184 protein-coding genes, 4 pseudogenes and 2 riboswitches (1 of these 190 running past the window's edge) are annotated in these 228,770 nt (G+C 72.4%); of the genes and pseudogenes, 80 read left to right on the top strand and 108 right to left on the bottom strand.

Annotated elements, in window-relative coordinates:
- The first annotated feature begins 230 nt into the window (after positions 1 to 230).
- On the top strand, positions 231 to 2,150 hold the full coding sequence (locus tag ACQY0Z_RS23965) for an SMI1/KNR4 family protein (protein ID WP_439812785.1): 1,920 nt from the start codon (positions 231 to 233) through the stop codon (positions 2,148 to 2,150).
- Positions 2,151 to 2,183: 33 nt separating this feature from the next.
- Here ACQY0Z_RS23965 and ACQY0Z_RS23960 read toward each other — a convergent pair whose 3' ends face one another.
- Positions 2,184 to 2,693, bottom strand: a complete 510-nt coding sequence (locus tag ACQY0Z_RS23960; protein ID WP_189902178.1) for a hypothetical protein — start codon at positions 2,691 to 2,693, stop codon at positions 2,184 to 2,186.
- 199 nt (positions 2,694 to 2,892) lie between these two features.
- On the opposite strand from ACQY0Z_RS23960, the gene ACQY0Z_RS23955 reads away from it, so the two are divergent.
- Positions 2,893 to 3,939 carry a hypothetical protein gene (locus ACQY0Z_RS23955; protein ID WP_439812784.1) on the top strand — a complete coding sequence of 349 codons (1,047 nt, stop codon included), beginning with the start codon at positions 2,893 to 2,895 and terminating at the stop codon, positions 3,937 to 3,939.
- Positions 3,940 to 4,019: 80 nt separating this feature from the next.
- Here ACQY0Z_RS23955 and ACQY0Z_RS23950 read toward each other — a convergent pair whose 3' ends face one another.
- The 5 genes from ACQY0Z_RS23950 to ACQY0Z_RS23930 are packed head-to-tail and all read right to left on the bottom strand — an operon-like array spanning position 4,020 to position 9,123.
- Complete coding sequence (locus tag ACQY0Z_RS23950) at positions 4,020 to 4,679, bottom strand: ABC transporter ATP-binding protein (RefSeq protein WP_189902180.1); 660 nt, start codon at positions 4,677 to 4,679, stop codon at positions 4,020 to 4,022.
- A complete protein-coding gene (locus ACQY0Z_RS23945; RefSeq protein ID WP_439812783.1) occupies positions 4,672 to 5,658 on the bottom strand; it encodes an ABC transporter ATP-binding protein in 987 nt (328 codons plus the stop codon). Before ACQY0Z_RS23945 ends, ACQY0Z_RS23950 begins: the two co-directional genes overlap by 8 nt.
- The gene (locus ACQY0Z_RS23940; protein WP_439812782.1) at positions 5,655 to 6,545 is read right to left on the bottom strand and encodes an ABC transporter permease; all 891 of its coding nucleotides are present in this window, start codon (positions 6,543 to 6,545) and stop codon (positions 5,655 to 5,657) included. The genes ACQY0Z_RS23945 and ACQY0Z_RS23940 overlap by 4 nt, the downstream gene beginning before the upstream one ends.
- Positions 6,542 to 7,534: an ABC transporter permease gene (locus ACQY0Z_RS23935; protein ID WP_189902186.1), complete on the bottom strand. Its 993-nt coding sequence runs from the start codon at positions 7,532 to 7,534 to the stop codon at positions 6,542 to 6,544. Before ACQY0Z_RS23935 ends, ACQY0Z_RS23940 begins: the two co-directional genes overlap by 4 nt.
- Positions 7,531 to 9,123 (bottom strand): ABC transporter substrate-binding protein, encoded by a 1,593-nt coding sequence (locus tag ACQY0Z_RS23930; protein ID WP_189902188.1) that lies wholly within the window; start codon positions 9,121 to 9,123, stop codon positions 7,531 to 7,533. The genes ACQY0Z_RS23935 and ACQY0Z_RS23930 overlap by 4 nt, the downstream gene beginning before the upstream one ends.
- 219 nt (positions 9,124 to 9,342) lie before the next feature.
- Positions 9,343 to 9,525: riboswitch (cobalamin riboswitch) on the top strand.
- A gap of 30 nt (positions 9,526 to 9,555) precedes the next feature.
- Between ACQY0Z_RS23930 and ACQY0Z_RS23925 the strand changes: the two genes are divergently transcribed.
- The 5 genes and pseudogenes from ACQY0Z_RS23925 to ACQY0Z_RS23905 all read left to right on the top strand — a co-directional run bounded on the left by ACQY0Z_RS23925 (position 9,556) and on the right by ACQY0Z_RS23905 (position 13,832).
- A complete protein-coding gene (locus ACQY0Z_RS23925) occupies positions 9,556 to 10,275 on the top strand; it encodes an energy-coupling factor ABC transporter permease (protein WP_189902190.1) in 720 nt (239 codons plus the stop codon).
- Positions 10,272 to 10,625 (top strand): annotated as a pseudogene (locus tag ACQY0Z_RS23920) (energy-coupling factor ABC transporter substrate-binding protein); the annotation flags it as partial. The gene ACQY0Z_RS23925 and the pseudogene ACQY0Z_RS23920, both read left to right, overlap by 4 nt.
- A 175-nt stretch (positions 10,626 to 10,800) precedes the next feature.
- The gene (gene cbiQ / locus ACQY0Z_RS23915; RefSeq protein ID WP_189902194.1) at positions 10,801 to 11,550 is read left to right on the top strand and encodes a cobalt ECF transporter T component CbiQ; all 750 of its coding nucleotides are present in this window, start codon (positions 10,801 to 10,803) and stop codon (positions 11,548 to 11,550) included.
- On the top strand, positions 11,547 to 12,407 hold the full coding sequence (locus ACQY0Z_RS23910; protein ID WP_254586384.1) for an ATP-binding cassette domain-containing protein: 861 nt from the start codon (positions 11,547 to 11,549) through the stop codon (positions 12,405 to 12,407). The genes cbiQ and ACQY0Z_RS23910 overlap by 4 nt, the downstream gene beginning before the upstream one ends.
- 177 nt (positions 12,408 to 12,584) lie before the next feature.
- Positions 12,585 to 13,832, top strand: a complete 1,248-nt coding sequence (locus ACQY0Z_RS23905; RefSeq protein ID WP_439812781.1) for an MFS transporter — start codon at positions 12,585 to 12,587, stop codon at positions 13,830 to 13,832.
- Positions 13,833 to 14,047: 215 nt separating this feature from the next.
- Here the strand turns inward: ACQY0Z_RS23905 and ACQY0Z_RS23900 are convergent, their stop codons facing one another.
- From ACQY0Z_RS23900 to ACQY0Z_RS23885, 4 genes are all read right to left on the bottom strand, one after another.
- On the bottom strand, positions 14,048 to 14,563 hold the full coding sequence (locus ACQY0Z_RS23900) for a hypothetical protein (protein ID WP_189902200.1): 516 nt from the start codon (positions 14,561 to 14,563) through the stop codon (positions 14,048 to 14,050).
- Between the two features lie 141 nt (positions 14,564 to 14,704).
- A complete protein-coding gene (locus tag ACQY0Z_RS23895) occupies positions 14,705 to 15,499 on the bottom strand; it encodes an SGNH/GDSL hydrolase family protein (RefSeq protein WP_337662774.1) in 795 nt (264 codons plus the stop codon).
- A gap of 264 nt (positions 15,500 to 15,763) precedes the next feature.
- Positions 15,764 to 20,728: a DNA repair ATPase gene (locus tag ACQY0Z_RS23890; RefSeq protein ID WP_439812780.1), complete on the bottom strand. Its 4,965-nt coding sequence runs from the start codon at positions 20,726 to 20,728 to the stop codon at positions 15,764 to 15,766.
- A gap of 208 nt (positions 20,729 to 20,936) precedes the next feature.
- Positions 20,937 to 22,982, bottom strand: coding sequence for an SPFH domain-containing protein (locus ACQY0Z_RS23885; RefSeq protein ID WP_189902204.1), 2,046 nt, complete (start codon positions 22,980 to 22,982; stop codon positions 20,937 to 20,939).
- A gap of 587 nt (positions 22,983 to 23,569) precedes the next feature.
- Between ACQY0Z_RS23885 and ACQY0Z_RS23880 the strand changes: the two genes are divergently transcribed.
- Positions 23,570 to 24,634 carry a PucR family transcriptional regulator gene (locus ACQY0Z_RS23880; RefSeq protein ID WP_189902205.1) on the top strand — a complete coding sequence of 355 codons (1,065 nt, stop codon included), beginning with the start codon at positions 23,570 to 23,572 and terminating at the stop codon, positions 24,632 to 24,634.
- A gap of 3 nt (positions 24,635 to 24,637) precedes the next feature.
- On the opposite strand, the gene ACQY0Z_RS23875 is transcribed toward ACQY0Z_RS23880, so the two are convergent.
- Complete coding sequence (locus tag ACQY0Z_RS23875) at positions 24,638 to 25,396, bottom strand: hypothetical protein (RefSeq protein ID WP_439812779.1); 759 nt, start codon at positions 25,394 to 25,396, stop codon at positions 24,638 to 24,640.
- A 98-nt stretch (positions 25,397 to 25,494) separates the two neighbouring features.
- A complete protein-coding gene (locus ACQY0Z_RS23870) occupies positions 25,495 to 25,938 on the bottom strand; it encodes a DUF6299 family protein (protein ID WP_439812778.1) in 444 nt (147 codons plus the stop codon).
- A 233-nt stretch (positions 25,939 to 26,171) separates the two neighbouring features.
- On the opposite strand from ACQY0Z_RS23870, the gene ACQY0Z_RS23865 reads away from it, so the two are divergent.
- On the top strand, positions 26,172 to 26,366 hold the full coding sequence (locus tag ACQY0Z_RS23865) for a DUF5999 family protein (RefSeq protein ID WP_254586377.1): 195 nt from the start codon (positions 26,172 to 26,174) through the stop codon (positions 26,364 to 26,366).
- A 145-nt stretch (positions 26,367 to 26,511) separates the two neighbouring features.
- Here ACQY0Z_RS23865 and ACQY0Z_RS23860 read toward each other — a convergent pair whose 3' ends face one another.
- Genes ACQY0Z_RS23860 through ACQY0Z_RS23850 form a run of 3 tightly spaced genes read right to left on the bottom strand, consistent with a single transcriptional unit; the run spans position 26,512 to position 28,903 of the window.
- Positions 26,512 to 27,339: an alpha/beta fold hydrolase gene (locus ACQY0Z_RS23860; protein WP_189902211.1), complete on the bottom strand. Its 828-nt coding sequence runs from the start codon at positions 27,337 to 27,339 to the stop codon at positions 26,512 to 26,514.
- A gap of 41 nt (positions 27,340 to 27,380) precedes the next feature.
- Positions 27,381 to 27,779 carry a RidA family protein gene (locus ACQY0Z_RS23855; RefSeq protein ID WP_439812777.1) on the bottom strand — a complete coding sequence of 133 codons (399 nt, stop codon included), beginning with the start codon at positions 27,777 to 27,779 and terminating at the stop codon, positions 27,381 to 27,383.
- Positions 27,776 to 28,903, bottom strand: a complete 1,128-nt coding sequence (locus ACQY0Z_RS23850; protein ID WP_254586375.1) for an acyl-CoA dehydrogenase family protein — start codon at positions 28,901 to 28,903, stop codon at positions 27,776 to 27,778. The genes ACQY0Z_RS23855 and ACQY0Z_RS23850 overlap by 4 nt, the downstream gene beginning before the upstream one ends.
- Positions 28,904 to 29,021: 118 nt before the next feature.
- Between ACQY0Z_RS23850 and ACQY0Z_RS23845 the strand changes: the two genes are divergently transcribed.
- Both ACQY0Z_RS23845 and ACQY0Z_RS23840 read left to right on the top strand, forming a co-directional pair.
- The gene (locus ACQY0Z_RS23845) at positions 29,022 to 30,632 is read left to right on the top strand and encodes an AMP-binding protein (RefSeq protein ID WP_189902216.1); all 1,611 of its coding nucleotides are present in this window, start codon (positions 29,022 to 29,024) and stop codon (positions 30,630 to 30,632) included.
- Between the two features lie 34 nt (positions 30,633 to 30,666).
- Positions 30,667 to 31,512, top strand: a complete 846-nt coding sequence (locus ACQY0Z_RS23840; RefSeq protein ID WP_189902218.1) for a PaaX family transcriptional regulator — start codon at positions 30,667 to 30,669, stop codon at positions 31,510 to 31,512.
- Between the two features lie 12 nt (positions 31,513 to 31,524).
- Here ACQY0Z_RS23840 and ACQY0Z_RS23835 read toward each other — a convergent pair whose 3' ends face one another.
- Entirely contained in the window at positions 31,525 to 33,933 is a 2,409-nt protein-coding gene (locus ACQY0Z_RS23835; protein ID WP_439812776.1) for a bifunctional salicylyl-CoA 5-hydroxylase/oxidoreductase, read from the bottom strand.
- Positions 33,918 to 34,745: an enoyl-CoA hydratase family protein gene (locus ACQY0Z_RS23830; RefSeq protein ID WP_019523546.1), complete on the bottom strand. Its 828-nt coding sequence runs from the start codon at positions 34,743 to 34,745 to the stop codon at positions 33,918 to 33,920. Before ACQY0Z_RS23830 ends, ACQY0Z_RS23835 begins: the two co-directional genes overlap by 16 nt.
- Before the next feature lie 316 nt (positions 34,746 to 35,061).
- Between ACQY0Z_RS23830 and ACQY0Z_RS23825 the strand changes: the two genes are divergently transcribed.
- Positions 35,062 to 35,505: an ATP-binding protein gene (locus ACQY0Z_RS23825; RefSeq protein WP_254586372.1), complete on the top strand. Its 444-nt coding sequence runs from the start codon at positions 35,062 to 35,064 to the stop codon at positions 35,503 to 35,505.
- Between the two features lie 2 nt (positions 35,506 to 35,507).
- On the opposite strand, the gene argF is transcribed toward ACQY0Z_RS23825, so the two are convergent.
- The 5 genes from argF to ACQY0Z_RS23800 form a co-directional block, all read right to left on the bottom strand.
- Complete coding sequence (argF, locus tag ACQY0Z_RS23820) at positions 35,508 to 36,515, bottom strand: ornithine carbamoyltransferase (protein WP_439812775.1); 1,008 nt, start codon at positions 36,513 to 36,515, stop codon at positions 35,508 to 35,510.
- A 73-nt stretch (positions 36,516 to 36,588) separates the two neighbouring features.
- Complete coding sequence (locus ACQY0Z_RS23815; RefSeq protein ID WP_189902226.1) at positions 36,589 to 37,812, bottom strand: arginine deiminase; 1,224 nt, start codon at positions 37,810 to 37,812, stop codon at positions 36,589 to 36,591.
- Positions 37,813 to 37,950: 138 nt separating this feature from the next.
- On the bottom strand, positions 37,951 to 40,512 hold the full coding sequence (locus ACQY0Z_RS23810) for a polynucleotide kinase-phosphatase (protein WP_439812774.1): 2,562 nt from the start codon (positions 40,510 to 40,512) through the stop codon (positions 37,951 to 37,953).
- Positions 40,509 to 41,972, bottom strand: coding sequence for a 3' terminal RNA ribose 2'-O-methyltransferase Hen1 (locus tag ACQY0Z_RS23805; RefSeq protein ID WP_189902229.1), 1,464 nt, complete (start codon positions 41,970 to 41,972; stop codon positions 40,509 to 40,511). Before ACQY0Z_RS23805 ends, ACQY0Z_RS23810 begins: the two co-directional genes overlap by 4 nt.
- A gap of 159 nt (positions 41,973 to 42,131) precedes the next feature.
- Positions 42,132 to 43,055, bottom strand: a complete 924-nt coding sequence (locus ACQY0Z_RS23800) for an LLM class F420-dependent oxidoreductase (protein ID WP_254586369.1) — start codon at positions 43,053 to 43,055, stop codon at positions 42,132 to 42,134.
- 313 nt (positions 43,056 to 43,368) lie between these two features.
- Here ACQY0Z_RS23800 and ACQY0Z_RS23795 point away from each other — a divergent pair, with 313 nt between their 5' ends.
- Positions 43,369 to 43,593: a hypothetical protein gene (locus tag ACQY0Z_RS23795; protein ID WP_439812773.1), complete on the top strand. Its 225-nt coding sequence runs from the start codon at positions 43,369 to 43,371 to the stop codon at positions 43,591 to 43,593.
- 18 nt (positions 43,594 to 43,611) lie between these two features.
- On the opposite strand, the gene ACQY0Z_RS23790 is transcribed toward ACQY0Z_RS23795, so the two are convergent.
- From ACQY0Z_RS23790 to ACQY0Z_RS23775, 4 genes are all read right to left on the bottom strand, one after another.
- Positions 43,612 to 44,082 (bottom strand): DUF6099 family protein, encoded by a 471-nt coding sequence (locus ACQY0Z_RS23790; RefSeq protein WP_381730633.1) that lies wholly within the window; start codon positions 44,080 to 44,082, stop codon positions 43,612 to 43,614.
- Positions 44,083 to 44,262: 180 nt separating this feature from the next.
- Complete coding sequence (locus ACQY0Z_RS23785; protein WP_347224410.1) at positions 44,263 to 44,649, bottom strand: nucleotide pyrophosphohydrolase; 387 nt, start codon at positions 44,647 to 44,649, stop codon at positions 44,263 to 44,265.
- A complete protein-coding gene (locus tag ACQY0Z_RS23780) occupies positions 44,642 to 45,862 on the bottom strand; it encodes an ATP-binding protein (protein WP_189902237.1) in 1,221 nt (406 codons plus the stop codon). Before ACQY0Z_RS23780 ends, ACQY0Z_RS23785 begins: the two co-directional genes overlap by 8 nt.
- A gap of 194 nt (positions 45,863 to 46,056) precedes the next feature.
- Positions 46,057 to 46,455: a cell division protein SepF gene (locus ACQY0Z_RS23775; protein ID WP_189902239.1), complete on the bottom strand. Its 399-nt coding sequence runs from the start codon at positions 46,453 to 46,455 to the stop codon at positions 46,057 to 46,059.
- 158 nt (positions 46,456 to 46,613) lie between these two features.
- On the opposite strand from ACQY0Z_RS23775, the gene ACQY0Z_RS23770 reads away from it, so the two are divergent.
- A complete protein-coding gene (locus ACQY0Z_RS23770; protein WP_347224413.1) occupies positions 46,614 to 47,207 on the top strand; it encodes a YdeI/OmpD-associated family protein in 594 nt (197 codons plus the stop codon).
- Between the two features lie 147 nt (positions 47,208 to 47,354).
- Here the strand turns inward: ACQY0Z_RS23770 and ACQY0Z_RS23765 are convergent, their stop codons facing one another.
- The 4 genes from ACQY0Z_RS23765 to ACQY0Z_RS23750 form a co-directional block, all read right to left on the bottom strand.
- A complete protein-coding gene (locus ACQY0Z_RS23765; protein ID WP_439812772.1) occupies positions 47,355 to 48,845 on the bottom strand; it encodes a glycoside hydrolase family 3 protein in 1,491 nt (496 codons plus the stop codon).
- 9 nt (positions 48,846 to 48,854) lie between these two features.
- On the bottom strand, positions 48,855 to 49,688 hold the full coding sequence (locus tag ACQY0Z_RS23760) for a carbohydrate ABC transporter permease (RefSeq protein WP_439812771.1): 834 nt from the start codon (positions 49,686 to 49,688) through the stop codon (positions 48,855 to 48,857).
- Entirely contained in the window at positions 49,685 to 50,671 is a 987-nt protein-coding gene (locus tag ACQY0Z_RS23755; protein ID WP_189902247.1) for a carbohydrate ABC transporter permease, read from the bottom strand. Before ACQY0Z_RS23755 ends, ACQY0Z_RS23760 begins: the two co-directional genes overlap by 4 nt.
- Positions 50,672 to 50,759: 88 nt before the next feature.
- Positions 50,760 to 52,037, bottom strand: a complete 1,278-nt coding sequence (locus tag ACQY0Z_RS23750; RefSeq protein WP_189902248.1) for an extracellular solute-binding protein — start codon at positions 52,035 to 52,037, stop codon at positions 50,760 to 50,762.
- A gap of 373 nt (positions 52,038 to 52,410) precedes the next feature.
- Here ACQY0Z_RS23750 and ACQY0Z_RS23745 point away from each other — a divergent pair, with 373 nt between their 5' ends.
- The gene (locus tag ACQY0Z_RS23745) at positions 52,411 to 53,178 is read left to right on the top strand and encodes a UTRA domain-containing protein (protein ID WP_189902250.1); all 768 of its coding nucleotides are present in this window, start codon (positions 52,411 to 52,413) and stop codon (positions 53,176 to 53,178) included.
- Here ACQY0Z_RS23745 and ACQY0Z_RS23740 read toward each other — a convergent pair.
- Positions 53,147 to 54,316: a DUF6183 family protein gene (locus tag ACQY0Z_RS23740; RefSeq protein WP_189902252.1), complete on the bottom strand. Its 1,170-nt coding sequence runs from the start codon at positions 54,314 to 54,316 to the stop codon at positions 53,147 to 53,149. The two genes, ACQY0Z_RS23745 and ACQY0Z_RS23740, sit on opposite strands and share 32 nt — an antisense overlap.
- 96 nt (positions 54,317 to 54,412) lie before the next feature.
- On the opposite strand from ACQY0Z_RS23740, the gene ACQY0Z_RS23735 reads away from it, so the two are divergent.
- The 22 genes from ACQY0Z_RS23735 (at position 54,413) to ACQY0Z_RS23630 (ending at position 87,328) form a co-directional block, all read left to right on the top strand.
- A complete protein-coding gene (locus ACQY0Z_RS23735; protein WP_347224415.1) occupies positions 54,413 to 58,927 on the top strand; it encodes a DUF6531 domain-containing protein in 4,515 nt (1,504 codons plus the stop codon).
- Positions 58,928 to 59,771: 844 nt separating this feature from the next.
- Positions 59,772 to 61,250 (top strand): sugar transferase, encoded by a 1,479-nt coding sequence (locus ACQY0Z_RS23730; protein ID WP_254586044.1) that lies wholly within the window; start codon positions 59,772 to 59,774, stop codon positions 61,248 to 61,250.
- 73 nt (positions 61,251 to 61,323) lie between these two features.
- Positions 61,324 to 62,640, top strand: coding sequence for a nucleotide sugar dehydrogenase (locus ACQY0Z_RS23725; protein ID WP_189902258.1), 1,317 nt, complete (start codon positions 61,324 to 61,326; stop codon positions 62,638 to 62,640).
- Positions 62,630 to 63,889, top strand: a complete 1,260-nt coding sequence (locus ACQY0Z_RS23720) for a glycosyltransferase family 4 protein (protein WP_189902260.1) — start codon at positions 62,630 to 62,632, stop codon at positions 63,887 to 63,889. The genes ACQY0Z_RS23725 and ACQY0Z_RS23720 overlap by 11 nt, the downstream gene beginning before the upstream one ends.
- Positions 63,879 to 65,246 (top strand): polysaccharide biosynthesis protein, encoded by a 1,368-nt coding sequence (locus tag ACQY0Z_RS23715; protein WP_189902262.1) that lies wholly within the window; start codon positions 63,879 to 63,881, stop codon positions 65,244 to 65,246. The genes ACQY0Z_RS23720 and ACQY0Z_RS23715 overlap by 11 nt, the downstream gene beginning before the upstream one ends.
- A complete protein-coding gene (locus ACQY0Z_RS23710) occupies positions 65,243 to 66,805 on the top strand; it encodes a Wzz/FepE/Etk N-terminal domain-containing protein (protein WP_439812770.1) in 1,563 nt (520 codons plus the stop codon). The genes ACQY0Z_RS23715 and ACQY0Z_RS23710 overlap by 4 nt, the downstream gene beginning before the upstream one ends.
- A gap of 3 nt (positions 66,806 to 66,808) precedes the next feature.
- Positions 66,809 to 68,746, top strand: a complete 1,938-nt coding sequence (gene asnB / locus ACQY0Z_RS23705; protein ID WP_254586042.1) for an asparagine synthase (glutamine-hydrolyzing) — start codon at positions 66,809 to 66,811, stop codon at positions 68,744 to 68,746.
- A 16-nt stretch (positions 68,747 to 68,762) separates the two neighbouring features.
- Positions 68,763 to 70,961, top strand: coding sequence for a bi-domain-containing oxidoreductase (locus ACQY0Z_RS23700; protein WP_439812769.1), 2,199 nt, complete (start codon positions 68,763 to 68,765; stop codon positions 70,959 to 70,961).
- A complete protein-coding gene (locus ACQY0Z_RS23695; protein WP_439812768.1) occupies positions 70,958 to 72,901 on the top strand; it encodes an alginate lyase family protein in 1,944 nt (647 codons plus the stop codon). Before ACQY0Z_RS23700 ends, ACQY0Z_RS23695 begins: the two co-directional genes overlap by 4 nt.
- 9 nt (positions 72,902 to 72,910) lie before the next feature.
- Complete coding sequence (locus ACQY0Z_RS23690; protein WP_439812767.1) at positions 72,911 to 74,488, top strand: right-handed parallel beta-helix repeat-containing protein; 1,578 nt, start codon at positions 72,911 to 72,913, stop codon at positions 74,486 to 74,488.
- A complete protein-coding gene (locus ACQY0Z_RS23685; RefSeq protein ID WP_439812766.1) occupies positions 74,481 to 75,734 on the top strand; it encodes an O-antigen ligase domain-containing protein in 1,254 nt (417 codons plus the stop codon). Before ACQY0Z_RS23690 ends, ACQY0Z_RS23685 begins: the two co-directional genes overlap by 8 nt.
- Positions 75,735 to 77,000 (top strand): glycosyltransferase, encoded by a 1,266-nt coding sequence (locus ACQY0Z_RS23680; RefSeq protein WP_439812765.1) that lies wholly within the window; start codon positions 75,735 to 75,737, stop codon positions 76,998 to 77,000.
- On the top strand, positions 76,997 to 78,232 hold the full coding sequence (locus ACQY0Z_RS23675; RefSeq protein ID WP_189902278.1) for a class I SAM-dependent methyltransferase: 1,236 nt from the start codon (positions 76,997 to 76,999) through the stop codon (positions 78,230 to 78,232). The genes ACQY0Z_RS23680 and ACQY0Z_RS23675 overlap by 4 nt, the downstream gene beginning before the upstream one ends.
- Positions 78,229 to 79,029, top strand: coding sequence for a glucose-1-phosphate cytidylyltransferase (locus ACQY0Z_RS23670; RefSeq protein WP_189902281.1), 801 nt, complete (start codon positions 78,229 to 78,231; stop codon positions 79,027 to 79,029). The genes ACQY0Z_RS23675 and ACQY0Z_RS23670 overlap by 4 nt, the downstream gene beginning before the upstream one ends.
- Positions 79,026 to 79,673 carry a PIG-L deacetylase family protein gene (locus ACQY0Z_RS23665; protein ID WP_189902283.1) on the top strand — a complete coding sequence of 216 codons (648 nt, stop codon included), beginning with the start codon at positions 79,026 to 79,028 and terminating at the stop codon, positions 79,671 to 79,673. The genes ACQY0Z_RS23670 and ACQY0Z_RS23665 overlap by 4 nt, the downstream gene beginning before the upstream one ends.
- 4 nt (positions 79,674 to 79,677) lie before the next feature.
- Positions 79,678 to 80,703: an NAD-dependent epimerase/dehydratase family protein gene (locus ACQY0Z_RS23660; protein WP_254586035.1), complete on the top strand. Its 1,026-nt coding sequence runs from the start codon at positions 79,678 to 79,680 to the stop codon at positions 80,701 to 80,703.
- Positions 80,691 to 81,974 carry a DUF4910 domain-containing protein gene (locus tag ACQY0Z_RS23655; protein ID WP_189902287.1) on the top strand — a complete coding sequence of 428 codons (1,284 nt, stop codon included), beginning with the start codon at positions 80,691 to 80,693 and terminating at the stop codon, positions 81,972 to 81,974. The genes ACQY0Z_RS23660 and ACQY0Z_RS23655 overlap by 13 nt, the downstream gene beginning before the upstream one ends.
- Positions 81,975 to 81,979: 5 nt before the next feature.
- Complete coding sequence (locus tag ACQY0Z_RS23650) at positions 81,980 to 83,278, top strand: hypothetical protein (protein WP_254586034.1); 1,299 nt, start codon at positions 81,980 to 81,982, stop codon at positions 83,276 to 83,278.
- Positions 83,279 to 83,284: 6 nt separating this feature from the next.
- A complete protein-coding gene (locus ACQY0Z_RS23645) occupies positions 83,285 to 84,232 on the top strand; it encodes a glycosyltransferase family 2 protein (protein ID WP_189902290.1) in 948 nt (315 codons plus the stop codon).
- 11 nt (positions 84,233 to 84,243) lie between these two features.
- Entirely contained in the window at positions 84,244 to 85,449 is a 1,206-nt protein-coding gene (locus ACQY0Z_RS23640; RefSeq protein WP_189902402.1) for a polysaccharide pyruvyl transferase family protein, read from the top strand.
- Positions 85,446 to 86,006, top strand: a complete 561-nt coding sequence (rfbC, locus tag ACQY0Z_RS23635) for a dTDP-4-dehydrorhamnose 3,5-epimerase (protein ID WP_189902292.1) — start codon at positions 85,446 to 85,448, stop codon at positions 86,004 to 86,006. Before ACQY0Z_RS23640 ends, rfbC begins: the two co-directional genes overlap by 4 nt.
- Positions 86,003 to 87,328 carry a glutamate-1-semialdehyde 2,1-aminomutase gene (locus tag ACQY0Z_RS23630; RefSeq protein ID WP_189902293.1) on the top strand — a complete coding sequence of 442 codons (1,326 nt, stop codon included), beginning with the start codon at positions 86,003 to 86,005 and terminating at the stop codon, positions 87,326 to 87,328. Before rfbC ends, ACQY0Z_RS23630 begins: the two co-directional genes overlap by 4 nt.
- Positions 87,329 to 87,523: 195 nt before the next feature.
- On the opposite strand, the gene ACQY0Z_RS23625 is transcribed toward ACQY0Z_RS23630, so the two are convergent.
- The gene (locus ACQY0Z_RS23625) at positions 87,524 to 88,207 is read right to left on the bottom strand and encodes a phosphatase PAP2 family protein (RefSeq protein ID WP_189902295.1); all 684 of its coding nucleotides are present in this window, start codon (positions 88,205 to 88,207) and stop codon (positions 87,524 to 87,526) included.
- A 74-nt stretch (positions 88,208 to 88,281) separates the two neighbouring features.
- Positions 88,282 to 89,004: pseudogene (locus tag ACQY0Z_RS23620) on the bottom strand (LLM class flavin-dependent oxidoreductase); the annotation flags it as partial.
- Between the two features lie 19 nt (positions 89,005 to 89,023).
- Between ACQY0Z_RS23620 and ACQY0Z_RS23615 the strand changes: the two are divergent.
- Positions 89,024 to 91,342, top strand: a pseudogene (locus ACQY0Z_RS23615) (ATP-binding protein); the annotation flags it as partial.
- Between the two features lie 439 nt (positions 91,343 to 91,781).
- Here the strand turns inward: ACQY0Z_RS23615 and ACQY0Z_RS23610 are convergent.
- Both ACQY0Z_RS23610 and ACQY0Z_RS23605 read right to left on the bottom strand, forming a co-directional pair.
- Complete coding sequence (locus ACQY0Z_RS23610) at positions 91,782 to 91,976, bottom strand: hypothetical protein (RefSeq protein WP_161107102.1); 195 nt, start codon at positions 91,974 to 91,976, stop codon at positions 91,782 to 91,784.
- A gap of 89 nt (positions 91,977 to 92,065) precedes the next feature.
- A complete protein-coding gene (locus ACQY0Z_RS23605; protein WP_347224425.1) occupies positions 92,066 to 92,866 on the bottom strand; it encodes an SDR family NAD(P)-dependent oxidoreductase in 801 nt (266 codons plus the stop codon).
- Positions 92,867 to 92,973: 107 nt separating this feature from the next.
- Here ACQY0Z_RS23605 and ACQY0Z_RS23600 point away from each other — a divergent pair, with 107 nt between their 5' ends.
- Entirely contained in the window at positions 92,974 to 93,105 is a 132-nt protein-coding gene (locus ACQY0Z_RS23600) for a hypothetical protein (protein ID WP_275980785.1), read from the top strand.
- On the opposite strand, the gene urtE is transcribed toward ACQY0Z_RS23600, so the two are convergent.
- From urtE to urtA, 5 genes are all read right to left on the bottom strand, one after another.
- Positions 93,095 to 93,787 (bottom strand): urea ABC transporter ATP-binding subunit UrtE, encoded by a 693-nt coding sequence (gene urtE, locus ACQY0Z_RS23595; RefSeq protein ID WP_189902299.1) that lies wholly within the window; start codon positions 93,785 to 93,787, stop codon positions 93,095 to 93,097. The two genes, ACQY0Z_RS23600 and urtE, sit on opposite strands and share 11 nt — an antisense overlap.
- A gap of 5 nt (positions 93,788 to 93,792) precedes the next feature.
- On the bottom strand, positions 93,793 to 94,566 hold the full coding sequence (gene urtD, locus ACQY0Z_RS23590) for an urea ABC transporter ATP-binding protein UrtD (RefSeq protein WP_439812764.1): 774 nt from the start codon (positions 94,564 to 94,566) through the stop codon (positions 93,793 to 93,795).
- Entirely contained in the window at positions 94,563 to 95,696 is a 1,134-nt protein-coding gene (urtC, locus tag ACQY0Z_RS23585; RefSeq protein ID WP_254586030.1) for an urea ABC transporter permease subunit UrtC, read from the bottom strand. The genes urtD and urtC overlap by 4 nt, the downstream gene beginning before the upstream one ends.
- Positions 95,693 to 96,577, bottom strand: coding sequence for an urea ABC transporter permease subunit UrtB (urtB, locus tag ACQY0Z_RS23580; protein ID WP_254586029.1), 885 nt, complete (start codon positions 96,575 to 96,577; stop codon positions 95,693 to 95,695). The genes urtC and urtB overlap by 4 nt, the downstream gene beginning before the upstream one ends.
- A gap of 80 nt (positions 96,578 to 96,657) precedes the next feature.
- The gene (urtA, locus tag ACQY0Z_RS23575; RefSeq protein WP_189902307.1) at positions 96,658 to 97,911 is read right to left on the bottom strand and encodes an urea ABC transporter substrate-binding protein; all 1,254 of its coding nucleotides are present in this window, start codon (positions 97,909 to 97,911) and stop codon (positions 96,658 to 96,660) included.
- Positions 97,912 to 98,197: 286 nt separating this feature from the next.
- Here urtA and ACQY0Z_RS23570 point away from each other — a divergent pair, with 286 nt between their 5' ends.
- The gene (locus ACQY0Z_RS23570; protein ID WP_189902309.1) at positions 98,198 to 98,683 is read left to right on the top strand and encodes a MarR family winged helix-turn-helix transcriptional regulator; all 486 of its coding nucleotides are present in this window, start codon (positions 98,198 to 98,200) and stop codon (positions 98,681 to 98,683) included.
- Here the strand turns inward: ACQY0Z_RS23570 and ACQY0Z_RS23565 are convergent.
- Entirely contained in the window at positions 98,640 to 99,758 is a 1,119-nt protein-coding gene (locus tag ACQY0Z_RS23565) for a substrate-binding domain-containing protein (RefSeq protein WP_254588328.1), read from the bottom strand. The two genes, ACQY0Z_RS23570 and ACQY0Z_RS23565, sit on opposite strands and share 44 nt — an antisense overlap.
- Before the next feature lie 88 nt (positions 99,759 to 99,846).
- A complete protein-coding gene (locus ACQY0Z_RS23560) occupies positions 99,847 to 100,575 on the bottom strand; it encodes a glycoside hydrolase family 11 protein (protein ID WP_189902313.1) in 729 nt (242 codons plus the stop codon).
- Positions 100,576 to 101,117: 542 nt separating this feature from the next.
- Between ACQY0Z_RS23560 and ACQY0Z_RS23555 the strand changes: the two genes are divergently transcribed.
- The gene (locus ACQY0Z_RS23555) at positions 101,118 to 101,441 is read left to right on the top strand and encodes a hypothetical protein (protein WP_439812763.1); all 324 of its coding nucleotides are present in this window, start codon (positions 101,118 to 101,120) and stop codon (positions 101,439 to 101,441) included.
- Between the two features lie 22 nt (positions 101,442 to 101,463).
- Here ACQY0Z_RS23555 and ACQY0Z_RS23550 read toward each other — a convergent pair whose 3' ends face one another.
- From ACQY0Z_RS23550 to ACQY0Z_RS23515, 8 genes are all read right to left on the bottom strand, one after another.
- Positions 101,464 to 103,587, bottom strand: a complete 2,124-nt coding sequence (locus ACQY0Z_RS23550; RefSeq protein ID WP_439812762.1) for a SpoIIE family protein phosphatase — start codon at positions 103,585 to 103,587, stop codon at positions 101,464 to 101,466.
- Between the two features lie 274 nt (positions 103,588 to 103,861).
- The gene (locus tag ACQY0Z_RS23545) at positions 103,862 to 104,296 is read right to left on the bottom strand and encodes an STAS domain-containing protein (RefSeq protein ID WP_439812761.1); all 435 of its coding nucleotides are present in this window, start codon (positions 104,294 to 104,296) and stop codon (positions 103,862 to 103,864) included.
- A 174-nt stretch (positions 104,297 to 104,470) separates the two neighbouring features.
- Positions 104,471 to 104,782: an STAS domain-containing protein gene (locus tag ACQY0Z_RS23540; protein ID WP_254588330.1), complete on the bottom strand. Its 312-nt coding sequence runs from the start codon at positions 104,780 to 104,782 to the stop codon at positions 104,471 to 104,473.
- A complete protein-coding gene (locus ACQY0Z_RS23535; RefSeq protein WP_439812760.1) occupies positions 104,782 to 107,235 on the bottom strand; it encodes a SpoIIE family protein phosphatase in 2,454 nt (817 codons plus the stop codon). The genes ACQY0Z_RS23540 and ACQY0Z_RS23535 overlap by 1 nt, the downstream gene beginning before the upstream one ends.
- Complete coding sequence (locus tag ACQY0Z_RS23530; protein WP_439812759.1) at positions 107,118 to 108,938, bottom strand: GAF domain-containing sensor histidine kinase; 1,821 nt, start codon at positions 108,936 to 108,938, stop codon at positions 107,118 to 107,120. The genes ACQY0Z_RS23535 and ACQY0Z_RS23530 overlap by 118 nt, the downstream gene beginning before the upstream one ends.
- Positions 108,939 to 109,341: 403 nt before the next feature.
- Positions 109,342 to 110,970: a carboxylesterase/lipase family protein gene (locus tag ACQY0Z_RS23525; RefSeq protein WP_439813376.1), complete on the bottom strand. Its 1,629-nt coding sequence runs from the start codon at positions 110,968 to 110,970 to the stop codon at positions 109,342 to 109,344.
- Positions 110,970 to 112,334, bottom strand: a complete 1,365-nt coding sequence (locus ACQY0Z_RS23520) for an MFS transporter (protein ID WP_254587587.1) — start codon at positions 112,332 to 112,334, stop codon at positions 110,970 to 110,972. Before ACQY0Z_RS23520 ends, ACQY0Z_RS23525 begins: the two co-directional genes overlap by 1 nt.
- 227 nt (positions 112,335 to 112,561) lie before the next feature.
- On the bottom strand, positions 112,562 to 114,325 hold the full coding sequence (locus tag ACQY0Z_RS23515; RefSeq protein ID WP_189902322.1) for a helix-turn-helix domain-containing protein: 1,764 nt from the start codon (positions 114,323 to 114,325) through the stop codon (positions 112,562 to 112,564).
- A gap of 254 nt (positions 114,326 to 114,579) precedes the next feature.
- Here ACQY0Z_RS23515 and ACQY0Z_RS23510 point away from each other — a divergent pair, with 254 nt between their 5' ends.
- On the top strand, positions 114,580 to 116,193 hold the full coding sequence (locus ACQY0Z_RS23510; protein ID WP_381730609.1) for a long-chain-fatty-acid--CoA ligase: 1,614 nt from the start codon (positions 114,580 to 114,582) through the stop codon (positions 116,191 to 116,193).
- A gap of 265 nt (positions 116,194 to 116,458) precedes the next feature.
- On the opposite strand, the gene ACQY0Z_RS23505 is transcribed toward ACQY0Z_RS23510, so the two are convergent.
- A complete protein-coding gene (locus ACQY0Z_RS23505) occupies positions 116,459 to 117,787 on the bottom strand; it encodes a class I SAM-dependent RNA methyltransferase (RefSeq protein ID WP_254587589.1) in 1,329 nt (442 codons plus the stop codon).
- A 69-nt stretch (positions 117,788 to 117,856) separates the two neighbouring features.
- The gene (locus tag ACQY0Z_RS23500) at positions 117,857 to 119,902 is read right to left on the bottom strand and encodes an APC family permease (RefSeq protein WP_189902338.1); all 2,046 of its coding nucleotides are present in this window, start codon (positions 119,900 to 119,902) and stop codon (positions 117,857 to 117,859) included.
- Positions 119,903 to 120,460: 558 nt separating this feature from the next.
- Between ACQY0Z_RS23500 and ACQY0Z_RS23495 the strand changes: the two genes are divergently transcribed.
- Together ACQY0Z_RS23495 and ACQY0Z_RS23490 are read left to right on the top strand one after the other, a co-directional pair.
- On the top strand, positions 120,461 to 121,132 hold the full coding sequence (locus ACQY0Z_RS23495) for a potassium channel family protein (protein WP_189902340.1): 672 nt from the start codon (positions 120,461 to 120,463) through the stop codon (positions 121,130 to 121,132).
- The gene (locus ACQY0Z_RS23490) at positions 121,132 to 121,800 is read left to right on the top strand and encodes a potassium channel family protein (RefSeq protein ID WP_037930094.1); all 669 of its coding nucleotides are present in this window, start codon (positions 121,132 to 121,134) and stop codon (positions 121,798 to 121,800) included. Before ACQY0Z_RS23495 ends, ACQY0Z_RS23490 begins: the two co-directional genes overlap by 1 nt.
- A 61-nt stretch (positions 121,801 to 121,861) precedes the next feature.
- Here ACQY0Z_RS23490 and ACQY0Z_RS23485 read toward each other — a convergent pair whose 3' ends face one another.
- The 9 genes from ACQY0Z_RS23485 to ACQY0Z_RS23445 all read right to left on the bottom strand — a co-directional run bounded on the left by ACQY0Z_RS23485 (position 121,862) and on the right by ACQY0Z_RS23445 (position 130,574).
- Positions 121,862 to 122,641 carry a DUF3159 domain-containing protein gene (locus tag ACQY0Z_RS23485; RefSeq protein WP_439812758.1) on the bottom strand — a complete coding sequence of 260 codons (780 nt, stop codon included), beginning with the start codon at positions 122,639 to 122,641 and terminating at the stop codon, positions 121,862 to 121,864.
- 3 nt (positions 122,642 to 122,644) lie between these two features.
- Complete coding sequence (locus ACQY0Z_RS23480) at positions 122,645 to 123,043, bottom strand: OB-fold nucleic acid binding domain-containing protein (protein WP_078504644.1); 399 nt, start codon at positions 123,041 to 123,043, stop codon at positions 122,645 to 122,647.
- A gap of 68 nt (positions 123,044 to 123,111) precedes the next feature.
- Complete coding sequence (locus tag ACQY0Z_RS23475; RefSeq protein ID WP_189902343.1) at positions 123,112 to 123,789, bottom strand: response regulator; 678 nt, start codon at positions 123,787 to 123,789, stop codon at positions 123,112 to 123,114.
- Positions 123,786 to 126,332 (bottom strand): ATP-binding protein, encoded by a 2,547-nt coding sequence (locus tag ACQY0Z_RS23470; RefSeq protein WP_254587591.1) that lies wholly within the window; start codon positions 126,330 to 126,332, stop codon positions 123,786 to 123,788. Before ACQY0Z_RS23470 ends, ACQY0Z_RS23475 begins: the two co-directional genes overlap by 4 nt.
- A 132-nt stretch (positions 126,333 to 126,464) precedes the next feature.
- Positions 126,465 to 127,157, bottom strand: coding sequence for an ABC transporter ATP-binding protein (locus ACQY0Z_RS23465; RefSeq protein ID WP_189902347.1), 693 nt, complete (start codon positions 127,155 to 127,157; stop codon positions 126,465 to 126,467).
- Positions 127,158 to 127,224: 67 nt separating this feature from the next.
- Positions 127,225 to 128,427 (bottom strand): alginate lyase family protein, encoded by a 1,203-nt coding sequence (locus ACQY0Z_RS23460; protein ID WP_439812757.1) that lies wholly within the window; start codon positions 128,425 to 128,427, stop codon positions 127,225 to 127,227.
- 254 nt (positions 128,428 to 128,681) lie between these two features.
- The gene (locus tag ACQY0Z_RS23455; RefSeq protein WP_189902351.1) at positions 128,682 to 129,434 is read right to left on the bottom strand and encodes a DUF3710 domain-containing protein; all 753 of its coding nucleotides are present in this window, start codon (positions 129,432 to 129,434) and stop codon (positions 128,682 to 128,684) included.
- Between the two features lies 1 nt (position 129,435).
- Positions 129,436 to 129,993: a dUTP diphosphatase gene (gene dut / locus ACQY0Z_RS23450; protein ID WP_381731302.1), complete on the bottom strand. Its 558-nt coding sequence runs from the start codon at positions 129,991 to 129,993 to the stop codon at positions 129,436 to 129,438.
- Positions 129,990 to 130,574, bottom strand: a complete 585-nt coding sequence (locus tag ACQY0Z_RS23445) for a hotdog domain-containing protein (RefSeq protein ID WP_189902355.1) — start codon at positions 130,572 to 130,574, stop codon at positions 129,990 to 129,992. The genes dut and ACQY0Z_RS23445 overlap by 4 nt, the downstream gene beginning before the upstream one ends.
- Before the next feature lie 92 nt (positions 130,575 to 130,666).
- On the opposite strand from ACQY0Z_RS23445, the gene ACQY0Z_RS23440 reads away from it, so the two are divergent.
- On the top strand, positions 130,667 to 131,137 hold the full coding sequence (locus ACQY0Z_RS23440) for a DUF3093 domain-containing protein (protein ID WP_439812756.1): 471 nt from the start codon (positions 130,667 to 130,669) through the stop codon (positions 131,135 to 131,137).
- A 27-nt stretch (positions 131,138 to 131,164) separates the two neighbouring features.
- On the opposite strand, the gene ACQY0Z_RS23435 is transcribed toward ACQY0Z_RS23440, so the two are convergent.
- The 4 genes from ACQY0Z_RS23435 to ACQY0Z_RS23420 form a co-directional block, all read right to left on the bottom strand.
- The gene (locus tag ACQY0Z_RS23435) at positions 131,165 to 132,109 is read right to left on the bottom strand and encodes a hypothetical protein (protein WP_189902358.1); all 945 of its coding nucleotides are present in this window, start codon (positions 132,107 to 132,109) and stop codon (positions 131,165 to 131,167) included.
- A 13-nt stretch (positions 132,110 to 132,122) separates the two neighbouring features.
- Entirely contained in the window at positions 132,123 to 132,419 is a 297-nt protein-coding gene (locus ACQY0Z_RS23430; protein WP_003993510.1) for a DUF4193 domain-containing protein, read from the bottom strand.
- Positions 132,420 to 132,811: 392 nt separating this feature from the next.
- Complete coding sequence (locus tag ACQY0Z_RS23425) at positions 132,812 to 134,056, bottom strand: sensor histidine kinase (protein ID WP_189902360.1); 1,245 nt, start codon at positions 134,054 to 134,056, stop codon at positions 132,812 to 132,814.
- 9 nt (positions 134,057 to 134,065) lie between these two features.
- Positions 134,066 to 134,719 carry a response regulator transcription factor gene (locus tag ACQY0Z_RS23420; protein ID WP_003993508.1) on the bottom strand — a complete coding sequence of 218 codons (654 nt, stop codon included), beginning with the start codon at positions 134,717 to 134,719 and terminating at the stop codon, positions 134,066 to 134,068.
- Positions 134,720 to 135,168: 449 nt separating this feature from the next.
- Between ACQY0Z_RS23420 and ACQY0Z_RS23415 the strand changes: the two genes are divergently transcribed.
- Positions 135,169 to 135,342, top strand: coding sequence for a hypothetical protein (locus ACQY0Z_RS23415; protein ID WP_189902362.1), 174 nt, complete (start codon positions 135,169 to 135,171; stop codon positions 135,340 to 135,342).
- Between the two features lie 215 nt (positions 135,343 to 135,557).
- Here ACQY0Z_RS23415 and ACQY0Z_RS23410 read toward each other — a convergent pair whose 3' ends face one another.
- The gene (locus tag ACQY0Z_RS23410) at positions 135,558 to 136,367 is read right to left on the bottom strand and encodes an inositol monophosphatase family protein (RefSeq protein ID WP_189902363.1); all 810 of its coding nucleotides are present in this window, start codon (positions 136,365 to 136,367) and stop codon (positions 135,558 to 135,560) included.
- An 8-nt stretch (positions 136,368 to 136,375) separates the two neighbouring features.
- On the bottom strand, positions 136,376 to 137,503 hold the full coding sequence (locus tag ACQY0Z_RS23405) for a ferrochelatase (RefSeq protein WP_189902365.1): 1,128 nt from the start codon (positions 137,501 to 137,503) through the stop codon (positions 136,376 to 136,378).
- A 149-nt stretch (positions 137,504 to 137,652) separates the two neighbouring features.
- Here ACQY0Z_RS23405 and ACQY0Z_RS23400 point away from each other — a divergent pair, with 149 nt between their 5' ends.
- The 3 genes from ACQY0Z_RS23400 to sepH all read left to right on the top strand — a co-directional run bounded on the left by ACQY0Z_RS23400 (position 137,653) and on the right by sepH (position 141,663).
- Positions 137,653 to 138,900, top strand: a complete 1,248-nt coding sequence (locus ACQY0Z_RS23400; RefSeq protein WP_189902367.1) for an MFS transporter — start codon at positions 137,653 to 137,655, stop codon at positions 138,898 to 138,900.
- Complete coding sequence (locus tag ACQY0Z_RS23395; protein ID WP_381728707.1) at positions 138,851 to 140,179, top strand: D-arabinono-1,4-lactone oxidase; 1,329 nt, start codon at positions 138,851 to 138,853, stop codon at positions 140,177 to 140,179. The genes ACQY0Z_RS23400 and ACQY0Z_RS23395 overlap by 50 nt, the downstream gene beginning before the upstream one ends.
- Before the next feature lie 437 nt (positions 140,180 to 140,616).
- Positions 140,617 to 141,663 carry a septation protein SepH gene (gene sepH / locus ACQY0Z_RS23390; RefSeq protein ID WP_439812755.1) on the top strand — a complete coding sequence of 349 codons (1,047 nt, stop codon included), beginning with the start codon at positions 140,617 to 140,619 and terminating at the stop codon, positions 141,661 to 141,663.
- Positions 141,664 to 141,770: 107 nt separating this feature from the next.
- Here the strand turns inward: sepH and ACQY0Z_RS23385 are convergent, their stop codons facing one another.
- Positions 141,771 to 142,619, bottom strand: a complete 849-nt coding sequence (locus ACQY0Z_RS23385; RefSeq protein ID WP_439812754.1) for a sulfurtransferase — start codon at positions 142,617 to 142,619, stop codon at positions 141,771 to 141,773.
- 207 nt (positions 142,620 to 142,826) lie between these two features.
- On the opposite strand from ACQY0Z_RS23385, the gene ACQY0Z_RS23380 reads away from it, so the two are divergent.
- Positions 142,827 to 143,630, top strand: coding sequence for a VOC family protein (locus ACQY0Z_RS23380; protein WP_439812753.1), 804 nt, complete (start codon positions 142,827 to 142,829; stop codon positions 143,628 to 143,630).
- Position 143,631: 1 nt separating this feature from the next.
- On the opposite strand, the gene ACQY0Z_RS23375 is transcribed toward ACQY0Z_RS23380, so the two are convergent.
- Complete coding sequence (locus ACQY0Z_RS23375; RefSeq protein WP_439812752.1) at positions 143,632 to 145,044, bottom strand: MFS transporter; 1,413 nt, start codon at positions 145,042 to 145,044, stop codon at positions 143,632 to 143,634.
- 55 nt (positions 145,045 to 145,099) lie between these two features.
- Between ACQY0Z_RS23375 and ACQY0Z_RS23370 the strand changes: the two genes are divergently transcribed.
- Both ACQY0Z_RS23370 and ACQY0Z_RS23365 read left to right on the top strand, forming a co-directional pair.
- Positions 145,100 to 145,801: a TetR/AcrR family transcriptional regulator gene (locus tag ACQY0Z_RS23370; protein ID WP_439812751.1), complete on the top strand. Its 702-nt coding sequence runs from the start codon at positions 145,100 to 145,102 to the stop codon at positions 145,799 to 145,801.
- A gap of 109 nt (positions 145,802 to 145,910) precedes the next feature.
- Positions 145,911 to 148,040, top strand: coding sequence for an SDR family NAD(P)-dependent oxidoreductase (locus ACQY0Z_RS23365; RefSeq protein WP_439812750.1), 2,130 nt, complete (start codon positions 145,911 to 145,913; stop codon positions 148,038 to 148,040).
- A 260-nt stretch (positions 148,041 to 148,300) separates the two neighbouring features.
- Here the strand turns inward: ACQY0Z_RS23365 and ACQY0Z_RS23360 are convergent, their stop codons facing one another.
- The gene (locus ACQY0Z_RS23360) at positions 148,301 to 148,702 is read right to left on the bottom strand and encodes a winged helix-turn-helix transcriptional regulator (RefSeq protein WP_254587895.1); all 402 of its coding nucleotides are present in this window, start codon (positions 148,700 to 148,702) and stop codon (positions 148,301 to 148,303) included.
- Positions 148,703 to 148,854: 152 nt separating this feature from the next.
- On the opposite strand from ACQY0Z_RS23360, the gene ACQY0Z_RS23355 reads away from it, so the two are divergent.
- Positions 148,855 to 149,583, top strand: a complete 729-nt coding sequence (locus tag ACQY0Z_RS23355; RefSeq protein WP_439812749.1) for an alpha/beta fold hydrolase — start codon at positions 148,855 to 148,857, stop codon at positions 149,581 to 149,583.
- A gap of 44 nt (positions 149,584 to 149,627) precedes the next feature.
- Here ACQY0Z_RS23355 and ACQY0Z_RS23350 read toward each other — a convergent pair whose 3' ends face one another.
- The 4 genes from ACQY0Z_RS23350 to ACQY0Z_RS23335 are packed head-to-tail and all read right to left on the bottom strand — an operon-like array spanning position 149,628 to position 155,039.
- A complete protein-coding gene (locus ACQY0Z_RS23350; RefSeq protein WP_189903870.1) occupies positions 149,628 to 150,278 on the bottom strand; it encodes a thymidine kinase in 651 nt (216 codons plus the stop codon).
- Positions 150,279 to 150,324: 46 nt separating this feature from the next.
- On the bottom strand, positions 150,325 to 151,548 hold the full coding sequence (locus tag ACQY0Z_RS23345) for an alkaline phosphatase family protein (RefSeq protein ID WP_439812748.1): 1,224 nt from the start codon (positions 151,546 to 151,548) through the stop codon (positions 150,325 to 150,327).
- Complete coding sequence (locus ACQY0Z_RS23340) at positions 151,548 to 152,132, bottom strand: DUF5998 family protein (RefSeq protein ID WP_189903866.1); 585 nt, start codon at positions 152,130 to 152,132, stop codon at positions 151,548 to 151,550. Before ACQY0Z_RS23340 ends, ACQY0Z_RS23345 begins: the two co-directional genes overlap by 1 nt.
- A gap of 51 nt (positions 152,133 to 152,183) precedes the next feature.
- Positions 152,184 to 155,039: a GNAT family N-acetyltransferase gene (locus ACQY0Z_RS23335; protein WP_439812747.1), complete on the bottom strand. Its 2,856-nt coding sequence runs from the start codon at positions 155,037 to 155,039 to the stop codon at positions 152,184 to 152,186.
- Positions 155,040 to 155,215: 176 nt separating this feature from the next.
- Between ACQY0Z_RS23335 and ACQY0Z_RS23330 the strand changes: the two genes are divergently transcribed.
- Entirely contained in the window at positions 155,216 to 155,497 is a 282-nt protein-coding gene (locus tag ACQY0Z_RS23330; protein WP_189903862.1) for an HPr family phosphocarrier protein, read from the top strand.
- Positions 155,498 to 155,633: 136 nt separating this feature from the next.
- Here ACQY0Z_RS23330 and ACQY0Z_RS23325 read toward each other — a convergent pair whose 3' ends face one another.
- From ACQY0Z_RS23325 to ACQY0Z_RS23310, 4 genes are all read right to left on the bottom strand, one after another.
- Complete coding sequence (locus ACQY0Z_RS23325) at positions 155,634 to 156,338, bottom strand: GntR family transcriptional regulator (RefSeq protein ID WP_254588493.1); 705 nt, start codon at positions 156,336 to 156,338, stop codon at positions 155,634 to 155,636.
- Positions 156,339 to 156,558: 220 nt separating this feature from the next.
- Complete coding sequence (locus ACQY0Z_RS23320) at positions 156,559 to 157,332, bottom strand: M23 family metallopeptidase (RefSeq protein ID WP_381725956.1); 774 nt, start codon at positions 157,330 to 157,332, stop codon at positions 156,559 to 156,561.
- Positions 157,333 to 157,344: 12 nt separating this feature from the next.
- A riboswitch (cyclic di-AMP (ydaO/yuaA leader) is annotated at positions 157,345 to 157,510 on the bottom strand.
- A gap of 201 nt (positions 157,511 to 157,711) precedes the next feature.
- Positions 157,712 to 159,100 (bottom strand): M16 family metallopeptidase, encoded by a 1,389-nt coding sequence (locus ACQY0Z_RS23315; protein WP_254588492.1) that lies wholly within the window; start codon positions 159,098 to 159,100, stop codon positions 157,712 to 157,714.
- Positions 159,097 to 160,479, bottom strand: a complete 1,383-nt coding sequence (locus ACQY0Z_RS23310; protein ID WP_189903899.1) for an insulinase family protein — start codon at positions 160,477 to 160,479, stop codon at positions 159,097 to 159,099. The genes ACQY0Z_RS23315 and ACQY0Z_RS23310 overlap by 4 nt, the downstream gene beginning before the upstream one ends.
- 633 nt (positions 160,480 to 161,112) lie before the next feature.
- Between ACQY0Z_RS23310 and ACQY0Z_RS23305 the strand changes: the two genes are divergently transcribed.
- Positions 161,113 to 163,566 (top strand): DNA gyrase/topoisomerase IV subunit A, encoded by a 2,454-nt coding sequence (locus ACQY0Z_RS23305; RefSeq protein WP_189903856.1) that lies wholly within the window; start codon positions 161,113 to 161,115, stop codon positions 163,564 to 163,566.
- Here ACQY0Z_RS23305 and ACQY0Z_RS23300 read toward each other — a convergent pair.
- Positions 163,563 to 164,621: a CobW family GTP-binding protein gene (locus tag ACQY0Z_RS23300; protein ID WP_439812746.1), complete on the bottom strand. Its 1,059-nt coding sequence runs from the start codon at positions 164,619 to 164,621 to the stop codon at positions 163,563 to 163,565. The two genes, ACQY0Z_RS23305 and ACQY0Z_RS23300, sit on opposite strands and share 4 nt — an antisense overlap.
- Positions 164,622 to 164,941: 320 nt before the next feature.
- On the opposite strand from ACQY0Z_RS23300, the gene ACQY0Z_RS23295 reads away from it, so the two are divergent.
- The 6 genes from ACQY0Z_RS23295 to ACQY0Z_RS23270 all read left to right on the top strand — a co-directional run bounded on the left by ACQY0Z_RS23295 (position 164,942) and on the right by ACQY0Z_RS23270 (position 170,588).
- The gene (locus ACQY0Z_RS23295) at positions 164,942 to 165,481 is read left to right on the top strand and encodes a DUF6082 family protein (RefSeq protein WP_028960128.1); all 540 of its coding nucleotides are present in this window, start codon (positions 164,942 to 164,944) and stop codon (positions 165,479 to 165,481) included.
- 340 nt (positions 165,482 to 165,821) lie between these two features.
- Positions 165,822 to 166,313 carry a suppressor of fused domain protein gene (locus tag ACQY0Z_RS23290; RefSeq protein ID WP_439812745.1) on the top strand — a complete coding sequence of 164 codons (492 nt, stop codon included), beginning with the start codon at positions 165,822 to 165,824 and terminating at the stop codon, positions 166,311 to 166,313.
- A gap of 479 nt (positions 166,314 to 166,792) precedes the next feature.
- A complete protein-coding gene (locus ACQY0Z_RS23285) occupies positions 166,793 to 167,029 on the top strand; it encodes a hypothetical protein (protein ID WP_028960129.1) in 237 nt (78 codons plus the stop codon).
- Between the two features lie 207 nt (positions 167,030 to 167,236).
- On the top strand, positions 167,237 to 168,178 hold the full coding sequence (locus ACQY0Z_RS23280) for a sucrase ferredoxin (RefSeq protein WP_347224465.1): 942 nt from the start codon (positions 167,237 to 167,239) through the stop codon (positions 168,176 to 168,178).
- 65 nt (positions 168,179 to 168,243) lie between these two features.
- Complete coding sequence (locus ACQY0Z_RS23275; protein ID WP_347224466.1) at positions 168,244 to 169,911, top strand: sensor histidine kinase; 1,668 nt, start codon at positions 168,244 to 168,246, stop codon at positions 169,909 to 169,911.
- On the top strand, positions 169,908 to 170,588 hold the full coding sequence (locus ACQY0Z_RS23270) for a response regulator (protein WP_439812744.1): 681 nt from the start codon (positions 169,908 to 169,910) through the stop codon (positions 170,586 to 170,588). The genes ACQY0Z_RS23275 and ACQY0Z_RS23270 overlap by 4 nt, the downstream gene beginning before the upstream one ends.
- An 85-nt stretch (positions 170,589 to 170,673) precedes the next feature.
- On the opposite strand, the gene ACQY0Z_RS23265 is transcribed toward ACQY0Z_RS23270, so the two are convergent.
- The 3 genes from ACQY0Z_RS23265 to ACQY0Z_RS23255 all read right to left on the bottom strand — a co-directional run bounded on the left by ACQY0Z_RS23265 (position 170,674) and on the right by ACQY0Z_RS23255 (position 174,999).
- The gene (locus tag ACQY0Z_RS23265; RefSeq protein ID WP_439812743.1) at positions 170,674 to 172,266 is read right to left on the bottom strand and encodes a solute symporter family protein; all 1,593 of its coding nucleotides are present in this window, start codon (positions 172,264 to 172,266) and stop codon (positions 170,674 to 170,676) included.
- On the bottom strand, positions 172,263 to 172,727 hold the full coding sequence (locus tag ACQY0Z_RS23260; protein ID WP_189903844.1) for a DUF485 domain-containing protein: 465 nt from the start codon (positions 172,725 to 172,727) through the stop codon (positions 172,263 to 172,265). The genes ACQY0Z_RS23265 and ACQY0Z_RS23260 overlap by 4 nt, the downstream gene beginning before the upstream one ends.
- A 145-nt stretch (positions 172,728 to 172,872) precedes the next feature.
- Positions 172,873 to 174,999: a DNA gyrase/topoisomerase IV subunit B gene (locus ACQY0Z_RS23255; protein WP_189903842.1), complete on the bottom strand. Its 2,127-nt coding sequence runs from the start codon at positions 174,997 to 174,999 to the stop codon at positions 172,873 to 172,875.
- Positions 175,000 to 175,438: 439 nt separating this feature from the next.
- On the opposite strand from ACQY0Z_RS23255, the gene ACQY0Z_RS23250 reads away from it, so the two are divergent.
- Positions 175,439 to 175,666 (top strand): DUF7455 domain-containing protein, encoded by a 228-nt coding sequence (locus ACQY0Z_RS23250; RefSeq protein WP_048456232.1) that lies wholly within the window; start codon positions 175,439 to 175,441, stop codon positions 175,664 to 175,666.
- A 769-nt stretch (positions 175,667 to 176,435) separates the two neighbouring features.
- Here the strand turns inward: ACQY0Z_RS23250 and ACQY0Z_RS23245 are convergent.
- From ACQY0Z_RS23245 to ACQY0Z_RS23220, 6 genes are all read right to left on the bottom strand, one after another.
- Positions 176,436 to 177,278: a S1 family peptidase gene (locus tag ACQY0Z_RS23245; RefSeq protein ID WP_189903840.1), complete on the bottom strand. Its 843-nt coding sequence runs from the start codon at positions 177,276 to 177,278 to the stop codon at positions 176,436 to 176,438.
- Positions 177,279 to 177,435: 157 nt separating this feature from the next.
- Entirely contained in the window at positions 177,436 to 178,965 is a 1,530-nt protein-coding gene (locus ACQY0Z_RS23240) for an RNA polymerase sigma factor (RefSeq protein ID WP_189903838.1), read from the bottom strand.
- A 426-nt stretch (positions 178,966 to 179,391) separates the two neighbouring features.
- Positions 179,392 to 180,273 carry a FadR/GntR family transcriptional regulator gene (locus ACQY0Z_RS23235; RefSeq protein WP_189903836.1) on the bottom strand — a complete coding sequence of 294 codons (882 nt, stop codon included), beginning with the start codon at positions 180,271 to 180,273 and terminating at the stop codon, positions 179,392 to 179,394.
- Between the two features lie 173 nt (positions 180,274 to 180,446).
- On the bottom strand, positions 180,447 to 182,396 hold the full coding sequence (locus ACQY0Z_RS23230) for an ATP-binding cassette domain-containing protein (RefSeq protein WP_439812742.1): 1,950 nt from the start codon (positions 182,394 to 182,396) through the stop codon (positions 180,447 to 180,449).
- A gap of 122 nt (positions 182,397 to 182,518) precedes the next feature.
- Entirely contained in the window at positions 182,519 to 183,277 is a 759-nt protein-coding gene (locus tag ACQY0Z_RS23225; protein WP_189903832.1) for an NUDIX hydrolase, read from the bottom strand.
- 87 nt (positions 183,278 to 183,364) lie between these two features.
- The gene (locus ACQY0Z_RS23220) at positions 183,365 to 185,023 is read right to left on the bottom strand and encodes a DUF4192 domain-containing protein (protein ID WP_439812741.1); all 1,659 of its coding nucleotides are present in this window, start codon (positions 185,021 to 185,023) and stop codon (positions 183,365 to 183,367) included.
- Between the two features lie 141 nt (positions 185,024 to 185,164).
- Between ACQY0Z_RS23220 and ACQY0Z_RS23215 the strand changes: the two genes are divergently transcribed.
- Together ACQY0Z_RS23215 and ACQY0Z_RS23210 are read left to right on the top strand one after the other, a co-directional pair.
- Positions 185,165 to 187,330, top strand: coding sequence for a RecQ family ATP-dependent DNA helicase (locus ACQY0Z_RS23215; protein ID WP_254587140.1), 2,166 nt, complete (start codon positions 185,165 to 185,167; stop codon positions 187,328 to 187,330).
- A 213-nt stretch (positions 187,331 to 187,543) separates the two neighbouring features.
- Positions 187,544 to 188,158 carry a hypothetical protein gene (locus ACQY0Z_RS23210; protein ID WP_189903827.1) on the top strand — a complete coding sequence of 205 codons (615 nt, stop codon included), beginning with the start codon at positions 187,544 to 187,546 and terminating at the stop codon, positions 188,156 to 188,158.
- Positions 188,159 to 188,287: 129 nt separating this feature from the next.
- Here the strand turns inward: ACQY0Z_RS23210 and ACQY0Z_RS23205 are convergent, their stop codons facing one another.
- From ACQY0Z_RS23205 to ACQY0Z_RS23195, 3 genes are all read right to left on the bottom strand, one after another.
- Positions 188,288 to 188,914, bottom strand: coding sequence for a hypothetical protein (locus ACQY0Z_RS23205; protein WP_189903825.1), 627 nt, complete (start codon positions 188,912 to 188,914; stop codon positions 188,288 to 188,290).
- Positions 188,915 to 188,927: 13 nt separating this feature from the next.
- Positions 188,928 to 189,683, bottom strand: a complete 756-nt coding sequence (locus tag ACQY0Z_RS23200) for a ribonuclease HII (RefSeq protein WP_189903823.1) — start codon at positions 189,681 to 189,683, stop codon at positions 188,928 to 188,930.
- Between the two features lie 94 nt (positions 189,684 to 189,777).
- Positions 189,778 to 190,401, bottom strand: coding sequence for a TetR/AcrR family transcriptional regulator (locus ACQY0Z_RS23195; RefSeq protein ID WP_439812740.1), 624 nt, complete (start codon positions 190,399 to 190,401; stop codon positions 189,778 to 189,780).
- Positions 190,402 to 190,586: 185 nt separating this feature from the next.
- Here ACQY0Z_RS23195 and ACQY0Z_RS23190 point away from each other — a divergent pair, with 185 nt between their 5' ends.
- The gene (locus tag ACQY0Z_RS23190; protein WP_189903820.1) at positions 190,587 to 192,134 is read left to right on the top strand and encodes a DHA2 family efflux MFS transporter permease subunit; all 1,548 of its coding nucleotides are present in this window, start codon (positions 190,587 to 190,589) and stop codon (positions 192,132 to 192,134) included.
- A gap of 367 nt (positions 192,135 to 192,501) precedes the next feature.
- Here ACQY0Z_RS23190 and ACQY0Z_RS23185 read toward each other — a convergent pair.
- From ACQY0Z_RS23185 to ACQY0Z_RS23175, 3 genes and pseudogenes are all read right to left on the bottom strand, one after another.
- Positions 192,502 to 193,398, bottom strand: a pseudogene (locus ACQY0Z_RS23185) (ADP-ribosylglycohydrolase family protein); the annotation flags it as partial.
- Positions 193,399 to 193,447: 49 nt separating this feature from the next.
- The gene (locus ACQY0Z_RS23180; RefSeq protein ID WP_189903816.1) at positions 193,448 to 194,107 is read right to left on the bottom strand and encodes a histidine phosphatase family protein; all 660 of its coding nucleotides are present in this window, start codon (positions 194,105 to 194,107) and stop codon (positions 193,448 to 193,450) included.
- 100 nt (positions 194,108 to 194,207) lie between these two features.
- Positions 194,208 to 194,813 (bottom strand): DUF4937 domain-containing protein, encoded by a 606-nt coding sequence (locus ACQY0Z_RS23175; RefSeq protein ID WP_189903814.1) that lies wholly within the window; start codon positions 194,811 to 194,813, stop codon positions 194,208 to 194,210.
- A gap of 157 nt (positions 194,814 to 194,970) precedes the next feature.
- Between ACQY0Z_RS23175 and ACQY0Z_RS23170 the strand changes: the two genes are divergently transcribed.
- Positions 194,971 to 195,504, top strand: coding sequence for a TerD family protein (locus ACQY0Z_RS23170; protein WP_189903812.1), 534 nt, complete (start codon positions 194,971 to 194,973; stop codon positions 195,502 to 195,504).
- 105 nt (positions 195,505 to 195,609) lie between these two features.
- Here ACQY0Z_RS23170 and ACQY0Z_RS23165 read toward each other — a convergent pair whose 3' ends face one another.
- The gene (locus tag ACQY0Z_RS23165; RefSeq protein ID WP_189903810.1) at positions 195,610 to 198,510 is read right to left on the bottom strand and encodes a vitamin B12-dependent ribonucleotide reductase; all 2,901 of its coding nucleotides are present in this window, start codon (positions 198,508 to 198,510) and stop codon (positions 195,610 to 195,612) included.
- A gap of 165 nt (positions 198,511 to 198,675) precedes the next feature.
- Positions 198,676 to 199,233: a transcriptional regulator NrdR gene (nrdR, locus tag ACQY0Z_RS23160; protein WP_381725926.1), complete on the bottom strand. Its 558-nt coding sequence runs from the start codon at positions 199,231 to 199,233 to the stop codon at positions 198,676 to 198,678.
- Positions 199,234 to 199,807: 574 nt separating this feature from the next.
- On the opposite strand from nrdR, the gene lexA reads away from it, so the two are divergent.
- Positions 199,808 to 200,587: a transcriptional repressor LexA gene (lexA, locus tag ACQY0Z_RS23155; protein ID WP_024885652.1), complete on the top strand. Its 780-nt coding sequence runs from the start codon at positions 199,808 to 199,810 to the stop codon at positions 200,585 to 200,587.
- Positions 200,588 to 201,163: 576 nt separating this feature from the next.
- Here lexA and ACQY0Z_RS23150 read toward each other — a convergent pair.
- Entirely contained in the window at positions 201,164 to 203,134 is a 1,971-nt protein-coding gene (locus ACQY0Z_RS23150) for an ATP-dependent DNA helicase (RefSeq protein ID WP_189903805.1), read from the bottom strand.
- A gap of 373 nt (positions 203,135 to 203,507) precedes the next feature.
- Here ACQY0Z_RS23150 and ACQY0Z_RS23145 point away from each other — a divergent pair, with 373 nt between their 5' ends.
- Both ACQY0Z_RS23145 and ACQY0Z_RS23140 read left to right on the top strand, forming a co-directional pair.
- Positions 203,508 to 204,731 (top strand): trypsin-like serine peptidase, encoded by a 1,224-nt coding sequence (locus ACQY0Z_RS23145; protein ID WP_254587145.1) that lies wholly within the window; start codon positions 203,508 to 203,510, stop codon positions 204,729 to 204,731.
- Positions 204,732 to 204,832: 101 nt separating this feature from the next.
- The gene (locus ACQY0Z_RS23140) at positions 204,833 to 206,047 is read left to right on the top strand and encodes a hypothetical protein (protein WP_189903801.1); all 1,215 of its coding nucleotides are present in this window, start codon (positions 204,833 to 204,835) and stop codon (positions 206,045 to 206,047) included.
- Between the two features lie 72 nt (positions 206,048 to 206,119).
- Here the strand turns inward: ACQY0Z_RS23140 and hflX are convergent, their stop codons facing one another.
- From hflX to miaA, 6 genes are all read right to left on the bottom strand, one after another.
- Positions 206,120 to 207,613: a GTPase HflX gene (hflX, locus tag ACQY0Z_RS23135; RefSeq protein ID WP_189903799.1), complete on the bottom strand. Its 1,494-nt coding sequence runs from the start codon at positions 207,611 to 207,613 to the stop codon at positions 206,120 to 206,122.
- Between the two features lie 158 nt (positions 207,614 to 207,771).
- A complete protein-coding gene (locus ACQY0Z_RS23130; RefSeq protein WP_347224472.1) occupies positions 207,772 to 209,349 on the bottom strand; it encodes a M1 family metallopeptidase in 1,578 nt (525 codons plus the stop codon).
- Between the two features lie 125 nt (positions 209,350 to 209,474).
- Positions 209,475 to 211,649, bottom strand: coding sequence for a RelA/SpoT family protein (locus tag ACQY0Z_RS23125; protein WP_347224473.1), 2,175 nt, complete (start codon positions 211,647 to 211,649; stop codon positions 209,475 to 209,477).
- A gap of 296 nt (positions 211,650 to 211,945) precedes the next feature.
- Positions 211,946 to 212,815 carry a diaminopimelate epimerase gene (gene dapF, locus ACQY0Z_RS23120; protein WP_189903793.1) on the bottom strand — a complete coding sequence of 290 codons (870 nt, stop codon included), beginning with the start codon at positions 212,813 to 212,815 and terminating at the stop codon, positions 211,946 to 211,948.
- A gap of 761 nt (positions 212,816 to 213,576) precedes the next feature.
- Positions 213,577 to 214,080, bottom strand: a complete 504-nt coding sequence (locus tag ACQY0Z_RS23115; protein ID WP_189903791.1) for a hypothetical protein — start codon at positions 214,078 to 214,080, stop codon at positions 213,577 to 213,579.
- 108 nt (positions 214,081 to 214,188) lie between these two features.
- Complete coding sequence (gene miaA / locus ACQY0Z_RS23110; RefSeq protein WP_439812739.1) at positions 214,189 to 215,127, bottom strand: tRNA (adenosine(37)-N6)-dimethylallyltransferase MiaA; 939 nt, start codon at positions 215,125 to 215,127, stop codon at positions 214,189 to 214,191.
- Positions 215,128 to 215,413: 286 nt separating this feature from the next.
- Here miaA and ACQY0Z_RS23105 point away from each other — a divergent pair, with 286 nt between their 5' ends.
- Both ACQY0Z_RS23105 and ACQY0Z_RS23100 read left to right on the top strand, forming a co-directional pair.
- Positions 215,414 to 215,581 carry a gliding motility protein gene (locus ACQY0Z_RS23105; protein ID WP_337662805.1) on the top strand — a complete coding sequence of 56 codons (168 nt, stop codon included), beginning with the start codon at positions 215,414 to 215,416 and terminating at the stop codon, positions 215,579 to 215,581.
- A gap of 24 nt (positions 215,582 to 215,605) precedes the next feature.
- Positions 215,606 to 215,875: an antitoxin gene (locus tag ACQY0Z_RS23100; protein ID WP_254587694.1), complete on the top strand. Its 270-nt coding sequence runs from the start codon at positions 215,606 to 215,608 to the stop codon at positions 215,873 to 215,875.
- A 68-nt stretch (positions 215,876 to 215,943) separates the two neighbouring features.
- Here the strand turns inward: ACQY0Z_RS23100 and ACQY0Z_RS23095 are convergent, their stop codons facing one another.
- From ACQY0Z_RS23095 to ACQY0Z_RS23085, 3 genes are all read right to left on the bottom strand, one after another.
- A complete protein-coding gene (locus tag ACQY0Z_RS23095) occupies positions 215,944 to 216,654 on the bottom strand; it encodes a class III extradiol dioxygenase subunit B-like domain-containing protein (protein WP_381727102.1) in 711 nt (236 codons plus the stop codon).
- Between the two features lie 61 nt (positions 216,655 to 216,715).
- Positions 216,716 to 218,242 (bottom strand): tRNA (N6-isopentenyl adenosine(37)-C2)-methylthiotransferase MiaB, encoded by a 1,527-nt coding sequence (miaB, locus tag ACQY0Z_RS23090; protein ID WP_189903784.1) that lies wholly within the window; start codon positions 218,240 to 218,242, stop codon positions 216,716 to 216,718.
- A gap of 72 nt (positions 218,243 to 218,314) precedes the next feature.
- On the bottom strand, positions 218,315 to 218,908 hold the full coding sequence (locus ACQY0Z_RS23085; RefSeq protein WP_189903782.1) for a DUF7010 family protein: 594 nt from the start codon (positions 218,906 to 218,908) through the stop codon (positions 218,315 to 218,317).
- A 132-nt stretch (positions 218,909 to 219,040) separates the two neighbouring features.
- Between ACQY0Z_RS23085 and ACQY0Z_RS23080 the strand changes: the two genes are divergently transcribed.
- The gene (locus tag ACQY0Z_RS23080; protein WP_189903780.1) at positions 219,041 to 220,036 is read left to right on the top strand and encodes a TAXI family TRAP transporter solute-binding subunit; all 996 of its coding nucleotides are present in this window, start codon (positions 219,041 to 219,043) and stop codon (positions 220,034 to 220,036) included.
- Here the strand turns inward: ACQY0Z_RS23080 and ACQY0Z_RS23075 are convergent.
- Complete coding sequence (locus ACQY0Z_RS23075) at positions 220,015 to 221,448, bottom strand: HAMP domain-containing sensor histidine kinase (protein WP_439812738.1); 1,434 nt, start codon at positions 221,446 to 221,448, stop codon at positions 220,015 to 220,017. The two genes, ACQY0Z_RS23080 and ACQY0Z_RS23075, sit on opposite strands and share 22 nt — an antisense overlap.
- A 9-nt stretch (positions 221,449 to 221,457) precedes the next feature.
- Entirely contained in the window at positions 221,458 to 222,144 is a 687-nt protein-coding gene (locus ACQY0Z_RS23070; RefSeq protein WP_189903776.1) for a response regulator transcription factor, read from the bottom strand.
- A 281-nt stretch (positions 222,145 to 222,425) separates the two neighbouring features.
- Here ACQY0Z_RS23070 and ACQY0Z_RS23065 point away from each other — a divergent pair, with 281 nt between their 5' ends.
- The 8 genes from ACQY0Z_RS23065 to ACQY0Z_RS23030 form a co-directional block, all read left to right on the top strand.
- Positions 222,426 to 223,202: an amino acid ABC transporter ATP-binding protein gene (locus ACQY0Z_RS23065; protein ID WP_026244040.1), complete on the top strand. Its 777-nt coding sequence runs from the start codon at positions 222,426 to 222,428 to the stop codon at positions 223,200 to 223,202.
- A gap of 83 nt (positions 223,203 to 223,285) precedes the next feature.
- Positions 223,286 to 224,125, top strand: a complete 840-nt coding sequence (locus ACQY0Z_RS23060) for a glutamate ABC transporter substrate-binding protein (protein ID WP_137210355.1) — start codon at positions 223,286 to 223,288, stop codon at positions 224,123 to 224,125.
- A gap of 84 nt (positions 224,126 to 224,209) precedes the next feature.
- Positions 224,210 to 224,875: an amino acid ABC transporter permease gene (locus ACQY0Z_RS23055; protein WP_189903774.1), complete on the top strand. Its 666-nt coding sequence runs from the start codon at positions 224,210 to 224,212 to the stop codon at positions 224,873 to 224,875.
- Positions 224,872 to 225,777, top strand: a complete 906-nt coding sequence (locus tag ACQY0Z_RS23050) for an ABC transporter permease subunit (RefSeq protein WP_189903772.1) — start codon at positions 224,872 to 224,874, stop codon at positions 225,775 to 225,777. The genes ACQY0Z_RS23055 and ACQY0Z_RS23050 overlap by 4 nt, the downstream gene beginning before the upstream one ends.
- Positions 225,778 to 226,068: 291 nt before the next feature.
- A complete protein-coding gene (locus ACQY0Z_RS23045; protein WP_439812737.1) occupies positions 226,069 to 227,709 on the top strand; it encodes an FAD-dependent monooxygenase in 1,641 nt (546 codons plus the stop codon).
- Positions 227,710 to 227,891: 182 nt separating this feature from the next.
- Entirely contained in the window at positions 227,892 to 227,978 is an 87-nt protein-coding gene (locus tag ACQY0Z_RS23040; RefSeq protein WP_323807142.1) for a putative leader peptide, read from the top strand.
- Positions 227,979 to 228,089: 111 nt separating this feature from the next.
- Positions 228,090 to 228,635 carry a cysteine dioxygenase gene (locus ACQY0Z_RS23035; RefSeq protein WP_347224477.1) on the top strand — a complete coding sequence of 182 codons (546 nt, stop codon included), beginning with the start codon at positions 228,090 to 228,092 and terminating at the stop codon, positions 228,633 to 228,635.
- Positions 228,632 to 228,770: the 5' portion of a rhodanese-like domain-containing protein gene (locus tag ACQY0Z_RS23030; RefSeq protein ID WP_439812736.1), read on the top strand. The gene runs 299 nt beyond the window's last position; only the first 139 of its 438 coding nucleotides appear in the window; the start codon lies at positions 228,632 to 228,634; its stop codon lies off the right edge, out of view. Before ACQY0Z_RS23035 ends, ACQY0Z_RS23030 begins: the two co-directional genes overlap by 4 nt.

Below are 228,770 nucleotides of genomic sequence, written 5' to 3'. Positions count from 1 at the left end.
GGCCAGCGCGATGAACAGGAGCATGAGCCCTCGGGCCAGGTCGGGGGCGAGGGCGCGAGCGGTGACGGCGGTCGGCTCTGTCGTTCGGGTCGGCATGGGTTCACTTCAGCGGCGCCCCCCGGGTGCGGGATCCGGCGGAAGTCGACGGCCGTGCGACTTCGTCCACATCCCGGCCGGCGGGACAGGACCAAGGAGGCAGCGTTGTCAGTGGGGGCTGCCACCATCTACGCATGGACGACAACGGGTTCGACTGGGGGACGTTCCTGCGCCGTTGGCAGGACGAGTGGGTGCCGAGCGAGGACGAGGCCATGGAGCTGGAGGAGGGGGAGATGTCCCTCTCCGATCTGGCGGCGCTCGGTGCTCCGCCGGCATCCGAGGCCGAGGTGGCCGACGCCGAGCGGCGCCTGGGGACCCGGCTGCCGCCGTCGTACCGGGGGTTCCTTCTGGCGAGCAACGGCTGGCGTCTACGCGACGATTCGATCTACCAGCTCGGGGCCGCGCACGAGATCGGCTGGTTCGGTGATCCGTTCGGCATGACGCCGATGTACCGGGAGAGCCTGGACGAGCGGTCGACCGAGCGGAAGGTGCTGCTCGCCGGGATGTGGGAGCGCGCGCTTCAGCTGGAGACCGACTCCGACATGTCCTACGCCCTGCTCGACCCGGGCGACACCGACGAGCACGGCGAGTGGGCGCTGTACGTGTACAAGGGGTGGAGCGGGGAGTACCCGGCCCGGTATCCGTCGTTCCGTGCCTACATGCAGCGCCGGTACGAGTCCTTCCACGCCGAACGGGCGCGGCTTCCGGAGTTCGTCAACGACACCTCCCGCGCCCGGGACGCCGACGTCGCCCGGGCGCGGGAGGAGGCCCTGAGCGGGAGGTGGGAGGCGGCACGGGAACTGCTCGAGGTCGCGTGGCGATACGGACGGCCGGGGGCCTGGGGCATGCTGCGGCAGCTCGACGTGCTGTCGCAGGGCATCAGCGGCGGGGGCGCTTTCTTCGGTGACCTCGTCGCCGATCCTCGCTGTGCGGACGAGTTGGTGCCCGTGATGGCCCTGGCCCGGGTGCGGGACAGCCGCCCCCACCTCGGTGGCCTCCAGTTCCCGCTGGGCGCCGAGACCGACGATGCCGTCCGAGCGGCCGCCGACGCGATACTCGACCGGGTGCGCGACGGCTCCTACCGTTACGCACCCGACGGTGACTTCGGGCAGGCCGTCGCCAAGGCGCGGGAAGCGGCGCGGTGGGGTGACACCGACGGTGCGTGGCGAGTCGTCCGGGCCGCGTTGCCCTCCTGGTCGCCGCCCGCACCCGGCTTGCTGGGGCCGCTCGGGCTGCTGGCCGATCCGGTGCTGGGGCCGGTGGTCACGCGGGAGCGGGGGCGGGAGCTGCTGGCGACGCCTCGGGGCGGACGGGCGGGCGTAGTGCCCGAGCCGGTGCCCGACCTGGATCCGCGGGGGCTGTCCTGGCTGGCGGAGGCCCCGCGGTGGAACTCCGCCCTGTACGGCTCCTACCGGTGTCTGTGGGTGGAGGGCGTGGAGCCGGAGGCGCTGCCCGGTCTGGTCGGGCAGGACGCGGGGGCCGGCCTGACCGCCCCGCCCGTCCGTCCCGCCGGGTGGTTCCCCCACGATGTCAGACGGCAGCGGGACGACTCCGCACCGTGGGAGGACCGGGCCGTGGTGGAGGTGGGGCGGACGGGCTCCGGGTGGGCGTTCGGGTTCGACCCGGCCGCAGGGGTTCGGGGACCTGGGCGCCTCTTCGTCTCCCCAGCCGCCGAGGCCTCCCGCGGCGGCGGTCGCGCCGTGGTGCTGTGGATACGCCGCGGTCGCGACGACCTCCCTGCGCTGTTCCACCTCTCCGTCGCCGAGCGGGGTGAGGAGCTGTACGCGTACACGCTGCGCGGCACGGACGTCGAATGTTCGGGGGCTGTGCCCGAGGCCCTCGGCCCGGCGCGGGTGCTCAGCGGTGCCGACGACACCGACCGCGAGCGGCGCCTGCTGGCGGCTCTGGAAGAGGAGTTCGGCCTCGCCCTCCCCCGGCACGCCCTGGCCGAGGGCATCCTGCCGGAGCTGACCACCCGGTCCTGGAACCGTGCGCCCCGGAAGGGCGAGGGCTTCTCCTACGCCACGATCAGCGTCGGGAGGCCGCGGCCGTGACCCCGGGCACCCGCCCGAGGCCGCGCACCGCCCTCATGCCGCCTCGTGGATCACCAGCTTGAACTCCGCCAGCACGATCTTGCGGGCCACGCTGTCGTCGTGGGTGGCCCGCACCGCGAGGGGGACCGACGGGTCGACGAAGATGCCCCAGCTCTTGGTCCAGCACTGCATGCCGGGGCTCGGCGGGCGGTGTTCCGTGGCCGTGGTGTCGTTGGGGTTGGGGGTGAGCCCGAGGGGGTCGCGGACGAACTGGTCGCGGAGTTCTCCGTAGTTGCCGGCCTCCCACTGGATCATCGCGTAGAGGGTGCCCCAGCCTGCCGCGCTCGGCCATATCAGGCCGGAGCGGGGATCGGTGTCCCAGTTGGTGATCACGTAGCCGTCGGGCTGGTTGACCTGGTGCATGGCGAAGTGGTCGCTGGACTCGGCGGATCCGAAGGGGAACCGGACGACCGTGTAGGGGCTGTTCGCCGGGACGGTCTGCGGGGTGTCCCGTTTGAGGGAGCAGACCTGGACTCCAGCGGGGGCCGTGGTGTGAGTGGACATGGTCCGGTTCTTCCCCGCGTGCCGGTCGGTGAGTCGGGCGCGGGCCGCTTCCGTGCGTGTTTCCTCCGGTGAACTTGCTTTTGCCATACAACCGTTCGACTTGGTCGGCTGTCTGATGTGACGACCGGACCGGTCGCTTGACAAGGAGATCGTCATTTTTGCGCTGCGCAAGACCCTGACCACCACCGCCGTCGCCGGCATGGTTCTCGCCGGCACCGCCGCCTGCGGCACCGTGGAGAACCTGTCCGCCGGGCAGAAGCTGGACAACGCCTTCGACAAGCTCGGTGAGGAGCGTTCCATCGCCTTCGAGCTGGACCTCGACACCGACGCCGCCTCGCTGAAGGCGCTGGACGCCGAGCAGTCGGAGCCCGGCGAGGAGATGCCCGACGAGGTCGCCGAGCTGGTCAGCGAGGCGACGATCAGCGTCTCCATGCACTCCAGGAAGCCGATCGAGAAGTCCGAGGAGAAGGACTTCACGGCCATGGCGGTGAAGGTCAGCGGCCCCGACGGAGCCCTCCTCGAGTACCGGCTGGTCGACGACTGGTTCTACGCCCGCCTCGACGCCGCGGCGCTCGGGAAGATGTCGGGCACTCCGATGCCTCCGGCCGAGGAATTGCCGGACGAGGCGGGCGCGTTCAAGAAGCTCCTCGAGGGCGGGTGGATCAAGCTCTCCAAGAAGGAGATGGAGGAGACCGGCAAGGGCATGACCGGGGCGCAGGGCCTCGGCGGCGAGGAGCCCTCCGCCGAGCCCAGCCTCGACGCCAAGACGCAGAAGAAGCTGACGGACGCGCTGAAGAAGGCCGTCGCCGAGAACGTCGACTTCACCACCTCCGGCGGTTCGGACGGCACCGAGCACATCAAGGCGACCGCGCCGTTCCGCACGCTGCTGACCGAGCTGTTCGGTGCGCTGAAGCCGCTCCAGCAGGAACTGCCGATCGGGGACGAGCTGCCCACCGCGAAGGACTTCGCGGACGCTCCGAACAAGAAGGTCGGCGCCGACTTCACGCTGAAGAACGGCGAGCTGACCGAGGTGTCCGTCGACCTCGCCGAGCTGGCGGAGTCGGCGAAGGTCAAGAAGTTCGCGCTGGTCCTGCGCGTGAGCGAGGGTGAGAAGCCCGAGGCGCCCGCCGGGGCGACCGAGGTGAACCTCGAGGAGCTGATGGGCGAGTTCTTCACCGGCGTCCTCGGCGCGGGAGCCGGGGAAGAGGGGTTCGGGGACGTCCCGTTCGAGGAGGGCGACCTCTAGAGCGACGTCTCGCCGTCGGTGAACCGGTCCTGGAGGGACGGCGGGGGCCGGGGCGTGGCGGGCGCGCGTGGCCGGGGGCCTCAGCCCGCGGCCACCGCCTCCCAGGGGACCGTACGGTCGCACCAGCGGGTCAGCAGGGTGCGGTCGTGGCCGACCGACAGCAGGCCCGCGCCCGTCGACGCGCGGTAGTCCTCCACGACCCGCACCAGAGCGGCCGTGGTCGACGCGTCGAGCATCGCCGTCATCTCGTCGCACACCAGCCACCGGGGTTTCAACGCCAAGGCCCGGGCCAGGCACGCTCGTTGCAACTGGCCGTCGCTCACCTCGTGCGGGCGGCGGCCGAGCAGGTCCGGGGTGAGGCCCACGGTGTCGGCCAGTTCGGCCACGCGGTCGGCGGCCGAGGCGCGCCGGCCCGTCGCCCGCAGGGGTTCCGCGATCAGGTCAGTGAGGCGCAGCCGGGGGTCGGCTGCCAGGCGCGGCTGCTGGAACACCACGCCGATGGTGGTCCGCTGCTCGCGGGGCGCCCGGTGGCGGAAGCCGCGGACGGGCATGCCGTCGAGGACGACCTCGCCTGCGTCCGGGCGGTGCAGCAGCGCGGCGACCCGGGCGAGGGTCGACTTTCCGCAGCCGCTCGGGCCGAGCAGGCCCACCGCCTCGCCCGGGGCGACGGTGAGGTGCGCGTCGCGGAACACGGGGGCGCGGCGGTCGTAGCCGGCGGTGACGGCGCGCAGCTCAAGCACGGGTGTCCTCCGGGGTACGGATCGCGTGGGAGGTGTCGGCCGGCACCGGGTGGTGGCAGGCGACGGTGTTCTCGAACGGCGGGAGGGCCGCGCACGCGTCCGTCGCCCGGTCGCAGCGAGGGGCGAACGCGCAGCCCGCGGGGAGGTTCCCCAGTTCCGGGGGCAGGCCCGGGACCGGTGTGAAGGACCGCTCGGGGAGCGCCTCCAGCAGGCCGCGGCTGTAGGGGTGGCGGGGGCCCGGGGAGCCGAAGAAGGCGTCTGCGTCGGCCAGTTCGACGATCCGGCCCGCGTACATGACCGCCACCCGGTCGGCGATGCGCTCGGCCGCCGCCAGGTCGTGGGTGATCATCAGCAGGGCGTGGCCGGCGTCCACGTGGCGGCGCAGTTCGTCGACCGTGCGGTCCACCAGGTCGCGGTCCAGGCCGGTCGTCGGCTCGTCCGCGAGCAGCAGCGGGGCGTCGCCGACCAGCGCGAGGGCGGTCGCGGCGCGCTGGGCCAGCCCGCCGGACAGTTCGTGCGGGTGCCGGTCGAGGTGGCCCAGGGGGAACTCGGCGCGCAGCGAGGCCTGTTCGGCGGCTTTCCGGCGGGCGGCACGGCCGCGGACGCCGGTGAGGCGGGCGACCGTCTCCTCGATGTGCGAGCGGATCGTCCGCACCGGGGTGAGGTGGGCCGCCGGGGACTGCGGGACCAGGCCGATACGGCGTCCGCGCACGGTGCGGGCGAGGGTGCGTTCGTCCGCCGTGAGCAGGTCGAGGTCGCCCAGGCGGGCGTGGCCGGCGGTGCGGGCGTTGGCCGGGAGCAGGCCGAGCAGGGCGGACGCCAGCACGGACTTGCCGCATCCGCTCTCCCCGATCAGCGCGAGACACTCCCCCGACGCCACGTCGAACGACGCGTCCGACACGGCGTCGACGCGGCGCCCTCCGGGGAGCAGGAAGCGGACGGACAGGTCGCGTACCGAGAGAAGCGGCACGAGGGTCACAGCATCAGCTCCGATCGGCGTCGCGGATTGATCCGTTCCCGCCACGCGCCCGCCAGGCCGGCGATCGCGAGGGTGGGGAGGATCAGGAACAGGCCCGGGAAGAGGGTGGGCCACCACTGGCCCGCGAGGAGGGAGCCTCGGGCGCCCTGGATGAGCGTGCCGAGGCTCGCGGTGTGGGTGGGCAGGCCCAGGCCCAGGAAGGACAGGGCCGACTCGTGCCACATGGCGTGGGGGACCATCAGCACGGCGGCGAGGCCCGCCTGCGGCAGCACGCCCGGGAGCAGGTGCCGTACGGTCACCCGCCACCGGCTCGCCCCGCCGGACACGGCCGCGTCCACGAACGGGCGGGACCGCAGGGACAGCACCTCCGCGCGGACGATGCGCGCCGTGGACAGCCAGTGGGTGAGGGCGACGGAGATCACCACCGGCCAGACGCCCGGACGGAACATGGCGACGATGAAGATGCCGAGCAGCAGGTGCGGCACGGACGACAGGGTGTCGACCAGGCGCATGACCAGACGGTCGGCCCGGCCGCCGAGGGCGCCCGCGGCGGCCCCCACCGCCGTGCCGATCACCGTGGCGGTCAGCGCGGCGACCACGCCCACCAGCAGCGACACCCGCAGCCCGTAGACGCACCGCAGCAGCAGATCGCGGCCCACGTCGTCGGTGCCGAACGGGTGCGCCCAGCCAGGTGGCTGGAGCTTGGCGGCCAGGTCGACGGCCTGCTGGTCGAGCTGGACCAACGGCGGGACGAGAAGCACGGCCAGGACGGTCACGGCGACCAGGGCGCACGAGACGCTCAGCCGCAGGACGTGTGTGGAGCGGCGGGCGGTGCCGTGCGCGCGCCAGACCGGCTTCGCGTCCGCCGTGTCGACGTCGGTCGTCACATCTCCTCCAGCTTCACCCTCGGGTCGATCAGCCCGTAGAGCAGGTCGGCGAGCAGGTTGCCGGCGAGGACGGCGGCGGTGGCGAGCGTGGTGAGCGCGGCGAGCAGCGGGAAGTCGACCGCCGTGGCCGCCTCCACCGTGGCGGACGCGATGCCGGGCCAGCTGAAGACGGTCTCCACCAGCAGCGCCCCGGTGATGAGCTCCGGCACCCGGGAGCCGATCAGCGTGAGCACCGGCAGCAGTCCGGAGCGCAGGGCGTGGCCGAGCAGTACGGTGCGTTCGCTCAGGCCGCGCGCCCTCGCCCCGCGTACGGGGTCCTCCGCGAGCGCGTCGCCGACGCCCTGACGGACGTAGAGCGTGAACCAGGGCAGTTGGGAGACGGCGAGGACGCCGGCCGGGAGGACCAGGTGCTCGACCAGGCCGCCGAAGGTGACCCGGTCGCTGCCGGTGTCGGTGAGTCCGCCCGCCGGGAGGACGTCCAGCTGGAGGGCGAACAGCCACACCGCGAGCAGCGCGATCCAGAAGACCGGGGCGGCCTCCAGGACGTACGCGGCGGAGGTGACGGCGCGGTCGACGAGGGAGCCGGGGCGGCGGGCGGCGAGCACGCCGAGGACCGTGCCGAGCAGCACGGCCGCGGCGAACGCGACGGCGCACAACAGCGTGGACCACAGCAGGCGTTCGCCGATGACCTCGGCCACCGGCTGGCGCATCACCGCCGACCGGCCGAGGTCGCCGCCGAGGGCGGAGGTAAGCCAGTCCCACCATCGGGCGGTGAACGGCCGGTCCACGCCGAGGTTCTCCCGCAGCCGGTCCAGGGTCTCCTGGTCGGCGCCCAGCGCGGCCGTGCCCGCGTACGCCCTCACCGGGTCGAACGGGGACGCGGCGGCGACGGCGAACACGCCGAACGTGACGACGAGGAGCACCGGCACGGCGTACAGCGCGCGGCGCGCCACGAGCCGGGTCACCGCCGGCCAGAGGGCGTGACTCATGCCGCGGGCTGCCAGTCCTCGACGTTCCACCAGGGTCCGGCGGCGAAGCCGTGCTCGTGGGGTTCGGTCTGGGTGGTGAGGCCCTTCCAGCGGTCGGCGAGCACGTACAGGTGGTCGATGTGGGTGAGGAAGGTGTAGCCGGGGTCCTTCACGAGGGCACGCTGGAGGGCGTCGTAGGCGGCCTTGCGGGTCGCGGGGTCCTGGCTGCGGCGGCCGGTCTCCAGGGCGCGGTCGACGGCCGGGTTGTCGTAGTGCGCCATGTTGTTGAAGCCGTCGCCGGCGAGGGAGGAGTGCAGCATGGTGTAGAGCCCGAAGTCGGGGTCGCCGGTGCTGCCGAAGCCGGCGAGGACGGCGTCCCGGTGCATGCGCGGCTCGATGACCTCCCAGGTGGCGCTCTCCACGCGGACGTCGATACCGGCCTTCTTGGCGTCGGAGGCGTAGGCGAGGGCGTGGTCCTGGCGGACCTTGTCGCCGGAGGGGTAGTAGAGCGTGAAGCGGGCCGGGCGGCCGTCCTTGACACGGATGCCGTCGTCGCCCTTCGTCCAGCCGGCGGCGTCGAGGATGTGGCCGGCCTCGGCGAGGTCGCGCGAGCGCTCGGTCTCCTTGGCGAACCACGGGTCGTCCACAGGCAGTGGCCCGTAGGCGGGGCGGCCCGCGCCGTCGAGGATCTTGTCGACCATGGCCTGCCGGTCGACGGCGAGGTCGAGGGCGCGGCGGATCGCGGTGTCGCCGGTGACGGGGTTGCCGCTGGGGAGGGTGACGACGCGGACGTCGTAGGAGGTGGCCCGGTACGTCTTCCTGTCGTCGTCACCCTTGAAGGTGGCGGCGAGGTTGGGCGGGAGGACCGCTCCGTCGAGGTCGCCGGAGCGGAGCCGGGTGGCGCGGACGTCGTCGTCGGCGACGATCGCCATGGTGAGTTTCTTCACCTTCGGGGTGCCGCCCCAGTAGTGAGGATTGGCCTTGAAGGTGAGCTTCTCGCCCTTGCGCCAGTCGACGAGGACGTACGGTCCGGTGCCGACCGGCTTGGTGTTGAAGGGGCCGGTGTTGGGGTCCTGCTTCCCGACGACGTGCTCGGGGACGATCGGCAGGACCGTGCGGGCGGCGAACGGCGCGTAGGGGTGGCGGAGGGTGAAGACGACCGTGTGGTCGCCCACCGCCCGGACGCTTTCGACGGCCGCGAGTTCGCTCTTGGCGGTGTTGTTGGTGTCGTCGTCGAGGACCGTGCGGTACGTGAAGACGACGTCCCGCGCGGTCAGCGGCTCGCCGTCACTGAACTTCACGCCGTCGCGCAGGGTGTACGTGTAGGTGCGTCCGCCGTCCGTGATGCGCGGAAGTGCCCTGGCCAACGCGGGTTCCAGGGTCATGTCGGCGGTGCGGGCGAGGAGGCCGTCGAACAGCTTGGAGTTGCCGTCCTTGCCGTAGCCGAGGAGCGGGCTGAGGGTGTCGGGCTCGGTGGAGACGCCGATCACCACGGACTCGCCGGCCACCGCGTCGTCCGTGCCGCCGGAGCCGGGCGCCGAGCAGGCGGAGACCGCCGCGGCCGTCGCCAGCACGGCGGCGGCGCCCCGTATGCGTCGTCGGGTCGTCATCGAACCTCACACACCCCTGTCATCGGAAGGCACTGTTGATGGAAAGTCGCTCTTGCATATTAGTTGCAAGAAGACCTTGCCCAGGACGGCGGCCCCCCAGTCACCCGGTTCACGGCCGGCCGCCGCGGGGCCCGAACGCGCAGGTGTGCGCCGGGGTGCGAGCCGCCGGACGCCCTCCCCGCGCCCCCGTCGCCGCTTGTCACCGGGCCGCGACGGGGACTACTGTCACCACGCCTTGGTGACGGGAAATCGGTGCGATACCGGTGCGGCCCTCGCCACTGTGATCGGGAAGTCCGGCTCCGGCCCTCACGGGCAGCCACTGGGTTCTTCGGGACCCGGGAAGGCGGAGCACGGGCGGTGGTACCCGTCAGCCAGGAGACCGGCCAAGGCGCGTCAACCATCCACGAGGTGCTGGAGAGGGTCTGCTGAGCCATGCACATTGCCGAGGGTTTCCTGCCTCCGGCGCACGCGGTCGCCTGGGGCGTCGCGTCGGCGCCGTTCGTCGTCCACGGAGCCCGGTCGCTCGTCCGTGACGTCAGAGAACATCCCGAGAGCACGTTGCTGCTGGGCGCGTCGGGAGCGTTCACGTTCGTCCTGTCCGCGCTGAAACTGCCCTCGGTGACCGGGAGTTGCTCCCACCCCACCGGCACGGGTCTCGGCGCGATCCTGTTCCGGCCGCCGGTCATGGCGGTGCTCGGGACCATCACCCTGCTGTTCCAGGCGCTGCTGCTCGCCCACGGCGGGCTCACCACGCTCGGCGCCAACGTCTTCTCCCTGGCGGTCGTCGGCCCCTGGGCCGGGTACGGCGCCTACCGGCTGCTGCGCCGGTACGACGTGCCGCTGATGGGCGCGGTGTTCTGCGGCGCGTTCCTCGCCGACCTGTCGACGTACTGCGTGACCAGCGTCCAGCTGGCGCTGGCGTTCCCCGACCCGGGCAGCGGATTCCTGGGCGCACTGGGCAAGTTCGGCTCCATCTTCGCCGTCACGCAGATCCCGCTCGCGGTCAGCGAGGGGCTGTTGACCGTGCTGGTGATGCGGCTGCTGGTGCAGTCCAGCAAGGGCGAGCTGACCCGGCTCGGGGTGCTGGTCACCTCGGCGGCCGGCGGCAAGCGGGCCGCTGAGGCCGAGTCGGCCGGGGCGGTGGCCCGATGAGCCGCAACGCGAAGATCAACACCCTGCTCCTGCTGCTCGTCGCCGCCCTCGCCGTGATCCCGCTGGCGTTCGGGCTCGGCGACCACAAGGAGGAGCCGTTCGCCGGGGCGGACGGCGAGGCGGAGACCGCGATCACCGAGATCGACCCGGACTACGAACCGTGGTTCTCCCCGCTGTACGAACCTCCGTCCGGGGAGATCGAGTCGGCGCTGTTCGCCGTCCAGGCCGCGCTCGGCGCGGGCGTGCTCGCGTACTACTTCGGGCTGCGGCGCGGGCGGCGGCAGGGCGAGGCGCGGGCCCGTGAGCGGGTCGGCGTGCGGGCCCCGGAAGGGGCGCGTGAGCAGGCCGCCGGCCTGCGGGCCCCGGACGGGGTGCATGAGCGGGACGGCCTGCCGGCCCCGGACACGGCACACGAGCGGGGCGACGTACCGGCCCCGGACACGGCACACAAGCGGGGCGGCGCTGAGGACACGGGCGACGCGGAGGTGCGCTCCGGCGCCGACGGCGGACGGGACTGACACGCCTGTGCTGCCGATCGACGCGGCGGCGCACAGCAGCCGCTGGCGCCGCCGCCATCCCGTGGACAAGGCCGTCCTCGGCCTCGGTCTCACCGTCCTCGCGATCTCCCTGCCCCCGTGGCCCGGCGCCGCGCTGGTGCTGGTCACCGCGCTGGCGCTGCTGCTCGGTCCGGCGGGGGTGCCGGCCGGGCGGCTGTGGCGGGCCTACCGGGTGCCGCTGGGGTTCTGCGTCACCGGGGCGCTCACCCTGCTGGTGCGGGTGGGCGGGCCCGGCGGTTTCGTGTCACCCGCCCCCGACGGGCCGCTGCGCGCCGGGGAGTTGCTGCTGCGCACCTCTGCGGCCTCGCTGGGCGTGCTGCTGTTCGCGTTCACCACACCCATGTCGGACCTGCTGCCGCGCCTGGTGCGCGCCGGGGTGCCCGCGCCGCTGGTGGACGTGGCGCTCGTGACGTACCGGATGAGCTTCCTGCTGCTCGACTCGGTGCGGCGCGTGCACCGGGCGCAGGCGGCGCGGCTCGGGCACACCACACGGGCGGCGACGTGGCGTTCGCTGGGCGGGCTCGGGGCGACCGCGTTCGTGCGGTCCTTCGACCGGGCGGCGCGGCTGCAGACCGGGCTCGCGGGCCGCGGCTACGACGGCGCCCTGCGCGTGCTGGTGCCCGAGGCGCGGGTGTCCGCCCGGTTCACGGCCGCGAGCGTGACGCTCCTGGCGGCGCTGGCCGCCCTCACCTTCGTACTGGAAAGGCCCCTGTCGTGAGCGAGTTCGAACTGGTGGCGCTGCGGGGCGCGTCGTTCGCCTACGAGGACGGACCGCCCGTGTTCACCGGCCTCGACTTCGCCGTGCGCGAGGGGCGGGCGCTGGCGCTGCTGGGGCGCAACGGCAGCGGGAAGACCACGCTGATGCGGCTGCTCAGCGGCGGACTGCGGCCGCACGGCGGGGAGTTGCTGCTGTCGGGACGTGCGGTGCGGCACGACCGGAAGGGGCTGACGGCGCTGCGCAGCACCGTGCAGCTGGTGGTGCAGGACCCGGACGACCAGCTGTTCGCCGCGTCCGTGGGGCAGGACGTGTCGTTCGGGCCGCTGAACCTGGGGCTGCCCGACGCGGAGGTGCGCGCGCGGGTCACGGAGGCGCTGGAGGCGCTGGACATCGCCGCGCTCGCCGACCGGCCCACGCATCTGCTGTCGTACGGGCAGCGCAAGCGGACGGCGATCGCGGGCGCGGTGGCGATGCGGCCGCGGGTGCTGATCCTGGACGAGCCGACGGCGGGGCTCGATCCCGACGGTCAGGAGCGGCTGTTGGCGACGCTGGACGGTCTGCGGGCGGGCGGTACGACGGTGGTGATGGCCACGCACGACGTGGACCTCGCCCTGCGCTGGGCCGACGACGCGGCGCTGCTCACCCCGTCGGGCGCCCACACCGGCCCTGCGGCGGAGATGCTGTCCCGACGGGACCTCCTCACGGCGGCGGGACTCAGGCTGCCGTGGGGCGTGGCGGCCGGCCTGTTCCTGCGGGCACGGGGGCCGGCCGGCACCGCGGACGCGGGTCCCCGCACCCCGGAGGAACTGGCGGCGCTGGCCGCACTGCCGGAGTGCGGGGAACGGCGTCCTGACTAGGTTCCGTCTCCGGCCGACGGGGGTGGGGCCTGATCAGCGGTGCCGGCCTCCTGGCGGTGCACGCGGCCTCGGGAAGGGCGTCCGCGGCTCGATGTGTACATTTGTTCAAACCCGGTGGGTGAGCGGGAGCGTCGCCTGCCTGCCCCTCGTTCCCACCATCCCCGGCGGAGCCCCACCTTGACCGACCGTGCCGTACGCCGACGCCGCCGGGCGCTGTACCTCTTCTTCTTCCTCAACGGCGTAGCCATGTCCTCGTGGATCACGCGCACGCCGGACGTCCGTGACCGTCTGGGTGTGTCCACGGGGGAGATGGGGCTGGTGCTGTTCGGGCTGTCCGTCGGCTCCATGGCCGGCATCCTGTGTTCGGGCCGTTTCGTGTCCCGGTTCGGGACCAGGCCCGTGACGGCGCTCGGCACGCTGTTCGTCATCGCGAGTGTGGTCGTCGTGGGCGGGGGCACCGCCCTCGCCTCCGCGCCCCTGGTCGCCGCGGGGCTGTGCCTGTTCGGCCTGGGGATCGGGGCGGGCGAGGTGGCGATCAACGTGGACGGTGCCGACGTCGAGCGGATCACCGGCAGGCCGGTTCTGCCCACGCTGCACGGATGCTTCAGCCTGGGCACCGTCGTCGGCGGCCTGGCCGGCATGGCGGCCACCTCCGCGGCGTTCCCCGCCCACTGGCACCTCCTGGCGGTGGCCGCGGTGACGGCCGCGATGTTCGGGTACGCCATCGGCGGTGTGCCCGCCGGGATCGGGGTCCGTGCCGCGGTGCCCGCTTCGGACTCCGCACGACCGGCGGGCCCGCAGGTGTGGAAGGACCGACGGCTGCTGATGATCGGGGCCATCGTCCTGGCCATGGCTCTCGCCGAGGGCGCCGCCAACGACTGGCTGCCGCTGCTGATGGTCGACGGCCACGGTCTCGACGCCGCCCTCGGCTCGCTCGTCTTCGTGGGATTCGCCGCCGCGATGACCCTGGGACGCTTCGGCGGCGCGTTCTTCCTCAGCCGTTACAGCCGGGCGGCCGTGGTGCGGGCCAGCGCGGTCTCCGGAGCCGTGGGTCTGTGCCTGGTCATCTTCTCCGACAACGCGGTCGTGGCGGCGGCCGCCGTCCTGTTCTGGGGACTGGGCGCGTCCCTGGGCTTCCCGGTGGCTCTGTCGGCGGCCGGCGACTCGGGGCCCGACAAGACCGCCCGGGTCGGCCTCGTGGCGACGATCGGCTACGTCGCGTTCCTGGTGGGGCCGCCCACGCTCGGCTTCCTGGGCGATCACTACGGACTGCGCCCGGCGATGGTAGTCGTCCTGGTGTTCGTCGCCGCGGCTGTCCTGGTGGCGCCTGCCGCCGGTGCCCGCGGGCCCCGTCACGGCGGGGCCGGTGCCGGTGCCTCCGGCGAAGTTGCCGTGGAGCGGCCCGGGCAGCGCGCCGGGGGGTGAGCGCGTGACCGGCGCCCGCGGCGGGGTGTTCGGCCGACCGTGCGTCGCAAGGCTCGGCGCCCTGTCCTGCCGCTCGCGCAGTTCCCCGCGCCCCCAGGGGTGTGGTACTGCCCCCGCGCCCTTCACTCTTGGGGTGCGGCGCACTGCACACCCCGGGGCGCGGGGAACTGAGTAAACGTCAGATTGGGAGACAGCGCCTGTCAGAGGGCGCCCGTTCAGCAGCCTCCGCAGTTGTAGTACGTCACGTCCCAGTGGTTGCCCTCGTCCGCGTAGACGTTGCCCGAGCCGGACTGCCACTGCTGGGCGCCGTCGCCGCGCACGCCGATGTAGGTGAACGTGTTCTTGATGTAGTTGGTGACGCAGGTGTTCTTGCCGTAGTCGAGCTTGTAGCCGTTCCAGTGCGAGTACGTGCCGGAGGCGTGCCCGGTCTCCGTGCCGCCGGTGATGTTCAGTGCGCAGCCGGTGGCCCGCTTCAGGGTCTGGGCGCCCTGGGCGGTGGCCAGGTTGAGCTGGTCGAAGGACGTGCAGGTGGACACGTTGCGGTTGGAGCAGCCGCCGGACGACGACCAGGTGATGCCGACCTGGCTGAACATGGAGGTCGCGGTGGCGTGGCTGATCTTGGTGACGGCGGCGGCCTCACCCGCGGTGCCCATCACGACGGCGCCCGGGGCGACGACGAGGGCGAGGGCGGTCAGGGCCGAGCGGAGCTTCGGGGCCTTGAGAGTCTTCATGTGGGGGACCTTCCTGCTGAGGGCCAGGGTGTGTGAGGGACGGCTGTGCAGGCGGAGCAGACAGATGATGCCCGGGGTCTACGCGCGTCCGCCAGAGGACAAAACGGAATGCTGCCGCCTGCGTGGGTCTGTGTCGTCCCGTCAGACCGCCGAGCGGAAGGCGGGCAGGTAGCCGGAGGACTGGCCGACGGCCTTCGGGTGGTAGGAGTTGCCGATCGGGATGGTGACGCTGTGCAGCCAGGCGTCGCCCGAGCAGAGCTCGTGGCCGGTGAACTCGTCGACCACGCTGGACCAGGCGAACCCGGCGTTGGCCGCGCGCTTGGCGATCACACCGTTGAGGACGTCGCCCGCGTTGTTGATGGCACTGCGCTCGGTCTCGGTGAGGCCGGCGATGCAGCTGCCGGACAGCTTGTAGAAGCGCGGGTAGCCGAGGACGACGACGCGGGCCTGCGGGGCGCGGGAGCGGATCGACGAGTACAGCGAGTCGAGCTTGCCCGGCAGGGAGTTCTGCATCTGGGAGACGGCGTTGTTCACGGCGGCGACGCAGGTGGCCTCGGACTGCAGGACGCAGGTCTGCATGACGTCCGCGAAGCCGATGTCGTTGCCGCCGGCGGTGACGCTGACGAGGGTGGTGGTGGAGGACAGCGCGCTCAGCTGCGAGGAGGCCACGCTGGTCGTGGTCGCGCCCGAGCAGGCGACGAACTTGAACGACGCGGGGGCGTTGGCGTTGCTCCACAGCTGGGGGTAGGCGACGGTGCTGCGTTTGCAGTCGCCGCTCTCGGAGGTGTAGCTCCCGGCGCCCACTCCGGAGGAGTAGGAGTCGCCGAGCGCCACGTAGTGGTGGCCGGCGGCCGCGGCAGGGTGTGCCAGGCCGAGGACGGTCGCCACACCGAGGATCAGGGTGGCGAGAGTTGTTCCCAGTGAACGCGTTGACACGTGTATCCGCCTCTCACGACGAAACTCGCGACGGTAGTTGAGGGAGCAACTGGTGTTGTAGCAGGGCGGGATACCGCTCGGTAACTACCGGTCGAAAAGTCATCCGCTATGACCCGAATACTGATTTGATCGATCCTGCTCCGCGCGTAGATAAACCTAGGTCGCGCCATGTTTACGCCAACTTGGTGGCGGAAAAAGATGCCGGGCCGCCCCCCGCGCGGCCCGGCACCGGTCTCGTCGAACGGCCTTTTCGACGGCCCTCGTTCAGCCCTCCCCGTCCCGCCCCGGCGGGGTCGCGAGGAGGCGCCGGGGGTCGGCCGCACGCGTGATCGCCGACTCCACCGCCGCGATGCGGTCGCCGAGCAGGGCGAGGGCGGACACCGCGCGGGCGAGCACGTCGTCGTCGGGGCCGCCCAAGGTGAGCGTGCGGACGTGGGCCGCCTTCACCTCCGCCCAGCGGGCGGCCTGTTCGGGCGTGAGCGTGCCGCGCAGCTCGGCGAGCTTCAGCAGGTTCGCCTCGGCGCCGCTGGTGAGGGTCTGGGCCTCGGCCGTGTAGTGGTCCTCGATCACGGCGGACAGCTCGGCGTCGTTCATCACCGGCTGGATCCGCTGGGCGATCTTGTTCATGTTGCGGTACGAACCCTGGAGCAGGAACGGCGGCTCGGTGCGGGCGTCGTCGGAGCGGGCCGCGGACGCGATGTAGGCCGCGTTGACCGCGAGGACCGTCCGGCGGGCGGTGAGCAGCTGGCGCAACACCGCCAGCACACGGTCGAGTTCGGCCGGCGCGTACGGGTGGAGCAGCCGGTCCGGGCGGGCCGTCGGGTCGTCGGAGGCGAGCCGGATCAGCAGGTCCAGGTCGGCGCGGTCGCGCCCGGCGAGCGGCGCGAGCACCGGGTTCGCGGTGAGCGCGTTCTCCACGAAGCTGAGCGCGAAGACGTCCTCCTTGCCGGTGAGGACGTCGCCCAGGTTCCACACGTCGGCCCGGTTGGCCAGCATGTCGGGCACCCGGAAGACCTCCCCGGACTCGGTGTACGGGTTGCCGGCCATGCACACCGCGAACCGCTTGCCCCGCAGGTCGTAGGTGCGCGGCTCGCCCTGCCACACGCCCTCCACCCGGCGGGTCGCGTCGCACAACGGGATGAACTTCTGCAGCAGTTCGGGCGAGGAGTGCTGGATGTCGTCCAGGTGCAGCAGGGTGTTGCTGCCCGCCGCCAGCGCGAAGTTGATCTTCTCGACCTCCTGGCGGGCGGTGGCGTTCGGCGCCTCGGCCGGGTCGAGCGAGGTGACGCCGTGCCCGAGCGCGGGACCGCTGACCCGCACCAGGACCAGGCCGAGGCGGTGGGCGACGTACTCCATGAGGGTCGTCTTGCCGTAGCCGGGCGGGGAGAGGAGCAGCAGGAGTCCTCCGGTGCCGGTGCGGGCGGACTCGCCCGTCGTGCCGAGCTGCTTGGCGAGGCTGTCGCCGATCAGCGGCAGGTACACCTCGTCGACCAGCCGGTTGCGGACGAACGACGCCATCACGCGCGGACGGTGGTCGTCCAGGCGGAGCCGGTCGCGTTCGGCTGTGACGAGGGCGGCGCGGCGGCGCTGGAAGGCGCGGAACGCGGGCGCCTCGCGCGCCCGGAACGCGTCGGTGCGGGCGAGGAACTCGTCCAGGCGGAGCATGAGACGGCGGCCGGTGATGCGCGGGTGGGTGGAGACCAGGCCCTCGACGGTGACGGTGAGGGGCGCGTCCGACTCGTGGCGGGGCACGTCCGGGCACAGCTCGGCGGCCACGGCCTCCGCGACGTCCCCGGCGTCCGCCTGCTCGCCGGACGCACCGGTGTACGCGGTGAGCCACGCCTCGACGAGCTGGCGGCGGGCGCTGAGGTCGCGGAGGGCGGTGAGGTCCTCGTCGTACGCCTCGTCGGCGACCGTGCGGCGGAACTTGTCGAGCAGGGCACGGGCGCGGGCGCTGATCACGAACCCGTCGGGCCCGGTGGTGAGTTCGTCGAAGAGGTACGCGGCGCACGCCTCCGCGCGGACCGCCGCGTCCGGGGTCCACTCCCCCACCGCGCGGGCCAGTTCGTCCCGCAGTGCGTCCAGCGCGGGCGGCGCGCCGGAGGCGTCCCGCACCCGGGCCAGCGAGCGGGCGCGGCGGGTCCAGTCGGCGCGCTCCTGCTCCGTGGTGCCGTGTGCCCAGAACAGCAGGGCGTGGGCGCGGGCGGGGGAGGCGTGGCGCAGGGTGCCGGCGCCGTCGAACAGGGGCAGCAGGGCGGTGAGGAGCGCGGTGGCGTCGTGGTCGTGCACTCCCCGCTCGTAGCCCTCGTCGTACGCCTCCTCGGCGGCCGTGCGGACCAGCGCGGGGAGGTCGTCGGCGGCGGCGAGCGCGTCCGGGCCGTGCTCGTGCAGCAGGCGTGCGGCGAGGTGCTCGGCGCGGCTGACCCGCGGCGACTCGGACGGCAGGGGGCGGTCCCACAGGGGGCGGTCGGCGAGGAGGGCGGGGTCGGTGACGGGGGCGCGGTAGTCGGTGCCGGTGAGGGCGAGGGCGAGGCCGTCGTCGTGCGGGACGACGGTGAGGTCGAAGGGCTGGGTGGAGACGGCGAAGCGGTGGGCGCCCAGGCGGAGGGTGCGGCCGCCGTCGGCGTAGAGGTCGGTGCGGTCGCGCAGGGCGCGGGCGGCCTCCTCGCGGGCGGAGCGCAGCTTGCCGTCGAGTTCCTCGGCGCGCACCCGGTCGCCGAGGGCGCGCAGGTCGTCGGCGCTGCGGCGGACCTTGGCTACCAGCGGGTCGGAGGCGAAGTAGGTGCTCACCGCGTCGGCGTCGGTGAGCGCGGCGCTGCGGCGGGCGATCGTCTCGAGCACCCGCTCGGCGGCGGAGGCGAGCTGCCCCGCGCGGCGGGCGCGGGCGTCGGTGAGGGTCTGCTTGCGGGTGGAGAAGGCTTCGTAGATCTCGGTGCGCCGGTCGGCGAGTTCGCCGAGGACGTCGTCGAACTCGGCGAACCGCGACTCCAGTTCCTCGAGCTGGGCGAGCACCCGGGCCATCTGGTCGTCGCAGGCGTCCGGGTCACCGGCGGCGGCGAGGGCGCCGGTGACGGTCTGGCCGAGCAGGGTCAGCTCGGCGGTGAACCCGGCGCGCGCCTCCCGGTCGAGGAGGCCGCGGCGGCGCGTGTCGAGGCCGGCGCGGGCGCGGTTGACGCCGCCGAGGGCGTCGGCGACCCGCTCCAGGACGCCGGTGCGGACGGTGGCGTCGGCGATGTCGAGTCCGGCGACCACCTCGGTGACCGTGCGCAGCCCGTCGGCGAGTTCGTCCAGGCGGGCGGCGAGCGGGGCGGCCTGCGCGGTGGTGGCGACCGCCTCGATGTCGGCGTGCAGCCGCTCCAGGTCGGCGTGGTGGGCGGCGAAGGCGTCCTCGCGGGCCAGGAAGGCGACGGCGCGCTGACCGAAGGAGGCGAGGTCGTCGTCGGCCTCGGCGGCGAGCGCGTCGATGCGCTCGTGGTCCGCGTACCGCATCTTCTTCAGGGTCAGCAGATGGCCCTGCGCCTGGCGGAGTTCGGTGAGGCCGCGGACCCAGGCGGCGGCCTCGCGGGGCTGTTCGCCGCGCAGCCGGCGAACGACGGCGGTGATCCGTGCGGCGGCCTCGTCGAGCGCCTCGGCGGCCCGGCGGGTGAGGTCGGTGACCGTCTCGAACTCGGCGAGCACCTGCTCGGCGGTGGCGCGCACCTCCTCCAGCGGGGTGCGCAGGTCGCCGACCTCCGGGTCGCCCAGCCAATGGTGGGTGTCCAGGGCGCGCACGCAGGCGGCGGCGAGGGTCGCGTAGATCTCGGCGGTGGGGGTGGTCTCGGCGGCGGCGCGGGCCAGCGACAGGCAGTCGGAGATGCCGCGCACCAGGTCGGCGTTGCCCACCCGGGCCAGCGGCCCATCCCCCACCGGCTGCGCGGCGGCGCGGGCGTCGGACAGGTAGGGGGTCTCCCACAGCTGCACCGGATGCACACGGGCGGGTTCCTCGCCGTCGGGGCGCAGCAGGGTGAGGTGCCCGTCGTCGAAGAGGGCCCAGCCGTGGCAGGCCATCGGGGTGGCGACGGCCTCGCGGATCTGGTTGTAGGAGAGCAGCAGGGCGCGTCCGCGGGCGGGCGCGTGGAAGGCGTAGAGGACGTCCTCGCCGTACGGGGAGCGCACCTCCCGCTCGAACTCCATACCTTCGGTGTCGAGTTCGTACGTCTTGTGGGAGCCGGCGGCGAGGCAGTAGCCGCCGGGGAAGACGATCCCCTGGTCCTCGGGGAGCCGGCGGCAGCCCTGGCCGATGCCGTCGAGGCGGACGACGGTGCGGGTGAGGGTGTTGAACACCAGGTGGCGGTGGGCGGTCTCCTTGTAGGGGAGGATCCGCAGCAGGATGAGGGGGCCGACGCGGGCGTGGGCGATGTCGGCGTCGGCGAGGGACTGGAGGGGCTCGTCGACGGGTTCGCTGTGGATGCCGTCGGGTGTGCCGGTGTCGTTCTCCGTCTTGACGGTGAGGGTGCCGCCGAGGGTGTCGACGAACACCTCGCCCTGCACGGAGACGTGCGGGTGGCGGCCGAGGACGTGGTCCTCGCGGGTGGCGGGGGTCCAGGTGATGTCGGCGGGCGGGACGCGCGCGTGGTCGCGGTCGCCGCGGGCGTCGAGGAACTCCGCGCGGCCGTCCTCGGAGACCGCCCAGCGCAGGACGCGGATGTCGCCGGGCTTCTCGCCGGTCTGGAAGACGGCGAGGAGCTTGCCCTCGGCGCGGCGCAGCCGCAGCAGACGCGCCTGCCGGTAGTAGCGGTGCAGGGCGGCGAACTCCCGCCGGAAGGCGGCGTCGTCGAGGAGGCCGGGCACGGCGTCCTCGGGCAGCCGGTTCAGGTCGCGGTCGTGGGCGGCGAGGACGTCGCCGACGGTGGTGTCCCGCTCCGGGCGGGGCCGGGTCTCGTAGCCGAGGAGCAGCACGTCGCCGACGGCGACGACGTCGCGGGGCACGGCGGTGCGCTCGGTGCGCAGCCGCTCGGTGCCGGTGAGGCGCAACTCGGGCGCGCCGAACTCGTCGGCCCGGCGCCGGTTCAACGTCTCGGCGCGGCGGGCGAGTTCGGAGGCGCGGTCGGTGAGGCGGTCGCGCAGGACCTGGTAGGCGCCGCCGTCGACCGCCGCGGAGGGCCGCTGAGGGGCCGGGCCGGGAGTGGTGTCCGGGGCGGCGCCCGGGTGGGCGGTGTCGTGGATGGGCTCGTGGGTGCCGGTGGTCATGGCTGCCTCTCGGGAAGGTGCCGGCATGGCTGCCTCGCGGGAACGTGCCGGCATAGCTGCCTCTCGGGAACGTGCCGTCACGGCTGCCTCTCGGGAAGGTGCCGGCATGGCTGCCTCGCGGGAACGTGCCGTCACGGCTGCCTCGCGGGAAGGTGCCGGCCGGGAGCCGCCGTCCCCTGTGCGGCGGCTCCCTGCCGGGTGATGGTGGTCAGGCCCCGGTGCGGCCGTTCAGCACGGCCAGCGGAGTGTCCGCCAGACCCAACTCACCCGCCTTGTCGAGCAGTTGCTCGAACTGCCCGGTGTTCTCTCCGCCCTGCTTCATCAGCTTCATCAGCAGGGCGGACACCGTGAGGTTCTGCACGTCGGAGCTGGAGACGGAGCCGAGCATCCGGCTCAGGTCGTCGGTGAAGCTCGCGGAGCCGTCCAGCCAGGGCCCGGCGAGGGCCTGCGCGGTCTCGGAGTTCTTCACGAAGCCGTCGACGCTCCTGCCGAGCGAGATGGACGACACCAGGCGGTCGAAGAACACCGAGTCGCCGCCGACGATGTTGATGTCCGCGTTCTCCAGACCGGTGGCGAGCACGGTGGCCTGCGCCTCCGCGACCTGCCGCTGCACGTCGAGCCCGGCCAGCCGGACGTCCTTCTCGGCCTCGAGACGCAGCCGGTACTCCTCGTGGCCGCGGGACGCCTCGTCGAGCGCGGCCATCGCCGCCGCCTTCTCGGTGAGTCCCGCCGCCTCGGCGCGCAGCCTGCCGGAGATGGCCTCCGCCTCGGCGACCGCCTTGGCGCGGGCGCCCTCCGCCTCCGCGCGCAGCCGGGCCTCGGTGGCCTCGGCCTCGGCACGGCCCGCCTTCTCGATGACCTCGGCCTCCTTGTCGCGCACCCGCACGGCGGCGAGACCCTCGGCGGCGGACTCCGCCTGGACGCCCTCCGCGAGCCGCAGCTTGGCCTTGGCGTCCAGATCGGCCGTCTTCAACCGGGCCTCGGCGAGGGTGAGTTCCTCGGCGGCGCGGTGCGCGGCGGCCTGCTCGGCGGCCTCGGCGGCCTTGATGTCCTTGACCAGCTTCTCCTGCGCTTCCGCCTCCGCCGCGATGATCACTGCCTGGCGCTGCCGCTCCGCCTCCTCGACGGCCCGCAGCTTCTTGATGGACTCCTCCTGCTCGGCGACCGTACGGTCCACCGCGACGCGCTCCCGGATGACCTCGGCGATCTCCCGCTTCTCCGCCTCGACCTCCTTCTCGGCGGCGATCCGGGTCAGCTCGGTCTCCCGCTCCCGGGCGATGACCTCCAGCAGGCGGTCCTTCTCGATGCGCTCGCTCTCCACGGCGATGACCCGCTCGCGGTTCTTCGCGGCGACGGCGACCTCGCGGGCCTGGTTCTCCCGCTGCACGCCCAGCTGTTCCTCCGTGCGCAGGAAGGCGCTCTGCGCGCGCAGCCGCTCCTCCTCGACGACCCGCGCGGTCTCCGCCTCCTCGCGGGCGCGCACGGTCTCGATCTCCCGCTTCTGCTTGATCTCCGCGTCCGCCTGACGGCGCTGCAGCTCCAGGATCGCCTCGCGCGCGTCGACGTCCTGCCGCGTGATCTCCTTCTCCTCGTTGCGCTGCGCCTCGTTGGTGCGGACGTGCTCCACCGCCGTCAGCTCGGTGATCTTGCGGATGCCCTGCGCGTCGAGGACGTTGCCCGGGTCGAGCTGGGTGAGCGGGGTCTGCTCCAGGTAGTCGATCGCGGCGTCCTCGAGGTGGTAACCGTTCAGGTCGACGCCGATGACCTCGATGATCCGGTACCGCAGTTCCTCGCGCTTGGTGTAGAGGTCGGTGAAGTCCATCTGCTTGCCGACGGTCTTCAGCGCCTCGGAGAACTTCGCGTGGAACAGCTCCTGGAGCGTGTTGCGGTCGCTGGCGCGGGCGGTGCCGACGGCCTGGGCGACCTTGACGACGTCCTCGACGGTCTTGTTGACCTTGACGAAGAACGTGATGCGGATGTCCGCGCGGATGTTGTCCCGGCAGATCAGTCCTTCCTTGCCGGCGCGGGTGATCTCGATGGTCTTCACCGAGATGTCCATCACCTCGGCCTTGTGCAGCACGGGCAGCACGACCGAGCCGGTGAAGGTCACGTCGACCTTGCGGAGCTTGGAGACGATCAGCGCCTTGCCCTGTTCCACCTTGCGGAACAGCTTGGTGACGAGCAGCAGACCGATGAGCACGAGCAACAGGGCGGCGCCGACGAGTACGGCGATGCCCACGGTGGCGGCATCCATGGGACACGTCCTTCTGGGCTGACTTACGGGCAGAAGTCGGATGTGTGCGGCGCCTCGAAGGCGAGGGCCTGAAGGGTGTGGGGCCTCGCGCGTGGGCGAGGCGGTGCGTCGGACGGTGGTGGAGACGGCTCAGCCGTCGAGGCGGTTTCGCGCCGGGCGCGGAGGGTTGCCTTCCGCGGCCGGGCGCGCCGCACCGTCCCGGTCCGCACCGCGCGTGCGCGGGGACCGGGACGGCCAGGGTTCGTCGGGGGCGGTGCGGTGCAGCGGCCCCGTGCGGCGGGGGGCGGCCGGGCCGTGGACGCGGTTCACGAAGGTCCGCATCTGCCCGCCCCCTCTCCGTCCTCGTCTTCGCCGTCCGTGCGTGCGACGGCCGATGTCGTCGGGCAGCACTGCTCCCCTCCGGTTCCGGCACGGACACCACCTGCCGGTGTCCGGCACCGGAACCTCCGCAGTGCTCCCCGCGGGCCATGCTGCCCGGCCCGGCCCGCACCGCGCATTGCCGGATTCCGGCAAAGTTCACTAGGGTCTGCATGCCGGTGCGCCGACATGAACGCATCAGGACCGTGTGAGGAAGCCGAGGGGACGACGTGTCGGACCGAGAGATTCCGGAACAGTATCTGGAGGGGTACGCCGAGATACTGAGCGAGGTCGCGGCCACGGGCCGACGCCTCACCCGCGACGAACTCGCGTCCCGTCGTGCCCTCGGGGAACAGGCGGCGGAGGCCGGTTACGGTCTGCGGTCCCTCGTCATCGCCCATCTCGCCGCCGCGCGCGGCGCCTGGCCGGCCCGCGGCGCGGACGCCGACGGCGCGCTGGCCGCCGTGCAGCAGGCGGTGGACGCCTTCGCCGAAGGGTACGAGCGGGCCCAGCGGTTGGCAGTCCGTCAGGAGGAGGCGGCCCGCCGGGAGTTCATCGACGACCTGCTCTACGGCCGCAGCGACCTGGGCCGCCTCGCCGAGCGGGCCGAACGGTTCGGGCTGCGCCTGTCCCACGAGCACGCGGTGGCCGTCGCCCGGGGCCCCGTCGCCTACGAGGAGGGCGACGCGGTGCCCCGTCAGGTGGAGCGCGCGCTGATCTCCCGGTTCGGCGACCGGAGCATCCTGCTCACCACCAAGGACGGGCGGCTGCTGTGCATCGCGCCCGGCCACCAGCAGGACGTGCTCACCCACTTCGCCAAGCAGGCGCACGCCGCCACCGACGGCGGCCAGGTCGCCGTAGGACGTCCCCAGTCGGGCCCCGGCGGGGTGGTCCAGTCGTACGAGGAGGCGCTGAACGCGCTGGAGATCGCCGAGCGGCTGGACATGGACGACCCGGTGCTGCGCGCCTCCGACCTGCTGGTCTACCCGGTGCTGGCCCGCGACCGGCAGGCCATGGCCGACCTGGTGCACAACACGCTGGGCCCGCTGACGGAGGCGCGCGGCGGCGCGGGGCCGCTGCTGGACACGCTCACCGCCTACTTCGACTCCGGCTGCGTCGCCGCGGAGGCGGCACGCCGGCTGTCGCTGAGCGTGCGGGCGCTGACGTACCGCCTGGAGCGGATCCACCGGCTGACCGGGGCGGACCCCGGCGACCCGGCGCACCGGTACATGCTGCAGACGGCGGTCATCGGGGCGCGGTTGCTGGACTGGCCGGAGTCGGCGGGGGTGGCGTAAGGGCTACGGCTCCGTCAGGAGCTTGCGGTGCAGCTCCCCGGGGCCCAGGGCCGTCAGCTGCGGCACCTGGGCGTTCCAGTCGCGGGCGGTGTCGTCCAAGGCCTTGGCCACCTCGCGGGCGAGGGGGCGGCGGGTCAGGTGGAGGGCGAGTGACACAAGGGGGCGCAGGGGGCCTCGGCCGCGCAGGCGCACGGTGACCGTGACGTCCCAGCCGCCGTGGTCGCGTCCGGGGCGCGGGACCGCCGCCACCTCGGCGCGAGCCACGCCGCACGTCAGCCGCGCCCTCAGCGGCGGCCTACGGACGCTGCCGCCCCGGTCCGCCGCCTTCCACCAGTCAGCGCAGCTCAGTTCGGCGTCGGCGTCGAACCGGGACAGCGGGGACGGGACGCTCCTGAGCACCGCGCGGCCGGACAGCTCGACGCGGTCCGGCCGGTCGGGGGCGAACAGCGCGGCCCGTCCGGTGAGGTCGCCGTCGGGGCCGGACCCGGTGAAGGCGAGACGCACCGCGCGGGTACGGCCCCACTCCTCGACGGTGATCCGGACCGTGTCGGCGGCCTTCTCGGTGCTCTCGTACGCCGCGCCCGGCCGCAGATGGCGTCCCCCGGCCGGCCGCACGTCCGGGACCTGCCGTCCGTCGGGCAGCAGGACGCGCCCGTCCTCCGCCGTCGTGCTCTCGGCGAGGTCGGTCAGGGTGCCGAGGGCGTCGACGAGCCAGGGGCGCGGGACGGGCGCGAGGGCCACCGTGTGGGAGATGCGGACCATGTGGACACGGTGGCGTCCGGAGGCTGCAGCGGTCCATGCCCGCGCCCGGCAGCACGTAGGCGGGGGTGCTTCCGGCGCCCGGCAGACCTGGCCCGCGGTCAGCTCTTGACGAGGGTGACGTCGTGGTGGCTGACGGCGTGCGGGACGGGGAGGAGCAGGATGCCGCTGGCGCGCAGCTCCAGCAGGGTCGCCTCCACCTTGACCGGGCCCGCCGTCAGGGCGTCGTCGGCGGCCTTGCCGCTGTTCTGCCAGCGGTGCTCCTTGCCGTCGCAGACGGCGACGGAACCGCCGATGCCGTGGTTGACGTCGGGTTCGCTCTGGCTGACCGAGGAACTGACGTAGACGGGCGCTTCGCCGCCGACGCAGAGGTAGGTGCCGGTGAGGGTGACCGTGCCGTCGGCGGCGATCCGGCCCTCCGGGTCGACGGTGACGTACTCCGCGGGGACGGACGGCGCGGCCGCCGCAGAGGGGGCCGCCGCGGCGGCGCCGAGCAGCAGCAGCGCGGCACAGGACGCCGTGCCGAGGAGGGGGCGTACGGGCATGGGGGACCTCCGAAGTGAGCGGATCAGGGATCTTCAGCCCTACCCGCGGCACGGGGTCGCGGCCACTCACGTCACCCCTTCGGTGGCGGACCGGCGTCGGCCGTGGGGGAACGGTTCCGGCATTGTCCGCAGACTGTCACGCTTGCCCTGGGGCCGTTCCGGTGGCGGCGGGGGCGGCGCATGGTCGTGGTGTACGACGTGCTCGGCTCGTTCCACCGATGTGGAGGTGCGCCATGTGTGCCCACCGGACGTCCTGCCCTCAGACCGACTCCCCCACGCCGCACGTGGTGGCCGCGCACCCGGAGCAGGGGTGGTCCCTGCTGTGCGACGGGGGGATCGTCTTCGACGACACGGGTGCGTTGCTCCCTGACGGTCGCGTTGTGGCTCCGCACCGGCTGCCGACGGAGGCGCCGGCCGTCGCGGCTTGAGGGGCACCCCTGCTGCGGTGGCCGTTCGCGCAGTTCCGCGCGCCCCTTGAGGGGCGCGCGGAACTGCGCGAACGACTCCCACCGGCCCGCAGCGCCCGTCGGCGCGCACCCCCCGTGAGCACGCCCAGCGCCCGGACCCCCCGGCTCAGCCCTCCGCGGCGACAAACCACCGCAACAGCGAAGCCAACCTCTGCGGACGGTCCTCCGCGATCAACGTCCGCGTCCCCCTCAGCTCCACCAACCGCCCCCGAGGCAGCAGCTCCGCCAGCATCCGCCCATGCCTCCGCGGCATCATCAGGTCCTCGGTCGCCCAGACGACGAGCGCGGGCTTCTCGAAGCGACGCAACCCCTGTGCGGCCTCCAGCAGTTCCGTCCGCCGCACATGCGTGGTGTAGTGCCGGAAGTCCCGGCGGATCGCCGGATCGGTCCGCAGTGGCCGGAGCCACCGCTCCACCACCTCGTCGGGCAACGGCCGCTTCGTCAGAGCGCCGAAGCCGACCGGCAGCCGGCGCAACGGCTTCCACCCCAGCACACGCACCATCAGCGGCACCCCGCCCGGCACCCTGCACGCGAGCCCGATCATCTTCCCGGGAAGCCCCGGCGGGTAGTTGTCGAACGCCTCGCACGAGATCAGCACGAGCCGCGCCAGCCGCTCGGGATGCCGCGCCGCGACCGTCTGCGCACGCCCGCAGTCGCTCTCGACGAGCGTGACGTCCCGCAGGTCCAGCCGGTCGAGGAACTCGGCGATCAGCTCGTTGACCAGGTCCGGCGTGGGCGGCCGGGTCATCGGCGTGCGATGCGCGCCGTACGGGAGCGTCGGCGCGACGACGCGGTGGTCGGTGCGCAGTTCCGCGACGACGTGGCGCCACACGGACGCGTCGTGCAGCAGCCCGTGCAGCAGCACGACCACCGGCCCCTCCCCGCCCGTGTCCTCGTACGTGACGGTGCCCGCGCTCAGCTCGATCTCCGGCATCGCTCCAGGCTAGGAGGAGCGGGCGGGCCGCGCCCGGCGGCTCACGGGAGGACGGCGAACCCGTCGAGCTCGACCATCGCCTCCTCGTCCCACAGCCGGACCACCTCCACGACCGCCATCGCCGGGTAGTCCCGGCCCGCCAGGTCCCGCCAGACACGTCCCAGTTCGCCCGCGTGCTCGCGGTACGCGGCGACATCCGTGGCGTAGACGGTGACGCGGGCCAGGTCGGCGGGGGTGCCGCCGGCGGCGCGGAGGGCGGTGAGGAGGTTGGTGAGGGCGCGGGTGAACTGTTCGGGGAGGGTGTCGCCGGTGACCTTCCCGTCGCCGTCGAGGGCGGTCTGCCCGGCCAGGAACACCACGCGGGAGCCGGTGGCGACGACGGCGTGGGAGAAACCGGCGGGCGGGGACAGGTCGGGCGGGTTGACGCGCTCGGCGGTCACCGGGCCTCCAGGGTCTTGTACAGCTCCTTGGCGATGATGCCGCGCTGGACCTCGCTCGCCCCCTCGTAGATGCGGGGCGCGCGGACCTCGCGGTAGAGGTGTTCGAGCAGATGGCCCCGGCACAGGGCGCGGGCGCCGTGCAGCTGGACGGCGGTGTCGACGACGTACTGGGCGGTCTCGGTGGCCAGCAGCTTCGCCATCGCGGAGCGCCGTGGCACGTCGTCCGCGCCCTCGTCGTACGCGGTGGCCGCCGCGTACACCATCAGGCGGGCGGCCTCGGTGCGGACGGACATCTCGGCGACCTGGTGGGCGACCGCCTGGAGGTCCTTGAGCCGACCGCCGAACGCGTCGCGCGCGGCGGTGTGGGCGACGGTCGCGTCCAGCGCGGCCTGCGCCATGCCGACGGCGAAGGCGCCGACGCTGGGCCGGAACAGGTTCAAGGTGTCCATGGCGACGCGGAAGCCGGCGTCGGGTTCGCCGAGGACATCGGCTTCGGTGACCCGTACGCCGTCGAAGGTCAGGGTCCCGAGGGCGTGCGGGGCGATCATGTCGAGGCGGCTGCCGGTGAGGCCGGGCCGGTCGGCGGGGACGAGGAAGGCGGTGACGCCGCGCGCGCCCGCGCCGGGGGTGGTGCGGGCGAAGACGGTGTAGAGGTCGGCGTCGGGGGCGTTGGAGATCCAGCACTTCTCGCCGGTGAGCCGCCACCCGTCCGGTCCGTCGCGCTCCGCGCTCAGGGAGAGGGCGGCCGCGTCGGAGCCGGCGCCGGGTTCGGAGAGGGCGAAGGCCGCGACCGCCGTGCCGTCACTCACCCGGGGGAGCCACCGCTCCCTCTGTCCGGGGGTGCCGTGGGCGTGCACCGGGTGGGCGCCGAGTCCCTGGAGGGCGAGGGCGGTTTCCGCCTCCGTGCACGCCTGGGCGAGCGACTCACGCATCAGGCACAGGTCCAGCGCACCGGAGGTGAAGAGCCGGGACAGCAGTCCGAGCGCGCCCAACTCGGCGACGAGCGCCCGGTTCACGCGGCCGGGCTCCCCCTTCTCGGCGAGCGGCCGGAGCCGTTCGGCGGCGAGGGTGCGCAGCTCCGCGCACCGGGCGAGTTGTTCCGGTTCGAGCGAGAATGCGGTCACTGCCGGTCCCTTCCCTCGCCGGTGGGCCACCCGCCGAGGTTATCGCGAACCGTTGACTGCCGTCACCAACACGATACGCTCCTGATGCGAGCCCACCACGCCAAGGGGGCGAACCGGTATGAATCCACGGTCCACCGCGCACGTCGACACCTTCGCCCGCGACCATCTCCCGCCACCGGACGAGTGGCCCGAGCTGCGCTTCGACCTGCCGGAGCTGCGCTACCCCGAGCGGCTGAACTGCGCCGCGGAACTGCTCCAGGGCCAGTCCGACGACCGCCCGGCGTTCCGCACGCCCGACGGCGGCGTCTGGACGTACGGGGAGCTGCGCGCGCGGGTGGACCGGCTGGCGCATCTGCTCACCTCGGACCTCGGGGTGGTGCCCGGCAACCGGGTGCTGCTGCGCGGGCCCACCACGCCGTGGCTGGCCGCCTGCTGGCTGGCGGTGCTGAAGGCGGGCGCTGTCGCCGTCACCGTGCTGGCCCAGCAGCGCCCGCACGAGCTGGCCACCATCTGCGCGCTCGCGGAGGTGCGGCACGCCCTGTGCGACGTGCGCTCCCTCGACGACCTCGTGAAGGCGGAGGTCCCGGACCTGCGGATCGCGGTGTTCGGAGGCGACTCCCGCGACGACCTGCTGCACCGCCCCGCGCCCGAGGGGCCGTTCGAGGCGGTGGAGACGGCCGCCGCCGACGTCGCCCTGATCGCCTTCACCTCCGGCACGACCGGGAAGCCGAAGGGCTGCACGCACTTCCACCGGGACGTGCTGGCCATCGCGGACACCTTCTCCCGGCACGTCCTCAAGCCGGTCCCCGACGACGTCTTCGCGGGCAGTCCCCCGCTGGGTTTCACCTTCGGGCTGGGCGGTCTGGTGGTGTTCCCGCTGCGGGCGGGCGCGAGCGCGCTGCTGCTCGAACAGGCGCATCCCTCACAGCTGTTGGCGGCCGTCGACGGGCACCGGGTCTCGGTGCTGTTCACCGCGCCCACCGCCTACCGGGCGATGCTGGCGGAGGCGGACGGCCACGACCTGTCCAGCCTGCGCCGCTGCGTCTCGGCGGGCGAGAACCTGCCGGCGGCGACCTGGCAGGCCTGGCACGACCGCACCGGGCTGCGCATCATCAACGGCATCGGCGCCACCGAGCTGCTGCACATCTTCATCTCCGCCGCCGACGACGCGATCCGCCCCGGCACCACCGGCGTCCCGGTGCCCGGCTGGCAGGCGCGCGTGCAGGACGCGGACGGCGTCCCCGTGCCCGACGGGCAGCCCGGACTGCTCGCGGTGCGCGGCCCCGTCGGCTGCCGCTACCTGGCCGACCCGCGCCAGCGGGACTACGTACGGGGCGGCTGGAACGTCACCGGCGACGCCTATGTCCGGGACCCCGACGGCTACTTCCGGTACGTGGCCCGCGCCGACGACATGATCATCTCGGCCGGGTACAACATCGCGGGCCCCGAGGTCGAGGACGCGCTGCTGCGCCATCCGGACGTGGTGGAGGCGGCGGTGGTCGGGCGTCCCGACGAGGCGCGCGGCCAGGTCGTGGTGGCGTACACGGTCCTCAAGGAGGGCGCCGAGCGGGACGGCGAGGCGCTGCGGGCGTTCATGAAGACGGAACTGGCGCCGTACAAGTGCCCCCGGGAGATCGTCTTCCTGGACGCGCTGCCGCGCACCGCCACCGGCAAGCTCCAGCGGTTCCGGCTGCGCACCGGCGCCGGCACCGGAGACGACCAGGGCTGATGCCGGGGAAACGGTCCCGCGGACACGACCTAAGATGATCAACGTGTCCGACCAGCATGCTCCACGGTCTCTCATCGTCACGCTCTACGGCGCCTACGGCCGGTTCGTGCCGGGCCCGGTGCCCGTCGCGGAGTTGATCCGGCTGCTGGCCGCCGTCGGCGTGGACGCCCCGTCCGTGCGTTCCTCCGTGTCCCGGCTCAAGCGCCGCGGACTGCTGCTCCCGGCCCGCACCGACCGGGGCGCGGCCGGCTACGAACTGTCGCCCGGGGCGCGCCAGTTGCTGGAGGACGGCGACCGGCGCATCTACGCCACCGCGCCGCCCGGCGACGAGGGCTGGGTGCTCGCGGTGTTCTCGGTGCCGGAGTCGGAGCGGCAGAAGCGGCATCTGCTGCGCTCCCGGCTGGCCGGTCTCGGCTTCGGCACGGCGGCACCGGGCGTGTGGATCGCCCCGGCCCGGCTGTACGAGGAGACCCGGCACACCCTGGAGCGGCTGCGCCTCGACGGGTACGTCGACCTGTTCCGCGGCGAGCACCTCGGGTTCGCGGCCACGGCGGAGGCGGTGGCCCGCTGGTGGGACCTCAAGGCGATCGCGGAGGCACATGAGGCGTTCCTGGAGGGGCACGCGCCGGTGCTGCGCGCCTGGGAGCAGCGCACGGACACCCCGCCGGAGGAGGCGTACCGCGACTATCTCCTCGCCCTGGACGACTGGCGCCACCTCCCCTACACCGACCCGGGCCTGCCCGCCGCGCTGCTGCCGGCGGACTGGCCGGGGACGCGTTCGGCGGCCGTCTTCCGGGCGCTGCACGAGCGGTTGCGGGACGCGGGGGCGGAGTTCGTGAACGCGGCGTCCGACTCCGCTTCCGCCTCCGAGGCGGACTGAGGCGTTCCCCTCTTACGCGCCTTCCGTGAGCGGCAGGTCGGAGAGAGTGAGGCGGGGCTTGGGGGCGTCGGTGCGGCCGGTGCGGGGCGGGCGGCTGCCCGCGCGGTACTGCGGCGGCCAGACCACGCCCGGACCCTCGTATCCTTGCTCGGCCGCCGCGTGCAGCGTCCAGTGCGGGTCGTACAGATGCGGGCGTGCCAGCGCGCACAGGTCCGTACGACCAGCGACGATCAGGGAGTTGACGTCGTCCCAGGAGGAGATCGCGCCGACCGCGATCACCGGGACGCGGGCCTCGTTGCGGACCCGGTCGGCGAACGGCGTCTGGTAGGAGCGGCCGAACTCCGGTTCCTCGTCGGCCACCACCTGACCGGTCGACACGTCGATCGCGTCGGCCCCGTGGTCGGCGAAGGCGCGGGCGATCGCCACCGCGTCCTCCGCGGTCGTACCGCCCTCGGCCCAGTCGGTCGCGGAGATCCGCACGGTCATCGGCCGGTCCTCCGGCCACACCGCCCGCACCGCGTCGAGCACCTCCAGCGGGAAGCGCAGCCGCTTCCCCAGGGAGCCGCCGTAGGCGTCGGTGCGCCGGTTGGTCAGCGGGGAGAGGAAGCCGGAGAGCAGATAGCCGTGGGCGCAGTGCAGTTCGAGCAGGTCGAACCCGGCGCGCGCGGCACGTACGGCGGCGGCCGTGAACTGCTCGCGCAAGTCCGTGAGTTGGGCGCGGGAAAGCTCTCGGGGCGTCTGGCTGCCCGGCTTGTACGGCAGCGGGGACGGGGCGACCAGGGGCCAGTTGCCCTCGTCGAGGGGTTCGTCCATGCCCTCCCACATCAGCCTGGTCGAGCCCTTGCGGCCGCTGTGGCCGAGCTGCACGCCGATGGCGGTACCGGGGGCGGTGGTGTGCACGAAGTCGGTGATCCGCCGCCACGCCTCCGCCTGCCGTCCGCTCCACAGCCCGGCGCACCCGGGAGTGATCCGGCCCTCCGGGCTGACGCACACCATCTCCGTCATCACCAGGCCGGCGCCGCCCAGGGCGCGGGCGCCGAGGTGGACGAGGTGGAAGTCGCCGGGCAGGCCGTCGGCCGCCGAGTACATGTCCATCGGCGAGACGACGACCCGGTTGCGCAGGGTGAGTCCGCGCAGCCGGAACGGGGTGAACATCGGGGGCGTGCCGGGCGGGCAGCCGAAGCCGCGCTCCACCGCCTCGGTGAAGTGCGGGTCACGCAGCCGCAGATTGTCGTGGGTGACGCGGCGGCTGCGGGTGAGCAGGTTGAACGCGAACTGGCGCGGCGGCTGGTTCAGGTAGAGGGCGATGTTCTCGAACCACTCCAGGCTGGCGCGGGCCGCGCGCTGGGTGGAGGCGACGACGGGCCGCCGCTCCGCCTCGTAGGCCTCGAGGGCGTCGGTGAGCGTGGGCTGCTCGCTCAGACAGGCGGCGAGGGCGAGGGCGTCCTCCACGGCGAGCTTGGTGCCGGAGCCGATGGAGAAGTGGGCGGTGTGGGCGGCGTCGCCCAGCAGCACGATGTTGCCGTGCGACCAGCGCTCGTTGACGACCGTACGGAACGTCGTCCACGTCGAGTTGTTAGAGCGGAGGGGGCGGCCGCCGAGCGCGTCCGCGAAGATCTTGGCGCAGCGTTCGACGGACTCGGTCTCGTCCAGCTCGTCGAACCCGGCGGCCCGCCACACCTCTTCACGCATCTCCACGATCACGGTGGAGGCGCTGGCGGAAAACGGGTAGCCGTGCAGCTGCATCACGCCGTGCTCGGTCTCGGCGATCTCGAAGCGGAAGGCGTCGAAGGGGAAGTCGGCGGCCAGCCAGATGTAGCGGCAGCGGTGCGCGGTGATGTGCGGGCGGAACACGTGCGCGAAGGCGGTGCGGGTGGTGCTGTGGACTCCGTCGGCGGCGACGACGAGGTCGTGGGTCCGGGCGAGGTGAGCGGGGTCCGGGGCCTCTTCGCGGAAGCGGAGTTCCACTCCCAGGGAGCGGCAGCGGTGGTGGAGGATCTCCAGGAGGCGGCGGCGGCCGAGGGCCGCGAAGCCGTGTCCTCCGGAGGTGTGGCGGGTGGTTCTGTGGACGATGTCGATGTCGTCCCAGCGGACGAATTCGGATTGCAGGGCGGAGTAGACCTCCGGGTCCGCGTGTTCGATGCCGCCGAGGGTTTCGTCCGAGAGCACTACTCCGAAGCCGAAGGTGTCGTGGGGGGTGTTGCGTTCCCAGACCGTGATGTCTCTGGTGGGGTCCAGGCGTTTGAGGAGGGCGGCTGCGTAGAGGCCGCCGGGGCCTCCGCCGATGATCGCCACGCGTAGGGGGGCGTTCGGCTTCGCCGGCGGGTGCGGGTTCGTTGTGGCTTGTCGCGCGGTTCCCCGCACCCCTGAGGGTGATGCAGTCCCGCGCGTCGACACGGAGGAGGTCACCGTCCCCTCCATTTCGGGGCTCGCTTCTCCGTGAAGGCCGCGTGGAACTCGGCGTAGTCCTCGCCTGTCATCAGCAGGGCCTGGGTGGAGGCGTCCAGTTCGATCGATGCGGCCAGCGGCATGTCCAGTTCGGAGGTGAGGAGGGCCTTCGTCTGGGCGTGGGCCAGGGCCGGGCCGTCGGCGAGGCGGCGGGCCAGGTCTCGGGACGCGGTGTCCGCGCCGCCCTCCTCGGTCAGCGCGCTGATCAGACCGATCCGTTCCGCCTCCGGGGCGTGGACCGGCTCGCCCAGCATCAGGAGGCGGGTGGCGTGGCCGAGGCCGACGACCCGGGGCAGCAGGTAGGCCGCGCCCATGTCGCCGCCGGACAGGCCGACGCGGGTGAACAGGAAGGCGAAGCGGGCGGTGGGGTCGGCGACCCGGAAGTCCGCGGCGAGGGCGAGGACCGCGCCGGCGCCGGCGGCCACGCCGTGAACCGCGGCGACGACGGGGAAGGGACACTCCCGTACCGCGCGGACCACCTGGCCGGTCATGCGGTTGAAGTCGAGGAGCTGGGCGGTGTCCATCGAGAGGGTGGCGCCGATGATCTCGTCGACGTCGCCGCCGGAGCAGAAGCCGCGTCCCTCGCCGCCCAGCACCAGGGCCCGGACGGCCCGCTCCCGGGACAGCTCGGCGAGCAGGTCGCGCAGGTCGGCGTAGGCGCCGAAGGTGAGCGCGTTCAGCTTGTCGGGGCGGGCGAGGGTGACATGGGCGACGCCGTCGGCGATCTCGACGCGCAGATGCTCCCAGCGCGCGGTGCGGGCGGCGGAGCCGGTGAAAGGACTCATGAGGGCGGCCTCCTCGGGCGGGCACTGCGCGGCTCAGTGAGGTCTGTCACTCGAAGCTATCACCGGTTGGTGACTGTCGTCACGAGTGCGCGATACGCCGTTCGGGCGCCGTCACGCGCGTCACGGAACATCGACGCCTCCGTAACGGTGCGGGCGGGCGGGCGAGGCGGGGTCGCCGGGCGGGTAGGCCGCCGTTGCCGGGGCGCAGCGCCCCGGGCGGTGCGCCCGTCAGGGCCCCGGTCGCTCCCCGTCCCGGGAGCGGAGCCGGTTGAGGCGCGCCGTACCATGGGCACTCGAACACGGGAGCGCCCGCTCCATGAACGGAAACGCTGTGCACGAACCCCCCGCCATTCCCACCTCCTGGCGCGTCGCGCTGCCGCACACGACCGCGGCGGTGCCCGTCGCGCGTGCGCTGGTGCGCACGGCGCTCGCCGAGCGGGAGCACTCCGCCGACTGCGACACGGCGGAGCTGCTGACGGCGGAGCTGGTGGCGAACGCCGTGGAGCACACCTCAGGGGCCACCCCCATCGAGCTGGTGCTGCGGCTGCTGCCGACCGGTTTCCAGGTGGAGGTGCACGACGAGGACCCGGAGCCGCCCCGTGACCTCACCAAGCCGAACCTCGAGCTGCCCGACCCGTGGCAGGAGCACGGGCGCGGGCTGCTGCTGATCCGCTCGCTCAGCTCGTCGTGCGGGCACCGCCCCACCGAGTCCGGCAAGGCGGTGTGGTTCCGGCTGCCGGGCCAGCGGCGCCCGGTCTGACGTCAGGCGACGGTGGCGACCAGGACCGCCTTGATGGTGTGCATACGGTTCTCCGCCTCGTCGAAGACCAGCGAGTGCGCCGACTCGAACACCTCGTCGGTCACCTCCAGCGACTCCAGGCCGTGCGCCTCGTACACGTCCCGGCCGACCGCGGTGCCCAGGTCGTGGAAGGCCGGCAGGCAGTGCAGGAAGCCGACGTCCGGGTTGCCTGTGGCGCGCAGCACGTCCATGGTCACCGCGTAGGGCGCGAGGGCGGCGATGCGCTCGCCCCAGACCTCCTTGGGCTCCCCCATGGACACCCACACGTCGGTGGCGACGAAGTCGGCGCCCGCGACGCCCTCGGCGATCTCCTCGGTGAGCGTGATCCGGGCCCCGCTCGCGGCGGCCAGCTCGCGGGCGCGGTCGATGACCTCCTGCGCGGGCCAGTACGTCTTCGGCGCGACGATCCGCACGTCCATGCCGAGCAGGGCCGCGGTGACCAGGTAGGAGTTGCCCATGTTGAAGCGGGCGTCGCCGAGGTAGGCGAAGGCGATCTCCGTGAGCGGCTTGTCGCTGTGCTCGGTCATGGTGAGCACGTCGGCGAGCATCTGGGTGGGGTGCCAGTCGTCGGTGAGCCCGTTGAGGACGGGGACGCCCGCGTAGGCGGCCAGCTCCTCGACCTTCGCCTGGCTGTCGCCCCGGTACTCGATCCCGTCGTACATCCGGCCCAGCACCCGCGCGGTGTCCTTCACGGACTCCTTGTGGCCCATCTGCGAGCCCGACGGGTCGAGGTAGGTCGTGGAGGCGCCCTGGTCGGCGGCGGCGACCTCGAAGGCGCAGCGGGTGCGCGTCGAGGTCTTCTCGAAGATCAGGGCGATGTTCTTCCCGCGCAGGTACGGCGTCTCGGTCCCGGCCCGCTTGGCGGCCTTCAGCTCGGCGGCCAGCTCCAGCAGGCCGCGGAACTCCTCCGCGGTGAAGTCGACCTCCTTGAGGAAGTGACGGCCGGCGAGGGGGGTAGGGACTGTCGCCATGGGGGCGCTCCAGGACTGGGGGACACGAACCATGGAAGTCTATACGACTGACCGCAATTCTATACAGCGCCGTCTACACGGCGTCCCGTTCCACCGGGCAGCTCATGCAGCGCGGCCCGCCCCTCCCCCGGCCCAGCTCGCTGCCGGGGATCTCTATCACCTCGATGCCCTGTTTCCGCAAGTGGGTGTTGGTGGTGGAGTTGCGTTCGTAGGCGACGACCACGCCCGGTTCGACGGCCAGGACGTTACAGCCGTCGTCCCACTGCTCCCGCTCGGCCGCGTGCACGTCCTGGGTGGCGGTCAGCACCCGGATCTCGCTCAGGCCGAGCGCGGCGGCGATCGCCCGGTGCATGTGCTCCGGCGGATGGTCGGTGACCTTCAGCTCCTTCTCGTCGCCGCCCGGCTCGATCGTGTACGAGCGGAGCATGGGCAGGCCCGCGTACTGGGTGAACGTGTCGCCGTCCACCATGGTCATCACGGTGTCGAGATGCATCAGGGCGCGTCTCTTCGGCATGTCGAGGGCGACGATGGTGCGCGCCGAGCCGGCCGCGAACAGCTTGTGCGCGAGCATCTCCACGGCCTGCGGGGTGGTCCGCTCGCTCATCCCGATCAGCACCGCGCCGTTGCCGATCACCAGCACGTCGCCGCCCTCGATGGTGGACGGGTAGTCGGCCTGCCCCTCGGACCACAGATGGAAGGACGCATCCCGGAACATCGGGTGGTGCCGGTAGATCGCCTCGAAGTGCACGGTCTCGCGCTGCCGGGCCGGCCACCGCATGGCGTTGATGGAGACGCCGTCGTAGATCCAGGCGGACGTGTCGCGGGTGAAGAGGTGGTTGGGCAGCGGGTGGAGCAGGAAGTCGTCCAGCTCCATCACATGGAAGCGCACGGAGACCGGTTCGGAGTGGGAGTCGAGGAACTCCCGCTTGGTCATCCCGCCGATCAGCACCTCGGCCAGCTCCGGCGCGGGCAGCGTCTCGAACGCGGCGCGCAGATGGTCGGTGGCGAGCGGGCCGTACTCCTTCTCGTCGAAGACCCGGTCCAGCACGAGCGAGCGTGCCCCGGGCAGCTCCAGCGTCTCGGTGAGCAGGTCGCCGAAGAGGTGGACGGTGACGCCTCGGTCGCGCAGCACGTCCGCGAAACCGTCGTGCTCCGCGCGCGCCCGGCGCACCCAGAGCACGTCGTCGAAGAGCAGCGCGTCCTTGTTGCTCGGGGTGAGCCTTTTGAGCTCCAGATCGGGCCGGTGCAGGATGACGCGGCGCAGCCGCCCGGCCTCGGAGTCGACGTGGTAGGTCATGCCTCCATCCTGACCGCCCAAGCCCGGGTTCACCCCTGCCCTCGCCGAATCCCGTCCGCCGCACGCGGGAAGCGCGCGGGCGCCCGGGGCGGGCGGCGGGGCGCGGAGGTACGGGTGGCCCTCCGCGCCCCGCGCGCCTCACAGGCGCGGGTCGACCGGCTCCGACTCCAGGGCCAGCACCGCGAACACCGGCTCGTGGACCCGCCACAGCGGCTCCCCGTCGGCGAGGCGGTCCAGGGCCTCCAGGCCGAGGGCGTACTCGCGCAGGGCGAGGGACTGCTTGTGGCCGAGGAAGCGGGAACGCAGGCGGGCCAGGTTCTCCGGGCGGGTGTACTCGGGGCCGTAGATGATCCGCAGGTACTCCCGGCCGCGGCACTTGATGCCCGGCTGCACCAGCCGTCCGGCGCCGTCGCGGGCCAGGGCGTCGACCGGCTTGACGACCATGCCCTCGCCGCCGCGTCCGGTCATCTCCAGCCACCAGTCCACGCCGGCCCGCACCGACTCGGGGTCGGCGGTGTCGACGTAGAGCCGACGGGTGGTCTGCAGCAGGCCGGTGGCGTCGTGCTCGACCATGCGGTCGATCAGGGCGAGCTGCCGGTCGTGCGGCAGCGCGGCCAGGCTGCGTCCCTGGACGGCGAGGATCTGGAACGGCGCGAGACGCACGCCCTCCAGTCCTTCGGTGGTCCAGCAGTAGCGACGGTAGGCGTCGGTGAACCCGGCCGCCGCACTCGCCCGCTCCCGCTGACGGGTCAGCAGCTCACCCACGTCGACCCCTCGGGCCGCCGCGCCCTCCAGGGCCGTGAGGGCGGACGGGAGGACCGCGCCGGCCGCGGCGCCGACCGCCGCGTACTGGGTGCGCAGCAGCCCGGACGCCTTCAGCGACCACGGCATCAGCTCGGCGTCCAGCAGCAGCCAGTCGGTCTCGAGCTCCTCCCAGAGTCCGGCCTCCCCGGCCGCCGTGCGCAGCCGGCCGAGGATCTCCTCGGTGACGTCCGCGTCGTCGAAGAACGGCCGGCCGGTACGGGTGTACAGCGAGCCCGTCTCGCCCCCGGCCGCGCCGAAGCGGCGGGCGGCGGTCTCCGCGTCACGGCACACCAGGGCGACCGCGCGCGACCCCATGTGCTTCTCCTCGCACACCACCCGGGCCACACCGTCCTGCTCGTACCGGGCGAACGCCTCGACCGGGTGCTCCAGGTAGCCGTCGAGCTGCGAGGTCGCCGTGGGCGCCATGGTCGGCGGCAGGTACGGCAGCAGCCGCGGGTCGAGCGCGAACCGGCTCATCACCTCCAGCGCGGCCGCCGCGTTCTCCTCCCGTACGGCCACCCTGCCCATGTGCCGGGTCTCCACGACCCGCCGTCCGTGCACGTCCGCCAGGTCCAGCGGGCGCCCCTCGTGCCCGCCGGGCGCCTCGGTGCGCAGCGGCCGCACCGGCTCGTACCAGACCCGCTCGGCCGGTACGTCGACGAGTTCGCGCTCCGGCCAGCGCAGCGCGGTGAGCTTGCCGCCGAACACCGCGCCGGTGTCGAGGCAGATGGTGTTGTTGAGCCAGGTCGCCTCGGGGACGGGGGTGTGGCCGTAGACGACGGCGGCCTTGCCCCGGTAGTCCTCCGCCCACGGGTAGCGCACGGGCAGCCCGAACTCGTCGGTCTCGCCGGTGGTGTCGCCGTAGAGGGCGTGGCTGCGGACCCGGCCGGAGGTGCGGCCGTGGTACTTCTCGGGCAGGCCGGCGTGGCAGACGACGAGCCTGCCGCCGTCGAGGACGTAGTGGCTGACCAGGCCCTCGACGAACTCCCGCACCTCGGCGCGGAACTCCTCGCTCTCGCCCTCCATCTGCGCGACGGTCTCGGCGAGTCCGTGGGTGAGCTGGACCCTGCGGCCCTTGAGGTGGCGGCCGAACTTGTTCTCGTGGTTGCCGGGCACGCACAGGGCGTTGCCGGACTTGACCATGGCCATCACGCGGCGCAGCACGCCGGGGCTGTCGGGGCCGCGGTCGACGAGGTCGCCGACGAACACGGCGGTGCGGCCCTCCGGGTGGACGCCGTCGACGTAGCCCAGCTTGCCGAGCAGCGCCTCCAGTTCGGCGGAGCAGCCGTGGATGTCGCCGACGATGTCGAACGGGCCGGTGAGGTGGGTGAGGTCGTTGAACCGCTTCTCGGTGACGACGGTGGCGTGCTCCACCTCCTCCACTCCGCGCAGCACGTGCACCTTGCGGAACCCCTCGCGCTCCAGGTGACGGAGGCCGCGGCGGAGTTCGCGGGTGTGGCGGCGGATGACCCGGCGGGGCATGCCGGCGCGGTCGGTGCGCGCCGCGTTGCGCTCGGCGCACACCTCCTCGGGCACGTCCAGGACGACGGCGATGGGCAGCACGTCGTGCTGCCTGGCCAGGTCGATCAGCCGGCGCCGGGCGTCCTGCTGGACGCTGGTGGCGTCGACGACGGTGCGGCGGCCGGCCGCGAGGCGCTTGCCCGCGATGTAGTGCAGCACGTCGAAGGCGTCACGGGAGGCGCTCTGGTCGTTCTCGTCGTCGGCGACCAGACCCCGGCAGAAGTCGGAGGAGATGACCTCCGTCGGCCTGAAGTGGCGGCGCGCGAAGGTGGACTTGCCCGAGCCTGAGGCGCCGATCAGCACGACCAGGGACAGGTCGGTGACCGGCAGGGCACGGCCGCGCGCGGCGGCGGCGGTGGTGTCGGTGGTCGTCATGCGGCCTTCGCCTCCTTCGGGGTGCCGAGCCGGAAGACGGCCATCTGGGTGGGCGGTCCGACCTCGGGGTCGTCAGGACCGACGGGCAGGAACTCCACGTCGTAGCCGTGCCGTTCGGCGACGGTGCGGCCCCAGCCGCGGAACTCCTCGCGGGTCCACTCGAAGCGGTGGTCGCCGTGCCGGACGTGCCCGGCCGGCAGGCTCTCCCAGCGGACGTTGTACTCGGCGTTGGGCGTGGTGACGCAGACGGTCCGGGGGCGGGCCGACCCGAACACCGCGTACTCCAGGGCGGGCAGCCGCGGCAGGTCGAGGTGCTCGATCACCTCGCTGAGCACGGCGGCGTCGTAGCCCTTGAGGCGCTTGTCGGTGTAGGCGAGGGAGCCCTGGAGGAGGGTGACGCGGGACGCCTGCCGCTCCCCCATGCGGTCCAGCTTGAGCCGCCGGGAGGCGATGGTCAGCGCCCGCATCGACACGTCCACGCCGACGATCTCGGTGAACGCCGGGTCCTTCAGCAGCGCCTGCACCAACTGGCCCTGCCCGCAGCCGAGGTCGAGCACCCGGGCGGCCCCGGACGCGCGCAGCACACCGAGGATCGCCTCGCGGCGCTGCACGGCCAGCGGGGTCGGCCTGTCCTCCTCCTCGGCCTCCGGCTCGACGGCGTTGTCGAGGTCCTCGACCTCGCTGTCGTCCGCCTCGGCCAGCCGCACCAGCTCCAGCCGCTCCTTCGCCTGCCGGGTGAGCGACCAGCGGTGGGAGAGGTAGCGGCGGGTGATCAGCTCCCGCTCGGGGTGGCCGGCCAGCCAGCCGTCACCGACGCGCAGCAGCTTGTCGACCTCGTCCGGGGAGACCCAGTAGTGCTTGGCGTCGTCGAGGACGGGGAGCAGCACGTAGAGGTGGCGCAGCGCCTCGGCGAGGGTGAGGCCGGCGGCCTCCAGGGTCAGGCGTATGTAGCGGGAGTCGCCCCAGTCCGGGAACTCCGTGTCCAGCGGAACCGGTTCGGCGGTGACCGTCCAGCCGAGCGGCTCGAAGAGGCGGCGGACCAGGTCGGCGCCGCCGCGCGCGGGCAGCGCGGGCACCTCGACACGCAGCGGGCGCGGGGCGTCCGGCAGCTCCGGGCGCGCGGTGCACACCCCGCGCATGGCACTGGAGAAGACAGAGCCGAGGGCGACGGCGAGCAGGGAGGAGGCCGCGTACGGGCGGTCGTTGACGTACTGCGCGAGGGCGGCGTCGGGTGCGCCGCCGCGGCCCTTGCCCTTGCCGCGCCGGACCAGCGCCACCGCGTCCACCTCCAGCAGCAGCGCCGCCGTGCAGCGTTCGGCGTCCGCCTCGGGGTAGAGGACGTGTGCCGTGCCGTACGACGTGGAGAACGCCTGCGCCTTCTCGGGATGCTTGTGCAGCAGATGGCCGAGGTCGGTCGCCGGGCGCTGTGCGGAGCCGGTGGTGCTGATCGTCAGGAACACGGGGTCACACCTCGAGACACCTTCTGAGCTGGGGATGACACCGGGATTCACGGTGCCGGCCCAACGTACAGGGAAGGGGTCGCGGGGGTCCGCGTATTTTCCGCGCATATGCGGTGCGGGGCCGCCCCTTCACGGGTGCGGCCCCGCTCCCGCGCCGGGTCAGGACAGCTGGGACTGGACCTGGGAGGAGATCAGCTCCAGGTGGTCCAGGTCGGACAGGTCGAGCACCTGGAGGTAGACGCGCTGCGAGCCGATCTCGGCGTAGCGGCCGATCTTGTCGGCCACCTCGGCCGGGGAGCCCGCCAGACCGTTCGCCTTCAGCTCGTCGACCTCACGGCCGATCGCGGCGGCGCGGCGCGCCACCTCCTGGTCGTCACGGCCGACGCAGACGACCAGGGCGTTGGAGTAGACGAGTTCGTCCGGGTCGCGGCCGATCTCACGGGCGGCGTTCCGGACCCGCTCGAACTGGGCGGCGGAGTCCTCGACCGACGCGAAGGGGATGTTGAACTCGTCGGCGAACCGGGCCGCGAGGCGCGGGGTCCTCTTGGCGCCGTGGCCGCCGATCAGCACGGGAACCTTCGACTGGGCCGGCTTGGGCAGCGCGGGCGACTTGGTGAGGTCGTAGTAGGTGCCGTGGAAGTCGAAGGTCTTGCCGACCTCGGTGGCCCACAGACCGGTGACGATCTCCAGCTGCTCCTCGAGGCGGGCGAACTTCTCCTTGGGGAAGGGGATGCCGTACGCCTTGTGCTCCTCCTCGAACCAGCCCGCGCCCAGGCCGAGTTCGACGCGTCCGCCGGACATCTGGTCGACCTGCGCGACCTGGATGGCGAGCACGCCGGGCAGGCGGAAGGTGGCGGCGGTCATCAGCGTGCCGAGGCGGATCCGCTTGGTCTCGCGGGCGAGTCCGGCGAGGGTGATCCAGGCGTCGGTGGGGCCGGGCAGGCCGTCCGCGGAGCCCATGCTCAGGTAGTGGTCGGAACGGAAGAAGGCGTCGAAGCCGAGGTCCTCGGTGGCCTTGGCGACGGTGAGCAGCGTGTCGTAGGTGGCCCCCTGCTGGGGCTCGGTGAAGATGCGAAGATCCATGCCTTCCATCCTGCACGGTCGCCGGGGCGGGGGCGCGCGAGGACCCGCGGCGTGCCTCGCCGCACGCCGGTGGCACGGAAGCTCGTGACCGGGGGTGAGGAAGATCGTTGGCTCGTTCGGAGCCGGAGCGTCCGGCACCCGCGCCGGCCCTGTGACGCCGGGGTGTCACCGTGTCGGCCCCCGGGCGGGGCCATGGGCCGAGGGGACCGTCATGACGGAGGAGCAGAGCAGTGCGCCGCAGGGGGGCGGTGTGGTGCCCGGAGGGCCGCAGGGGGGCGGGGTGATGCCCGGAGGGCCGCAGGGGGGCGGGGTGATGCCCGGAGGGCCGCAGCGGGGCGGGGTGGTGCCCGGAGGGCCGCAGCGGGGCGGGGTGGTGCCCGGAGGGCCGCAGGGGGGTCTGCTGGCGCAGATGGACATGCTGATGGCGGCGCTGAACGCGGACCTGTCCGCGCTGGACGCGGAGCTTCAGGGGGCCGGCGGGAGGGGTGAGGCGCGGGGGGCCTCGGCCGAGGGGTCGGGCGACAGCCCGGGCGTCTGAGGGCTCGTGACCCGGCGGTCAGCCGGCCTCCCGCCGGGGTAACGCCGCCTCCCGCTCCGCCAGTTTGCGGAGCATGTCCCGGACGCGGTCCCGCGCCTCGTCCGCCGCGTCGATGGCCTCGACGCAGCTCCAGTACGTCGCCTCGTCGCCGGCGGCGCAGGCGATGCCGACGAGGGCGATGCCGACGTCGCCGAGCAGGCCGCCCAGGTGCATCAGGCACGCGCGGGTGTCGCCCAGTTCGGTGAGCCGGGACGCGCGCGGCTCACCGGAGTCGGCCGGCGGCCGGTCGAGGACGCCGATGCCACGGCAGGCCAGATCTGCCAACCCCGTTGCCTCGTCGCGTAGTTGGGGCGGGCCCACGAGTGCCAGGCGGCTCCCTATCGCCTGGGCCAGGGCCTGCGCCTGCCACACCTCGGTCAGCAGCTCCGGAACCCCGCCGCCGGCGGCCAGGGCCCTCCTGCTCGTCACGATGAGCCGCACAGCGTCCATGCGCTGCCCCCGTCTGTCCGACGCGCTGCCCACGCGTCCGCATCCGTTGAACTCCCTTGTTCACTACCCAGAGTGAAGCTCTGTGAGACAAAAGGCCAGAGGAAGTCCGAAATCTGTGGACAGCCCTAGACGTCGGGTCGAATGTTCGACCACGGAGCGTGAGAGCGGAAGGGAAGGCTCCTAGGAGCGGGGCGGTGTCCCGGACGATCGCTCCGGGTCCGGCGCCGGGAACCTGTGCTCGTTCCGGTCGATCTTCTCCGCCAGCGCCGCCAGCGGGTCGACGCCGAGGACCTCGCAGAACTGGAGGAGGTAGGCGAGCACGTCGGCCACCTCGTCGGTGACGCGGTGCGCGGTGTCCGGGTCGCCCATCACGCGGGCGGACTCCTCCGGCGTCAGCCACTGGAAGATTTCCTGCAGTTCGGCCGCCTCCACGGCGAGCGCGGCGACGAGGTTCTTGGGCGTGTGGTACGGCTGCCAGTTCCGCGCGGCGGCGAACTCGGCGAGGCGGCGCTGGAGCGCGGGCAGGTCGGCGGGCCGGGACGCGTCGTCGTCGTGCGGATCAGTCACGCCTCAGGTGTACCACGGTCGCCCCGGGCACCCCGGCGGCCCAGGTGGCGTCGCTCACCGCGCCGGCCAGGCGGATGTGCCCCCGCTCGCACATCCGCGCCGCCAGCGCCAGCAGGGCCGCGCGCTGGGCGGGGTCCTGCGCCCGGTCCAGGTTGTCGGCGAGGACGGTGAGGCACTGCAGGGCGGCCGGCACCTCGCCGGGCACGTCGGCCTCCAGCACACCGGGGCCGGTGAGCAGCACCAGCGCGAGGGCGGTGTAGCGGAGTTCGCCGTCGCCGAGCCGCCGCAGCGTGGTACGCGTGCCGTTGCCCCGGTCCAGTACGGCCCGCACCAGACGGCCTCCGGCGGACGGCTCGGCGAGCAGGTCGGCGACGGGTCCGGCACAGCCGACGCGCACCGCGTCCACGAGCAGGGCGTGGCGGCGGGTGCACTCGGAGCGGGTGCGCCACAGGACGTCGGCGAGGTTCTCGCAGCCCGGGAGCAGCCGTCCGCTGCCCGCGGGGACGGGGTCCCGCATCCGCTCGGGGCGGGGGTCACAGGGGAAGACGGAGCGCAGCGCCACCAGCATCTGCTCGGCGGCGGCCAGCACACGGAGCTGTCCGGCGGTCGTGCCGGCCACGCGCAGCGGCAGCAGCGCGGTGCCGAGACGGTCGTCGGGGAGGGGCGCGCGGGTGACCGCGGTGGCGCCTCCCGTGTGCCAGGCGGCCTGCACGGTGCGGCGGCGCGGGTCGCGCAGCGCGGTCTCCAGCAGGACCAGGCCGCCGGCGGACAGCCTCTCCCCCACGATGCGCAGTTCGGGTTCCGCCTGCACGGCGACCTCCAGGCGGACCGGGCCCTCGGGGCCGTCGGCGGTGCAGCCGATCCGGAAGCCGCGGCGGCGCTGGGCGTCGGGCCGGGCCCGCTCCGGGACGCAGGCCGAAGGGCTCGGGAACACCTCGCCCAGCTCGGCCCCGCCACCGAGCCGGGCGAGCGCCTCGTACGCGCGCAGTGCGGTGGTCTTGCCGGTGCCGCTGGGGCCGGCGAGGAGGGTGAGGTCGCCCAGACGGAAGGTGGTGCCGCGGTGCCCGGCGAAGGCGGAGAGCAGCAGTTCCGTGACACGCGGCAGGTTGGGGCGCCGGGCCTGTCCGGGGTCCACGGGGGTGTGCGTAGGGGGTGCGGCGGGCGGCGGGGGCGTCGTCGTCGCGACCGGCTGGGGCGGGGGCGGCGGGGTCATGCGCGGGACGCTAAACGCTTCTTCTGCCGCCGAACCGTTCCCTCGGGGGCCGTTCCTACGAACGGACGGCGCGCCGGTCTTCGCGCGCGGGGCGCGCGGAGCGTCATGCGCCGGGCGAGGCGTTCCCGGTCGCCGGCGCCCTCCGACCGCGCGCACCGTCTCGCGCTCCGCGCCCGCGCGGGCGGGAGGCGCGGCTACGCCCCCGGGGCTCCTACGCCCTCCATCAGCCCGGTCACCTCCATGCCCTCCGGCGTCAGGAGGAACACGTTGCGGTCCACGCGGTGCATTCCGCTGGCGAGGCCGAAGACGACTCCCGTGCTGAAGTCCAGGACGCGCTTGGCGACGTCCGGTTCCGCGCCCGTCAGGTCCAGGAGGACCGGAATCCCGGACATCAGGGTCTCGGCGACCTCGCGGGCGTCCGCGAAGACGTTCACCCGCAGGACGACGAAACGGCGCCGCGCCGCCTCCGTCCTGGCCTCCGGCGCGGCGCGGTGGCCGACCGAGGACGGCCATGCGTCACGGCCCCGCAGCGGCACGACCTGGGCGAGCCCCTCCCACTGTTCGTCGGTGACATCGTGGCCGCTCACCGGCATGCTCCGTCCCCTGTCGCGCTGGCTGTCTGCATCGGCCAATTCTTACCCATGGTCACCCGTTCGGCCCAACAACGACACGCTCCGCCATCGCTTGCCCCACAACACCCCGATCCATGTGGGCTGTTGACCTTGGTCCCGGGTGCGACTTGCATGGGCGCATGGCTGGTGAGACGGATGGTGCGGTGGGGCCGGTTCTGGGTTTCTCGACCCAGGAGGAGTTCGAGGCGTGGCTGGAGGAGCATCAGGGGGACGCGGAGGGGCTGTGGCTGAAGATCCCGCGGAAGGGGTCCGGGCTGAAGGGGGTCGACTACGCCACCGCGCTGGAGTCCGCGCTGTGCTTCGGGTGGATCGACGGGCAGAAGCGGAGTCTGGACGAGACCTATTGGGTTCAGCGGTTCACGCCGCGGCGGGCCCGGAGCCGGTGGTCCGCGGTGAACCGGCAGAAGGTGATCGAGCTGACCGAGCGGGGGCGGATGCGGGAGGCGGGGTTGCGGGAGGTGGAGAGGGCCAAGGCGGACGGGCGGTGGGAGGCCGCGTATGCGAGTCCTCGGGGGGCGGTTGTTCCTGAGGATCTGCGGGTGGCGTTGGACGCGGCGTCTGCGGGGGCGCGGGAGTTCTTCGAGGGGTTGGACAGCCGGAATCGGTACGCGATCCTTCACCGGATCGAGGAGGCGAAGCGGGCGGGGACGCGGGCGGCGCGGATCGAGAAGTTCGTGGGCATGCTGGCGAGGGGGGAGAAGCTGTACCCGTGACTGCCGGGGGTTGTTTCACCCCCGCCGCCCCTTCCCATACCCAACCCGGGGCTCCGCCCCGGACCCCGCTCCTCGAACGCCGGAGGGGCTGCAAGTAGCCCGTCCGGCGTTCGAGGACGAGGTCCGCCGGGGGCCGACTGGGGGAGGTCAGCCCGTCAGGACCGCCTCCGCCGCGGCCACGCCGCACACCCTCGCCGCCCCGTGGGTGGCGATGTGCACCGCACCCCGCGGCGCGGACTGCGGTACCCCCATCTCCACCACCACCGTGTCCGGCCCCGCCGCCAGCAGCGTGTCCAGGGCCTCCCCCATCCACGGATGACGGTGTTCGTCGCGGACCACCGCGACCACCCTCCGCCCGGCGGCCGCGCGCAGCGCCTCCGGTCCGGCGGCGGGCCCGGTGAAGTGGCCCGTGGCCGTGCCGGGGAGGAGGCGTTCCAGTTCTGGGCCGACGCCCCACGGCGTCTCGTCGCCGACGGCGATGTTGGGGGCGGGGCTGAACGTGGCGACGTAGACGGGCGCGGTGACCGGCGCGGGACCGGCGGCCCGGGTCACCGTCACCGCGCGGCGGGCCGCGGTCAGGCCGATCTCCGGCGCGGGGTCGTCCGCCGCCGAGGGCGACCGGCGCACACCGGTCGTCCAGGCGGCCAGCGACCGGACCCGGGCCGCCGCGTCGGCCAGCCGCTCCTCGGGCAGCTCGCCGGAGCGTACGGCGGTGACCAGGGCGTCCTGGAGCCGCAGCACCGTGTCCTCGTCGGCGAGTCCGCCGCCCACGCAGATCGCGTCGGCGCCGGCCGCGATGGCCAGCACGACGCCGTGTTCGAGGCCGTAGGTGCCGGCGACGGCACCCATCTCCATGCCGTCGGTGACGATGAGTCCGTCGTAGCCGAGCTCGTCGCGCAGCAGGCCGGTGAGGATGCGCCGGGAGAGCGTGGCGGGGCGGTCCGGGTCGAGCACGGGCACCCGGATGTGGGCGGTCATGACGGCGCGGGTGCCGGCCTCGATGGCGGCGCGGAACGGCCGTAGTTCCCGCTCGTGCAGCGTGGTGGCGTCCAGGTCGATCTGCGGGAGCGCGTGGTGGGAGTCGACGCTGGTGTCGCCGTGGCCGGGGAAGTGTTTGGTGCAGGCGGCGACGCCGTTGGACTGCAGGCCCTCGACGTAGGCGGCGGTGTGCCAGGCGACGAGGGCGGGGTCGCGGCCGAAGGAGCGTACGCCGATCACCGGGTTGTCGGGGTTGGCGTTGACGTCGGCCGAGGGCGCCCAGTTGAGGTTGACGCCGCACGCGGCGAGCCGGCGGCCGAGTTCGCGGGCCACCCGCCGGGTGAGGGCGGGGTCGTCGACGGCGCCGAGGGCGTGGTTGCCGGGGAACGAGGAGCCGGTGCGCACCTCGAGGCGGGTGACGTCGCCGGCCTCCTCGTCGATGGCCACCAGCAGGTCGTCCCGTTCGGCGCGCAGCTCGGCGGTGAGGGAGGTGACCTGCTCGGGGTCGGCGACGTTGCGGCCGAACAGGGCGACGGAGACCAGGCCCTCGGCCAGTCTGCGCCGTACCCAGTCGGGTGCGGTGGTGCCGGTGAACCCCGGCTGCAGCACGGCGAGCGCGTCCCGGGTGAGGGTGCCGGCGCCGGTGGTGAATGTCGTCATCTGGTGGCGTTATCCCTTCACGGCGCCTGCGGTGAGGCCGCTGACGGCGCGGCGCTGCAGGAAGACGAAGAGGATCAGGATCGGCACGGCGAACAGGGAGGAGGCGGCCATGGTCGCACCCCAGTCGTCGCCGAACTGGGTCTGGAAGCTGGACAGCCACAGCGGCAGGGTCTGCGCGCCGCCGGACTCCTTGCTGAGCACCAGGACGAGGGGGAACTCGTTCCAGGCGGTGATGAAGCCGAACATGGACGTGGACATCAGGCCGGGCGCGAGCAGCGGCAGGATGACGCGGCGGAACGCCTGGGCGCGGGTGCAGCCGTCGACCATCGCGGACTCCTCCAGCTCCTTCGGCACGGCGGCGACGAAGCCGCGCAGCGTCAGGATGGTGAAGGGCAGGATCATCATCATGTAGAACGCGGTCAGCGGCACCAGGCTGTTCAGCATGGAGGCGTCGCGCACGATCATGTAGATCGCGATCACCATGACCTCCCAGGGCGCCATCTGGGCCAGCATGAACCCGATGACGAAGCCGCGCCGCCCCTTGAACCGCATCCGGGCCAGGGCGAAGGAGCCGGCCAGCGCGATGACGAGGGAGAAGAGGACGGCCAGGCAGGTGACGGTGAGCGAGTTGCGGACGTACGTCCAGAAGTGGTCGGCGTCGATCGCCGTCGCGAAGTGTTCGAACGTGACGTTCGTCGGGAACCACACCGGGTCCTCGGCGATGATGTCGCCGGTCGGCTTCAGCGCCGTGGCGAACATCCAGTACACGGGGAAGAGGCAGGCGGCGAAGACGACGAGAGCGGTGGCGTTGGGCCAGATGCGGCCGAAGAGCGAGCGCTTCACAGCTCGTCCTCCTCTTGCTTGAGCACGATCCTGAGGTAGTACGCGGTCAGGCCGAGCATGATCAGGATGGTCAGCACCGCGATCGCCGCGCCCATGCCGTAGTGCTGGTTGCCGACGCCCTCGATGTAGGCGTAGACGGGCAGGATCTCGGTGAGCCGGTCGGGGCCGCCGCCGTTGAAGGTGAAGACCTGGACGAACGCCTTGAAGATCCAGATGATCTCCAGGAACGTCGTGGCGTAGAGGAACGGCCGCAGGAACGGCAGGGTGACGGTGGTGAAGCTGCGCCAGGCGCCGGCGCCGTCGAGCGCGGCCGCCTCGTACAGTTCGCCGGGGATGGTGGTGGTCGCCGCGTAGAGGTTGATCGCGACGAACGGCACGGACATCCAGACGATGAGCAGGGTGACGACGAAGAACGTCGACATCTGGCTGCTGGTCCAGCTGTAGTCGGCCATGGAGTGCCAGCCGAGCTTGTCGAGGACCCAGTTGACGACGCCGAAGCGCTGCGCGAACAGCCACTGGTAGACGGTGGTGGCGGCGACCACCGGCATCGCCCAGGCCAGCACCAGGCCGATCATCAGGGTGAACCGCATCCGCCTGCCGAGGCGGGCGAGCAGCAGACCGACGAGGGCGCCCAGCAGCATGGTGAGGACGACGTTGACGGCGGTGAACAGGATGGAGCGGAGGGTGACCCGCCAGAAGTCCTCCCCGGTGAGGACCTCCTTGTAGTTGTCGACGCCGTTCCACTCGGTGACGTGCTGGATCAGCTGCGCCATGTTGAGGTTCTGGAACGACAGCAGCAGGTCCTTCAGCAGCGGCCAGCCCAGCAGCAGCACGGTGGCGGCGCAGGCGGGCAGCAGCAGGAGGTACGGGGCGAGCGCGCCGGCCCGCGACGCTGCTCTGGGTCGGGGCCCGGCGGGTGCGGGGTCGTCCGCCTTGCGGACGTCCGCCGGTGAGGAGGGCGGCCGTTCGGTCTGCACGGTCATGCTCGCGATCTCTCTTCTCGGCGTGCTCAACGCGGGGCGGGGACCGTCCCGTCGGCCGGTCCCCGCTCCGGTCGGAGCGCGTGCGCTGTTACTGCTGCTGCGCCAGGCGCTTGTTGAACTCGCCCTCGACCTGCTTCGCGGCGGCGGCCGGGGACTTGCCGTTCAGGACGGCGGTCAGGTACGTCTTGACCGGGTTGGGGTCGTTCTCGACGGCGGCCCACTCGGGGATCAGCGGCGTGGTGCCGCCGACGGCGGCGGCGGGAGCTGCGGCCTCGGCGGGCGCGTTGCCCTTGAGGTTGCTCTGCAGCGACTCCTTGTTGGGGATGACGCCGTTCTCCTTGGCGAGCTGGCCCTCGAACGTGTCGGAGAGGGCGAGCTTCAGGAACTCCTTGGCGAGCTCCTGCTTCTGGCTTCCCGCGGCGACGGCGAGGTTGGAGCCGCCGAGGAAGACGCCCTCGGGCTTGTCGGCGGTGGCGCCGGGGATGGTGAAGTAGCCGATCTGCTTCTCGATGGCCGGGTTGGCCTCGATCGCGATGCCGGCCTCCCAGCCCATGCCGATGAAGGCGCCGACGTTGCCCTTGGCGAAGACCTCGCCCTGCTGCGGGGTGGCCTCGTCCTTGTCCTTGGGGGCCTTGGAGAGGGCCTGGAACTTCTTGTAGGTCTCGGCGGCCGCGGCGACCTTGGGGTCGTCGAGGTTGGAGACGTACTTGTCGCCGTCCTTCTTGACGAGTTCGCCGCCCTCGCCGATGACCAGGCCGACGAAGTGGTACCAGTTCTGGCCGGGCAGGTAGATCGGCTCGGCGTCGGTCTTCTCACCGATGGTCTTGAGCGCGGCGTAGAACTCGTCGCGGGTCTTGGGGGTGTCCTTGAGGCCGGCGTCGGCCCAGACCTTCTTGTTGTAGAGGACGACGCGGTTGGCGAAGTACCAGGGGGCGGCGTACTGCTTGCCCTCGAAGACGGAGGACTCGTTGAGGGACTCGGTCCAGTCGGCGCCGATCTCCTCCTTGAGGTCCGCGAGGTCGGCGAGGCCGCCGGTCTTGGCGTAGGCGGGGGTCTGGGTGTTGCCGATCTCGAAGACGTCCGGAGGGTTCTCCTCGGACAGGGCGGTGGTCAGCTTCTGCTGGATGCCGTTCCACTGCTGGACCTCGAACTTGACCTTCGCCTTGGTCTTCTTCTCGAACTCGGCGGCGAGGTCCTTCTGCCACTGGTCCGGTGAGGAGCCGTCCATGACCCAGACGGTGAGCGTCTGTCCGGCGTAGCCGTCCGCGCCGGCCTTCTTGCCGTCGCCGCCGTCGTCGCCACCGCACGCAGCGACCGAGAACAACATGCCCGCGACCCCGATCGCGGCTATCAGCTTGCGCTTCACGCGCCACCCCTCCTCAGGAATGCCTTGCACACCCACGCCCTCGCGGTGACCCTGACATCGGCGCAACAGCTCGGCGGGCTGGGACCCGGCTTCCGCTAAATGGTTTAGACCAGCAAGGGGAGCTTGGCCTAGACCTATGGTCGTGTCAAGGGTTGTCCCATTCACGGCTGGGTAACGGCAATGGGCCGTGTACGACGTGGAGATGTCCACCCAAAGAGGGACGGGATCCAGGGTTGGACTAGACCAAAGAGAGAGCGCGCCGTTATAACGGGATCGCCGAGCGTGCGGCGCCCATCACTGGCGGTCCGCCGACGTGCACCGCGGCCGGCCTCCTGCCGTCCGCGCGCCGGACACCGCAGCCGGAAGGCAGGACATGAGCACGGACGTCAGCAGCGCCGACCGGCCGGGCACGGGGGCGCCGGGCCGCGGGGACCGCGTGCCGAAGTACTACCGCATCAAGCAGCGGCTGCTGCAGATGACGGACGCGCGCGTACCGGGCTCCCCGATGCCGGCGGAGCGACTGCTCGCCGTCGAGTTCGGCACGTCCCGTACGACGGTCCGCAAGGCGCTGCTGGAGCTGGTGAGCGAGGGGCGGCTGGACCGGATCCAGGGCAAGGGCACGTTCGTGGCGCGTCCGAAGGTGTACCGGACGCTTCAACTCACCTCTTACACGGAGGACATGAGGGCGCAGGGTCTCAACCCGGCGTCCCGGGTCCTGGACATCGGCTATGTCGCGGCCGACGAGGAACTGGCGGCGTTGCTGGAGGTCGAGCCGGAGGACAGGGTGCTGCGCATCGAGCGGCTGCGGCTGGCGGGCGGCGAGCCGATGGCCATCGAGGCGACCCACCTCTCCGCCCGCCGCTTCCCCGGCCTGCGGCGCAACCTCCGCCGCTACACCTCCCTCTACACGACGCTGGCCGAGGTGTACGGGGTGCGGCCGGCGGAGGCCGACGAGACCATCGAGACGTCGCCGGCCACCCCACGCGAGGCGGGCCTGCTCGCCACGGACGTGGGCCTGCCGATGCTGCTGCTCTCCCGTCACTCGCGGGACGAGAACGGGACGCCGGTGGAGTGGGTGCGGTCGGTGTACCGGGGGTCCCGCTACAAGTTCACGGCCGTGCTGACACGTCCGGCGCCGTGACATCGGTGTCGGTGGCCGCGAGCACCGCGACGCGGGTACGGGAGGGGTCGAGTACGGCGAGGCCCAGGTCTGCGGTGTCGTGGTGGAACCACGGGGTGGAGGCGAGGAAGCGGAGCCAGCGGTGATCGGGGGTACGGCGCACGGCGTCGAGATGCGGCACGTCGGCGGGTAGCCCCATGAGGGCGTACAGACTCTCCCACGCGAAGAGCCGCGCATACGCACCACCCTGCCCCTGCCCACCGGCCCCGCCGTGATACGCGGCGGAGAACAACTCGTTGAGCACGTCATCGGGCGTCGTCATACAGGCGACCGCGGTCCCGTCGCCCTCCAGACAATCCAGGGGGAGCCGCTGAAGAAGGGCCGTCCCGAAGTCACCGGGCTCGATCGGCGCAGGCAGCACGAAGAATCGCGCCTCGGGAGTACGCGCCCACCCGCCGGCGACGAAGGGCCGTGCGGCCGCCTGAGCCCGGGCGTCATCGGGCACACCGACAGCGTGCAGCCCGGCATCCGCACCGGTCTCACTCGGCGGCACCTCCGGAAAACGGGCCCGAAGCTGCCGCAAGGTCTTGACCGACCCGAGCCCGCGCACCCTCACCATGAACCGGTGCTCGATGTCGAGCCGGGTCTCAGGCAGCCACGCCAGCGGGTGCCCGAGCGTGCGCAACCTCTCGGCGTAGGCATCCATACGAGCTCGCCCGGTCCCGGTGCCGAGCAGCGCGAGCTCACCGAGCAGACAGGCCCGGGTCTCGACCTCAGAATCGTGAAGTCCGTCCGGCACCTGCCCGAACAAGGGCTCGAGGTTCCGTAGAGGCTGCACCTTGGCCAGCCTCGCGGCCACCGAGCGCCGAATCCGGTCCCCTTCCTCCCAGGCCACAGTTCCGGAGGGCAGCAGTCGGCCCACGATGTCCACGGCGTACGCGGCGCAGCCCTGGGAGCGCGTCTCGGCGAGGGCCTCGGCGATGCGCCCGACGGTGCGCACTGCCAGGCTCCCTCCGAACTCCTCACCGGACGCTTCAGCGCACAGCTGCTCCGCCGCCGCGAACAGCTCTCCCGGCCGCTGCCCGGCCAGACGCGCCAGTTCCTCCGGGCCTGCCTCTTCCCATCGCCGCCGCTCGGAAGCGCCGTCACCAGGTGTCACTCGGTCATGACTCACCTCACGAGTCTACGAGGATGACATCAAGTAGCTTTGCTCAGGCACACGTTCTACGAGTGAAGCGTCGCAACGGGGGAGCTCATGGGTCACCGCCCACACGATTGGCATGTCCTTGATCTGGACAAGGACCCGACGCCCGGTGACCCGGAGCGGGTGCGCAAGCTCGCGAGGTTCCTGCACGACTTCGCCGATGACGTCTCCGAGGCGTTGCGTCTGGTGAAGGGGATGGCCGGTGAGGGGACGCTGGCGGAGTGGGCGGGCAAGTCGGCGAAGGTGTTCAAGGAGGAGTTCTCCGGCGTTCCGAAGAATCTGAGGAAGCTGGAGAAGTCGTACGCGATGTGCGGGGACGCGCTCGCGGACTACTGGCCGAAGCTGGAGCGGGCGCAGGCGCTGGCGGACAAGGCGTTGGCGAAGGCGCGTGAGGCGCAGGCGGATCTGTCGTCGGCGAAGTCGAAGCTGGCGTCGGCTCAGTCGTGGGTGGGGCGGGCGACGAAGGAGGCCGACAAGTACAAGGACGACCCGACGGGGTCGAAGTCGGACGCGGACAAGCCCGACGAGGCGAAGGTGCGGGCCGCGACCCGGGACGTGCAGAGCGCCAAGAGCGCGCAGGAGAAGGCGCAGTCGGACGTGACGTCCGCGCAGAGCGCGCTGGACGCGGCGAAGAAGATGGCCGCGGACGCGCGGAAGATGCGTGAGGAGGCGGCGCGGGACGCGAAGTCGAAGATCGACGAGGCCTCGGACGCGGGGATTCAGAACCGGTCGTGGTGGGAGGAGATCGGCGACTGGTTCACCGACAACTGGGACAACATCGTCGCAGCCTGCAAGATCGTGGTCGCGGTCGTCGGCATCGTCGCCCTGATCATCGGCGGGCCGATCCTCGGCGCGATCGTCCTCATCGCCGCCCTCGTCGTCCTGGCCGACACGCTCTACAAGTATTCCAAGGGACAAGCGTCCCTATGGGACGTCGGACTGGCCGCACTGGACTGCATACCCGGCATGAAGGGCCTCACCACCCTCGGCGGCCTCGCCAAAGGCATGAAGGCGCTGGGCAAAGGCGGCCTCAAGGCCATGACCAAAGGGCTCGGACGCGGGCTGCGGAAGGGGGCGGACGACGCCGTCGGCAAGAGCAAGCCCGCCAAGGGGCGCTGCAAGAACGGCGATCCCGTCGACATGGTTTCCGGCGAGATGATCATGGAGGAGACCGACGTCAGTCTTCCCGGACTCCTCCCCCTCGTGCTGCGGCGAACACATCTGTCGACCTACCACTGGGGCCGGTGGTTCGGCCCCTCCTGGGCATCGACGCTCGACGAGCGTCTCGAACTGGACGACAACGGAGCCGTCTTCGCGTCCGAGGACGGCATGATCCTTGTGTATCCCGTCCCCGCACCCGGTACTTCGGTCATGCCTCTCGAAGGACCGCGCTGGCCCCTGGACTGGGACGGGGCGCCAGGTGCCCCCCTCCGCATCACCGACCCCGCATCAGGCCGCACCCGTCACTTCGCTCCACCGGCCTCACCTGTCGCCGCGCAGGAGGCGTTCACCCTCCCGTTGGCCGCGGTGACCGACCGCGGCGGGCGGCGCATCGACGTTGACCGGGACGCATCCGGCGCGCCCACCGCCGTGCGCGACTCCGGAGGCCGTCATGTGCACATCGACACCGAGGACGACCGGATCGTCGCACTGCGGCTGCGCAACGAGGCGGACGGGCCCGAGGGAACGACGCTACTGCGGTACGCGTACAGCACCGAAGGGCATCTCACCGAGATCCGCAACTCCAGCGGACTGCCGTTCATGCTCACCTACGACCTCCAGGGACGCATCACGTCCTGGACCGACCGCAACGGCTCCTGGTACCGCTTCTCGTACGACGACGCCGACCGGTGCGTCCGAGGTGACGGCGCAGAAGGATTCCTGTCCTGCACGATCGCCTACGACACTGACGCCCGCGAGACGCGGTATACGGATTCTCTGGGCCACACCACGACCTACCGGTACAACGAGCGCGGGCAGGTGGTCGCCCAGACCGACCCGCTCGGCAACACCACGCACGCCGAATGGGACGCGTACAACCGGCTGCTCTCGCGGACGGATCCGCTGGGCCACACATCCCGCTTCAGCTACGACGAGCGCGGCAACCCCACCTCCGTGGTGCGGCCCGACGGCACGACGACGAGTTGTGAGTACGACGCCTTCGACCGTCCGGTGTGGATCACTCTGCCGACCGGCGGCAGGCGCGGGTACGCCTATGACGACAACGGCAACCCGACAGCGACGGTCGACGTCGACGGCGCCGTGACCGCCTACGTCCACGACGCCTCCGGAGCACTCCTCTCCGTGACTAACGCGCTCGGCGCGACCCACCGTGTCCAGCCCGGACCGCTGGGCCTGCCCGACGCCGTCACGGCGCCGCTGGGCGGGACCAGCCGGGTCACCCGTGACGCCTTCGGGCGCATCGTCGAATCCGTCGGCGCCACCGGTTCGACAACCCGTACCACCTGGACGGTGGAAGGGCTCCCGGCCGAGCGGGTCATGGCCGACGGCAGCAGCGAGAGTTGGTCCTACGACGGAGAAGGCAACGTCGTCCGCCACACCGGCACCGACGGACGGAGCACGACTCACGCCATCACCCACTTCGACCGGGTGCGGGCCCGTACGGAGGCAGACGGCTCGACGACGTGGTTCGCGTACGACACAGAGTTGCGGCTCACCTCTGTGACGAGCGCGTCGGGTGCCGTATGGACCTACGAGTACGACCCTGCGGGCCGTCTCGTGAGCGAGACCGACTTCAACGGACGCACCGTGTCCTACGCCTACGACGCGGCGGGCCGCCTGGTCCGGCGCACCAACGGTGCGGGGCAGATCACCACGTACATGCGCGATGCGTGCGGACGGGTCGTGCAACGGCGTTCCGGGGAGGAAGCCGCCACCTTCGCCTACGACGCCGCCGGCCAGCTGACAAGGGCAGTCACGCCCCACACCGTCCTCACACTCACACGCGATGCAGCGGGCCGTGTCGTCTCGGAGGAGTGTGACGGACGCGCACTGCGCACCGCGTACGACGTTCTCGGCAGGCGGGTGGAGCGGACGACCCCGTCAGGTGTCGTCAGTCGGTGGGAATGGGACGCCAACAACCGCCCCCTCCGAGTACGACTGGCCGAGAACTCCCTGTCCTTCGGCTACGGGGCGTCGGGGCACGAGACCGAGCGACGGCTCGGCGAGGCGGCGGTACTCACCCAGGAGTGGGACGCCGGCCACCGTCTCACCGGCCAGACGGTCCGGACGGGAGCCGCCTCCGATTCGGACACTCTCCATCGGGCATTGCTGCACCGCTCCTACTCGTACGGACAGGACGGCAGCCTGACGGCCGTCGCGGACCAGACCCATGGCGTCCGCGGGTTCACCCGTGATCGCCTCGGCCGGGTCGAGGCGGTCACGGCCGACGGGTGGTCCGAGCGCTACGCCTATGACGCGGCGGGCAACGTCAGCCGCGCCGACACCCCGGAAGGCGGCCCGCAAGGGGAGCGGGTCCACGACGGGACCCTCATCCGCAGGGCCGGCCACGTCACCTACGTGCACGATCCGCAGGGGCGCCTCGTCCGGCAGACACGCAAGCTGCTGTCCGGGGGGACGAGGGAATGGACCTACGAGTGGGACGCCGAGGACCGGCTCACTCAGGTCACGACCCCGGACGGCTGCCGCTGGGCGTACGTGTACGACGGTCTTGGCCGACGCGTCGCCAAGCGGCGGCTGTCCGACGACGGCCGGACCGCAGAGGAAACCGTCTTCACCTGGGACGGTTCCCACCTGGCGGAACAGAGCGAGTCCGTCGACGGCCCCACCAGGAGCTGGGAATGGGCTCCCGGCACGAACCGCGCGCTGGCACAACTGGACCAGGACGAGGTCGACCGCCGCTTCTACGCCATCGTCACCGATGTGGTGGGCACACCCACGGAACTGGTCGACGAGGCAGGCCGGATCACGTGGCGGGCACGCACCACTCTGTGGGGCGCGCCGCTGGCCCACACCTCGGATCCCGTCGACTGCCCTCTCCGCTTCCCAGGGCAGTACCACGACCGCGAGACAGGCCTCCACTACAACTTCCGCCGCTACTACGACCCCGCCAATGCCCGCTATGTCAGTCCGGATCCGCTGGGCCTCGCCCCGGCGCCGAACCACCACGGGTACGTCCCTGACCCCCTTCGGTGGACCGATCCGTGGGGGTTGGTCAACTGCGAGAGCAGCAGACACGGCATCACGGAGCAACGCGAGGCCCACATCGAGGGCCAGCACGGCCCGGGTGCTCAGGACCGAGTGCGGGAGAACGCCGACCCGACCGGACCTGAGCCCTCACTGCCTGGTGAGTTCTACGAGGACTTCTTCTGGGACGCCGACGACTTCGTCCTGGGCCGACGGCTTCGGGAAGGTGTCGACGGAACCCCGGCGATACCCAACCCCCGCGCCCGAGCAGGCCAGGACAGTCATCTGCACCGCTTCGACTACGGCGAGCCGGTAGGTGTGAACGGCAGCGGTCGAGAGACCAGTGTTGTCGAAGTCGTCATCCGTGACGGCCACATCCACACGGCGTACCCGGTCTGAGGCGGCGGTCGGGTCCCGCGTGGTCGACAGCGACCGGGCGGCGTCACCGACCGGTGCTCCGCCTCCCTCCTCGTCGGCGAGCCCCCCAGCCGCCCTGCGGAACGGTCGGTTCAGCGGGTAAATCTCGGACATCCGTGGAACGTGCACGAAATCGTTCGAACGAGGTGCGGTGCGTGGGATTCCGGTCCCGGGGCCCTGTATCACGAGGCGCTCGAGGCGCGGCGGGGGCAGTGGACTCATGTGTACGTCATGTGTGCCCGGACCTCGGCAGTCGCCGTCCCGACGGGCGCGCGGGACGCCCGGCGAGATGCCGTCGGCGCGGGTCGTAAGTGTCATCACGCAGTCGTACGACGGGAGTTGAGACGGCGGTGCGAGACCCACGCGGACGGGTTCCGGACGGCGCATTCGGCCACGTCGCCTGAACACAATTTCCCCACACCCTCTCTTCTTACAGGCCGCGATGGTCTAGATTGACCCTGCTTCGGGTGTTCGGGCACGAGGCGACCGATTGAATGATCTTTAAGTCCGGCGCCGGGGGGAGGGGTTCGTCCGACGGCGCCAGGCGTGGGGGTGATCACACCGCTGAGCCCCGGGGGGGCTCGGGTGCGGGGGCGCACCCGAGGGACCGGACAGGTCCGCTCGGCTCCATGTACCGGCGCGGCCGCGTGCCGCTGCCGCCGCGACAGGTTGTTCACGTTGTTCTTCGTCCGTCCGTGACCGGCGTGCCGGCACGGGAGGCGGGGGTCTCCTTCGGCGAGGAACAGCGCGGTTCGGGGGGTGGGGTCCCCCCGGCAGAAACAGTGTCAGGCGAACACGTCGCATCACTGGGGACCTGGGGGGTTCTGTGCGGCAAGGGGGATTGGTCAGCCCGTTCCCGTCGGAACGGGGTCATCTGGCGGACGGGGCTTTCAACCGTGGCACGACGGACTGGGAGCACCGCTACCGCCGTACCGTGATCACCAGCGACACGGTGGCGACCGCCGTCGTCGTCGCGGGGATCGGCAACTTCTTCGGCGTCCGGGACGCCGCCGACTGGCACGAGAAGTGGGGCATTCTCGCCTTCGGCACCTGGCTGCTGGTGCTCGGGGCGCTGGCGGTGAGCCGGTCGTGGGCGCCGACCGTGCTGGGCCAGGGCGCCGAGGAGTTCCGGCGGCTGGGCCGCTCGCTGTTCATGGCGACCGTCGTGCTCGCGCTCGGCGGGATCGCCCTGACCTCGCGCAACATCAAACTCTGGATCTTCGTCGCGGTCCCCGCGATCGCGCTCGTCACCATGACGATGCGCTACCTGCTGCGCCTGCGGCTGCACCGGCAGCGCAAGGAGGGCCGCTGCCTGCGGCCCGTGCTGGCCGCCGGCAGCCCGGACACGGTGCGCGACCTGATCGCCCGCACCCGCAAGTACCCGCACCTGGGCTGGCGCGTGGACGCCGTGTGCACCACCGACGGCCCCGGACTCGACGGCGGCCGGCTGGACGGGGTGCCGGTGGTGGGCCGGCTGGCGGACGTCGCCGACCACGTCCGCCGCGACGGCTACCGCGTCGTCGCCGTCACCCCCGACCCCCACTGGTCGCCGGACCGGCTGCAGCGGCTGTCGTGGAACCTGGAGGGCAGCGAGGCCGAGATGGTCGTCGCGCCGGTGCTGATGGAGGTGGCGGGGCCGCGGCTGCACGTCGACGCGGTCCTCGGCATACCGCTGCTGCGGGTCAGCATGCCGGCGTTCACCGGCGGCCGCCGCGCGGTCAAGGGCGTCGTCGACCGGCTCGGCGCGGCCCTCCTGCTGGTGCTGTTCTCGCCGCTGATGCTGCTGGTCGCGCTGCTCGTGGCGACGGACAGCCGGGGCGGGGTGTTCTACCGGCAGCGCAGAGTCGGCAAGGACGGCCGTGAGTTCACCATCCTCAAGTTCCGCACGATGATCCCCGGCGCGGACCGCGCCCGCGCCGCGCTCGACGGCCTCAACGAGGGCGCCGGACCGCTGTTCAAGATGCGCCGCGACCCACGGGTGACGCGGGTCGGGGCGGTGCTGCGCCGCTACTCGCTGGACGAGCTGCCGCAGCTGTTCAACGTGCTCACCGGGTCGATGTCGCTGGTCGGTCCGCGGCCGCCGCTGCCGGAGGAGTGCGCCGCCTACGGTCCGGACATCCGGCGCCGGCTGAAGGTGAAGCCGGGGCTCACCGGACTGTGGCAGATCAGCGGACGCAGCGACCTGTCGTGGGAGGAGGCGGTCCGCCTGGACCTGCGGTACGTGGAGGACTGGTCCCTCGCCCTGGACACGGTGATCTTGTGGAAGACGCTGCGCGCCGTGCTGCAGGGACAGGGGGCCTACTGATGCGCGGCGGCCGTGGGGCGGCCGGAGTGCGGACCGCAGGCCGACGGGGCCTGCCCGGGGGGAGGAACGGGTCATGAGAGTCAGCGTGTTCGGGCTCGGCTACGTGGGCTGCGTGTCGGCCGCGTGCCTGGCCAGCATGGGTCACGAGGTCGTCGGGGTGGACGTCAACCCGGTCAAGGTGGACCTGGTCAACGACGGCAAGGCGCCCGTCGTCGAGGAACGGATCGGCGAGCTGATCGCCGAGGTCGTGGGCAGCGGGGCGCTGCGCGCGACCACCGACGTACGCGAGGCGATCGGGAACAGCGAGGTGTCCCTCATCTGCGTGGGCACCCCGTCGGAACCCAACGGCAGCCTGTGCACGACGTACTTGGAGCGGGTCACCGAGGAGATCGGCGCGGCGCTGGCCGAGCGCGGCGGGCGGCACACCGTGGTGTTCCGCTCCACGATGCTGCCGGGCACCTGCCTGGGCCTGCTGGTGCCGATCCTGGAGAAGCAGGTCGGCGGCACCGCCGGCGTCGACATCGGCGTCGCGGTCAACCCGGAGTTCCTGCGCGAGGGCACCAGCGTGCGGGACTTCTTCGACCCGCCGAAGACCGTCATCGGCGAGCTGGACACGGCGAGCGGCGACGTCGTCGCGGCGCTGTACGAGGATCTGCCCGGCGAGGTGTTCCGGGTGCCGGTTCCGACGGCCGAGGCGATCAAGTACGCGGACAACGCCTTCCACGGGCTGAAGATCGGCTTCGCCAACGAGCTGGGCGCGGTGTGCCGGGCGCTCGGGGTGGACTCGCACCAGGTGATGGACGTGTTCCTCGCCGACCGCAAGCTCAACATCAGCCCCGCCTACCTGCGTCCGGGCTTCGCCTTCGGGGGCTCCTGCCTGCCGAAGGACCTGCGCAGCCTGGTGCACGCGGCGCACCGGGCCGACGTGGCGGTGCCGATCCTCTCCCACGTCCTGCCGTCCAACGAGGAGCACCTGCAGCGCGCGGTGGAGCTGGTCGAGCGCACCGGGAAGCGGAAGGTCGGCCTGTTCGGCCTCTCGTTCAAGCCGGGCACCGACGACCTGCGCGAGAGCCCGCTGGTGGAGCTGGCGGAGCGGCTCTTCGGCAAGGGGTACGACCTGCGGATCCACGACGCCAACGTCAGCCTGTCGCGGCTGCTCGGCGCCAACCGCGAGTACATCGAGACCCGGCTGCCGCACCTGGCGCAGCTGCTCGCCGACTCCGTGGAGGATGTGCTGGACCACGCCGAGGTCGTCCTGGTCGGCACGAAGGACCCGGCGGTGCTGTCGGCGCTGCCGCACGGCGACGACCCCGTGATCATCGACCTCGTCCGCCTCCCCGACGCCGACGCGCGCCGGGCCGAACCCGGGTACGTGGGCCTTGCTTGGTGAGCCGAAGGGCGCGCGGGGCCGCCGCGCGCTGATCCTGGTGGAGAACCTGTCGGTGCCGTTCGACCGGCGGGTGTGGCAGGAGTGCCGGACGCTCCGCGACGCGGGCTGGGAGGTCGACGTCATCTGCCCGCGCGGCACCAAGCGGGACACCGAGCCGGAGGCCGTGATCGACGGGGTGCGGATCCACCGCTACCCGCTGCGCGCGGCCACCGGAGGACCGGCCGGCTACCTCAAGGAGTACGGCGCCGCGCTGTGGCACACGGCGCGGCTGGCCCGCAAGGTCGGCCCGGTGGACGTGGTGCACGCCTGCAACCCGCCGGACCTGCTGTTCCTGCCCGCGCTGCGGCTGAAGCGGCAGGGCGCGAAGTTCGTCTTCGACCAGCACGACCTGGTGCCGGAGCTGTACCTGTCCCGGTTCGGGCGGGGCAAGGACCTGCTGTACCGGGGCGTGTGCGCGCTGGAGCGGGCGACGTACCGGGCGGCGGACGTGGTGCTCGCCACCAACGAGAGTTACAAGGACGTCGCCGTGCGCCGCGGCGGGCGGCGGCCCGAGGACGTGTTCGTGGTGCGCAGCGCGCCGGACACCGAGCGGTTCCACCCGGTGGACCCGGAGCCGGAGCTGAAGCGCGGCAAGCCCCATCTGCTGTGCTACCTGGGCGTGATGGGACCGCAGGACGGCGTCGACTACGCGCTGCGGGCGCTGGCGAAGCTCCGCGACGAGCAGGGCCGTACCGACTGGCACGCGGTGTTCGTCGGGGCGGGCGACACGTTCGACGCGATGGTGGAGCTGTCGCGGGAGCTGGGGCTCGCGGACCAGGTGGAGTTCACGGGGCGCGTGCCGGACGCCGACCTGGTGCGCCGGCTGTCCACCGCGGACGTGTGCCTCTCCCCCGACCCGTGCAACCCGCTCAACGACGTGTCGACCATGAACAAGGTCCTCGAGTACATGGTGATGGGCCGGCCGATCGTCTCCTTCGACCTGAAGGAGGCGCGGGTCTCCGCGGGCGAGGCCGCCGTGTACGCGAAGGGCGACGACGAGGGCGAGTTCGCCGCGCTGATCGCCCGACTGCTGGACGACCCCGAACAGCGCTCCCGCATGGGGAAGTTCGGGCAGGAACGGATCAACGGCCCGCTGGCGTGGCGCAACTCGCAGGCGGCGCTGCTGGCCGCGTACGAGGCCGCCGTCGGCAACGGCGCGGACGCGGCGGCCCCGGGCGGGCGGGAAAGAGGCACGTCCCTTGAGCGATGACGCGATACGCCTGGTCACCGTCGGGCGGATGCTCCGCGGGCGCGGCAGGCTGCTGGGGGCCCTCGTGGTGCTGGGGGCGCTGGTCGGCCTCGGCGCCTCGTTGATGTTCCCGCCGCGGTACACCACGTCGGCGTCGGTGCTGCTGCCGGGCGCCTGGGAGGAGCGGGTGCTGCTGACCCAGGCGGAGATCGCCACCAGCACGGTGGTGACCGACCGCACGGCCGCCGCGCTGAAGTGGGACGGGGTCGACGGCGAGGAGCTGCGCAAGCGGGTGCGCGCCGAGGTGACCGACGGCAACATCGTCAAGGTCTCCGGGACGGCCGAGAGCCCCGCGAGGGCGCAGCGGCTCTCGGACGAACTGGCGCGGCAGTTCGTGGCGTTCTCCGCGCGGATCGGGGAGGAGACGGCCGACCCGACGGCGGCGGCCGGCCCCGAGCGGCTGCGGCAGACGGTGCTCAGCACGAGCCGCCGCATCACCGAGCTGGCCGACGCGGCCGACCCCGGCCGGACCGTGGAGAGCGTGCAGACCCGCACGGAGCTGGCGAAGCTGCGCACCACGCTGCAGGAGGCGGTCGAGAAGCTCAACCAGGCGCAGTCGGGCACGGCCGGCTCCCGCCTGGTCGTCATGGGCCCTGCGGCGAAGCCGTCCGGGGAGGCCCCGCCGACCCGGGTGCAGCTGATCGCCGCCGGTGCGGTGCTGTTCCTGCTGGTCGCGGTCGTCGGGCATCTCGGCGCGGCGCGGGTGAACCGCCGGCTGCGCTCCGAGCGGGAGATCGCCGCCGCGCTCGGGTCGGGGCTGCTCGGCGGCGTCGACGTGCCCGCGGAGAAGGGCGTGCACCGGCCGGAGGGCGACGGCCCGCGGCACCCGGTCCGCCGGCTGCTCGGCCTGGACACGCCCTGGAACGCGCCAGCGCCGCCGCTCGCGGGGGACGAGGCGAGCCTGGGGATCCGCTACCGGCGGGTGTGCGGCCGGATCCGCGAGCTGATGCCGAGCGCGCGGCGGCTGCTGCTCGTCGTGCCCGACGACGACGGTGTCGCGCTGCGCGCGGCGGAGCGGCTGGTGGAGGAGGCCGGCGGCGACCCGCGGCTGCGGGTGGCGGTGGTCTCCGCCGAGGCGCCGCTGCTGCCCGACCGCGAGGAGGAGTCGGGCGTCCTGGTCGTGCTGAGCGCGGGCACCCGCACCGCCGCGGAGCTGGCAGGCATCGCCGAGGCGTGCGCGGACGCGGGTCACGACGTCGTCGGCATCGTCCTGGCCGACGCGGTCCGGACCCGTCCGGCGCGGTCCGCCGGCCCGCCGCGGGAGGCCGCCGCACCGGCGCTCGCCCTCGGCGACGGCGCGCGGGGAGGTGCGCGATGACGAGTACGACAGCGGAGCCGACGGCCGCCGCTCCCCTGCTGGACCTGCAGGCCCTGGTGGTGTCGGTGCGCAGACGCCGCCGTCTGTGGGGCTCGCTCGCGCTGCTGGGGCTGCTGCTCGGGGCGGCGGTGGCGGTGCTGCTGCCCCCGCCGCCGACCGCCGTGGCGAAGGTGCTGGTCGCCCACCAGGACGACCAGCCGAACGACCCGGGCACGCTGATCCTCACCGACGTGGCGCTGCTGCACACCACGCGGATCGCCGACGCGGCCCTGAAGTCCCTCGACTCCTCGCAGAGCGCCGAGGACTTCATGGAGGAGTACGAGGGCGCGGGCCTGACCAACAACCTGATGGAGATCAAGGCCACGGGTGACACCGGTGAGGAGGCGGTGGCCCGGGCCGAGGCGGTGGCCGAGGCGTTCGTCGCGGACCATGTGCGGCGGATCAAGGAGGCCGCGGCGGCCGACGCCTCGACGCTGATCGCGCAGCGCGACCGCCTGCAGAAGGAACTCGACCAGGTGAACGAGGCGATCGGCGACGGGCCGCCGGAGGGCAGCAGCCCGGAGAAGTCGGCGAACCTGGAGACGCTGTTCGCCCGCCGCGCCGAACTCAGCTCCCGCATCAGCGACTTCTCGCAGCGGGCGGCGGAGGCCCGGGTGGGCACGCCCCGGCTGATCGCGGGCACACAGATCGTCGACGCCCCGCACACCGTGAAGCACTCGCTGCCGCTGGCCCTCGCCACCAACGGCGGCATCGGTCTGGTCCTCGGCCTGGTGCTGGGCCTGGTGATCGCCGCGGTCGCCTCGGTGGTGGGCGACCGCCCGGTGCTGCGCCGGGACATCGCACGCCATCTGGGCGCCTCGGTCACCGCCGAGCTGTCCCGGTCCGCGCTGCGACCGGGCCGGCTGTGGCACCGCAGGCGCAAGCGCGCGGCACGGACCCGGCTCACCGCGTCGCTGGCCCGTACGGTGCGCTCCTCCACGGAGCCGCTGGCTCTGCTGGAGCTGGGCTGTCCGCGCGGCGCGGGCGTGATCGCCCTCGACCTGGCGCGGACGCTGGCGGCGGACGAGCCGGTGGTCGTGGTCGACGCCCTGCCCCGTCACGGTCTCGCCGGACGCCGGCCGAAGTCGGGCGACCCGGAGGTGGTCGGGGTGGAGCGGGCCGCGGCCCTGCCGTCCGACCGGCGCCGGATCGGTGTGGCGTCGGTGGCGCCGGGCGCGGCCTGGTCCGACCTGGCCGACCTGGCGAGCAGGGCCGTGCTGGTCGTCCGGGCCGGGCACGGCACCACGGCGTGGCTGCACACCGTGGCGCGGCAGCTCGCCGACCGGCGTGTGGAGGTGGCCGGCGTGGTGCTGGTCGACCCGGATCCGCGGGACCGGACGGACGGGACGCTGTGGGACGGGCCGTTCCCGGTGCCGCGCGTCCGCGAGGGGCGGCCGGCCCGGCAGAACGGCACGGGGTCCAACCCCGCCGTGCAGGCGGTGGCGGACGGCCCGCGCCGTACGGAACGGCTGCCGATGTGGGCGGCGCGGGTCCCGGACAGCGACCAGGAGGCGCGGTAGCTCATGTGCGGCATCGCAGGCACGTACCGGTGGCCGGACGGCAAGGCGGTCACCGACCGGCTCACCGAGACCCTCGCCCACCGCGGCCCGGACGGGTCCGGGACGTACGCCCACTCGCTGGGCGACGGCGAGGTGCACCTCGGGCACCGCAGGCTGGCCATCCTCGACCTGTCCGGCACCGGCGCCCAGCCGATGGTGTCGGAGGGTCTGGCCCTCACCTACAACGGCGAGCTGTACAACGCGCCGGAGCTGCGGGCCGAGCTGGAGGGCGCCGGGGTGCGGTTCCGGGGCACCTCGGACACCGAGGTGCTGCTGGAGGCGTGGCGGCGCTGGGGCACGGACTGTCTGCCCCGGCTGCGCGGCATGTTCGCGTTCGCCGTGTTCGACGAGCGCACCGGTGAGCTGGTGCTGGCCCGCGACCAGCTCGGCATCAAGCCGCTGTTCCTGCTGCGGCGCGGTGAAGGGCTGCTGTTCGCCTCGGAGTTGAAGGCGCTGGCGGCGGTGACGGGCGGGTCGCTGGAGGTGGACCCGGCGGCGCTGGTGGCGTCGCTGCTGTACTACTGGGTGCCGGACTCGCGGTGCGCGTTCCGCGGGGCGGAGAAGCTGCCGCCGGGGACCTGGCTGCGGTGCCGCCCCGACGGCTCGGTGCAGCGCGGGCGCTTCTGGGATCTGCGGGAGGTCGCCGCCGAGGGGCAGGAGCGGGCGCGGTCCGGTGATCTGCCGGACCTGGCGGCCGTGGTGGAGGAGTCGACGCGGCTCCATCTGCTGTCCGACGTGCCCGTGGCGACGTTCCTGTCGGGCGGCCTCGACTCCAGCTATCTGACCGCGCTGGCCGCCCGCGACCGGCCGGGCATCCCCGCGTACACGATCGGGTTCCGGGCGGAGGACGCGCGGTTCGAGGCGATGCCGGACGACCTGCGCTACGCCCGCCGGGTCGCCGAGCGGTTCGGGGTGGACCTGCGGGAGATCGAGATCGCCCCGGACGTGCAGGACCTGCTGCCCCGGATGACGTACCACCTGGACGAGCCGGTGGGCGACCCGGCCGCGATCAACACCTTCCTCATCTGCTCGGCCGCCCGCGAGGCCGGGGTGAAGGTGATGCTGTCGGGGATGGGCGCCGACGAGCTGTTCGCCGGGTACCGCAAGCATCTGGCGAATCTGATCGGCGTGCGCTACCGGCGGGTGCCGGCGCCGGTGCGGCGCGGGGTGGCCGCCGCCGTGGACCGGCTGCCGGTCGCGACGAGCCGGCGCGGGCTGCGGTCGGTGCGGTTCGCGAAGCGGTTCCTGTCGTTCGCGGGGCTGCCGGAGGAGACCGCGTTCCGCCGCAGCTACACCCTGTACGACCGCGAGGAGCTGATCGGGCTGCTCGACCCGGACCTGGCCCCGGCGGTGGACGACGTGCTGACCGAGCACGCGGACGTCTACGAGGACAACGCCCTCGACGACTTCGTGAACCGCATGTGCCTGACGGACGCCCGGATGTTCCTGCCGGGCCTCAACCTCGCCTACACCGACCGGTCGAGCATGGCCGCGTCGACCGAGGTGCGGGTGCCGTACGTGGACGTCGAGGTGGTCAGGGCGGCGTTCGCGGTGCCCGGCGCGCGCAAGATCGCCGGGCGGCAGGGCAAGGCGGTGCTCAAGGAGGCGGCCACGACGGTGCTGCCGCGGGAGATCGTGTACCGGCCCAAGGGCCTGTTCAGCGCCCCGCTGCGGGCCTGGATGAGCCGGGACCTCGCACCGCTGGTGCGGGAGGTGGTGCACGACGGTCTCCTGGTCCGTTCCGGCTTCCTGCGCCGGGAGGCGCTGGCGCGCATGGCCGCCGAGGACGCCGCCGGGCAGCGGGACTTCTCCAAGCACCTCTGGCATGTGCTGACCCTCGAGCACTGGTACCGCGACGCGACCTCCAGGGCCGGCCACGACTCCCCCACCTCGACGGCGTAGAGACAAGAGGAACTCCGTGAAACAGGTAGTGCAGAACTACAAGAGCGGTGAGCTGGCGCTGCTCGACGTGCCGGAACCGGGCTGCAAGCCGGGCGGGGTGCTGGTGCGCAGCGCCTTCTCGCTGATCTCCACCGGCACCGAGCTGATGAAGGTGTCCGAGGCCGGCATGTCGATGCTGGGCAAGGCGCGTTCGCGTCCGGACCAGGTGGCGAAGGTCGTGCAGAGCGTCGCCACCAACGGGGTGCCGGCCACGTACCGCAAGGTGATGGGCAAGCTCGACTCGTACACGCCGCTGGGCTATTCGCTGTGCGGGGTGGTGGAGCAGGTCGGCGCCGGGATCGACGACGTGAAGGTCGGCGACCTGGTGGCGTGCGCGGGCAACGAGCACGCGCTGCACGCCGAGCTGAACTGGGTGCCGAAGAACCTCTACGTTCCCGTCCCGGACGGGGTCGCGCCCCGCCACGCGGCGTTCGGCACGGTCGGGTCGATCGCGCTCCAGGGGGTGCGGCAGGGCGAGTCGCGGCTCGGCGAGGTCGCCCTGGTGATCGGTCTGGGGCTGATCGGACAGCTCGTGGTGCAGTTGCTGAACGCCTCCGGGGTGCGGGTGGTCGGCGTGGACCCGGACCCGTCCCGCTGCGAGCTGGCCGAGCGGCTGGGCGCGGCGGCCTGCGGGGACCCGGGCTCGGCGAGCGTGGAGAGCGCGGTCGCCGAACTCACCGGCGGCATGGGCGTGGACCAGGTGTATCTGGCGGCCGGCGGCAGCAGCAACCAGCCGGTGGAGCTGGCCGCGCGGCTGTGCCGGGACCGCGGCCGGGTGATCGACATCGGCAAGTGCCGGCTCGACCTGCCGTGGAACGCGTACTACGAGAAGGAACTCGACGTCCGCTTCTCCCGCAGCTACGGGCCCGGGCGCTACGACCCGGAGTACGAGCTCCAGGGCCGGGACTACCCGATCGGCTACGTCCGCTGGACCGAGCGCCGCAATCTGGCGTGCTTCCTCGACCTGATCGCCCGGGGCGGCGTCGACGTGGAGCCGCTGGTGTCGCACGTCGCCGGCTTCGAGGACGCGGTGGAGACGTACCGGCGGCTCGAGGAGGGCGAACTCAAGGCGGTCGCGGTGCTGTTCCGGTACGCGCCGGGGGAGGACGCGGCCTCCGTCGAGGCGCCGGAGGTGACGGTGCCCAGGGTGCCCGAGGTGGCGCGCCCGTCCGGGCGGACGGCTCCCGCGCGGCGCTCCGGCCCGGTGCGGCTGGCGTTCGTCGGCGCCGGGAACTACGCGTCGTCGATGCTGCTGCCGCATCTGACGGGCCGCGACGGCGTGGAGCTGTCCACGGTCGTCACGACCACGGCGCTGTCCGCGGCCAACGCCCGGCGGAAGTTCGGCTTCGGGAAGGCCACCACCGATCTGGACGCGGTGCTGGGCGACCCGGCCGTGGACGCGGTGTTCGTGGTGACCCGGCACAGCTCGCACGCCGAGCTGACCCGGCGGGCGCTGCTCGCGGGCAAGGCGGTGTTCGTGGAGAAGCCGCTGGCGCTCACCGAGGAGGAACTGGCTTCGGTGCTGGCGGCGGTGGAGGAGTCCGGCAACGACCGGATCCAGGTGGGCTTCAACCGCCGGTTCGCCCCGCTGCTCGGGGAGGCGCGGGAGCTGTTCGGCGCCCGCACCGGCCCGGCGAGCCTGCGCTACCTGGTCAACGCGGGCCGGCTGGACCACGGCAGCTGGTATCTGCGGCAGGACACCGAGGGGTCCCGGTTCGCCGGGGAGGGCGGGCACTTCGTCGACACCGCGAGCTGGCTGCTGGACGCCGACCCGGTGTCGGTGTACGCGACCGCCCCGGCCGGCAACGAGGACCTGCAGATCGTGCTGGGCTACCTGGACGGGTCCACCGCGACGATCAGCTACGTCACCTCCGGCCCCGCGTCCTTCCCGAAGGAGACGCTGGACCTCATCGCGGACGGCAAGGTGCTGCGGCTCGACGACTTCACGCGGGCCTCCGTGTACGACGGGCGGCGCCGGCAGTGGGTCGGCTCACGACTGCCGAAGGCGCGCGACAAGGGGCAGAACGCGGAGCTGGCGGCGTTCGTCAAGGCCGTGCGGACGGGCGGTCCGATGCCGGTGCCGCTGAAGTCCCTGGCCGCAACCACGACGGCCACGCTCGCTGTGCGGACCGCGCTGGCGAGCGGTGTCCCGGTCACCCTGGCGGGGGCGCGATGAGCATGAGCGCGGGGTGGTACCTGCGGCGCCTGTCCCGGATGGGGCCGCGGGAGGCCGGCGGCCGGGCCGTCGACGCGGTGCGCCGGCGGCGGTGGCGGTCGGCGCTGCCCGAGCGGCCGCCGGTGACGGGCGTCCGGTTCACGGCCGTGCTGCCCGAGGGCGCGCTCGCCGCGGTGCACCCGGACGCGGTGAAGCGTCTGGTGGCCGAGGCGGACCGGCTGATGGCGGGGCGCGCCGAGTTCTTCGGGGTGGTCCGCGACGACATGACGGATCCGGACTGGCAGTTCGACCCGAAGACCGGCCGCCGTGCCCCGCTGGACCACGCCTTCGACGTGCCGTACCGGGACGAGGCGACGGTCGGCGACATCAAGCAGATCTGGGAGCCGTCCCGGCACCAGTACCTGACCGTGCTGGCCGCCGCGTACGCGCTCACCGGGAACGACCGGTACGCGGAGCGGGTGGCCGCGCATCTGCGGTCGTGGTGGGAGGCCAACCCGCCGCTGCGGGGCGCCCATTGGGTCAGCGGCATCGAGCTGGGCATCCGGCTGCTGTCGTGGGTGTGGATCCGGAGGCTGCTCGACGGGTGGGCGGGGGCGCCCGCGCTGTTCGAGGAGAACCCGGTGGCGCTGGACCAGATCTGGCACCACCAGCGCTGGCTGGCCGCGTTCCCCAGCCGGGGCTCGTCGGCGAACAACCACGCGGTCGCCGAGGCGGCCGGGCAGCTCGCCGCGTCCTGCGCGCTCGGCTGGTTCCCGTACTCGCCCCGGTGGCGGGCGGACGCGCTGCGCGACCTGGACCGGCATCTGCGCGCCAACACCTTCCTCTCGGGGATCAACCGGGAGCTGGCGAGCGAGTACCACGGGCTGGTGCTGGAGCTGGGCCTGGCCGCGGTGGCCGAGGCGGACGCCGCGGGCGTGGCCGTGCCCGCGACCACGCGGCTGGTGCTGCTGCGGATGACGGACGCGCTCGCGGCCGTCGTCGACAACCGGCTCCGTCCGCCCCGTCAGGGCGACGCGGACGACGGGCACGGGCTGGTGCTCGACGGCCCGGACACCGACCGCTGGGGGTCGCTGCTGGCCACCGGCGAGGCGGTGTTCGGCCGGCTCGCCTGGTGGCCCGAGGTGCCCGGCGCCGATGTCCGCACCCCGCTGCTGGCCTCGCTGACCGAGCCGTACGGCGCGGGCGTGGCGCGTCCGGAGAAACGGCCCGCGCACTTCGCGGACGCGGGGCTGACCGTGCTGCGAGGGCCCGGGGACATCTGGTGCCGCTGCGACGGCGGACCGCATGGCTTCCTGTCGATCGCCGCGCACGCCCACGCGGACGCGCTGTCGGTGGAGGTGCGGCACGACGGGGTGGACGTGCTGGCCGACCCGGGCACGTACTGCTACCACGGCCAGCCGGAGTGGCGGAGCTACTTCAGGTCGACGCTCGGCCACAACACGCTCGAGGCGGGCGGCCGGGACCAGTCGGTGTCCGGCGGTCCGTTCCTGTGGACGCGGCCCGCCGTGACCCGGGTGCTGAAGGTGGACACGGACGGGGAGGAGGCGGCGCGCTGGTGCGCCGAGCACGACGGCTACCGGCCGCTGCTGCACCGGCGGCAGGTCGACGTCACGTACGAGAGCCGTGAGGTGCGGATCACCGACACGGTGAGCGGGGACCGCCGGGAGGTGCGTCTGGCGTTCCACCTCGGCCCGTCGGTGACGGCGGAGCTGGAGGGCAGCCGGGCGCGGCTCAGCTGGACGCGGGACGGGGAGGACCGCTCGGCGGTGCTCGACCTGCCGGACGGGCTCACCTGGCGGTCGCACCGCGGGGAGAGCGGACCCCCGTTGGGCTGGTACTCGCCCGGGTTCGGGCGCAAGGTGCCGAGCACCACGCTGGCCGGCAGCGGATCCGTCGACGGGACGGCCGAGTTCACCACCGTTCTCGGGTTCGACGGCTAGGGGTCTGTGATGGGTCTGTGTGGAGGGGACGTGCGCCGGTGGCGGCGCTGGGCGTCGGCGGCCGGGCTGGCGCTGGCGCTGGTGGCGACCGCCGGGTGCGAGAGCACGCCCGCGCCGGGGACGACGCCGGACGGTCCGTCACGGGCGGACGCGCGCACGCGGCCGGAGGACTCCGGCGGGGCGCCGCGGTCCGTGGCCCGGGTGTGCGACAAGCCGAAGCCCGGACCGTCGAAGGCGCCGTCCGGCGCGGTGACCGTGGACCCCTCGGTGCCCGGCGACCTCTCCGCGAAGACCAGCTCCAGCCCGGCCGGCACGACCTTCTGGCTGAAGCCCGGGAAGCACCGCCTGGCCGACGACCGGTACGCGCAGGTGGAGCCCAAGGACGGCGACACCTACATCGGCGCGCCCGGCGCGGTCCTCGACGGCCGGAAGACCAACCAGTACGCGTTCGGCGGCGGCGCGCGCGACGTGACCATCCGGCATCTGACCGTGCAGGGGTTCGTCGCGCCGCACGACGAGGGCGTGGTGAACCACGACTCGGCCGACGGCTGGGTGATCGAGCACTCCCGGGTCCAGTTCAACTCCGGCGCCGGGCTGATGGCCGGGTCCGGGCAGCAGGTGCGGGCGAGCTGCCTGCGCGGCAACGGCCAGTACGGCATGAACGCCTACAAGGGGTCGGGTCCGCTGCGTGACCTGGTGCTGGAGGGCAACGAGATCACCGACAACAACCGGCACGACTGGGAGACGAAGCGGCCCGGCTGCGGCTGCACCGGCGGCGTGAAGTTCTGGGCGGTCGACGGGGCGGACGTGCGCGGCAACTGGGTGCACGGCAACCGCGGCACCGGACTGTGGGCGGACACCAACAACAACGACTTCCTGATCGAGGGCAACGTCCTGGAGGACAACCAGGGCGCCGCCCTGATGTACGAGACCAGCTACAACGCGGTGATCAGGAACAACACCATCCGGCGGAACAACTGGGCGGAGGGCAGGCGGTACGCCGAGCGCGGCGACACCTTCCCGTTCGCCACCGTCTACATCTCCGAGTCCGGCGGCGAGCCGCGGGTGAAGGCCCGCACGGACACGCTGGAGATCTCCGGGAACCTCTTCGAGGACAACTGGAACGCGATCACCCTGTGGGAGAACGCCGACCGGTTCTGCAACAGCCCCGCCAACACCTCCTCGGCCGACTGCACGCTGCTCGTCGACGACATCGACCGCTGCGCGCGGCCTGGCATCACCAAGGCGCCGCTGTACACGGACTGCCGGTGGCGGACCCAGCGGGTGGACGTCCACCACAACCGGTTCCTGCTGGACAAGTCGGCGATGGACTGCACGTCGATGTGCGACCGCATGGCGGTCCTCGCCAACTACGGCACCTATCCGGACTGGTCGCCGTACATGGGCGAGAAGGTCGCCGACGCGATCACCCTGAAGCAGCACAACCGCTGGCGCAGCAACGTCTACGAGGGGCCGTGGACGTTCGTCGCGCACGACCCGAGCGGGGAGCTGGACTTCCAGGAGTGGCGGGGCGCGCCGTACCGGCAGGACGCGGGGAGCGCCTTCCGCGCCGGGGACGGTGGTTGACGTGCGGGTGGAGCACACGCCGAGGACGGTCGGGACGGTGTGGGGGCTGCTGGTCCTCAACACCCTCGGCTCCACGGGCGCGGAGACCATCGTGCCGCTGCCCCGGTCACTGATCCAGATGGTGACCATGGGCGCCCTGGTCGCCGCGTTCGCGCTGGCACTGGCCATGAACCTACGGCTGCGGGTGCGGCCCAGCGCGTTCCTGCTGCTGCTCAGTCTCCTGCTGGTGCCGAGCCTGATCTCCAGCGTCGATCTGAGCGCCGGGTTCGGGGCGCTGTTCCGGTGCGGCCGGTTCGCGGTGTTCGTGGCCACGCTGTGGCTGGTCAGCCGCTGGTGGGACGGCTCCACCACGTTCGTGCGGTACCACATCCGCTGGTACTTCCTGGTGCTGTGCTCGGTCGCCGCCGGTCTGGTGCTGTCGCCGGGCGCGGCCCTGCCCGACCTGTACGGCGGCCGCCTGGTGGGCGCGCTGTGGCCGCTGACGCCGCCGCAGATCGGCCAGTACGCGGCGGTGGTCGTGGGGCTCGCGGTGCTGCTGGTCCTCGGCCGGCGCACCGACCGGCGGAGCGCGGCGCTGGTGATCGTGCCGTCGCTGGGGCTGCTCGCCCTCACGCACACCCGGACGGCGACGATCGGGCTGCTCGCGGGTCTGGTGGTGGCGATCGGCTCGATGGTGCTGACCAGCGCCGCCGCCCGCCGCTGGTTCGGCTGGGCGCTGGTGTGCGCGGCGGTCGCCGCGGTCGCGTTCGGGTCTCTGCTGCAGGCGTGGTTCCTGCGCGGGCAGACCGAGGAGAACTTCTCCACCCTCACCGGCCGCGCCAAGGTGTGGGAGGCGCTGCTGGACGCGCCGCGCACAGGCGTGGAGCGGCTGTTCGGCGTGGGGCTCGGCGACAAGTCGTTCGACGGGCTGCCCATCGACAACAGCTGGCTCGCCGTCTACCACGAACAGGGCCTGCTGGGCGTGGCGTTGGTGGCCGCGTTCGTGCTGGTGCCGGCCTCGGTGGCGCTGCTGCGGCCGCCGTCGCTCGCGCGGGCCTGCGCCCTGTTCCTGATCACCTACTGCGGGCTCGCCTCGTACACGGAGGCGGGGCTGGGCGACGCGTCGCCGTACCTGCTGCATCTGGCGCTGGCGGCCTCGCTGCTGACGGCGCCCACCGCACCGCCCGCGCCGGAGGCGGAGCCGCCTGCGCCGGAGCCCGTCCGCAGGACCGTCGCGCGGCCGGTCCGCGGCAAGGAGGTGGCGTGAATGCACGTCATGGTGGTGCACAACCGCTACGCGTCGGCGCAGCCGAGCGGCGAGAACAAGGTCGTCGACCAGGAGGTGGCGCTGCTGCGGGAGGCCGGCCATCGGGTCGGGGTGTTCGAGCGGCGCAGCGACGAGATCGCCGCCCGCTCGCTGCCCGCGAAGGCGGCGATCCCGCTGCTGGTGCCGTGGAACCCGGCGGTGCGCGCCCGGCTGGCGGAGCGGCTGCGCGCCGAGCGTCCCGACGTGGTGCACCTGCACAACGTGTTCCCGCTGCTGTCGCCCGCGGTGATCGCCGCGTGCGCGGACGCCGGGGTGCCGGCCGTCGCCACGCTGCACAACTACACGCAGGTGTGCCCGCCGGGCACCCTGCACCGGGACGGCTCGCCGTGCACCGCGTGCGTGGGGCGGGCGCCGCTGCCCGCCGTGAGGCACGGCTGCTACCGCGACTCCCGGCTGGCGACCGTGCCGTTGGCGGTCAGCCTGTCCGTCAACCGGCGGCGCTGGTGGTCGGGCGTGGAACGGTTCTTCTGCATCTCGGCCGCGCAGCGCGAGGTGCTGGTGGGCGCCGGGATGCCGGGCGAACGGCTCGTGGTGAAGCACAACTTCGTGCCGGAGACGGACGTGCGCCGCACCGGCCCGGGCGAGCACCTGCTGTACCTGGGGCGGCTCGCCGAGGTGAAGGGCGTGCGGCTGCTGATGGCCGCGTGGGACGCGCTCGCCGCCGCCGGCGGGGTCGGTGTGCCGCTGGTGATCGCCGGCACGGGCCCGCTGGAGGCGGAGGTCGCGGCCTGGGCGGCGGGCCGGGACGACGTGCGCTACGTCGGCCTGTACGACCGGGCGCGGTGCCGTGAGGCCGTCGCGGGGGCGGTGGCCGTGGTGGCGCCGTCGACCTGGAAGGAGGCGTTCGGCCTGGTGGTCGTGGAGGCGATGGCGGCGGGTGTGCCGGCCGTCGCCGCCGGGCACGGCGCGTTCACCGAGCTGGTCGAGGACGGGGTGACCGGGCTGCTGCACCGGCCGGACGACGCCGCGTCGCTGGCGGCCGCGCTGCGCCGGATCACCGCGGACGGCGGTGGCAACCGGGAGATGGGCCGGGCGGCCCGGCTCCGCTACGAGCGGGGCTTCAGCCCCGAGGTGGGGCTGGCGCGCCTGGAGGAGGGGTACCGCGCCGCGATCGTGGGACACGGCGGGGCGGACCCGTCGCGAGGGGACACGCACACGGGCTCGCGCCGGGGGGACCTGCGCGAGCGGGATGGGGGAAGCAGATGACACGTTGCCGACTGTGCGGTTCGACGGCGCTGGAGAGCGTCGTCGACCTGGGGGCGACCCCGCCGTGCGAGAGCTTTCTCGCCGCGGAGCGGCTGGACGCGCCCGAGCAGACATACCCGCTGCACCTGCGGGTGTGCACGGACTGCCGGCTGGCGCAGATCCCGCCGCTGATCACACCGGAGGACACGTTCAGCGAGTACGCGTACTTCTCGTCGTACTCCTCGTCCTGGGTGGAGCACGCGCGGGCCTTCGTCGAGGACGCGGCGGCGCGGCTGGGGCTCGGCGGGGACTCCTTCGTGGTGGAGGTGGCGAGCAACGACGGCTATCTGCTGCGGCACGTGGTGGACCGGGGCATCCGCTGCCTGGGCGTCGAGCCGTCGGTGAACGTCGGCGCGGCGGCGCGGGAGGCGGGCGTGCCCACGCACACCGCGTTCCTGAGCCCGGAGACGGGCGCGGAGGTGCGCGCCGAGCACGGGCCCGCGGACCTGGTCGTCGCCAACAACGTGTACGCGCACATCCCGGACGTCATCGGCTTCACGAAGGGCCTGCGCGCCCTGGTCGCGGACGACGGCTGGGTGTCGATCGAGGTGCAGCACCTGCTGACCCTGATCGAGGAGAACCAGTACGACACGATCTACCACGAGCACTTCCAGTACTACACGGTCGCCTCCGCGATCCGGGCGCTGGCGAGCGGCGGTCTCGCCCTGGTGGACGTGGAGCTGCTGCCCACGCACGGAGGTTCGCTCCGGCTGTGGGCGCGGCCCGAGGAGACGGCCGGGGAGCCCAGCCGGCGGGTGGCCGATGTCCTGGCACGGGAGAAGGCCGCCGGACTGCAGGAGCTGTCCGGGTACACCGAGTTCTCCGCCCGGGTGGCCAAGGTGCGCCGGGACCTGCTGCGGTTCCTGGTGACCGCGGCCGAGGAGGGCAGGACGGTCGTCGGGTACGGGGCGCCCGGCAAGGGCAACACGCTGCTCAACCACTGCGGCATCCGGCCCGACCTGCTGGCGTACACGGTGGACCGCAACCCGTACAAGCACGGCCGGTACACGCCGGGCACGCGCATCCCGATCCTGCCGCCGGAGCGGATCGCCGCCGACCGGCCGGACTACGTGCTGGTGCTGCCGTGGAACCTGCGCGCCGAGCTGACCGAGCAGCTGGCGTACGTGCACGAGTGGGGCGGCCGGCTGGTCTTCCCCATCCCGGAACTGAGCATTGTCGAGGTCGAGCGATGAAGGTCGTACTGTTCTGCGGCGGTTACGGGATGCGCATGCGCGCCGGGGCGAACGACGACATACCCAAGCCGATGGCGATGGTCGGCCCGCGCCCGCTGATCTGGCACGTGATGCGCTACTACGCGCACTACGGGCACAAGGAGTTCATCCTGTGCCTGGGCTACGGCGCCCACCACATCAAGAACTTCTTCCTCACCTACGAGGAGACCGTCTCCAACGACTTCGTGCTGCGCGGCGGCCGCACCGAGCTGCTGTCCACCGACATCGCGGACTGGACCGTCACGTTCGCGCAGACCGGCATCGAGTCGCCCATCGGGGAGCGGCTGCGCCGGGTGCGGGAGCATCTGGACGGCGACGAGATGTTCCTCGCCAACTACGCGGACGTGCTCACCGACGCCCCGCTGCCGGAGATGATCGACCGGTTCTCCCGCCGGGACGCGGGCGCGTCGATGATGGTGGTGCCGCCGCAGTCGTCGTTCCACTGCGTGGAGCTGGGCCAGGACGGCCTGGTGGGCGGCATCACCCCGGTGAGCGAGCTGCCGCTGTGGGAGAACGGCGGCTACTTCGTGCTGCGCCAGGAGATCTTCGACCACATCCCGGAGAACGGAGATCTCGTCGCCGACGGGTGTGCCCAACTGGCCAAGCGGGGAAGGCTCGTCGCACACCGGCACCGCGGCTTCTGGCAGCCGACCGACACGGTCAAGGAGCGCACGGCGCTGGACGAGGCCTACGCCCGGGGGGACCGTCCGTGGGCCGTGTGGGAGCGGGAGCGTACGGGGGCGGGGGTGAGCGCGTGATCCGGCTGGGAACCGGGCGTCTCGAGCGGGTCGTCGCGGTGGGCGCGCACTGCGACGACATCGCCATCGGCGTCGGCGGCACCCTGCTGACCCTGTGCCGGGCCCGCCCGGGCCTCCGGGTCGACGCGCTGGTGCTGTCGGGCGGCGGCACGGAGCGCGAGCAGGAGGAGCAGCAGGCGCTGGCCGCGTTCTGTCCGGGCGCCGACCTCAGGCTGACCGTGGACAAGATGCCCGACGGCCGGCTGCCCGCGCACTGGGCGGAGGCCAAGGCCGCCGTCGAGGAGCTGCGCGCCCGCACCGAGCCCGACCTGGTGCTCGCCCCGCGCACCGAGGACGCGCACCAGGACCACCGCGGCCTGGCGAAGCTGATGACCACCGCGTTCCGCGACCATCTCGTGCTGGGCTACGAGATCGTCAAGTGGGACGGGGACCTGGGCCGTCCGGTGGTGTACCAGCCGCTGACGCCCGACACGGCCGAGGACAAGGTGCGGCTGCTGCAGGAGCACTACCCCTCGCAGCGGCACCGGCCCTGGTACGACCGGGAGGCCTTCCTGGGGCTCGCCCGGATCCGCGGCATCGAGAGCCACGCCCGGTACGCCGAGGCGTTCTCCGTCACCAAACTCACTGTCGACCTGGGGGGTTGAAACCTTGCGCGTACTGCTCACCGGACACCAGGGCTATCTGGGCACCGTGATGGCCCCGGTGCTCACGGCCGCCGGACACGAGGTCGTCGGGCTGGACGCCGGCCTGTTCGCCGACTGCGTGCTGGGGCCGACGCCCGCGGACCCCCCGGGGACGCGGGTGGACCTGCGGGACGTCACGGCCGGCCATGTGGCCGGGGTGGACGCCGTGATCCACCTGGCCGCCCTGTCCAACGACCCGCTGGGGGCGCTGGCGCCGGAACTCACCTACGACATCAACCACCACGCGTCCGTGCGGCTGGCGAAGCTGGCCCGCGACGCGGGGGTGCGGCGCTTCCTGTACGCCTCGACCTGCTCGGTCTACGGCGCGGCGGGCGGCGACGAACTGGTGGCCGAGGACGCCCCGCTGCGCCCGGTGACGCCGTACGCCGAGTCCAAGGTGCGGGTCGAGGACGACCTGCACGAACTGGCCGACGACGACTTCAGCCCGGTCCACATGCGCAACGCGACCGCCTTCGGCTACTCGCCCCGGCTGCGCGCGGACATCGTGCTGAACAACCTGGTGGGGCACGCCCTGCTGTCCGGCGAGGTGCTGGTGCTGTCCGACGGCACGCCGTGGCGTCCGCTGGTGCACGCCGCGGACATCGCCCGCGCGTTCCTGGCCGCCCTGGAGGCACCCCGGGAGGCGGTGCACGACACGGCGTTCAACATCGGCAGCGAGACCAACAACGTCACGGTCGCGGAGATCGCCCAGCAGGTCGCGGACGCGGTGGACGGCTCCAAGGTGGTCATCACCGGGGAGACGGGCGCCGACCCGCGCTCCTACCGGGTGGACTTCTCCCGCTTCCGCGAGGCGATCCCCGGCTTCGAATGCGAGTGGTCCGTGAAGCGCGGCGCGCTCGAACTGGCGGACGCCTACCGGACGCACGGGCTGACCCGGGAGGCGTTCGAGCAGCGGTTCACCCGGCTCGCCGTGCTGCGCGCCGCGTCGGACGCGGGCACGGTCGACGACACCCTGCGGTGGCGGTCGTGACCACGCCGGGCGAGGAGATGCACGCCCTGGTGGAGCGGATGTACCCGCTCTGCCGGAGCATCACCGGCGACGGGGTGCGCGCCACCCTGGACGTCGTCGGGGAGCATCTGCCGCTGGAGGTGCACGAGGTGCCCACCGGCACGCAGGTGCTGGACTGGACGGTGCCGCAGGAGTGGAACGTCCGGGAGGCGTGGATCGCCGACCCGTCCGGGCGGCGGGTCGTCGACCTCGCCGACTCCAGCCTGCACGTCCTCGGGTACAGCGTGCCGGTGTCGGCGCGGATGCCCCTGTCGGAGCTGCGCCCGCATCTGCACACCCTGCCCGGGCACCCGAAGTGGGTTCCGTACCGCACCAGTTACTACAAGCCGGACTGGGGGTTCTGTCTCGCGCAGGAGACCCTGGACGCGCTGCCGGACGGCGAGTACGAGGTGCGGATCGACTCCACGCTGGCGGACGGACACCTCACCTACGCCGAGCACGTGGTGCCGGGTCAGGTGCCCGACGAGGTGCTCGTCTCCAGCCACGTCTGCCACCCGTCGCTGGCCAACGACAACCTGGCCGGCATCGCGGTGGCGACGTTCCTCGCCCGGTCGCTGGCCGAGGGCACGCCGTACCACACGTACCGGTTCCTGTTCGCGCCCGGCACCATCGGGGCGATCACCTGGCTGGCCCGCAACGCCGGCCGGGTGGAGCGGGTGCAGCACGGTCTTGTGCTGGCCTGCGCGGGCGACCGCGGCTCGCTGACGTACAAGCGCAGCAGGCGCGGGGACGCGGAGATCGACCGGGTGATGCGGTACGTGCTGGAGACGTCCGGACGGCCGCACGAGATACGGGAGTTCACCCCGTACGGCTACGACGAGCGGCAGTTCTGCTCGCCGGGCTTCAACCTGGGGGTGGGGTCGCTCAGCCGGACCCCGTACGCCGGCTACCCGGAGTACCACACCTCGGCGGACGACCTGGACTTCGTGACGCCGGAGGCCATGGAGGACACCCTCGCCGTGTGCCGGGAGGCGTTCGCCGTGCTCGACCGGAACCGGCGGTACGTCAACCTCAGCCCTTACGGGGAACCGCAGTTGGGCCGACGCGGGCTCTACGGGGCGCTCGGCGGGCGCAGCGACGCGCAGGAGGCCCAGATGGCGATGCTGTGGGTGCTCAGCCTCTCCGACGGCGAGCACGGTCTGCTGGACGTGGCCGAGCGGGCCGGTCTGCCGTTCGACACCGTCGTCGCGGCGGCCGACGCCCTGCACGGCGCCGGACTGGTCAAGGCGTGAGGCCGATGGCCGCCGAGGAGGACAGGACGACGACAGCGGCGCCGGCGGCGCGCCCGGCCCGCACCGTCACGCGGGCCGTCGCGGGCCGCCTGTCGTGGGGGCTCGCCGACCAGGCGGCCTCCAGCCTGTCCAACTTCGCCGTGGGCGTGTACGTGGCGCGCTCGCTGGGACTGACCGCGTTCGGCGTGTTCAGCCTGGCCTGGGTGACCTACGGCGTGGTGCTCAGCGTCTCCCGGGGCCTGGCCACCGACCCGCTCGTGGTGCGGTTCAGCGGCGTGTCCGAGGCGTCCTGGCGGCAGGCGGTGTCCCGCTCCACGGGCACCTCCCTGGGCGTCGGCATGGTCATCGGCGCGCTGTGCGTGGCGCTCTGGCCGCTGCTCGGCGGCAGCGTGGGCGCCGCGTTCGCCTGCCTGGGCGTGGTGCTGCCCGGGCTGCTGCTCCAGGACGCCTGGCGGTACTCGTTCTTCGCGGCCGGCGTCGGCCGGAAGGCGTTCGTCAACGACGTGGTGTGGGGCGTGGCGCTGATCCCCGCCATGGTCGTGGCGGCGCGGGCGGGCACCGTGCCCGCGTTCGTGCTCGCCTGGGGCGGCTCGGCCGCGGTGGCGGGCGCGTACGGCTGGGCGCAGTCCGGCATCCGGCCCCGGCTCACCGGGGCCCGGCTGTGGATCCGCGACCACCGTGACCTCGGCTACCGCTACCTGGTCGAGAACACCTGCGTGAGCGGCGCGGGCCAGCTGCGCGCGTACGGGCTCGGCGCCATCGTCGGCGTCGGCGCGGTCGGCGTCGTCCGGGGCGCCGAACTGCTGCAGGGCCCGTTCCTGGCCGTGCTGATGGGGCTGACGCTGGTCACCGTGGCCGAGGCGGCGCGGATGCTGAGGCAGGCCCCGCACCGGCTCGGCCGGTTCTGCTTCTTCCTGGGCGGCGGCCAGGCGGTCGCCGCCCTGCTGTGGGGCTGCGTGCTGCTGCTGATGCCGGACCGGGCCGGGGAGCTGGTCCTGGGAGACGTCTGGCCCGCCGCCAAGGAACTCATTGTTCCGGCCACCCTCAGTGTCGCGGGGGCCGGTGTCGGTACCGGAGCGGCCGCCGGGCTGCGCGCACTCGGCGCGGCCCGGCTCAGTCTCCGGTGCCAGATCTTCGCGTCCGTCTGCTACGTGGGGCTCGGGATCGGCGGTGCGGCCCTCGGCGGCACCGTCGGCTCGGCCTGGGGGGCCGCCGCCGCGTCCGTGTGCGGTTCGGCCGCGTGGTGGCTGCACCTGAGGATCGCACTGCGCGAGCACCACCGAGATCTCTCATCCGTGAAGTGAGGACGTATGACCGCGCAACCCCGGCTGAGCATCGGCCTACCCGTGTACAACGGCGAGGAGTACCTCGCCGAGTCGCTCGAGGCCCTGCTCGGCCAGACGTACGAGGACTTCGAGCTGGTCGTCACCGACAACGCGTCGACCGACGGGACCCAGGACATCTGCCGGCGCTACGCCGAGCAGGACTCCCGGATCCGGTACATCCGGCTGACCCGGAACATCGGCGCCGCGCCGAACCACAACTACGTCTTCACCCAGTGCCGCGGCGAGCTGTTCAAGTGGGCCTCGCACGACGACCTGTACGCCCGTGACCTGCTGAAGCGCTGCGTGGAGGCGCTGGACGAGCACCCGGACGTGATCCTCGCCCACAGCGACCAGGCGGTCATCGACGCCGACGGCAAGGTCAAGGTGCCCTACGCGTACACGCTGAACACCGGCTCGCCGCACGCGCCCGAGCGGTTCCGCAGCCTGCTGTTCGAGCCCGGCGGCGACGACTTCTACGGCGTGATGCGCGCCGACGTGCTGCGCCGGGTCAAGCCGCACGACAGCTACCACCACGCGGACCGCACGTTCGTCGCCGAGATCACCCTGCACGGCCGCTTCCACCAGGTGCCGGAACTGCTGTACTTCCGCCGCGACCACCCCACCCGTGCCGAGCGGGCCAACCCGTCCAAGCGCGCCCGCTGCGTCAACCTGGACCCGCGCCGGGCAGGACCGCTGCACCCGACGCCCCGGCTGCTCGCCGAGTACGTGTGGGGGTTCGTGTCGGCGGTGCAACGGGCGCCGCTGTCCCCCGCCGACCGGCGCGCCTGCTACCGGCACCTCGCCTCGTGGGCGACCAGCCGGGTCCGGCCGGGCGCCGGCGAGCGGGTCGAGGACCGGGCCCCGGTGGACCCGGCCGCGCTGGACATCTCCGTCGACGCCCTGGTCGCCGGCCGCGAGAGGGGTGGCGCGTGACGTCTCCCCGGGTGGGCCTCTTCGGTCTGTTCGGCTCCGGGAACGTCGGCAACGACGGCTCACTGGTGGCTGTCCTCGACCATCTGCGCGCCGACCGTCCGGACGCGGAGGTGGACGCCCTGTGCGGCGGCCCCGAGACCGTCACGGCCCGGTACGGGATACCGGCCGCGCGCCTGCACTGGTTCCGCGGCGAGTACCGCACGGCGTCGCGCCCGGGCGACCTCGCGGGCAAGGCCGTGGGCAAGCTCGTGGACGCCTTCCGCATCGCGGCCTGGGTGCGCCGGCACGACCTGGTGATCGTGCCCGGCACCGGCATCCTGGAGAGCACCCTGCCGCTGCGGCCGTGGGGCATGCCGTACTCGCTGTTCCTGGTGTGCGCGGCCGGGCGCCTGCTGCGCACCCCGGTCGCGCTGGTCGGGGTCGGGGCGTCCGAGACGGGCAGCCGTCCGGTGCGGACGCTGACCCGCTGGGCGGCGCGGCTGGCCGCGTACCGGTCGTACCGGGACACGCTGTCGCGGGACGCGATACGGGCGATGGGCGCGGACACCCGGCGCGACGAGGTCTACGCCGACCTGGTGTTCGCCCTGCCGACACCGCCGCCGGGCGACCCGTCGGGTCCGCCGGGACCGGTGTGCGTGGGCGTCATGGACTTCGGCGGCAGCAACGACGAACGGGACAGGGCGGACGAGCTGCGCCGCCGCTACCTGGACGGCATGACGCGGTTCGTGCGCGCGCTGGCCGAGGAGGGCAGGCCGGTACGGCTGCTCACCGGTGACGACGTGGACCGGCCGGTGACCGAGGCGATCCTCGAGGCGGTCGACTCGCCGCTGGTGACCGCCGCCGCGACGGCGTCGCTGGGTGACCTGATGAAGGAGATGGCGGTCGCGGACACGGTGGTGGCGACCCGCTATCACAACCTGGTGTGCGCGCTGAAGGTCGGCACCCCGGCGCTCGCCGTGAGCTACGCGGCGAAGAGCGACCGGCTGATGGCCGACATGGGGCTGGGCGAGCACTGCCACCCGGCGCGGGACATCGACGCGGGCCGGCTGCTGGAGCAGTTCCGCGCGCTGGAGCGGAACCGGGCGGAGGTCCGGCGGACCCTCGCGGAGGGCAACCCGGTGCTGGCCGGGCGCGTCCGCCGGCAGTTCGAGGCGCTGAACGCGCTCTTACCGGCGTCCGGCGCCGCACCCGACCACGCACGACAGGAGACCCCATGAAGGTGACCGAGGTCCCGGCGATCGCCGGGGCATTTCTGTTCGAGCCGACACCCTTCACCGACGAACGCGGCCTCTTCTGCCGCACGTTCGACGCGGACGTGGTGCGTTCCGTGGGCATCGACCCGGACGCCTTCGTCCAGGACAGCCTCTCCCGTTCGGTGCGGGGCGTGGTGCGCGGCATGCATCTGCGGTCCGGCGAGGGCGAGGCGAAACTGGTCCGCTGCTCGTACGGCCGGATCTTCGACGTGGTGGTGGACCTGCGGCCCGGCTCGCCGACGTACCTGGGCCGCGCCACGGTCGAGCTGTCCGGGGACACGCAGGCCACCTTGTACGTTCCGGCGGGCTGCGCGCACGGCTTCCAGGCGCTGACGGAGACCGCCGACACGTCGTACCGGATCGACCGCGAGCACGACCCCTCGGAGGACGTGACGATCGCGTTCGACGACCCCGAACTGGCCGTTCCCTGGCCGCTTCCGGTCACGCTGACGTCCGAACGGGACCGCAAGGCGCCCGGCCTGGCGGAGGTGCTGAGGACGCTGGAGGTGAAGGCGCCATGAGCGGTGAGGAGTTCGAGCTGCCCGTGTCCCGGGCGGTGAACGAGCGGCTGCACGCGGCGATCCCGGGCGGCGCGCACACGTACGCCAAGGGCGACGACCAGTACCCGCAGGACCTGGCGCCGGTCATCAGCCACGGACGCGGCGCCCATGTGTGGGACGTCGACGGCAACGAGTACATCGAGTACGGCTCGGGGCTGCGGTCGGTGAGCCTCGGGCACGCCCATCCGCGGGTGCTGGAGGCGGTGCGGCGGGAGCTGGACCGGGGCAGCAACTTCGTGCGCCCGTCGGTGATGGAGGCGGAGGCGGCGGAGCGGTTCCTCGCCACGGTGCCGACCGCCGAGATGGTGAAGTTCGCGAAGAACGGCTCCGACGCGACCACGGCGGCGGTGCGGCTGGCGCGCGCCGTCACCGGGCGCACGCGGGTGGCGCTCTGCGCGGACCATCCGTTCTTCTCGGTGGACGACTGGTTCATCGGCACCACGCCGATGTCGGCGGGCATCCCGTCGGGGACCACGGATCTGACGGTGACGTTCCCGTACGGCGATCTGACCGCCGTGGAGGCGCTGTTCGACCGGTACCCGGGCGAGATCGCCTGCCTGATCCTGGAGCCCGCCACCCAGACCGAGCCGCCCCCGGGCTACCTCGCCGGCCTGCGCGACCTCGCGCACCGTCACGGCAGCGTGCTGGTCTTCGACGAGATGATCACCGGCTTCCGCTGGTCCGAGGCGGGCGCACAGGGCCTGTACGGGGTGACCCCCGACCTGTCCACCTTCGGCAAGGCGCTGGGCAACGGCTTCGCGGTGTCCGCGCTGGCCGGGCGCCGCGAGCTGATGGAGCGGGGCGGGCTGCGGCACGACGGCGACCGGGTGTTCCTGCTGTCCACCACGCACGGCGCGGAGACGCACGCCCTGGCGGCGGCGACGGCCGTGCAGACGACCTACGTGGAGGAGGGTGTCACCGCGCGGCTGCACGCGCTGGGCGAGCGGCTGGCCGCGGGCGTGCGGGACGCGGCGGCCGCGATGGGCGTCGCCGACCATGTGGTGGTCCGGGGCCGCGCCAGCAACCTCGTGTTCGCGACGCTGGACGCGCGGGGCCGGCCGTCGCAGGAGTACCGGACGCTGTTCCTGCGACGGTTGCTCATGGGCGGGGTGCTGGCCCCGTCGTTCGTGGTGAGCGGCGCGCTGGAGGAGGCCGACGTCGACCGCACGGTGGACGTGGTCGGCCAGGCGTGCGCGGTGTACCGCAAGGCGCTGGACGCGGGCGATCCGACACCGTGGCTGGGGGGCCGGCCGGTGCGGCCGGTGTTCCGTCCGAGGGCGTGAGAGCGGAGGGCGTGAGCTGAGGGCGTGAGCTGAGGGGCGCCGGTCCTCGGACCGACGCCCCGTCCTCCGGGCATCGGGCGCCGGACGAAAGCGTCCCGGCCCGGGCGTCCCGGCCCGGGCGTCCCGGCCAGGGCGTCCCAGCCCGGGGCGTCCCAGCCCGGGGCGTCCCGGCCAGGGGCCGACGGCGATGTGCCGTCACCTCATGTGCCGACGGCGGGAGTCGGCCGCCCGGTCGATGACCCACGCCGCCGCCGGCACCACCGCCAGGGCGGTGCAGCAGCCGCCCACCGTGTCGGTCGGGTAGTGCGCCCCGGTGGCGACCTGGGCCCAGCCCATGAGGGCGCCGGCGGCGGATGCGGCGGCCAGGGCGAGGGCGGTGCCGGACGTCGGGCCGAGACCGAACCGCCCTGCCGCGAGCAGCGCCAGGGCCAGGGCGAACGCCGTGAGGAAGGCGGTGTGCCCGCTCGGGAAGGCCAGGTTGTCGTCGCCGTTGATGGTGCGGGCGGCGAGCGGCTTGAGCAGCCGTGTCGCACCGACGGCGAGCGCGGGACCGGCGAGCAGCAGCACGGCGGCGCGAGGCCTCCGGGCCCTCAGGCAGGCGACGACACCGGCCGTGAGCAGCAGGAGCGCGCCTCCGGGGTCGCCCAGGAAGTCCGTCGCGTTGGCGATGTCCCACCAGGGCGCCCCGACCCCGTACGCGGCCGCCCCGAGCCGGGCGTCCGTCCGCCCCGGCCCGGCGTCACCGGCGTACCGGACGCCGAGCAGGACGACCACGAGCCCGGCGAACACGGCGACAACGGCAAGACGCCCGCGCATCGCCACAGGCAGCACCGCCGCAGCGGTCACCTTGCCGTCCGTCACCGTCACCGTGCCGCCCACCCCCGTGCGATGCCCCCTTTTTTCAGGTTAACCGACGGTGGAGCGGGCGGAGTTGGCTCCCGTGGCCGCCTTGCTCACCCCGCCCTCGGGTACCGGCTGACCGGGCGGGGCAGACCGAGGTGGCCGCGGAGGGTGGTGCTGTCGTAGGCCGTGCGGAAGACGCCTCGGCGCTGGAGTTCGGGGACCAGGCCCCGGGTGATCGCCGTCAGGTCGTGCGGCAGGGCGGCGGGGCGGAGACGGAAGCCGTCCAGGCCGGCGGCGCGCCAGTCGAGGAGGAGGCCGGCGAGTTCGGCGGGGGTGCCGGTGAAGATCTCCGCGTCGGATCGCAGGGCGGTTCCGGCCCGTTCGTCGAGGCGGGCCAGACGGCGGGCGGCGGCGCCGGGGCGTTCGTCGAGGACGACGAGGAGGTCGGCGAGGACGCGCAGCGGGCGTTCGGTCCGGTCGCGTCCGGCATCCGCCACCGCCGCGTCCACCTGGCCGAGGATCGCCGCGGCGCCCTCCCGGTCGTGCGGGGTGACGGTGACGACGTCGGAGGCGGCGGCCGCGAACGCGTACGGGACGGAGGCGTGGGCGAGGCTCACCACGGGCGGCTGGCCCTGCGGGCCGCGCGGGGTGATCGAGGGGCCCTTGACGCTGAACCACCGTCCCTCGAAGTCGATGTGGTGGACCTTGTCGCGGTCGAGGAAGCGGCCGGTGGCCGCGTCCCGTATCTCCGCGTCGTCCTCCCAGCTGTCCCAGAGCCGCCGCACCGCCTCCACCACGTCGGCGGCCTCGTCGAAGAGTTCACGCAGCCGGGCGGCGATCTTGCGGGACGGCATGGACGACGTCCGGCTCGTGGAGTTCTCCGGCCTTCGCGCCGGCGCCGCCGCCGACCTCGCGCAGGTCGTCGCCGCCGCCCTGGGCGTCCGGGACGACACCCCCGCACCGCTGCCCGGCACCGGCGCGGCCACCCCCTCGCTGCCGCACCGCCTGGCCGCCGTGCTGCGCGACCGCCGCACCCTGCTCGTCCTGGACAACTGCGAGCACGTCGTCGACGCCGCCGCCGAACTCGCCGGACTGCTGCTCGGGGCCACCCCCGGCCTGCGGATCCTCGCCACCGGCCAGGAACCGCTCGGGCTGCCGGGCGAGGCGGTGTTCCTGGTCGAGCCGCTGTCCCCGGAGGACGCGGTACGGCTGTTCATGGAGCGGGCGGCTGCCGCTGCCCCCGGTTTCCCGCGCGATCCCGGCGCGCCGGACGAGCCCGACCGGCGGGCGGTCGCCGAGATCTGCCGCCGCCTCGACGGCATCCCGCTCGCCCTGGAACTCGCCGCGACCCGCGTACGGGCGTTGGGCGTACGGGAGTTGGCGTCGCGGCTGCACGACCGGTTCCGGGTGCTGACGTCCGGGCGGCGCGGCGCCCCCGCGCGCCAGCAGACGCTGCGGGCGATGATCGACTGGAGCTGGGAGCTGCTCAGCGCGCCCGAACGCATCGTGCTGCGGCGGCTGGCCGCGCACCGCGACGGCTGCGACCTGGAGGCCGCGGAGGCGGTGTGCGCCGGGGACGGCGTCTCCCGCGAGGAGGTCCCGGACCTCGTCACGCGGCTGGTGGACCGGTCGCTGGTGGTGGTCGCGGACGGCCCGACCGGGCCGCGCTACCGGCTGCTGAAGTCGGTCGCCGCGTACGCCGTCGAGCGGCTGCGGGAGATGGAGGACCTCGCCGCCGTACGGGACCGGCATCTGCGGCACTATCGCGAACTGGCGGAGCGCGCCGAGCCGTTGCTGCGGGGGGACGGGCAGCGGGCGTGGCTGACGCGACTGGACGCGGAGGCGGGCAACCTGCGGGCGGCGCTGGACGAGGCGGTGCGGCGGGCGGAGGCGGGCGAGCCCGGGGACGCGGTGCGGCTGGCGACGGCGCTGGCGTGGTGGTGGCTGCTGCGCGGCCGCCTCACCGAGGCCCGCCGCAGCCTCGCCGCGGTGACGGCGGCCTCCCCCGACGACCCGGCGTACGCCGAACTCGGGCTGCTGCACACGGCGTTCGCACTGCTGACCGGGGACCACACGGTGGCCGACGGGACACCGGGGGCGGGCTGCGGCGCGGATGACCGCCTCGCGGCGGCCGGGGAGGCCGTGCCCGACCCGGTGCGGCGGGCCCGCGCGCTGTGGCTGTGCGCGTACGGGCTGTTCAGCGCGGGCGACGCGGACGACGCGGAGAAGCTCAACGACCGCACCCTTGCCCTGTTCACCGACGCACGGGACGACTGGGGCACGGCCGCCGCGCTGGGGCTGCGGGCCACGCTGGCGCTGGTGCGCGGGGACCTCGCCGGACTGGGCCGCGACGGCGGGCGCAGCGCCCGGATCTTCCGCGAACTCGGGGACCGGTGGGGGGAGTTGCAGACAGTCTCGCCGCTCGCCGCGCTCGCGGAGATCAAGGGCGCGTACGCGGACGCCGAGCGGCGTCAGCACGAAGGGCTGCGGATGGCACGGGAGTTGGGGCTGGAGGCGGAGGTGTCCGCGCGGCTGTCCGGGCTCGGGCGGCTGGCGCTGCTGGCCGGGGACTGGGACCGCGCCCGCGAGCTGCACGAGCGGGCCCGCCGGATCGCCGTCGAGCAGGGCTACAAGTACGGGGAGATCCACTCCGGGATGGGTCTGGCGCTGGGGGCGCGCCGCTCGGGCGACCTGGACGCGGCCGAGGCGCAGCTGCTGCGGCTCCGTGACGCCTACGCGGACGTGTCCTCGGACGCGGGCGACCACCTGCTCCGGGCGGAGCTGGGCTTCGTCGCGGAGCTGCGGGGCGACGCGGAGGCGGCGGCCGCGTACCACGAGGAGAGCCTGGAGATCGCCCGCACGCTCGCCGAGCCGCGTGCGCTGGCGCTGTCCCTGGAGGGGCTGGCGGGTGCGGCGGCCCTGGCCGGTACGACGGCGGGGGCGTCCGCGGCTGCGGTGCTTCTGGGCGCGGCGGCCGGGGCCCGCGCGGGGGCGGGGGCGCCGCTGCCGCGCGCGGAGCGCGGGGACGTCGACCGGATCACGGGGGCGGCCCGGGCGGTGCTGGGGGAGACGGCGTTCTCGGAGGGGTATGCGCGGGGTGGCGCGATGGCCCCGGAGGAGGCGGTCCAGGAGGCCCGGACGGTTGGCGCCCTGGGGGTGCGGGCGCATTGACACGCCTGACCTGCGGGGCGGCGGCCTCCGGGTAACCGGGGCGGGCAGGGCGCCCCGCCTCCTCCGCCGGTCACGCGGCACAGTGCGACGCGTCTCTGCCGCGCGAACTGACGGCGACGGCTCCCCGAAGACGTCCGGCGACGACGTGAACCGGCGGCCGCACGCCGACGGCCCCGCGGGCGCGCCCCGGCGGCCCAGCGAGGAAGACGGCCGCACTTCGGCCGCGACCACCCCACCGGGCCCACCCACTGCCGACCGGCCCACCTCCGCCTCCACTGCCGGTCACCCGGCACGCTAGCGACCCGCCCACCGGGTCCACCCGTACCGCGTCGGGCCGACGCCAAGGCCTGCACCGGAGACGGGCGCGGCCGACACCACCGGTGTCGGACACGCGAGGGGCGCGCCCATCCCTGGGTGCGCCCCTCGCGATCACCGACCCCTACTCCGGATGGTCCGGCCGCTGCTCCGGCGGCTTGCCGCCACCCCGTCCGCCGCCCTTGTTGCCGCGGTCGGTGCCGTGGGCGCGGCCGCCCGCGCCGCGGCCGGGCTGGGACGCCTTGCGGGCCTCGCTGTCCTGCGGTGTGGCCGCACCCTTTTCACTGCGCCGCAGCTCGGGCTGTTGCGGGTTCGACATCGGATTCCTCCTCGCGTCGCCTGCGCCTCGTAGCGCGCCTGCCGTGCACGGGTGTCTCGTGCGGGCGCGCCGAAACACCCGCCCCGTTCTCAGTCCCGTGGTCCCTCGCCCGTCCCCGGCTCGGCGAGGCGCCGGTGGGCCGCCGCCTTCACGCCGTCGGGCAGCACCTTCCCGGCCAGGCCCTGCGCCTTCGTCATCAGCGACCCGGTGACGGCCTTCTTCCGGCCCTTCACGATCGCCTCGAACGCCTGCTCGGCAACCTGGGCCGCCGCGTCCTTCTCCATGGTGCCCATGCGGGTGTCGTCCGCCATGTCCGCCCGGTCGAAGAACTCCGTATCCGTCGGTCCCGGCATGAAGGCGGTGACCGTCACCCCGGTGTCCTTCACCTCCTCCGCCAGCGCCTGCGCGAAGGACTGCACGAACGACTTGGAGGCGTTGTAGACCGGCTGGAAGGAGCCCGGCATCTGGGAGGCGACGGACGAGGTGAAGGCGAGCCGTCCCTCGCCGCGCGCCACCATCGCCCGCAGCAGCGGCTTGGCCAGCCGTACGGTCGCGGTGACGTCGAGGTCGATGACCGCCTGGTCGTCGGTGAGGTCGGTGTCGACGAAGGCGCCGCCCTGGCCCACCCCGGCGTTCAGGACGGCGACGTCCACGGTCAGGCCGTCGAGCGCGTCGAGGAGCAGGAAGCGCCCCTCCCCCGTCCGCAGGTCGGCGCGTACCGCCCGTACCTCCGCACCGGACTCCCGCAGCCGCTCCGCCGCCGCCTCCAGCTCCTCGTCCTCGGCGTTCACCACGAGGTCGTAGCCGTGCGCCGCGAACTGCCGGGCCAGCTCGAGGCCGATGCCGCTGGACGCGCCGGTGATCAGTGCCAGGGGGCGTGTGTCAGTCATGCCGGACGGGTAACCCCGCCCGCCCGGGTCACGCACCCCAGGCCCCCACCGGCGACGTTTCCCCCACACCCCACCGGTTACCCGCCCGGGTGCACACGGCGGCGGGCGTGACGGCGTACGCCCACCGCCGTGAGGAGCGGCTGCGCAAGGAGCTGGGCGCGGTCGGCGTGGTGCTGCGCGTGCACGACGCGGTGATCACCGCGCTCGCCCCGGGTGCGGTCCGGCACTTCACACACTGAGCGCCGCCCGTACCGTCCCCTCCGCCTCCGCTCCCCCGTCCCCCGACGAGGTGACGCGTCCGGCCTCCAGGACGTAGTACCGCTGGGCGGCGCGCATGGCGAAGCCGACGTGCTGTTCGACGAGGAGGACGGACAGGCCGCCGCGCCGGGTCAGGGCGAGGATCGTCTCCTCGATCTCGGCGACGACCGACGGCTGGATGCCCTCGGTCGGCTCGTCCAGGAGCAGCAGCCGGGGCCGGGTGATCAGGGCGCGGGCGAGGGCCAGTTGCTGGCGCTGGCCGCCGGAGAGCAGACCGGCCCGGCGTCCGGACAGCTCCCGCAGGACCGGGAAGAGGTCCAGCGCCTCGGCGACGGCCTCCTGGCCGTCGGGACGGCCGTCGGCGACGAGCTGGAGGTTCTCCGCGGTGGTGAGGTGCGGGAAGGACTGCTGTCCTTGCGGCACGTACGCCACCCCGCGGGCGACCCGCTTGTGCGGGGCGAGGCGGGTGATGTCCTCGCCGTCCAGCAGGACCGTGCCGGCGGACGCCGGGATGAGCCCCATGACCGTGCGCAGGAGCGTGCTCTTGCCGGCCCCGTTGTGGCCGAGGACCGCCGCGACGCCGTCCTTCGGCACCTCGACGGTCACGCCGTGCAGCACGGTGGTGCGGTCGTACCCGGCCCGCACGGACTGAATCTGCAGCATGGATCTCACGCCTCCTCGGTGACAGGAACGGCAGCCGGCTCGGGTTCGGAGGCGCGGCCCAGGTAGACCTCCTGGACGCGGGCGTCGGCCTGCACCTCGGTGACCGACCCCTCGCTCAGCACCTTGCCGGCGTGCAGGACGCTGACGCTGTGCGCGAAGGACCGCATGAAGTCCATGTCGTGCTCGATGACGACGACCGTGCGGTCCTCGCTGATCCGCCGCAACAGCCGCCCGGTCGCCTCGCGTTCGTCGTGGCTCATGCCGGCGACGGGCTCGTCGAGCAGCAGCAGCCGTACGTCCTTCACCAGCAGCATGCCGATCTCCAGCCACTGCTTCTGCCCGTGCGCGAGCACACCCGCCGGGCGGTCGCGCAGGGCGGTGAGGCCGGTGGTCTCCAGCGCCCGGGGCACCTCCTCGGGCACGCCCTTGCGTCGTCGCAGCATGGTCAGCGGGCCGCGTCCGGCACCGGCGGCGATGTCCAGGTTCTGCAGGACGGTGAGCTCCTCGAAGACCGTGGCGGTCTGGAACGTACGGCCGATCCCGAGCCGCGCGATGCGGTGCACGGGCCGCCCCAGCAGCTCCTCGCCGCCGAAGCGCACGGACCCGCTCGCCCTGACCAGCCCGGTGACCGCGTCGACCAGGGTGGTCTTGCCGGCCCCGTTGGGTCCGATGAGGAAGCGCAGGTCGCCGGGGCGGATGTCCAGGTCCACTCCGTCGACGGCCGTGAACCCGTCGAACGTCACCCGCAGGCCGCGCACGGTCAGTCCCTCGCCGCTCATGCCGCTCCTCCCGTCACGGGGTCATGGGTCGTACGCCGTTTCCGCCGCAGTACGGTCACCAGCGAGGCGAGTCCGCCGGGCAGGAAGCCGACCGCCACCACGAACAGCAGCCCCTGGAGGTACGTCCACGCGGCCGGGTAGGCGTCCGACAGGGTGGACTGCGTCCAGGCGACGGCGACCGCGCCGAGCACCGCGCCCAGCAGGCTGGCCCGCCCGCCGACGGCCGCCCCGATGACGAAGCCGATGGACGGCACGATGCCGATCAGCGCCGGGGAGATGATGCCGACGGCGGGCACGAACAGGGCGCCGGCCAGTCCCGCCATGCCGGCCGCGACGACGTACGCGACGAGCTTGACGTTGGCGGGGTTGTAGCCGAGGAACCGTACGCGCTCCTCGGAGTCCCGTACGGCGACGAGGAGTTCGCCGTACCGGCTGACGAAAAGCTGGCGCGCGGCGGCCATCAGCAGCAGGAGCACGCCGGCGACGATGAGGTACACCATCCGCTGGTTGACCGGGTCGTCGAGGTCGTAGCCGAAGAAGCCCTGGATGTCGGTGAGGCCGTTGGTGCCGCCCGTGGTGGCCTGCTGGCCGACCAGCCAGACGGCGAACGCGGCGGCCAGCGCCTGGCTGAGGATCGCGAAGTACGCGCCCTTCACCCGGCGGCGGAACACGAAGAAGCCGAGCAGCGCGGCCACCGCCATCGGCAGCAGCACGGTCGCCGCGAGGGCGAACGCGGGGTCGGCGAACGGCTTCCACCACCAGGGCAGGGCGTCGCCGGTGCCGTACAGCTGCATGAAGTCGGGCAGGGTCTGGCCGGTGACGGCGGCGTCGGCCAGCTTGAGGTGCATCGCCATGGCGTAGCCGCCGAGCCCGAAGAAGACGCCCTGGCCGAGGACCAGCAGCCCGCCGCGGCCCCAGGCGAGGCTCACGCCGACGGCGACGACGGCGTAACACAGGTACTTGGCCAGGAGGTTGAGGCGGAAGTCGGAGAGGACGAGCGGGGCGATCCCGAGCAGGAGCACCGCACCGAGGAGGAAGGCGCCGGGGACGCGGAAGCGTTCCAGGAACGGGGGCGCGGTGACGGGGGGTTCCGTGGCCGTCGTTCCGGCCGGTGAGGTCGTTGTGGTCATGCGAGGCTCCGGGTGCGCAGTGTGTACAGGCCCTGGGGTCGCCACTGGAGGAACACGACGATCGCGACGAGCACGACGACCTTGGCGACGCTGACGGTGGTGGAGTACTCCAGGACCGACTGGAGCACGCCGAGCGCGAAGGCCGTGATGACGCTGCCCTTGAGCTGGGCGATGCCGCCGACGACCACGACCAGGAAGGCGTCGACGATGTAGTTGGTGCCCGTCGTCGGGCCGATCGGACCGACCAGGGTGAGCGCTACGCCGGCCACGCCCGCCAGGCCCGAGCCGATGAAGAAGGTGGTGCGGTCGACGCGTCCGGTGGCGATGCCGGACACCTCGGCCAGGTCGCGGTTCTGGACGACGGCCCGGATGCGCCGGCCCAGCGGGGTGAGCCGCAGGATCAGTGTGAGGGCGAGGACGCACAGCAGGGCGAGACCGAGGATGAACAGCCGGTTGTTGGCGAGGGTGACCCCGCCGACGGTGATGTGCCCGGTGAGCAGGTCGGGGGCGGCGGTCTGCACGTTGGGGGCGCCGAAGACGTCCCGCGCGAGCTGCTGGAGCATGAGGGAGACGCCCCAGGTGACCAGCAGGGTGTCCAGCGGACGGGTGTAGAGCCGCCGGATGAGCAGCCACTCCAGGAGGGCGCCCATCGCCCCGGCGACGAGGAAGGCGAGCGGCAGGGCGACGAGCAGGGAGACGCCCGCGCCGCTGACCGCCTGCTGGAGCACGTACGTGGTGTAGGCGCCGGCCATGATGAACTCACCGTGCGCCATGTTGATGACGCCCATCTGCCCGAAGGTGAGGGTGAGTCCGAGGGCGATGAGCAGCAGCACGGCACCGATGCTGATGCCGGTGAAGGACTGGTTGAGGACGACGGTCATGAGGCGGCTCCGGATCGGGGACGGACGGAGTCAGGCGGGGACGGGCGGGGCGCGCGGGGGCGCGCGGGGGCGCGCGGGGCTCAGGAGAGGCCGGAGGCCCAGTCGTAGCCCTTGAGGTACGGGTCCGGCTCGATCGGCGCGCCCGAGTTCCACACCTCGGTGATCAGGCCGTCCGCGCCGACCTTTCCGATGCGGGCCGTCTTGTGGACGTGCTGGGTGGCGCCGTCGACGGTGACCTTGCCCTCGGGGGCGTCGAAGGTGATGCCGTCCGCGGCGGCCTTCACGTCGGCCACGTCGAAGGAGCCGGCCTTCTCGACCATCGCCTTCCACAGGTACACGGAGACGTAGGCGGCCTCCATCGGGTCCGAGGTCGGCTTGTCCTTGCCGTAGGCGGCCTGGTAGGCCTTCACGAACCTGTCGTTCGCGGCGCCGGGGGTGGTCTGGTAGTAGTTCCAGGCGGTGAGCTGGCCCTCCAGATACTGGGTGCCGATGCTCTTGACCTCCTCCTCGGCGATCGACACCGACAGCACCGGCAGGCTCTTCGCGGTGAGCCCGGCAGACTTGTACTCCTTGAAGAAGGCGACGTTGCTGTCGCCGTTGAGGGTGTTGAACACGGCGTCCGCGCCGGCGTCCTTCACCTTGTTGACGAGGGTGCCGAACTCGGTGGAGCCGAGGGGCGCGTAGTCCTCGCCGACCACCTCCATGCCGTTGGCCTTCACGTACGCGCGGATCTCCTTGTTGGCGGTGCGGGGGAAGACGTAGTCGCTGCCGACCAGGTACAGCCGGGTGAGGCCCTGCTTCTTGAGGTAGTCGAGGGCGGGCACGATCTGCTGGTTGGTGGTGGCGCCGACGTAGAAGATGTACGGGGACTGCTCCAGGCCCTCGTACTGCACGGGGTAGAACAGCAGCGACTTGTTGCGCTCGAAGACCGGCTTGACGGCCTTGCGGCTGGCGGAGGTCCAGCAGCCGAAGGTGGCGGCCACCTTGTCGTCGGTGATCAGGGTCTGCGCCTTCTCGGCGAAGGTGGGCCAGTCGGAGGCGCCGTCCTGGCTGACCGGCTTCAGCTTCTTGCCGAGGACGCCGCCGGCGGCGTTGATCTCCTTGACGGCGAGAAGAAGCGCGTTGTGCACGGTGACTTCACTGATGGCCATGGTGCCCGACAGTGAATTCAGCAGGCCCACTTTCACGGTGTCGCCGGACGTGTCGGCTTTCGCGCCGGAGGCGGAGGACGTGTCGCTGCCGGTCTTGGCGCCGCACGCGCCGAGAGCGGCGGAGGTGCCGAGGACGGAGAGGCCGGTCAGAAGACCACGCCTGCTGATACCGATGCCGGACATGCGGAACCTCCTTGCCCAGAAGGGCGATTGAGGGATGGGAGGACGGAGCGGGGGGACCCTCCGGGCCGGTCGCCGAAGTGCGTCCACAGCCTGGGGCGGAACTGTTTCCCCGGTGTTTCCGCGCAATTGACGAACCGTATCCAACGGCATTCGGGCGCGCCTTTATTGCTTCCGCGGGAAAGGATCAGTTCGCGTCAATGCGCTGTAACGCGGGTGACGTTGGCGGGTACGCTCGACGCGTCCCCAGGGCGGGGACGTACCCTCTGAACGCATGCTGAGGAGTGCGATGGCGAGGCGGCCCCGGCGGCCCGAGGAACTGCTTCATCTGCTGACACGGGCCGAGCGTCTCTCGGTGGAGCGGATCCGGTCCGTGCTGGACGAGTTCGGCTGTTCCGTGGAGGCGTGGCGGGTGCTCGACCTGCTGTCCGACGGCACCGGGCACACCATGACGGCCGTCGCCGGCCACGCGTTCCTGCCGGCGCCGACGCTGACGAAACTGGTCGACCAGCTCGTCGACCAGAACCTGGTGTTCCGCCGTGTCGACCCGAGGGACCGGCGCCGCGTCCTGGCGCAGCTCACCCCGCGGGGGCTGGAGCGCTGGCAGCAGGTGTCGGGCGCGGTGCGGGCGCGGTGGACGGAGGCGGGGCCCCTGACCCCGGAGGACGAGGACGTCCTGCGGAGGCTGCTGGCCCGGCTCGGTGACGCGTGGGAGGAGACGCCGGACGGGGTCACAACAGCTCGTGCGGGGCGCGCAGCTGAGCGAGGACGTTGAAATCCAGCCCGTCCGCCTGGGCGAGGTAGACGCGCTGGCGGACATGCCGTCCGTCGAGGCCGAGCAGTCCGCGCGGGCCCTCGTAGCGGACGTCGGCGGCGGTCGCGCCGATGGCGGACACGTCGAGGGTGCGGGCCCGTTCGACGAGCGCGGCGAGCAGCAGCACGCCTTCGTAGCAGGACTCGCCGAGGCTGCCGGGCACGGGCGCGTCGACGCCGAAGCGGGCGGCGTAACTGCCGTGGAAGTCGAGGGTGTTGCGGTCGGCGAGCGAGGCGAAGTATCCGGCCGTGCTGAAGAGGTCGACGGAGGCCTCGGGCCCGCCGGCGAGGAGCATGTTCTCGTCCATCAGCGTCGACAGCCGCAGACAGCGCCGGTCGAGTCCGGCGGCGGCGAACGCGCGGTTGAAGCGGACGGCGTCGCTGCCCACGAGGAGCACGATCACCCCGTCGGCGTCGGCGCGCTCGATGCGCCGCAGCAGCGCCGCGAACTCGTGGGCGCCGAGCGGGAGATACGCCTCGCCGCAGACGCGTCCCCGGCTCTCACGGGCGTAGCGCCGGGCGGCCCGGGCGGTGCGCCGGGGCCACACGTAGTCGTTGCCGACGACGAACCAGCGGCGCACACCTCGCTCCTCGGCGAGCAGCCGCATCGCGGGCAGCAGCTGCCAGGAGGGCGTCTCGCTCGTGAGGTAGACGCCGTCGGTGCGCTCGCCGCCCTCGTACAGGGCGGTGTAGACGTACGGCACGCGGTGCGCGATGCGCGGGGCGACGGCCTGCCGTACGGAGGAGATGTGCCAGCCGGTGACACCGTGCACGGCGCCGGTGGCGACGAGGGCCTCGACCTCGTCGGCGACCTGCCGTGGCTCGGCGCCGCCGTCGACCTCCAGCAGCCGCAGCTCCCTGCCGAGCACACCGCCGGCCCGGTTGACCTCCTCGGCGGCGAGCCGCGCGCAGGATTCGCAGGTGGGGCCGAGGATTCCGGCGGGCCCCCGCATCGGGTACACGAGGGCGACGTTCAGCGTCGACCCGTCGGCCGTGAACCACTCGGGGACGCGGAGACGGGGCGGCGGCCTGTGCATGGCCCACATGATGGCGGCCCATGTGGTGCTCCCCAACCGGCGGTTCGCAGGGTGAGACCGCCGGCCGGGGAGGGCGTGGCGTCCCGGGTCAGCCGGAGACGGTGATGGTGGAGCTGCCGCTGCTCTGGTAGCCCTCGGTCGCCAGGATCATGTAGTACCGGAAGTCACCGAGGTTCATCCCGGCGCGCGCCCAGGCGTCGAAGTGGTTCCCGGTGGTGATGGTGCCGGAGCCGCTGGTCACCTTCTGCTGGCGGACGCTCCAGTACTGGTCGAAGGTGCGGGTGCCCTCGACGGAGGGGGCGTTGTACCGGGTCGTCTTGTAGATGTCGTACGTTCCCCCGTCGCTGTAGACGGTGCCCCGGAACTCACCCGTGGGCCGGTAGCTGCCCCAGTTGTCGACGATGTAGTACTCGACGAGCGGGTTGGAGGTCCAGCCGTAGAGGCAGCCGTAGCCGTTGCCCGACGGGTTGAACCAGCCGTTGTACCGGACGGTCCGGCGCCCGCCGTTGGCCCAGCCCTTGCCGGCCACGAAGTTGCCGCAGTTGGTCCACCGCGTGCTGTAGCTGCCGCCGCCGTTGAGCGTCATGGAGACGGAGCCGCCGCCGTCGGTCCAGAACGAGTAGTACATGCCGTCGTACCCGGTCTGGTTGGTGGTGATGGTGGTGGCGGCGTGCGCGGTGCCGGGCAGCAGCAGCCCGGACCCGGCGACGGCCGCGGCGGCGGTCGCACCGGTGCCGACGAGGAAACCGCGCCGGCTCAGGCCCATGAAGGGGGGCGGGTTCTGCTCGGACTCGTACCGCTTGCCGTCCTGGTTCATGCGTCCTCCCGATGAAGGCTGGTGGGGGGCCGGGCGGCTGGTGCCACCCGCTGCCTTGCAGGGCCGACCTCCGTGGCCCAAGTGACGCCCGGAGCACGGGGGTTGGCTGTCGTGCGGTGGCCACAGTGTTCGTAGGGCGACATGGGCGTGTCAACAGTTTCGGCAAGCTTTCGGAAACTTCGTCTTCACACTTCGGGGTTGGAGCGATTCATTGGCGCAGGTCACCCGGCATGGCGGCCGCACACCCTCACACGGGTGCATGCATGACCAAGCGATCGACTCGCAAGCACCTGCACCGGCAACGAAAGTTTCGTCGCGTCGGACACACCCCCACGGCCGGGCCGCCCCGCGATGGCGAAGTCCGCCCCGGGACCCACGAAAATCGGCCATCGTCGAGTGCGCGCTAGATCGAGGGTGGCCGGCGCCAGGGCCTGTGGATCGAGGAGCGGCTCGGGCGTCCGGTCGTCCGCGCGTGGAACGCCCTCGTACAGACGACCCTCGCGGCCAAGGGCAGGCCCGCGGGCGCCGCGGGACGCCTCGCCGTGCCCGTGGCCGGCACCGATCCGGCCGCCAGGAAGCTGTTCATGGAGCTCGTCGACGACACCGGGTTCGATCCGGTCGACGCGGGCACGGCCGACGACGCGTGGCGCATTCAGGCGGGGACCCCGGCCTACTGCACCGACCTGGACGCCCGGCAGCTCCGCCGGGCCCTCACACTCGCCGATCCCGAGGCCGCGCGGGTACGGCGGGAGGCGGTCCCGGCCGTCATCGGCTCCTGGGCACCGGACGACCGGACCTTCGAGGACATCGTGGCGCTCAACCGCGCCGCGCCCGGACTGCACCGGCTTCTCGGCGAGCACGTCTGACCCCATCGCCCGCCGGCCGGGGTCACACCCCTTCCGCGGTCACCACCAACGCCGCCTGGTCGTCGTCGACCGTCCGCCCGTTCGTGAACGCCCGGATGTCCTCCGTCAGCTTCCGGACGATCTCCGCCGCGGTGGGGTGGGCCGGTGTGGAGGCCAGGATCTTGGCCAGGCGGGCGTCCCCGTACCGTTCCGTGCCCGCGGTCCGGCACTCCGTGATGCCGTCGGTGTACAGCACCAGGCTCTCCGTGGGGCGCAGCGTGAAGCGGACCGCGTCGAGGCGGGGCGGGACGCCGATGCCGATCAGGCCGCCGTGGGCCTCGACCGGGGTCACCGTGTGACCGGAGTCGAGCAGGAGGGGCAGGGTGTGGCCCGCCCGGACCAGTTCGACGGCGAGGCCGTCCTCGGCCGGCGTGAGATGGCCGTAGACGAGCGTCACGAAGCCGTTGTTCTGCTGGGAGTTGCGGTCGTTCAGCGCTCGGTCGACGGCCTTGACGACGGCGACCGGGTCGTCGAGGAGCGGGGCGACGGCGCGGGCCGTGTGCCGGACCAGCGCCGTCGTGGTGGCGGCCTTCGCGCCGCGTCCGCAGACGTCCCCGAGGACGAAGGACCAGCTGCCGTCACCGCGGGGGAAGACGTCGTAGAAGTCGCCGCCGATGTCGAGCCCTTGGCCGGCCGGGTGGTAGAAGGCCGCCACCTGCGCGCCGGGGACGTCGGGCAGGTCCGGCAGCAGCAGACCGGTCTGGAGGTCGCGGGCGAGGGCGGCGCGCTGCGCGTACTGGCGCGCGTTGTGCGCGGCCGAGGCGGCGCGGCGGGCCACCTCCTCCGCCAGCGCGATCCGGTGGCCGTCGAGCGCCGCGTCGTCCGTCGCGTAGAGGCTCAGCACGCCGAAGGGCTGCTCCCGGTCCATGAGCGGCACGCAGAGGTATCCGGTGACGCCGAGCTCCTTCCACAGTCCGGGGCCTGCCGGGGTGCGGCGGGCGACCTCGGTGAGGCCGGTGGCCAGGACCCGCGCGACGGCGTCGTCCTCGGTCTCCCGGAAGGTCTCCCGGACGGCATGGGGGGACGCGAGCAGTTCACGGGCGCGCCCGGTCGTCGCGGCGGCCGCCACCCGGCGCACCCGCCCGGCCTCCAGGACGTCCACGGCGGCGAGCGGCGCCAGCGCCGGGACGGACAGCTCGGCCAGGCGGCGGAGCGTCTGCCCCTCGTCCAGCGGTCCTGACAGCGCCGTGCTGACGGTCAGCAGGTAGGAGAGGTCGTCGCGGGCCGCCTTCTCCCGGGCGTCGGCCGTGCGTCTGTCCCGCTCGGCGTGGTGCCGTTCGACGGCGAGCGCGGCGGTGTCGACGAACATGGCGGCCAGCGCGAGGTCGGCGTCCTGCGGGGCGCGCGGTGTGCGGTGGTACATCGCGAACGTGCCCAGCACCCGCCCGTCCCGCCCGAGGATCGGGGTGGACCAGCACGCGGCCAGGCCCGCCCGGGCGGCCAGCTCACGGTAGTCGTTCCACAGCGGGTCGGTGGCGATGTCGGTGACGATCACCTTCCGGCGCCGGTGCGCGGCCGTGCCGCAGGAGCCGACGCCCTCGCCGGTGGCGATGCCGTCGATGGCCTGGTTGTAGAAGGCGGGCAGGCTGGGCGCGGCGCCGTGGTGCAGACGCCGGCCCTCCTCGTCGGCGAGCAGCACCGAGACGATGACGTCGGGAGACAGCTCCTCGATGACCCGGCACATGCCCTCCAGCACCTCGGGCAGCGGGGCCTGACGGGCGATCTGCTCCAGGAGGGCGCGCTGCTCGGCGGCCAGCCGCCGGGCGTGCTTGGCCTGGGTGGTCTCGACACCGATCAGGCGGACGCCGACGACGTTGCCGCCGGTGTCGCGGCGGGCCTCGTAGGTGAAGTCGAAGTACGCCTCACGGGCCCGGCGGCCGACGCCGATGACGACGCGGGTGTCCCGGCCGACGTGCCGCTCCCCCGTCCGGTAGACCTGGTCGAGCAGCCGGAGGAAGCCCTGGGCCTCCAGTTCGGGCATCAGATCGCCGAGCGGCACCCCGGTGCGTTCCCGTTGTCCGCCCCCGATGGCGGTGAAGAACGCAGGGTTCGCGGCCTCCAGCACATGGGCAGGGCCCGCCATGGAGGCGAACAGCGCGGTGGACATGCCGAACAGTACCGACAGGTCGTCGTCGGGGGCCCGTACCGCCGGTGACGGGCGTGTCCCCTCCCCTGTCCGCGGTTCCCGCTCAGGTCTCATCTCGTCCCCTCCGCCGCCGCGTACGCCGGCCCGGCGCCGCCTCCCCCCGCCACCGGTCCGTGTTCGCCGCCGGACCGTGTGTCCTGGCGTCCCGGCTGCCCCGGACGGCGCCTCCCATGACGGAATGTGGCGCAACGAACGGGAGCGGGGCGGGCGGGAACGTCCGCCGGTGACGGGCGGGTCATCGGGACGGACCGGTCCCGCCGGACTCGCCGTCCCCGGCGTCGCCCGACTCCCCGGGCTCCCGCGCGTCCCCGGCGTCCACCGCCGCCAGCGCCTCCGCCACCGTCTCGTGCACAGGCAGCAGCTCGGCGATCCCGGTCACGGTCACCATGCGCACCAGCCGCTCGGGCACGCTCGCGACCCGCAGCGAGCCGCGCGCCTCCTGCGCGGTGTGCAGCAGGACGATGAGGGTGCTGAGGCCGGTGGAGTCGACGAAGTCCACCCCGCCCATGTCCAGGACCAGGTGCCGGGCGCCCTGCGTGAGCGCGGTCAGGGCCTCCGCCCGCAGCAGGGGCGCGGTGTGCAGATCGACATCTCCGGTGACGGCGACCACGGCTGTGTGCTTGCCGGTGTACCGGACGGTCGTGTCGAGGGCGTCACTCACCTGGGGCATCTTTCTCGGGCGGTCGGGCTCCGGTACGGAGTGCGGCGGCGGGCGTCGCCGGCTTACGGAAGTCCGGAGAGGGTGCGTGTCCGGAGTGGACGGGTGTCCGGAGCGGGCGGGTGTCCGGAGTGGACGCGTGTCCGGAGCGGGCGGGCATCTTGCGGTTTCCCCGGTCCTGGCCGGTCAACCCTGCGGCGCGTCCCGGTCGCCGGCGCGGCGGACCGTGGCGAGACCGGCGAGGCCCGACACCGTGAGCACCGGCTCGAGCAGCGGCGGGACGACGAGTACGAGTCTCTCGGCGTGGGCGAACAGCACGCTCAGCCCCGCGCTGTCGAGGTACTCCACCTCCGTGAGGTCGACGACGAGGGGGCCGGGGCGGCCGTCCAGGGCCTCGGCGAGACGACCGGCGTTGCTCATGTCGATCTCGCCGCAGACGGCGAGACGTTCGGCGCCGTCGGGACCCCGTCCGGGCGCGAGCGTGAGCGGGGTTGTCATCAGGCGATCCTCATCTGCATGTCGACGGTGGTTCCCGAGGGGCCGGGAGAGACGGTGACCTGCTGCATCATCGCCCGCATCAGGGACATGCCCCGGCCGCGGTGCGCGTTCGCCGCGGGCCGCGGGTCCTTCCACCGTCCGCTGTCGGCCACCGTCACGCGCACAGTGTCCACCAGCGCCACGGCACGCAGCCGTACGTCGTCCCCCGGCGCGTTCCGGTGGCCGTGCTCGATGGCGTTGGCGCACGCCTCGCCGGCGGCGACGAGGACGTTCTGCACCGCGTTCGGCGGCAGTTCGCACTGGGCGAGCCAGCTCCGCAACGCCCGTCGCACGGGCGCGAGTTGGGAGGACTCGGCCGGGAAGGTGATGTCCAGCGGGGCGGGGTGGCGGTACAGCAGCAGCGCCACGTCGTCGTCATGACCGCCGTCCGGCGCGAGCCGCGCCATCACCGCGCCGGCGAGCTCCTCGACGGGCATGTCGCGGCCCTCCTGCACGGCGTCTCCCGCCCGCTCGATGCCGGTGCTGAGCGGCAGCCGCCGGCGTTCGACGAGACCGTCGGTGTAGAGCAGCAGCGTGGCCCGGGCGGACAGGGAGCACATGGCCTCGGGGCGCGTACGGCCCGGCCGTACGGCGAGGGGCAGGGCACGGCCCTCCTCCAGCAGCCGTACGGTGCCGTCGCGGTGGACGAGGATGCCGGGCGGGTGCCCGGCGCTGGAGTAGGTGAGTTCCCCGGAGGCGGGGTCGAGCACACCGCAGAACACGGTCGTGCACAGCGCGCCCGTCACGCCGGCCGCGAACTGGTCGAGCGCCGCCAGCGTGCGGCCGGGGCTGGGGTCCTGGAGCAGCAGGGCGCGGCAGGCGCTGCGCAGCTGCCCCATGACGCTGGCCGCCTCCAGGCCGTGTCCTACGCAGTCGCCGACGACGATGCCTATGCGCCCGTCGGGCAGGGTGACGGTGTCGTACCAGTCGCCGCCCACCTCCAGCGGCCGCGAGGCGGGTTCGTAGCGTACGGCGAAGCCGTCGGGGAGCCGGGCGGGGCCGAGGATGGCGCGCTGGAGGGCGATCGCGGCCTCGCGCTGCTGGTCGATCTGGTGCGCCCGCACCAGGCCCTGCGCGAGATGCCCGGACAGCAGCGACAGCAGCAGCTGGTCCTCGGAGGTGAACGGCCGGTCCCCGCCCAGGTCGACCCACAGGGTCAGCGGGCCCTGCGGGTGTTCCAGCAGGACGCCCGCGCCGCTGTGCTCCGTGACCACGGTGAGCGGGGGTCGGCCGCGCAGCGCGTCGAGCCGTTCCCGGCGTCCCTCCGGCAGGTCCGCCCAGCACAGGTCCGGGTCGGTCGCGGTGAGCGCCGGGGTGTCGTCGCCGTCGAAGACGGCGGCCAGCACGACGTCCGCGTGCCACAGCGACCGCAGCTGGTCGAGGGCGCCGGACAGCGCCTCGGGCATGCTGGACGCGCGGGACAGGGAGGTGCTGAGCGCGGCGAGCGCCGTCTCGCGCTGGACGGCGTAGTGCTGGGCGGTGACGTCGCGGAAGGTGCCGACGGTGACGCGGCGTCCGGTGTCCGGGTCCTCGGCCTTGTTGTAGGTGACCGCGATCCACAGGCGGCGGCCGTCGCGGCGGGTGACCGGCACGGTGTACGAGCCCCGCGCGTTCTCCAGCAGACCGGCGAAGGCGTCGCCGACCTGCTCGTGCGCGCCCGGATCGGCGTCCGCGTCCGGCCACCAGGGGTGGACCGGGGCGTACGGCAGGTCCTCGGTGCCGTAGCCGAGTATGTCGGTGAAGGCGGCGTTGATCTCCACGACGGCGCCGGACTCGTCGCAGACGAAGAACGCCTCCTGGAGCGAGTCGACGAGCGCGGTCCGCCAGCGCAGATGGTGGCCGCGCAGCCGGGCCAGCTCGACGTTGGCGCGGACCCGGGCGAGGAGTTCGGCGGCGGCGAACGGCTTCACCAGGTAGTCGTCGGCGCCGGCCCGCAGCCCCTCGATCGACGCCTCCTGCCCGGCCCTGGCCGACAGCAGCAGCACCGGCACGGAGGCGGTACGGGAGTCGCCACGCAGCCTGCTCACCAGCTCGAGCCCGTCCAGCCGGGGCATCATCACGTCGCTGACGACGAGGTCGGGGGTGCGGCGGCGGGCGGCGTCGAGGGCCTCGACGCCGTCGGTGACGGCGGTGACCTCGTAGCCCCCGGCGGTCAGGATGCGGGTGAGGTACTCGCGCATGTCGGCGTTGTCGTCGGCGACCAGGACGCGCGCGCTGCGGGTGGGACCGGCGTCCGAGCCGAGCGGCCCGGCCTCCCTCCCCTCCGGGCCGCCTCCGCCCGCCACGCCCTCCGCGCTCACCGGGAGCCGGCGGAGGGCCTCGTGGACGTACGGGTCGGCGGTGGCGGAGGCCCTGGTGCCGGCCGGTTCCGACACCACGGAGCCCTCGGGCAGGTGCGCGGTGCCGAACGGCACGCGGACGGTGAAGGCGGTGCCCTGGCCCTCGGCGCTCTCGGCGTCGATGGTGCCGCGTGCAGCGCGACGAGTTCGCGCACCAGCGCCAGTCCGATGCCGCTGCCTTCGTTGGACCGGGAGCGGGCGTTCTCGATGCGGTGGAAGCGCTCGAACAGGCGGGGCATCTCCGCCTCCGGCACGCCGGTCCCGGTGTCGGCGACGGTGACGACGGCGTGCGGACCGGAGCGGCGCACGGTCACGCGGACCGTTCCCTCGAAGGTGAACTTCAGCGCGTTGCTGAGGAGGTTGAGGATCACCTTCTCCCACATGGTGCGGTCCACGTGGACCGGTTCGTCCAGGGCGGGGCAGTCCACCTCGAAGGTGAGTCCGGCCCGTTCCACGGCCGAGCGGAAGACGCTCGCCAACTCCGCCGTCACCGCGCCCAGTTCGACCGGCTCGTAGCGGGCCTGCATCCGGCCGGCCTCGATACGGGAGAAGTCCAGCAGGGTGTTGACGAGTTTGCCGAGCCGCAGCCCGTTGCGGTGGATGGCGTCGAGCTCGGTCCGTACGTCCTCGCCCGCGTCGGCGAGACGGGTGCGCAGCTCCTCGACCGGGCCCATGATCAGGGTGAGCGGGGTGCGCAGCTCGTGGCTGATGTTGGAGAAGAAGGTGGTCTTGGCACGGTCCAGCTCGGCCAGTTCCTCGGCGCGCCGCTGCTGGGCCTCGTAGCTGCGGGCGCTGCCGATGCCGGAGGCGATGTGCCCGGCGGCCAGCTCGACGAACCCCCGGTAGCGCTCGTCGAGGTCGCGGTAGCGGTTCAGCCCGGCGACGAGGAAGCCGTACGGGGCGCTGCCCTGCTGGAGGAGAGGGACCACGAGCGCCTCGACGGGCGGCTCGGGCCGGCCGCCGCCGGACGGGCCGTCGAAGGGGGCGCCGGTCAGCGGGACGAGCCGCGCCTCCCCGTCGGCGAGCGCGGCGACGGGCCACACGCCTTCGCAGCTGGATAGAGGAAGTACGGAGGGTGCGAAGGGGGTTCCGGGGGTGACGCCGGTCGCGCCGGCGAGGCGGGCGTCGTCGCCGTCGAAGAGGTAGGTGAGGGTGAAGGGCAGGTCCCGCGGGTTGCGGGAGAGCTGCCGGTCGGCGAAGGCCAGCACCTCCTGCTCGGTGCGGATCACGCTGGGGTCGGAGCCGAGGTCGCGCAGGGTGGCCATGCGCCGCCCGCCGATCACCCGCTCGGTGTCCTCGCTGACGACGCACAGCATGCCGACGACGTCGCCGTTGTCGTCGCGCAGCGGGCTGTAGGAGAAGGTGTGGTAGGTCTCCTCGGTGTAACCGGACCGCTCCAGGAAGAGGAGCAGCCCCTCGTCCCAGGTGGCGCGGCCCGTGGTGAGCACGGCGTCGATACGGGGGCCGATGTCGCCCCAGATCTCCGCCCACACCTCGCCGGCGGGCCGTCCCAGCGCCCACGGGTACTTACGGCCGAGGGTGTCGCGCCGGTAGGCGTCGTTGCAGAAGAAGGTCAGCTCCTCGCCCCACGCCATCCACATGGGGAACCGGGAGGAGAGCAGGATGCTGACGGCCGTCTGCAGACTCTGCGGCCACTCGCGCGGCGGGCCGAGCGGTGTGGCCGCCCGGTCGACGCGGGCGAGGTGCGCGCCGACCTCCGGGTCGGAGGTGAACACCTGCGCGTCGACGCCGTCTCCCGGCAGCCCTGAACGCTCCACGCGACACCCTCTTTCTCATGCCGGACCGTGGCTCGGCCACGCGCGTGCCGTGCCGTGCGGGGCGCCGGGGGTGGGTCAAAGGGCGAGCCGCCGGCACCGGTCCACGACGAACGCAACGTGCCCCCGATCAGGCGAGCGACACCCCTGTGTCGCACCATGTCGGAAGGCTCACGCCGGTAGCGCGGCTCAGTCCTCCTCGACGTGGTGGTCCGGAGGCCGCGCGGACCGCCTGGGCCTCGCCGGCGGTCCGGGCGTGTGTGGCATCGCGCCGCCGATCACCGCGCGGCTGCCGGGACTGGGCACGTCGACGTCGTGGCCGGGTGCGGCTTGACCCTCCCCCCACGTCAGGCTTGAGGCCGTGTCCGATGAGAAGGGAGTGGACGACCGGGCGGCGCGGGGCTTGCTAGCTACCTGGTGAACCAGGCTGGACCGTTGCACTCCGGTCCCCTGCGTCGAAGAGGACACTGCGCGGCCACTGCTGCCATCGAGTGCCCAGGCCCGAATGCTGCGGGGTGCCGGTGCGTACGAAGGTCCGGATGCTGTCGATCATCAGTCTGGACAACTGCAGTCGCCCCGGTTCGTTCTTGGTGCTGAACGCGAAGGTGAACAGCCCTTCGTCGAACGTGTGGAACACGAACGGCAGATCCATGGCGTGCGCCGCGCCGTACACCTGGTCGAACGGTGCCGGTTCCTGGTTCCATCCGAACTGGTAGTAGTACACGTTCTTGTTGCCGGCCGCCTGTACCGAGTTCAGGGAGTCGTGGGCGATGCCGGTGAAGATGAGGTCGGTCAGACCGTCCGCCGCCTCGTTCCAGCCTCCGGGCCCGTCGACGGGAAGGTACGCGTCAGCGATGAAGTCGCGCACCGTGAACGGAGAGGGCTTGTCGGGGTCGAAAGAGTACTGCGAGGTGAAGCGCTGGTAGTCGGTGGGCCGGAAAGCGCCGATCGTCGATCCGAAGAGCTTGCCCTCCTCCAGGGTGTTGCCGGCCAGGATGGGGACATTACGGAACTTGCCCGCCCTGATGGCGGCGTGGTGATCCGTGGGCAGAACCGTGCCGTCCGCGATGACCGCGGGTGGGTCGCCGACCTTGGAGCCTTGGCGGACTTGCGCGCGGATGATGTCGTCGGCCGGCATCGATCGCAGTCGGCGCACAGTGTCGTCCGGGTCTTCGCCCGTGGCGGCTGCTTCGTCGACGAGGCCGTCGGCGTAGGCGCGCGCCTTTTGCGGGGTGGTGAACAGAAGGCCGCCGCTGAGCGGGATCGCCTTGTCGAGCAGCCCCTCGCTGAGGGGAGAGACCATGAGGGCCCACACGTTGACGGCACCGGCGGACTCGCCCATCACCGTCACGTTCGAGGGGTCGCCGCCGAAGGCAGGGGCGTTGCGGTTGACGAAGCGAAGGGCTTCGATCTGATCCAGCGTTCCGAAGTTTCCGGAGTCGTTGACCGGGTTGCCTGTCTTCAGTCCGGGCAGGTCGAGCCATCCGAAGGCGCCGAGCCGGTAGTTGACGGTGACCACGACCGCATCGGTCCGGCGTGCCAGGGCGCGCCCGTCGTACATCGGGTCCGCCGAGTAGCCGACCACGTTGCTTCCCCCGTGGATGAACACGATGACCGGCAGGTTCTTCTTCGCGTGCGAGGGGCGGAATACGTTGAGCGTGAGGCAGTCCTCGGAGCCGACAGGTTTGCCGAGGCCGTCGCGGACGTCCAGTCCGTAGTGAGGGCCGGACGGGGCCGGGCTGAACATGCGGCCCTGCTGGATGCAGCCGTTGCCGGATGTGTCGGCCTCACGCACGCCCCGCCACGGCTGATGAGGGACCGGGGCTTTCCAGCGCAGCGGCCCCACGGGGGGCTCAGCGTAGGGAATGCCCAGCCAGGAGTAGGTTCCGGTCGACCGGCTCTGGTCGATGCCCCGGACCTTCCCCAGATCGGTCTGCCGTACGACGGATGCTCCGCCGTGTGCCAACGCTGTGCTCATCGATGCGGCTGCCAGCACCATGCCGAGCAGCACGGCGCCGACTCGTCTTGTCAGCATCACGGTTTCCCCTCCATCTGAACACTGGGCTCCGCCAGCGGGGTGCTGGGCTGCGACTTGCTGTCTTCCTTGCTCACCGTGCGCCGGAGCAGCGGAAGGAGCAGCACGCCGAGAACTGCCCCTCCGATCAGCACGGCATACCCGCCCGCCTCGCTGCCCCGGCCTTCGGCGAAGCCGTACAGATAGGGGCCGGTGAACCCGCCGAGCAGTCCGACCGTGTTGATGAACGCGAGCCCGGCCGCGGCCATCAGCCCGGACATCCGTGCCATGGCGACCGACCAGTACAGGGGCAGGACCCCGATCAGCAGCATCATCGCGACGTCGATCAGCAGGATGCGGGCGACCGGACCGTCCGCGAGGGTGTAGGCCACCGCCACCAGTACCGTGGTGACGGTGACGCCGGTGAGGACGTGGAGTTCACCTGAAGCCCGCCGGTGGAGCCAGGGGATGACGAGGACGCCGACCAGCGCGCCGATTCCGGCGCTGCCGCTCACCACACCGATGACGAAGGATCCCTCGACACCGAGGCTTTCGACGATCGACGGGAAATTGTACTGGATCGACACGCTGTTGATCTGGTTGGCGAAGTAGATCAGCGCGAGTACGAGGATGAACGGCCGGCCGAACGCCACCTTGGCGTTGCCCTTCAAGGTGGCGTGTGCCGGGGCCGTGTGCACGACAGCGCGCTCGTTCAGCACCGCGGCCTCCTGCGCGGAGAGCCACGGCGCGTCCGACGGCCTGTCGGGCACCCAGCGCCATACGACGCCCCCGACCACCATCGTGATGGCGCCCTCGATGAGGAACATCCATTGCCAGCCGAACAGCCCGGCTGCGCCGTTCAGTTCCATGAGCGCACCGCCGAGCGGACCGCCCAGGGCGAGGCCGGCGCAGACGGCAAGGTAGAGGATCCCCACCACCGTCACCCGCTGCTGCTGCGAGAACCAGATGGTGACGATGTACATGAGGGCCGGGTACAGGCCGGCCTCGGCCGCTCCGAGGAGGAACCGGACGATGTAGAAGGAAAGCTCACCCTGCACGAACATCATGCAGGCGCAGAGCGCACCCCAGGTCACGGCGATGCGGGTGATCCACCGTCGCGGCCCGACACGATGCATGATCAGGTTGCTGGGCACCTCGAGAAACGCGTAGCTCAGGAAGAAGATGCCTGCGCCGGTGCCGTACGCCGCGACGCTGATCCCCACGTCGGCCTCGAGCGAGGTCTTGGCCAGGCCGACGTTCGTACGGTCCACAAACGCCATGAAGTAGGCCAGGCACAGGATCGGCAGCAGGTGGAATGCGGCCTTTCGGCTGGCAACCGCATGGATGCGATCGGTGTCGGTCTCTACGGGCTGCTGCTGATTCACGACCGGGCTCCAGAGGCTTGATGCCGGATGCCGCGATACGTCACTGCGTGTACTCCGTGTGCGACTCTCACGAGGTCTCCCTTGGTTCAGGCGGCTCTCCGCACTGCCTGATGTGGTCGCCGTCACTGTAGGGAGCTGTGCATGACCTCATGAGGTTCGGATCGTCCATAGTTGTCGGCCCCCGGGTGGAACAAAGAACCACCGTTGTTCCGGTCCTGCCCCACACGTCAGGGCTGCACTGCGTTCCGGAGCCCCTCCAGACGGACCGCGAGCCGCAGAGACAGGTCGTCAGTGGCCCGCCAGTCGTGGCCCAGGACGGCGGAGATCCGTTCGAGCCGCTTGAGAAGGGTGTTCAGGTGCACCTGAAGGGCATCCGCAGTGCGGCGCAGATGACCGTCGTTACTGAAGTAGGCGCTCAACGTGGCGACCAGCTCGGTCGACCGGCCGGCGTCGTAGGCGAGGAGGGGGCCGATCGCGTCGGTGAGGAAACGGTCGAGCTCATCCTTGCGGTCGACGTCGAATACAAGCGCGTACAGGGCGAATCGGTCCGTCGCCGCACCGAGGTCCGTCCACCCGAGGTGCCGGGCGACCGCCATACAGCGCGTGGCGCGCGAGAAAGCCCGCGCCCAGTCGTGGCCGGTGACGCGTTCGCAGATGGCCACGACGGGCCGGCCGAGCTCCGTACGGAGCCGCTGCTGGACGGTGCGGGCGAAACCCTCGGCGTCCGCAGCGGCAGCAATGAGCGTGGCATGACCCAGGTGCTCGCCCGCCAGCCCGGCCTCCTGCCGGGCGATCACATGCAAGTGGCGAACAAGCTCGCCGGCCGAGCCGCCGTCGGCCTCGGCGGTGACCACCACGTCGAGAGCATCGAGGTCGATGCCGCGTGAACGGGCCCGCGTCCGCTGCGTCCCGCTCACGTGGGGACTGGCGACGATCAGCTCGGTGAGCAGCTCACCGCTGAGCCGGTCGGCCGCGTCGGCGGCGGCGTTGTCCTTGAGCATCAGCAGTCCGACGACGTGCGTTGCGAGTTCGAGGCTCCGAACGTCCATGGCGGAAGGCTCCTGGTACTGGCTCCAGACCACCGTGCCCAGGAGACTGTCCCCGGCTCGGATGGTCGCGGCGCTGTGCCGACGGCCGTCCGCGCCCGTCGTGGTGGCCGCACGTCCCGTGCTGCGCGCCCGCTTGATCACCTCGGCGCGCATCCCGCCCTCCGGCTCTTCGTCCGAGGGTTCACCGGCACCGCCGCGGGCGAGGAGCCTGCCATTGCGGTCGAGAATGACGACCTCGCCCCCCATCCGCTCGGCGAGCTCGGAGGCCACCACCTGTGGTCCGCCGCCTGCGAGGACGGCCCCGGTCAGCGCCTCGTGCACCGACTGGGTTCGCTCCATCACCACCATCTGTTCCTCGATGGTCCGGTAGGCCGACCGCAGCTCGGCGAGCGCGCCGCGGCTCTCCTCGTAGAGCCGCGCGTTGTCGAGGGCGATCGCCGCATGGTCGGCGAACGCGCTGAGGAGGGCGATCTCGTCGGCCCGGAACCGGCGTTCGCTGCGGTCGGCGGCGAAGAGCGCCCCGATCACCTCGTCCCTCACGAGAAGGGGGACTCCGAGCAGCGCGACCAGCCCCTCCTTGCCGACCACAGCGTCAAAGGCGGGGTCGTGCTGCAGCTCTCCGGCCGTGCGGTAGTCGCCGACCCAGTGGGCGGCACGAGACTCGAGTACCTTGCCGCCGAGCCCCGTCCCCGGCGTGATGTGAGCGGACCGGAACCCGGCCGAGATGGTGCCCTCACTGGCCGTGATCCTCAGCACGCCGGCGTCGTCAAGCAGCGACAGGTAGGTGAAGTCAGTGCCGATCAGGTCGTGCGCGTGCCGGACGATGGAATCCAGTACATCGTCGACATCGCCCAGGGCGGTCAGGGATCTCGCTGTCGCGTACAGCGATGCGAGCTCGCGCTCGCGGCCCGGGCGGATGTTCGCGTCTTCCCGATCGTTCATGGCCCCTGCGTCGTACGTCGGTGGCCGGCCGTCGATGCAGGACGGGGCCCGTGGCTGTCGTGCGGGGCAGTAGATTATTCGTCCACCGTGACGAGTGCACTTGTGGTCGATGTTCACCTCCCAGCGCGAGGATCTCAGCTCTTACGGTGATGCAGACCACGGGGTCGGCACTCGAACGGGGCACCTGCCACGACGCGAGGGCCCGCGGGGCGGGTCGCCCTGCGCCCTGAACCGAATGCGAGGAGCAGGCGCACATGGACGGGCTCATGCAGCCGAGGCCACTGACGATCGCACACCTCTTCGAGCGGGCTGAGACATTGTTCGCGCACAAGCGCGTCATCGACGCCGACGGGGACGAACTCGACTACCGCTCATGGGCACACCGGGTACGCCGCCTGGTCACCGCGCTCACCGCATTGGACGTTCCACCCGGAGCACGCGTGGCGACGTTGGCGGCGAACCATCGCCGACACCTGGAGGTCTATGCCGCGGCACCGATCAGCAAGCGAGTCCTCCACACCCTCAACATCCGGCTCTCGGCGGACCACCTCGCCTACATCATCGAACACGCCGGTGACGACGTCGTGTTCCTCGACCGGCGGCATCTGCCACTGATCCAGAAGTGCCTCGACCGGCTGGCGGGCGTCCGGCATTGGGTCGTATTCCCCGACGGCACCGACGGCGAGCTGCCATCGGATCCCCGCTTCCACGACTACGACGACCTGGTGGCCGGCGCCGAGCCGTACAAGGGTTCCTTCGAGGCCACCTTCAGCAGCGCGGAGGAGAACCTGGCGGCCGGCCTGTGCTACACGTCGGGGACGACCGGGCGACCGAAAGGTGTCCTCTACAGTCACCGGTCGACCGTGCTGCACTGTCTCGGGACCTTGGCGGCCGGACTCATCGGTGTCAACGAGCGCGACGTGGTCCTGCCGATCGTCCCCATGTTCCACGCGAATGCGTGGGGACTTCCGTACGGCGCGCTGATGGCGGGCGCCGACCTCGTACTGCCGGGCCCCTCAGCCGGGCGCGAGCACCTGGCCGAACTGATGGAGCGCCACCAGGTCACGCTGGCAGCTGCTGTACCCACCGTCTGGACCGACCTGCTCCCGGGGCTCGCGAATCGGAACCTGAGAGCGCTCCGCCTCCTCCTCGGCGGCGGATCGATGGTCACCCCGGAGCTCTCCGCGGCATACCAGGACGCGGTCGGAGTCCCGCTGACGCACTCCTGGGGGATGACGGAGGTCAGTCCGGTCGGAGCCGTCGGAGGGCTCCGCAGCCAGCACGACGGCCTCGACGACGAGAAGCTCGACGCCGTCAGGGGTGCGCAGGGACAGCCGATCCCCTTGGTGAGTCTGCGCATCGTCGGCGTCGAGACCGGTGAGCAGATGCCCCATGACGGGAAGGCCGTCGGCGAGCTCCAGGTCGCGGGCCCCTGGGTGGCGGGCGGCTACTTCGGAGGCGAGGGCGCCGACAACTTCACCGTGGACGGCAGGTTGCGCACCGGCGACCTGGCAACGATCGACGAACACGGCTACGTACGACTCGTCGACCGAATCAAGGACCTGATCAAGTCCGGTGGTGAGTGGATCTCCTCGGTCGAGCTGGAGGCGGCCATCGCCACGCACCCGCACATCGAACAGGTCGCCGTCGTCGCACGGGACGATCCACGATGGGGCGAACGCCCGGTCGCCTTCGTCGTCCTGCGCGCGGGCACGACCACAAGCGTGGAGCAGCTCCGCGCGCACGTATCGCGCCAGGTCGCCTCATGGTGGCTGCCGGACGAGTTCATCATCCTCGACGCCATCCCCACGACGGGGACGGGCAAACTGTCCAAGGAGGCACTGCGGCAATCACTGCGCCACTCGTGAGAACCCGGTTCAGCAGCTTGATCAGCGCAGCCGTCGCCGCCTTCCTCATCGTCGACGGCGAGGCCCGCGACGTGGTCGGCCCGGCGGGGTGACCGCGCAGGCGCCCGTGGAACGGATGTCGCTCAACCACGCGCCGGCAACCGCGCCGCGGCCGGTGCGGCACCGCGAACGCCGGGCGGGACCTTGGACGTCAGTTGTCGGCCGGCGGCAGGTGAGACACGTGGCATGCCCCGCCCGCACATCGGGAAAGCAGAGGAACAGCAGGTCAGACGCCCTTTGCAGCAGGCTCCAAAATCGCCACGCACTCCACATGATGCGTCATCGGGAACAGGTCGAACACCCGCAGCGTCCGCACCTTGTAGCCGCCGTCCCGGAAGTACGCGAGGTCGCGGGCCAGGGCGGCCGGGTCGCAGGCGACGTAGGCGATGCGGCGGGCGCCCAGGGAGGAGAGGTGCTCGACCGTCCTGCGGCCGGCGCCCGCGCGGGGCGGGTCGAGGACGACCAGGTCGACCTCGGTGATGCCGGTGCGCGGCAGCACCGACTCGACCTTGCCCTGTTCGATCCGCACCCGCGGGAAGTCCGCCAGGTTGTGCCGGGCGTCCTCCACCGCGCGCTTGCCGGACTCGATGCCGAGCACCGCGCCCTGCTCGCCGACCCGGTCGGCCAGCGCGCCCGCGAACAGGCCCACGCCGCAGTACAGGTCGAGCGCCATGTCGCCCTTGCGCGGCAGCAGGCCCTGCATGACCGCGGTGACGAGGGTGTCGGCGGCCTTCGGGTGGACCTGCCAGAAGCCGCCGTTGCCGACCCGGTAGGTGCGGCCGTCGGCGCGCTCGCGGACGAACGGGCGGCCGTGCACCCGGTGCACCTGGCCGTTGCGCTCGTCGATGCGCAACACCGAGACGGGGCGGTCCAGTTCGACCAGCGGGAGGCGGGCGCCGGGCTTCGGCGTCAGCACCACCTGGCGGTCCTGGGAGCCGGTCGCGGCGATCGCCTCGACCGAGTCCATTCCGGTCCAGTCGCGCTTCTCGATGCCCAGCTCGCTGACGCCCTCCGCGGCGATCATGCAGTGGTCGATCGGCTCCACCTCGTGCGAGCGGTGCCGGCGCAGACCCGCGCGGCCGTCCGCCGTCACCGCGTACTGCACGCGCGTGCGCCAGGACGGGACCTGGCCCGCGGGCACCTTGTCGCCCTCGGCGGGCATCACCGTGCCGTCCCAGCCGGCCTCCTCGGGCGTCAGCCCGGCCAGCCGCTGGAGCTGCTCGGCGACCACCTCACCCTTGAGCCGCCGCTGCGCGCCCGGCTTGGCGTGCTGCCAGTCGCAGCCACCGCAGCGGCCGGGGCCGGCGAACGGGCAGGGCGCGTCGATGCGGTCCTTGGACGCCTCCAGCACCGTCACCGCGTCGGCGCGCAGGAACCGGGCGCCCTCCTCGCCCTCGGTGACACGGGCGACGACCCGCTCGCCGGGCAGGGCGTGCCGGACGAAGAGGACCTGCCCCTCCGACGTACGGGCGATGCAGTGGCCGCCGTGGGCGACGGGGCCGATCTCGACCTCGTACTCCTCCCCCACCAGTGATTTCCTCGGTTCTGCCTGCATGGCGGGGTGACTCCACAACATCGGGTACGGGCGGGCGGGCCTGGCGGCCCGGGACAACAGCCCACCAGTCTACGTGCGCGACGAGCTGTCCTTCGCCCGCTCTGCGGGTCCCCTGCGCACCGAGCCGGGCGCAGCCCAGTCCTGCCGCCTGCGGGCGCGCAGTTTCGCCGCCTCGGAGGACTCCAGCTGGTACGGCACCGAGGTGACCATCACACCCGGCGTGAACAGCAGCCGGCCCTTGAGCCGCAGCGCGCTCTGGTTGTGGAGGAAGTGCTCGTACCAGTGGCCGACCACGTACTCCGGGATGATCACGGAGACCACGTCGCGCGGCGACTGGGCGCGCAGGCTCTTGACGTACTCGATCACCGGACGGGTGACCTCCCGGTACGGGGAGTCGAGCACCTTCAGGGGGACGTCGATGCCGCGCCGCTCCCACTCCTCGCGCAGCGCCCTGGTCTCCTCGGGGTCCACGTTGACGCTGACCGCCTCCAGGGTGTCGGAGCGCAGCAGCTTGGCGTAGGCGAGGGCGCGCAGGGCGGGGCGGTGCACCTTGGAGACCAGGACGACCGAGTGGACGCGGGACGGCCGTACGGTGTCCTCGCTCGGGGTGTCCGGCGCGGCGATCTCCTCGGCGACCCGGTCGTAGTGGCGGCGGATCGCCGTCATGGTCGCGTAGAAGATGCACATGCCGAGCAGCGCGACCCAGGCGCCGTGGGTGAACTTGGTGAGCAGCACCACGACCAGCACCAGGCCGGTGAAGAAGGCGCCGAAGGCGTTGATGGCCCGGGAGCGGATCATGCGGCGGCGCGCGACGGGGTCGTGCTCGGTGGCCAGCAGCCGGTTCCAGTGCCGGACCATGCCGGTCTGGCTGAGCGTGAAGGACACGAACACGCCGACGATGTACAGCTGGATCAGCCGGGTCGAGTCGGCGCCGTAGATCCACACCAGCAGTGTCGCGGCGCCCGCGAGCAGCACGATGCCGTTGGAGAAGGCGAGACGGTCGCCGCGGGTGTGCAGTTGGCGGGGCAGGTAGCGGTCCTGCGCGAGGATCGAGCCGAGCAGCGGGAAGCCGTTGTAGGCGGTGTTCGCGGCGAGGAACAGCACCAGCGCGGTGGCGGCGGCGAGGACGATGAACAGGAAGCTGCCGTGTCCGAAGACGGCCTCGGCGACCTGGGAGATCACCGGGTCCTGGACGTAGTCCGGGCCGAGCGGGACGCCGTTGTGGACGAGGTCCTTGCCCGGGTTCTCCGCCATCCGTACGTCGGTGGCGGAGGCCAGCGCGATGATGCCGCAGAACATGGTGACGGCGAGCAGGCCCATCATCGCGAGGGTGGTCGCCGCGTTGCGCGCCTTGGGCTTGCGGAAGGCCGGTACGCCGTTGGAGATCGCCTCGACGCCGGTGAGGGCGGCGCAGCCGGAGGAGAAGGCGCGCAGCAGCAGGAAGACGAGGGCGAAGCCGGCCAGGCCGGGGTGCTCGGGTTTGATCTCGAAGTCGGCGGTGGGCGCGCGCATGTCGTCGCCGAGGACGACCCCGCGGAAGGCGCCCCACGCGATCATGAGGAAGACGCCGGCGACGAAGACGTAGGTGGGGATCGCGAAGAGTGTGCCCGACTCCCGGACCCCGCGCAGGTTCATCAGCGTCAGCAGCACGATCACGCCGACCGCGCAGGCCACCTTGTTCTCGACGACGAAGGGGACGGCCGAGCCGAGGTTCTCGATGCCGGAGGAGATCGACACGGCCACGGTGAGGACGTAGTCGACGAGCAGGGCGCTCGCGACGGTCAGGCCGGCCCTCGGTCCGAGGTTGGTGCCGGCCACCTCGTAGTCGCCGCCGCCGCTGGGGTACGCGTGCACGTTCTGCCGGTAGGAGGCGACCACGGTGAACATCAGCACGACGACCGCGACGGCGATCCAGGGGCTGAAGTGGTACGCCGACAGGCCCGCGATGGACAGGACCAGCAGGACCTCGCCGGGCGCGTACGCCACGGAGGACAGCGGGTCGGAGGCGAAGACGGGGAGTGCGACGCGCTTCGGCAGGAGCGTTTCGGCCAGCCGGTCGCTGCGTAGTGCGCGCCCGATGAGGATGCGTTTGGGCACGTCGGTCAGTTTGGACACAAGTGTGGATCGTAAGCCGTCCGGCGACCGGTGACGCACCCGCCACCCCAGATCCATACGGCATCCATACGGCCGCTGCCCTCCGGGTGAAAAGTCGGGGCGTCGGGGTGCGGATTGGGCAGGTCGGGGGAGTCCCATGCCTGTATGACCACATGCCCGGCCGTTGTCGCCACGTCTCGTGGAGGGTCCCATGCACACGACCGCAGAACTGATCGGCGCAGCGGCCGGCCTCGTCGTCCTCGGAGTGCTGGCGATCGCCAGCGTGCGGAGTATCACGCGCCGCTAGGTCCTCGTGGGTGCTCGCGCAGTTCCCCGCGCCCCTGGGGGTGCTGCGGTGAACGCGCCCGGAAAGGGGCGCGGGGAACTGCGCGACCGGCCCCCACCGCGCCGCGGAGGGCATCGAACCGCCCCCGAGGGGCGTCAGTGGCCCCATGCCCCGGCATGATGTTCCTGGCGGCCGCCAACAGGCCGCGACGTGTTGCCTGGCGAGCCGAAAGAGAGACATGAGCACGAAGGTCATGAAGGTCGCACGGCCTGCAGGAAGCGCGGTGTAACGCGATGCATATCGTCATCATGGGCTGCGGCAGGGTCGGTTCCGCCCTGGCCCAGGCCCTGGAGGAACAAGGGCACACGATCGCCGTGATCGACCAGGACCCCACCGCGTTCCGCCGGCTGGGCTCCTCGTTCGGTGGCCGCCGGGTCACCGGCGTCGGCTTCGACCAGGACACCCTGCGCGAGGCAGGCATCGAGGACGCCGGCGCCTTCGCCGCCGTGTCCAGCGGCGACAACTCCAACATCATCGCCGCCCGGGTGGCCCGCGAGATGTTCGGCATCGAGAACGTCGCGGCGCGGATCTACGACCCCCGGCGCGCCGAGGTCTACCAGCGGCTCGGCATCCCGACGGTCGCCACGGTCCGGTGGACCGCCGACCAGATGCTGCGCCGGCTGCTCCCCTCGGGCGCCGAGCCGCTGTGGCGCGACCCGACCGGCGGGGTGCAGCTCGCCGAGGTGCACACCTCCCCGGCGTGGGTGGGGCACCGCATCTCCCGGCTGCAGGACGAGACGGGCGTGCGGGTCGCGTTCCTCACCCGGCTCGGCGAGGCCATCCTGCCCAGCTCGCAGACCGTGTTGCAGGAGGGTGACCTGGTGCACGTGATGATGCGCACGGACGAGATCGACCGGGTCGAGGCGGCCTTCGCCAAGGGACCCGACGAGGAGGGCGGTCGCTGATGAGGGTCGCCATTGCCGGAGCCGGCGCGGTGGGCCGCTCGATCGCGGGCGAGCTGCTGGAGAACGGCCACGAGGTCCTGCTGATCGACAAGGCGCCGACCGCGATCTCGGTGGAACGCGTCCCGCAGGCGGAGTGGCTGCTCGCCGACGCCTGCGAGATCACGTCCCTGGACGAGGCGGCGCTCCAGCGCTGCAACGTCGTCATCGCCGCGACCGGCGACGACAAGGTCAACCTGGTCGTGTCGCTGCTCGCGAAGACCGAGTACGGCGTGCCCCGCGTCGTCGCCCGGGTGAACAACCCGAAGAACGAGTGGCTGTTCAACGAGTCGTGGGGCGTGGACGTCGCCGTCTCCACGCCGCGTCTGATGTCGGCGCTGGTGGAGGAGGCGGTCAGCGTCGGCGACCTGGTCCGGCTGCTGCGCTTCAGCCACGGCGACGCCAACCTGGTGGAGCTGACCCTGCCGGAGGAGTCCGCGCTGGCCGGCACGCAGGTCGGGGACGTGGAGTGGCCGCAGGACACCTCGCTGGTCACGATCATCCGCGGCACGCGGGTGCTGACTCCGACCCGCGAGGACTCCCTGGAGGCCGGCGACGAGCTGCTCTTCGTGGCCGCGCAGGCCCGTGAGGAGCAGCTGGAGGACCTGCTCTCGGTCCGCAAGGAGTCGTAACGGCCGGAACGTGAGGGGCGCCCGGATCTCTCCGGGCGCCCCTCACGCGTATCCAGAAACCTCAGGACCGACGACGGTGCCGCCCCGCCGGCGCCTCCTCGCCCGCGTCCTCCCCCGCGGCGGCGGCCTTCCGCTCCTCCTCCGCGCGCTCCTGCGCCTCCATCTCGGCGAAGACGTCGATCGGCGGCGGGGCCTTCGCCAGGAACACCCAGGTCAGGTACACGGCGAGCAGGAACGGCGGGATCTTCAGGGCCACCAGCACCCAGCCGAGCTGGGTGGTGTCCGCCCACCAGTACAGCGGGAAGAGGATCGCGCACTTGGCGAGCAGGATCAGGCCCCAGGCCCAGCTGGCCTTGGTGTACGCCTTCTTGCGGCCCGGGTTCCTGGTGCGCCAGGAGAGGTTCTCCTTGAACACCGGGCCCAGCATCAGGCCGATCAGCGGGACGCCCGCCATCGCCGTGACGATGTACGCCAGGGCCAGGCCCAGCGTGTACAGCATGCCGGGCAGGTAGAAGTCCTTGGCGTTGCCGGTCATCATCGCGAAGACCACGCCGAAGCCGACGCCGAAGACGCCGCTGAACGCGTGCTTCACGGTGTCCCTGCGGGCCAGCCGGACCACGACCATGACCAGCGCCACACCGAGCGCGGCGAGCGCCGACATGTGCAGGTTCTTGTTGACCGTGTAGATGCTGACGAAGAGCAGCCCCGGCAGCACCGTCTCGACCATGCCCCGGACACCGCCGAACGCCTCGAACAGGGCGGCTTCCGTCACCGCCCGGGCGTCGTCCGCGGACGTGTCCGCGGAGGTCTCTTCGGTTGTCGGCTTGTCGAGCGACGTCACCGGCTACTCCCGTCCGAGGGGTCTCAGTTCGTATTTCGGATTGAACAGCACCCGGCGACCACGGCTCATGGCGATCCGGCCCGATGCGATCAGCTTGCGCCCCGGCTCTATCCCCGTGATGGAGCGCCTGCCGAGCCACACCACGTCCAGCGCGGCGGTACCGTCGAACAGCTCGGCCTCCAGGGCCGGCACTCCGGCGCGCGGCCGCTGCGTGACCGTGCGCAAGGTACCAGTAACCGTGACGATCTCGCGGTCCTGGCAGTCACCTATCCGCGTGCAGCCCGCCGTCGCGGCGTCCTCGCGCAGCTCCTCCGACTCCAGGTCCTCCTGGGAGGACGAGAGCCGGTCGAGCATGCGGCGGAACCGGCCTGCCGGCTTCTCGGACCGAGGAACAGCACTCATATCTGAAGCGTACCGGGGTGCACTGACGGTTACGTACCCTCTGCTTGCCCGGTCCGAACGGCTCCGCGTCACTTCTCGAAGCGGTAGCCCATGCCGGGCTCGGTGATGAGGTGCCGCGGCCGGGACGGGTCCGCCTCCAGCTTGCGGCGCAGCTGCGCCATGTAGACCCGCAGGTAGTTGGTCTCCGTCCCGTACGACGGCCCCCACACCTCCCGCAGCAGCTGCCGCTGCCCCACCAGCCGGCCCCCGGCGCGCACCAGCGCCTCCAGCAGATGCCACTCGGTGGGCGTGAGCCGTACGTCACGTCCGTCGCGGTGGACCTTCTTCGCGGCGAGGTCGACGGTGAACGCCTCGGTCTCCACGACCACGTCTCCCCCGTCGGCGGGTTCCGCGCGCCGTACGGCGGCCCGCAGGCGGGCGAGCAGTTCGTCCATGCCGAAGGGCTTGGTGACGTAGTCGTCGGCGCCGGCGTCCAGCGCCTGGACCTTCTCGCCGGAGGCGTGCCGTGCGGACAGCACCAGGACCGGCACCCGGCTCCACTCGCGCAGTCGCCGGATGACGTCGACGCCGTCCATGTCGGGCAGACCCAGGTCGAGGACGATCACGTCCGGGTGGCGGGCGGCGGCCTCGCGCAGGGCGCCCGCCCCGTCCTCGGCGGAGTCCACCTCGTACTGCCGGGCCCTGAGGTTGATCACCAGGGCCCGCACGATGGCGGGGTCGTCGTCGACCACCAGCACCCGGGTCATGGCACCCGCCTTTCGTTCCGAGCGGTCACGCGGCCGTCCTGCGGGGAGGCGCCGGTCGCGTGCAGGGTGAGGGTCATGGTGAGGCCTCCGCCGGGCGTGTCGTCGGCGTTCAGGGTGCCGCCCATGGCCTCGGTGAAGCCGCGGGCGACGGCGAGGCCCAGGCCGACGCCGGCGCCGCGCGGGGCGTCGCCGTGGCGCTGGAACGGCGCGAAGATGCGCTCCTTCGCCTCGTCCGGGACGCCGGGGCCCCGGTCGACGACCCGCACCTCGACCCGGTCGGCGAGGGCGCTGGCGGCGACCAGCACCTTCTCCCCGGGCGGGCTGTACTTCACGGCGTTCTCGATCACGTTGGCCATGGCCCGCTCCAGCAGTCCGGGGTCGGCGTCGACCATGGGCAGGGTCTCGGGGACGTCGAGGGCGACGCTGTCCTCGGCCACCCCGCCGAGGGCGCGGGGGACCACCTCGTCCAGGTCGGTGCCGCGCATCAGCGGGGTGACCGTGCCGGTGTGCAGACGGGACATGTCGAGCAGGTTGCCCACCAGGTGGTCCAGGCGGTCGGCGCCGTTCTCGATGCCCTCGAGCAGCTCGGCGCGGTCCTCGTCGGACCATTCGACGTCCTCGGAGCGCAACGAGGAGACGGCCGCCTTGATCCCGGCCAGCGGGGTGCGCAGGTCGTGGCTGACGGCGGCGAGGAGCGCGGTGCGGATGCGGTTGCCCTCGGCGAGGGCGAGGGCGCGGTCGGCCTGTTCGCGCAGCCGTCTGCGGTCCAGGACGACGGCGGCCTGCGCGGCGAAGGCGGCCAGCACCCTGCGGTCCTCGGCGGGCGGCACCCGGCCGGTCAGCGCCAGCGCCATGTGGTCGCCGACGGGCACCTCGACGTCGGCGTCCTCCGGCCGTTCGGCCGCGCGGCCCCGGCCGACCCGGCCCGCGCAGGTCCACGGCTCGACGTCCCCGGCGCGTTCCAGCAGCGCGGCGGACTCCATGCCGAAGGTCTCCCGGACCCGTTCAAGGAGGTCCTCCAGGCCGGTCTCGCCGCGCAGCACGTTGCCCGCGAGGAACGACAGGATCTCCGACTCGGCGCGCAGCCGGGCCGCCTGCTGGGTGCGCCGGGCCGCGAGGTCGACCACGGACGCCACCGACGCGCCGACCGCGACGAAGACGACGATCGCGACGATGTTCCGCGGGTCGGAGACGCTCCAGGTGTGCAGGGGCGGGGTGTAGAGGAAGTTGAGCAGCAGCGAGCCGACGGCCGCGGAGGCGAGGGCCGGCCACAGCCCGCCGAGGAGCGCCGCGGCGACCGTGACCGCGAGGAACATCAGCATGTCGATGGCGAGCCCCGGGTCGACGGCGCTGAGCAGCGCCGCCAGGACGACGGGCCCCGCCGTGCCGACCGTCCATCCCCAGGCGAGCCGCAGCCGTCCCAGGGGCGCGCCCCGGGTGACGGGCAGTCCGCGGCCCTTGGCGGCCTCCTCGTGGGTGACGATGTGCACGTCCATGTCGGGTCCGCAGTCGCGGGCGACGGTCGCTCCGACGCCGGGGCCGAACACGTACTGCCAGGTGCGGCGGCGGGAGGAGCCCAGCACGATCTGGGTGGCGTTGGCACCGCGCGCGAAGTCGAGCAGGGCGGCCGGTATGTCGTCGCCGACGACGTGGTGGAAGCTGCCGCCGAGGTCCTCGACGAGGGTGCGCTGGGCGGCCAGCTCGCCGGGCGAGGCGGAGGTGAGGCCGTCGCTGCGGGATATGTACACGGCGAGCAGCTGCCCGCCCGCGCCCTTCTCCGCGAGGCGCGCGGCGCGCCGGATGAGGGTGCGGCCCTCGGGCCCGCCGGTCAGTCCGACCACGATCCGCTCGCGCGAGCCCCAGATCGCGGAGACGGCGTGCTCGCTGCGGTAGCGCTGAAGGTGGGCGTCCACCCGGTCGGCGACCCACAGCAGGGCGAGTTCACGCAGGGCGGCGAGGTTGCCGGGGCGGAAGTAGCTGGAGAGGGCCGCGTCGACCTGGTCGGGCTGGTGGATGTTGCCGTGCGCCATGCGGCGGCGCAGCGCCTCGGGCGTCATGTCGACGAGTTCCACCTGGTCGGCGCGGCGCACCACCTCGTCCGGCACGGTCTCCGCCTCGCGTACGCCGGTGATGGACTCCACGGTGTCGCCCAGCGACTCCAGGTGCTGGATGCCGACGGTGGACAGCACGTCGATCCCGGCGGCGAGCAGCTCCTCCACGTCCTGCCAGCGCTTGGCGTTGCGCGAGCCGGGCGCGTTGGTGTGGGCGAGCTCGTCGACCAGGGCGACACAGGGGCGGCGGGCGAGGACGGCGTCGAGGTCCATCTCGGCGACGGTCGTGCCACCGTGCTCCAGCCGCCGGTACGGGACCTGCTCCAGGCCGGCCAGCAGGGCCTCGGTGCGGGGCCTGCCGTGCGTCTCGACGAAGGCGACGACGCAGTCGGTGCCCCGTTCGGCGCGGCGGTGCGCCTCGGCGAGCATCGCGTAGGTCTTGCCCACACCCGGCGCGGCGCCGAGGTGGATCCGAAGCTTGCCGCGTCCCATGGCCCCATTGTCTTCCGGTCGTGCTCCTGGCGGAGTCGACCTTAGGCCGCCGTACGCAGCGTCCGGCCCGCGGGCGGGGGTACGGGGTCCGACCTTGACGCAACCCTGACGCGCCCGCCGGGCGGCCGCCGGTCAGTGCTCGATGATCTGCCCGTCGCTCAGTTCGAGGACCCGGTCGGCCAGGTCGAGCAGGGTCGTGTCGTGGGTGGCCACGAGCGCGGTGACGTTCTCGCTGCGGACGACGGCGCGCACCAGCTCCATCACGGCGTGCCCGGTCTCGGCGTCGAGCTGGCCGGTGGGCTCGTCGGCGATGAGCAGGGAGGGGTTGTTGGCGAGGGCGCGGGCGATGGCGACCCGCTGCTGCTGGCCGCCGGACAGCTCGCCGGGCCGCTGGGCGGCGTGGTCGGCGAGGCCGACGAGGGACAGCAGCAGTTCGACGCGCTCCTCGCGCTCGCGGGGGTCCGCGCCGCGCAGCCTCAGCGGGACGCCGACGTTCTCGGCGGCGCCGAGGATGGGGATGAGGCCGAAGGACTGGAAGACGAAGCCGACGTGGTCGCGGCGCAGGGCGAGCAGGCCGTCCTCGTCGAGGCCGGCGAGGTCGCGGCCGTCGACGTCGACCCGTCCCCGGTCCGGGGTGTCCAGGCCTCCGACGATGTTCAGCAGGGTGGTCTTGCCCGATCCTGAGCGTCCCTTGAGGGCGACGAGTTCGCCGCGCGGGACCTCGAAGGAGACGCCCCGCAGCGCGTGCACGGCGGCGGCGCCGCTGCCGTACGACTTGTGCACGTCCTCGACGCGCACCATGACGTCGGTGATCGTCCGTCCCATGTGTGGATGCCCTCCCCCGCGGACCGGGCGCCAGTATCGCCGTCCGGCGCCCGGTCGATCAACAGGGTCAGGCGGGATTGTCGCCGTGGGTGAGGGTCTCCCAGGCGACGAACAGGTTGTTGGTGCCGGCGGGACGGGTGCGCTCGGTCAGCGCCTGGGTGTTGGTCATGGCGAAGCCGAGGCGGTTGTGCATCGCGTTGTGGCCGACCTCGGTGACCGGGCCGAGGCCGAGGTGCAGCGAGCCGCCGCACAGCCAGCCGGGCACGGGCTCGCCCTGCTCGTACTTCGCCTGGAAGCCGAGCGCGTGCCGCAGCCGCTCGCCGACGTCGGTGCCGTAGAGGTCCTGGCCCTGGATACGGCTGGTCTCGGCGACGTGCGAGAGGGAGGAGATGCCGTAGCCGGTGTGCGTGAGGTCGCGGCAGGTCTCCTGGGTGAGGCCGGTGACGAAGGTGGACTGGTTCTGCCAGTACCGGACGATCTTGTCGCGGGTGTCGAGGTTCTGGCTGGGGACGGTCCTCGGCAGGGGTCCGTCGGACGCCAGGTAGACGTAGGCGGCGGCACGGGTGCGGAACGTCGCCATCGCCTTGTCGTACGAGGCGCGGTCCTCCAGGAAGACGGAGATGCCGACGGCGGCCTCCATCATCGTCAGCTCCCAGTTCCCGTTGGAGTTGGAGCCGTTGATGATCTCGGGCAGGTAGACGTCGCGCAGCACGGTGGCGAAGCGGTTCTGGTGGGGCCAGCCGCCGGTGTAGGTGTGCTTGACGATCTCGGCGGCCTTGGCCCAGGAGGAGCCGGCCCAGCCGGTCTGCAGGGGCGCGTTGCTGTTGGTGTGGTCGCGGATCACGGCGGACCAGGCGTCCATGAGCTGGATGGCCTTGGCGGCGTGGCGGGCGTCGCGGGTGACGGACCACATGAGGGCCTGGGTGTACGCGGCGATCGCGTCCTCGCGTTCGTCCGTGCAGCCGAGGTTGGGGTTGGAGTACGAGCCGCACTCCACGATCGCGCGGGGTTTGGGGGTGCGGTCGAGGTCGGCGTACTTGCTCGCCGCCATGCGGTCGTAGGCGGTCTTCCAGGGCTGGGCGCCGGCGAGGACCTTGGTGCGGGCGAAGTCGAGCTGGGGCTTGGAGACGGTGACGCCGGGGTGGGTGAAGGTGGCGGGGGCCGCCGCCTGGGCGGGTGGGGCGGTGGGGTGGAGGGTGAGGGTGCCGGCGAGGGCGGTGGTCAGGAGGGCGAACAGGAGGCGGCTGCGGTGGGGGCGTGGAGATGACATGTGGGGGCCATCCGTTCCCGTACATGAACAGTGGGCGTCCCTTTGAACACCCGAACTGATCCGGGACGGTAGGTCCAGACCAATGCCGCGTCAAGGGTTGCTGCGCCAAGAGGTCGCCCCCGCCGCCCCTTCCCGTCCCGACCCTGGGGGCTTCGCCCCCAGACCCCTCATCGGCCCTGGCGGACCCCGGAAAGCACAGCGGCCCGCGGCAGCCGGCCGCGAACGGCCGGCCCCGCGGGCCGACAAGAACAGCGCTAGCGCACCTCGGTGATTTCAGGCCCCCGCTGCAGCCGGCTCATCCCGCCCGCGAACCGCGACCCCTCCTCCTGCTGCACGTTCTCCGGCACCATCTGCGCATCGTTCGGCAGCTTCAGCACGATCGGATCGCGCGGGGCCATGGGCCCGTCCCCTCGCACCACCACCGTGTCCCGGAAGATCTGCTCCAGCAGACCGGCCGCCTGCGGCTGCACCGCGCCCTGCCCGGAGATCACTCCGCGCAGGAACCAGCGGGGGCCGTCCACGCCGACGAACCGCACGACCTGGAAGCCGCCCGTGCCGTCCGGCAGCTGCACCGGGACCTGGGCGCGCAGCTCCCAGCCCAGCGGACCCTCGACCTCGTCGATGATGCCGCCCTGCTGGGTGATGCCGGCGGCGATCTCCTCGCGCACCTCACCCCAGATGCCCTCGCGCTTGGGCGCGGCGAAGGCCTGCAGCTGGATGGCGCTGTCCTGCAGCACGACGGTGGCCGCGACGATCGCGTCGCCCGCGACCTCCACGCGCAGTTCCATGCCGTCCACACCGGGCACGAACAGACCGCCCAGATCGACCCGGCCCTCGCCGGGCTCGCGGACCTCGGAGCTGTCCCAGGGCCCGTCGGGCCGGGGCGCGGGCTCGAGCCTCACGCGCCCGTTCTCCTCGTCCGCCTCCGCGCCGACACCGTCGACGACCTGCTCGGCCTCGCCGGCCGCACCGTCGGCGGCATCCCTCTTCTTGCGACGTCCGAACACGTCACTGTCCTTCCCGGTCGGATACGACCGAAGCGTATCGATTCCCACCCGCTGTACCGCCCTCGGCGGCCTGAACGCTTGTGCCGCTCTTACCTTCCACCGCGGCATGGCCTCCGGTGGATCCGAAGCCCCCCTCGGCCCGGGCCGATGCGGGCAGCCGCGCGACCGACACGAAGCGCACCCTCTCGACCTGTTGGACGACCAGTTGGGCAATCCGGTCGAAGCGCTCGAACCGCACGGACTCGCGCGGGTCGAGATTCACCACGATCACCTTGATCTCCCCACGGTACCCGGCATCAATCGTCCCCGGGGCATTCACCAGGGCGACGCCGCAGCGGGCGGCAAGGCCGGATCGCGGGTGCACGAAGGCCGCGTACCCCTCCGGGAGCGCGACAGACACCCCGGTGGGCAGCACGGCCCGCTCCCCCGGGGCCAGCTCGCAGGCCTCGGTGGTGCGCAGATCGGCCCCCGCGTCGCCGGGGTGCTCGTACGCAGGAAGCGGTACGTCCGGGTCGACGCGCCGGATGAGCACCTCGAGCTCCCCGCGGCCGGCGCTCACGGGTTCACCTCGAAGGCGCGGGCCCGGCGGACCTGGTCGGGGTCGTCCATGGCGGCCCGGATCTCCTCCTGGCGGCCGTGGTCGATGAAGTGGTCCACCTTGACCTCGATGAACAGGGCGTCCGCGCGGACGGCGACGGGTCCGTCGGGGCCGCCGATGTGTCCGGTGGCGGTGCAGTAGATCTTCCGTCCGGCGACGGCGGTCACCTCGGCCTTGAGGTGCAGCACGGTGCCGACGGGCACGGGCCGGACGAAGTCGGTCTCCAGCCGTCCGGTGACGGCGATGACGCGGAGCAGCCAGTTCAGCGAGCCGAGCGTCTCGTCGAGGGCGGTGGCCAGCACGCCGCCGTGGGCGAGGCCGGGGGCGCCCTGGTGCGCGGGCTGCACCGTGAACTCGGCGGTGATCGTCACGCCTTCGCCGGCGCGCGCCTGGAGGTGCAGCCCGTGGGGCTGTTCGTCGCCGCAGCCGAAGCATTGCCCGTAGTGGGCGCCCAGGAGCTCGCCCGGTGCGGGGGCGTCGGGGTGGCGCACGGGCGGCACGGCGTCGGCGGGGGGCTGAAGAGCTGCGGAATTACCACTCACAGCCGCAGACCTTACCCGCCTCGCGTAAGGCGCCCGAGCACGCGTCCGCCCTGGCGCGGGACCCCCGCCGGGACCGTGCCAAGCTTGGCTTCATGCAGCTTTCCGCCGCCCCGTACGAAGAACGCCTCACCGCTCCGCGCTCCTGGTGGTTCCTGTGCCTTCTGGCCGGGCTCTCCTTCGCGCTGATCATGCTGCCGTTCGGCACCCTGCCCATGCTCGTCGGGCTGGCCGGCGGGACCGCCGCGGCGGCGGTCGTGGTGAGCGCGTACGGCTCGGTGCGGATCCGGGTCGTGAACGGTCATCTGATCGCGGGCGAGGCGAAGATCCCGGCGTCGGCGCTGGGTGACGCGGAGGTGCTGGACGCGGAGGAGGCGCGCGCCTGGCGCGGCCCGAAGGCCGACCCGCGCGCGTTCATGCTGCTGCGGGCGTACGTCCCCGTCGCGCTGCGCGTGACGGTCACGGACCCGGAGGACCCGACCCCGTACGTCTTCCTGTCCACGCGTGAGCCCGAGCGGCTGGCGCGGGCGCTGCGGACGGCGAGGGACGGGGCGGACGCCTCGTAGCGGCCCGCTCACGGGCCCACCGGGCGGCTATCCGAGGCCGTCGTCCTTCCGGTGGCGGTCGGCGTCCATGTCGAGCTCCAGGGCGTGCTCGGGAAGGGCGTCGGCGGGGCGCTCCAGTTCGGGGAGCGCGGGCAGTTCGTCCCACGGGACCTGGACCTTGCGCAGGTCGTCCCGGATGCGGGCGGCGAGCTTTCTGGTGTCGCGCCGGTTCATCACGGCGCCGACGGCCGCTCCGACGAGGAACGGCATCAGGTTCGGCAGGTTGCGCACCGTGCGTTTCATGATCCGCTGGCGCAGTTCGCGCTTCATGCGGCTGTTCAGCGCGGCACTCACGGTGGAGGGCTTGGTCGCCTCGATGCCGCGCTCCTGGGACCAGGAGTCGAGGTAGACGGTGCTGCGCTGGGCGAGGGTGCCGGCGGGCCGTACGCCGTAGACCTCATGCAGTTCGGCGATCAGCTTCAGCTCGATCGCGGCGACGCCGGTGACCTCGGCGGCCAGCTCGGTCGGCATCGCGGGCGGCACGGGCATCATGGCCGCCGCTCCGACGCCTGCCCCGACCGTCGCGGTGGCCTTGGCGGCGCCCGCCACGAGCTTGTCGGCGATCTCCTCGGGCCCGAGCCCGGGGAACTGCTCCCGCAGGGTCGCGAGGTCCCGTACGGGCACACGCGGGGCGATGTCGATGATCCGGTCGGCGAGGTGCGCCAGACCCGCGCGGGCGCGTGCTCCGCCCTTGCGGACGCCTTCCAGGGCCTTCCTTCGGACGACGGCGGTGCGCCTGCGCGCCACGGGCGTGGTGACCTCCAGGGACGCCGGGAGGTCACCCCGGCCGGCCGGCGCTTCGAGCGAGGCCGCCCCGTCACCGGTCCAGCCTCGCTCGGGATCACGCGTGTCGTGCTGTGGGTCCTCGGTGGACCCTTGGTCCGCTCCCTTCGAGAAGAAGCGGCGCTTCCGCGGTGGGGTCGAGCCAGTCACGGCCGACCCCGCCTCAGTCGCAGTCGCGGCAGATCGGCTGGCCGTTCTTCTCGCGGGCCAGCTGGCTGCGGTGGTGCACCAGGAAGCAGCTCATGCAGGTGAACTCGTCCTGCTGCTTGGGCAGGACCCGGACGGCCAGCTCTTCGTTCGAGAGGTCCGCTCCGGGCAGTTCGAGTCCTTCCGCGGCCTCGAACTCGTCGACGTCCACGGCCGAGGCCGACTTGTCGTTCCGCCGGGCCTTCAGCTCTTCCAGGCTGTCCGAGTCGACGTCGTCGTCGGTCTTGCGTGGAGTGTCGTAGTCGGTAGCCATGTCGCTCTCCCCCTCTGGGTGTATGCGGTGTCTCCAGCGCACGTAACGCGTGAGAGGCCGGACTTGTGCCCGACCTGAGGCGGAGATTTTGCCTCACATCAAGGTCTGTTACTCAATCGACACCCAACCGGACTCCTCATGAGTGATCGGCTTGGATGGCGATGGGGACCGTACACGGTCCCGATGCCGCACTACAAAGGCACCTCACCGTGTACTTCCCGTGAACGGGACCCCTGAAAACCGGGACTTTTCCGGCCTTCCGACGGGGTTCATGATCACGGAGAGTAGATGGCCGAATCGACGCGCCTGTGATCGATCACACATGAATTCGATCGTGGGGATGCTCGAAAATTCCGCCCAAAGCGAACACGGGCCGGGGCCGGGGCATGATGTCAGATCGGAAGGGTGACACGCATCACGAGACCTCCGCCCTCCCTCGGCTGCGCGTAGATGTGCCCGCCGTGCGCCCGGGCGACCGACCGCACGATCGACAGACCCAGTCCCACGCCCTTGTCGCTGCCCGTCCGCTCGGTGCGCAGCCTGCGGAACGGCTCGAAGAGGTTCTCCACCTCGTACGCCGGGACGACAGGGCCGGTGTTGGACACCACGAGGACCGCCTGGCCGTGCTGGACGTCCGTGGTGACCTCCACCCAGCCGTCCTCCGGGACGTTGTACCGCACGGCGTTCTGCACCAGGTTCAGGGCGATCCGCTCCAGCAGGACGCCGTTGCCCTGGACCACGGCGGGGCGACGCGTGCCGCGGATCGTCACGTGCCGGGACTCGGCCTCGGAGGCGACCTGGTCGATGGCCTGGCCGGCCACCTCCGCGAGGTCGACGGGGCCCCGCTCCACGATCTGGTTGTCGCTGCGGGCGAGCAGCAGCAGGCCCTCCACGAGCTGCTCGCTGCGCTCGTTGGTGGCCAGCAGGGTCTTGCCGAGCTGCTGGAGCTCCACGGGCGCGTTCGGGTCGGAGAGGTGCACCTCGAGCAGCGTGCGGTTGATCGCCAGCGGGGTGCGCAGCTCGTGGGAGGCGTTCCCAACGAAGCGCTGCTGGGCGGTGAACGCGCGCTGGAGCCGCTCCAGCATGTCGTCGAAGGTGTCGGCCAGCTCCTTCAGCTCGTCGTCCGGGCCGTCCAGCTCGATACGGCGGGACAGGTCCGAGCCCGCCACCGCGCGGGCGGTGCGGGTGATCCGGCCGAGCGGCGACAGCACGCGCCCGGCCATCGCGTAGCCGAAGGCGAACGCGATCACGGCGAGACCGAGCAGGGCCAGCAGGGAGCGGCTGAGCAGGTTGTCCAGGGCGACCTGGCGCTGGTCGTCGATGCACTCGCTGATCGCGTTGTTGAACTCGGTCAGCGAGAGGTTGCCGTCGGCGATGCCCGGGCAGTCCTGGCTGGACACCTTCAGGCCGTCGAAGTCGACGATCTTGAACAGCGGCTGGCTGCCGGTGCGCAGGGCCTGCGCGGCGAGCAGGTAGATGATCGACAGCAGCAGGATGCCGGCGATCAGGAACATGCCGCCGTAGAGCAGGGTGAGCCGTATGCGGATGGTGGGACGCAGCCACGGCATGGGGGTGGGCGACCGGGGGTCCCAGGTGGGCTTGGGGGGCGCGGTGGGGGGCGCGGGAGTGGCAGCCATGTCGGGTGATCAGATCCGGTATCCGGAGCCGGGCACGGTCACGATGACCGGCGGCTCGCCCAGCTTGCGGCGCAGGGTCATGACGGTCACGCGGACCACGTTGGTGAACGGGTCGGTGTTCTCGTCCCAGGCCTTCTCCAGCAGCTGCTCCGCGGAGACCACGGCACCCTCGCTGCGCATGAGGACCTCCAGCACGGCGAACTCCTTCGGCGCGAGCTGGACCTCCTTGCCGTCGCGGAAGACCTCGCGGCGGTTGGGGTCCAGCTTGATCCCGGCCCGCTCCAGGACGGGGGGCAGGGGCACGCTGGTCCGCCGGCCGAGCGCCCGCACGCGGGCGATGAGCTCGCTGAAGGCGAACGGCTTGGGCAGGTAGTCGTCGGCGCCGATCTCGAGTCCCTCGACGCGGTCGCTGACGTCGCCGGACGCCGTCAGCATCAGCACGCGCGTGGGCATACCGAGTTCGACGATCTTGCGGCAGACGTCGTCGCCGTGGACCAGGGGGAGGTCGCGGTCGAGGACGACCACGTCGTAGTCGTTGACGCCGATGCGCTCCAGGGCGGCCGCACCGTCGTACACGACGTCGACGGCCATGGCCTCCCGGCGCAGTCCGGTGGCCACCGCATCGGCGAGCAGCTGCTCGTCCTCGACGACGAGTACGCGCACGTCGCTTGTCCTTCCTCATGACCCGCCCGGCGGGCCGCGAGGGCACGCACTTCGGGCAGGGGTACGGGTGGGTGTTGTTGCCTCCATCCTGCCCTTTTCGGCCGTAAGTCGGCTGTAAGGCGGCCGGAACAGGGGGTGACCGACGGCCCGGGGACCGGGGAACGTGCGGGCGAACGGGGCGGGAATACGAGATTTTCTCGCGAGGTTAGGTTTCCGCGGGAGGGAGCTTGGGGAGGACGGGTTTACATCCCGCGATCACGCTCTGCTTGTACCGCACCACCATGCGGTGCACACGGTCCGCTTCCGCAGAGCGGGCGTGGATGTCCGGTACCGTCGCCGCCCGGCCGAGCGGCGCCGGGCATCCGCCACGGACGTGATCGTCCCTTCCGACGGCACACCCCCGTGCCACCGACCCACCGACCCACCGACCCAGGACGAGGGGGCGCAGCATGGACGCATTCACCGCAGGACTTCTGCAGCGCATAAAGGCGACCGAGTCCGACCTGTCGCGGGCCCGCGACGAGGGCGACGACTTCCTCGTCGAAGTGGAGCAGGGCGAACTCGACGACCTGCGCCGCCTCGCGGCCGAACACGGCGTGGAAGTCAGCGCCCACAGCGCCTGAGCGGCACACGGAACGCCCGACGGGCCCCGGTGGAAGGATCCACCGGGGCCCGTTGTGGTGAACGCGGGCGCGAGGCCGCTGACCAGCCGCCGGAAGGCACCCGGTCGGCGGCGCCACGGACGCGGTCCGGCCCAGTCGGCATCCGGCCGCCGTGCGGGCCGGCGGCCGCCCGGACCGTGGCCGCGTCCCACATGGTCGGCGGCGTCACGCGATCCCTACGCCCCGAACTTCCTCAGAAGGCCGAGGAGCGGTTCCAGCACGCCCGGGGACGCCGCCACCGTCAGGGCGGACGTCGGGGGGCTGTCCGGATGGCGGCCGGTCGTCACGGCGCCGGCCTCGCGGGCTATCAGGGCGCCCGCTGCCACGTCCCACGGGTGGAGGCCGCGTTCGTAGTAGCCGTCCAGGCGGCCCGCCGCCACGTCGCAGAGGTCGATCGCCGCCGAGCCGCCGCGGCGGATGTCCCGGACCAGCGGGATCAGGCGACGGGCGATCTCGGCCTGCTCCTCGCGGACCTCGGCGACGTAGTTGAAGCCGGTGGAGACCAGGGCCTGGTCCAGCGGCGGCGACGGCCGGCAGGCCAGGCGCCGCTCGCCCTCCCACGCGCCCGTGGCCCACGCCCCGCCGCCCAGCACCGCGTGGTACTCCTCGCCACGCATCGGGGCGAACACCGCGCCGGCCACGGCCACGCCGTCCTGCTCGGCCGCCACGGAGACGGCCCAGGTGGGCAGCCCGTACAGGTAGTTCACCGTGCCGTCGAGGGGGTCGACGACCCAGCGGACGCCGCTGCTGCCGGCCGTGGAGGCGCCCTCCTCGCCGAGGACGCCGTCGTCCGGGCGGCGCTCGGCGATCAGCCCGGTGATCAGCTTCTCCGCCGCGAGGTCCATCTCGGTGACGACGTCGACCGCGCTGGACTTGGTGGCGGCGACCGCGAGATCGGCAGGCCGGCCGTCGCGCAGCAGCTCACCGGCGCGCCGGGCGGCCTCCCGGGCCAGCTCCAGCAGTTCCGCGTGCAGGGGGTCGGTCACGGGGCTCCTCACGCGTAGGGGCTGTCGGCGCCCGCGGCGGCGGGACGCGGGGCGCGGGCCGGGCAGCAGCCCACCGGGCACAGGTCGTGGCTGGGGCCGAGCGCGCCCAGGGCGCACCGGGTGACGTCCCGCCCGCTCTCGGTCGCGGCGCGCTCCAGCACCAGCTCGCGGACGGCGGCGGCGAAGCGCGGGTCGTCGCCGACGGTCGCCGAGCGGCGCACCGGCAGCCCCAGCTCCTCCGCCTTGGCGGTGGCCTCCGTGTCGAGGTCGTACAGGACCTCCATGTGGTCCGAGACGAAGCCGATGGGCGCCATGACGACCGCCGGGACGCCGGCGGCCTTCCGCTCCTCGAGGTGGTCGCAGATGTCGGGCTCCAGCCACGGGATGTGCGGGGCGCCGGAGCGGGACTGGTACACGAGCTGCCACGGGTGGTCGACGCCCGTGCGCTCGCGGACGGCGTCGGCGATCAGCCGGGCCACGTCCAGGTGCTGCGCGACGTACGCGCCGCCGTCGCCGTGCGCCTCGACGGGGCCGGAGGTGTCCGCGGCGGCGGTGGGGATGGAGTGGGTGCAGAAGGCGATGTGGGCGCCGTCGCGGACGTCGTCGGGGAGGTCGGCGAGCGAGCGGACCACGCCGTCGACCATGGGCTCGACGAAGCCGGGGTGGTTGAAGTAGTGCCGCAGCTTGTCGATCTTCGGCAGCTCCAGCCCCTCCGTCTCCAGCGTGGCGAGCGCGTCGGCGAGGTTCTCCCGGTACTGGCGGCAGCCGGAGTAGGAGGCGTAGGCGCTGGTGGCGAGGACGATGATGCGGCGGCGGCCGTCGCGGACCATCTCGCGGAGGGTGTCGGTGAGGTAGGGCGCCCAGTTGCGGTTGCCCCAGTACACCGGCAGGTCCAGGCCGTGCTCGGCGAAGTCCTTGCGCAGCGCGTCCAGCAGGGCGCGGTTCTGGTCGTTGATGGGGCTGACCCCGCCGAACTGGAAGTAGTGCTGCCCGACTTCCTTGAGGCGTTCCTTGGGGATGCCCCGCCCGCGCGTCACGTTCTCCAGGAACGGGACGACGTCGTCCGGGCCTTCCGGGCCGCCGAAGGAGAGCAGGAGCAGGGCGTCGTAGGGACTGGCATCGAGCACGTCAGACATGTCTCGATCCTCCCACCCGGCACCGACAACGGGCACGGGGGCCGGGGTGTCACGAAAAGAAGGTGCCGTACATCACCGGCGCAAACGGGTGATGTCGCCGGTAATCTGTATCGACTGCGATAGCACCTTACTGATCTTCCGGAGACCCCGTGCCCAGCCCCTACCGCGCCCTGTTCGCCGCCCCCGGCAGCAAGGCCTTCTCCGCCGCGGGGTTCCTCGGCCGGATGCCGCTGTCCATGATGGGCATCGGCGTGGTCACGATGATCTCCCAGGTGACCGGCCGGTACGGGCTGGCGGGCGCCCTCTCGGCGACCATCGCGCTGTCCGCCGCGCTGGTGGGCCCTCAGGTCTCACGGCTGGTGGACCAGTACGGGCAGCGCCGGGTGCTGCGTCCGGCCACGCTGCTGTCGCTGGCCGCGGCGACGGTGCTGCTGCTCGCCGTGCACTTCTCCTGGCCGGAGTGGGTGCTGTTCGCCGCGTGCGTGGGGATCGGCTGTGTGCCGAGCCTCGGCGCGATGGTCCGGGCCCGCTGGGCGGCGCTGTACCGCGGTACCCCGAGCCTGCACACCGCCTATTCGTTCGAGTCGGTGGTCGACGAGGTGTGCTTCATCGTCGGCCCGATCGTCTCCATCGGGCTGTCCACGGCCTGGTTCCCGGAGGCCGGCCCGCTGTTGGCGGCCTGCTTCCTGGCGGTGGGCGTCTTCTGGCTCACCGCGCAGCGCGCCACCGAGCCGGAGCCGCACCCGCGTGAGCGCAAGGGCGGCGGATCGGCGCTGCGTTCGCGCGGTCTGCGGGTGCTGGTGGCGACGTTCGTGGCGACGGGCACGATCTTCGGCGCGGTGGACGTGGTGACGGTGGCCTTCGCCGAGGAGGAGGGGCACAAGGCCGCGGCCAGCGTGGTCCTCGCCGTGTACGCCCTGGGTTCCTGTGTGGCCGGTCTGGTGTTCGGGCTGCTGCATTTCGCGGGGGCACCGGAACGCCGGTGGCTGCTCGGCGTTTGCGCCATGGCCGTGAGTATGATCCCACTCCTACTGGTCGGGAACTTGCCGTTTCTGGCCGTGGCGCTGTTCGTTGCGGGTCTGTCCATCGCTCCCACGATGATCACGACCATGTCCCTCATCGAAGAGCACGTACCTCGCGCGCAGCTCACCGAGGGCATGACCTGGGTGAGCACCGGGCTCGCGGTCGGCATCGCCCTCGGCTCCTCCGCCGGCGGCTGGGTGATCGACGCGGCCGGGGCGCGCGCCGGGTACGGGGTTCCGGCGGCCGCCGGGGCCGTCGCGGTCGCGGTCGGTTTCCTCGGGTACCGCCGGCTCAAGCGGCCGGCTCCGGGTCGGGGAGGCTTCGTTGGTCAGCACGACGAGCACGACGAGCGCGAGGAACGGCACGTGGCGTAACTGGGGCGGCACCGTCTCCGTCCGGCCGGCCCGGGAGGTCACGCCGGCTTCGGTCGACGAGCTGGCCGACGCCGTGCGCCGGGCCGCCGAGGACGGGCTGCCGGTCAAGGCGGTGGGAACCGGCCACTCCTTCACCTCCATAGCCGCGACCGAGGGCCTGCTCGTACGACCTCAGCTGCTGACGGGGATACGGAGGATCGACCGCGAGGCGGGCACCGTCACCGTCGAGGCAGGCACCCCGCTGAAGCGGCTCAACGCCGCCCTCGCGCGCGAGGGTCTGTCGCTGACCAACATGGGCGACATCATGGAGCAGACGGTCTCCGGCGCCGCCAGCACCGGCACCCACGGCACCGGCCGTGAGTCCGCCTCCATCGCCGCCCAGATCAAGGGCCTCGAACTGGTCACCGCCGACGGCGCGGTGCTCACCTGCTCCGAGAAGGAGAACCCGGACGTCTTCGCCGCCGCCCGGATCGGCCTCGGCGCCCTGGGCATCGTCACCGCCATCACCTTCGCCGTGGAGCCGCTCTTCCTCCTCAACGCGCGCGAGGAGCCCATGACGTTCGACCGGGTGTGCGCCGAGTTCGACGCGCTGCACGCCGAGAACGAGCACTTCGAGTTCTACTGGTTCCCGCACACCGGCAACACCAACACCAAGCGCAACAACCGCAGCGCCGGCCCGGAGCGCCCGGTGCCGCCGCTGCGCGGCTGGTTCGAGGACGAGTTCCTCTCCAACGGGGTCTTCCAGGTCGCCAACTGGGTGGGCCGCGCCGCCCCGGTGACGATTCCGGCCATCGCTCAGATCTCCAGCCGGGCGCTGTCCGCGCGGACGTACACCGACATCCCCTACCGGGTGTTCACCTCCCCGCGCCGGGTGCGCTTCGTGGAGATGGAGTACGCGGTGCCGCGCGAGGCGCTCGTGGACACGCTGCGGGAGCTGAAGACGATGGTGGACCGGTCCCCGCTGCGGGTGAGCTTCCCGGTCGAGGTGCGCACCGCACCGGCCGACGACATCACGCTGTCCACGGCGTCCGGCCGGGAGAGCGCGTACGTGGCGGTCCACATGTTCAAGGGGACGCCGTACCAGCGGTACTTCACCGCCGCCGAGCGCATCTTCACCGCGCACGAGGGGCGACCCCATTGGGGGAAGATCCACACGCGTGACGCCGAGTACCTCTCACGGGTGTATCCGCGTTTCGGCGAGTTCGTCGCGCTGCGGGACCGGCTGGACCCGGAACGGCGGTTCCGCAACGACTACTTGCGGCGGGTCCTGGGGGCGTAGTCCCCAAGGCGCGTTCAGGCCTCAGACATTGCCTCCGTTTCTGACGATTGCGTGAAGTTCCCCACAAGTCCCCCACGTCCAGGGGCGGATGAGTGGGGCAACGGCGGCCAAGTCCCACCTCTTGCGTGAACTCGCACGGCGTGCCAATCCACGCACGTGGCCCAAATGGAGTACTGTTGCGAGCCCTGGGTCCGGACTCCCGTCAGGGTGCCCGGATCCTCGGAGGACCGCCGGGAGGGGGCTAGTTGCACAGGGTGACGCATTTGGTCACTTAGCGTTGCGAATAGGTAACCGTGCCATAACGGCGATCCAGGGCCCGCGCCCGACACGCCGGGCAACTCGGCAAGGTTGTGGCAGGCTGCACCCGGGCAGGCCACACTCGACTAGCGGAAGCAGCGACGCACGTGACGTCGGCAGGCACCACCCGGGAGGTCCCCATGCCCGAACTGCGTGTCGTGGCCGTCTCGAATGACGGCACACGGCTGGTGCTGAAGGCTGCGGACAGCACGGAGTACACGCTTCCGATCGACGAACGGCTCCGCGCCGCCGTGCGCGGCGACCGTCCCCGCCTCGGCCAGATCGAGATCGAGGTGGAGAGCCACCTCCGCCCCCGCGACATCCAGGCCCGTATAAGGGCGGGCGCGACCGCGGAAGAGGTCGCGCAGATGGCCGGCATCCCCGTGGACCGCGTGCGGCGCTTCGAGGGCCCCGTCCTCGCCGAGCGCGCCTTCATGGCCGAGCGCGCCCGCAAGACGCCGGTCCGCCGCCCCGGTGAGAACTCCGGCCCCCCGCTAGGCGAGGCCGTCCAGGAGCGGCTGCTGCTGCGCGGCGCCGAGAAGGACACCGTCCAGTGGGACTCCTGGCGCCGCGACGACGGCACCTGGGAGGTCCTGCTGGTCTACCGGGTCGCGGGCGAGCCCCACTCGGCGAGCTGGACGTACGACCCGCCCCGGCGGCTCGTCCAGGCCGTCGACGACGAGGCGCGCTCGCTGATCGGCGAGTCCGACGACCTCGCCACGCCCGAGCCCAGCTTCCCGTTCGTGCCGCGCATCGCCCGGCTGCCGCGGGACCGTCCGCTGGACCGCCCCGCCGACCGCGAGCGGCCCAGCCTGCCCGCGCAGGCGTCCGAGCCGGCCGAGGAGTCCACCGCGGCCACGGCCTCGGGTGAGCGCGACTCGCTGACCAGCCTGCTGGAGGCCGTGCCGAGCTTCCGCGGCGACCTGGTGGTGCCCAAGCGCACCGAACCGGCCGTCGAGGAGCCGGAGTCCGAGCCCGACACGGAGGAGCCGCCGGCTCCGGCCGCGTCCGCGGGGTCCGCGTACGCGGATGTGCTGATGCCGCGTTCGGTGGGCGGTCACCGGGACCGTCTCATCGGCTCGACCGACCGCCAGGCCGAGGCGGACGGCGTCCGCCCGGGGCGCAGGGCGGCGGTGCCGAGCTGGGACGAGATCGTGTTCGGGACGCGGCGGAAGAAGCAGGAGTAGTTGTCTCCGGGGCTCCGCCCCGGACCCCGCTCCTCAAACGCCGGAGGGACTGGAACCAGCCCGTCCGGCGTTTGAGGACGAGGCCCGTCAGGGCCGATACAGCCCCGTCACTGCGGATCCGGCCCCACCGCCACCGGCCTCTCCGGGTCCGAGGACCACTCCGACCACGAGCCGACGTACAGCGCCGCCGGGATTCCCGCGATCGCCAACGCCAGTACTTGGTGCGCCGCCGACACGCCCGAGCCGCAGTACACGCCGACCGGGACGCCCTCCGTCACACCCACCTCGCCGAAGCGCGCGCGCAACTCCGCCGCAGGCCGGAAACGCCCGTCGGCGTCCACGTTCTCGGACGTCGGCGCGGACAACGCGCCCGGGATGTGGCCGCCGACCGGATCGATCGGCTCGACCTCGCCCCGGTACCGCTCTCCCGCACGTGCGTCCAGCAGTACCCCCGAACGTGCCAACTCCGCCGCGCCGTCCGCGTCCAGCACGCCCCCCTCCGCCGGCTTCGGCACGAAGCCGCCCTCGGCCGGCGTCGGCGCCTCCGTCTCCAACGGGCCGTCCCAGGCGGGCAGTCCGCCGTCCAGGACCCGTACGTCCGGGTGGCCGGTCCACCGCAGCAGCCACCAGGCGCGGGCCGCCGCCCACCCGATGCCGCCGTCGTACGCGACCACAGGCGTCCCCACGGACACGCCCGCGCGCCGCATCGCCGCGCCGAACACCTCGAGGTCCGGCAGCGGATGGCGTCCCCGCGGGCCCGGCGCGGACGCCAGTTCGCGGTCCAGGTCGACGAAGACGGCGCCGGGGATGTGACCGGACGCGTAGGCGGCGCGGCCGTCGAACGGCTGACCGCTCCCCGCGGCCGTGCTGAGCTGCCAGCGGACGTCGAGCAGGACCGGAGGACGCTCCGACCGCAGCGCGTCCGCGAGTTCGGATGCGGAGATGATGGCGTTCATGGTCACCATCCTCGCGCACGGGGTGGCCGACTCGTCCGGGTCCGGCTACTCTGCTCGGCCGGACACATCCGGTCACCGGGTGTACGGGATCGGGCACATACGGTGTCGGCTGCGGTGCGGGAACGATCCGCCGCGCCGGACACGGGACGGCCCCGGCAGGGGCGAGCGGACACGGCCGACGTACGGGCGGCCGAGAAGAGAGTGACGATGACCGACGCACGGGGGAACGCCCGCCCGAACGGCGACGGGTCCGCCCGGCACGCGCCCGGCACACCCTGCTGGGTGAGCCTGATGGTGCGCGGACTCGACCCGACCGAGCAGTTCTACGGGGCGCTGTTCGGCTGGGAGTTCCTGCCCGGCCCGCGACCGCTGGGCCCGTACGTGCGTGCCGTGCTCGACGGGCACGCGGTGGCCGGGATCGGGGTGCTGCCCCCGGACCGGCGGCTGCCGGTGGCGTGGACGCCGTACTTCGCCTCGGACGACGTCGATGTGACGGCCGAGGCGGTGCGTTCCTGCGGCGGGACGGTGGGTGTGGGGCCGCTGGACGTCGACGAGGCGGGGAGGCTGGCGCTCGCCTCGGACCCGAGCGGCGCCGTGTTCGGCATCTGGCAGACGGCGGACGGCGCCGGCACGAGCGTCACCGGCCGGCCCGGCACTCCGGCGTGGAACGAGCTGACCACCTTCGAGACCACGAATGTGGCCAAGTTCTACGAGACCGTGTTCGGTTACGACGAGGAACCGGTCGTTTCCGCCGACCTGGACTACGTGACCCTGCGTCTGGACGGCCGCCCGGTGACCGGCGTCCACGGCCTCGGCAACGCGCTCCCCCGCGACCGGGGACCGCACTGGACGACGTACTTCACGGTGGCGGACACCGACGACGCGGTGGACCAGGTGCTGCACCTCGGCGGGCAGGTGCTGGGCGGGCCCCGGGACACCGAGCACGGCCGGGTCGCCATGGTGGCGGACCCGGAGGGGGCGCGGTTCGCGCTGGTGCGGACCGCACAGTGACTCAGCGGGGCGCCGAGAAACGGGCGTCGAGACGGTACCGGGACTGGACCGCCAGGGCCGCCGCCATGAGGAGGGCGGGCAGGAGTGTGAAGCCGAGCAGGATGGCGGTGTGCGCGCCGCCCGACTGGGTGACCTCCTCGCCGGCCCGCGCGGACGCGTAGCCGCCGAGGGCGAGGGCCGCCGAGTAGAGGTAGGGGCCGGCCGCGGCGCCCGTGGCCTCCGTCGCGGTCCACACGCCGGTGTAGGCGCCGGTGCGTCCGGTCTCGTCGCCGTCGGCCGCGCGGACCGTGTCCGGGACCATCGAGAACGGGAAGAGCTGAAGTCCCGCGAAGCACACGCCGAGGACGAGCGTGCAGAGGACGGGGACGACGAGCCCGGCCGCCTTGCCCGCCGCGAGGCCGAGCGCCCCGGCGACGAAGAAGCCCTGGCACAGCAGCAGGCAGCGCTGCTTGCCCCTGGTGCGGGAGAGACGGAACCACAGGGGCGTGGTCAGCAGGGCGGGCGCGACGAACGCGGCCATGAGGACGGTGGTGAAGCCGGGGCGGTCCAGTTCGTGCCGGGCGTAGTACGGCAGCCCGGCGAGGACGAGGTGGGTCGTGGTGGACACCAGGAGGTAGCAGGAGACCAGCACGCGGAAGGGGCGGTTGCCGCGCAGCACGTCCCGTACCTGGGCGAGGGCGGGGCCGTGAGGGTCCTCGGTCTTCCCGGCCGGGCCTCGCGCGGGCAGCAGGTCGCGGACGCCGCCGACGCCGACGTACTGGAAGACCACGGTGAACGCGCCCAGGACGGCGGCCATGACGACGTACCGGCCGACCGAGTCCCCCTCCCCCGCGAGCAGCGGGGCCAGCGCGCCGCCGACGAGGATGCCGACGGTGAGGACCACCATCCGGAAGGACAGCACCCGGGTGCGGCCGTGGTAGCCGATCTCCATGTCGGTGGGGGTGGCGAGGTACGGCACCTGGTACGCGGCGAACAGGCCGTTGGCGACGACGAACCAGGCCGCGACCCACAGGGCGGCGGCCCACGGACGGTCGGCCACCGGGCCGGGGACGGCGAACAGGGCGACGAACGCGGGCGCGAGGGCGCAGCCCGCCCTCAGCAGCCGCAGCCGGCTTCCGCGGCGGGCGCGTTCCCGGTCGGAGAGGGAGCCGACGAACGGGTGCAGGACGATGTCCACGGCCTTCGGGACGAGCAGTGCCAGACCGGCCAGCCAGGGGGTGACCCCGAGGGTGTCGGTGAGGAAGTACAGGAGCAGCAGGCCGGGGACGGTGACGTAGACGCCCATGCCGGCCGAGCCGAGCGCGTAGCGCACGAGCGCGGGGCGGGGCACATCCGCGCCGTCGCCGGCGTCCGTGACCGCGGCGGAGGCGGGCGGTCCGGGGAGAGGGGCTTCGGATCCTGTCGCGGCGTTCATGAATCCCTCAGATGTTGGATTGCGAGGTCTGCGGATCCTAGCCAGACTGTGCCGGATGAGGAAGAGCAGCGAGACACCTTCCGCCGCGCGGCCCGCACGGCGCGGACCGGGGCGGCCCCGACGGGCGGAGCGGGACGGCGGCCCGTCCACCCGCGAACTGATCCTGCGGGAGGCGACGGAACTGTTCGCCGCGCGTGGCCCCGAGGGCACCTCGCTACGGGACATCGCGGCGCGGGTCGGCATCGACGTGTCGAGCCTGCACCACCACTTCCCCGCCAAGGAGGCGCTGTACGACGCCTGTTTCGAGCGGGTGCACGCTGCGGAGCGGGAGGCGCTGGCCCCGCTGGTGGCGGAACTCCGGGAGGCCGCGACGACCGGCGGGGAGCCGTTGGCGGCGGCGCTGCGGGCGCTCGCGGACGGGTTCGTGGACTTCCTGGAGGAGCATCCGCACACCACGTTCCTGTGGCTGCGCAGGTGGCTCGATCCGACGCGGGGCGCGGGCCTGGACGAGGCGTACGCGTTGCCGCTGTACGGCGAGGTGGAGCGGGCGCTCCTAGAGGCCGCCCAGGCGGGGACGGTGCGGGAGACGACGCCGCACGTCACGGTGCGCAGCCTGGTGTGGGCGGCGCACGGCCATGTCACCGCGCTGGCCGCCGCCTCCCCCGCCGAACGGGAGCGGGAGCGGTACGAGTTCCGGCTGTGGGTGCGCCGTTTCCTCGACGCCCTGTACGGGCCGGGGCGGACGGAGGCGCCGTAGGGGCCTGGTGCCGGCACCGGAACTGACGCAATAATCCATCGCACGTTGGAATAACTCCACGGAGCGGCCGCACGGGACGGCCGCGCGGCTCGGGAAGGGGGCGGACGCGATGGGTGCAGGGAGTGGCGAGGCGGTACCGGGGCGGGTGGCCGTCGTCGGCGGCGGCACAGCGGGGATCGCGGCCGTGAAGGCGCTGCTCCAGGCGGGCGTCGAGGTGTTGGGCGTCGAACGCGCCGATGAGCTGGGCGGGTTGTGGCGGCCGGCTCCGGACACCGCCGCGTACGAGGGGCTGCGGCTCAACACGTCCAAGCCGCGCACCGAGTTCACGGACCATGCGATGCCGGAGGACTGGCCGGACTACCCGACCCGCGCCCAACTCCTGTCGTACGTCCAGGACTACGCCGAGCGCTTCGACGTCCCCCGGCACTTCCGCATGAGCACGGAACTGACCGCCGCCCGGCGCACCGAGGACGGCTGGCTGCTCGAACTGACCGGCCCCGACGGCGCATACGAGGAGACGGTCGCGCATCTCGTGGTGGCCAACGGACACAACCACACCCCGCGTCTGCCCGAACCGCCGTACCCGGGCGACTTCGAGGGCGCCACCTCGCATGCGCACGCCTACCGCGAACCGTCCGAGTTCGCGGGGCGTCGTGTGCTGGTCGTCGGCACGGGGAACAGCGCGATGGACATCGCCACGGAGCTGGTCGGGCACGCGGACGAGGTGCTGATCTCCGCCCGGCGCGGGGTGTGGGTGCTGCCGAAGACGCTGTTCGGCCGTCCGACCGACCAGTGGAACGGCGCGCTGGCGGCCGTCCTTCCGTGGCGGCTGCGCCAGCGGATCTCGCAGGGGATGCTGCGGCTGGCGGCCCGGGGCACGGAAGGTCCGGCGCTGCCGCCGTCCCCCGAGGGCGTGCTCCAGGACCACCCGACGCTGAGCGACACCGTTCCCGAGCTGGTGCGCGCCGGGAAGATCGGCGTACGGGCCGGCATCGAGCGCTTCGAGGGGCGCCGGGTGCGCTTCACGGACGGGCGGGAGGACGAGGTGGACCATGTGCTGTGGTGCACCGGGTACCGGGCGACGGTGCCGTTCCTCGACCCGTCGCTGGTCCCGGACCCGGCCCGCCTCCCGCTCTACCGGCACGTGTTCCCGCTGGACGACGACGCCCTGTCCTTCGTCGGGCTGATGCAGTCGACGGGGTCGGCGCTGCCGGTGGTGGAGGCGCAGAGCCGGCTGCTCGCCGCGTACGTGACCGGGCGGCTGCGCAGGCCGTCGCGGGACCGGATGCTGGCGTCGGTCACGACGGAACTGCACGCGGCGCGGGAACGCTGGGGCACCAGGCGGCCGCACATGCGGATCGACGTGGACCAGTATCTGCGCCAGGTGGCACGGGACTTGGCGGGCGTGCGGAAGGCGACGCCCCTCGCGGGGCGGCGGGTGATCGTGACGGGCGCGGCGGGGACGTTCGGGCGGGCGCTCGGCGAGCGGTTCACCGAACTCGGCGCCCGGGTGGTCGGGTTGGACCTGCACGCGGATCCTTCGGCGCCGGTGCCGGTGGTGGGCTGCGACCTGACCGACCCCGAGTCGGTGACGAAGGGCGTCGAGGAGGCCGTACGGCTGCTCGGCGGGGGCGTGGACGTGCTGGTGAACAACGCGGGCCGGGGCGGACCGGCGCCGGCGGAGCTGCGGCCGTCCACGGAGGTCCACGCACAGCTCGGCCTCAACCTGCTGGGCGCGTGGGACGTGACGGCCGCCGCGCTCCCCCACCTCGAACGGGCGCGCGGCCGGGTGGTGTTCGTCGCCTCGCGGATGGCGGTCCTGCCGCTGCCGCTGGCCGCCGCGTACGGGGTGTCCAAGCGGGCCCTCGCCGCGTACGCGGACACGCTGCGGCTGGAGGTCGGCACGCACGTGGGCGTGACGACGGTGTACCCGAGCATGGTGAAGAGCCCGATCCACGACAGCACGCGCGCGGCGGGGCTCTCGCTGGACGGTGTGTCGCGGCCGGAGCCGCTGGAGGGCGTGGTGTCGGCGGTGGTCGCCGCGGTGACCGCGCGCCGGGCCCCGCGCGACGTGGCGACGACACGGCGCGGCCGGGCGGAGATGGCCCTGGCCCGCCACGCCCCGTCCCTGGCCGACCGCATCGTGCGCCGCACGGTCGCGGCACGCGTGACGGCGGGCGCCTTCGCGGAGGCCCCGCTGGCGGAGGGGCTGCGGCGGCGGTACGGGCGGGCGGACTAAGGCCTGTCCGGCGGATCAGGTCGGGGGAAAGACGCGGCGCCTTGCAACCCAGGTGAGCGGGGTCTGGTGCGTCCAGCCGCAAGGCGGAGGAGGGAGCCGGCGCGAGGGGGGTCCCTCCCGCGCGAGTGACGCCGAGCGCGGGGGAGTCGGCGACCTACGACAACGCCGCTGGGGGCACCCCCACGCCCGTTCAGGGCAGTGGAGGAGGGCGTGCCGGACCCCGCGTCCTCGGCATGATCCGCCGGACAGGCCGGCCTACTCTAGGAGGGCGCCTGCTGGGGGCTCTCCGCACGGGAGTCGTAGGCGGCGCGCGCGGCGTGGATGCCGTCCAGGTTGCGGGTGGACCACTCCAGCAGGGGCGCCGTGGCCTCGCGCAGGGTCATGCCCATGGGCGTGAGCGCGTAACTGACGTGCGGCGGCATGACGTTGTGGACGGTGCGGGTGAGGATGCCGTCGCGTTCCAGGCTGCGCAGGGTGACGGTGAGCATGCGCTGGCTGATGCCGGTGGTGGCGCGCTTGAGTTCGGTGAAGCGGCGTGGTCCCTGGCTGAGGTTGCGGACGACGAGCAGGGACCACTTGTCGCCGACGATGCCGAGGACGTCGCCGGTACGGCACGGGTCCTGCCGATGCGGCATCGGTGGCGGGCCGTCGGCTGCGGTCATGGTTACCTCCAGGGAACCGGGTCACCGGAATGTGCCTTATTGCCCCAGGTCGGGCGGGTGCACCACGATGAACGGGCGGTTCCCGAAGCGTACCGAGGCACGAAAGGGAACTGCCTCCCTCTCCCATGCTCCCCTTCCCGGAAGGCTCCCCTGTGTCGACTTATCTACTTGTCCATGGCGCCTGGCACGACGGCCGGTGCTGGGACCGGACGGCCCCGCTGCTGGAGGCCGCCGGCCACCGCGTCCTCCGCCCGTCCCTGACCGGCTACGGCGACAAGGCGCACCTGCTGGGCCCCGAGGTGGGCCTGGACACCCATGTCGAGGACGTCGTCCGGCTGATCAAGGACGAGAACCTGACCGACGTGATCCTGGTCGGCCACAGCTACGCGGGGCTGGTGATCTCGGCGGCGGCGAACGAGGTCCCGGAGCTGGTCGCGCACCTGGTGTATCTGGACGCGATGGTGCCGGAGCACGGCGAGACCGCGGTCGACGCGCAGCCCGTCACCCAGCACCTCATCGAAGCCGCCGCGTCCACGGACACTCCGTGGCGCATCCCGCCGCTGCCGGAACTGCCTCCACCCTTCGGCCTGTTCGGCGTGACCGACCCTGCGGACCAGGAGTGGCTGCGCGGCATGCTGTCCGACCACCCGGTGCTGTGCCTCCAGCAGCCGGCGCGCCTGGACAACCCTGCGCTGCGCCAGGTCCCCCGCACCCACGTCCACTGCGTGGGCGCGACCCCGGAGGGCATCGTGCGGCGGCCGGTGCCGGAGGTCCAGCCCAACGGGACGCCCTCGCGGGTGCGGGAGCTGCCCACCGGCCACGACTGCATGATCACGATGCCGGTCGAGCTGAGCGAGCTGCTGCTCGACGTGGCCGGTTAGCCCGAGGCGGCCGGGACGTGCACCGTCCCGCTGTCCAGCCTCGCTCAGCCCGACGACACCGGCAGCACATCCGGCGCCAGCGCCGCCGCCCTCGCCGTCGCCGCCGTCATCCGGCGGCGGTGATGGCGCCGGCACAGCACCTCGTAGCCGATCTCGTCCGCGGAGCCGGTGACATCCCCGACGACGACCTGGGCGCCCTCGACGACCATCACGCCGCCGACGGTACGGGCGTTGTGTGTGGCGCGGGCGCCGCACCAGCACAGGGCCTCGACCTGGAGCACCTCGACGCGGTCGGCGAGTTCGACCAGACGCTGGGAACCGGGGAACAGCTTGGAGCGGAAGTCGGTGGTGATGCCGAAGGCGTACACGTCGAGGTCCAGGTCGTCCACCACGCGCGCGAGCTGGTCGATCTGCTCGGGGTCCAGGAACTGCGCCTCGTCGGCGATCACGTAGTCCGCCCGGCGGCCCTGCGAGAGATGGTCGACGAGGTGCGCGTACAGGTCGGCGCCGTCCTCCACCTCCACCGCGTCCGTGACCAGGCCCAGACGGGAGGAGAGCTTGCCCTCGCCGGCCCGGTCGTTACGGGTGAAGATCATGCCGACCAGGCCGCGTGCCGACCGGTTGTGCTCGATCTGCAGAGCGAGGGTCGACTTCCCGCAGTCCATCGTTCCGCAGAAGAACACCAGCTCGGACATCAGGGGTCGGCAACCTTTCGGCAGGGGGCAGGGACGGCGGAGCGCGTCAGGAGCGTACTTCGAGCAGGGGAACCAGCTGCTCGGCAGGGGTCATGGAACCGTGGTTGCCGACCATCGCCGACTCCCTGGGCTCCCGCTCGGAGGCGACGAGCAGGACGTCGTCCCGCGCGGCGGCGATCACGTCACCGAGCCGGTGGTACACCCGCTCGTCGATCTCCGGTCCGAACCAGCCGGCGGCGATCGCCTCGTCGCGGGAGGCGACCCAGAACTGCTCGCCGAGCACCTCGCGCCAGCACGCCAGCACGTCGCCCGCGGCGCCGGGCACCGCGTACACATGGCGCGCGCGGCCCTCGCCGCCGAGCAGGGCGACGCCGGCCTTCAGCTCCCAGTCCTCGTCGAAGTCGATGCGGTGCGTCTCGTCGAACGGGATGTCCACCATGCCGTGGTCGGCGGTGACGTACAGGGCGCTGCGCGGCGGGAGTTGCTCGGCGAGGCGCTGCACCAGGCGGTCCACGTACATGAGCTGGCCGCGCCAGGTGTCGGAGTCCACGCCGAAGCGGTGGCCGGCGCCGTCGACCTCGGCGTAGTACGTGTACACCAGGGCGCGGTCGGCCAAGGCCAGTTGCTCCGCGGCGGCGTCCATGCGGTCCTCGCCGGACAGCCGCCCCTGGAAGGTGCCGCCGCTCAGCGCGACCTTGGTCAGCGGGGTGTTGGCGAAGGTCGGGGAGGACACCTGCGCGGCGTGCACGCCCGCGCGGTGCGCCAGTTCGAACACCGTCGGGTACGGCTGCCAGGCGCCCGGCGGGGTCCAGGGCTGCCAGCGCAGCTGGTTCATCAGCGCGCCGGTGTCCGGGTCGCGCACGGTGTAGCCGGGCAGGCCGTGCGCGCCCGGGGGCAGGCCGGTGCCGACGGAGGCGAGGGAGGTCGCGGTGGTCGCCGGGTAGCCCGCGGTGATCGGACGTCCTGTGCCGCCGCGCGAGGCGGACAGCAGGGACGTCATGAACGGCGCCTCCTCCGGGTGGGCCTTGAGCTGCTCCCAGCCCAGGCCGTCGATGAGGAAGACGCAGTTGCGGTCGGCGGGGGTCAGCTCGCCGATGCCCGCGGTCATGCCGGGGACGCCGAGGCCGGCGGCGAGGGTGGGCAGCAGGTCGGCCAGGGAGCCGGTGCCGTAGTCCGGGACGGGCGCGGAGCCGACCGCGAGGGGCTCCGGGTGGGTGTCCCAGCCGGGCGCCAGGTGTCCTCGGCCGTACGCGGGCGGGCGGTGAGCCATCAGCGCAGGTCCGCGGTCGCCTCGGAGAGGGCCTGGGCGAAGGCGAGCGCCTGGCGCACGGTCTCCGGGCCGTCGCCGGCCTCGCTGACGCGCAGGCTCAGGTCGTCGGCCGTCGAGCTGCCCGTGTAGCCGTGGTCGGCCTCGCAGTCCGGGTCGCCGCACGCGGCCGGCTCCAGGTCGAGACGGGAGACCGCGCCCCAGCCGATGGTGAGGACGATCTCGCGCGGCAGCGTCCCGGGCGTGTACGACTCGGGGTTGGCGACCACGCGGCTGACCACGATCGACGAGATCCGGCCGAGCTTGACCGACTCGGTGGACGTGGTGGCGTAGGGGGTCGGGGACGTGCTGTCCGCGGCCTGCTCGTCGGTGTGGCTGACGATGAAGCGGTTGGCGGTGAGGACGAGCACGGTCACGTGCCGCCGCACCTCGTTCTGGTCGAACGTCGTCTCCTGGTGGACCAGGTACGACCGCACGGGCTCGCCGCCCACGGCGGCCTCCACCGCCTCGGCCACGAGGGCCGGGTAGTAGCCGCTGCGCTCGATCGCCGCCCGCAGCCCCTGGGACGTCGTACTGGTCTTGGCCATGTGGCCCATCCTACGGGTGGCCACCGACTGCGAGGCACCGCTCGCCCCGGGTCAGTACGCGGGGAGGGTCCGGGGCCCGTGGTCGTCACGGGCGGGCGGCGGCGCCAGGCGTACGGAGGCGCCGAGGACGCTGACGCCGTGCGGGGCGACGACGACCGGCTCCAGGGTGACCGCGACCACCTCGGGATGGTCGTGGACCAGGCGCGACACGCGCAGCATCAGCTCCTCGAGCGCGGGGGTGTCGACGGGCGCCGAGCCGCGCCAGCCGAACAGCAGCGGGGCCGTGCGGATCGAGCGGACCAGCGAGGTGGCGTCCCGGTCGGTCACCGGGATCAGGCGGTGCGCCATGTCGCCGAGCAGCTGGGAGGCGGCCCCGGCGAGCCCGAACGACAGCACGGCGCCGGCCGCCGGGTCGATGACCGCGCGGACCACGGTGTCCACCCCGCGCGGGGCCATCCGCTGCACCACGGGGCGCAGCTCCTCGGGGCCGCCGAACAGCTCGGTGAGTTCGGCGTACGCCCGGCGCAGCTGGTCTTCGTCGGCGAGATCGAGGCGGACGCCGCCGAGGTCGGCGCGGTGCCTGAGGTGCGGGGCGGTCGCCTTGAGGGCGACCGGGTAGCCGAGGGTGCGGGCGGCCTCGGCGGCGGCGTCGGGGGTGGGCGCCGGCAGGGCGCGGTGGACGTGGACGCCGTAGGCGGCGAGCAGTTCGCAGGTGGCCTCGGTGGTGAGGGTGAGGCCCTGGCCGCGGGCGAGCAGCCCGTCGATGAGGGCGGCGGCGCCCCGCTCGTCGATGTCCTCGTACTCGGGCACCTTGCCGGGGTCGGCCGCGTCCCGCCGCCACTGCCCGTACGCCACGGCCTGCGCGAGCGCCCGTACGGCACGCTCGGCGGCGGGGTAGGCGGGGATGGGGTGGGCGCCCTCGGGGGGTGGTGCGGGTGCGCCCTTGGCGTCCGCCCCCGTAGGGGGTTCCGCGCGCTCCCCCGGCCGTGTGCCGCCCGCCGTGGGGACCGGGCCGGAGGCGGCGCCCGGCTGGGGCGCCGTGCTCGTCGCGGCGGACAGGGCCTCGGCGAGGCCGCCCAGCTCGACGTGGACCACGAGGACCGGCTTGGTCGGCTGCTCGGCGGCGGCCGAGCGCAGCGCCTCCGCCAGCGCCGCGTCGCCGACCGAGCCCTCCCCCACCGAGGGGATGGCGGTGACGACGACGGCGTCGGAGGAGTCGTCGGCCAGGGCGCGGGAGAGCGCCGCGTGGAAGTCCGCCGCGGAGGCGGCGGTGGTGAGGTCCTGCGGCGGGTGCGGGCGCAGCCCTTCGGCGAGGCAGGCGTCGTAGGTGAGCAGGCCCAGGGACTCGGAGTTGCCGAGGATCGCCACCCGGGGTCCGGCGGGGAGGGGCTGGCGGGCGAGCAGCAGGCCGGCGTCGACCAGTTCGGTGATGGTGTCCACGCGGATCACCCCGGCCTGGCGCAGCAGCGCGGAGACCGTGGCGTGCGGCAGCTGGGTCGCGCGGACGGCGTGCCCGCGCGGTCCCGCGCCGTGGCGCGCGCCCTGCACCACGACCAGCGGCTTGGCGGCGGCGGTGCGGCGGGCGAGCCGGGTGAACTTGCGGGGGTTGCCGATGGACTCCAGGTACATCAGGGCCACGTCGGTGTCGGCGTCCTCGTACCAGTACTGCAGGACGTCGTTGCCGGAGACGTCGGCGCGGTTGCCGGAGGAGACGAACGTGGACAGGCCGGTGACGCCGGTGACGCCGCCGCCGCGGCGGTGCAGCCGGGACAGCAGCGCGACGCCGATGGCGCCGGACTGGGCGAACAGGCCGATGCGGCCGGCGCGGGGCATGTCGGGCGCGAGCGAGGCGTTCAGCCGGACCTCGGGCGAGGTGTTGATGACGCCGAAGGAGTTCGGTCCGATGATCCGCATGCCGTAGCTGCGGGCCTGCCGGACCAGGGCGCGCTGGCGCTCCCTGCCCTCGGGGCCGGACTCGGCGTAGCCGGCGGAGACCACGACGAGTCCCTGGACGTCGTGCTCGCCGCACTCGGCGACCACCTCGGGGACCCGTTCGGCGGGCACCGCGACGACCGCGAGGTCCACGGGCCCGTCGATGTCGCGCACGGAGCGGAAGGCGGGGACGCCGTCGAGCTCCTTCTCCCCCTCCGGCAGCGCACCGTTGACGGCGTAGAGGCGGCCGGTGAAGCCGGCGTCGCGGATGTTGCCGAGGATGCTGCGTCCGACGCCGCCGGGGGTGCGGCCGGTGCCGATGACGGCGACCGCGCCGGGGGCGAGGAGCCGCTGCACCGAGCGGGCCTCCGCGCGCTGCTCGCGCGCGTACTGCACGGCCAGGGAGCGGTCGGTGGGCTCGAGGTCGAACTCCAGCCGGACGACGCCGTCCTCGAAGCTGCGCTTCTGCGTGTACCCGGCGTCGGTGAACACCTTGATCATCTTGGTGTTGGCGGGCAGCACCTCGGCGGCGAACCGGCGGATGCCGCGCTCCCGGGCGACCGCGGCGATGTGCTCCAGGAGGGCGGAGGCGACGCCCCGGCCCTGATGGGCGTCCTGGACCAGGAAGGCGACCTCGGCCTCGTCGGCCTCCTCGCCGGTCGCGGGCCGCCCGCCCGCGCCGATGCGGTCGTAGCGCACGGTGCCGATGAAGTCGTCGCCGACGGTCGCCGCGAGCCCGACGCGGTCCACGAAGTCGTGGTGGGTGAAGCGGTGGACGTCCTTGGCGGACAGCCGGGGGTAGGGCGCGAAGAAGCGGTAGTACTTCGACTCGTCGGACACCTGCTCGTAGAAGCTGACCAGCCGCTCCGCGTCGTCCGCGGTGATGGGGCGGATGCGCGCGGTGCCGCCGTCGCGCAGCACCACGTCGGCCTCCCAGTGGGCGGGGTACTCGTGGCGGTCCGACGAGGTCTGCATGGGCCCCAGAGTACGGCTCGCGTCCGACAGCGGCGCGAGGCAGTCTGTGGTGGACGACCGCCGGGCCGAGGCCGCGGCCCGGCGGCTTCGAGGGCCGTCCCGGACGTCGCTCCGGGCACGCGTCACGATATGGAAGACTGGTCTAGACAACCCTGAACAGCGAAGGGCAGCAACACATGGCTGAGCGCCGCGTCAACGTCGGCTGGGCCGAGGGTCTCCACGCCCGCCCCGCCTCCATCTTCGTCCGAGCCGCCACGGCCGCAGGCGTCCCGGTGACGATCGCCAAGGCCGGGGGCACCCCCGTGAACGCGGCGTCGATGCTGGCCGTCCTGGGCCTGGGCGCCCAGGGCGGTGAGGAGATCGTCCTCGCCTCCGACGCCGACGGCGCGGACGCCGCCCTGGACCGTCTGGCGAAGCTGGTCGCCGAGGGTCTCGAGGAACTCCCCGAGACCGTCTGATTACGAATTCCGCACGCGACGGCCGTGCGACACGGAAAGGCCCGCCCGGACCACCGGGCGGGCCTTTCTCATTCCCATTTCCGGGCAGCAGAAAAAGCCCCCGCGATTTCCGCCCTCTTTGTATACGGGACTCGTGTTAATGGCGCAGGCTCGTCATGTTTACGGGATGTTGCGAGTTCCTCACACGGTCCGTGCGGACGGCGCGTTCGGCGCCGGAGCCGAACCGCAGCCGGTGTCCGGCGTTCGCCTGCTCGGTGTGCAGCGCCGTGAGGGTCCGCGCCCGCTCGCCGTCGCCGCGCGCCACGGCGTCCACGATCGCGCCGTGCTCCGCCCAGTACGCGACCGGGTCGGGCGGCCCGTCCACCGCGTACATCCAGGCGATCTTGTGCCCGAGCTGGATCAGCATCGACGTCAGCGCCGGGCTGCCGGAGGCCTGGGCGAGCGTCTCGTGGAACCAGCCGCCCAGCGAGCGCAGGTCGTCGCTGTTGCCCTGACGTGCGCGTTCCTGCCCCAGCCTGACCAGGCCGCGCAGCACCTTGAGATGCGCGTCGGTACGCCGCTGGGCCGCCCGGGAGGCCCCCATGGGCTCCAGGAGCTGGCGCATCTCCAGCAGGTCGGCGGCCTCCTGCTCGGTGGGCTCGGCCACGCACGCGCCCGCGTGCCGCCGGGTCACCACGAACCCCTCGGCCTCCAGCGTGCGCAGCGCCTCGCGGACGGGGACGCGGGAGACCCCGTAGCGGCGGGCGAGCAGTTCCTCGGTGAGCCGGCCCCCGCGCTCGTAGACACCGGCGACGATGTCGTCCCGGATCGCCGTGCACACCGAGTGCGCGGGAATACGCATGACCGACCTCCGGCTTAATCCCCGTGAAACGTCGACGATTGACGTCCGTTCGTGACTCTATTGCAACCGGAGACAATTTCCGACGGCGGACCGGAATCCATACATAATTTTTGGACAGGCGGCGCATGCGCGGACGGGCTCGAAAACGGCGAAAGCCCCGGCTCGTGGGAGCCGGGGCCTGAAGACGGGCCGGTACGCCCCGAGGGCGCGGTGGTACGCCTCAGATGTTCACGCCGTGCGACCGCAGGTAGGAGACCGGGTCGAGGTCGGAGCCGTAGTCGGCGGACATGCGCGCCTCGAAGTGCAGGTGGGCGCCGGTGACGTTGCCGGTGGCGCCGGACAGGCCGATCTGCTCGCCGGCGACGACCTCCTGGCCCACGGACACCGAGATCGACGACAGGTGCGCGTACTGGGTGTACGTGCCGTCGTGCATCTTGATGACGACCTGGTTGCCGTAGGCGCCGCCCCAGCCGGCCTCGACGACCGTGCCGACGCCGACGGAGTGGACGGGCGTGCCGCTCGCGGCGTGGAAGTCGATCCCGGTGTGGCTGCCGGACGACCAGATGGCGCCGCCGCTCTGGTACGCGGTCGACACGTAGGAGCCGGGGATCGGGGAGACGAAGGTGTTGAGGCGCTTGCGCTCCGCCTCACGCGCGGCGCGCTCCTTCTCGGCGCGGGCCTTCTCGGCCTCCTCGACGGCGCGCTCACGGGCCGCCTCCTCGGCGGCCTTGCGCGCGGCCTCCTGGGCCGCCACGCGGGCGGCCTCGTGCTGGGCGGCGGCCTGGGCGTCGATGCGGTCGGCGACCACGTCGCCGAGGGTGACGACAGGGGTGAGGCCGGTCTGGGCCGCGGCCGGTTCGGCGGCGAGCGCGGGGGCCGTGAAGGAGCCGACGACGCCGGTGCCCGCGAGGGCCGCGACGCCCGCGGCGCGGGCGGTGCCGCGCTGGACGCGGCCGGGACGACGGTGCTTCCCGGTGGCGCGGGTGAACGCCATGTACAAGCTGGTCCTTTCCTTCCCTCTCGCCTACCGGGTTAGCTGACGGGTTCGGAGCAGGAAGGTCTCCTACGGACACCCTCGCGACACGCGCGGGCGTCCGATTCACCCCAGGGACTGCACATGGGTCCCCGGCTCCCCTGGCTCGCGCCGTACGGGGACTCGGCGATGACTGTCCGGTGCCGCGGATGCGGCGCACTGCCCGACGAACAGCCCGCACGAAACTAAGCGGGACATCTCACAATCCCCAAACGATTCCCGGGTTTTGTAGCGCATCCCACAGGGCAGACAGGCAACCTCCGCCCCAATTGGGGCATAAGGGAGCCCCGGTGACGTACCCGTCACCGGGGCTCCCGCGCGCGTGCGTCCCGCTGCGGCTCTACTCGGCCGTGACGACGGTGACTTCGCCGATCCCGAGCGCCTCCACGGGCGCCTTGATCTGCGCCGCGTCGCCGACGAGCACGGTCACCAGGCGGTCCACCGGGAAGGCGTTCACGACGGCCGCCGTGGCCTCCACGGTGCCGGTCGCGGCCAACTGCCGGTACAGGTCGGCCTGGTAGTGGTCCGGCAGGTGCTGCTCGACCTGGTCCGCCAGGGTGCTCGCGACGGCCGCCGCCGTCTCGTACTTGAGCGGCGCCACGCCCACCAGGTTCTGCACGGCGACGTCCCGCTCCTCGTCCGTGAGGCCCTCGGCGGCCAGCGTGCGCAGCACGGTCCACAGGTCGTCCAGCGCCGGGCCGGTGTTGGGGGTGTCGACCGAGCCGCTGATGGCCAGCAGCGACGCGCCCGTGCCGTCGGGGGCCGAGCGCAGCACCTGGCCGAACGCCCGTACGCCGTAGGTGTATCCCTTCTCCTCGCGCAGGACGCGGTCCAGGCGCGAGGTGAGGGTGCCGCCGAGGCAGTACGTGCCGAGCACCTGCGCGGGCCACACGCGGTCGTGCCGGTCCGGGCCCGTACGGCCGATCAGCAGCTGCGTCTGCACGGCTCCGGGGCGGTCCACGATGACCACGCGGCCGGTGTCGTCCGCGACCACCGGCGGGACGGGCCGCGGCTGCGCCTGGGAGCCGGTCCAGGCGCCCAGGGTGTCGGCGAGCAGCGCGTCCAGGTCGACGCCGGTGAGGTCGCCGACCACCACGGCGGTCGCCGTGGCCGGCCGGACGTGCTTCTCGTAGAAGCCGCGCACGGCCGCGGAGTCGATGCGCTCGACGGTCTCCTCGGTGCCCTGGCGCGGGCGCGACATGCGCGCACTCGCCGGGAACAGCTCCTTGGAGAGCTCCTTCGCGGCGCGGCGGGACGGGTTCGCCAGCTCGTGCGGGATCTCGTCGAGGCGGTTGCGGACCAGCCGCTCGATCTCGCTGTCGGCGAAGGCGGGCGCGCGCAGGGCGTCGGCGACGAGGCCGAGTCCCTTGGCGAGCCGCGAGGCCGGCACCTCGAGGCTGAGGCGGACGCCGGGGTGGTCGGCGTGCGCGTCGAGGGTGGCGCCGGAGCGCTCCAGCTCGGCGGCGAACTCCTCGGCGGAGTGCTTGTCGGTTCCCTCGGAGAAGGCGCGCGCCATGATCGTGGCGACGCCGTCCAGGCCCTCCGGCTCGGCGTCCAGGGGCGCGTCGAGGATCACCTCGACGGCGACGACCTGCTGGCCGGGGCGGTGGCAGCGCAGCACGGTCAGGCCGTTGTCGAGGGAGCCGCGTTCGGGGGCCGGGAAGGCCCAGGGCTTGGCCTCGCCCGCCTGCGGCCGGGGGTGGAACTCCATCGTGGCGAGCTCGGTCACTTCGCCGCCTCCTCGTTCTCGTCGGCGCCGGCTGCGGCGGCTTCCTCGGTCTCGTCGGCGGCGTCACCGGCCGCCGGGGCGACGGGCTCGTAGACGAGCACCGCGCGGTTGTCGGGCCGCAGGCGCGCCTTGGCGACCTCCTGGACCTCCTCGGCCGTCACCTCCAGGACCCGGCTCACGGCGGTCAGGGCGAGCTGCGGGTCGCCGAACAGCACGGCGTAGCGGCACAGTTCGTCGGCGCGGCCGGCGACCGTGCCGAGCCGGTCGAGCCACTCGCGCTCCAGCTGGGCCTGGGCACGCTCCATCTCCTCGGCGGTGGGGCCCTCCTCGGCGAACCGGGCGAGCTCCTCGTCGATGGCCGCCTCGATCACCGGCACCTCGACATCGCCGGACGTCTTCACGTCCAGCCAGCCCAGGGACGGCGCCCCGGCCAGCCGCAGCAGGCCGAACCCGGCCGCGACGGCCGTACGGTCGCGCCGCACCAGGCGGTTGTAGATCCGCGAGGACTCGCCGCCGCCGAGGACGGTGAGCGCCAGGTCGGCCGCGTCGCACGCGCGCGTGCCGTCCTCCGGGAGCCGGTAGGCGGCCATCAGCGCCCGCGCCGGGACCTCCTCCTCGACGACCTCGCGCAGCTCCTCGCCGATCACGTCGGGCAGCGAGCCGTCGCGCGGGGCGGGCTTGCCGTCGTGCGACGGGATGGAGCCGAAGTACTTCTCGATCCAGGCGAGCGTCTGCTCGGGGTCGATGTCGCCGACCACGGACAGCACCGCGTTGTTCGGCGCGTAGTACGTGCGGAAGAACTGGCGGGCGTCCTCCAGGGTCGCCGCGTCCAGGTCCGCCATCGACCCGATCGGGGTGTGGTGGTAGGGGTGGCCCTCCGGGTAGGCGAGGGCGGTCAGCTTCTCGAAGGCGGTGCCGTAGGGGACGTTGTCGTAGCGCTGACGGCGCTCGTTCTTCACGACGTCCCGCTGGTTCTCCATGGACTCCTCGTCCAGGGCGGCCAGCAGGGAGCCCATGCGGTCGGCCTCCAGCCAGAGGGCGAGCTCCAACTGGTGGGCGGGCATGGTCTCGAAGTAGTTGGTCCGCTCGAAGCTGGTGGTGCCGTTGAGCGAGCCGCCGGCGCCCTGCACCAGTTCGAAGTGGCCGTTGCCCTTCACCTGGGCCGACCCCTGGAACATCAGGTGCTCGAAAAGGTGAGCCAGGCCGGTACGGCCCTTGACCTCGTGCCGTGAGCCCACGTCGTACCAGAGGCACACCGCCGCGACCGGGGTCAGGTGGTCCTCGGAGAGCACCACGCGCAGGCCGTTGGCCAGGCGGTGTTCGGTCGCTGTCAGGCCTCCGGAGCCTGCCTGGGCTGTGGCCGTGTGACCCATGGGCATGTACGTCCCTTCGATCGCGGAGGCGGTCGTCGTCGACACCGCCGTTTCTGCCGGTCCTGCCACTGTATGCAAGCGTGCGGACGGTCGGTGAAGTTCCCGGACCGGGCGGCTACGCCGAGAGCGAGAACCTGGTGGGGCGGGTGGTGCGGGGGTGGCGCGAGCGCACGGCGCGTGACGGATGGTGTGCGCCGGGTCGCCTCTGGGGTGCGCCGTCGTGTGCCTGTGGGGTGCGGGCGGGCGGGGGTGTGCGCCGGGGGCGCGGAGGGGACGGTGGCGCGCTTGGGCGGGGAGCGGGTCGCGCTCACGCGGGGGCCGCGTCGGTCACGGGGGGGCGACCCCGCGGAGGCGTGGACGCTTTCGGCGGGCGACCCGCAGAGATGTGGACGCGGACCGCAGGGCGACCCCGCGAAGGCCCGGACGCGGCCCGCAGGGCGACCCCGCGAAGGCCCGGACGCGGACCGCAGGGCGACCCCGCGAAGTGCGCGGCGACGGAGCCGCGTAGCCTGCTCGCGCCGCCGTACCCGCGCCGAACCGGGCAGCAGGACCCGGGTCCTGGTCCCGCCCTGTCAGTGCGAAGGTCCACAATGGTCCGCGTCAGATCCCGTCCCACGCTTCAGCAAGGAGCCGGCAGCGATGGCCCGCCGCAGCACGAAGACCCCGCCGCCCGACGACCCGTACGAGGAGAAGATCCTCGACATCGACGTCGTCGACGAGATGCAGGGCTCCTTCCTCGAGTACGCGTACTCGGTCATCTACTCCCGCGCCCTGCCCGACGCGCGTGACGGTCTCAAGCCGGTGCACCGCCGCATCGTCTACCAGATGAACGAGATGGGCCTGCGCCCCGAGCGCGGGTACGTCAAGTGCGCGCGCGTGGTGGGCGAGGTGATGGGAAAGCTGCACCCGCACGGCGACGCCTCGATCTACGACGCCCTCGTCCGCATGGCGCAGCCGTTCTCCATGCGCCTGCCCCTGGTGGACGGCCACGGCAACTTCGGCTCGCTGGGCAACGACGACCCGCCCGCCGCCATGCGGTACACCGAGTGCCGCATGGCCGAGGCCACCAGCCTGATGACCGAGTCCATCGACGAGGACACGGTCGACTTCGCGCCCAACTACGACGGCCAGGAGCAGGAACCGGTCGCCCTGCCCGCCGCGTTCCCCAACCTCCTGGTGAACGGTGCCTCGGGCATCGCCGTCGGCATGGCCACCAACATGCCGCCGCACAACCTGCGTGAGGTCGTCGCCGCCGCGCGCCACCTGATCCGGCACCCCAACGCCGACCTCGACGCCCTGATGAAGCACGTCCCGGGCCCCGACCTGCCCACCGGCGGCCGGATCGTCGGCCTCAACGGCATCCGGGACGCGTACGAGACCGGGCGCGGCACGTTCAAGATCCGCGCGACGGTGACCGTCGAGGACGTCACGGCGCGCCGCAAGGGCCTGGTCGTCACGGAGCTGCCGTTCACGGTCGGCCCGGAGAAGGTGATCGCCAAGATCAAGGACCTGGTGGGCTCCAAGAAGCTCCAGGGCATCGCGGACGTCAAGGACCTCACCGACCGCGAGCACGGCCTGCGCCTGGTCATCGAGATCAAGAACGGCTTCGTGCCGGAGGCGGTGCTGGAGCAGCTGTACAAGCTGACACCGATGGAGGAGTCCTTCGGCATCAACAACGTGGCGCTGGTGGACGGCCAGCCGCTCACGCTCGGTCTCAAGGAGCTGCTCGAGGTCTACCTCGACCACCGCTTCACCGTGGTGCGCCGCCGCTCGGAGTTCCGCCGCGGCAAGAAGCGCGACCGGCTGCACCTGGTCGAGGGCCTGCTCACGGCCCTGCTCGACATCGACGAGGTCATCCGCCTGATCCGCTCCAGCGAGAACTCGGCGCAGGCCAAGCAGCGGCTCATCGAGCACTTCTCGCTGAGCGACATCCAGACGCAGTACATCCTGGACACCCCGCTGCGCCGCCTCACCAAGTACGACCGGATCGAGCTGGAGGCCGAGAAGGACCGGCTGAACGCGGAGATCGAGGAGCTGACCCGGATCCTGGACTCGGACGCGGAGCTGCGCAAGCTGGTCTCGTCCGAACTCGCCGCGGTGGCGAAGAAGTTCGGCGACGACCGGCGCACGCTGCTGCTGGAGTCGGCGGCCACGCCGGCCGCGGTGCCGCTTCAGGTGGCGGACACCCCGTGCCGGGTGCTCCTGTCGTCCACGGGTCTGCTGGCGCGCACCGCCGACGACCGGCCGCTCGCCGACACCTCCGGCGGCAAGCGCGTCAAGCACGACGTGATCGTCTCGGCGGTCCCGGCGACCGCGCGCGGCGAGATCGGCGTGGTCACGTCGGCGGGCCGGCTGCTCCGGGTCAACGTGATCGACCTGCCCCAGCTGCCGGAGTCGATGCCGGTGCCGAACCTGTCGGGCGGTGCGCCGCTGGCGGAGTTCGTGTCCCTGGAGGACGACGAGCAGGTGGTGTGCCTGACCACGCTCGACGAGTCGTCGCCGGGCCTGGCGATCGGCACCCAGCAGGGCGTGGTCAAGCGCGTGGTGCCCGACTACCCCTCCAACAAGGAGGAGCTCGAGGTCATCACCCTCAAGGAGGGCGACCGGATCGTCGGCGCGACCGAACTGCGCACGGGTGAGGAGGACCTGGTCTTCATCACCGACGACGCGCAGCTGCTGCGCTTCCCGGCCTCCATCGTGCGTCCGCAGGGGCGTCCGGCGGGCGGCATGACGGGCATCAAGCTCAGCGAGGGCGCGAAGGTCATCAGCTTCACGGCCGTCGACCCGGCGGCGGACGCGGTGGTGTTCACCGTCGCGGGCTCGCGCGGCACGCTGGACGACTCGGTCCAGACGACGGCCAAGCTGACCCCGTTCGACCAGTACCCGCGCAAGGGCCGCGCGACCGGCGGTGTGCGCTGCCAGCGGTTCCTTAAGGGCGAGGACTGCCTGTCCCTGGCCTGGGCGGGCCCCGCCCCGGCGCGCGCGGCGCAGAAGAACGGCACGGCGGTGGACCTCCCGGAGATCGACCCGCGCCGCGACGGCTCGGGCGTGTCCCTGGGCAAGACGGTGGCCGTGGTGGCCGGACCGGTCTAGGCCTCGGGGTCCTCGGCCTCCTGGACGTAGCGCAGGACGCCCCACATGCCGGCCTCGTCGTCGGTGTGTGGGGCGCCGTCGCCCACACACGCGTCCAGCTCGGTGCGCAGGGCGCCGGTGTCGAGGCCGGTCCCGATCAGCACGAGCTGCGTCGCCCGCCCGGCGCCGGCCGGCCACGGTTCCGGGTAGAAGCGCAGGAACCGGCCGACGGCGTGCACGGCGTACCGGTTGCGGACGTCGTAGGGGCCGAAGTCGACGTACCCCTTGATGCGGTAGAGCCCGGCGGGCCGGCTGTCGAGGAAGGCGATGAGGCGGCGGGGGTCGAGCGGCTGCTCGGACACGAAGGAGAGGGTGTCGTAGCCGGCGTGCAGATGGTCGTGATGCTCCTGCTCGGGGTCGTCGTCCCGATGGAGATCGTCGAAGGACAGCTGCCCGACGCGCTGCTCGCTCGGTCGGCAGTCGAAGAGGAACTCCGGGTCGACCCGGCCGTGCGTGGCGGGCACCACGGCAGCACGGTCGACGAGGTCCCGAACCGTCTTCAGCACGGGTTCCGGATCCTCCACCCGGTCGATCTTGTTGACGACCACGAGGTCGGCGAGCGCCAGATGCCGGTCGATGCCGGGGTGCGCGGCCCTGGTCTCGTCGAACTCGGCGGCGTCCACGACCTCCACGAGGCCCCCGTAGACGATGTCGGGCAGCTCGCTGGCGAGCACCATGCGGACGAGCTCCTGCGGCTCGGCGAGACCGCTCGCCTCGATGACGACGACGTCGATGCCGGCGGCGGGGCGGGCGAGCCGCTCGAGGTACTCGTCGAGCTCACTGGCGTCCACGGCACAGCAGAGGCAGCCGTTGCCGAGTGAAACGGTCGAGTCGCCGAGGGCGCCCGCGACCGCCATGGCGTCGATCTCGACGGCCCCGAAGTCGTTCACCAATGCCCCGATACGGCTGCCGCCGCTGCGGTGGAGGAGGTGGTTGAGCAGGGTGGTCTTTCCCGAGCCGAGGAATCCGGCCAGCACGACCACCGGAATCTGCCGCCCGCTGCTCCGCTCCGACACACGACCCCTCTCACACCTGTGCGCACACCGGCTCGCTGACGGCGTGCGCACGGACGAACGACTGACGGTCCAGGATACGAGTACCCGTAACGACCCTGAAGTGAACGATTGTTAGCAGCATTCGCGGGGCAGACGTTTTGGCAAGGCGCCGGATTGTGCGACCCTCGCTTCCCTCCGTGCGCCTCCTCTCCGCCTTCCCGCCGATCAGAGCCGCTCGGCACCCTGGAAGGCGGCAAGCGCCGCCCACCGCTCGCCGGTTCCCTGAAGTCGACCCACCACCCGACGACCGGCGGACGGCGGCCTGATCGGGGGTATTTGACATGGCCACACAGATATCCGGCCTGCGACAGCTCGGCTCCGCCGCTTGGTCCCACCTCGCGCTCACCGCGAGCTCGGTAGCGAAGCGAGGCGCGCGACAGCGTAAGCGCGCCGCTCTCGCCGAACAGCACCGGCTGCACTTCCAACTGCTGTGCAAGGCCATGTCCGATCCAGCGCTGGCCGCCGTCCTGGACACCTACGAGACGGACGTGCCGCCCGAGAAGCAACGACAGTTCCTCTTCGCCAACGCCCTGTACGTCAACGCTTTGTACTACCACCGGATCGGGGCGGTGACGCTGGCCGGACTCTACGGTCATCTCCGGGTGATCTGCCGGAACAAAATCTTCCGCGAGTACTGGGCGGCCACCCGGCATCATCGCGAGAGCCTCCCCCCTTCATCCCAGGAGGCCATGCTGGGTGCCCTGGTGGACTCGCTGGTCGCCGAGATGAACGCCTTCCTGGAGGACTCGGACGACGACCGTGAGGAGTGGTGGGTCGTCGGCTCTCCCCTGCCGGAAGAGGGACCAGAGGCTGCCCCGTAACCAACAGTTGAGAACGTTCGTGCAAGGGAACCGCCACCGTGGCGCGGGGGTCACTGGTGCTCGGGTGAGGCCTGTCGTCGGGAGAGGGCCAGCCGGCGACGCTCGCGAGCGGGGCGGCACCCGCGCACTCATCGAGGTGCCACTGCCTCGCCTGTACCCAAGCCCGAGCCGAGGAGCCCGTCAGCCGGCTGAACCCATCTGCGGCCGCACAGCCAGGACACCTGAGTCAGGCGTGAGAAGCTGCGCACCTCGTTCGAGACCGCGCGCAGCCGACGAGCGACAGCAGGCGTCGAGGCCCACGTTCGCAGTTTCTTCATCGGCCATACGGTCACGGTCAGCGATGACGACCTGGGACCCGGGCGGAGGGGAAGCGGTTCCTGGCCTGAGGATCCGCACCGTCAGCCCAGGGCCGCGTGCCGACAGCTGGGCCTACATCACCGCCGGCTGCTGGTCCACGGTTGAGGCGGACGCCCGCGGCCTCGAATTCGTCCTCACCGCTCCTGTCCGTGACGAACGCTTCGCTGATCTCCTGGGCTCGACCGCCTACTACCACGCCGATCATCACCTCGGTCTCGAGCACAGCCTTCCCGTCGGAGAACCGTGGTTGCCCGGGTCGCACTGCGACCACCTGCTGATCAGCCTTCCCTACCCGCACGGCCCCGACCTGGAGCACTGCCCGCTGCCGGATGGCCACGCCCGCATCCTCCGGGCCCTGCCGGTCACCGCAGCCGAGACGGCATACCGGCGTGAGCACGGCCACAACGCCCTTGAACGACTGTTCGACGAGCACGCGATCGTGCCGACCGATCCAAGGCGTCCATCCGTCGCCTGAACATCACGGGCCACATTCCGTGCACAAGCGGCAAGCGCGAGCGGGCCGGTGCGAGGCCCTGTGACGGCGATCCGGCGATCGTTGGTGCAGCCATGAGGACGGGTGCGCCGGACGATCCGTGCGCCCACGAGAACTCGTGGCCGTCCAGCGGCCACGCTCCTGGGCCGACCGGCCGAGCGGAACAGCCCATCAGTGTGATCTTGCCCCGCGGCGACGACGGAAGCTTGCGACGACGTGCGCGGCAGTCATCCCAGCCCTGTAGTCTTCCCCCTGCCGCCGCAGGGAAACATCGTTCTGTGGGCGGCAATTCGTCATTGCGTGGGGCTGCCTCCCTTACAGCGGTCAGCGGCCTCTCATGAGTATCAGTGGGCCCACTCATGAGTTTCGCTGAACGCATGTCCAGGCCATCAGCCGAAGCGGCGCGCGGCGCACACGGCGGCCCGTCCCTCGGTCCACCTCAGGAACGGATAGGAACGGACTTGAAGATCGTGCGTCGAATCGGGGCCTCGCCCCGGGAGCGCGGCAGTGTCAGCGGGCAGACGTGTCCTGACATCTTCGAACTCAGTGATGGCAACTTCGCCGTGATCGGCACAGAGGCCACAGCAGACCTGGACGACCAACTCCCCCCCGATGCCGGACGTGCCGACTACGAACGCATCGTGGTCATCTCCAGAGAGACGCTCCTCCGCGCCAAGGCGGACATCCCGGACGCCTGACCGAGGAGGCCCGGGCAGCGAGCCCACCCCGGCTTCGCCTCAACCGCCCTGTACGCACCGACAGACGGGGCAGCCCCGACAACGCAGGCGACCCCCTGCTCATCAGACCTTCGTACGGCCCGGCACAGACGCAGTGCCGGGCCGCGGACATGTACACGGACGCGCCCGGCAAGGCACCGCACCTCAACTCAGGTTAGGCTCACCTGTGTGAGTAGCACGTGCTCAACCCTCTCCCGCGCGCTCCACGAGCCCGTCGCGGGGACCGCGGCCACCGCGCGGACCTGGGTTCTGCTGGAGCAGCCCGGCCCGTGGGGTGCCAAGGCGCTCACGTCCAGCCATCTCGACCCCGCCCTGGGCCGCGCCCTGGAGGCCGCCGCCAAGGGCACCGGCGTGCGCATCGCCCTCATCAGGCGCCCCGGACGCCACGCCGACAGCCGGATGCCCGCCACGCGCCGCGTGTACGTCGCCCACACCGTCCCGGGCAACGTCCGGCTGCACTCCGCGACCGCCACCGACCCCGCGCGCCTGCTCGACCTCGACTTCCCGGGCCTCGGCCGCGGCGACGCCGCGAGCTTCGACGCGGCGCTGGGCGGCGCGCCTCACGACGGCGACCCCCTCGCCCTCGTGTGCACCAACGGCAAGCGTGACCGCTGCTGCGCCCTGCTCGGCAGGCCCCTCGCGGCCGAGCTGGCGTCCTCCGGTGTCGAGGGCGTCTGGGAGGTCACCCACCTCGGCGGTCACCGCTTCTCCCCCACCGTGCTGGTGCTGCCGTACGGCTACGCCTACGGGCGGGCCGAGGCGCACGCGGTGAAGGAGGTGCTGTGCGGCGTGCGGGAGGGGCGGATCGTCACCGACGGATGCCGGGGCGCCTCCGCCTGGGAGCGGCCCGGTCAGGCGGCCGAACTGGCCGTACGGCGCGCCGTGCGCGAGGATGCCGCCGAGGCGCTGAGCGTCGTACGGACCGAGGGCGCCGCGCCCCACTGGACGGTGACCGTCGCCCACGTCGACGGCCGGCGCTGGCGCGTCGACGTGGCTCAGGGCGCCTCCCAGCCGCCCCGCCCCGAGAGCTGCGGCTCGCCCCTCGGCTCGCCCGCGCGGATGGACGTCGTCGACGTCCGGGCCCTCACCCCCGCCGCCATGGCCGGCTGACCCTCGCGCGAGAAGCACGTCACACCCCCTACGGCGCCCCCGCCTCCCCCACGTACCGTCGGGGCATGACCCCCACGACCCCCGCTCGCCGTCTGCGCCTCGGCCTGCCGCGGCGGGTGTTCTCCCAGGTGCTGCTGATGCAGGTGGCGATCGCCGCGGGCGTCGCCGTGCTGGCGACCGGACTGTTCCTCGCGCCCCTCGGCGAGCAGCTGGACGACCAGGCGATGCGCCGCGCCCTGGCGATCGCGCAGACCACCGCCCAGCAGCCGCAGATCGCCGAGGACCTGCGCGCCACCGAGCCCACGCCCGACGGGCCGGTGCAGCGGGAGGCGGAGCGGATCCGGCGGGCCACCGGGGCGGAGTACGTGGTGGTGCTGGACCGGCGGGGCGTGCGCTGGTCGCACACCGACCCGGAGCGGATCGGCGGCCTGGTGTCGACCGACCCCGGCCAGGCGCTGGCCGGACGGGAGGTCATGGAGATCGACGAGGGCACCCTGGGCCGTTCCGCGCGGGGCAAGGTGCCGTTGCGGGACGCGGACGGCGAGGTGATCGGCGCGGTCTCGGTCGGCATCGCGTACGACAGCGTCCGCGCGCGGCTGATCCACGCCATCCCGGGGCTGCTCGCCTACGCGGGCGGCGCCCTCGCGGTGGGCGCGCTCGCGGCCTGGCTGATCTCCCGGCGGGTCCAGCGGCAGACCCGCGACCTGGCCTTCTCCGACATCGCCGCGCTGCTCGCGGAGCGCGAGGCGATGCTGCACGGCATCCGGGAGGGTGTGGTCGCCCTGGACCGCCACGGGCGCGTCCGGCTGCTGAACGACGAGGCGCAGCGGCTGCTGGGCATCGGCGAGGAGGCGGTGGGCAGCTCGCCGGACGAGGCGCTGGGTGCGGGACGCACGGCCGACGTGCTGGCGGGCCGGGTGTCCGGCACCGACCTGCTCACGGTCCGCGGGCAGCGGGTGCTGGTCGCGAACCGGATGCCGACCGACGACGGCGGCGCCGTGGCCACCCTGCGCGACCGGACCGAGCTGGACCAGCTGGGCCGGGAACTCGACTCCACGCGCGGGCTGATCGACGCGCTGCGCGCCCAGGACCACGAGCACGCCAACCGTATGCACACCCTGCTGGGGCTGCTGGAGCTGGAGATGTACGAGGACGCGGTGGAGTTCGTCGGCGAGGTGGTGGGCGACCACCGGGTCACGTCGGAGCAGGTCACGGAGCGGATCCGGGATCCGTTGCTGGCGGCGCTGCTGGTGGGCAAGGCGACGGTGGCGGCCGAGCGCGGGGCGGTGCTGCGGCTGTCGGACCGCTCCCGCCTGCCGGACCGGCTGGTCGATCCGCGCGGGCTGGTGACCGTGGTGGGCAACCTCGTGGACAACGCGCTGGACGCCGTCGCCGGTACGCCCGACGCGCGCGTGGAGGTCGAGTTGCGGGCGGAGGGGCGTACGGCGGTGCTCGTGGTGCGCGACACGGGTCCCGGTGTCCCGCCCGAGCAGCGGGAGTTGATCTTCACGGAGGGGTGGTCCACCAAGGAGCCGCCAGGCCACCGTGAGCGGGGCATCGGGCTGCCGCTGGTACGCCGGCTCGCACACCGGCACGGTGGCGACGCGCGCGTGGGCGAGGCGCCGGGCGGGGGCGCCGAGTTCACCGTCGTCCTGCCGGAGGCGCTGACCGAGCCGGAGCCGACGGCCGCCCTCACGGGCGCCCCCTCCCAGGCACCCGAGGAGACGCGGTGATCGAGGTCCTGGTCGTGGACGACGACGTCCGGGTGGCGCGGGTCAACGCGGCCTACGTCGACAAGGTGCCCGGCTTCCACGCCGTACTCCCGGCGCACAGCGCGGCCGAGGCGCTGGAGCGGGTGGAGACGCTGCCCCGGGTGGACCTCGTCCTCATGGACCACTATCTGCCCGACGAGACGGGTCTGGACGTCGTGAGGGAGATGCGGCGGCGCGGCCACCAGGCCGACGTGATCATGGTGACGGCGGCCCGGGACGTGGCGACGGTGCAGGCGGCGATGCGGCACGGCGCGCTGCAGTACCTGGTCAAGCCGTTCGCCTTCGCGGGGCTGCGCGGCAAGCTGGAGGCGTACGCGCGGCTGCGCCGCACCCTGGACGGCGGCGGCGAGGCGGAGCAGGCGGAGGTGGACCGGATCTTCGGCGCTCTGTCGGAGGTGGCCGAGCCGCAGCTGCCGAAAGGGCACTCCCCCACCACGGCGGACCTCGTACGGCGGGCGCTGACGGCCGCGGAAATGCCGTTGTCGGCCCAGGAGATCGCCGAACGCACCGGGGTGAGCCGGCAGACCGCCCAGCGCTATCTGAAGCTCCTGGAACGCACGGGACGAGCCACGCTGACCCTGCGTTACGGGGACGCGGGCCGCCCGGAACACCGCTACGTGTGGGCGACCCGCGCCTGAGGCACGGCTCGTGGGGGCGGGGGAAGGAACCGTGCCCTCCTCCCCTACGGATGCGCGCGCCGTACGTCTCCGCGACGGCCGTCCGTCAGGCCGCGCCCGCGCCCGTCAGTGACCGCACCTCGGTTTCGGCGTGGCGGGCCTCGTCGGGAACCTCGGCGGAGGTGACCGTGCCGAGCCAGCCGGCGAGGAAGCCCAGCGGGATGGAGACCAGTCCCGGGTTCTGCAGCGGAAAGAGCTGGAAGTTGACGCCGGGGAACAGGGAGTCGGGGCTTCCGGACACCACCGGGGACAGCAGCACCAGCACCACCGCCGGGATCAGACCGCCGTAGACCGACCACACGGCGCCGCGGGTGGTGAAGCCGCGCCAGAACAGCGAGTAGAGCAGCACGGGCAGGTTGGCGGAGGCGGCGACGGCGAAGGCCAGGCCGACGAGGAACGCGACGTTGAGGTCGCGGGCCAGCAGGCCGAGGGCGATCGCGACCACGCCGATGCCGACGGCGGCGACGCGCGCGACGGCGACCTCGCTGCGGGGCTTCCCGCCGGGGCGGCGCACGGAGGCGTACAGGTCGTGGGCGACGGACGCCGAGGAGGCGAGGGTGATCCCGGCGACCACGGCGAGGATCGTGGCGAAGGCGACCGCGGCGACGACCGCGAAGAGGACCGTTCCGCCGGTGGTGCCCGCGCCGCCGCCCAGGTCGAGCGCGAGCAGCGGGACCGCCGTGTTGCCCGACGCGTGCGAGGCGCGCACGGCGTCCGGGCCGATGAGGGCGGCGGCGCCGAAGCCCAGCACGATGGTCATCAGGTAGAAGCCGCCGATGAGGCCGATCGCCCAGACCACGGACCGCCGGGCGGCGCGCGCGGTGGGGACGGTGTAGAAGCGGGACAGGATGTGCGGCAGGCCCGCCGTGCCGAGGACCAGGGCGAGTCCGAGGCTGATGAAGTCGAAGCGGGCGGTCCAGTCGCCGCCGTAGGCGAGGCCGGGGGCGAGGAACGCGTCGCCGTGGCCGCTGCGTTCGGCGGCGGTGTGCAGCAGGCGGTTGACGTCCCCGTGGAAGCGCAGCAGGACGAGGACGGTGAGGGTGACGGTGCCGCCGAGGAGCAGGACCGCCTTCACGATCTGGATCCAGGTGGTGGCGCGCATGCCGCCGAGCGACACGTAGATCACCATGAGCGCCCCGACGCCGACCACGGTCCAGGCCTGTACGGCCTTGCCGGTGCCGCCGAGGAGGAGCGCGACGAGGCTGCCCGCACCGACCATCTGCGCCACCAGGTACAGCACGGAGACGGCGACGGAGGAGGTGCCTGCGGCGATGCGCACCGGCCGCTCGCGCATCCGGGCGGCGACCACGTCGGCGAGGGTGAACCGGCCGCAGTTGCGGACCAGTTCGGCGACCAGGAACAGCACCACCAGCCAGGCCACGAGGAAGCCCACCGAGTAGAGCATCCCGTCGTAGCCGACGAGGGCGATGAGTCCGGAGATGCCGAGGAAGGAGGCGGCCGACATGTAGTCGCCGGCGATGGCAAAACCATTTTGCATCGGCGAGAAGAGACGGTTCCCCGCGTAGAACTCCTCGGCGGAGCCCTGGCGGTGGCGGCTCACCCAGGTGGTGATGATCAGGGTGACGGCGACGAAGGCGCTGAACAGCAGCAGGGCGGTGGTGCGGTGGTCGGTCGTCATGACGCTCCGCCCCTGCCTCGCGCCATCTCCTGGGTGTCCCAGCGCAGTTCCAGCGCCGCGCGGTCGCGGCGCAGCCGGGCGTGGCGGACGTAGGCCCAGGTGAGCAGGAAGGTGGTGAGGAACTGGCCGAGACCGGCGAGCATCCCGACGTTCACCGCGCCCGCGACGGGGCGCGCCATCAGTCCGGGGACGGTGGTGGCGGTGACGACGTACGCGACGTACCAGAGGAGGAAGGCGACGGCTCCGGGGACCACGAAACGCCGGTAGCGGCGGCGCACTTCCTGGAAGGCCTCGCTGCGCTGCACCTCGAGGTAGATGTCGGCGGCCGCCGAGGGTGCGGCGTCCGGCTGGGGCCGGGCCGGCGGCAGAGCCACGGCCGCGGCGGATTCGCCCCAGCCCGAGGCCAGGGCGTCGTACCAGGGATCGTCGTAGGTCACGTCCCCCGCGTTGCTTCGCTGCATGCCCAAGGATGGACAGAACGGGAAGTTCCCTGACTCTTCTTCCCGTACTGCTTCACCCCATCAGGTGACCGGGGCGTGCGGGGAGCAGGGCGGAGGGGGCGCCGTCCCGCTCCGGGACGGCGCCCCCTCCTGAGGCCGAGCGCTCCTAGGCGTCGATGCGGGAGCGGTCCAGGGTGGCCGCGGAGCTGGAGATGAACTCCTTGCGCGGGGCTACGTCGTTGCCCATGAGGAGGTCGAAGACCTGCTCGGCGGCCTCGAGGTCGGTGAGGTTGATGCGGCGCAGGGTGCGGTGGCGCGGGTCCATCGTGGTCTCTGCCAGCTGGTCGGCGTCCATCTCGCCGAGACCCTTGTAGCGCTGGATCGAGTCCTTGTAGCGGATGCCCTTGCTCTGCAGCTCCATGAGCTTGTCCCGCAGCTCCCGGTCCGAGTACGTGTACACGTACTTGTCCTGGCCCTTCTTGGGCTGGACGATCTCGATCCGGTGCAGCGGCGGCACCGCGGCGAAGACCCGGCCGGCCTCGACCATGGGCCGCATGTAGCGGTGGAACAGGGTCAGCAGCAGCGTGCGGATGTGGGAGCCGTCCACATCGGCGTCGGTCATCATGATGATCTTGCCGTAGCGCGCCGCGTCGATGTCGAAGGTCCGGCCGGACCCGGCTCCTATGACCTGGATGATCGCGCCGCACTCGGCGTTCTTGAGCATGTCCGTGACGGACGACTTCTGCACGTTGAGGATCTTGCCGCGGATCGGCAGCAGCGCCTGGAACTCGGAGTTCCGGGCGAGCTTGGCCGTGCCGAGCGCGGAATCGCCCTCGACGATGAACAGCTCGCTGCGGTCGACGTCGTCGCTGCGGCAGTCGGCGAGCTTCGCCGGCAGCGAGGAGGACTCCAGGGCCGTCTTGCGGCGCTGCGCGTCCTTGTGCTGACGGGCCGCGATGCGCGTACGGGCCGCAGCGACGACCTTCTCCATGACCACGCGGGCCTGCTGGGCGGCGTCCCGCTTGGTGGAGGTCAGGAACGCCTTGAGCTCCTTGGAGATCACGTTGTTCACGATGCGGCGGGCCGCGGAGGTGCCGAGCACCTCCTTGGTCTGACCTTCGAACTGAGGTTCGGCGAGGCGGACCGTGACCACCGCGGTGAGGCCCTCGAGGGCGTCGTCCTTCACGACGTCGTCCTCGGCCACGCGCAGCATCTTCTTGGCGCGCAGGACCTCGTTCATCGTCTTGGTGACGGCCTGCTCGAAGCCCGCGACGTGGGTGCCGCCCTTGGGGGTGGCGATGATGTTGACGAAGGACTTGACCGTCGTCTCGTAGCCCGTGCCCCAGCGCATCGCGACGTCGACGCCGAGCTCTCGGGTGACCTCGGTGGGCGTCATCTGGCCGTGCTCGTCGAGGACCGGGACGGTCTCCTTGAAGGAGCCCTGACCGGTGAAGCGGAGCGTGTCGCAGATGGGCCGGTCGGAGGCGAGGAACTCGCAGAACTCGGAGATGCCGCCGTCGAAGCGGAAGGACTCCTCGCCCTTGCTGCCGCCCTCGCCGAGCCCGTACTCGTCGCGGACGACGATGGTCAGGCCGGGCACCAGGAACGCGGTCTGCCGGGCACGCGCGTGCAGGGTCTCCAGGTCGAGCTTGGCGTCCTTGAGGAAGATCTGGCGGTCGGCCCAGTAGCGCACGCGGGTGCCGCTGCGGGTCTTCGGGATCTTCTTGGTCTTGCGCAGGCCGCTCCCGGGTTCGAACTTCGCGTCCGGGCCGGGGCCGGAGAAGACGCCGGGGACGCCGCGGCGGAAGCTGATCGCGTGGGTGTGGCCCCCGCGGTCGACCTCCACGTCGAGGCGCGCGGACAGCGCGTTCACCACGGAGGCGCCGACGCCGTGCAGACCGCCGGAGGCGGCGTAGGAGCCGCCGCCGAACTTTCCGCCGGCGTGCAGCTTGGTCATGACGACCTCGACACCGGAGAGGCCGGTCTTGGGCTCGACGTCGACCGGGATGCCGCGGCCGTTGTCCTTGACCTCCACCGAGCCGTCGTCGTGCAGGACGACCTCGATATGGTCGCAGTAGCCGCCGAGGGCCTCGTCCACGGCGTTGTCGATGATCTCCCAGAGGCAGTGCATCAGGCCACGGCTGTCCGTGGACCCGATGTACATACCGGGGCGCTTGCGCACGGCCTCGAGCCCCTCGAGGACGAGCAGGTGCCGCGCGGTGTAGTTGGAACCGTCCCGGTCTGCTCCTGCCAGCAGCGCTGTGGACGACGGCACGGACGTCTCGGCGGTCACGCGGTTCGCTCCTCGCTGAATTTCAGATGGGGCCCTCTTGGGTAAGGGCGCGGCTTGGTTCACCGGTGAGAGGGTACCGAGGCCTGGTAGAGCCGTTGTAACGCCACCCTCGTCTCGGTCCCACCCTAGTCGAGAGTCGCATAGGTGTTCGATCCCTCGATGGAGTGAAGCACACATCACGTTCCCATCGAGGCATGAACCATTTAGGCTCCGGGCACGTCCTCATGAACAACCGGCAACCCAGCCGGGAGGGCCGACCACCGATACAACGCGAATCCGTACGACACAGAGACACGCACTACGGCACATTCGCCGCCAACCGGCAGCAGCCGGCCGCCTCGGAGATTTTTTTCGAGGAAAAGCCTCGAGCGGGAACGTTTTGGGGCTGGTTGGATGTTGACCCTGGTACGACAGCTCGTCGAGCTAGAGAAGAGGCGACGTGACTACTGTTCTGACCCCCGCGAGCCCGCTGACGGCCGCCGATCGCTGCGACCGCTGCGGCGCCCAGGCTTACCTGCGCGTCGTCCTGCTGAGCGGTGGAGAGCTGCTCTTCTGCGCCCACCACGGTCGCAAGTTCGAGCCGGAACTCAAGAAGATCGCCGCTGAGATACAGGACGAGACGGAGCGGCTGACCGCTCCGAAGGCCACTCCTGACGAGGAGCGCTGACACTTCGCGTCCGACGACGAGCAGCCAGCCCGGCACAGGCCGGCGAACGGGCGGCGTCCTTCTCTTGCGGAGGACGCCGCCCGTCTGCGTTCTCGCTGCCGCCAGGGGCGGGGCGTAGCAAGCCCGGGGCCTGCGAGGCGCCTGAGGGGTCGGGCGCGGCCGTGGTGCAGGTGAAGGTGCCTTTCTGAGCCGACGGGCGCTGCGTACGGGCCCCCTCCGGCGCCCAGCACCGCAATGGGGTGTCGTGGGCGCCTCGCGCCGCTGGAGGCGGCTGGAGCGAGCGGTGGGTCTTGGGTGCGACCCCCGTGACGGCAGGGCGCCACCCTGAGCGCCGTAGATGCTGCTCACACGCCCCGCGCCGGGCCCAACCGGGTCCTGGAGGCATGGCCCCGCCCAGCCCCCTCAGCGGCCGCAGACGCGCCTCGGCTCCGTGCCGTCGCGTGGCCACCTCAGCGCTCCAGGAGACCCCGCCTTGGCCCGCCAAGCCTCTCCGCGGCCGCAGACGCGCCTCAGCCCTGTGCCGTCGCGGGGCCACCCCAGCGCTCCGGGAGCCCCCCTGACCCCGCCAAGCCCCTCCGCGCACCCAGGCGCCCTCAGCCCTGCGCCGTCGCAGGCCATCCCAGCGCTCCAGGGAGACCCAGCTTGGCCCGCCAAGCCTCTCCGCGGCCGCAGACGCGCCTCAGCTCTCAGCCCTCTGGCGTCGAGGGTGCCCACCCCGGCGTCCCGGGAGATTGGCCCCGCCAAGCCCCTCCGCGGCCGCAGGCGCGCCTCAGCTCTGCGCCGTCGCGGGCCACCCCAGTGTGTCCAGGACGTCCGATATGCGGGTGTAGACCCCCGGGCTGCCCGCCCAGCCGCAGCCCGCTCCCCAGGAGACCAGGCCTATGAGCCGTCCCTGGGCGACCAGTGGCCCCCCGCTGTCGCCCTGGCAGGCGTCCCGGCCGCCGCTCACCTCACCCGCGCACAGCATCGTCTCGGCGCGGTAGGTGCCGTTGGAGCCTCCCGAGTACGCCTTCTCGCACAGGGCGTCGGGCTGCACCCGTACGCGCGCCCCGTGCAGGCTGCCGGCGTAGCTTCCGGAGCCGGTGGTGTCCCCCCAGCCGTAGACCGTGGCGGGCGTGCCCGCGCGGTACGCCGGGTCGCCCGACCCGGCCATGCCTATGACCGAGGCCGCGGGGAGCGGCTCGGCCAGGCTGAGCACGGCGAAGTCGCCGGAGTTGGTGTCGCCGTCGTAGTCCGGGTTCACCCAGACCTTCCGTACAGCGACCTCCTGGCCGCTCTTCGAGAGCAGCTCGGTACGCCCGGCTATGACATTGAGGTCGCTCACCCGCTCCGGGGAGGCCCCGAGCACCTCCGGGTCCATGCAGTGGGCGGCGGTGAGCACCGTGGTCCGTCCGACCGCCACTCCCCCGCAGAACTGCCCCGCCCGCGTACCGCCGAACCGGTCACGACTGGAGAGCGCCACGGTGTAGGGACTCTGTGACACATCGACGGGGAAGCCGCCGACGACGACGCTGTCGGCGGCCACCGGAGCGGCCGAGGCCAGTGGTATGACGGTCCCCGCGGCCACGAGGGTCAGCGGCCGGGCCAGGGCCCTGGCAAGTCGACGTCGCATGCACGCTCCTCACACTGGGGTGAACCTTGGACACCCAGAGTGAGGGAAGTGATCGCCGCCCGCACCCGCGCGGCAGCGCGAAGGCCCGGCCCCTGGAGCGGGGCCGGGCCTTCCCGGACAGGGGCGCGCGACGGGTCGTAGCGGCGGAAGCTACGTCCTAGTCGAGGTAGTCGCGCAGCACCTGCGAACGCGACGGGTGACGCAGCTTCGACATGGTCTTCGACTCGATCTGGCGGATCCGCTCACGCGTCACGCCGTACACCTTGCCGATCTCGTCGAGGGTCTTCGGCTGACCGTCGGTGAGACCGAACCGCATCGAGACGACGCCCGCCTCGCGCTCCGACAGGGTGTCGAGCACGGAGTGCAGCTGCTCCTGCAGCAGCGTGAAGCTGACGGCGTCGGCCGGGACGACGGCCTCGGAGTCCTCGATGAGGTCACCGAACTCGCTGTCGCCGTCCTCGCCCAGCGGGGTGTGCAGGGAGATGGGCTCGCGGCCGTACTTCTGGACCTCGATGACCTTCTCCGGGGTCATGTCGAGCTCCTTGGCCAGCTCCTCCGGGGTGGGCTCGCGGCCCAGGTCCTGGAGCATCTGGCGCTGGACGCGCGCGAGCTTGTTGATGACCTCGACCATGTGCACCGGGATGCGGATGGTGCGGGCCTGGTCGGCCATGGCGCGGGTGATCGCCTGACGGATCCACCAGGTGGCGTACGTGGAGAACTTGTAGCCCTTGGTGTAGTCGAACTTCTCGACCGCGCGGATCAGACCGAGGTTGCCCTCCTGGATCAGGTCCAGGAACAGCATGCCGCGGCCGGTGTAGCGCTTGGCCAGGGAGACCACCAGACGGAGGTTGGCCTCCAGCAGGTGGTTCTTGGCCCGGCGGCCGTCCTCGGCGATGATCTCCAGCTCGCGCTTGAGCTTCGGCGCCAGCTTGTCGGAGTTCGCCAGCTTGTCCTCGGCGAACAGGCCGGCCTCGATGCGCTTGGCGAGCTCGACCTCCTGCTCCGCGTTGAGCAGGGGGACCTTGCCGATCTGCTTGAGGTAGTCCTTGACCGGGTCGGCGGTGGCGCCCGCGGCGGCGACCTGCTGGGCCGGCGCGTCGTCCTCGTCCTCGTCGGACAGCACGAAGCCGGCGTTCTCGGTGCCCTCGGGCTCGTCCGCGACCTTGGTCTCCTCGAGGACCTCCTCGTCGACCAGCTCGGCGTCGTCCTTCTTGGACGTCGTCTTCTTCGCCGCCGTCTTCTTGGCCGTGGTCTTCTTCGCCGCCGTCTTCTTGGCGGTGGTCTTCTTGGCGGCCGCCTTCTTCGCGGGCGCCGCCTCTTCCTCGGCGGCCGCGTCGGCGGCCGGGGCCGCGGACGCGGCGGCGGTGGCCTTCCGGGGGGTCGCCGTCTTGGCCGCCACGGTCTTGGTGGCGGTGCGCTTGGCGGGACTCTTCGCTGCGACGCTCTTGCGGGTGCGCTTGGGCTCTGCGGCACTGACCATCAGCGTCACACCCTCTTCCTCGAGGATCTGGTTGAGGCTGCGCAGTACGTTCTTCCACTGAGTGGCCGGAATCTGGTCAGCTTCGAAGGCCCGACGCACGTCATCGCCGGCGATCTGCCCCTCAGCCTTTCCCCGCTCGATGAGCGCCATGACAGAGACGGACTCGGCGATCTCCGGCGGGAGCGTACGGGATGTGCTGGCCGACACGAACAACCTCTCGGAACGTTGGAAAACGGCTTCCGGCCCCGTCCACAGTGGACAGGGGCCGACCGCCGGCTTGGGAATGGGCCGACGGCGCGGGCGGGGGCCGGGAAGATGCACAGCGCCATGAACGGCGTCCGTATTCCCTCCGCGGCTGTCACCTCTTAGGTCATCGCGTTCTTCCCAGGAGCGTTACGCCCATTCCGCGTGGCCCGAGTCACACCCCGTAACCGGTCAAAACCTGACAGATGAGGACAGAAGCGTGCACCGGGGGCGAGGAGGTCGCCACCCGGGGCCGGGCAGGTCTTTCGTACCGTCGGACCCTGCGGAATCGTCGGCGGTTCCGCAGGGTCCGACGGGGGACGACGCACGGACGCGACTCTGCCACAGGAGGGGGATGGCAGACCGGACAGCGCCGTCGGGGAAACGCGGTCAGTGCTCGCGCGGCGCGGGCACCACGCGCTCCACCTCGGGGTGGACCGTGAGAAGTTGCCGCATGGCCGCCTCGGCGGCGGGGCCGTCGCCCGCGGCGAGGGCGTCGACGATCCGGGCGTGGTGGGCCAGCGAGGTCTCGTTCGGCCGTTCACAGCCGGTGACCGGGCCGCCCGACACCTGGAGCGCGGCGGACACGATCCCGGACAGGTGCTCCAGCATCCGGTTGCCCGCGACCTGGATGAGCAGGGAGTGGAACTCGTTGTCGGCCCGGGCGAAGGTCAGCGCGTCGCCCTGCCCGAGGGCGTGCCCCATGATCTCCGCCATGTCGGTCAGCCGCTGCTGGACGTCCTCCCGGCCGTGTCCGGCGGCCAGGCGGGCGGCGAGCGGCTCGATCGTCCAGCGCAGCTCGCTCAGCTCACGGCGCTGGTCGTCCCGCTGCGGCCCGTAGGCCCGCCACTCGATGATGTCCGGGTCGAGAAGGTTCCAGTCGCTGACCGGGCGCACCCGCGTGCCCACGTTCGGCCGGGCGCTGACGAGGCCCTTGGCCTCCAGGACGCGGAGCGACTCGCGGACGACGGTACGGGACACCTCGAAACGCTGGCCGATCTCCTCGGGCACCAGCGGACGGTCGGCGCCCAGGTCACCGGAAACGATCATCTGTCCCAGTTGCTGGACCAGTTGTCCGTGCAGCCCGCGTCCGCGGGTGCCCGCGGTCCGCCGGCCCACACGGCCCAGTTCCGGATCCCCTCCGTCCCACACCGGGCCCCGGTCGGTGCCGGGCGTCTCCGCGTAGGGGTAGCGGTCGAGTTCGCCCGGGGTCGCGAGGCCGGAGTCGGCGGAGCGGGCGGCGGTCATCATGGTGTGCGCAAGGGTACTCACGCATCCTTTGTCGGCGTCGGTTCCAACTCCCTTGAGGTCTTTGGTGAAAAGCACACGAAAGGGTGATCGCTCACCTCGCCGCAATTGACGCCTTATCGGAAAGAAATGAGCTTTTCCCGGGGAGTTGCGATCAGAGAAAGCCCGGGAAACTCAAATCCGGTCTCCATTGGACGTCATCGGACCCGGCTCCGCAGACCCGTGAACGCGTATGCGCACAGCAGTGCCAGCACCGACAACGCCATGGCACCGCCCACGGGTTGGGCCAGCAGCCGCAGCAGCGCCTCCAGGTGCTGCTCGCCCCCGAAGGGCCAGCGCAGCGGCAGCCCGTCCCTCAACCGCCCGCCGAGCGGCGCCGGACCGCGCCCCGCGGAACCCTCCGTGATCTTGTGCACGGCGGGTACGACGAGAAGCGGCACGGCGACGACCGCGGCCAGCCCGGCCGTGGTGGACCGGAAGACGCCCGCGGCCAGCACCCCGGCCCAGGCGCAGCCCGTGACGAGGGCGAGCCACCCGGCGGTGAGAGCGGGCCAGTCATCGGGGAGCGCGACGAGTTCGCTTCCGTGGACGAGGTACAGCAGTTCGGCGGTGCAGCCGACGGTCAGCACGGCCAGGGCGAGGGCGGTCAGCGAGGCGACGAAGAGCTTCGCGGTCAGCAGGCCGAGCCTCCTGGGGACGGTCCCCCGGTCCACCGCGAGCGCGGGGTGACGGAACTCGTCGCCGAACGCCAGCGCGCCGAGCAGCCCCGCCCCGAGCGCGGCGGGCGGCAGCGGCAACTCCACGGGCCAGGCGGCCAGCAGCCGCGGCTGCGGGGTGTGGCCGATACGGGCCAGCAACAGGGCGGTGAGAGCGGACACGGCGAGGACGCAGGCCCCGACGACGTAGCCGGTGGCCACCCCGGCGGCCCGCCGGATCTCGTAGCGGACGGGCCGCAGGGGGGTGGGTGCGGGGCGGACGAGGACGGGGGGAGGGAGGGTGGCTGTGGGCTTTGCGGGTGGCGGTTCGGGGGTCGTTCGCGGGGCGTCGTGGGAGGCGTCTTCGGACGGCTCGGGCGGGGTCGACGGGGCGTGGGCAGTCTGAGGTACGGGGGTCGACGATTCCGGCTCGGGGTGAGGGCGGGGGCCGGCGTCGGAGGCCGCCGTGGTTTCGGGGTCCGGGTCGGGAGCGGACCGTGCGGCGGTCTCAGCCGAGGGCTGGGACTCCGCCGCCGGCGTCGGCACCGGCGAGGCGTTCGAGTCCACTCCCGCCCCGGGTCCCATGTCCCCGACCTCGTCCGCCAGTTGATGGACGACGATCCCGTTCCGGAAGGCCGTCTCCCCCACCTCGGCGCAGGTACTGCCGTAGACGCAGAGGCGGTTGCCGCCCTCCCGTACGACCTCCACCGACCGCTGCGTCGAACGGGCCCGCTGAGCGAGCAGCACGGAGAGGCGGGCGGCGTGCGGACTGCGGACGACGACGCGGGGGCGCAGCCGCGTGCGGGCGAAGTCGGCGGCCCGCTGGTCGGCGACGACCCTCCCGCCGTCCAACGTGACCACCTGATCGGCGAACCGCGCCGCCTCCTTCGGATCGGCCGCGCTGCACAGCACCGTCCCGCCTTGCGCCGCGTGTTCCCTCAGCATGTCGTACAGCCAGCGCCTCTCCCCCACCGCGAGCCCCCTCGCGGGGTCGTCCAGCACGAGGGTGTGCGGGTCCGGCAGGAGGGCGCAGGCGAGGCCCAGGCGGCGGTCCATGCCGCGCGACAGGGTGCCGAGGGGTTCGTCGCGCAGGCTCACCAGGCCCACTGCTTCGAGCACTTCGTCGGCGCGCCGGGCCGGAACCCCCGAGGCCGCGCACAGCATGCGGAGATGTCCGCGGACCGAGCGCGCCGGGTGCCCCGGTACGTCGCCCAGCACCACCCCGACCTCATGGGCCGGGTGCGGGATGCGGTGCAGGGGCCGGCCTCTGAAGTAGGTGATCCCGCGCCCGCGTTGCAGTTCGAGCATGAGTCTCAACGCTGTCGTCTTGCCCGCGCCCGGTGCTCCGAGCAACGCGGTGACGCGGCCCGCGTGCGCCTCGAAGGAGACGTTGTCGACGGCGGGCGGCTGCTCTTTGCGGGGGATGCTGGTCAGTCCGATGGCCTGGATCACCCGATGCAAGATAGCGCGCCATATCGGGTTTTTCGGGCACCACGGGGCCTGTTGCAGGGCGGGAGAACAGTCCGGTAGGGCGCCTCCCGGGCCGACCCTCCCCGACCGAGTCCCCTACCGCGTCAGACCTCGGGGCGCAGCATGGGCGGGTTGAGCAGGGTGGCGCCGCCGGCCCGGAAGAGCTGGGCAGGGCGGCCGCCCTGCCGGGTGGTGGTGCCGCCGGTGGGCACCAGGAAGCCCGGAGTGCCCGTCACCTTGCGGTGGAAGTTGCGCGGGTCGAGCGCCACGCCCCAGACCGCCTCGTAGACCCGGCGCAGCTCACCGACGGTGAACTCCGGCGGGCAGAACGCCGTCGCCAGCGAGGAGTACTCGATCTTCGAACGGGCGCGCTCCACCCCGTCCGAGAGGATCTGCGCGTGGTCGAAGGCGAGCGGCGCCACCGGTTCGCCGTCCCTGCCGTAACCGCCCTGCTTCAGCAGCTCGTCCACGGGTGCCCAGCGCGCGTTGCTGGCGTCGCCGCCCGCCCGGGGTGCCGGCAGGTCCGGGGCGAGGGCGAGGTGCGCGACGCTCACGACCCGCATGCGCGGGTCACGCTTGGGGTCGCCGTAGGTGGCCAGCTGCTCGAGATGGGCGCCGTGGTCCTGGGCGGGGATGGCCGGATCATGAACCCGCAGCCCCGTCTCCTCGGCCAGCTCCCGCGCCGCCGCCTGCGCCAGGTCCTCGTCGGCCCGCACGAACCCTCCGGGGAGTGCCCAGCGCCCCTGGAACGGGGGCTCTCCCCTGCGCACCGCCAGTGCACACAGAGCGTGACGTCGCACGGTGAGCACGACCAGGTCCACGGTGACGGCGAAAGGCGGAAAGGCTGACGGGTCGTAGGGCATGCGGCGATCATAGTCGTCTGCCTGACGATAAACACTCCCTTCACCGGCCGGATCGTCGGCCGATCTCCTCCTGTACAGGCATCTCCCCTACTCCTCCGCCTCCTCCCCACGTGGCGTCGAGTGCGCGCCCTCCTGACGGCGCCGGTTCACGGCTCCGGGGTGCGCGGCGCCCTTGGGCCGGGCCCCGCCCGGTGACATGCGGGCGCGCGGCACCCGCCCGGTCGCGGCGCCTCCCCGGGGAGCGGACCGCCCCGCGCGGCCGGCAGCCCGCATACGGCGCCTCCGGGACGCGGGCTCCGAGTCCCGACCAGGAGCCCGGCACACGTCCTGTCCCAGCGCCTCGCCCGCGCCGCGACCGGGCGCCTCGCCCACCTCGGCCGGACCGGCGTCCTCGCTCTCACCCTCACCCTCACCCTCGCCCCGCAAGCAGCGGCGGATCGACTCCGGGTCGAGCCCCTCGTTGCACGCCTGGTGCAGCAGGCGCGCGAAGAGATAGTCCGGGTCGGCCCCGAGGGCCATGGCGAGCGCCTCCCGCGCCTCCAGTTCGTCGCCCGAGGACCAGGCGACCCACCCGGCGAGGGTGAGGGGCGCGGCGGCGTACTCCCCGTACGGGCCGACGCAGCGGCGTGCCAGCGTGCGCCAAAGCCGGAGGGCCGGGGCCGCCTCGTCGCCCTCCATCCACGCGGCGGCGCGGTCGCGGGTGGTGCGGTCCTGGAGGCCGTGGAGCACCAGCGCCGCCTCGTCGTACGTGATCAGTTCGTCGTCGCGCAGGTCCGACGGGAGTGCGCCGGAGACGGGCTGGGCGTCGGCGAGGCGGCGCATGAGGCGCTCGGCCAGCTCCATCGTCTCCTCGGCGACGGCTTTCCGTTCCTCCGCGTCGACGATCCGGGGCAGCAGCTTCAGCGCTGCCTCGTCCAGTGCGCGGCGCTGGTCGTCGGCGGCGGAGGTCTCCCAGGGCTGGAGCCGGGCGTGCAGTTCGCGCAGGGAGCCGCGGACCTGGACCCCGGCGTAGGCGGCCGCGGCGGCCAGCACGGACGTGCCGGGCAGACCCATCGGCGTCCCTTCGGGCGGGCAGCAGGTCTCGTCGTCGCAGCAGTACGACCAGAAACGGCAGTCGGAGACGCACAGGGCTTCGATCACGGGCACGTCCAGGGCCCCGCACTCCAGTCGCAGGGCGTGCGCCAGCGGTCCCAGCCGCTCCTTGACCTGCCGGCCGGTCTCACCCGGTCCCGGCTCCTGGCACAGGAAGACGACCATCTGCTCGGGCCGGGAGCCCCGGCGCTCACAGCCGGTCACCAGCCCCTGGGCAAGCTGGCGGGCGGCCGAGGGCCAGTCGCCGGGGTCGGCGGGGATGCCGAGCCGGGCCCGGCCGCCGAACCTGCCCCGGTCTCCGGTGTCGTGCAGGGAGACGAGGACCATGCTGTCCTCCGGGCGGTACCCGAGGAGGTAGGGCACGGCGTCGGCGAGCTCGGCCGGGGTGCGCAGGGTCACCTGCTGCGGGTCGCCGTGGCTCTCGTACGCGGTGCAGGTCAGGTCCGGCGGGACCGGAGGGCGGTCCTCCCCGCCCACCGGCACCGTGGTCTCGGCGCCGGCCACGGCCGCCTCGCGGGCCGCTGCCGCCTCACCGGCCGCTGCCGCCTCCCGGGCGGCGGTCACCTCCCGTCCCGGCACCCACGCGTCGCGTCCGCCCTGGATCGGGATGTCACTGTTCTCTGAGGGACCGGTCGTCCCGCTGTGGTTCGTCATGCCGCGACCTTCTCGCAGGTTGCGACATTCCGGTTTTCCTGTGGATAAGTAGGATCAGGTCCATGTCATTGCCATCGACGCAGGCCGGCCTTTGTCCACAGCCTTGGGCCGATGTCGGCGCCGTCCTGTTGTATGGGAGCCATGGAGCACACGAGCAACACGGATCTCCGGACGGCCGCCGACGCGGTGCTCGCCCGTCTCGTCGGCGACGACACGGGCACCGCACGGCTGCGCGACGACCAGTGGCGGGCGATCGAGGCACTGGTCGCCGACAAGCGCCGGGCCCTGGTCGTCCAGCGCACGGGCTGGGGCAAGTCCGCGGTGTACTTCGTGGCGACCGCGCTGCTGCGGGCCCAGGGCAGCGGCCCGACCGTGATCGTCTCCCCGCTCCTGGCGCTCATGCGCAACCAGGTCGAGGCCGCGGCCCGGGCCGGGGTCCACGCCCGGACGATCAACTCCTCCAACAGCGAGGAGTGGGACGCCATCCGCGCGGAGATCGAGGCGGGGGACGTGGATGTGCTGCTGGTCAGTCCCGAGCGGCTGAACAATCCGGACTTCCGTGACCAGGTGCTGCCCCGGCTGGCCGCCGCGACCGGACTGCTCGTGGTCGACGAGGCGCACTGCATCTCCGACTGGGGCCACGACTTCCGCCCGGACTACCGGCGGCTGCGCACGATGCTGAGCGACCTGCCGGAGGGGGTGCCCGTCCTCGCCACCACCGCCACGGCCAACGCCCGGGTCACCGCCGACGTCGCCGAGCAGCTCGGCACGGGCGGTTCCTCGGACGCCCTCGTGCTGCGGGGCCCGCTGGAGCGGGAGAGCCTCAGCCTGAGCGTGCTGCGCCTGCCGGACGCGGCGCACCGCATGGCCTGGCTCGCCGACCACCTGGACCAGCTCCCAGGCTCGGGGATCATCTACACGCTGACGGTGGCGGTGGCCGAGGAGGTCACCGCGTTCCTGCGCCGGCGCGGGCATGAGGTCGCCTCGTACACCGGGCGGACGGAGAACGCCGACCGGCAGCAGGCCGAGGAGGACCTGCTGGCCAACAAGGTGAAGGCGCTCGTGGCCACCTCCGCCCTCGGCATGGGGTTCGACAAGCCCGACCTGGGCTTCGTGGTGCACCTGGGGTCGCCGTCCTCGCCCATCTCGTACTACCAGCAGGTGGGCCGCGCCGGCCGCGGAGTCCGGCACGCGGAGGTGCTGCTCCTGCCGGGCAAGGAGGACGAGGCGATCTGGGAGTACTTCGCCTCTCTCGCCTTCCCGCCGGAGGAGACGGTGCGCCGCACGCTCGACGTGCTGGCGCGCTCCGAACGGCCTCTGTCCCTCCCCGCGCTCGAACCGCTCGTCGAGCTGCGCCGCTCGCGCCTGGAGACCATGCTCAAGGTGCTCGACGTGGACGGGGCGGTGAAGCGGGTCAAGGGCGGCTGGATCGCGACGGGACAGCCGTGGACGTACGACTCCGAGCGGTACGCGTGGGTGGCGCGTCAGCGCGCGGCCGAGCAGCAGGCGATGCGCGACTACGTGGCGACGACGGACTGCCGGATGGAGTTCCTGCAGCGGCAGTTGGACGACGAGGGCGCCAAGCCCTGCGGCCGCTGCGACAACTGCGCGGGCGCCCGCTACACGGCCGAGGCCTCCTCCGCGGCCCTGGACGCGGCCCGCGCCGACCTCGGCAAGGCCGGCGTGGAGGTGGAGCCCCGGCGCATGTGGCCCACCGGACTCCCCGCGATCGGCGTGGATCTGAAGGGCCGTATCCCGGCCGGTGAACAGGCGGCGCAGGGCCGGGCGCTCGGCAGGCTGTCGGACATCGGCTGGGGCAACCGGCTGCGTCCGCTGCTCGCACCGCAGGCGCCGGACGGGCCCGTGCCCGACGACGTCGCCCGGGCCGCAGTGGGCGTCCTCGCCGACTGGGCCAAGGGGCCGGGCGGTTGGGCTCCGGGCGTGGACGACGCCCAGCCCCGGCCGGTCGGGGTGGTGACCGTCGACTCGCGCACGCGGCCGCGGCTCGTCCAGTCGCTCGGGGCGCACATCGCGGAGACCGGACGGCTGCCGCTGCTCGGCACGGTTCGGAGCACGGGCGAGCAGCACCAACTCCCCCGCAGTAACAGCGCCCAGCGGCTCAAGGCGCTCGCCGGCGCTCTGACCGTCCCGCCGGAGCTCGCGGAGGCGCTCGCGCGGGCCGGAGGTCCGGTGCTTCTGGTGGACGATTACACCGAGACGGGGTGGACGCTCGCCGTCGCGGCACGGCTGCTGCGGCGTGCGGGTGCGCAGGGAGTGCTGCCGCTGGTACTGGCCGTACAGGGCTGAGCGGAAGCCCGCATTCGGCGGGTGGGGATATTAGCCGCGGATCCGCCGATAACGGTCCGCTGCCCCAATTGCTCGTTGCCGCATCCAAGTTAGACAGGAAGAATTGAAGGACGCACCCGCACGGCTCGCCCGCCGACCAGGTAGGGCTCTGTTGCGTGCGCGCTCCCCCGAATCCGACCCGCCCGCAGTGTGGGCGTAGCCGAAGGGAGGACCGTGACCTTCGGATTCGCTCCGTCCTCGGCGGCTTCGCTGTCGTCGTCCGCCGTATCCGCCAACCGTGTGCTCGAGCCTGCGGAGTGGGCGGCCGCGGGAATCCCGCTGCTGCGCAGTCCGCGCGAGGTCGTCAGCGGACTGCACGCCCGGCACCGTCCCGGCCCGGCGACCGCGGTCGTCGCCGTGCTCGATCCGGACGAACGCCTGCGGGCGAGCGCGTCGTTCACGCGGCGGTCCGCCTCCGCCGACGGCTGGATGAACCGCAACGCGCTGCTGGCCCAGCTGCGCCGGGTGATTCCGCACGACCTGCGCCGCCGCACCCCGGTGCGCACCGCCGTCCTGCTCTACTGCCGTGAGGGCGACGCCCGCTGGACGGAGGAGGACGGGGCCTGGATGTGGGGACTGCGGGACGCCTGCACCCTGCATGGGCTGCGCTGCGGTGCGTACATCACGCTGACCCGTGACGGCTGGCAGGTCCTCGGTGAGGGCCGGGGCGGCCGCCATCCCAGCGCCGGTTCGGAACCGGAGACGGTGGCCATGTCCGAGGCGCCGCCGCGGATCCCGCGCACCGGCGGGGCCGCGTCGGACGTGCTGCGGCGCGCGGCGGCCCGCTAGACGCCGGACCGTTCGCCCGCCCCCGCGCACACCGACCGGCCACAGGTGCACAAGGCACCGTGGCCGCCGACGTTCACGTATGCACGAACGGTCCCCCGCCCGGATGCCGGACGGCGCCGTGGCGTCCGCTCAGACCCCCGCGCCCAGCACGGAGTTGATGCGCTGCGGGTCACCGCAGACGATCAGCAGCGCGCCGGCCCGGGCGTGGGCGGCCTTCAGGGCGGTGGCGGTGACGGACTCGGGGCCGCCGTTGACGGCGACCACCACGACGGGACGCGCCTTGGCACGGTCCGCCACCTGGGCGTCCGCGTAGAAGACGTCGTCGCCGGCGTCGTGCTGCGCCCAGTAGGACGCCTCGCCGAAGGACAGTTCGTGGGTGGCCCACGGGTGCTGTTCACCGGTGGTGATCACCAGCATGTCGCCGGGGGCGCGGCCGGAGTCCAGGAGCAGGTCCACGGCTTCCTCGGCGGCGTCGAGCGCCCCTTCGACGGATGCCGGGATCAGTTGGATCTGCGGGCCGTCGGCGGCAGCGGGCGAAGCCGAAGGGCCGGGCTTGGCCGCGGGGGCCGCGTCACGCGAGGTGCGCTGGGCCGGAGGCGCCGGCCGCGGCGGGCCGGGGCGACCGGGACGTGACGGAGCCGCGAGGCGGGGACCGGGTACGGGGCGGGGGGTCGGCGCGGTACGGCCGCTGGACGGCGTGGCGCGGGGACCCTGGGCACTCTCGTGAATCTGAGGCTCCTCGGGAATGAGAGGCATGAGCTGATTTTTATCAAACGGTGGCACGGCCTGCGGCGCCGGGTGGCACATCAGTGCGAGCGTCCGGTCCGAAGTCGAAGCCGAGTTGGCCCTCGATCGCCGGGACGGGCGCATCCGCCCAGGTGCGGGCCTTCTTGAGGTGCCGCCACTGGGGCAGCGCATCAAGATACGCCCACGACAGCCGGTGGTGCGGGGTGGGTCCCCGGACCTCCAGGGCGGCCCGGTGCACGGGGGACGGATACCCGGCGTTGTCCGCGAAAGCGAAGTCTGCATGGTCGGCGCCCAGTTCGGCCATCATTTTGTCGCGCTGGACCTTCGCGATGACGGACGCGGCCGCCACGGCCACGCACGACTGGTCGCCCTTGATGACCGTCCGGACCCGCCAGGGGGTGCCGAGGTAGTCGTGCTTGCCGTCGAGGATGACCGCGTCGGGCCGGACGGGCAGACCCTCCAGGGCGCGGACGGCCGCCAGGCGGAGCGCGGCGGTCATCCCCAGGTCGTCGATCTCCTCGGGCGACGCGTGGCCCAGGGCGTACGACGTCACCCAGTTCCGCAGCGTCTCGGCGAGTTCGGTGCGGCGCTTGACGGTGAGGAGCTTGGAGTCGGTGAGTCCCTCGGGGGGCCGGCGCAGTCCGGTGATCGCCGCGCAGACGGTGACCGGGCCGGCCCACGCGCCACGCCCCACCTCGTCGACACCTGCAACGATCTTCGCTCCGGTCGTGGCGCGGAGTGAGCGCTCGACGGTGTGAGTAGGTGGTTCGTACGGCATGGCGCCCTTAGCGTACGCCGCCCGGTTCGGTGTGCGACACCCCGGTTCCCGGACCGTGGACACCACCGTCACCACCTTGTGATCACGCGTGCGGTCAGGAGGCGTGCGGACGCAGCAGCGGGACCATCAACTGGTCGATCATCTGCTCCAGATCGACGTCCGACCATTCGCTGCCGCACATCTTCGAGCGGTACATCATCATCGCCGGAATGGCGTCGAAGACATACCCGTTGGCCGCGTCGGGTCGCACCTCTCCCCGCTCGATACCGCGCTCGACCACCCTGCGGAGCATCGTGAGGGTCGGCTCCACGACGCCGTTGAAGATCACCGCGTGGAAGCGTTCGGCCTCGGCGCTGTCGCACTCGTGAATGACCGCACGCAGGGCGAATCCCGGCTTGGAGAACATGGCGTTCCGGGCCCTGCGGCACAGCTCCAGCAGGTCCTCGCGCACGCTTCCCAGGTCCGGCGCCTCGTGGAACTCGGGCAGCGCGGCGCGCAGGGCGTCGGCGACGAGGTCCTCCTTGGAAGGCCAGCGCCGGTAGACGGCCGCCTTCCCCGTCTGGGCGCCCGCGGCGACACCCTCCATCGTCAGGCCGTTCCAGCCGACCGTGCTGAGCTGTTCCAGCGCGGCCTCGAGGATCGCGCGTTCCAGTACGGCGCCACGGCGGCGGGAGGCGGCCGTCTGAGCCTGGGCGGAGGCCCAGCTCGAAGTAACCATCTGACTCTCTCCAACGAGCAGAGGAAGCGGGCATTCAGGGATGAAGCACCCGCCGTACGGCACCGAAGGGGGACGCACCGACACGACGGCCGTTCAGTGAACGCTTGCGTTCACTGTCGGGGGCTCCTAACGTTGACGCAACAGTGAACGCACTCGTTCACTAACTCTTCCGTGGGGGACCCATCGTGACCACCTCTCCTTTGCTCCAGGATCCAAAGCCGGGTGCGGCTCGCCGGCCAGGGCGTCCCGGCATCGCCCTGGCCGTCATCGCGGCCTGTCAACTCATGGTCGTACTCGACGCGACGATTGTGAACATCGCGCTCCCGCACATCCAGAATGCCCTGCAGTTCAGCACCACCGATCTCACCTGGGTGGTCAGCGCCTACACCCTGACCTTCGGCGGGCTGCTGCTCCTCGGCGGCCGGGCCGGCGACATCCTCGGGCGGCGCCGCGTCTTCATGACCGGCATCCTGCTGTTCACCGCCGCCTCCCTGCTCGGCGGGCTCGCCCAGGAGCCGTGGCAGCTGCTCGCGGCGCGCGTCCTGCAGGGCGTGGGCGGCGCGATCGCCTCGCCGACCTCGCTGGCGCTCATCACCACCACGTTCCCGGAGGGCCCCGAGCGCAACCGGGCCTTCGGCGTCTTCGCCGCGGTCTCGGCGGGCGGCGGCGCCATCGGACTGCTCGCGGGCGGCATGCTCACCGAGTGGCTCGACTGGCGGTGGGTGCTCTTCGTCAACGTGCCCATCGGCCTGCTGATCGCCGTCCTCGCGCCGATGTACATCAACGAGTCCGAACGCCACACCGGCCGCTTCGACATCGCGGGTGCGGTGACCTCGACGGCCGGTATGGCCACGCTCGTCTACGGCTTCATCCGTGCGGCCGAGGAAGGCTGGAGCGACACCGTCACGATCGGCTCGTTCGTCGCCTCGGCGGTCCTGCTGGCCGGCTTCGCGCTGATCGAGTCCCGCGCCAGGGAACCGATCACGCCGCTGCGGATGTTCGCCGACCGCAACCGCTCGGGCACGTATGTGATCATGCTCAGCCTCGCCGCGGCGATGTTCGGCATGTTCTTCTACATCGTTCTCTTCGTGCAGAACGTCCTCGGCTACACCCCGATCGAGGCCGGTCTCGCCTTCCTGCCGGTGACGTTCGTGATCGCCGCCGGGGCGGGGATCTCGCAGCGGTTCCTGCCGGTGTTCGGCCCCAAGCCCTTCATGATCACTGGTTCGACGCTGGCCGCGCTCGGGCTGGCCTGGCAGACGCTGATCGACTCCGACAGCTCCTACGTCAGCGGCATCCTCGGGCCGATGCTGGTCTTCGGCTTCGGCATGGGCCTGAACTTCGTGACGCTGACGCTCACCGCGGTCTCCGGGGTGGCCCAGCACGAGGCCGGCGCCGCCTCCGGCCTGCTCAACGCCATGCAGCAGGTGGGCGGATCGGTGGGCCTGGCACTGCTCACCACGGTGTTCGGCACGGCCAGCCGCGACGAGGCGGAGAAGCAGGTGCCGGCCTTCCTCGCGGAAGGGACGGCGGAACAGAAGGCGGAGTTCACGCAGACCCAGCAGCTTCCGGCGCCCTGGGGGCACGAGGTGCTCGCGCAGGGCATCTCCGCGGCCTTCATCCCGGCGGCGGCGATGGCGGTGCTGGCCCTGGCAGTCGCCTGGCTCGTCATCCGGGTCCGCAGGAGCGACCTGGAGGCGCTGTCCGGCACGGCCGGCCCCGGCATCGGCTGACGGCGACATCACGCGCGCCCGGCCCGGCGACGCACCGGCCGACTTCACGGGGGTCGGCGGGGCGACGCCGGGCCGGCGCGCGTGTGACGCGTACGACACCAGCACGGCGCACAGCACCAGCAGCACCCCCGCCCACACGGCCATCCGGCACCCCTCCCCCGACACGCTCGACACGCCCGCACCCCGCGTCGGCGCCACACCGACACGTGTCAGCCTCTCCGGAGCGCCGCAAGGCCCGCAGAGCCTCACACCCGCCCGCAGCCGACACACCGGCAACGACCGTCCGGTCACACAGAGTTCCCGACATGCACGGAGAGTTCCGAAACGGCCGCCGGAGCGCCGAGGTCCTCAGACCTCGCCCCCCCCGCGTCACCCACTCCGGCAACGGCTCCACCCGCCGCACCCACTCCTCGGGCGGCGCCCCCGCCGGCCCGGCCGCGACGACCCCGCCCACGATGGAGCAGGTGGTGTCGACGTCACCGCCCACCTGCGCGGTCGTCCAGAAGGCGTTCTCGTAGTCGCCCAGGGAGCGGGCGGCGGACCAGAGCGCGAAGGGCACGGTGTCGTGCGCGCTCGTACGCCGTCCGCAGCCGAGGACGGCCGCGACGGTGGCCGCGTCGCCGTAGTCGAGCATGTCCCGCGCCCGCCGCAAACCCGCGCCGACCGCACTGCGTGCGGGGATCAGCGCGATGACCCCGTCGAGGAGGTCCTCGGCGCCGGGCGGCCCGTCCGGCGCGGCGGCGAGGGCGGCCGCCGCGGCGACGGCCATCGCGCCGACCACGGCCTCGCGGTGCTGATGCGTGGGGTAGGCGGAGATCTCCGCCTGGTGGGTGGCCTGCTCGGGGTCGTCGGCGTACCAGGCGCCCAGCGGCGGGATGCGCATCGCGGCGCCGTTGCCCCACGAGCCCTGGCCGTTGAAGAGGGCGGCGGACAGTTCGCGCCAGTCGCCGCCCTCGCGGACCAGGCGCAGCAGGCGGTTGACGGCGGGGCCGTAGCCTCGGTCGAAGTCGTGGTGGTGGGCGAAGGAGCGGGCCAGGGCGTCCTGGTCGATGCGGTGGTGGGCGGCGAGGACGGCGACGACGGAGCAGGCCATCTCGGTGTCGTCGGTCCACTGCCAGGGGCCCTCGGGCAGTTCGCGGCGCTTGAGCAGCGGGTAGTTCACCGGCACGAAGAACTGAGAGCCGAGCGCATCCCCCACCGACAGGCCGCGCAGGCTCGCCAGCGCGCGCTCCAGCCGCGCCTCCGGGGAACGATCAGTGGTCATCGCCTCGCAACTCTCCCATCCGGCTGTCGCCGACTCCAGTACATCTCGCCTATCCGGTGATCGGGTAGGGCTCCGGATCGCGCCAGCGATCGAAGGGCCTGTCCAGCGTGTACTTCCCGTTCTCGCCCAGGACGAGCATCCTCACCTCGGCGTTCCCCGGGTTGGACAGCGACTCGAACTCCGCCACGGTCCAGTGGAACCACCGCATGCAGAACAGCCGCATGGCCAGACCGTGGGTGACGATCAGGACGTTCGGCGGGTGGTCCGGGGCCTCGAAGCTGCGGAACAGGCTCTCCAGGAAGCCGCCGACACGGTCGTAGACGTCGGCGCCGGACTCGCCCTGGGCGAAGCGGTAGAAGAAGTGGCCGTAGGCGTCCCGGTAGGCCTTCTGGAGGCGGACGTCCTCGCGGTCCTGCCAGTTGCCCCAGTCCTGTTCGCGCAGGCGGGGCTCCTCGCGGACGCGTATCAGGTCCGGGTCGAGGTGGAAGGCGTTCAGGGTCTCGAGCGTCCGTCGGTACGGGGACACGTAGACGCTGACCCGCTCCTGGCCGAAGAGGTCGCGGAGCCGCTCGCCCGTCGCCTCGGCCTGCTTCCTGCCCCGCTCGGTGAGTCCCAGGGCGTGGTCGGGTTCGCGCTCATAAACGGTGTCGTCAACATTGCCCGTTGATTCACCGTGCCGGACAAGGACGATGCGCCGTGGTCGTGCCATGCCAAAACCCTAGATCGGGTGAGGGCGCAACGGGCACTCGTGCGGGTTCCGTACGGCATTTGTCACACATGTTTGCCGCGCCGGGTCGCGGAAGGGGCGCTCACACCGTCCAGGCGGACTCCATGTCGACGAGGTCGCCCGCGAGGGCCGCGACGTCCGCCTCGGTCTGGGCCCGCAGGGCCAGTCGCTCCACGCGTTCGGTCCGGTACTTGCCGTGTTCGGCGGCGGACCGCCACATCGACAGGACGAGGTACTCGTTGCCCGGCGCCTCGCCGAACAGTCCCCGCACCATGCCGGGCGAGCCGGCCATCGCCGGGTTCCAGACCTTCTCCTGCATCAGTACGAAGTGCTCGGCGCGTTCCTCGTGGACGCGGCACAGCGCGACCCGGATCAGGTCGGCGTCGGTGAAGCGCGGCTCGAACCCGGTCTTCACGTCGAAGCGGTGGTCGAACAGCCTGACCTGGGCGTTCTTGAAGGTGCCTGCCTGGGAGGAGGCCAGCCGGTCGTGGGACCTGGCCATGAACGAGTCGTAGAAGGCGCGGCTCTCCCAGAAGGAGAAGATGTGCGCCACGTCCTGCCGTCCCCGGCTCCAGCCTCCGCCCTGCGCGCGAAACCCCGGCTCCCCCAGAAGCCCCGCCCACTTCCGCTGTCCCCGCTCGAACCCCCGACGGTCCACCACGGTGCAGCGAATCCACTTGACCAGCACCGCGCCATCGTAAGGCCAGGGAGTGCGGCCCCGGTCGCCCTCGCGTCGACTGCGTACCGGCGCCCGGGAGCGCACGCGTGGCAGGATGGACAATCTGCCGTGGTTTTGCGGTAGTTGGGGTGTGCCGGCAGGACGGTCACGAGGAAGGGGACAACGGGTGAACGGCATCGGCAAGGGGATCCGCAAGGTCGAGATCGCGCTGCGGTGGGATCCGAGTCCGACGGGGGAGCCCTCCACCGACCTCGATCTGGTCGCCGCGCCCTACGGGGCGGACGCCCCGTACGGGGACCCGGCCTACGTGGTGCACTTCGACAGCCGCTCCCCCGACGGCACGATCACACTCAACCGGGACAGCCAGGACGGCAAGGGGTTCGGCTACGACGAGGTGATGACGCTGGAGCTGGACCGCCTGGACCCGCGCTACGCGCGCGTGGTGGTCGGGGTCGTCATCCAGCAACAGCAGGCGCCGAGGACGTTCTCCGGGGTGCGCGACCCGGGACTGCGCATCCGTGAGGGCTACGACGTGCTGGCGGAGGACGACTTCGGCGGGGTGCTGGGCGCGACGGCGGCCACGGTCGCGGAGTTCGTCCGGGAGGGCTCGGGCCCCTGGGAGTTCCGGGCGGGCGTGCACGGCTTCGACGGCGACCCGGTGGACTTCACGCGCGCGATGGGCGCGGCCCGGCGGGCCTGACGCCGGGAGGGGCACCTCCGTGAACGCCCGAGGGCGGTGGCACCGGAAACCCGGCGCCACCGCCCTCACCGTCTCACCGCCGGGCAGCGCCCGGACGGGTCGGCGTCAGCTGCAGCCGCTGGTCGAGCCGCAGCCCTCGCAGATGTAGCAGGAGCCTGCGCGCTGCATCTTCGTGCCGCAGGAGAAGCACAGCGGGGCGTCGGCCTGGATGCCCAGCTGCATCTCCACCAGCTCGGCGCTGGTGTGCGCCTGCTTCGGGGCGGGCTTGGCCGCCTCGGTCTCGGTCTCGGCCTTCGGCGTGGAGACCGCCTTCAGCTCCTGGGCGCGCGGGGCCGACTGGGCCAGGCCCTCGACGTCGACCTCGTCGTCGGTCGGCTCGTACGAGCCGGTCTCCAGGTGACGCTGGCGCTCCTCGGCGGAGTGGATGCCCAGCGCGGAACGCGTCTCGAAGGGCAGGAAGTCCAGCGCCAGGCGGCGGAAGATGTAGTCGACGATCGACTGCGCCATCCGCACGTCCGGGTCGTCCGTCATGCCGGCCGGCTCGAAGCGCATGTTGGTGAACTTCGAGACGTACGTCTCCAGCGGCACGCCGTACTGGAGGCCCACCGAGACGGCGATGGAGAAGGCGTCCATCATGCCCGCGAGCGTCGAACCCTGCTTCGACATCTTCAGGAAGACCTCGCCGAGACCGTCGTCCGGGTAGGAATTGGCGGTCATGTAGCCCTCGGCGCCGCCCACCGTGAAGGAGGTGGTGATGCCGGGACGGCCCTTCGGGAGGCGCTTGCGGACCGGGCGGTACTCGACGACCTTCTCGACCGCGGCGCGGATCGTCTCCTCGGCCTTCTCCGTGACCTCGGCCTTCTCCTTCTCCTTGGTCTTGGCGGAGAGGGGCTGGCCGACCTTGCAGTTGTCGCGGTAGATGGCGAGCGCCTTGACGCCCAGCTTCCAGGCCTCGAAGTAGATCTCCTCGACCTCCTCGACGGTCGCCGTCTCCGGCATGTTGACCGTCTTGGAGATGGCGCCGGAGATCCAGGGCTGGATCGCGGCCATCATGCGGACGTGGCCCATCGGGGAGATGGCGCGCTCGCCCATGGCGCAGTCGAACACCTCGTAGTGCTCGGGCTTGAGGCCGGGGGCGTCGATCACATTGCCGTGCTCGGCGATGTGGGCGACGATCGCCTCGATCTGCTCCTCCTGGTAGCCCAGGCGGCGCAGGGCCTGCGGGACGGTGCCGTTGACGATCTGCATCGAGCCGCCGCCGACCAGCTTCTTGAACTTGACCAGGGCGAGGTCGGGCTCGACACCGGTGGTGTCGCAGGACATCGCCAGGCCGATGGTGCCGGTCGGGGCGAGCACGGAGGCCTGCGCGTTGCGGAAGCCGTTCTTCTCCCCGAGGCGCAGCACGTCCTGCCAGGCCTCGGTGGCGGCGGCCCACACCGGGCTGTCCAGGTCGTCCATGCGCGTGGCGGCGCCGTTGGCGTCGGCGTGCTGCTTCATGACGCGCTTGTGGGCGTCGGCGTTGCGGGCGTAGCCGTCGTACGGGCCGACGATCGCGGCGAGCTCGGCGGAGCGGCGGTAGGCGGTGCCGGTCATCAGGGAGGTGATGGACCCGGCGAGCGCGCGGCCGCCGTCGGAGTCGTAGGCGTGACCGGTGGCCATCAGCAGGGCGCCGAGGTTGGCGTAGCCGATGCCGAGCTGGCGGAAGGCGCGGGTGTTCTCGCCGATCTTCTGGGTCGGGAAGTCCGCGAAGCAGATCGAGATGTCCATCGCGGTGATGACCAGCTCGACGACCTTCTGGAAGCGCTCGGTCTCGAACGACTGGTTGCCCTTGCCGTCGTCCTTGAGGAACTTCATCAGGTTCAGCGAGGCCAGGTTGCAGGACGTGTTGTCCAGGTGCATGTACTCGCTGCACGGGTTCGACGCGGTGATCCGGCCGGACTCGGGGCAGGTGTGCCAGTGGTTGATGACGCCGTCGTACTGGATGCCCGGGTCGGCGCAGGCCCAGGCGGCCTCGGCGATCTTGCGGAAGAGCGCCTTGGCGTCGACCTCCTCGATGACCTCGCCGGTCATGCGGGCACGCAGGCCGAACTTGCCGCCCTTCTCGACGGCCTCCATGAACTCGTCGTTGACGCGCACGGAGTTGTTGGCGTTCTGGTACTGGACGGAGGCGATGTCGTCGCCGCCCAGGTCCATGTCGAAGCCCGCGTCGCGCAGGACGCGGATCTTCTCCTCCTCCTTCACCTTGGTCTCGATGAAGTCCTCGATGTCCGGGTGGTCGACGTCGAGCACGACCATCTTCGCCGCACGGCGGGTGGCGCCGCCGGACTTGATGGTGCCGGCGGAGGCGTCGGCGCCGCGCATGAAGGAGACCGGCCCGGAGGCGTTGCCGCCGGAGGAGAGGAGCTCCTTGGAGGAGCGGATGCGGGAGAGGTTCAGGCCGGCGCCGGAGCCGCCCTTGAAGATCATGCCCTCTTCCTTGTACCAGTCGAGGATCGACTCCATGGAGTCGTCGACGGACAGGATGAAGCAGGCGCTGACCTGCTGCGGCTGGGGCGTGCCCACGTTGAACCACACGGGGCTGTTGAAGCTGAAGATCTGGTGCAGGAGGGCGTAGGCCAGCTCGTGCTCGAAGATCTCGGCGTCGGCGGGCGAGGCGAAGTACTTGTTGTCCTCGCCGGCCTTCCGGTACGTCTTCACGATGCGGTCGATCAGCTGCTTGAGGCTGGTCTCGCGCTGCGGGGTGCCGACGGCGCCCCGGAAGTACTTGCTGGTGACGATGTTGACCGCGTTCACCGACCAGAAGTCGGGGAACTCCACGCCGCGCTGCTCGAAGTTGACCGAGCCGTCGCGCCAGTTGGTCATGACGACGTCACGGCGCTCCCAGGCCACCTCGTCGTACGGGTGGACCCCCGGGGTGGTGTGGATGCGCTCGACCCGAAGTCCCTTGCCGGCCTTGCCCGCCTTGGCTCGGGAACTACGTGCCGGACCGCTCGCCGTCTCTGTCATGCCGCCTCCCTGATACGGGCGAAAACGCCCTGAAGTGCCCCGATGTTCCCGTGGCACGGTGTTCTGTCTGATGCTGCGGGCACCCACTCGCCTGCCCGCAACAGGTCTTCTCCGCCGCCGGCCGAACCGGTCCCCGGACCCTCGCGTCCGGGGCCGGACCGCCGCTCAGCCGGCGGCGGGAGCGGACGCGGGGACCTGCATGGTCCCCTCCTGCCCGCTGTCGTCTTCCTGGCTCCCCGGGGCGGCCCCGTCGCCGCCCCCGTCGCCCTCGGCGGGCCGTTCCGCCCGCCGGAGTTCCGCGATCGCGGCCTCGAAGTCCTCCAGCGAGTCGAACGCCCGGTACACGGACGCGAACCGCAGGTAGGCCACGAGGTCGAGTTCCTGCAACGGGCCGAGTATGGCCAGCCCCACGTCGTGGGTGGTCAGCTCGGCGCTTCCGGTGGCCCGCACCGCTTCCTCGACCCGCTGGCCGAGCTGGGCGAGGGCGTCCTCGGTGACGGGCCGTCCCTGGCACGCCTTGCGCACACCGTTGATGATCTTGGTGCGGCTGAACGGCTCGGTGACTCCCGACCGCTTGACCACCATGAGCGAACACGTCTCCACGGTCGTGAAACGACGGGAGCAGTCCGGGCACTGGCGGCGCCTGCGGATCGACGTGCCGTCGTCGGTCGTACGGCTGTCGACGACGCGGCTGTCGGGGTGCCTGCAGAAGGGGCAGTGCATGGATCCCAACCCTCCTCACAGCAGACTCAACGGCCTCGCCAGGCCTCAAGGGCCTCACGAAGCAGCACCAGCATAGGCGATCGCGGAGCCCTCGGAGACCGGGGGGACCACAACTTCTGGGCTGCTGTTGCAATCCAACCACTAGATGTGGGGATTGGTGCATACATCGAGAGTGATACGCGTGTCGCGCGCCGAAAGGGGAATCCGGCCCTGGAAGCCTGCCCGCGCCCGGGCTCGTCCCGGGCGCGGAGGCCCGATCCCGTTGAGGAGAAGGCGTGCCGGAGACGGGGAGGGGGCGTGCCGCTCCGGGAGAGGGCGGGGCCGCTTCACGCGCGCGGGGGCCCACGATGGCAGACTGAGTCCGCGCGCCGCGAGGCCGCCGCCCCGGCGGAGACCTCGGCGGTGAAGAGTACAACAAATGGCCCGTTTGTCCGGCAGGAAGTGCGGCGACCAATACACCTCCGTGAAAGAACGCGAGCCGCAATTCGCGATTTTTCACTCGAACGTGTGTTTGGCGCAACCTTTCGAAAGCATCTACCGTTGTGCTGCAGGGAGACCATCGAGAGGGGCCGACGTGACCACCACCGCAGACAGTGCCGCCATCACTGCCCAGGACCGCTCCCAGGGCCGCATCGAGCCGGTGCATGCGATGAACGAAGCCACGAATCCCGAGGCGCACAAGCGCTCCCTGCCGGGCCGACCTCCCGGCATCCGGGCGGACAGCTCCGGACTCACCGACCGCCAGCGCCGGGTCATCGAAGTCATCAGGGACTCGGTGCAGCGGCGCGGATACCCGCCGTCGATGCGGGAGATCGGCCAGGCGGTCGGGCTCTCCAGCACCTCCTCCGTCGCGCACCAGCTCATGGCGCTGGAGCGCAAGGGCTTCCTGCGCCGTGACCCGCACCGTCCGCGCGCGTACGAGGTGCGGGGTTCCGACCAGGCCGCGTCGGTGCAGCCGACGGACACCGCCGGCAAGCCCGCCGCGTCGTACGTGCCGCTGGTCGGCCGGATCGCCGCCGGTGGCCCGATCCTCGCGGAGGAGTCCGTCGAGGACGTCTTCCCGCTGCCCCGGCAGCTCGTCGGCGACGGTGAGCTGTTCGTGCTGAAGGTCGTGGGTGACTCCATGATCGAGGCCGCGATCTGCGACGGCGACTGGGTCACGGTCCGCCGCCAGCCGGTCGCCGAGAACGGCGACATCGTGGCGGCCATGCTCGACGGCGAGGCGACCGTCAAGCGGTTCAAGCGGGAGGACGGCCATGTGTGGCTGCTCCCGCACAACGCGGCCTACGAGCCGATCCCCGGTGACGACGCGACGATCCTCGGCAAGGTGGTGGCCGTCCTCCGCCGCGTCTGACCCCGACGGGACGCCGGGTCGCTCCCGGCCCACCCCGCCCCCTGTCCGGACCCCGGAACCTCTGCGCCGGTTCCGGGGTCCTGTGTGTCTTCCGGACGCCTTGGGGGGCGCCCCAAGGCCCCTGCAGGCGCGGTGCTGCCGCACACGCCCCGGGCTCTACGCACGGCGCCCCGTGGGGGCACGCACCCATGACAACTCCGGCCACCGCCGGCCGGGGGCCGCTGAATCGCACCCACACGCGACGACGCGACGGCCTGGTCCCGGGGATCCGACTGCCGACCAGGGGCCCCTCCCAGCACTGGGCGGACGCCGTTCCCGTGCGGGCTGCTGCGGGCAGCTCGGGCTGCACGGCGCCGTACCGCTCCGCAGGGGCGAACATCCGTTTGATGTCTGTTCCCGCAGTGCGAGCGAAGCGAGCCCCTGCGGCAGCCGGCACCCCGACGCCCGGCCGGCTGCGGGCCCGGCCCGGTGCCGGAGGAAGGGACCCACCCCGGCCTTCCAGGGCCGTTCCTCCGCCCTTCCAGGGGCCGCGTGGCCCCTGCCCACCCAAAGGGGCGCCGGGCTTCAGGCCCGCCCCTACTCCGCCTGCTTGGCCGCCGCGTCGATCGCCGCGAGAGACTTGCGCACCTGATTTCGATCCGTCGTGTACCAGAAGTCCGGCATCGATGCCTTCAAGTAGCTGCCGTAGCGTGCCGTCGCCAGGCGGGGATCCAGGACCGCCACCACTCCCCGGTCGCCCGAGGCACGGACCAGGCGGCCCGCTCCCTGGGCCATCAGCAGAGCCGCGTGCGTCGCCGCTACCGCCATGAAGCCGTTGCCGCCGGCCTCCTCCACGGCCTTCTGGCGGGCGCTCATCAGGGGGTCGTCGGGGCGCGGGAACGGGATCTTGTCCATGACCACCAGCTGGCAGCTGGGCCCGGGAACGTCCACGCCCTGCCACAGGGACAGCGTGCCGAAGAGGCACGTCCGCGGGTCCGCCGCGAAGTTCTTGATCAGCTCGCCGAGCGTCTCCTCGCCCTGGAGGAGGATCGGGTACTCCGGGATCCGCGAGCGCAGCTCCTCCGCCGCGAGCTGCGCCGCCCGCATCGACGAGAACAGCCCCAGCGTGCGGCCCCCGGCCGCCTGGATCAGCTCCGTGAGCTCGTCGAGCATGTCCTTGCGGTCACCGTCCCGGGCCGGGCGGGCCAGGTGCTTGGCGACGTACAGGATGCCCTGCCGGGGGTAGTCGAACGGCGAGCCGACGTCCACGCCCTTCCACTGCGGGAGGTCGTCCCCCTCCGCGCCCTCGGGGCCGAGCCCCAGCGACGCCCCCACGCCGTTGAAGTCGCCGCCCAGCTTCAGCGTGGCGGACGTCAGCACGACCGAGCGGTCGGTGAACAGCTTCTCCCGCAGCAGCCCCGAGACCGACATGGGCGCGACCCGCAGCGAGGCACCGAAGCGGTCGTGCCGCTCGTACCAGACGACGTCCCACTCGGAACCGTTGGTGATCCGCTCCGCCACGTCGTGGACGCTCTCCACGGAGGCCAGCGCCTGCTTGCGGACCGCGTCCTCGTCCTGGACCGACTTGTCGCGGGTGGAGCCGATCGCGGAGATCACCGTGCGGCACGCGTCGCGCAGCGCCATCAGCGCGTACCCGAGGTCCTCCGGGATCTCCTCCAGCCGGCCGGGCAGCGCCAGCTCCATCAGCCGCTCGAAGCCCTCGGCAGCCGTCTGCAGCTGGTCGGCCGCCTTCTCGTTCACCAGCTTCGCCGCACGCCGCACCGCCCGGTTCACCTGGCCCGGGGTGAGCTCGCCGGTGGCCACCCCGGTCACCCGGGACACCAGCTCGTGCGCCTCGTCCACGATCAGCACCTCGTGCTGCGGCAGCACCGGGGCGCCCTCGATGGCGTCGATCGCGAGCAGCGCGTGGTTGGTGACGATCACCTCGGCCAGCTTGGCGCGCTCACGCGCCGCCTCGGCGAAGCACTCCGCGCCGTACGCGCACTTGGTGGCGCCCAGGCACTCCCGCGAGGACACCGACACCTGCGACCAGGCCCGGTCGGACACGCCGGGCGTGAGGTCGTCGCGGTCGCCGGTCTCCGTCTCGTCCGACCAGTCGCGCAGCCGCAGCAGGTCCTGGCCCAGCTTGCTGGTGGGCGCGGCCGCCTCGAACTGGTCGAAGAGGCCCTCCTCCTCGTCCTGCGGGACGCCCTCGTGCAGCCGGTGCAGGCACAGGTAGTTCGACCGGCCCTTGAGCATCGCGAACTCCGGGCGGCGGCGCAGCAGCGGATGCAGCGCCTCCACCGTGCGCGGCAGGTCCCGCTCCACGAGCTGCCGCTGGAGCGCCAGGGTCGCCGTCGCCACGACGACCCGCTCCCCGTGCGCGAGCGCGGGCACCAGATAGCCCAGGGACTTACCGGTGCCGGTGCCGGCCTGGACGAGCAGATGGGCGCCGTCGTCGACCGCCTCGGCGACGGCTTCGGCCATGGCCACCTGACCGGGGCGCTCTGTGCCGCCGACAGCGGTGACGGCAGCATGCAGGAGTTCGGGGAGTGAGGGCTGAGTCATAGCCCGACCAACCCTACGGCCCCCCACCGACAAACGTGCGCGCACACGGAGAGCCGCGGAGGCGGCCGGCGCCCCGCGCCCGAAGCGCGGCCCGGCGCCCGGAGCAACACCCCCGCGCGCGGCGCGCGAAAGGACCTCCGCCGCTACCACGCCCCGCGCCCCCACGCCCCCGCTCCACGAGATCCGCACCCGACCGGCCAGGTCAGACGCCTTGTAGCCGAACCGTTGCCGTTCCGTCGGACGTCCCCCACGGCGAACGCCTAGTGTGTGGTGCCGTTGTCCCAAGCCGTCGGAGCAGCGCAACGACTCGTCCGGGTCGGATGTGACGACGGGCGTCGTACCACCATCGTTCAGTCCAGGGGGAGTTCAGATCATGCGATCCATACGGCCGTCGTCCACCGCCCGCCGCGTCAGGGGGCGGTCACACAGAACCTCCCCCGTGCTGGCGGCGGTTGCCCTCGCGTCCGCGCTCGCCCTGACCGCCACCGCGTGCGAGTCGGGCGACACCGACGCGAGCGCGGAGGCCTCCGCGACGGCCGGTGCCGACGACGGCAAGCTCAAGATCCCGGACGACATCGCGGACCGGCTCAAGGAGCACGGGATCGATCTCGACAAGTGGCGGGACGGCGCCTGGAAGAACTGGGACAAGGACAAGTGGCTGCGTGAGGCGCAGGACTTCGTCAACCCGATCATCGAGGATCTGTGGGACCCGGACCGCATGCGGGAGGCCGACGAGCCCGACCAGCCGGAGGTCGACGAGAACGACATCTCCGGCGACCAGGGCGTGACCGACCCCACGCCGGACCCGGTGCAGGCCAAGGCCGTGCCGACGTCGTACCACGAGAACGCGCCCACCGCGGGGAAGGTCTTCTTCGACTCCCCCGAGGGCACGATGGTCTGCTCCGCGACCGTGGTCGAGGACCCGGCCAATCCCGGCAAGTCCAACATGGTGTGGACGGCGGGCCACTGCGTGCACGCGGGCAAGAAGGGCGGCTGGTACCGCAACATCGCCTTCGTGCCGTCGTACAACGACTCGGGCATGTCGGCGAAGGAGATCGGCGGGGCCACCAAGGAGGAGGTCGCTCCGTACGGCGTCTGGTGGGGCGACTGGGCGCAGACCTCGGACCAGTGGATCGAGCAGGGCGGCGCGACGGGCGGTGACGGCGCCTCGTACGACTTCGCCGTCATCCATGTGACCCCGGAGAAGGGCGGCGACGGCACGTCGCTGGAGGAGACGGTCGGTGCGGCGATGCCGGTCGACTTCAACGCGCCCGCCGTGCCGAAGATCGAGGAGATGGAGGCGATCGGTTACCCGGCCGCGCCGCCGTACGACGGGCAGTCGCTGTACTCCTGCGTGGACAAGCCGGGCCGCCTGTCGCTGAGCGCGTCCGACCCGACGATGTACCGCATCGGCTGCAGCATGACCGCCGGTTCCTCCGGCGGCGGCTGGATCGCGGCCGGCCAGGACGGCAAGCCGGCGCTGGTCTCCAACACCTCCATCGGTCCGGTGACGACCGGCTGGCTGGCCGGGCCGCGGCTCGGCAAGGAGGCCAAGGGTGTCTACGACGCGGTCAGCGAGAAGTTCGCCGGCCAGTGAGCGGACCGTCCGCCCCGGATGGCGCCGCGCACCCGGGGCGGACGACGGAACACCGCAGCAGCGGCACACGAATTCCGAGTAGTGACGGGGGTCACCACAGCATGCGTTCCCTCTCCACGTCCGTCCGGCGCCTGCGCGGACGGCGGACCGCCCTCGCCGTGAGCGCGCTGCTCGCCGCGGTGGCGCTCACCGCGACCGCCTGCGGCGGGTCCACGGAGGACAAGGCGACCGACCGGCCCGACGCCTCGGCGAGCAGGGCAGGAGCCGGCGACGACGCGGGCGGCGGCGTCCGCGTCCCGGCCGACCTCGCCGACCGGCTGAAGGACCACGGCATCGACGTGGACCAGTGGCGGGACGGCGGCTGGAAGGACTGGGACGAGGACGAGTGGCTGCGCGAGGCGCGGGACTTCGTCAACCCGGTCATCGAGGGCCTCTGGAAGCCCGAGCGGATGCAGGACGCCGAGGAGGCCGAGAAGACGGTCACCACGAAGGACGCCTCCGCGGCCCAGGGGCTGAGCGACCCGGAGCCGGCGCCGGTCACCGCGCAGGCGGAGAAGACGCCGTACCACGAGAACGCCGCCCCGGTCGGGAAGGTCTTCTTCGACACCCCCGAGGGCTCGGCCGTCTGCTCCGGCACGGTGATCAAGGACGCCAACCACCCGGGGAAGTCCAACCTCGTGTGGACCGCAGGGCACTGTGTGCACGCGGGCAGCAGCGGCGGCTGGTACCGCAACATCGTCTTCGTCCCGGCCTACAACGACTACGGCCGCTCCGAGGCGGAGCTGACCGACGCCAACCCGGCCGAGATCGCCCCGTACGGCAACTGGTGGGTGGACTGGGCTTCGACGTCGAACGGCTGGATCCAGGGCGGTTCGGAGAGCGGCGGCGACGGGGCGGCGTACGACTACGCCGTGCTGCACGTGCAGCCGGAGCAGGGCGCGAAGTCCCTGGAGGAGACCGTCGGCGCCGCGCTCGACGTGGACTTCTCCGACCCGGACGCGGCCCAGGCGGGCACGATGGGCGCCTGGGGCTACCCGGCGGCGCCGCCGTACAACGGGCTGCGGATGTTCAAGTGCCTGGACACCCCGGGCCGCTTCTCGCTCGCCCCGAACCTGCCGGACATGTACCGCATCGGCTGCACCATGACCGGCGGCTCGTCCGGCGGCGGCTGGTTCCGGGTGGTGAACGGCGAGACGGTGCTGGTGTCGAACACCTCGATCGGCCCGCTGGACCACACCTGGCTGGCGGGCCCGCGCCTCGGCGCGGACGCCGAGGCGCTGTACCAGAACATGAGCAGGACCCACGGCGGCCGCTGAGCCGCACACGACGAAGGGCCCGCCCCCTGCACTCGGCAGGGGGCGGGCCCTTCGTCGTTGTCCGTGGTCCGGTCAGCCGGCCGGGGTCGGAACGTACGGCGCGAACTCCGCCGCCAGCTCCTCGTGCACCCGCACCTTGAGCAGGGTGCCCTCCGGGGTGTGCTCCTCGGAGAGCACCTCGCCCTCGTCGTGCGCACGGGCGACCAGCTTGCCGTGGGTGTACGGCACGAGGGCCTCGATCTCCACCGACGGGCGGGGCAGCTCGCTGTCGATCAGGGCGAGCAGCTCCGGGATGCCCCGGCCGGTGCGGGCCGAGACGGCGATGGAGTGCGGCTCCACCCGCAGCAGCCTCTGCAGGGTGAGCGGGTCCGCCGCGTCCGCCTTGTTGATGACGACGATCTCGGGCACGCCGGTGGCGCCGACGTCCCGGATCACCTCGCGCACGGCGGCGAGCTGCTCCTCCGGGTTCGGGTGCGAGCCGTCCACCACGTGGAGGATCAGGTCGGAGTCGCCGACCTCCTCCATGGTGGAGCGGAACGCCTCGACCAGGTGGTGCGGCAGGTGCCGGACGAAGCCGACGGTGTCGGCCAGCGTGTAGAGCCGGCCGCTCGGGGTCTCGGCCCGGCGCACCGTCGGGTCGAGGGTGGCGAACAGGGCGTTCTCCACCAGCACGCCCGCGCCGGTGAGCCGGTTGAGCAGCGAGGACTTGCCCGCGTTGGTGTAGCCCGCGATGGCGACGGACGGCACCTTGTTGCGCTTGCGCTCCTGACGCTTGATCTCGCGGCCGGTCTTCATCTCCGCGATCTCCCGGCGCATCTTCGCCATCTTCTCGCGGATCCGTCGCCGGTCCGTCTCGATCTTGGTCTCACCGGGACCACGGGTGGCGAGGCCGCCGCCCTTGCCGCCGCCCATCTGCCGGGACAGCGACTGACCCCAGCCGCGCAGCCGCGGCAGCATGTACTGCATCTGCGCGAGCGCGACCTGCGCCTTGCCCTCTCGGGACTTGGCGTGCTGGGCGAAGATGTCGAGGATCAGGGCCGTACGGTCGATGACCTTGACCTTGACGACGTCCTCGAGGTGGATGAGCTGGCCCGGGCTGAGCTCACCGTCGCAGATGACGGTGTCCGCGCCCGACTCGAGCACGATGTCGCGCAGCTCCTCGGCCTTGCCGGAGCCGATGTAGGTCGCCGCGTCCGGCTTGTCCCGGCGCTGGATCACGCCGTCGAGGACGAGGGCGCCCGCCGTCTCGGCGAGGGCGGCGAGCTCCGCGAGGGAGTTCTCGGCGTCCTGCGCGGTGCCCGAGGTCCACACCCCGACGAGCACGACGCGCTCCAGGCGGAGCTGCCGGTACTCGACCTCGGTGACGTCCTCGAGCTCGGTGGAGAGGCCGGCGACACGGCGCAGGGCCGCACGCTCGGAGCGGTCGAACTGGTCGCCGTCCCGCTCTCCGTCGATCTCGAGGCTCCAGGCGACGTCCTCTTCCATCAGGGCATCGGCCCGAAGACCCTCGGCGTGGCTGTGCGCGAAGCGCGTGGTGTCCTGGGAAGGGGATGAAGAGGAGGTCATTGGGTCCTTACGTCGTTGGGTTGCCGTCTGCGGCGACGGATCCGGCCGAGCGGCCTTCCGTCACTGTCCACAACGTCCGGGTACCCCGGGAGATTCCCGTTTCCCCTGTCGCGCGGACCCGACGATGGTCGCACGGTACGGCTCGTCTCGTCACCGTGTTATTCCCCGCCCTCGTCCGGCCGATGCGCCGCATGCCCGTGCGGGCCGGGCTCCTCCGTCACGGCGCGCTCGGAGGACCGCCAGTCGGGGTGGCCGGGCATCGGCGGGGTGGTGTCGTCGTACAGCCAGGCGTGCAGGAAGCCGGTGAGGTCGCGTCCCGCGGTCTCGGAGGCGAGGCGGACGAAGTCGGCGGTGGAGGCGTTGGAGTCGCGGTGCCGGACGACCCAGGCCCGTTCCAGCCGGTCGAAGGCCTCCTGCCCGATCTCCTGACGCAGGGCGTACAGGACCAGTGCGGCGCCGCCGTAGACGCCCGGGCGGAAGATGCCGATCTTCTTGCCAGGCTCGGGCGGCTTCGGCGCGGCGGGCGGGCCTCCGGCTGCGCGCCAGCCGTCGGAGGACTCGTACGCGGCCCGCATCCGGGCCTCGAGGGTCCTGCCGCCGCGCTTCTCGGCGTACAGCGCCTCGTACCAGGTGGCGTGCCCCTCGTTGAGCCAGAGGTCGGCCCAGGTGCGGGGGCTGACGCTGTCGCCGAACCACTGGTGGGCCAGCTCGTGCACCATGATCGACTCGACGTACCAGGCGGGCAGCGCGGGGTCGGTGAACAGGTCGCGCTCGAAGAGGGAGAGCGTCTGGGTCTCCAGCGCGAAGCCGGTGGACGCCTCGGCGAGCAGCAGGCCGTAGGTGGCGAAGGGGTAGGTACCGACCCGCTCCTCCATCCAGGAGATCTGCGCCGGGGTCTTGGCGAGCCAGGGTTCGAGAGCGGTGCGGTGCTCGGTGGGGACGACGTCCCGCAGGGGCAGGTCGTGCGGTCCGGTGCGGTGCAGGACGGTGGAGCGGCCGACGGACACCTGGGCGAGTTCGGTGGCCATGGGGTTGCGGGTGCGGTAGCTCCAGGTGGTGGTGGAGGGGGCGCGGTCGACGGCGGTGGGCAGGCCGTTGGCGACGGCGGTGTAGCCCTCCGGGACGGTGATCCGGAAGGTGAACATCGCCTTGTCGGACGGGTGGTCGTTGCACGGGAAGACCAGGTGCGCGGCGTCGGCCTGGTTGGCGAGGGCGAGGCCGTCGGCGGTGCGCACCCAGCCGCCCTCGCGGTCGGCGGGCCGGGGGTCGCTGGTGTGCCGGACGGTGATGCGCACGGAGTCGCCCGGGTCGAGGTCGTCGTCGGGGGTGATCACCAGGTCCTCGCCCACGCCGGTGAAGACGGCCGGTTCGCCGTCGACCTCGACGGAGTGCACCGTGCCGTGGGCGAAGTCGAGGTTGATCCGGTCCAGCTCGGCGGTGATCCGGGCGTCGACGGTGGTGACGGCCTCGAGCGGCCGGTCGTTGCTGCCGGGATAGGTGAGATCCAGGTCGTACGCCTGCACGTCGTAGCCGGGGTTGCCGAGGTGCGGGAAGAGGGGGTCGCCGATGCCGAGCGGCTCGGCGGGGGCGCCGGCGGCGACCAGGCAGACGCCGACGGCGGAGGCGAGGAGGGCCTGGGCGGTGCGGCGGCGGGCGCGGGAGGCCGGGCGTCGGGGGGTGTGCGGGGTGGGGTGGGGTGAGGTGAGCGGCGCGCGGTTTCGGGAGGTGAGCGGCATGCCTCACGGCTATCAGCGCGGGCGGGCACGGCTGCGGCGGCGCGCTCCCGACCCACCCGATCGGGTAATCACACCGCAGGGGTGTGTGCGCCGTGTGCCGTCACCGGGCGTGGCCCAGGGGCGTCCTATTCGCCCGCCGCCTGCGGCTGCGCCCGGCTGACGTCGTACACCCCCGCCACATTGCGCATGGCGCGCATCAGGGCGGGCAGCTGGGCGGCGTCCGGGAGCTGCACGGTGTACGTGTGGCGCACCTGCTGCCGTTCCGGCGGTTCCACGGTCGCGGAGACGATCTCGGCGCCCTCGGTGGCCATCGCCTCGGTGAGGTCCGCGAGGAGGTGCGGCCGTACGAACGACTCCGCCACCAGCGTGACCCGGCACTCGGCGCCCTCGCCCCAGCGCACTCCGACCTCCGTGCGCCCCGCGCTCTTCATCCGCGCCACCGCCGGACACTCCGTCCGGTGCACGGTGACCGCTCCCCCGCGCACCGCGAACCCGATGACCTCGTCGGGCGGTACGGGCGTACAGCAGCCGGCCAGCCGTACGGTCGCGCCGTCCCGGTCGGCCAGCACCTGTGCGGCGGCCGGACGCCCGGGGTCCGTGTCGTCGGCGCCGGAGGGCTGGGGGGTCTCCGTGCCGGGCGGCCGGGGGGTCTCGACGTCGTCCGCCAGGGAGCGCGCGTCGGTGTCCTCGGCGGTGGGGTGGGCGGCGAGCCACCGCTGGATGGCGATGCGGGCGGCCGGGGTGGTCGCGTGGTCCAGCCACTCGCGGGACGGCGCGGAGGCCGCGTCCTGGTCCATGAGGAGCTGGACGGTGTCCCCGTCCTTGAGCACGGTGCTCAGCCTGGCGAGCCGCCCGTTGACCCGGGCGCCGATGCAGGCGTGCGCGTCCTCGCCGTACTGCGCGTAGGCGGCGTCCACGCAGGTCGCCCCCTCGGGCAGGCCGAGGGTGCCGCCGTCGGGGCGGAAGACGGTGATCTCCCGGTCCTGGGCGAGGTCCTCGCGGAGGGTGGACCAGAAGGTGTCGGGGTCGGGCGCGGCCTGCTGCCATTCGAGCAGCCGGGACAGCCAGCCGGGGCGGGTCGGGTCGACGCGCTCGCCGTCGCCCGCGGACTGCTCCTCCGGCGGGGCGGCGTAGGGGTTGCCGAGGGCGACGACGCCGGCCTCGGCGACCTTGTGCATCTGGTGGGTGCGGATGAGGACCTCGACGACCTGGCCGTCGTCTCCGGCCACCGCCGTGTGCAGCGACTGGTACAGGTTGAACTTGGGGACGGCGATGAAGTCCTTGAACTCCGAGACCACCGGCGTCATACAGGTGTGCAGCTCGCCCAGCACGGCGTAGCAGTCGGCGTCCTCGTTCACCAGCACCAGCAGCCGCCCGAAGTCGGCGCCGCGCAGCGGGCCGCGCTTGCGGGAGACGCGGTGCACGGAGACGAAGTGCCGTGGCCGGATGAGGACTTCGGCCGGGATGTCGGCCTCCCGGAGCACCTTCCGGACGTCGTCGGCGACGTCGGCGAGCGGGTCGTCCTCGCGGGCGGCGTTGTTGACGATCAGCTCGCGGGTCTTCTCGTACTCCTCCGGGTGGAGGATCGCGAAGACCAGGTCCTCCAGCTCCGTCTTGAGCGCCTGGACGCCGAGGCGTTCGGCGAGGGGGATGAGCACGTCACGTGTCACCTTGGCGATGCGTTCCTGCTTGGCGGGGCGCATCACGCCGAGGGTGCGCATGTTGTGCAGCCGGTCGGCGAGTTTGATCGACATCACGCGGACGTCGTTGCCGGTGGCGACGAGCATCTTGCGGAAGGTCTCGGGCTCGGCGGCGGCGCCGTAGTCGACCTTCTCCAACTTGGTGACGCCGTCGACGAGATAGCGCACCTCCTCGCCGAACTCCCCGCCCACCTGGTCGAGGGTGACGTCGGTGTCCTCGACCGTGTCGTGCAGCAGGGAGGCGGTCAACGTCGTGGTCTCGGCGCCGAGTTCGGCCAGGATGAGGGTGACGGCGAGCGGGTGGGTGATGTACGGCTCGCCGCTCTTGCGCATCTGGCCGCGGTGCGAGGACTCCGCGAGGAGGTAGGCGCGGCGCAGCGGTTCGAGGTCGGCGTCGGGGTGGTGGGCGCGGTGCGCCTCGACGACGTGGCCGATGGCGTCGGGCAGCCGGTCGCGGGCGGAGGACGACCCCAGCAGGGCGGCGCGGCCCAGCCGGCGCAGGTCGAGCCGGGGGCGGGACTTGCGGCGCGTCCCGGCCGGTGTGACGTGACCCGGTGCGAGCGGGCCCGGGGTCGCAGGTTTCGCGGCCTCCGCGTTCATGAGCACCTCCGGCTGCGTGGATCCGGCGGACGGCGCCCCAGGGCGGACTCGGGCCTGGGAGACGGCGTTGATCCCCCGTCCGGGCCGGTGCTCGATGCTATCCAGCCGCGGGGGGTCGAACCGGCCGCCTCCGGCGGACCGTGAAACGGATCACTCCAAAGAGCGACGGTCCGTTCACGGTCGTTTTCACGCCATCGGGTGGGTGGTGAGCCATGATCCCGAAGCTCTTCACCCGCTGTGTCCTGCGGATCGACGGCGGGGAGGGCCGGAGGGAGGGAGATCATGGAGCGCACTCTTCAGCCGAGGGCGTTCTCCAGCCACTCGGCCTCGATCGCGCCTTCGGCGACGATGACCGCGGGACCGGTCATCTCGATCTGTCCGTCGGGCTGTTCGGTGATCACGAGTGTGCCGCCGGGGAGGTCCACGGTGTACGTGACCGGCAGGCCGGTGTCGCTCGGGTCGACGCCGTCGCGGCGGGCGGCGGCCACGGCGACGGCGCACGCGCCGGTGCCGCAGGAGCGGGTCTCGCCGACGCCGCGCTCGTGGACGCGCATCGCGACGTGCCGGGGGCCGCGGTCGACGACGAACTCCACGTTCACCCCGTCCGGGTAGGCGGCTTCCGGGGCGAAGGAGGGCGCGGTGAACAGGCCGCCCGCGTCGGCCAGATCCTCGACGAAGGCCACGGCGTGCGGGTTGCCCATGTTGACGTTGCGCGCGGGCCAGTCGCGGTCGCCGACGGCCACGGTGACATCGCCCTCGGGGAGAACCGCGCGGCCCATGCCGACGGTGATGTCGCCGTCCTTGGCGATGTGCACGGTCTTCACGCCGCCGCGTGTGGCGATCGCGAGGTCGCCCTCGCCGACGTGCCCGGCGTGCTGGAGGTAGCGGGCGAAGACGCGGACACCGTTGCCGCACATCTCGGCGACGGATCCGTCGCCGTTGCGGTAGTCCATGAACCATTCGGCCTCGTCCGCCATGGACCGCGCCTCGGGATGCGCCGCGGACCGCACGACGTGCAGCAGCCCGTCGCCCCCGATCCCCGCGCGCCGGTCGCACAGCGCGGCGACGGCCGCGGGCGACAGCTCGACGGCGTTCTCGGGGTCGGGCACGATCACGAAGTCGTTCTCCGTACCGTGCCCCTTGAGGAAGGCGATCCGCGTGCTCATTCCTCGATCCTACGGGGTGGGGGCGGAACGGCGTCGCCGCCTGTGGACGACGAGGTGAGGGCCGCGTTGGGCCGGTGTCCGGGGGCCTGCGGGCGGGCCCGAACGACGCGGGCATCGGGGGCCGGCGCCAAGGGGCGCCGCCCAGGGTGAACGAGCCCGAGCGGGCCGTGACGCGAGCCGCCGCAGAGCCACGGGCCCGGCATGCGGCAAGCCGCGAAAACGGACGCCCGCGGACCATCGGAGCCCCGGATCCGGCGCGAGCCGACGGGCAGCCCCGCCATGCACGGGCCGCGCCCCCGCGACGGCAGGCGCGAGCCGGCCTCAGAGCCACGCGTTCAGCATGCACCCGACCGCGAAAACCGACGCGCCCGCAGGACACCGAAGCCCCGGATCCGGCGCGAGCCGACCGGCCCGCCACGCACGGGCCGCGCTCCCACGACGGCAGGCGCGAGCCGGCCTCAGAGCCACGCGTTCAGCATGCACCCGACCGCGAAAACCACGAAGGTGGGACGTCCGCGGGCCACCGGGCCCCCGGTTCCGGCGCGAGCCGACAGTCAGGCCCGGCACGGGCGGGCCGCCATCCCGCGAAGGCCGACGGGCCTCAGGGCCATAGGTTCAGCGAGCCAAGCCGCGAAGGCAGATCAACCGGCCGCGAGGCCTACGCGCACAGGCTTCGGCGCCGGCGGCCCACAGTGCCCGGGCGTTCGCGCGAGCCCGGTCTCGCCGCGGGCGTCAAGAACGGCCCCGCCTCGCCGGGGCCCTCAGCGCAGGCGGGCCACTCGCCAGACCGCCAGCGCCACCACCGCCGCGACCATCACCGCGTACGCGGCCACCACGCGCCAGTCGGACTTGCGGTCCGAGCCGCGGGCGGTCAGGCCCGGCCACGTGTAGCCGACCTTGCGGGCGGCCATCATGCCCCAGCCCGCCGCGCAGGAGCAGATCAGCAGACCCAGCATGGCGATCACCGCACCGCTGTCGCCGAAGTCGAAGGCGAGCGGGAAGGCGAACATCAGGGAGCCGAGCGCGCCGAGGCCCACGATCGGGGCGAGCTGCCAGACGCGCAGCCGGCGCTGCGGGCGCAGTTCGACCTCGACCTCGTCCCCGCCGGTGAACATCTCCTCCGGCTCGGGACCGTCGTCGGTCACACCGCCCTGCGTCTCCTCGGGCCCGTCAGGGCTGAGACGGTCGGTCTCCGGCTCCGGGGCATCCCGCCCGGTGGCGAGGTGCTCGGTGCTGTGTGCGGTGTCGCGAGGGCCGGCCTCCATCGCCACGCGCCCTCCCAACTTAGGACTCCACTGGTCGATCGAAGCTTGATGATGGCACGGTGTCACAGGCCCGGATGACGGCCTGGGCGTCCCGATGCCAGGACGTGATCAGGCTGTAACCGGTCGTTCGACCAACGCCATCGCGAGCTGCGGAAGTTCCCGGAGGTCCGCCGCGGCCCCACTCAACCAGTGCACCCGCGGATCGCGCCTGAACCATGAATCCTGACGGCGCGCGAAGCGCTTGGTGGCACGGACGGTCTCGGCCCGTGCCTCCTCCAGGGTGCACTCGCCGGCAAATGCGGACAGCACCTGCTGGTAGCCGAGGGCGCGCGACGCCGTACGCCCCTCGCGCAACCCCTGCGCCTCGAGTGCGCGCACTTCTTCGACCAGCCCCGCCTCCCACATGCGGTCGACCCGGCGGGCGATGCGCTCGTCGAGTTCGGGGCGGGCCACGTCGACGCCGATCTGGAGCGTGTCGTAGACGGAGTCGTGGCCGGGGAGGTTGGCAGTGAAGGGCCGCCCGGTGATCTCGATGACCTCCAGCGCGCGGACGATGCGGCGGCCGTTGCTGGGCAGGATCGCGCGGGCGGCGTCGGGGTCGGCCGCGGCGAGCCGGGCGTGCAGCGCGCCGGGGCCGCGCAGGGCCAGTTCCTCCTCGAGGCGCGCGCGGACCTCCGGGTCGGTGCCGGGGAACTCCAGATTGTCGACGGCCCCGCGGACGTACAGGCCGGAGCCGCCGACCAGGATCGGCCAGCGCCCTTCGGCGAGCAGCGCGTCGATCCGCGCGCGTGCCATCCGCTGATACTCCGCGACGGAGGCGGTCTCGGTGACGTCCCAGACGTCGAGCAGGTGGTGCGGGACGCCGCCGCGCTCCTCGGGCGTCAGCTTGGCGGTGCCGATGTCCATCCCCCGGTAGAGCTGCATGGAGTCGGCGTTGACGACCTCACCACCCAGCCGCTGGGCGAGAAACACACCCAAGTCGGACTTTCCGGCCGCGGTGGGACCGACGACGGCGATGACGCGGGGGGCGTGGGGTGCGCTGCTCACCGATCCAGTCTCCCAAACCTCAGGGGCCGCTCTCGAACGGGTTACGTGACGCGGGGTCCGCCGGGTCGTTGCCCGTTCGAGGTTCCTGCCGCCGGATCACGGTGGCGCTCGCCCGGCTCACACGGATGGACACGCCGGGCTACGCGGAATTTCGCCCGCACGAGTAACGTATGGAGTGGATATGGGCGTTTTTGCACGACTTTTTCGGAGGTCGAAGACCACGGGAGAGACAGCGGCGGCCGAGGCCCGGACCGACGGGGAGACGACGGGGAGCGGTACGGACGACATGGCGGCGACGCCTGAGTCCGAGGCCGCGGCCGACGAGGCGAAGGCGCCCTCCGAGGCCCCGGTGAAGGAAGCCGGCGAGGCCGGCGCCACGGAGAGCGTCGACATCCCGAAGCAGCAGTCCGGCAAGGCCGCCGACACCGAGGCCGGCGAGGGCGCCCGCACGTAAGCGTGCCGCTAGGGAAGGTACATCATGGGTCTCCTGGACAATCTGAAGGCCAAGCTCGGCCCTGCCAAGGACAAGGTCTCCGGCCTCGCGCAGCAGCACGAGGACAAGATCCAGCACGGTCTGGAGAAGGCGGCGCACACCGTCGACCGGAGCACCAAGGGCAAGTACAGCGACAAGATCCAGTCCGGTACGGGAAAGGCCAAGGAGGCCGTGGACCGCTTCGCGCACAAGAACGGTCCCGGTCCGGACGCGGGCGGCACCACGCCGCCGGCCGGGCCGCCGCCCGCCTCCTGAGCGGCACGAACGGCGGACGGCCGGGGCATCACGCCCCGGCCGTCCGCCGTTCGTTCACGTGTACGCGCCTAGGACCAGGTGGCGACGACGTACCCCACGCCGTACGGGGCGTCCTCGTGCAGCAGCACGCCCGACAGCCCGGCGCAACCCTCGGCCGCTCCGGCGAGCACCTGCCAGGGCGCACGGCCGGACACCTTCAGCTCGCGCGCGAGTCCGGGGTCCAGCGCGCGCAGGGCCGCCGTGTCGGCGGAGCCGAGCGCACGGGCGATCTCCGCGTCGTAGGGCGCGGCGCGTTCGTCGAGGTAGCCGGGAGCCTTCAGCGTGCGGCAGGCGCTGGCGTCGCCCATCACGAGGAGCGCCACCCGGTCGGCCCGGCCGGCCAGCCGCTGCCCCTCGGCGAGGCACGCGTCGGGTGCGAGAGACTCCCCCACGCCCCGCCCCTCGACGGGGGCGTCGGCCCATCCGGTCCGCCCCAGCAGCCAGGCGCCCACGGCGAGCCCGTACGGGAGTTCCCCACCGGCGCCGTCGCCCTCCCCCAGCCGTACGTCCAGGTCGACGCCGAAGCCGCGGAAGGAACCCGGGGTGCCCGCAGGGTAGGCGTGCGTCCCGGCGCCGTCGTCCGGGCCCACGACGACCAGCAGGTCGGGGCGGGAGGCCGCGAGCACGCCGAGCGCGTCGGTGCAGGCGGCGCGCGCGGCGTCCAGCTCCGGGGCGGCGCCTGCGGCGACCTCGGGCACGAGCAGCGGCGGGCAGGGGCAGGCTGCGGCGGCGACAAGCATGATCAGCAGCCTACTGCGGCCCTACGGACCCGCCCGCCGGGGCGGGTCCGGGGCAGGGGCGTCAGTCGACGGCGCAGCCGCCGCTGACCGCCGGGAGCGGCTCGGGCACGCCCACCTTGGGCAGGCCGAGCAGCACGCCCGCGGGCTTGGCCGCCTTCTCCGCCGTGCGCTTCTCCCAGGCGTCGCCCGCACGGGTGCGGCGCACGTCGAGGACGGGGCCCTCGGCGAGGAGGTGGTGCGGGGCCGCGTAGGTCACCTCGACGGTGACGACGTCACCGGGGCGGACCTCCTGGTCGGGCTTGGTGAAGTGCACCAGGCGGTTGTCGGGGGCGCGGCCGGAGAGGCGGTGGGTGGTGTCGTCCTTGCGGCCCTCGCCCTCGGCGACCATCAGCTCCAGGGTGCGGCCGACCTGCTTCTTGTTCTCCTCCCAGGAGATCTCCTCCTGGAGGGCGACGAGACGCTCGTAGCGCTCCTGGACGACCTTCTTGGGGATCTGCCCGTCCATCTCGGCGGCCGGGGTGCCGGGCCGCTTGGAGTACTGGAAGGTGAACGCCTGCGCGAAGCGGGCCTCGCGGACGACGTGCAGCGTCTGCTGGAAGTCCTCCTCGGTCTCGCCGGGGAAGCCCACGATGATGTCGGTGCTGATCGCCGCGTGCGGGATGGCGGCGCGGACCTTCTCGATGATCCCGAGGAAGCGCTCCTGGCGGTAGGAGCGGCGCATCGCCTTGAGGACCGGGTCGGAACCGGACTGCAGGGGCATGTGGAGCTGCGGCATCACGTTGGGCGTCTCGGCCATGGCGGCGATGACGTCGTCGGTGAAGTCGCGGGGGTGCGGGGAGGTGAAGCGGACGCGCTCCAGGCCGTCGATCTTCCCGCAGGCGCGCAGCAGCTTGCTGAAGGCCTCGCGGTCGCCGATGTCGGAGCCGTAGGCGTTGACGTTCTGGCCGAGCAGGGTGATCTCGGAGACGCCCTCGGCGACCAGCGCCTCGATCTCGGCGAGGATGTCGCCGGGGCGGCGGTCCTTCTCCTTGCCGCGCAGGGCGGGGACGATGCAGAAGGTGCAGGTGTTGTTGCAGCCGACGGAGATCGACACCCAGGCGGCGTAGGCGCTCTCGCGGCGGGTGGGCAGCGTGGAGGGGAACGCTTCCAGCGACTCGGCGATCTCGACCTGCGCCTCCTCCTGGACGCGGGCGCGCTCCAGCAGCACCGGCAGCTTGCCGATGTTGTGCGTGCCGAAGACCACGTCCACCCAGGGGGCGCGCTTGACGATGGTGTCGCGGTCCTTCTGCGCGAGGCAGCCGCCGACCGCGATCTGCATGCCGGGGCGGCTCGCCTTCTTCGGGGCGAGGTGGCCCAGGTTGCCGTACAGCTTGTTGTCGGCGTTCTCGCGGACGGCGCAGGTGTTGAACACGACGACGTCGGCCTCGCCGTCGGAGCCCTCGGGGGCGCGGACGTACCCGGCGTCCTCCAGCAGCCCGGCGAGGCGCTCGGAGTCGTGGACGTTCATCTGGCACCCGTAGGTGCGAATCTCGTAGGTCCTGGTCGAGAGAACGTCCACGGCGGGGCTCCGGTCACTGCTGCTGGTCATGGCAACAAGGGTAGGCGTTTCCCGGAGCGGTTCCGCCCGGTGTTCCCCTCCCGCCCCGTTCGGCCAGGTGGCTCAGCCGCGTACGGCCAGGTGGCAGCCGGAGGCCCAGAGGACGGCGGCGCAGGCCAGACCCACCACGGCCCGCACGGACTCGGCGGACAGGCCCGCCAGGACCAGCACGGCGCCGACGACGGCCACGGCGGTGAGCAGCGCTCCGGTCCACCGGTACTGCCACTGGTCGTAGAGCCGGGCGAGCGGGAAGAAGTGCAGGCCCACGACGAGCGCGATGCCGGCCGGGACGTACTCCGGGTGGCCGGAGGCGTTGGCCGCGGCGATCACGGCGACGATCGCCAGCAGCTCGACGCCGTTCACGAGGCCCACCCCGCGGGCCCAGTTCGCGGGCAGGTCCACCGTGCGGGGCGAGGGCCGGGCGTCCTTGCGAAGGCCCAGGTACAGCGCGACCGCCGTGATCACGAGCGCCACGGCTTCCACGGCCACCGGCACCGCGTCCGTCGCCGCGCCCGTGCCGGAGGCGCCCGCGAAGGCCCAGACCAGCGCGAACACGGACAGCACGACGGTGCCCCGGCGCCGCAGCTGCCGGGTGAGCGCGAGGCACTCAGCGTCGGAGGCGGACGGCGTCGGCGCGGGCTCGGTGGAGGACGTCATCGGTGGAGGCTACAGCGGCCGCCTCAACTCGGCCCGGCGTTTCCCCACTTCACGGTCCGCGTGCGCCACGGCCGGTTCTCCCCGTGATTTCCGCCCTGGTCAGCGAGGCACCGGGCTGGCAGGATCGCCGCCATGTCCCACGTGCTGTCCCGCATCGGCAGGCGGCGGGCCCTGCGGGGCGCGGCCGTCGGCCTCGTGGTGCTCGGGCTGCTGCTGTGGTGGGTCGCGCCGTGGCGTGAGGAGGCGCCCGGCGGGACGATCACGATGAGCACCGGCACCCGCGCCGGCGTCTACCAGAAGTACGGCGAGCTGCTGCGGAGCGCGCTCGGCAAGGACATGCCGGATCTGGAGGTGCGGCTGGAGACCAGCGACGGCTCCTGGGAGAACGTCCGCCGGGTCGCCACCGGGCAGGCCGACTTCGCCCTCGCGGCGGCCGACGCCGTGGAGACGTACCGGCAGGAGGGCCGCACCGGCGCCGCCGGGCTGCGCGGGGTGGCGCGTCTGTACGACGACTACGTGCAGCTCGCCGTCGCACCCGACTCGGGCATCCGTACCGTCGCCGACCTGCGGGGCAAGCGGGTCGCCATAGGGCCGCCGAAGTCCGGGGTGCGGCTGATCGCGAACCGGCTGCTGCGGGCGGCCGGGATCGACCCGGAGCGGGACATCGTGCCGTCCGCGGACGGCATCGACACCGGGCCCGGGCGCCTGGGGCACGGTCTGGACGCCTTCTTCTGGTCGGGCGGGCTGCCCACGGACGGGCTGAAGAAGTACGCGGAGGACTCCGCGCTGCGGTTCGTGCCGATCGACGCCTCGCTGATCGCGAAGGTGCACGAGAAGGGCAGGGCCACCCGCTACTACCGCGCGACGAACATCCCGGAGTCGGCCTACCCGGGCAGTCAGCTCGGCTCGGCCGTGCCGACCATGGCGGTGTCCAACCTGCTGATCACACGCGCGGACACGGACCCCCGGCTCACCGAGTGGCTGACCCGGATCGTGCTGAAGAGCCGTGACGGCATCGGCGCCCATGTGCACTCCGCGCAGCTCGTCGACGTGCGCACCGCCATCTACACCGACCCGCTGCGGCTGCACGAGGGCGCCCGCCGGTACTACCGGTCCGTCAAGCCCTGACCTTCCGCCTCACCCGCGGGGGCGTTGCGCGGCACGCTCACGGTCACCCGCAGTCCGTGCGGCTCGTGCCGTTCGTAGGTGATCGAGCCGCCTCCCGCGGCGAGCAGCGCGCGGGAGATGGACAGGCCGAGGCCCGAGCCCTTGACGTTCTGGTGCCGTCCGCTGCGCCAGAAGCGGTCGCCGACGCGGGTCAGCTCCTCGTCGGTCAGTCCGGGGCCGTTGTCGGTGACGACGACGGTCGCCGTGTCGCCGTTGGAGGCGACGGTCACCTCGACCGTCTCGCCGGACGGGGTGAACTTCACCGCGTTGTCGATGACCGCGTCCAGCGCGCTGGACAGCGCCACCGGGTCCGCCCAGGCGGTGGTCGCCGGGCAGACGCCGGTCAGCGTGACGTCCTTGGCCTCGGCGGTCGGCGACCAGGCGGCGACCCGCTCGGCCGCCACCGCGCCGATGTCGACGATCTGCAGGTCGGGCGCGCTGTGCTCGGCGAGGGCCAGGTCGAGCAGGTCGTCGAGGACCTGCGCCAGCCGTTTGCCCTCGGCGCGCACGGAGGCGATCTCCTCGTTGCCCTCGGGCAGCTCCAGCGCGAGCAGTTCGATGCGCAGCAGCAGCGCGGACAGGGGGTTGCGCAGCTGGTGGGAGGCGTCGGCGACGAAGGCGCGCTGCTGCTCCAGCACGTTCTCGACGTTGTCCGCCATCTCGTTGAAGGAGCGCGCGAGGCGGCGCAGCTCGGGCGGGCCGCCGGCCTCCGCGACGCGGGACTTCAGCCGGCCGGTGGCGATGTCGTGGGTGGTGGCGTCGAGGACGCGCACCGGGCGCAGCACCCAGCCGGTGAGGCGGAGCGCCGCGCCGACGGCGAGCAGCATCGCCGCGGCCTCCCCCGCGGCGATGACCAGCCAGCCCTGGAGGATGCGGGAGCGCATCTGCCCGGTGGGCGAGTCGGTGACCACCACCGCGACGACGTCGCCGTCCCGGATCACCGGTGAGGCGACCACGAGGGTGCTCCGCTGCCAGGGCCACACCTGCTCGGGGTCGTGGCTGCGGCGGCTGAGCAGCGCCTCCTCGAAGGCGTCCCTGACCTCGCCGGCGCGCGGCAGGAAGAAGTCGTCGGGGGCGTGCGCCATGGGGGCGTCGTTGCGGTAGAAGACGCCGGCGCGGATGCCGTACACCTCGTGGTAGCTGCGCAGCTCGGCGCTGAGGGTCTCGCGGCGCTCGTTGATGTCGCCGCCGGAGGTGTCGGCGGGCTCGGTGACGAACTGGGCGAGGGCCGCGAAGCGCGCGGTGTCGTCGATCCGGTCGACGACGACCTTCTGCTGCTGGGCGCCGGCGAGGCTCACCGCGAGCGGCACGCCGAGGGCGAGCAGGACGGCCGCCATCAGGACGATGAGCAGCGGCAGCAGTCGTGTGTGCACCCGGCCCCGCTACGCGGCGGGCGCGACGAGCCGGTAACCGACGCCGCGCACGGTCTCGATCAGGGCGGGCATGCGCAGCTTGGAACGCAGGGACGCCACATGCACCTCGAGGGTACGTCCCGTTCCCTCCCAGCTGGTGCGCCACACCTCGCTGATGATCTGCTCCCGGCGGAAGACGACCCCCGGCCGCTGTGCCAGCAGCGCGAGCAGATCGAACTCCTTGCGGGTGAGCTGGACGGGCGTGCCGTTGACGCTGACCTGCCGGGTGGGCAGCTCGATGCGCACCGGGCCGAGGAGCACCTGGGTCTCCGTGGAGCCGGTGGCCTCCTCGTGGACGCTGCGCCGGCTGACGGCGTGGATCCGGGCGAGCAGCTCCCCGGTGTCGTACGGCTTCACCACGTAGTCGTCGGCGCCGAGGTTGAGGCCGTGGATGCGGGAGCGCACGTCGGAGCGCGCGGTCACCATGATCACGGGGGTGCTGGTGCGCTTGCGTATCTTGCCGCAGACCTCGTACCCGTCCTGGTCGGGCAGGCCGAGGTCGAGCAGGACGACGCCGAAGCCGTCGCTCTCGGGGACGAGCGCCTGGAGGGCCTCCTCGCCGCTGCGCGCGTGGGTGACGTCGAAGCCGTGGCGGGCCAGCACGGCCGACAGGGCCGCGGCGACGTGGTTGTCGTCCTCGACGAGCAGCAGTCTCACCAGGGCTCCCTTCGGTTCATCGGCCGTTTGTCGGGTGTGTCCATCATGGCCACACGCGGATGCACCTTGCAGTCACGCCGATGAGGGAGGACCACGTCAAGAGGGTTCCGGTTGCGCTTCGGTACCGTTGCCTCGCGCGGACGCGTTCCAGGTCACAAGTGCTACGACAGGTGTCCGATTGCTATCGGATCGTGATGCTCAGATTCCCCTCAGATGTAATGACGCAGGTCTGAAGGGTTACTACTGTCCTCCGAAACCGAGGAGGACGGAGCCTGAGAGCGATGACCGAAGTATCGGTGGCCAAGGAAGATGTGGCCGCGACCGGCGATCTGGTCGTCCTGAAGAGCGTCAACAAGCACTTCGGCGCGTTGCACGTTCTCCAGGACATCGACCTCACGATCGCGCGTGGCGAAGTCGTCGTGGTCATCGGACCCTCCGGGTCCGGGAAGTCCACCCTGTGCCGCACCATCAACCGTCTGGAGACGATCGACTCCGGCTCGATCACGATCGACGGCAAGCCCCTGCCCGACGAGGGCAAGGCGCTCGCGAAGCTCCGTGCCGACGTGGGGATGGTCTTCCAGTCCTTCAACCTCTTCGCGCACAAGACCGTGCTCGAGAACGTGACGCTCGGACAGGTCAAGGTCCGGAAGAAGGACAAGAAGGAGGCTGAGGAGCGGGCGCGTGCCCTCCTCGACCGGGTCGGCGTGGCCGCACAGGCCGACAAGTACCCCGCACAGCTCTCCGGTGGTCAGCAGCAGCGCGTCGCCATCGCGCGGGCCCTGGCGATGGAGCCCAAGGTCATGCTCTTCGACGAGCCGACGTCGGCTCTCGACCCGGAGATGATCAACGAGGTTCTCGAAGTCATGCAGCAGCTCGCCCGTGACGGCATGACGATGATCGTCGTGACCCACGAGATGGGCTTCGCGCGTTCGGCCGCGAACCGCGTGGTGTTCATGGCGGACGGCCGCATCGTCGAGCAGGCGACGCCGGACCAGTTCTTCAGCAACCCGCGCAGCGACCGTGCCAAGGACTTCCTGTCGAAGATCCTGCACCACTGAGGCACGGCGCAGCGCCCCTGCCGACCTGCGTCACCGGACATTGACCGGGCCGCACCACTTCACCAGTCAAAAGGATGTGCACCATGAAGCTCCGCAAGGTCACCGCCGCCTCGGCCACCATCTTCGCCCTCGCCCTGACCGCCACCGCCTGCGGCGGCGGCGACGGGGACAACGAGTCCTCGGGCGGCGGCGGCAAGGACAAGATCACGATCGGCATCAAGTTCGACCAGCCGGGCCTCGGCCAGAAGACCCCGCAGGGCTACGAGGGCTTCGACGTGGACGTCGCCACCTACGTCGCCAAGAAGCTCGGTTACGAGGAGAACCAGATCGAGTGGAAGGAGTCGAAGAGCGCCGACCGCGAGACCATGCTGCAGCGCGGTGACGTCGACTTCATCGCCGCCACCTACTCGATCACCCCGGAGCGCCAGGAGAAGGTCGACTTCGCCGGCCCGTACCTGCTCGCCCACCAGGACGTCCTGCTCCGCGCCGACGACGACAAGATCAAGTCGCCCGAGGACCTGAACAACGCGAAGCTCTGCTCCGTCACCGGCTCGACGTCCGCGCAGAACGTCAAGGAGAAGCTGGCGCCGAAGGCCCAGCTGCAGCCGTACCCGACGTACTCCGCCTGTCTGCCCGGTCTGCAGAACGGCGCCGTGGACGCGCTGACCACCGACGACTCGATCCTCGCCGGCTACGCCGCCCAGGACCAGTTCAAGGGCAAGTTCAAGCTCGGCGGCTTCAAGCTGACGAACGAGAACTACGGCATCGGCGTCAAGAAGGGCAGCGACCTCAAGGACAAGATCAACAAGGCCCTTGAGGAGATGGTCGCCGACGGTAGCTGGGACACGGCCGTGAAGGACAACTTCGGCCCGGCCAACTACAAGAACGAGCCCGCTCCGAAGATCGGCGACATCAAGAGCTGAGGCAGCGCCTGACCGTGTGCGCCGCCCCCGACGCGGGGCGGCGCACCGGGGCATGCATCCCTACACGCGGAAGCGCGGGAGATCGTGTTCGATTTTCTTGAAGATTACGACCTGCTGGGGGCCTTCTGGACGACGGTGCAGCTCGCTGTGCTCTCCGCCGTCGGCTCCCTGATCTGGGGCACCCTGCTGGCCGCCATGCGCGTCGGCCCGGTGCCGCTGATGCGCGGCTTCGGGACCGCGTACGTGAACATCGTGCGGAACATCCCGCTGACGGTCATCATCCTGTTCACGTCGCTCGGCCTCAACCAGACCCTGGGCGTCAGCCTCGGCGCGGACGACTTCGAAACGATCAACTTCCGGCTCGCCGTCCTCGGTCTGATCCTGTACACCTCGGCCTTCGTGTGCGAGGCGCTGCGCTCCGGCATCAACACCGTGCCGGTCGGCCAGGCGGAGGCCGCCCGCGCGCTCGGCCTGAACTTCAACCAGGTGCTGGGCCTCGTGGTGCTGCCCCAGGCGTTCCGTTCGTCCGTCGGCCCGCTGGCGAACGTCCTCATCGCACTCATCAAGAACACCACGGTGGCCGCCGCGATCGGCGTCGCCGAGGCGGCGCTGCTGATGAAGGAGATGATCGAGAACGAGGCGCAGCTGCTGCTGATCTCCGCGATCATCGCGTTCGGTTTCGTGGTTCTGACGCTGCCGACCGGCCTGTTCCTCGGCTGGGTGGGCAAGAAGGTGGCGGTGAAGCGATGAGCTCCGTTCTGTACGACGCCCAGGGGCCCCGCGCCAAGCGGCGGAACGTCATCTTCACGGTGGCCTTCCTGCTCGCCCTCGCCGCCCTGCTGTGGTGGGTGTTCAGCACCCTCAACGACAAGGGCCAGCTCGAGTGGGCCCTGTGGAAGCCGTTCTTCACCGGCACCGAGGCCTGGACCACGTACATCTGGCCGGGTCTGCAGAACACGCTGAAGGCCGCCGTACTCGCGGTGATCATCGCGCTGCCGCTCGGCGCGGTCCTGGGCATCGCCCGTCTCTCGGACCACGCGTGGGTCCGCGTCCCGGCCGGCATCGTGGTGGAGTTCTTCCGCGCCATCCCCGTGCTGGTCCTGATGATCTTCGGTCTGGCGCTGTTCGCCGAGTACACCAACGTCAGCTCCGACGACCGTCCTCTGTACGCGGTCGTCACCGGCCTGGTGCTCTACAACGCCTCCGTCCTCGCGGAGATCGTGCGCGCCGGCATCCTGTCGCTGCCCAAGGGCCAGTCCGAGGCCGCGATGGCGATCGGCCTGCGCAAGAACCAGCTGATGCGGCTGGTCCTGCTGCCGCAGGCGGTCACCGCGATGCTCCCGGCCATCGTCAGCCAGCTCGTCGTCATCGTGAAGGACACCGCCCTCGGCGGCGCCGTCCTCACCTTCCCCGAGCTGCTCGCCTCGGCCAACACGATGAGCGGCTACTACGGCGCCAACGTGATCGCCAGCTTCACCGTGGTGGCGGTGCTCTTCATCGCGCTCAACTTCGCCCTCACCTCGTTCGCCTCCTGGCTGGAGGCACGCCTGCGCCGCAGCAAGCGCAGCACGGGCGCGGTGCTCGGAGTCGAGGACGTCGACGACATCAACGCCGCCGAGGTCGGCGGCCCGCACAAGACCGACGGCGTCTGACGCGCGACTCCTTCCTGACATGACTGTGGCCCGCCGGGAACGGCGGGCCACAGTCATGTCGGTGACCGGTCGTCGTCACCGTGACGGATGAGCGATGCGCCGTGGACTCATGTGATGAACTGTCACACGCTGGGACCGCTCCCGCGGCGGCTCATGATCGCCACCGCCCTTCGGTCACTTGACGCAAGCACCGGCAATGGGTTGCATACGTTCTGTGATCGTGCACCCTGCTCCATCTTCCTGTTCCCTTACGTCCTCCCCGACGTCACTCCGAGCAGGGAGCGCCGCGCCGTGGACCCGGTGATCGTCGTCGGAGCGGGGCCCGTCGGGCTCACGCTGGCACTGGCGCTGGCGCGTCAGGACGTCCCGTGCCTGGTCCTGGACGAGGGGCCGGGCAAGGACGAGCCCCGTCCCGCCCGCACCGCCGTGCTGCGCGAGGACACCGCCGCGCTGATGGAGCGGCTGACCGGCCTGTCCCTGGACCACGCGGGGTTCCGTTGGGCCGGATGGCGGTCGATGCGGCGCAAGCAGGTGACGAACGAGGTGGCCTTCGAGGACGCCGAGGCCGCTCCCCTGCACATCGCCCAGCACGTCCTGACCGGCGCGCTGCGCGCCGCCCTGGAGAACGAACGGCTCGTCAAAATCGCCGTGGACAGCCGGCTGGACACCATAGAGCAGGAACGGTCCGGCGTCACCGCCCACACCCGGGGCGCCTCCGGCACGTGGTGGCGCGGCAGTTACCTGGTCGGCTGCGACGGCCCCCGCTCCACCGTGCGCAAGCTCCAGGACATCCGCTTCCCCGGCCGCACCGCCGTGGAGCGTCACGCCGTCGCCGCCCTGCGCACCGAACTCCCCTGGCAGGACGAGGCGCTGCTGCACCGCTCACCGCCGTGGCGGACCTCCGGCCCCTCCGCCGGGGAGATCATCGCCCGCCCGCTGCCGGACGAGGTGTGGCGCCTGGACTGGCTGCTGCCGCCGGGCAAGGACCTCGTCACCCCGGAGATGCTGCTCACCCGCATCCGGGAGACCCTGGCCGGCTGGAACGGCGGCACGGTGCCCCCGTACGAACTCCTCGACACCGGCGTGCACACCGTCCACCACCGGCTCGCCCGGCGCTGGCGTGCCGACCGCGTCTTCCTCGCCGGGGACGCGGCCCACCTGCTCGGCGCGCTGGGCACGCACGGGCTGGACGAGGGGCTGCGCGACGCCGACAACCTCGCCTGGAAACTCGCCCTGGCCTGGCACCACGGCCCGCACGAGGCGCTCCTCGACAGCTACCAGACCGAGCGCCGCGCCCTCGTCGCCTCCCGGCTGCGCGCCGCCGACCAGGCACTGCCGCTGCTGCGCGGCGGCGGAGGACTGCGCACCTACGTCCCCGGCTCCTCCCGCAGCCTCGACACGCTGTTGATGGACGGTCACCTCGGGCGCGGGGCACTGGGCGCTCCCGGCACGTACGCCGACTCGCCCCTCGCGCCCGGCCGTCTGGAGGGCGAGGCCCCGGTCGCCACGGCTCCCGGGGCGACCGTCACGGACGTGATCGTCACCGCCGAGGACGGCACCTTCGTCCGGCTCCGGGACCGGCTCGGGCGGGGCGCCCTGCTGGTGGTCCTGATCGCGCCGGGCACGGGGGTGTGGGAACGCCGCCACTGGGTGTCCGCCGGGATCATGCCGCGCCTGGCCACCGCCGTCTCCGCGCTGCCGCACCGCGCGGAGCTGCTGGTCGCGGAGAGCTATCCGGGCGCGGCGGCCCACACGGTCCTGCTCGTCCGCCCCGACGGCCACCTCGTCACGGCCCTGAGCGGTGTCCGCCCGGCGGACATGTACGCGGCGGCGGAAACGGCCCTCGGCGGGCCGGTGAGCGGGACGGCGTCGGAGGCGGACGCCGGTGCCGAGGCGGGGGCGCGGGAGGACGCGGGGGCAGGATCGCGATGAGGTGGGGTGTGCGCTGAGCGCGTGACGGGCTGAGCCCCTGGCGCCCCGCGCACGCCCGCCCCACCACGCCCGGCGCGTCCCCCGTGCCCCCGGCTCGAACGCCGGAACGTCCGCGCCACGCCGGCGTCCACATCGTGGCGAGCGGTTGAACCCGGTCGCAGCCCCATGGTGTACTCCCGCTCATGACCGACACCCGCGTGCACCTGTGGCGGAGGGTCCACATGGACCTCCTCCGCTACGCGGGCTGCGTGTGTCGCCCGTCCTGTTGATTCGCGACGTTCCCCCTTCTTTCCGCGCGCCCTGACCGTCCGTCCCGGACTTCCCGGACGGCGACGTCGTCGACGCGCGCGCTCCGCGACTTCACCTCCAGGACGGTGCACATGTCTGTCTCCCCCGCTGCCCCCGCCCCCGCGTCCGCCCCCCGGTCCGCGTCCGCGCCGACGCAGGCCGAACTCCTCGACTTCGTACGGCGTGCCGTCGCCGACGCCGATCTGATCGCCTCGCTCCCGCTCGACCCCGAGGGGCGTACCTGGGTGCGGCTCGAGGGGCCGGGCGGCAGCGAGGCCTGGCTGATCGGCTGGCCGCCCGGCACCGGCACGGGCTGGCACGACCACGCGGACTCCGTCGGCGCGTTCATGACCGCGTCGGGCGAGCTGAAGGAGAACTCGCTCGCCGTACGGCTCCCCACCGACGGCTGGACGACCCTCGAACTCACCGGCGGCGTCGACCGGGAGCGGAGGCTGGCGACCGGAGAGGGCCGCGCCTTCGGCCGGCACCATGTGCACGAGGTGCTGAACGAGTCCACGGACCGGCACGCGATCTCCGTGCACGCCTACTACCCGCCGCTGCCGCGCATCCGCCGCTACAGCCGCACCGGCCAGACCCTGCGCCTGGAGCAGGTCGAGCGCCCGGAGGACTGGCAGTGAGCGGGACGGGAACCGAGGGGCACTCCGCCCAGGGCGACGGCCGGCCGCCCGGCATCGACGAGCTGCTTGAGCGCGTCCGCGCCGGATACCCCCGCGTCGAGGCCCAGGAGGCGTACGACGCCTGGCGGTCCGGCG

Origin of the sequence: Streptomyces sp. P9-2 (assembly GCF_051903975.1) — a bacterium.
Classification (GTDB): Bacteria; Actinomycetota; Actinomycetes; order Streptomycetales; family Streptomycetaceae; genus Streptomyces; species Streptomyces cellulosae.
The sequence above is the reverse complement of the archived record's forward strand: the minus strand, read 5'-3'. Positions and strand labels throughout refer to the sequence as shown.

Excerpts from the sequence above, each read along its gene's own strand:
- ACQY0Z_RS23965 (WP_439812785.1), top strand. The coding sequence starts at position 231 with ATGGACGACAACGGGTTCGACTGGGGGACGTTCCTGCGCCGTTGGCAG.
- ACQY0Z_RS23960 (WP_189902178.1), bottom strand. The coding sequence starts at position 2,693 with ATGTCCACTCACACCACGGCCCCCGCTGGAGTCCAGGTCTGCTCCCTC.
- ACQY0Z_RS23955 (WP_439812784.1), top strand. The coding sequence starts at position 2,893 with ATGGTTCTCGCCGGCACCGCCGCCTGCGGCACCGTGGAGAACCTGTCC.
- ACQY0Z_RS23935 (WP_189902186.1), bottom strand. The coding sequence starts at position 7,534 with ATGAGTCACGCCCTCTGGCCGGCGGTGACCCGGCTCGTGGCGCGCCGC.
- ACQY0Z_RS23930 (WP_189902188.1), bottom strand. The coding sequence starts at position 9,123 with ATGACGACCCGACGACGCATACGGGGCGCCGCCGCCGTGCTGGCGACG.
- ACQY0Z_RS23925 (WP_189902190.1), top strand. The coding sequence starts at position 9,556 with ATGCACATTGCCGAGGGTTTCCTGCCTCCGGCGCACGCGGTCGCCTGG.
- ACQY0Z_RS23900 (WP_189902200.1), bottom strand. The coding sequence starts at position 14,563 with ATGAAGACTCTCAAGGCCCCGAAGCTCCGCTCGGCCCTGACCGCCCTC.
- ACQY0Z_RS23890 (WP_439812780.1), bottom strand. The coding sequence starts at position 20,728 with ATGACCACCGGCACCCACGAGCCCATCCACGACACCGCCCACCCGGGC.
- ACQY0Z_RS23885 (WP_189902204.1), bottom strand. The coding sequence starts at position 22,982 with ATGGATGCCGCCACCGTGGGCATCGCCGTACTCGTCGGCGCCGCCCTG.
- ACQY0Z_RS23875 (WP_439812779.1), bottom strand. The coding sequence starts at position 25,396 with ATGGTCCGCATCTCCCACACGGTGGCCCTCGCGCCCGTCCCGCGCCCC.
- ACQY0Z_RS23870 (WP_439812778.1), bottom strand. The coding sequence starts at position 25,938 with ATGCCCGTACGCCCCCTCCTCGGCACGGCGTCCTGTGCCGCGCTGCTG.
- ACQY0Z_RS23865 (WP_254586377.1), top strand. The coding sequence starts at position 26,172 with ATGTGTGCCCACCGGACGTCCTGCCCTCAGACCGACTCCCCCACGCCG.
- ACQY0Z_RS23860 (WP_189902211.1), bottom strand. The coding sequence starts at position 27,339 with ATGCCGGAGATCGAGCTGAGCGCGGGCACCGTCACGTACGAGGACACG.
- ACQY0Z_RS23845 (WP_189902216.1), top strand. The coding sequence starts at position 29,022 with ATGAATCCACGGTCCACCGCGCACGTCGACACCTTCGCCCGCGACCAT.
- ACQY0Z_RS23840 (WP_189902218.1), top strand. The coding sequence starts at position 30,667 with ATGATCAACGTGTCCGACCAGCATGCTCCACGGTCTCTCATCGTCACG.
- ACQY0Z_RS23835 (WP_439812776.1), bottom strand. The coding sequence starts at position 33,933 with ATGGAGGGGACGGTGACCTCCTCCGTGTCGACGCGCGGGACTGCATCA.
- ACQY0Z_RS23830 (WP_019523546.1), bottom strand. The coding sequence starts at position 34,745 with ATGAGTCCTTTCACCGGCTCCGCCGCCCGCACCGCGCGCTGGGAGCAT.
- ACQY0Z_RS23825 (WP_254586372.1), top strand. The coding sequence starts at position 35,062 with ATGAACGGAAACGCTGTGCACGAACCCCCCGCCATTCCCACCTCCTGG.
- argF (WP_439812775.1), bottom strand. The coding sequence starts at position 36,515 with ATGGCGACAGTCCCTACCCCCCTCGCCGGCCGTCACTTCCTCAAGGAG.
- ACQY0Z_RS23815 (WP_189902226.1), bottom strand. The coding sequence starts at position 37,812 with ATGACCTACCACGTCGACTCCGAGGCCGGGCGGCTGCGCCGCGTCATC.
- ACQY0Z_RS23810 (WP_439812774.1), bottom strand. The coding sequence starts at position 40,512 with ATGACGACCACCGACACCACCGCCGCCGCCGCGCGCGGCCGTGCCCTG.
- ACQY0Z_RS23800 (WP_254586369.1), bottom strand. The coding sequence starts at position 43,055 with ATGGATCTTCGCATCTTCACCGAGCCCCAGCAGGGGGCCACCTACGAC.
- ACQY0Z_RS23795 (WP_439812773.1), top strand. The coding sequence starts at position 43,369 with ATGCCCGGAGGGCCGCAGCGGGGCGGGGTGGTGCCCGGAGGGCCGCAG.
- ACQY0Z_RS23790 (WP_381730633.1), bottom strand. The coding sequence starts at position 44,082 with ATGGACGCTGTGCGGCTCATCGTGACGAGCAGGAGGGCCCTGGCCGCC.
- ACQY0Z_RS23780 (WP_189902237.1), bottom strand. The coding sequence starts at position 45,862 with ATGACCCCGCCGCCCCCGCCCCAGCCGGTCGCGACGACGACGCCCCCG.
- ACQY0Z_RS23775 (WP_189902239.1), bottom strand. The coding sequence starts at position 46,455 with ATGCCGGTGAGCGGCCACGATGTCACCGACGAACAGTGGGAGGGGCTC.
- ACQY0Z_RS23770 (WP_347224413.1), top strand. The coding sequence starts at position 46,614 with ATGGCTGGTGAGACGGATGGTGCGGTGGGGCCGGTTCTGGGTTTCTCG.
- ACQY0Z_RS23765 (WP_439812772.1), bottom strand. The coding sequence starts at position 48,845 with ATGACGACATTCACCACCGGCGCCGGCACCCTCACCCGGGACGCGCTC.
- ACQY0Z_RS23755 (WP_189902247.1), bottom strand. The coding sequence starts at position 50,671 with ATGACCGTGCAGACCGAACGGCCGCCCTCCTCACCGGCGGACGTCCGC.
- ACQY0Z_RS23745 (WP_189902250.1), top strand. The coding sequence starts at position 52,411 with ATGAGCACGGACGTCAGCAGCGCCGACCGGCCGGGCACGGGGGCGCCG.
- ACQY0Z_RS23735 (WP_347224415.1), top strand. The coding sequence starts at position 54,413 with ATGGGTCACCGCCCACACGATTGGCATGTCCTTGATCTGGACAAGGAC.
- ACQY0Z_RS23725 (WP_189902258.1), top strand. The coding sequence starts at position 61,324 with ATGAGAGTCAGCGTGTTCGGGCTCGGCTACGTGGGCTGCGTGTCGGCC.
- ACQY0Z_RS23710 (WP_439812770.1), top strand. The coding sequence starts at position 65,243 with ATGACGAGTACGACAGCGGAGCCGACGGCCGCCGCTCCCCTGCTGGAC.
- asnB (WP_254586042.1), top strand. The coding sequence starts at position 66,809 with ATGTGCGGCATCGCAGGCACGTACCGGTGGCCGGACGGCAAGGCGGTC.
- ACQY0Z_RS23695 (WP_439812768.1), top strand. The coding sequence starts at position 70,958 with ATGAGCATGAGCGCGGGGTGGTACCTGCGGCGCCTGTCCCGGATGGGG.
- ACQY0Z_RS23690 (WP_439812767.1), top strand. The coding sequence starts at position 72,911 with ATGGGTCTGTGTGGAGGGGACGTGCGCCGGTGGCGGCGCTGGGCGTCG.
- ACQY0Z_RS23680 (WP_439812765.1), top strand. The coding sequence starts at position 75,735 with ATGCACGTCATGGTGGTGCACAACCGCTACGCGTCGGCGCAGCCGAGC.
- ACQY0Z_RS23675 (WP_189902278.1), top strand. The coding sequence starts at position 76,997 with ATGACACGTTGCCGACTGTGCGGTTCGACGGCGCTGGAGAGCGTCGTC.
- ACQY0Z_RS23670 (WP_189902281.1), top strand. The coding sequence starts at position 78,229 with ATGAAGGTCGTACTGTTCTGCGGCGGTTACGGGATGCGCATGCGCGCC.
- ACQY0Z_RS23650 (WP_254586034.1), top strand. The coding sequence starts at position 81,980 with ATGGCCGCCGAGGAGGACAGGACGACGACAGCGGCGCCGGCGGCGCGC.
- ACQY0Z_RS23645 (WP_189902290.1), top strand. The coding sequence starts at position 83,285 with ATGACCGCGCAACCCCGGCTGAGCATCGGCCTACCCGTGTACAACGGC.
- rfbC (WP_189902292.1), top strand. The coding sequence starts at position 85,446 with ATGAAGGTGACCGAGGTCCCGGCGATCGCCGGGGCATTTCTGTTCGAG.
- ACQY0Z_RS23630 (WP_189902293.1), top strand. The coding sequence starts at position 86,003 with ATGAGCGGTGAGGAGTTCGAGCTGCCCGTGTCCCGGGCGGTGAACGAG.
- ACQY0Z_RS23610 (WP_161107102.1), bottom strand. The coding sequence starts at position 91,976 with ATGTCGAACCCGCAACAGCCCGAGCTGCGGCGCAGTGAAAAGGGTGCG.
- ACQY0Z_RS23605 (WP_347224425.1), bottom strand. The coding sequence starts at position 92,866 with ATGACTGACACACGCCCCCTGGCACTGATCACCGGCGCGTCCAGCGGC.
- urtE (WP_189902299.1), bottom strand. The coding sequence starts at position 93,787 with ATGCTGCAGATTCAGTCCGTGCGGGCCGGGTACGACCGCACCACCGTG.
- urtD (WP_439812764.1), bottom strand. The coding sequence starts at position 94,566 with ATGAGCGGCGAGGGACTGACCGTGCGCGGCCTGCGGGTGACGTTCGAC.
- urtC (WP_254586030.1), bottom strand. The coding sequence starts at position 95,696 with ATGACCACAACGACCTCACCGGCCGGAACGACGGCCACGGAACCCCCC.
- urtB (WP_254586029.1), bottom strand. The coding sequence starts at position 96,577 with ATGACCGTCGTCCTCAACCAGTCCTTCACCGGCATCAGCATCGGTGCC.
- urtA (WP_189902307.1), bottom strand. The coding sequence starts at position 97,911 with ATGTCCGGCATCGGTATCAGCAGGCGTGGTCTTCTGACCGGCCTCTCC.
- ACQY0Z_RS23570 (WP_189902309.1), top strand. The coding sequence starts at position 98,198 with ATGGCGAGGCGGCCCCGGCGGCCCGAGGAACTGCTTCATCTGCTGACA.
- ACQY0Z_RS23565 (WP_254588328.1), bottom strand. The coding sequence starts at position 99,758 with ATGCACAGGCCGCCGCCCCGTCTCCGCGTCCCCGAGTGGTTCACGGCC.
- ACQY0Z_RS23560 (WP_189902313.1), bottom strand. The coding sequence starts at position 100,575 with ATGAACCAGGACGGCAAGCGGTACGAGTCCGAGCAGAACCCGCCCCCC.
- ACQY0Z_RS23550 (WP_439812762.1), bottom strand. The coding sequence starts at position 103,587 with ATGTCCACCGCGCTGTTCGCCTCCATGGCGGGCCCTGCCCATGTGCTG.
- ACQY0Z_RS23545 (WP_439812761.1), bottom strand. The coding sequence starts at position 104,296 with ATGCCCCAGGTGAGTGACGCCCTCGACACGACCGTCCGGTACACCGGC.
- ACQY0Z_RS23540 (WP_254588330.1), bottom strand. The coding sequence starts at position 104,782 with ATGACAACCCCGCTCACGCTCGCGCCCGGACGGGGTCCCGACGGCGCC.
- ACQY0Z_RS23525 (WP_439813376.1), bottom strand. The coding sequence starts at position 110,970 with ATGCTGACAAGACGAGTCGGCGCCGTGCTGCTCGGCATGGTGCTGGCA.
- ACQY0Z_RS23515 (WP_189902322.1), bottom strand. The coding sequence starts at position 114,325 with ATGAACGATCGGGAAGACGCGAACATCCGCCCGGGCCGCGAGCGCGAG.
- ACQY0Z_RS23510 (WP_381730609.1), top strand. The coding sequence starts at position 114,580 with ATGGACGGGCTCATGCAGCCGAGGCCACTGACGATCGCACACCTCTTC.
- ACQY0Z_RS23505 (WP_254587589.1), bottom strand. The coding sequence starts at position 117,787 with ATGCAGGCAGAACCGAGGAAATCACTGGTGGGGGAGGAGTACGAGGTC.
- ACQY0Z_RS23495 (WP_189902340.1), top strand. The coding sequence starts at position 120,461 with ATGCATATCGTCATCATGGGCTGCGGCAGGGTCGGTTCCGCCCTGGCC.
- ACQY0Z_RS23490 (WP_037930094.1), top strand. The coding sequence starts at position 121,132 with ATGAGGGTCGCCATTGCCGGAGCCGGCGCGGTGGGCCGCTCGATCGCG.
- ACQY0Z_RS23480 (WP_078504644.1), bottom strand. The coding sequence starts at position 123,043 with ATGAGTGCTGTTCCTCGGTCCGAGAAGCCGGCAGGCCGGTTCCGCCGC.
- ACQY0Z_RS23475 (WP_189902343.1), bottom strand. The coding sequence starts at position 123,789 with ATGACCCGGGTGCTGGTGGTCGACGACGACCCCGCCATCGTGCGGGCC.
- ACQY0Z_RS23470 (WP_254587591.1), bottom strand. The coding sequence starts at position 126,332 with ATGGGACGCGGCAAGCTTCGGATCCACCTCGGCGCCGCGCCGGGTGTG.
- ACQY0Z_RS23465 (WP_189902347.1), bottom strand. The coding sequence starts at position 127,157 with ATGGGACGGACGATCACCGACGTCATGGTGCGCGTCGAGGACGTGCAC.
- ACQY0Z_RS23460 (WP_439812757.1), bottom strand. The coding sequence starts at position 128,427 with ATGTCATCTCCACGCCCCCACCGCAGCCGCCTCCTGTTCGCCCTCCTG.
- ACQY0Z_RS23440 (WP_439812756.1), top strand. The coding sequence starts at position 130,667 with ATGCAGCTTTCCGCCGCCCCGTACGAAGAACGCCTCACCGCTCCGCGC.
- ACQY0Z_RS23430 (WP_003993510.1), bottom strand. The coding sequence starts at position 132,419 with ATGGCTACCGACTACGACACTCCACGCAAGACCGACGACGACGTCGAC.
- ACQY0Z_RS23425 (WP_189902360.1), bottom strand. The coding sequence starts at position 134,056 with ATGGCTGCCACTCCCGCGCCCCCCACCGCGCCCCCCAAGCCCACCTGG.
- ACQY0Z_RS23415 (WP_189902362.1), top strand. The coding sequence starts at position 135,169 with ATGGACGCATTCACCGCAGGACTTCTGCAGCGCATAAAGGCGACCGAG.
- ACQY0Z_RS23405 (WP_189902365.1), bottom strand. The coding sequence starts at position 137,503 with ATGTCTGACGTGCTCGATGCCAGTCCCTACGACGCCCTGCTCCTGCTC.
- sepH (WP_439812755.1), top strand. The coding sequence starts at position 140,617 with ATGCCCGAACTGCGTGTCGTGGCCGTCTCGAATGACGGCACACGGCTG.
- ACQY0Z_RS23385 (WP_439812754.1), bottom strand. The coding sequence starts at position 142,619 with ATGAACGCCATCATCTCCGCATCCGAACTCGCGGACGCGCTGCGGTCG.
- ACQY0Z_RS23380 (WP_439812753.1), top strand. The coding sequence starts at position 142,827 with ATGACCGACGCACGGGGGAACGCCCGCCCGAACGGCGACGGGTCCGCC.
- ACQY0Z_RS23375 (WP_439812752.1), bottom strand. The coding sequence starts at position 145,044 with ATGAACGCCGCGACAGGATCCGAAGCCCCTCTCCCCGGACCGCCCGCC.
- ACQY0Z_RS23370 (WP_439812751.1), top strand. The coding sequence starts at position 145,100 with ATGAGGAAGAGCAGCGAGACACCTTCCGCCGCGCGGCCCGCACGGCGC.
- ACQY0Z_RS23365 (WP_439812750.1), top strand. The coding sequence starts at position 145,911 with ATGGGTGCAGGGAGTGGCGAGGCGGTACCGGGGCGGGTGGCCGTCGTC.
- ACQY0Z_RS23360 (WP_254587895.1), bottom strand. The coding sequence starts at position 148,702 with ATGACCGCAGCCGACGGCCCGCCACCGATGCCGCATCGGCAGGACCCG.
- ACQY0Z_RS23350 (WP_189903870.1), bottom strand. The coding sequence starts at position 150,278 with ATGTCCGAGCTGGTGTTCTTCTGCGGAACGATGGACTGCGGGAAGTCG.
- ACQY0Z_RS23345 (WP_439812748.1), bottom strand. The coding sequence starts at position 151,548 with ATGGCTCACCGCCCGCCCGCGTACGGCCGAGGACACCTGGCGCCCGGC.
- ACQY0Z_RS23340 (WP_189903866.1), bottom strand. The coding sequence starts at position 152,132 with ATGGCCAAGACCAGTACGACGTCCCAGGGGCTGCGGGCGGCGATCGAG.
- ACQY0Z_RS23335 (WP_439812747.1), bottom strand. The coding sequence starts at position 155,039 with ATGCAGACCTCGTCGGACCGCCACGAGTACCCCGCCCACTGGGAGGCC.
- ACQY0Z_RS23330 (WP_189903862.1), top strand. The coding sequence starts at position 155,216 with ATGGCTGAGCGCCGCGTCAACGTCGGCTGGGCCGAGGGTCTCCACGCC.
- ACQY0Z_RS23325 (WP_254588493.1), bottom strand. The coding sequence starts at position 156,338 with ATGCGTATTCCCGCGCACTCGGTGTGCACGGCGATCCGGGACGACATC.
- ACQY0Z_RS23320 (WP_381725956.1), bottom strand. The coding sequence starts at position 157,332 with ATGGCGTTCACCCGCGCCACCGGGAAGCACCGTCGTCCCGGCCGCGTC.
- ACQY0Z_RS23310 (WP_189903899.1), bottom strand. The coding sequence starts at position 160,479 with ATGCCCATGGGTCACACGGCCACAGCCCAGGCAGGCTCCGGAGGCCTG.
- ACQY0Z_RS23305 (WP_189903856.1), top strand. The coding sequence starts at position 161,113 with ATGGCCCGCCGCAGCACGAAGACCCCGCCGCCCGACGACCCGTACGAG.
- ACQY0Z_RS23295 (WP_028960128.1), top strand. The coding sequence starts at position 164,942 with ATGGCCACACAGATATCCGGCCTGCGACAGCTCGGCTCCGCCGCTTGG.
- ACQY0Z_RS23290 (WP_439812745.1), top strand. The coding sequence starts at position 165,822 with ATGACGACCTGGGACCCGGGCGGAGGGGAAGCGGTTCCTGGCCTGAGG.
- ACQY0Z_RS23275 (WP_347224466.1), top strand. The coding sequence starts at position 168,244 with ATGACCCCCACGACCCCCGCTCGCCGTCTGCGCCTCGGCCTGCCGCGG.
- ACQY0Z_RS23265 (WP_439812743.1), bottom strand. The coding sequence starts at position 172,266 with ATGACGACCGACCACCGCACCACCGCCCTGCTGCTGTTCAGCGCCTTC.
- ACQY0Z_RS23260 (WP_189903844.1), bottom strand. The coding sequence starts at position 172,727 with ATGCAGCGAAGCAACGCGGGGGACGTGACCTACGACGATCCCTGGTAC.
- ACQY0Z_RS23245 (WP_189903840.1), bottom strand. The coding sequence starts at position 177,278 with ATGCGACGTCGACTTGCCAGGGCCCTGGCCCGGCCGCTGACCCTCGTG.
- ACQY0Z_RS23225 (WP_189903832.1), bottom strand. The coding sequence starts at position 183,277 with ATGCCCTACGACCCGTCAGCCTTTCCGCCTTTCGCCGTCACCGTGGAC.
- ACQY0Z_RS23220 (WP_439812741.1), bottom strand. The coding sequence starts at position 185,023 with ATGACGAACCACAGCGGGACGACCGGTCCCTCAGAGAACAGTGACATC.
- ACQY0Z_RS23215 (WP_254587140.1), top strand. The coding sequence starts at position 185,165 with ATGGAGCACACGAGCAACACGGATCTCCGGACGGCCGCCGACGCGGTG.
- ACQY0Z_RS23205 (WP_189903825.1), bottom strand. The coding sequence starts at position 188,914 with ATGCCTCTCATTCCCGAGGAGCCTCAGATTCACGAGAGTGCCCAGGGT.
- ACQY0Z_RS23200 (WP_189903823.1), bottom strand. The coding sequence starts at position 189,683 with ATGCCGTACGAACCACCTACTCACACCGTCGAGCGCTCACTCCGCGCC.
- ACQY0Z_RS23195 (WP_439812740.1), bottom strand. The coding sequence starts at position 190,401 with ATGGTTACTTCGAGCTGGGCCTCCGCCCAGGCTCAGACGGCCGCCTCC.
- ACQY0Z_RS23180 (WP_189903816.1), bottom strand. The coding sequence starts at position 194,107 with ATGGCACGACCACGGCGCATCGTCCTTGTCCGGCACGGTGAATCAACG.
- ACQY0Z_RS23165 (WP_189903810.1), bottom strand. The coding sequence starts at position 198,510 with ATGACAGAGACGGCGAGCGGTCCGGCACGTAGTTCCCGAGCCAAGGCG.
- nrdR (WP_381725926.1), bottom strand. The coding sequence starts at position 199,233 with ATGCACTGCCCCTTCTGCAGGCACCCCGACAGCCGCGTCGTCGACAGC.
- ACQY0Z_RS23150 (WP_189903805.1), bottom strand. The coding sequence starts at position 203,134 with ATGACTCAGCCCTCACTCCCCGAACTCCTGCATGCTGCCGTCACCGCT.
- ACQY0Z_RS23145 (WP_254587145.1), top strand. The coding sequence starts at position 203,508 with ATGCGATCCATACGGCCGTCGTCCACCGCCCGCCGCGTCAGGGGGCGG.
- ACQY0Z_RS23140 (WP_189903801.1), top strand. The coding sequence starts at position 204,833 with ATGCGTTCCCTCTCCACGTCCGTCCGGCGCCTGCGCGGACGGCGGACC.
- hflX (WP_189903799.1), bottom strand. The coding sequence starts at position 207,613 with ATGACCTCCTCTTCATCCCCTTCCCAGGACACCACGCGCTTCGCGCAC.
- ACQY0Z_RS23130 (WP_347224472.1), bottom strand. The coding sequence starts at position 209,349 with ATGCCGCTCACCTCCCGAAACCGCGCGCCGCTCACCTCACCCCACCCC.
- ACQY0Z_RS23125 (WP_347224473.1), bottom strand. The coding sequence starts at position 211,649 with ATGAACGCGGAGGCCGCGAAACCTGCGACCCCGGGCCCGCTCGCACCG.
- dapF (WP_189903793.1), bottom strand. The coding sequence starts at position 212,815 with ATGAGCACGCGGATCGCCTTCCTCAAGGGGCACGGTACGGAGAACGAC.
- ACQY0Z_RS23115 (WP_189903791.1), bottom strand. The coding sequence starts at position 214,080 with ATGGAGGCCGGCCCTCGCGACACCGCACACAGCACCGAGCACCTCGCC.
- ACQY0Z_RS23105 (WP_337662805.1), top strand. The coding sequence starts at position 215,414 with ATGGCGGCGACGCCTGAGTCCGAGGCCGCGGCCGACGAGGCGAAGGCG.
- ACQY0Z_RS23100 (WP_254587694.1), top strand. The coding sequence starts at position 215,606 with ATGGGTCTCCTGGACAATCTGAAGGCCAAGCTCGGCCCTGCCAAGGAC.
- ACQY0Z_RS23095 (WP_381727102.1), bottom strand. The coding sequence starts at position 216,654 with ATGCTTGTCGCCGCCGCAGCCTGCCCCTGCCCGCCGCTGCTCGTGCCC.
- miaB (WP_189903784.1), bottom strand. The coding sequence starts at position 218,242 with ATGACCAGCAGCAGTGACCGGAGCCCCGCCGTGGACGTTCTCTCGACC.
- ACQY0Z_RS23085 (WP_189903782.1), bottom strand. The coding sequence starts at position 218,908 with ATGACGTCCTCCACCGAGCCCGCGCCGACGCCGTCCGCCTCCGACGCT.
- ACQY0Z_RS23080 (WP_189903780.1), top strand. The coding sequence starts at position 219,041 with ATGTCCCACGTGCTGTCCCGCATCGGCAGGCGGCGGGCCCTGCGGGGC.
- ACQY0Z_RS23065 (WP_026244040.1), top strand. The coding sequence starts at position 222,426 with ATGACCGAAGTATCGGTGGCCAAGGAAGATGTGGCCGCGACCGGCGAT.
- ACQY0Z_RS23060 (WP_137210355.1), top strand. The coding sequence starts at position 223,286 with ATGAAGCTCCGCAAGGTCACCGCCGCCTCGGCCACCATCTTCGCCCTC.
- ACQY0Z_RS23050 (WP_189903772.1), top strand. The coding sequence starts at position 224,872 with ATGAGCTCCGTTCTGTACGACGCCCAGGGGCCCCGCGCCAAGCGGCGG.
- ACQY0Z_RS23040 (WP_323807142.1), top strand. The coding sequence starts at position 227,892 with ATGACCGACACCCGCGTGCACCTGTGGCGGAGGGTCCACATGGACCTC.
- ACQY0Z_RS23035 (WP_347224477.1), top strand. The coding sequence starts at position 228,090 with ATGTCTGTCTCCCCCGCTGCCCCCGCCCCCGCGTCCGCCCCCCGGTCC.